Annotated in this window: 168 protein-coding genes, 11 tRNA genes and 6 pseudogenes; 103 read left to right on the forward strand and 82 right to left on the reverse strand. The window is 40.5% G+C overall.

Features of this window, described 5'->3' with window-relative positions:
- A pseudogene (locus tag FTU06_RS03660) lies at positions 1 to 169 on the forward strand (IS5/IS1182 family transposase); the annotation flags it as partial.
- A 107-nt stretch (positions 170 to 276) separates the two neighbouring features.
- On the forward strand, positions 277 to 594 hold the full coding sequence (locus tag FTU06_RS03665) for an MGMT family protein (RefSeq protein ID WP_180011029.1): 318 nt from the start codon (positions 277 to 279) through the stop codon (positions 592 to 594).
- Between the two features lie 109 nt (positions 595 to 703).
- Here the strand turns inward: FTU06_RS03665 and FTU06_RS03670 are convergent, their stop codons facing one another.
- Both FTU06_RS03670 and FTU06_RS03675 read right to left on the reverse strand, forming a co-directional pair.
- The gene (locus FTU06_RS03670) at positions 704 to 1,144 is read right to left on the reverse strand and encodes a universal stress protein (RefSeq protein ID WP_078189919.1); all 441 of its coding nucleotides are present in this window, start codon (positions 1,142 to 1,144) and stop codon (positions 704 to 706) included.
- Between the two features lie 293 nt (positions 1,145 to 1,437).
- Positions 1,438 to 1,854, reverse strand: coding sequence for a hypothetical protein (locus tag FTU06_RS03675; RefSeq protein WP_180063456.1), 417 nt, complete (start codon positions 1,852 to 1,854; stop codon positions 1,438 to 1,440).
- A gap of 167 nt (positions 1,855 to 2,021) precedes the next feature.
- On the opposite strand from FTU06_RS03675, the gene FTU06_RS03680 reads away from it, so the two are divergent.
- Positions 2,022 to 2,098 (forward strand) — tRNA-Met (locus tag FTU06_RS03680).
- A gap of 266 nt (positions 2,099 to 2,364) precedes the next feature.
- Here the strand turns inward: FTU06_RS03680 and FTU06_RS03685 are convergent.
- The gene (locus tag FTU06_RS03685; protein ID WP_180089237.1) at positions 2,365 to 3,990 is read right to left on the reverse strand and encodes an NAD+ synthase; all 1,626 of its coding nucleotides are present in this window, start codon (positions 3,988 to 3,990) and stop codon (positions 2,365 to 2,367) included.
- Positions 3,991 to 4,364: 374 nt separating this feature from the next.
- A complete protein-coding gene (locus FTU06_RS03690) occupies positions 4,365 to 4,877 on the reverse strand; it encodes a hypothetical protein (protein WP_180089236.1) in 513 nt (170 codons plus the stop codon).
- A gap of 30 nt (positions 4,878 to 4,907) precedes the next feature.
- Between FTU06_RS03690 and FTU06_RS03695 the strand changes: the two genes are divergently transcribed.
- The 5 genes from FTU06_RS03695 (at position 4,908) to FTU06_RS03715 (ending at position 11,683) form a co-directional block, all read left to right on the forward strand.
- Positions 4,908 to 6,545, forward strand: a complete 1,638-nt coding sequence (locus FTU06_RS03695; RefSeq protein ID WP_373683923.1) for an AAA family ATPase — start codon at positions 4,908 to 4,910, stop codon at positions 6,543 to 6,545.
- The gene (locus FTU06_RS03700; protein ID WP_180145013.1) at positions 6,533 to 7,969 is read left to right on the forward strand and encodes a VWA domain-containing protein; all 1,437 of its coding nucleotides are present in this window, start codon (positions 6,533 to 6,535) and stop codon (positions 7,967 to 7,969) included. The genes FTU06_RS03695 and FTU06_RS03700 overlap by 13 nt, the downstream gene beginning before the upstream one ends.
- Positions 7,970 to 8,210: 241 nt before the next feature.
- The gene (locus FTU06_RS03705; RefSeq protein ID WP_180145016.1) at positions 8,211 to 9,167 is read left to right on the forward strand and encodes a metal-dependent hydrolase; all 957 of its coding nucleotides are present in this window, start codon (positions 8,211 to 8,213) and stop codon (positions 9,165 to 9,167) included.
- A 12-nt stretch (positions 9,168 to 9,179) separates the two neighbouring features.
- Positions 9,180 to 10,046: an SDR family NAD(P)-dependent oxidoreductase gene (locus tag FTU06_RS03710; RefSeq protein ID WP_180145019.1), complete on the forward strand. Its 867-nt coding sequence runs from the start codon at positions 9,180 to 9,182 to the stop codon at positions 10,044 to 10,046.
- Entirely contained in the window at positions 10,043 to 11,683 is a 1,641-nt protein-coding gene (locus tag FTU06_RS03715) for a flavin-containing monooxygenase (RefSeq protein ID WP_373684686.1), read from the forward strand. Before FTU06_RS03710 ends, FTU06_RS03715 begins: the two co-directional genes overlap by 4 nt.
- 334 nt (positions 11,684 to 12,017) lie before the next feature.
- Here FTU06_RS03715 and gltA read toward each other — a convergent pair whose 3' ends face one another.
- On the reverse strand, positions 12,018 to 13,295 hold the full coding sequence (gltA, locus tag FTU06_RS03720; RefSeq protein ID WP_078189909.1) for a citrate synthase: 1,278 nt from the start codon (positions 13,293 to 13,295) through the stop codon (positions 12,018 to 12,020).
- Between the two features lie 1,026 nt (positions 13,296 to 14,321).
- Here gltA and sdhC point away from each other — a divergent pair.
- From sdhC to sucD, 9 genes are all read left to right on the forward strand, one after another.
- Complete coding sequence (sdhC, locus tag FTU06_RS03725) at positions 14,322 to 14,720, forward strand: succinate dehydrogenase, cytochrome b556 subunit (RefSeq protein WP_078192993.1); 399 nt, start codon at positions 14,322 to 14,324, stop codon at positions 14,718 to 14,720.
- A complete protein-coding gene (gene sdhD / locus FTU06_RS03730; RefSeq protein WP_078189907.1) occupies positions 14,720 to 15,085 on the forward strand; it encodes a succinate dehydrogenase, hydrophobic membrane anchor protein in 366 nt (121 codons plus the stop codon). The genes sdhC and sdhD overlap by 1 nt, the downstream gene beginning before the upstream one ends.
- 12 nt (positions 15,086 to 15,097) lie before the next feature.
- Positions 15,098 to 16,996 carry a succinate dehydrogenase flavoprotein subunit gene (gene sdhA, locus FTU06_RS03735; protein WP_180007470.1) on the forward strand — a complete coding sequence of 633 codons (1,899 nt, stop codon included), beginning with the start codon at positions 15,098 to 15,100 and terminating at the stop codon, positions 16,994 to 16,996.
- Between the two features lie 14 nt (positions 16,997 to 17,010).
- The gene (locus FTU06_RS03740) at positions 17,011 to 17,718 is read left to right on the forward strand and encodes a succinate dehydrogenase iron-sulfur subunit (protein ID WP_078189905.1); all 708 of its coding nucleotides are present in this window, start codon (positions 17,011 to 17,013) and stop codon (positions 17,716 to 17,718) included.
- 795 nt (positions 17,719 to 18,513) lie between these two features.
- On the forward strand, positions 18,514 to 21,336 hold the full coding sequence (locus FTU06_RS03745) for a 2-oxoglutarate dehydrogenase E1 component (protein ID WP_180007471.1): 2,823 nt from the start codon (positions 18,514 to 18,516) through the stop codon (positions 21,334 to 21,336).
- 16 nt (positions 21,337 to 21,352) lie between these two features.
- Positions 21,353 to 22,570 carry a 2-oxoglutarate dehydrogenase complex dihydrolipoyllysine-residue succinyltransferase gene (odhB, locus tag FTU06_RS03750; protein ID WP_078192990.1) on the forward strand — a complete coding sequence of 406 codons (1,218 nt, stop codon included), beginning with the start codon at positions 21,353 to 21,355 and terminating at the stop codon, positions 22,568 to 22,570.
- 60 nt (positions 22,571 to 22,630) lie between these two features.
- Entirely contained in the window at positions 22,631 to 24,061 is a 1,431-nt protein-coding gene (gene lpdA, locus FTU06_RS03755) for a dihydrolipoyl dehydrogenase (protein ID WP_078192989.1), read from the forward strand.
- A 180-nt stretch (positions 24,062 to 24,241) separates the two neighbouring features.
- Positions 24,242 to 25,408, forward strand: coding sequence for an ADP-forming succinate--CoA ligase subunit beta (gene sucC, locus FTU06_RS03760; RefSeq protein WP_078192988.1), 1,167 nt, complete (start codon positions 24,242 to 24,244; stop codon positions 25,406 to 25,408).
- A gap of 13 nt (positions 25,409 to 25,421) precedes the next feature.
- Positions 25,422 to 26,312: a succinate--CoA ligase subunit alpha gene (gene sucD, locus FTU06_RS03765; protein WP_168379215.1), complete on the forward strand. Its 891-nt coding sequence runs from the start codon at positions 25,422 to 25,424 to the stop codon at positions 26,310 to 26,312.
- Positions 26,313 to 27,324: 1,012 nt separating this feature from the next.
- Here sucD and FTU06_RS03770 read toward each other — a convergent pair.
- The 3 genes from FTU06_RS03770 to FTU06_RS03780 all read right to left on the reverse strand — a co-directional run bounded on the left by FTU06_RS03770 (position 27,325) and on the right by FTU06_RS03780 (position 30,859).
- Entirely contained in the window at positions 27,325 to 29,037 is a 1,713-nt protein-coding gene (locus FTU06_RS03770; protein ID WP_180011015.1) for a flotillin family protein, read from the reverse strand.
- Positions 29,038 to 29,213: 176 nt separating this feature from the next.
- Positions 29,214 to 29,852 (reverse strand): YqiJ family protein, encoded by a 639-nt coding sequence (locus tag FTU06_RS03775; RefSeq protein WP_180007473.1) that lies wholly within the window; start codon positions 29,850 to 29,852, stop codon positions 29,214 to 29,216.
- A 464-nt stretch (positions 29,853 to 30,316) separates the two neighbouring features.
- Positions 30,317 to 30,859, reverse strand: coding sequence for a hypothetical protein (locus tag FTU06_RS03780; protein ID WP_168378396.1), 543 nt, complete (start codon positions 30,857 to 30,859; stop codon positions 30,317 to 30,319).
- 321 nt (positions 30,860 to 31,180) lie between these two features.
- On the opposite strand from FTU06_RS03780, the gene cysD reads away from it, so the two are divergent.
- From cysD to FTU06_RS03810, 6 genes are all read left to right on the forward strand, one after another.
- A complete protein-coding gene (cysD, locus tag FTU06_RS03785) occupies positions 31,181 to 32,095 on the forward strand; it encodes a sulfate adenylyltransferase subunit CysD (RefSeq protein WP_078189893.1) in 915 nt (304 codons plus the stop codon).
- A 153-nt stretch (positions 32,096 to 32,248) separates the two neighbouring features.
- On the forward strand, positions 32,249 to 33,862 hold the full coding sequence (cysN, locus tag FTU06_RS03790; protein ID WP_180145022.1) for a sulfate adenylyltransferase subunit CysN: 1,614 nt from the start codon (positions 32,249 to 32,251) through the stop codon (positions 33,860 to 33,862).
- A 147-nt stretch (positions 33,863 to 34,009) separates the two neighbouring features.
- Complete coding sequence (locus tag FTU06_RS03795; RefSeq protein ID WP_180089272.1) at positions 34,010 to 34,276, forward strand: hypothetical protein; 267 nt, start codon at positions 34,010 to 34,012, stop codon at positions 34,274 to 34,276.
- 254 nt (positions 34,277 to 34,530) lie between these two features.
- Positions 34,531 to 35,046 (forward strand): PadR family transcriptional regulator, encoded by a 516-nt coding sequence (locus tag FTU06_RS03800; protein WP_180089229.1) that lies wholly within the window; start codon positions 34,531 to 34,533, stop codon positions 35,044 to 35,046.
- Positions 35,047 to 35,055: 9 nt separating this feature from the next.
- Positions 35,056 to 35,367 (forward strand): DUF3861 domain-containing protein, encoded by a 312-nt coding sequence (locus FTU06_RS03805; RefSeq protein ID WP_180002281.1) that lies wholly within the window; start codon positions 35,056 to 35,058, stop codon positions 35,365 to 35,367.
- Positions 35,368 to 35,385: 18 nt separating this feature from the next.
- Positions 35,386 to 35,646: a DUF2798 domain-containing protein gene (locus tag FTU06_RS03810; RefSeq protein WP_034704953.1), complete on the forward strand. Its 261-nt coding sequence runs from the start codon at positions 35,386 to 35,388 to the stop codon at positions 35,644 to 35,646.
- A gap of 18 nt (positions 35,647 to 35,664) precedes the next feature.
- On the opposite strand, the gene FTU06_RS03815 is transcribed toward FTU06_RS03810, so the two are convergent.
- Both FTU06_RS03815 and FTU06_RS03820 read right to left on the reverse strand, forming a co-directional pair.
- Positions 35,665 to 36,015, reverse strand: a complete 351-nt coding sequence (locus FTU06_RS03815; RefSeq protein WP_180145026.1) for a co-chaperone YbbN — start codon at positions 36,013 to 36,015, stop codon at positions 35,665 to 35,667.
- A 24-nt stretch (positions 36,016 to 36,039) separates the two neighbouring features.
- Entirely contained in the window at positions 36,040 to 36,480 is a 441-nt protein-coding gene (locus FTU06_RS03820) for an N-acetyltransferase (RefSeq protein WP_180145030.1), read from the reverse strand.
- Positions 36,481 to 36,609: 129 nt separating this feature from the next.
- Here FTU06_RS03820 and FTU06_RS03825 point away from each other — a divergent pair, with 129 nt between their 5' ends.
- The 3 genes from FTU06_RS03825 to FTU06_RS03835 all read left to right on the forward strand — a co-directional run bounded on the left by FTU06_RS03825 (position 36,610) and on the right by FTU06_RS03835 (position 39,085).
- Positions 36,610 to 37,602 carry an NAD(P)H-quinone oxidoreductase gene (locus tag FTU06_RS03825; protein ID WP_180145033.1) on the forward strand — a complete coding sequence of 331 codons (993 nt, stop codon included), beginning with the start codon at positions 36,610 to 36,612 and terminating at the stop codon, positions 37,600 to 37,602.
- A gap of 237 nt (positions 37,603 to 37,839) precedes the next feature.
- Positions 37,840 to 38,040: a hypothetical protein gene (locus FTU06_RS03830; protein ID WP_004782944.1), complete on the forward strand. Its 201-nt coding sequence runs from the start codon at positions 37,840 to 37,842 to the stop codon at positions 38,038 to 38,040.
- A gap of 139 nt (positions 38,041 to 38,179) precedes the next feature.
- Entirely contained in the window at positions 38,180 to 39,085 is a 906-nt protein-coding gene (locus tag FTU06_RS03835; protein WP_166136958.1) for a YafY family protein, read from the forward strand.
- Positions 39,086 to 39,216: 131 nt separating this feature from the next.
- On the opposite strand, the gene FTU06_RS03840 is transcribed toward FTU06_RS03835, so the two are convergent.
- Both FTU06_RS03840 and FTU06_RS03845 read right to left on the reverse strand, forming a co-directional pair.
- Positions 39,217 to 39,302, reverse strand: a tRNA-Leu gene (locus FTU06_RS03840).
- 11 nt (positions 39,303 to 39,313) lie between these two features.
- Positions 39,314 to 39,387: transfer RNA gene (locus FTU06_RS03845), tRNA-Cys, on the reverse strand.
- A 152-nt stretch (positions 39,388 to 39,539) separates the two neighbouring features.
- On the opposite strand from FTU06_RS03845, the gene folD reads away from it, so the two are divergent.
- Together folD and FTU06_RS03855 are read left to right on the forward strand one after the other, a co-directional pair.
- The gene (gene folD, locus FTU06_RS03850) at positions 39,540 to 40,388 is read left to right on the forward strand and encodes a bifunctional methylenetetrahydrofolate dehydrogenase/methenyltetrahydrofolate cyclohydrolase FolD (protein WP_180026654.1); all 849 of its coding nucleotides are present in this window, start codon (positions 39,540 to 39,542) and stop codon (positions 40,386 to 40,388) included.
- Positions 40,389 to 40,653: 265 nt separating this feature from the next.
- Positions 40,654 to 41,322 carry a methyltransferase gene (locus FTU06_RS03855; RefSeq protein ID WP_180145036.1) on the forward strand — a complete coding sequence of 223 codons (669 nt, stop codon included), beginning with the start codon at positions 40,654 to 40,656 and terminating at the stop codon, positions 41,320 to 41,322.
- A 68-nt stretch (positions 41,323 to 41,390) separates the two neighbouring features.
- On the opposite strand, the gene FTU06_RS03860 is transcribed toward FTU06_RS03855, so the two are convergent.
- The 3 genes and pseudogenes from FTU06_RS03860 to FTU06_RS03870 form a co-directional block, all read right to left on the reverse strand.
- Positions 41,391 to 41,819 carry a hypothetical protein gene (locus tag FTU06_RS03860; protein ID WP_180145204.1) on the reverse strand — a complete coding sequence of 143 codons (429 nt, stop codon included), beginning with the start codon at positions 41,817 to 41,819 and terminating at the stop codon, positions 41,391 to 41,393.
- Positions 41,820 to 42,017: 198 nt separating this feature from the next.
- The gene (locus FTU06_RS03865) at positions 42,018 to 43,337 is read right to left on the reverse strand and encodes an MFS transporter (RefSeq protein WP_180089222.1); all 1,320 of its coding nucleotides are present in this window, start codon (positions 43,335 to 43,337) and stop codon (positions 42,018 to 42,020) included.
- 289 nt (positions 43,338 to 43,626) lie between these two features.
- A pseudogene (locus FTU06_RS03870) lies at positions 43,627 to 43,803 on the reverse strand (alpha-ketoglutarate permease); the annotation flags it as partial.
- 356 nt (positions 43,804 to 44,159) lie between these two features.
- Between FTU06_RS03870 and glpD the strand changes: the two are divergent.
- Positions 44,160 to 45,677 (forward strand): glycerol-3-phosphate dehydrogenase, encoded by a 1,518-nt coding sequence (gene glpD, locus FTU06_RS03875; protein WP_180145039.1) that lies wholly within the window; start codon positions 44,160 to 44,162, stop codon positions 45,675 to 45,677.
- Between the two features lie 81 nt (positions 45,678 to 45,758).
- On the opposite strand, the gene FTU06_RS03880 is transcribed toward glpD, so the two are convergent.
- Positions 45,759 to 47,591 (reverse strand): phosphoenolpyruvate carboxykinase (GTP), encoded by a 1,833-nt coding sequence (locus tag FTU06_RS03880; protein ID WP_078189879.1) that lies wholly within the window; start codon positions 47,589 to 47,591, stop codon positions 45,759 to 45,761.
- A gap of 413 nt (positions 47,592 to 48,004) precedes the next feature.
- Between FTU06_RS03880 and FTU06_RS03885 the strand changes: the two genes are divergently transcribed.
- The 5 genes from FTU06_RS03885 to FTU06_RS03905 all read left to right on the forward strand — a co-directional run bounded on the left by FTU06_RS03885 (position 48,005) and on the right by FTU06_RS03905 (position 53,304).
- Positions 48,005 to 48,943, forward strand: a complete 939-nt coding sequence (locus tag FTU06_RS03885; protein WP_180145042.1) for a diacylglycerol kinase family protein — start codon at positions 48,005 to 48,007, stop codon at positions 48,941 to 48,943.
- The gene (locus FTU06_RS03890) at positions 48,924 to 49,709 is read left to right on the forward strand and encodes a metallophosphoesterase (RefSeq protein WP_180145044.1); all 786 of its coding nucleotides are present in this window, start codon (positions 48,924 to 48,926) and stop codon (positions 49,707 to 49,709) included. Before FTU06_RS03885 ends, FTU06_RS03890 begins: the two co-directional genes overlap by 20 nt.
- Positions 49,710 to 49,892: 183 nt before the next feature.
- On the forward strand, positions 49,893 to 50,183 hold the full coding sequence (gene groES / locus FTU06_RS03895) for a co-chaperone GroES (protein WP_078192966.1): 291 nt from the start codon (positions 49,893 to 49,895) through the stop codon (positions 50,181 to 50,183).
- Positions 50,184 to 50,256: 73 nt separating this feature from the next.
- Positions 50,257 to 51,891 (forward strand): chaperonin GroEL, encoded by a 1,635-nt coding sequence (groL, locus tag FTU06_RS03900; protein ID WP_078192965.1) that lies wholly within the window; start codon positions 50,257 to 50,259, stop codon positions 51,889 to 51,891.
- Between the two features lie 261 nt (positions 51,892 to 52,152).
- The gene (locus tag FTU06_RS03905) at positions 52,153 to 53,304 is read left to right on the forward strand and encodes a helix-turn-helix transcriptional regulator (RefSeq protein WP_180145047.1); all 1,152 of its coding nucleotides are present in this window, start codon (positions 52,153 to 52,155) and stop codon (positions 53,302 to 53,304) included.
- 38 nt (positions 53,305 to 53,342) lie between these two features.
- Here the strand turns inward: FTU06_RS03905 and FTU06_RS16735 are convergent, their stop codons facing one another.
- On the reverse strand, positions 53,343 to 55,211 hold the full coding sequence (locus FTU06_RS16735) for a hypothetical protein (RefSeq protein WP_257234251.1): 1,869 nt from the start codon (positions 55,209 to 55,211) through the stop codon (positions 53,343 to 53,345).
- A gap of 244 nt (positions 55,212 to 55,455) precedes the next feature.
- Here FTU06_RS16735 and FTU06_RS17070 point away from each other — a divergent pair.
- Positions 55,456 to 55,521 (forward strand): annotated as a pseudogene (locus FTU06_RS17070) (hypothetical protein); the annotation flags it as partial.
- Between the two features lie 183 nt (positions 55,522 to 55,704).
- Here FTU06_RS17070 and FTU06_RS03915 read toward each other — a convergent pair.
- Positions 55,705 to 56,187 carry a copper resistance protein NlpE gene (locus FTU06_RS03915; protein WP_180145050.1) on the reverse strand — a complete coding sequence of 161 codons (483 nt, stop codon included), beginning with the start codon at positions 56,185 to 56,187 and terminating at the stop codon, positions 55,705 to 55,707.
- Positions 56,188 to 56,467: 280 nt separating this feature from the next.
- Here FTU06_RS03915 and FTU06_RS03920 point away from each other — a divergent pair, with 280 nt between their 5' ends.
- A complete protein-coding gene (locus tag FTU06_RS03920; RefSeq protein WP_180003952.1) occupies positions 56,468 to 57,046 on the forward strand; it encodes a 1-acyl-sn-glycerol-3-phosphate acyltransferase in 579 nt (192 codons plus the stop codon).
- A 94-nt stretch (positions 57,047 to 57,140) separates the two neighbouring features.
- On the opposite strand, the gene FTU06_RS03925 is transcribed toward FTU06_RS03920, so the two are convergent.
- Positions 57,141 to 57,470, reverse strand: a complete 330-nt coding sequence (locus FTU06_RS03925) for a hypothetical protein (RefSeq protein WP_180024138.1) — start codon at positions 57,468 to 57,470, stop codon at positions 57,141 to 57,143.
- 190 nt (positions 57,471 to 57,660) lie between these two features.
- Positions 57,661 to 58,398: a sulfite exporter TauE/SafE family protein gene (locus FTU06_RS03930; protein WP_180145053.1), complete on the reverse strand. Its 738-nt coding sequence runs from the start codon at positions 58,396 to 58,398 to the stop codon at positions 57,661 to 57,663.
- Between the two features lie 199 nt (positions 58,399 to 58,597).
- Here FTU06_RS03930 and FTU06_RS03935 point away from each other — a divergent pair, with 199 nt between their 5' ends.
- Positions 58,598 to 59,062: a hypothetical protein gene (locus tag FTU06_RS03935; protein ID WP_180055798.1), complete on the forward strand. Its 465-nt coding sequence runs from the start codon at positions 58,598 to 58,600 to the stop codon at positions 59,060 to 59,062.
- Between the two features lie 56 nt (positions 59,063 to 59,118).
- On the opposite strand, the gene rsmD is transcribed toward FTU06_RS03935, so the two are convergent.
- Both rsmD and mrdA read right to left on the reverse strand, forming a co-directional pair.
- Positions 59,119 to 59,670, reverse strand: coding sequence for a 16S rRNA (guanine(966)-N(2))-methyltransferase RsmD (gene rsmD, locus FTU06_RS03940; protein ID WP_180003957.1), 552 nt, complete (start codon positions 59,668 to 59,670; stop codon positions 59,119 to 59,121).
- Positions 59,671 to 59,673: 3 nt separating this feature from the next.
- Positions 59,674 to 61,695 carry a penicillin-binding protein 2 gene (gene mrdA, locus FTU06_RS03945; protein ID WP_180007489.1) on the reverse strand — a complete coding sequence of 674 codons (2,022 nt, stop codon included), beginning with the start codon at positions 61,693 to 61,695 and terminating at the stop codon, positions 59,674 to 59,676.
- A 234-nt stretch (positions 61,696 to 61,929) separates the two neighbouring features.
- On the opposite strand from mrdA, the gene FTU06_RS03950 reads away from it, so the two are divergent.
- The 4 genes from FTU06_RS03950 to FTU06_RS03965 all read left to right on the forward strand — a co-directional run bounded on the left by FTU06_RS03950 (position 61,930) and on the right by FTU06_RS03965 (position 64,857).
- A complete protein-coding gene (locus FTU06_RS03950) occupies positions 61,930 to 62,448 on the forward strand; it encodes a hypothetical protein (RefSeq protein ID WP_180145056.1) in 519 nt (172 codons plus the stop codon).
- Positions 62,449 to 62,512: 64 nt separating this feature from the next.
- Positions 62,513 to 63,829 (forward strand): hypothetical protein, encoded by a 1,317-nt coding sequence (locus FTU06_RS03955; protein ID WP_078189867.1) that lies wholly within the window; start codon positions 62,513 to 62,515, stop codon positions 63,827 to 63,829.
- 84 nt (positions 63,830 to 63,913) lie between these two features.
- Entirely contained in the window at positions 63,914 to 64,573 is a 660-nt protein-coding gene (adk, locus tag FTU06_RS03960; protein WP_078189866.1) for an adenylate kinase, read from the forward strand.
- Positions 64,574 to 64,659: 86 nt separating this feature from the next.
- Positions 64,660 to 64,857 carry a hypothetical protein gene (locus FTU06_RS03965; RefSeq protein ID WP_078189865.1) on the forward strand — a complete coding sequence of 66 codons (198 nt, stop codon included), beginning with the start codon at positions 64,660 to 64,662 and terminating at the stop codon, positions 64,855 to 64,857.
- Positions 64,858 to 64,913: 56 nt separating this feature from the next.
- Here the strand turns inward: FTU06_RS03965 and nth are convergent, their stop codons facing one another.
- Positions 64,914 to 65,603 carry an endonuclease III gene (nth, locus tag FTU06_RS03970; protein ID WP_180145059.1) on the reverse strand — a complete coding sequence of 230 codons (690 nt, stop codon included), beginning with the start codon at positions 65,601 to 65,603 and terminating at the stop codon, positions 64,914 to 64,916.
- Positions 65,604 to 65,605: 2 nt separating this feature from the next.
- Complete coding sequence (locus FTU06_RS03975; RefSeq protein ID WP_180145062.1) at positions 65,606 to 66,400, reverse strand: RnfABCDGE type electron transport complex subunit B; 795 nt, start codon at positions 66,398 to 66,400, stop codon at positions 65,606 to 65,608.
- Positions 66,401 to 66,730: 330 nt separating this feature from the next.
- Here FTU06_RS03975 and gdhA point away from each other — a divergent pair, with 330 nt between their 5' ends.
- Positions 66,731 to 68,077, forward strand: a complete 1,347-nt coding sequence (gene gdhA, locus FTU06_RS03980) for an NADP-specific glutamate dehydrogenase (RefSeq protein WP_257246863.1) — start codon at positions 66,731 to 66,733, stop codon at positions 68,075 to 68,077.
- Between the two features lie 46 nt (positions 68,078 to 68,123).
- On the opposite strand, the gene FTU06_RS03985 is transcribed toward gdhA, so the two are convergent.
- The 4 genes from FTU06_RS03985 to rlmH all read right to left on the reverse strand — a co-directional run bounded on the left by FTU06_RS03985 (position 68,124) and on the right by rlmH (position 71,345).
- Positions 68,124 to 68,930, reverse strand: a complete 807-nt coding sequence (locus tag FTU06_RS03985; RefSeq protein WP_180145064.1) for an META domain-containing protein — start codon at positions 68,928 to 68,930, stop codon at positions 68,124 to 68,126.
- A 75-nt stretch (positions 68,931 to 69,005) separates the two neighbouring features.
- Entirely contained in the window at positions 69,006 to 69,782 is a 777-nt protein-coding gene (locus tag FTU06_RS03990) for an META and DUF4377 domain-containing protein (protein ID WP_180145067.1), read from the reverse strand.
- 167 nt (positions 69,783 to 69,949) lie between these two features.
- Positions 69,950 to 70,726, reverse strand: a complete 777-nt coding sequence (locus FTU06_RS03995; protein WP_180145070.1) for a dioxygenase — start codon at positions 70,724 to 70,726, stop codon at positions 69,950 to 69,952.
- A gap of 136 nt (positions 70,727 to 70,862) precedes the next feature.
- Positions 70,863 to 71,345, reverse strand: coding sequence for a 23S rRNA (pseudouridine(1915)-N(3))-methyltransferase RlmH (gene rlmH, locus FTU06_RS04000; RefSeq protein ID WP_078189858.1), 483 nt, complete (start codon positions 71,343 to 71,345; stop codon positions 70,863 to 70,865).
- Between the two features lie 152 nt (positions 71,346 to 71,497).
- Here rlmH and FTU06_RS04005 point away from each other — a divergent pair, with 152 nt between their 5' ends.
- Positions 71,498 to 72,460 (forward strand): M20/M25/M40 family metallo-hydrolase, encoded by a 963-nt coding sequence (locus FTU06_RS04005; RefSeq protein WP_180145072.1) that lies wholly within the window; start codon positions 71,498 to 71,500, stop codon positions 72,458 to 72,460.
- A 417-nt stretch (positions 72,461 to 72,877) separates the two neighbouring features.
- On the opposite strand, the gene lon is transcribed toward FTU06_RS04005, so the two are convergent.
- The 3 genes from lon to FTU06_RS04020 all read right to left on the reverse strand — a co-directional run bounded on the left by lon (position 72,878) and on the right by FTU06_RS04020 (position 76,721).
- A complete protein-coding gene (lon, locus tag FTU06_RS04010; RefSeq protein WP_180145074.1) occupies positions 72,878 to 75,304 on the reverse strand; it encodes an endopeptidase La in 2,427 nt (808 codons plus the stop codon).
- Between the two features lie 147 nt (positions 75,305 to 75,451).
- Positions 75,452 to 76,039, reverse strand: a complete 588-nt coding sequence (locus FTU06_RS04015) for a 5-formyltetrahydrofolate cyclo-ligase (protein WP_180026669.1) — start codon at positions 76,037 to 76,039, stop codon at positions 75,452 to 75,454.
- Between the two features lie 307 nt (positions 76,040 to 76,346).
- A complete protein-coding gene (locus FTU06_RS04020) occupies positions 76,347 to 76,721 on the reverse strand; it encodes a diacylglycerol kinase (RefSeq protein WP_168378310.1) in 375 nt (124 codons plus the stop codon).
- A gap of 372 nt (positions 76,722 to 77,093) precedes the next feature.
- Between FTU06_RS04020 and FTU06_RS04025 the strand changes: the two are divergent.
- Both FTU06_RS04025 and FTU06_RS16745 read left to right on the forward strand, forming a co-directional pair.
- A pseudogene (locus tag FTU06_RS04025) lies at positions 77,094 to 77,873 on the forward strand (MBL fold metallo-hydrolase); the annotation flags it as partial.
- Positions 77,874 to 77,957: 84 nt separating this feature from the next.
- Positions 77,958 to 78,146: pseudogene (locus FTU06_RS16745) on the forward strand (hypothetical protein); the annotation flags it as partial.
- 54 nt (positions 78,147 to 78,200) lie between these two features.
- Here the strand turns inward: FTU06_RS16745 and FTU06_RS04035 are convergent.
- Complete coding sequence (locus FTU06_RS04035) at positions 78,201 to 79,388, reverse strand: glycerophosphodiester phosphodiesterase family protein (RefSeq protein ID WP_180145077.1); 1,188 nt, start codon at positions 79,386 to 79,388, stop codon at positions 78,201 to 78,203.
- 276 nt (positions 79,389 to 79,664) lie between these two features.
- Here FTU06_RS04035 and FTU06_RS04040 point away from each other — a divergent pair, with 276 nt between their 5' ends.
- From FTU06_RS04040 to FTU06_RS04050, 3 genes are all read left to right on the forward strand, one after another.
- The gene (locus tag FTU06_RS04040; RefSeq protein ID WP_180145080.1) at positions 79,665 to 82,772 is read left to right on the forward strand and encodes a multidrug efflux RND transporter permease subunit; all 3,108 of its coding nucleotides are present in this window, start codon (positions 79,665 to 79,667) and stop codon (positions 82,770 to 82,772) included.
- 213 nt (positions 82,773 to 82,985) lie between these two features.
- Positions 82,986 to 84,329 carry a magnesium transporter gene (gene mgtE / locus FTU06_RS04045; RefSeq protein ID WP_180145083.1) on the forward strand — a complete coding sequence of 448 codons (1,344 nt, stop codon included), beginning with the start codon at positions 82,986 to 82,988 and terminating at the stop codon, positions 84,327 to 84,329.
- 80 nt (positions 84,330 to 84,409) lie between these two features.
- A complete protein-coding gene (locus FTU06_RS04050) occupies positions 84,410 to 85,000 on the forward strand; it encodes a DUF4112 domain-containing protein (protein ID WP_180145086.1) in 591 nt (196 codons plus the stop codon).
- Positions 85,001 to 85,148: 148 nt separating this feature from the next.
- On the opposite strand, the gene htpX is transcribed toward FTU06_RS04050, so the two are convergent.
- Both htpX and FTU06_RS04060 read right to left on the reverse strand, forming a co-directional pair.
- On the reverse strand, positions 85,149 to 86,054 hold the full coding sequence (gene htpX, locus FTU06_RS04055) for a protease HtpX (RefSeq protein WP_078190437.1): 906 nt from the start codon (positions 86,052 to 86,054) through the stop codon (positions 85,149 to 85,151).
- A 133-nt stretch (positions 86,055 to 86,187) separates the two neighbouring features.
- Positions 86,188 to 87,051, reverse strand: coding sequence for a lytic transglycosylase domain-containing protein (locus FTU06_RS04060; protein WP_180145089.1), 864 nt, complete (start codon positions 87,049 to 87,051; stop codon positions 86,188 to 86,190).
- 500 nt (positions 87,052 to 87,551) lie between these two features.
- Between FTU06_RS04060 and ttcA the strand changes: the two genes are divergently transcribed.
- On the forward strand, positions 87,552 to 88,481 hold the full coding sequence (gene ttcA, locus FTU06_RS04065; protein ID WP_168378304.1) for a tRNA 2-thiocytidine(32) synthetase TtcA: 930 nt from the start codon (positions 87,552 to 87,554) through the stop codon (positions 88,479 to 88,481).
- Positions 88,482 to 88,703: 222 nt separating this feature from the next.
- The gene (locus FTU06_RS04070; RefSeq protein WP_078190434.1) at positions 88,704 to 89,087 is read left to right on the forward strand and encodes an SCP2 sterol-binding domain-containing protein; all 384 of its coding nucleotides are present in this window, start codon (positions 88,704 to 88,706) and stop codon (positions 89,085 to 89,087) included.
- Between the two features lie 76 nt (positions 89,088 to 89,163).
- Here the strand turns inward: FTU06_RS04070 and FTU06_RS04075 are convergent, their stop codons facing one another.
- Positions 89,164 to 90,276, reverse strand: coding sequence for a transglycosylase SLT domain-containing protein (locus FTU06_RS04075; protein ID WP_180113918.1), 1,113 nt, complete (start codon positions 90,274 to 90,276; stop codon positions 89,164 to 89,166).
- A 365-nt stretch (positions 90,277 to 90,641) separates the two neighbouring features.
- On the opposite strand from FTU06_RS04075, the gene greB reads away from it, so the two are divergent.
- The 6 genes from greB to epmA all read left to right on the forward strand — a co-directional run bounded on the left by greB (position 90,642) and on the right by epmA (position 94,704).
- The gene (gene greB, locus FTU06_RS04080; protein WP_180113919.1) at positions 90,642 to 91,136 is read left to right on the forward strand and encodes a transcription elongation factor GreB; all 495 of its coding nucleotides are present in this window, start codon (positions 90,642 to 90,644) and stop codon (positions 91,134 to 91,136) included.
- Between the two features lie 86 nt (positions 91,137 to 91,222).
- Positions 91,223 to 91,312 (forward strand) — tRNA-Ser (locus FTU06_RS04085).
- A gap of 229 nt (positions 91,313 to 91,541) precedes the next feature.
- A tRNA-Ser gene (locus FTU06_RS04090) sits at positions 91,542 to 91,631 on the forward strand.
- A gap of 163 nt (positions 91,632 to 91,794) precedes the next feature.
- Positions 91,795 to 92,547: a class II aldolase/adducin family protein gene (locus FTU06_RS04095; RefSeq protein WP_180145091.1), complete on the forward strand. Its 753-nt coding sequence runs from the start codon at positions 91,795 to 91,797 to the stop codon at positions 92,545 to 92,547.
- A gap of 115 nt (positions 92,548 to 92,662) precedes the next feature.
- Entirely contained in the window at positions 92,663 to 93,730 is a 1,068-nt protein-coding gene (locus FTU06_RS04100) for a 4-phosphoerythronate dehydrogenase (RefSeq protein WP_180145093.1), read from the forward strand.
- A gap of 5 nt (positions 93,731 to 93,735) precedes the next feature.
- Positions 93,736 to 94,704, forward strand: coding sequence for an EF-P lysine aminoacylase EpmA (gene epmA / locus FTU06_RS04105; protein WP_373683667.1), 969 nt, complete (start codon positions 93,736 to 93,738; stop codon positions 94,702 to 94,704).
- Between the two features lie 135 nt (positions 94,705 to 94,839).
- On the opposite strand, the gene FTU06_RS04110 is transcribed toward epmA, so the two are convergent.
- The 7 genes from FTU06_RS04110 to ahcY form a co-directional block, all read right to left on the reverse strand.
- Positions 94,840 to 95,313: a hypothetical protein gene (locus tag FTU06_RS04110; protein WP_180145095.1), complete on the reverse strand. Its 474-nt coding sequence runs from the start codon at positions 95,311 to 95,313 to the stop codon at positions 94,840 to 94,842.
- 161 nt (positions 95,314 to 95,474) lie between these two features.
- Positions 95,475 to 96,716, reverse strand: coding sequence for a multifunctional CCA addition/repair protein (locus tag FTU06_RS04115; RefSeq protein WP_180145098.1), 1,242 nt, complete (start codon positions 96,714 to 96,716; stop codon positions 95,475 to 95,477).
- A gap of 81 nt (positions 96,717 to 96,797) precedes the next feature.
- A complete protein-coding gene (locus FTU06_RS04120; RefSeq protein ID WP_078192090.1) occupies positions 96,798 to 99,077 on the reverse strand; it encodes an NADP-dependent malic enzyme in 2,280 nt (759 codons plus the stop codon).
- Positions 99,078 to 99,217: 140 nt separating this feature from the next.
- A complete protein-coding gene (locus FTU06_RS04125; protein WP_180145101.1) occupies positions 99,218 to 102,094 on the reverse strand; it encodes an EAL domain-containing protein in 2,877 nt (958 codons plus the stop codon).
- A 183-nt stretch (positions 102,095 to 102,277) separates the two neighbouring features.
- Positions 102,278 to 102,991 (reverse strand): 16S rRNA (uracil(1498)-N(3))-methyltransferase, encoded by a 714-nt coding sequence (locus FTU06_RS04130; RefSeq protein WP_180145104.1) that lies wholly within the window; start codon positions 102,989 to 102,991, stop codon positions 102,278 to 102,280.
- 32 nt (positions 102,992 to 103,023) lie between these two features.
- Positions 103,024 to 103,860, reverse strand: a complete 837-nt coding sequence (gene metF, locus FTU06_RS04135; RefSeq protein ID WP_168378282.1) for a methylenetetrahydrofolate reductase [NAD(P)H] — start codon at positions 103,858 to 103,860, stop codon at positions 103,024 to 103,026.
- Positions 103,861 to 104,052: 192 nt separating this feature from the next.
- Positions 104,053 to 105,435, reverse strand: coding sequence for an adenosylhomocysteinase (gene ahcY, locus FTU06_RS04140; protein ID WP_180145107.1), 1,383 nt, complete (start codon positions 105,433 to 105,435; stop codon positions 104,053 to 104,055).
- Between the two features lie 271 nt (positions 105,436 to 105,706).
- On the opposite strand from ahcY, the gene FTU06_RS04145 reads away from it, so the two are divergent.
- Together FTU06_RS04145 and FTU06_RS04150 are read left to right on the forward strand one after the other, a co-directional pair.
- On the forward strand, positions 105,707 to 106,654 hold the full coding sequence (locus tag FTU06_RS04145) for a DUF4424 family protein (RefSeq protein ID WP_180145111.1): 948 nt from the start codon (positions 105,707 to 105,709) through the stop codon (positions 106,652 to 106,654).
- 65 nt (positions 106,655 to 106,719) lie between these two features.
- On the forward strand, positions 106,720 to 107,244 hold the full coding sequence (locus tag FTU06_RS04150; RefSeq protein WP_180065031.1) for a cysteine peptidase family C39 domain-containing protein: 525 nt from the start codon (positions 106,720 to 106,722) through the stop codon (positions 107,242 to 107,244).
- 64 nt (positions 107,245 to 107,308) lie between these two features.
- Here FTU06_RS04150 and FTU06_RS04155 read toward each other — a convergent pair whose 3' ends face one another.
- The 6 genes from FTU06_RS04155 to radA all read right to left on the reverse strand — a co-directional run bounded on the left by FTU06_RS04155 (position 107,309) and on the right by radA (position 113,086).
- Positions 107,309 to 107,821, reverse strand: a complete 513-nt coding sequence (locus FTU06_RS04155) for a tetratricopeptide repeat protein (protein WP_180003360.1) — start codon at positions 107,819 to 107,821, stop codon at positions 107,309 to 107,311.
- A gap of 113 nt (positions 107,822 to 107,934) precedes the next feature.
- Positions 107,935 to 108,273, reverse strand: a complete 339-nt coding sequence (locus tag FTU06_RS04160) for a DUF3325 domain-containing protein (protein ID WP_180065030.1) — start codon at positions 108,271 to 108,273, stop codon at positions 107,935 to 107,937.
- A complete protein-coding gene (locus tag FTU06_RS04165) occupies positions 108,270 to 110,021 on the reverse strand; it encodes a PepSY domain-containing protein (protein ID WP_180145114.1) in 1,752 nt (583 codons plus the stop codon). Before FTU06_RS04165 ends, FTU06_RS04160 begins: the two co-directional genes overlap by 4 nt.
- Position 110,022: 1 nt before the next feature.
- On the reverse strand, positions 110,023 to 110,370 hold the full coding sequence (locus tag FTU06_RS04170) for a hypothetical protein (RefSeq protein WP_078192079.1): 348 nt from the start codon (positions 110,368 to 110,370) through the stop codon (positions 110,023 to 110,025).
- A gap of 202 nt (positions 110,371 to 110,572) precedes the next feature.
- Positions 110,573 to 111,574: a Tim44 domain-containing protein gene (locus FTU06_RS04175; protein WP_180089063.1), complete on the reverse strand. Its 1,002-nt coding sequence runs from the start codon at positions 111,572 to 111,574 to the stop codon at positions 110,573 to 110,575.
- 123 nt (positions 111,575 to 111,697) lie between these two features.
- The gene (gene radA / locus FTU06_RS04180) at positions 111,698 to 113,086 is read right to left on the reverse strand and encodes a DNA repair protein RadA (protein ID WP_180003350.1); all 1,389 of its coding nucleotides are present in this window, start codon (positions 113,084 to 113,086) and stop codon (positions 111,698 to 111,700) included.
- A gap of 185 nt (positions 113,087 to 113,271) precedes the next feature.
- Between radA and FTU06_RS04185 the strand changes: the two are divergent.
- Positions 113,272 to 113,628: pseudogene (locus FTU06_RS04185) on the forward strand (hypothetical protein); the annotation flags it as partial.
- A gap of 240 nt (positions 113,629 to 113,868) precedes the next feature.
- On the opposite strand, the gene FTU06_RS04190 reads toward FTU06_RS04185, so the two are convergent.
- Positions 113,869 to 115,230 (reverse strand): sodium:alanine symporter family protein, encoded by a 1,362-nt coding sequence (locus FTU06_RS04190; protein WP_180049055.1) that lies wholly within the window; start codon positions 115,228 to 115,230, stop codon positions 113,869 to 113,871.
- A gap of 332 nt (positions 115,231 to 115,562) precedes the next feature.
- On the opposite strand from FTU06_RS04190, the gene FTU06_RS04195 reads away from it, so the two are divergent.
- The 7 genes from FTU06_RS04195 (at position 115,563) to FTU06_RS04225 (ending at position 122,212) form a co-directional block, all read left to right on the forward strand.
- Entirely contained in the window at positions 115,563 to 116,966 is a 1,404-nt protein-coding gene (locus tag FTU06_RS04195; protein ID WP_078192075.1) for an amino acid permease, read from the forward strand.
- A gap of 342 nt (positions 116,967 to 117,308) precedes the next feature.
- Positions 117,309 to 117,518 (forward strand): lipoprotein, encoded by a 210-nt coding sequence (locus FTU06_RS04200; protein ID WP_373684687.1) that lies wholly within the window; start codon positions 117,309 to 117,311, stop codon positions 117,516 to 117,518.
- 24 nt (positions 117,519 to 117,542) lie between these two features.
- Complete coding sequence (lysA, locus tag FTU06_RS04205; RefSeq protein ID WP_180089065.1) at positions 117,543 to 118,787, forward strand: diaminopimelate decarboxylase; 1,245 nt, start codon at positions 117,543 to 117,545, stop codon at positions 118,785 to 118,787.
- A gap of 13 nt (positions 118,788 to 118,800) precedes the next feature.
- Positions 118,801 to 119,646, forward strand: coding sequence for a diaminopimelate epimerase (gene dapF, locus FTU06_RS04210; RefSeq protein WP_111883917.1), 846 nt, complete (start codon positions 118,801 to 118,803; stop codon positions 119,644 to 119,646).
- Positions 119,647 to 119,730: 84 nt separating this feature from the next.
- Positions 119,731 to 120,564, forward strand: a complete 834-nt coding sequence (locus FTU06_RS04215) for an enhanced serine sensitivity protein SseB C-terminal domain-containing protein (protein ID WP_180145117.1) — start codon at positions 119,731 to 119,733, stop codon at positions 120,562 to 120,564.
- Positions 120,565 to 120,635: 71 nt separating this feature from the next.
- Positions 120,636 to 121,559: a tyrosine recombinase XerC gene (locus FTU06_RS04220; protein ID WP_180008330.1), complete on the forward strand. Its 924-nt coding sequence runs from the start codon at positions 120,636 to 120,638 to the stop codon at positions 121,557 to 121,559.
- Positions 121,560 to 121,840: 281 nt separating this feature from the next.
- Positions 121,841 to 122,212 (forward strand): hypothetical protein, encoded by a 372-nt coding sequence (locus tag FTU06_RS04225; RefSeq protein WP_168378267.1) that lies wholly within the window; start codon positions 121,841 to 121,843, stop codon positions 122,210 to 122,212.
- A 449-nt stretch (positions 122,213 to 122,661) separates the two neighbouring features.
- Here FTU06_RS04225 and FTU06_RS04230 read toward each other — a convergent pair whose 3' ends face one another.
- Positions 122,662 to 123,156, reverse strand: a complete 495-nt coding sequence (locus FTU06_RS04230; RefSeq protein ID WP_078190405.1) for an Lrp/AsnC family transcriptional regulator — start codon at positions 123,154 to 123,156, stop codon at positions 122,662 to 122,664.
- Between the two features lie 113 nt (positions 123,157 to 123,269).
- Between FTU06_RS04230 and FTU06_RS04235 the strand changes: the two genes are divergently transcribed.
- The 6 genes from FTU06_RS04235 (at position 123,270) to FTU06_RS04260 (ending at position 130,987) form a co-directional block, all read left to right on the forward strand.
- The gene (locus FTU06_RS04235; RefSeq protein WP_180034399.1) at positions 123,270 to 123,875 is read left to right on the forward strand and encodes a LysE family translocator; all 606 of its coding nucleotides are present in this window, start codon (positions 123,270 to 123,272) and stop codon (positions 123,873 to 123,875) included.
- Between the two features lie 527 nt (positions 123,876 to 124,402).
- On the forward strand, positions 124,403 to 125,155 hold the full coding sequence (locus FTU06_RS04240; protein ID WP_180145122.1) for an electron transfer flavoprotein subunit beta/FixA family protein: 753 nt from the start codon (positions 124,403 to 124,405) through the stop codon (positions 125,153 to 125,155).
- A gap of 18 nt (positions 125,156 to 125,173) precedes the next feature.
- On the forward strand, positions 125,174 to 126,106 hold the full coding sequence (locus FTU06_RS04245; protein WP_111883923.1) for an FAD-binding protein: 933 nt from the start codon (positions 125,174 to 125,176) through the stop codon (positions 126,104 to 126,106).
- Between the two features lie 456 nt (positions 126,107 to 126,562).
- On the forward strand, positions 126,563 to 127,195 hold the full coding sequence (locus FTU06_RS04250) for a hypothetical protein (RefSeq protein WP_180106430.1): 633 nt from the start codon (positions 126,563 to 126,565) through the stop codon (positions 127,193 to 127,195).
- 290 nt (positions 127,196 to 127,485) lie between these two features.
- Entirely contained in the window at positions 127,486 to 130,470 is a 2,985-nt protein-coding gene (gene gyrA, locus FTU06_RS04255) for a DNA gyrase subunit A (protein WP_180145124.1), read from the forward strand.
- A gap of 73 nt (positions 130,471 to 130,543) precedes the next feature.
- Complete coding sequence (locus FTU06_RS04260) at positions 130,544 to 130,987, forward strand: DUF3887 domain-containing protein (RefSeq protein ID WP_078192064.1); 444 nt, start codon at positions 130,544 to 130,546, stop codon at positions 130,985 to 130,987.
- Positions 130,988 to 131,053: 66 nt separating this feature from the next.
- On the opposite strand, the gene gltP is transcribed toward FTU06_RS04260, so the two are convergent.
- Complete coding sequence (gltP, locus tag FTU06_RS04265) at positions 131,054 to 132,349, reverse strand: glutamate/aspartate:proton symporter GltP (protein WP_180023311.1); 1,296 nt, start codon at positions 132,347 to 132,349, stop codon at positions 131,054 to 131,056.
- A 459-nt stretch (positions 132,350 to 132,808) separates the two neighbouring features.
- On the opposite strand from gltP, the gene FTU06_RS04270 reads away from it, so the two are divergent.
- Complete coding sequence (locus FTU06_RS04270) at positions 132,809 to 133,357, forward strand: hypothetical protein (RefSeq protein ID WP_180145127.1); 549 nt, start codon at positions 132,809 to 132,811, stop codon at positions 133,355 to 133,357.
- Between the two features lie 119 nt (positions 133,358 to 133,476).
- On the opposite strand, the gene FTU06_RS04275 is transcribed toward FTU06_RS04270, so the two are convergent.
- Genes FTU06_RS04275 through FTU06_RS04290 form a run of 4 tightly spaced genes read right to left on the reverse strand, consistent with a single transcriptional unit; the run spans position 133,477 to position 138,394 of the window.
- Positions 133,477 to 134,574, reverse strand: coding sequence for an ABC transporter permease (locus FTU06_RS04275; RefSeq protein ID WP_373684689.1), 1,098 nt, complete (start codon positions 134,572 to 134,574; stop codon positions 133,477 to 133,479).
- A gap of 17 nt (positions 134,575 to 134,591) precedes the next feature.
- Entirely contained in the window at positions 134,592 to 135,722 is a 1,131-nt protein-coding gene (locus tag FTU06_RS04280) for an ABC transporter permease (protein ID WP_180145130.1), read from the reverse strand.
- Positions 135,722 to 136,885, reverse strand: a complete 1,164-nt coding sequence (locus FTU06_RS04285) for an HlyD family secretion protein (protein ID WP_180145133.1) — start codon at positions 136,883 to 136,885, stop codon at positions 135,722 to 135,724. The genes FTU06_RS04280 and FTU06_RS04285 overlap by 1 nt, the downstream gene beginning before the upstream one ends.
- Positions 136,886 to 136,906: 21 nt before the next feature.
- Entirely contained in the window at positions 136,907 to 138,394 is a 1,488-nt protein-coding gene (locus tag FTU06_RS04290; RefSeq protein ID WP_180108783.1) for a TolC family protein, read from the reverse strand.
- A 347-nt stretch (positions 138,395 to 138,741) separates the two neighbouring features.
- On the opposite strand from FTU06_RS04290, the gene serC reads away from it, so the two are divergent.
- Positions 138,742 to 139,821 carry a 3-phosphoserine/phosphohydroxythreonine transaminase gene (serC, locus tag FTU06_RS04295; protein WP_078192058.1) on the forward strand — a complete coding sequence of 360 codons (1,080 nt, stop codon included), beginning with the start codon at positions 138,742 to 138,744 and terminating at the stop codon, positions 139,819 to 139,821.
- 606 nt (positions 139,822 to 140,427) lie between these two features.
- Here the strand turns inward: serC and nudC are convergent.
- From nudC to dnaQ, 3 genes are all read right to left on the reverse strand, one after another.
- Positions 140,428 to 141,201, reverse strand: coding sequence for an NAD(+) diphosphatase (nudC, locus tag FTU06_RS04300; RefSeq protein ID WP_168379367.1), 774 nt, complete (start codon positions 141,199 to 141,201; stop codon positions 140,428 to 140,430).
- Positions 141,201 to 142,847 carry a chemotaxis protein gene (locus FTU06_RS04305; protein ID WP_180145136.1) on the reverse strand — a complete coding sequence of 549 codons (1,647 nt, stop codon included), beginning with the start codon at positions 142,845 to 142,847 and terminating at the stop codon, positions 141,201 to 141,203. The genes nudC and FTU06_RS04305 overlap by 1 nt, the downstream gene beginning before the upstream one ends.
- Positions 142,848 to 142,975: 128 nt before the next feature.
- Entirely contained in the window at positions 142,976 to 144,376 is a 1,401-nt protein-coding gene (gene dnaQ, locus FTU06_RS04310; protein WP_180145139.1) for a DNA polymerase III subunit epsilon, read from the reverse strand.
- Positions 144,377 to 144,582: 206 nt separating this feature from the next.
- Between dnaQ and FTU06_RS04315 the strand changes: the two genes are divergently transcribed.
- The 7 genes from FTU06_RS04315 (at position 144,583) to FTU06_RS04345 (ending at position 155,509) form a co-directional block, all read left to right on the forward strand.
- Positions 144,583 to 147,909 (forward strand): LysM peptidoglycan-binding domain-containing protein, encoded by a 3,327-nt coding sequence (locus FTU06_RS04315; RefSeq protein ID WP_180145142.1) that lies wholly within the window; start codon positions 144,583 to 144,585, stop codon positions 147,907 to 147,909.
- A gap of 26 nt (positions 147,910 to 147,935) precedes the next feature.
- Positions 147,936 to 149,774 carry an extracellular solute-binding protein gene (locus FTU06_RS04320; RefSeq protein ID WP_180008293.1) on the forward strand — a complete coding sequence of 613 codons (1,839 nt, stop codon included), beginning with the start codon at positions 147,936 to 147,938 and terminating at the stop codon, positions 149,772 to 149,774.
- Between the two features lie 33 nt (positions 149,775 to 149,807).
- The gene (locus tag FTU06_RS04325) at positions 149,808 to 150,875 is read left to right on the forward strand and encodes a microcin C ABC transporter permease YejB (protein WP_180089074.1); all 1,068 of its coding nucleotides are present in this window, start codon (positions 149,808 to 149,810) and stop codon (positions 150,873 to 150,875) included.
- The gene (locus FTU06_RS04330; RefSeq protein ID WP_180089075.1) at positions 150,875 to 151,888 is read left to right on the forward strand and encodes an ABC transporter permease; all 1,014 of its coding nucleotides are present in this window, start codon (positions 150,875 to 150,877) and stop codon (positions 151,886 to 151,888) included. The genes FTU06_RS04325 and FTU06_RS04330 overlap by 1 nt, the downstream gene beginning before the upstream one ends.
- A complete protein-coding gene (locus tag FTU06_RS04335) occupies positions 151,863 to 153,464 on the forward strand; it encodes an ABC transporter ATP-binding protein (RefSeq protein ID WP_180145208.1) in 1,602 nt (533 codons plus the stop codon). The genes FTU06_RS04330 and FTU06_RS04335 overlap by 26 nt, the downstream gene beginning before the upstream one ends.
- Before the next feature lie 112 nt (positions 153,465 to 153,576).
- Entirely contained in the window at positions 153,577 to 154,821 is a 1,245-nt protein-coding gene (locus tag FTU06_RS04340; protein WP_180145145.1) for an NADH:flavin oxidoreductase/NADH oxidase family protein, read from the forward strand.
- Between the two features lie 88 nt (positions 154,822 to 154,909).
- Positions 154,910 to 155,509 (forward strand): YiiX family permuted papain-like enzyme, encoded by a 600-nt coding sequence (locus FTU06_RS04345; RefSeq protein ID WP_180145148.1) that lies wholly within the window; start codon positions 154,910 to 154,912, stop codon positions 155,507 to 155,509.
- A gap of 66 nt (positions 155,510 to 155,575) precedes the next feature.
- Here FTU06_RS04345 and FTU06_RS04350 read toward each other — a convergent pair.
- The 6 genes from FTU06_RS04350 to FTU06_RS04375 all read right to left on the reverse strand — a co-directional run bounded on the left by FTU06_RS04350 (position 155,576) and on the right by FTU06_RS04375 (position 158,649).
- Positions 155,576 to 155,651 (reverse strand) — tRNA-Glu (locus FTU06_RS04350).
- A gap of 58 nt (positions 155,652 to 155,709) precedes the next feature.
- Positions 155,710 to 155,785 (reverse strand) — tRNA-Glu (locus FTU06_RS04355).
- A 24-nt stretch (positions 155,786 to 155,809) separates the two neighbouring features.
- Positions 155,810 to 155,885 (reverse strand) — tRNA-Glu (locus FTU06_RS04360).
- A gap of 132 nt (positions 155,886 to 156,017) precedes the next feature.
- A complete protein-coding gene (locus tag FTU06_RS04365; RefSeq protein WP_180145150.1) occupies positions 156,018 to 156,923 on the reverse strand; it encodes an alpha/beta fold hydrolase in 906 nt (301 codons plus the stop codon).
- A 108-nt stretch (positions 156,924 to 157,031) separates the two neighbouring features.
- Positions 157,032 to 158,450, reverse strand: coding sequence for an amino acid permease (locus FTU06_RS04370; RefSeq protein ID WP_078189154.1), 1,419 nt, complete (start codon positions 158,448 to 158,450; stop codon positions 157,032 to 157,034).
- A gap of 123 nt (positions 158,451 to 158,573) precedes the next feature.
- Positions 158,574 to 158,649 (reverse strand) — tRNA-Glu (locus FTU06_RS04375).
- Between the two features lie 107 nt (positions 158,650 to 158,756).
- Between FTU06_RS04375 and FTU06_RS04380 the strand changes: the two genes are divergently transcribed.
- The gene (locus FTU06_RS04380; protein WP_180117495.1) at positions 158,757 to 159,449 is read left to right on the forward strand and encodes a hypothetical protein; all 693 of its coding nucleotides are present in this window, start codon (positions 158,757 to 158,759) and stop codon (positions 159,447 to 159,449) included.
- 156 nt (positions 159,450 to 159,605) lie between these two features.
- Here the strand turns inward: FTU06_RS04380 and FTU06_RS04385 are convergent, their stop codons facing one another.
- From FTU06_RS04385 to pyrC, 8 genes are all read right to left on the reverse strand, one after another.
- On the reverse strand, positions 159,606 to 161,033 hold the full coding sequence (locus FTU06_RS04385) for an amino acid permease (protein WP_180106287.1): 1,428 nt from the start codon (positions 161,031 to 161,033) through the stop codon (positions 159,606 to 159,608).
- A 128-nt stretch (positions 161,034 to 161,161) separates the two neighbouring features.
- Complete coding sequence (locus tag FTU06_RS04390) at positions 161,162 to 161,314, reverse strand: hypothetical protein (protein WP_168379378.1); 153 nt, start codon at positions 161,312 to 161,314, stop codon at positions 161,162 to 161,164.
- 65 nt (positions 161,315 to 161,379) lie between these two features.
- Positions 161,380 to 162,147, reverse strand: coding sequence for a hypothetical protein (locus FTU06_RS04395; protein ID WP_180145152.1), 768 nt, complete (start codon positions 162,145 to 162,147; stop codon positions 161,380 to 161,382).
- Positions 162,144 to 162,980 carry a hypothetical protein gene (locus tag FTU06_RS04400; protein ID WP_180145154.1) on the reverse strand — a complete coding sequence of 279 codons (837 nt, stop codon included), beginning with the start codon at positions 162,978 to 162,980 and terminating at the stop codon, positions 162,144 to 162,146. Before FTU06_RS04400 ends, FTU06_RS04395 begins: the two co-directional genes overlap by 4 nt.
- A gap of 59 nt (positions 162,981 to 163,039) precedes the next feature.
- On the reverse strand, positions 163,040 to 165,544 hold the full coding sequence (locus tag FTU06_RS04405; RefSeq protein ID WP_257234256.1) for a TonB-dependent siderophore receptor: 2,505 nt from the start codon (positions 165,542 to 165,544) through the stop codon (positions 163,040 to 163,042).
- A 241-nt stretch (positions 165,545 to 165,785) separates the two neighbouring features.
- A tRNA-Glu gene (locus FTU06_RS04410) sits at positions 165,786 to 165,861 on the reverse strand.
- A gap of 20 nt (positions 165,862 to 165,881) precedes the next feature.
- Positions 165,882 to 166,541 carry a ribonuclease T gene (gene rnt, locus FTU06_RS04415; protein ID WP_180041531.1) on the reverse strand — a complete coding sequence of 220 codons (660 nt, stop codon included), beginning with the start codon at positions 166,539 to 166,541 and terminating at the stop codon, positions 165,882 to 165,884.
- Complete coding sequence (pyrC, locus tag FTU06_RS04420; RefSeq protein WP_111885770.1) at positions 166,526 to 167,560, reverse strand: dihydroorotase; 1,035 nt, start codon at positions 167,558 to 167,560, stop codon at positions 166,526 to 166,528. The genes rnt and pyrC overlap by 16 nt, the downstream gene beginning before the upstream one ends.
- Positions 167,561 to 167,711: 151 nt before the next feature.
- On the opposite strand from pyrC, the gene FTU06_RS04425 reads away from it, so the two are divergent.
- Positions 167,712 to 168,968, forward strand: coding sequence for a diguanylate cyclase (locus tag FTU06_RS04425; protein ID WP_180145158.1), 1,257 nt, complete (start codon positions 167,712 to 167,714; stop codon positions 168,966 to 168,968).
- Between the two features lie 83 nt (positions 168,969 to 169,051).
- On the opposite strand, the gene argG is transcribed toward FTU06_RS04425, so the two are convergent.
- Positions 169,052 to 170,401 (reverse strand): argininosuccinate synthase, encoded by a 1,350-nt coding sequence (argG, locus tag FTU06_RS04430; RefSeq protein ID WP_180145160.1) that lies wholly within the window; start codon positions 170,399 to 170,401, stop codon positions 169,052 to 169,054.
- Positions 170,402 to 171,019: 618 nt separating this feature from the next.
- Between argG and lldP the strand changes: the two genes are divergently transcribed.
- From lldP to FTU06_RS04465, 7 genes are all read left to right on the forward strand, one after another.
- A complete protein-coding gene (lldP, locus tag FTU06_RS04435) occupies positions 171,020 to 172,687 on the forward strand; it encodes an L-lactate permease (RefSeq protein ID WP_180145163.1) in 1,668 nt (555 codons plus the stop codon).
- Between the two features lie 32 nt (positions 172,688 to 172,719).
- The gene (gene lldR, locus FTU06_RS04440; protein WP_180145167.1) at positions 172,720 to 173,463 is read left to right on the forward strand and encodes a transcriptional regulator LldR; all 744 of its coding nucleotides are present in this window, start codon (positions 172,720 to 172,722) and stop codon (positions 173,461 to 173,463) included.
- 2 nt (positions 173,464 to 173,465) lie between these two features.
- Positions 173,466 to 174,620, forward strand: coding sequence for an FMN-dependent L-lactate dehydrogenase LldD (lldD, locus tag FTU06_RS04445; RefSeq protein WP_180145169.1), 1,155 nt, complete (start codon positions 173,466 to 173,468; stop codon positions 174,618 to 174,620).
- Positions 174,621 to 174,938: 318 nt separating this feature from the next.
- Complete coding sequence (gene dld, locus FTU06_RS04450; RefSeq protein ID WP_180145211.1) at positions 174,939 to 176,630, forward strand: D-lactate dehydrogenase; 1,692 nt, start codon at positions 174,939 to 174,941, stop codon at positions 176,628 to 176,630.
- Between the two features lie 182 nt (positions 176,631 to 176,812).
- Entirely contained in the window at positions 176,813 to 178,849 is a 2,037-nt protein-coding gene (locus FTU06_RS04455; protein ID WP_180145171.1) for an NADPH-dependent 2,4-dienoyl-CoA reductase, read from the forward strand.
- Between the two features lie 87 nt (positions 178,850 to 178,936).
- Positions 178,937 to 179,026, forward strand: a tRNA-Ser gene (locus FTU06_RS04460).
- Between the two features lie 702 nt (positions 179,027 to 179,728).
- Positions 179,729 to 179,941: a hypothetical protein gene (locus FTU06_RS04465; RefSeq protein ID WP_078189132.1), complete on the forward strand. Its 213-nt coding sequence runs from the start codon at positions 179,729 to 179,731 to the stop codon at positions 179,939 to 179,941.
- A gap of 55 nt (positions 179,942 to 179,996) precedes the next feature.
- On the opposite strand, the gene FTU06_RS04470 is transcribed toward FTU06_RS04465, so the two are convergent.
- The 4 genes from FTU06_RS04470 to FTU06_RS04485 form a co-directional block, all read right to left on the reverse strand.
- Positions 179,997 to 180,290, reverse strand: a complete 294-nt coding sequence (locus FTU06_RS04470) for a hypothetical protein (protein ID WP_180004201.1) — start codon at positions 180,288 to 180,290, stop codon at positions 179,997 to 179,999.
- Between the two features lie 166 nt (positions 180,291 to 180,456).
- Complete coding sequence (locus FTU06_RS04475) at positions 180,457 to 180,813, reverse strand: hypothetical protein (RefSeq protein WP_180004202.1); 357 nt, start codon at positions 180,811 to 180,813, stop codon at positions 180,457 to 180,459.
- A 217-nt stretch (positions 180,814 to 181,030) separates the two neighbouring features.
- Complete coding sequence (locus FTU06_RS04480) at positions 181,031 to 181,750, reverse strand: hypothetical protein (RefSeq protein WP_180145173.1); 720 nt, start codon at positions 181,748 to 181,750, stop codon at positions 181,031 to 181,033.
- 88 nt (positions 181,751 to 181,838) lie between these two features.
- Entirely contained in the window at positions 181,839 to 182,537 is a 699-nt protein-coding gene (locus FTU06_RS04485) for a 3'-5' exonuclease (protein ID WP_168379387.1), read from the reverse strand.
- Positions 182,538 to 183,148: 611 nt separating this feature from the next.
- Here FTU06_RS04485 and FTU06_RS16975 point away from each other — a divergent pair.
- The 6 genes from FTU06_RS16975 (at position 183,149) to FTU06_RS04510 (ending at position 188,379) form a co-directional block, all read left to right on the forward strand.
- The gene (locus FTU06_RS16975) at positions 183,149 to 183,283 is read left to right on the forward strand and encodes a hypothetical protein (protein WP_306670133.1); all 135 of its coding nucleotides are present in this window, start codon (positions 183,149 to 183,151) and stop codon (positions 183,281 to 183,283) included.
- Complete coding sequence (locus FTU06_RS04490) at positions 183,277 to 184,371, forward strand: alpha/beta fold hydrolase (protein WP_373684688.1); 1,095 nt, start codon at positions 183,277 to 183,279, stop codon at positions 184,369 to 184,371. The genes FTU06_RS16975 and FTU06_RS04490 overlap by 7 nt, the downstream gene beginning before the upstream one ends.
- Positions 184,372 to 184,527: 156 nt before the next feature.
- Positions 184,528 to 185,781, forward strand: coding sequence for a serine hydroxymethyltransferase (glyA, locus tag FTU06_RS04495; RefSeq protein ID WP_180035998.1), 1,254 nt, complete (start codon positions 184,528 to 184,530; stop codon positions 185,779 to 185,781).
- Between the two features lie 161 nt (positions 185,782 to 185,942).
- Positions 185,943 to 186,347, forward strand: a complete 405-nt coding sequence (rnk, locus tag FTU06_RS04500) for a nucleoside diphosphate kinase regulator (protein WP_180074340.1) — start codon at positions 185,943 to 185,945, stop codon at positions 186,345 to 186,347.
- A gap of 247 nt (positions 186,348 to 186,594) precedes the next feature.
- A complete protein-coding gene (locus FTU06_RS04505; protein WP_180145176.1) occupies positions 186,595 to 187,557 on the forward strand; it encodes a TauD/TfdA family dioxygenase in 963 nt (320 codons plus the stop codon).
- 117 nt (positions 187,558 to 187,674) lie between these two features.
- Positions 187,675 to 188,379 (forward strand): Crp/Fnr family transcriptional regulator, encoded by a 705-nt coding sequence (locus FTU06_RS04510; RefSeq protein WP_180145179.1) that lies wholly within the window; start codon positions 187,675 to 187,677, stop codon positions 188,377 to 188,379.
- A gap of 60 nt (positions 188,380 to 188,439) precedes the next feature.
- On the opposite strand, the gene FTU06_RS04515 is transcribed toward FTU06_RS04510, so the two are convergent.
- Complete coding sequence (locus FTU06_RS04515; protein ID WP_078189122.1) at positions 188,440 to 188,928, reverse strand: TIGR00645 family protein; 489 nt, start codon at positions 188,926 to 188,928, stop codon at positions 188,440 to 188,442.
- Between the two features lie 327 nt (positions 188,929 to 189,255).
- Between FTU06_RS04515 and FTU06_RS04520 the strand changes: the two genes are divergently transcribed.
- Genes FTU06_RS04520 through FTU06_RS04530 form a run of 3 tightly spaced genes read left to right on the forward strand, consistent with a single transcriptional unit; the run spans position 189,256 to position 192,156 of the window.
- A complete protein-coding gene (locus tag FTU06_RS04520) occupies positions 189,256 to 190,047 on the forward strand; it encodes a tellurium resistance protein (RefSeq protein WP_180041543.1) in 792 nt (263 codons plus the stop codon).
- A gap of 16 nt (positions 190,048 to 190,063) precedes the next feature.
- Positions 190,064 to 191,194, forward strand: coding sequence for a toxic anion resistance protein (locus tag FTU06_RS04525; RefSeq protein WP_180145182.1), 1,131 nt, complete (start codon positions 190,064 to 190,066; stop codon positions 191,192 to 191,194).
- 41 nt (positions 191,195 to 191,235) lie between these two features.
- Positions 191,236 to 192,156 carry a hypothetical protein gene (locus FTU06_RS04530; RefSeq protein WP_180145214.1) on the forward strand — a complete coding sequence of 307 codons (921 nt, stop codon included), beginning with the start codon at positions 191,236 to 191,238 and terminating at the stop codon, positions 192,154 to 192,156.
- A gap of 85 nt (positions 192,157 to 192,241) precedes the next feature.
- Here the strand turns inward: FTU06_RS04530 and FTU06_RS04535 are convergent, their stop codons facing one another.
- Positions 192,242 to 192,850 (reverse strand): DsbA family protein, encoded by a 609-nt coding sequence (locus FTU06_RS04535; protein WP_180035993.1) that lies wholly within the window; start codon positions 192,848 to 192,850, stop codon positions 192,242 to 192,244.
- Between the two features lie 421 nt (positions 192,851 to 193,271).
- Here FTU06_RS04535 and ahpF point away from each other — a divergent pair, with 421 nt between their 5' ends.
- A complete protein-coding gene (gene ahpF, locus FTU06_RS04540) occupies positions 193,272 to 194,837 on the forward strand; it encodes an alkyl hydroperoxide reductase subunit F (RefSeq protein ID WP_180145185.1) in 1,566 nt (521 codons plus the stop codon).
- Positions 194,838 to 195,119: 282 nt separating this feature from the next.
- On the opposite strand, the gene FTU06_RS04545 is transcribed toward ahpF, so the two are convergent.
- The 3 genes from FTU06_RS04545 to FTU06_RS04555 form a co-directional block, all read right to left on the reverse strand.
- Entirely contained in the window at positions 195,120 to 195,374 is a 255-nt protein-coding gene (locus FTU06_RS04545; RefSeq protein ID WP_078194533.1) for a YfhL family 4Fe-4S dicluster ferredoxin, read from the reverse strand.
- A gap of 9 nt (positions 195,375 to 195,383) precedes the next feature.
- Complete coding sequence (gene yegQ, locus FTU06_RS04550) at positions 195,384 to 196,778, reverse strand: tRNA 5-hydroxyuridine modification protein YegQ (RefSeq protein ID WP_180145188.1); 1,395 nt, start codon at positions 196,776 to 196,778, stop codon at positions 195,384 to 195,386.
- 80 nt (positions 196,779 to 196,858) lie between these two features.
- On the reverse strand, positions 196,859 to 197,275 hold the full coding sequence (locus tag FTU06_RS04555; RefSeq protein WP_180089094.1) for a Cd(II)/Pb(II)-responsive transcriptional regulator: 417 nt from the start codon (positions 197,273 to 197,275) through the stop codon (positions 196,859 to 196,861).
- Between the two features lie 76 nt (positions 197,276 to 197,351).
- Here FTU06_RS04555 and FTU06_RS04560 point away from each other — a divergent pair, with 76 nt between their 5' ends.
- The 3 genes from FTU06_RS04560 to FTU06_RS04570 all read left to right on the forward strand — a co-directional run.
- The gene (locus FTU06_RS04560) at positions 197,352 to 197,987 is read left to right on the forward strand and encodes a cation transporter (protein WP_180145191.1); all 636 of its coding nucleotides are present in this window, start codon (positions 197,352 to 197,354) and stop codon (positions 197,985 to 197,987) included.
- Between the two features lie 301 nt (positions 197,988 to 198,288).
- Complete coding sequence (locus FTU06_RS04565; protein WP_180145195.1) at positions 198,289 to 198,852, forward strand: TetR/AcrR family transcriptional regulator; 564 nt, start codon at positions 198,289 to 198,291, stop codon at positions 198,850 to 198,852.
- 690 nt (positions 198,853 to 199,542) lie between these two features.
- A partial coding sequence (locus FTU06_RS04570) for a phage late control D family protein (protein ID WP_180145198.1) occupies positions 199,543 to 200,564 on the forward strand: 1,022 nt, incomplete at its 3' end.

Consider the following 200,564-nt stretch of genomic DNA (forward strand, 5'->3'; position numbering starts at 1 on the left):
TAGCAATGATGATATGGACTGGTATATGTATAAAATCAGACATTTAGTTGAAAATGCATTTTGTAGATTAAAACAATTTAGAGGAATTGCCACAAGATACGATAAGCTAAAACGTAACTATCAAAGCACTGTTGCTTTAGCTTGTATATTTATATGGTTGCCTCTTTAGCTCAATTTATCGGCTGTAAATGTCAACACACCCTAATCTGTCAAAATTAAGTATTAATCAAAGAGAACCTTCGGGTTCTCTTTTTTATGCGGCTCAAAGGAGATCAGATGAAGCAGAGTGATGAATTGGCAACGCAAATTTTGTCGGTCATTCAATTGATACCGCAGGCGAAGATTGCCACTTACGGACAAATTGCCAAATTAGCGGGTTTACCGAAACATGCACGACTGGTTGGCTATGTACTAAAGCATCTAGATACAACATCAACGATCCCATGGCATCGGGTGGTGAATGCTCAGGGAAAAATCAGCACGCAGCGTTGCAATGAAAAAGGTGAAAATATCCAGCAATTGAAATTGGCAGCTGAAAATGTCTTTGTGGTGAATGGACGCATCTCATTGAAACAATATCAATGGTTACCCTAAAAAATCCTTGCCTTAAACATAGAATTATAATTTTATAATTGATGAAGTAGTCAATAAAAAGCCCTCTAGGATCAGAAGGCTTTTTATTTCACGCTATAAATCTAATGGCTTATTTGCGTACAACCAAAACAGGAATGTCTGAAGCACCTAGTACGCTTTGAGCTACGCTGCCCAAGAAGAATTTTTTGATCCCTGTACGGCCATGTGAACCAATAATAATCAAGTCCGCATGTGTTTCTTCTGCAGCTTTAACCAGTTCAGTATGCACCACTTGACCTTCAAGTAAGCGAGTTTCAACAGTGACACCTTCAGTTGAAAATTTCGCTTTTGCTTCTTCAAGTGTATTTAAAATCGATGCACGAGCACGTTCAATTAAATCATTGGTTTGCGCTGCTGAAATATACTCTGCAGCAATATATGGATCGAGCGTCAGTACTTGAACCACAGTAATTTTACTGCCAAAAGTTTTTGCAAACTCGACAGCTTTAGCCACCGCAGCATAAGAAGTTTCTGAACCGTCCACTGGAACTAAAATATTATTTAAAGCCATCTTATTTCTCCTTATCTGATCAATTGAATTTGGATGGAAAAACCTGAAAAAAAGCGCTACTTACATTGATCATAGTTTCATCATACGCTTTTTTATTTAGGAATAAAACCAAGTAAATTCATAAGGATATTGCGAAATTAGTAATAAAAATATTGCAAAAATATGGACTTGTTTTCACCATGCTTAGCGATAGCAAAAATGCTCAATAATGTAAGCAGCTATGTCTAGATTGTAAGACAATTTGGTGCTGAAAAAATTGAGCCTAGATAATTCATCCATCAGTTGACTTGGTTTCAATCACACTGTTTTTCTTGCTCTGTCAGGGTAATATGCAACGTTTGTTGCTCAAGCAAGCTTAATTTATGCAACGCATCTTCAGGGAAGATCTGTTTTTGCAGGCGTTGAATCTGTCGTGCTGATAAATGCTGATTGGCACAATACATTGCAGCTTCATTGGCGCGAGCAACACTGACTAATTTCTCCTGATCATTGAAGTCGAGACGAATGATAGGCTGCTGTGCTCGGCTAAGTTGAGCCATGCTGCGCTTTTGTTGCATGCTCAGTAAAGGCTGTTTATTAATCCAAGTCGCCACATCACGTCGCACACCATTATAGTCAACAAAAATAGGTGAGACGATTTGGCAGCCCGTTAAGGTCATGACGGCAAGGCTGAGGGTCAGACAGGCTTTTTTTATCGAATTGAATTGCATGATAAAACTCTAATTTTTAATCAAAAAATATAGTAAATAGGGCTAAAAATAGCATAATTTGCTTAAATAGTAACATCTTGAACTTTGCTTGTTTAAACTCTGAACAATTGCAAACAAAAATGCTTGACGATAATGTGTGAAATCTAGATAATGCCACCACAGTTTACGGCTATGTAGCTCAGTTGGTTAGAGCACCGCACTCATAATGCGGGGGTCACAAGTTCAAGTCTCGTCATAGCCACCATTTTTATAGACCAAGCTCTCAGCTTGGTCTCTTTTTTTGTGTCTAGAAAAAGTCAAATAGATTGAAATAATTACAGCACTAATAAAATAATCTATTTACGATGTTAATGTAGAAATAAAAGAGAACTCAAATCTTTGATGTTATGAATTGATGTCCCAACTTTTGAAATACACATCTCAATTACTTTTTATATTTACTGCTGTGTTTTTTGCGCCTATAAAAAAGCCCAGTTATAGAACTGGGCTTTTTTGATTTGAATCAAGTAATTAGATACCCGGTTTCCAACCATTCACGATTGGGTAGCGTCGTTCACGGCTAAATGCACGTGAGCTGATACGTGGACCAATCGCACCTTGGCGACGTTTGTATTCGTTTAGATCAACCAAACGGATGACTTTTTTCACCACTTCAGCATCAAAACCTTTGGCAATGATGTCATCTTGGCTCATGTCTTCTTCGATATACGCATATAAGATGGCATCTAATACATCATATTCAGGTAATGAGTCTTGGTCTTTCTGATCTGGACGAAGTTCCGCAGAAGGTGGACGAGTAATTACACGTTCAGGGATCACTGGTGTTTCTGAAATGCTGTTACGGTATTTTGCTAGTTCAAATACAATCGTTTTATAGACGTCTTTAAGAACCGCAAAGCCACCGACCATGTCACCGTACAATGTACAGTAGCCAACAGATAATTCAGACTTGTTCCCTGTAGAAAGGACTAAATTGCCGAACTTGTTCGATAAGGCCATTAGCAACGTACCACGAGAACGCGCTTGTAGGTTTTCTTCAGTCGCATCAGTCGGTGCATCGCCAAAGAAAGGGAATAAGGTTTGCATAAAGCCATTCACAATTGGATTGATTTCGGCAATACCAAAAGTTACGCCCATATTCTTGGCTTGTTCAGCAGCATCTTCAACGCTGATTTGCGCGGTATAGGTATATGGCATCATGACCGCTTGAACTTTATCTGCACCAATCGCATCGGCAGCAATCGCTAAAGTTAATGCTGAGTCAATACCTCCAGATAGACCTAAAATCACGCCAGGGAAGCCTGAACGTTTTACGTAGTCACGGGTTGCGATTACAAGGCTTTGGTAGATTTCAGCCATGGTATTTAATACAGGCGTGATTGCACCTGTTTTAAAGGCTTTTTGTTCAGCATCGTATTCTGCGATATATAGATCTTCAACAAAACTTGGTGCTTGCAACGCAACTTCACCTGAATTGTTCATCACAAAGCTTGTGCCATCAAAGACAAGGTCGTCTTGACCGCCCACTTGGTTGCAGTAAACCAGATTGATGTTCAATTGTTTGGTCAATGCAGCCATGGTTTCAATGCGATGCTGTGGTTTACCAACTTCATAAGGTGAAGCATTCAACACCAAAGCGGTTTCAACATTTAACTGAGCAAGCTGTTGAACAGTTGGTAATGCCCAAACATCTTCGCAAATCAACACACCAAACTTATGACCTAAATATTCAAAGACAAGGTGTTGATGACCCTCACTGAAATAACGTTTTTCATCAAAAACGCTATAGTTTGGAAGATTTTGTTTATTGTAAATCCCGAGAACTTGACCATTTTTCATGACAGCAGCAGAGTTATAGCGCTGACCATCTTCAGTTTGATTCACAAAACCAAAGACTAAAACGATGTCCTTAACGCTCGCCAATTGTTCAAAAGCTTGCTGTGTACGTTTATTTAAACTTGGACGTAATAATAAATCTTCAGCAGGATAACCAACTGTAGAAAGTTCCGGAAAAACAATAATATCTGCATTCTGTTCTTTTGCAGCATTGGCTTGTTGAAGCATTTTTGCTGCGTTTGATTCTAGGTTACCAATATGCGGAGAGAACTGAGCAAGTGCAATTTTAAAACTATTCATTCCAACTAAATCCTATTCCTATAGGTGAATACACTTAACACACTGATTTGTATTATTGTGATTATTCAGCGAGTGTATTTAGATACGAAAAATACTGCCGAAAGGCGAAAACAAAACACCATCATCGTATGATAATTCACTTGTTTTGATGCAAAGCAAAAAAATAAGGTGAACCTATTTTATCTGAATTTAAGCGAGATACTAGAGGTATTCATAGCTTTTAAAAGCCTAGCTGAGCTTATGTGCCATAAAGTAAATATTAATGCTGTTTTTTTGTACTTAAAATAGCGTCAATGGTCGAGCAATAGCGTGAAATAGAATGATCTGGCGATATTCAATTTATCTATAAATATTCGTCAAAGAGCATTGACGCTTTACAGCTCAATTTGATGAACAAGTTCTGGATATAAAATAATATTTTTAATTCGCTTTAAATAGATGTCACGAGCAATGTCACCTTGTTGCTCAATGTTGTAGTCAAAAAATGCCTTGTGTGGTTTGAGGGTATAGCGGTAAGGATTATATTTTTTAAAACTAAAGAAATACGCCATCTGTAAAACAGCACCCCGACCCAAAACATTGATCTGCTGCTGGTATTGATAAACATGGGCCATCTCATGAATAAACAGGGCGCGATATCCTAAGGACGCTTTGGCATAGTCCGCTTTAAACAGTAAATTTCGTGCATGGATATACCCCTGAGGCGCCATGACCACTTGCGCAGATTGCCAAGGCAAAAAAGGGTGATTCATCACTTTCACTTGCTCATATTGAATCAAATCACCAAACACACTGCGACACATGGATATTTCACCTGCCGTGAGGGATCGATATTTAAAACCTTCAAGTTTTAATAGTCGAATGAGTGTGTGAAAAAAGGGCAACATGATGAAAGGTGTCTAAATCTCTAAAGGGATGTGCAGTTTAACTATAACCTGAAAAAAAGATATCGCACTGTTGCGCTGTATTTAAAAAGCGATATTTTTGCATCTGCTACAGCGAAAAATCGGTTAGGGCGTTACAATTTAGTTTTCGGTCAAACAGATAGTCAGATGCAAGCACGGATCAATACTTTAATTTCTGAAATCAGCAAAAATATGTATGAACGTGAGCAGATTATTGCTTTGAGTTTGTTGGCTGGTGTTGCGGGTATGAATACCTTTTTATATGGTTTGCCTGGCACTGCAAAAAGTTTGATTTCACGTCGAATCGCCTCTGCTTTTGAAGTCCATGACTATTTTGAATATTTGATGAATCGTTTCAGTACGCCGGAAGAAATTTTTGGCCCAGTATCGATTAAAGCCTTAAAAGAAGATCAATACATTCGTAAAACAGAACATTATTTACCACGGGCAGATTTTGCATTTTTAGATGAAATTTGGAAAGCCAGCCCTGCGATTTTAAATACTTTACTGACCTTGGTGAATGAGCGGAGTTTTAAAAATGGTGACATTGTCCAAAAAGTTCCATTGAATGTTTTGGTCAGTGCATCGAATGAAATTCCCGAACCAAATCAAGGTCTAGATGCCTTGTATGATCGTTTTATTTTGCGCTTAGAAGTGCCGCCGATTGCTGTTGCAGAAAACTTTCATGCACTATTACAGGCCAAGCCGAGTCAAGTCAGTGTTGAAGTCGATGCGACCTTAAAAATAAAAAAAGCCGAGTTGCAAGATTGGCGGGAACAGATATATCAGGTGGAATTACCCGCTTCGATTTTAAATCTGTTTGATCAACTTAAAACTCGACTCAACCATAACTTTGAAGATCACGTGGTCTATGTCTCTGACCGTCGTTGGCAACGTGTGGCTTATTTAGTCAAAGCCTGTGCATTTTTAAATGATCGTCCATCAGTGATTTTGAGTGATCTATTAATTTTAAAACATTGCTTATGGAATCAGCCTGAAGACATTGCTTTTGTTTCGCAGCAGATAGATGAAGTATTGGCTGAAAATGGCTTAAATTACGGTTTGCAATTCGAACAACATGTGGCAGAGAAGGATGCACTTGAACAGCGGGTGCTCAATCATTTTTATTATACCGATGATGTGTATGAGAGTTATTTAATTCATGGCACTGATTACTTGCGTGCAGTGACCAATCTAGATCGACACTATAAAGATAAACTGTTGTATCTCGAACTGGATAAAATGGATACGAAAAAGGACTTCTTTGCCTTAGATGATACCGGTGAAGAAGTGCGTGGCATCGTATGTAATTTTAATGGTTCAAGAGTGTGTACGTTAAAAGGTGGCTATTACGGCTTAGAAGAAGTGGTGACGCCGTATATAAAACATACCAAAGGTAGTCCACGCAGCTCTCTTTCAGCACAAAGCCAATATGAGCTGTTACACGAAGTTCAACAGCTCAAAGCACAGTTTCAAACAGAATTGGAACTGTTAACGGAACGATTTAACAGTCAAAAACATCAGTTTAAATCGGTCTTTGTCACTGAACAGGATATTGAACATTTGATTCAATCTATTGAGCAGCAATTGGCACGATATCAGTTGCAGTTGCAAGATTGTGAGCGTCTGGAACAGTTATGTCGCAATTAAAACCGACAAGACACCAAACCCAATCGGCACTCGATGAATTAAGTTCGCAGCTTTATGATGAATTAAAACAATCCAGCTTAAAACATTGGTTGGATGATCATAAAGTGGCAAAAAAGCTCGATCAAAAAATTCAGGAATGGGCCTTTCAGGCAAAATCGAGTTTAGATCAGCAGCATCCCTATGCAGTGGCGCAGCAGCAATTGGAACATTGGCTTGCGTTAAAGCATTGGGAGCAGGGTGATTTTGTACAATTCCACACTGAATATGCCGCCTTCATGCAAACCTTGGGGATTCCAGAATTCACTGAAATGTGGCAACAGAGCCAACAGTCGTTGCTGACCGAGCAGCAGCGTCAATTACACATTGAGCTATTCAAAGGCAAATGGCAGCGCAAATTGACCGAAGCCATTGCGCATTGGGAGTTTGAGCAGCTCCGTTTACAACGAGATGCCTTTTTAGATGAAATCAAAGATTTTCTCGCGACATTGTCGAAAATGGTCAAGCACCATGACAGTGTCGGGTTTGAAACAGGGATTTTTCTGGACTATTCCAAAGGGCAATTAACTGCGCAAGACTTACAAAACTTTGAGCAATGGGCGAATTATCTCGAGCAAGATCGGGCGCTTAAACGTTTATGTCAAATGATCGGAAGCGCACAGCCGAATATACCACGTAAGCGGATTTCTGCTCAGTTAGAACAAGAGCCACAGCAGCTTATTCACACCCCGATGGCGCAAGAGGAAATTACTGGAATTAAATTGGCACAAGAAATCAGTATGGCTTTACCTAGCGAGTTGGCGCTATTAGCCGATCCAGACTTGCAGGTTTTATTTGATTTGAAATATTTAGAATCTAACCTGATGAGTTTTAATCGACAAGGGCAGCAACAGGGAAGGGTGATCGAAGACCCACGCCATACACAGCGTCGAGTCGGACAAAAAGGCCCGATGATTGTCTGCTTAGATACCAGTGGCTCAATGAATGGGCAACCCGAACTGATTTCCAAAGCGATTTGTTTGTATTTATCTATTCGAGCGCTAAAAGAAAAGCGAGCGATGTATTTGGTGAATTTCTCGACCAATTTAACCGCGCTGAATTTACACTGTAACAGCGCTTTGGATGATGTCATTCACTTTTTAGGGCAGTCATTTCATGGGGGAACAGATATTATCCCTGCGATGAATCATGCCGTGGACATGCTGAAACAACCGAATTTTGTACATGCCGATGTGGTAGTGATTTCCGACTTTATTATGGGTCAACTGACTGAAGAACTCATGCAAGAGATCACACATTTTAAGCAGCAGGGCAATGGATTCTATGCTGTGGCTATCGGTAATTTTAAACTGGATCATTTAGACGACAGCCTGTTTGATTATCAATGGATCTATCAATCTGCGACTGGCGAAGTGCAAAAAATCTAATAATCGTCCCTCACAAAAAAATACGCCATGACCTTTAATGACAAGCTTTTGAGCCATACAGCATTGATGTTTTAAAGATTGTCTGACAAAGAAAATATTTGAGCATTTTTGCAAATCTAGAGGTCGGTTTTGCTAATGGCCTAGTGATCTATCTCACTTAATTTGATCCTCAATCTATGTGTTTTTACTTTAATCGACATGAAGTCAATGAAGGGGAAACACCCAAATTGAGAGCAAAATCATGAGCGCTTTTCAACCGATAAAAAAAACTTTAGCACGCGTATTTGCAGGCCCTGTCTTTGACCCAACAAAACAGTCTGCCGTTGTTCCTATTCGTCATATGAAATTTGATTTCGAACCAGAAAAAATTGATCCAAAATTTTATATGAATGCAGAATTGGCCAGTGCCTATTTTGCATCTTTATCTATTTTCTTAACCCGGGGCGAAGATTTAGTGATTGATACTGCTCGATATCATCGCGACTTTATTCAAGATCCTGTATTAAGACAACGTGTCACGTCGTTGATTGGACAAGAGGCCATTCATTCACGTATGCATGAAGAAATGAATGAAGCGTATCGCGCAAGAAATCTGCCTGTGCAATTTTTTAGAAAGTTAGAACACTACGTCTTTACCTATGGTTTTGAACGTATGCCACAGCCAATGAAGTTATCCTTAATGGCAGCAATTGAGCATTTCACCGCAGTGCTTGCGGAATACATGATGAATCATGAAGAAATCTTTTTTAATTCAATAGATGAAAAGCAGCGCGCTATTTGGATGTGGCATATGTTGGAAGAGTCTGAACACAAAGACATTGCCTATGATGTTTATCAAGAATTATCAGGTAATTATGCTTTACGTATTGCTGGCTTTTTCCCTGCATTAATTACCATTTTGGGTTTGATTTCAATTGGCGCTTCGATTGTCCCTTTCTACAGAAAGCCATCAAATTTGATTAGCCTAAGCTACTGGAAAGATGTTCCGCGCAGTTTCCAACTGATTTTTGGTCTAAGAGATGGTGTTTATGGCAGCAGCCTCGGGCATATTTTTGATTATTTACGACCAAGTTTTCACCCAAATGATCATAACACTTCTGCATTTCTTGAATATTACAAAAAGCGTTTGTTGAACCCTGTTGATGGCGTGTTGACACCATATTTTGTCAAAGAATTTACCCCAGCATTAAAACGATAAAAGGACAAAACCATGGGTCTATTTGGAAAAAAGAACAAGCCAAGTGAAAATGCCTATGCGGTGGTCACAGGTGCAGGCAGTGGTATTGGGCGAAGTTTCGCTTTGGAGTTGGCTCGTCGTGGCGGAACAGTGGTCTGTGCCGATATTCATTTAGAGGTAGCGCAAGAAATGGTGGATCAAATTCAATCCATGACCTCATCAAATGCTTATGCGGTGCAGTGTGATGTCGGTAAGGCTGAAGAAGTTAAAGCGCTGTCAGAGCAAGCCGAGCAGTTGATGGGACATGCTGTGACTTTGGTGATCAACAATGCAGGCGTCGGGCTGGGTGGTAAATTTGATGAGCTGAGTTTAGATGACTGGCAGTGGTGTATGCATGTCAATTTGTGGGGTGTGGTGCATGGCTGCCATTATTTTGTACCCAAGTTGAAACAAAATAAGCAGGGTGGCGCGATTATTAATGTTGCTTCTGCTGCGGCATATACTGCTGCACCAGAAATGACAGCATATAACGTGACGAAGTCGAGTGTGTTGGCTTTGTCTGAAACTTTATCGGCTGAGCTGCGATCGGCAAATATCCGTGTGAATGTGCTGTGCCCAACCTTGGTGCCAACCAATATTATGAAAAATGGTCGCTTGCCCAATCGATATTCAGGCTTAGCCGATCAATTGCTGATGAATCATGCATTTACGACGAGCCACGATGTCGTCGATTTGACATTGAATAATTTAGATGCAGGAAAGTTGTATACCATTCCGCAACCTGATGCCAAATTATTTTGGTGGTTAAAGCGTCTATCCCCGCAAACCTATACCCGCTTATTGGGGGGGGGTTATCCCTTATTTAACAACTATATTAAAAAGTCGGGAGCAAAAGCATGAACATGCCGACACAATTACATGACGAAGATGTAAAAGCATTAGATCAAGAGAAAACTCAAACTAAAAAGGCAACAACGCAAACTAATGCACGTCGTACTATAACGTCTTCTGCCAAAGCAAAAAAAGCAGTACAAGACCAATCAGAGGCAGAGCCTAGCCTAGAAAAACCAAGCGTAGAAAATCAAGTGCGTGTCTACGATACCATTGTGATTGGTGCGGGGATATCAGGTTTAGCTGCTGCTCATCAAATGAATGAACGGGGTTATACCGATTATGTGGTTTTAGAAAAAGCCAATCGCGTGGGAGGAACATGGCGCGACAACACCTATCTAGGTTGTGGATGTGATGTTCCTTCGGCGTTGTATTCTTTTTCATTTGCGCCGAGTCATAAATGGAGTCATTTATTTGCCAAGCAACCTGAGATTCTGAACTACTTAGAGGATGTGGCAGAGCAGCATGGGCTTTATCGTAACATTCAGTTCAATTGTGAATTGATTGCAGCGGAATGGAATGAGCAATTAAAGCAATGGCAATTGGAGACGAGCAAAGGTAAGTATGCCGCGAGAACGGTAATTTTTTCAACTGGGCCGATTACTGAACCTCAAATTCCAAAAATTAAAGGTATTGAAAGCTTTGAAGGTGAAATGTTCCATTCTGCGCGATGGAACCATGCCTATGACTTAAAAGATAAACGTATTGCGGTGATTGGTACGGGGGCATCTGCGATTCAGTTTATTCCTCAGATTCAACCTATTGCCAAAAATGTGGTGGTGTTTCAACGTACCGCACCATGGGTATTGCCAAAAGCAGATTTGCCACTGAATGACCGTGCGAAAGGCATCATTACCCGCTTTCCAACAGTACAAGAAACTTGGCGCAAAAGTGTGGCCGGTATATTAAATGGTATTAATTTAGGACTACGTAATCCTTCGCTTTTAGAGCCTGTGAATTATTTGGGTCGTCAGTTGTTAAAAACACAAATTCAAGATGCTGAATTACGTGAAAAAGTTACACCAAACTTTTCTATTGGTTGTAAGCGTCTTTTATTTGCCAATAACTATTATCCTGCTTTGCAGCAAGCCAATGTCGAACTTGTACCACATGGTTTAGTTGAAATAGAAGGTAATACTGTTATTGCTGCAAATGGTGAACGTCATGAAGTCGATGTCATTATTTGGGGTACGGGTTTTGAAGTTTCTCATCCGCCGATTGGACAACGTGTAAAAAATGCCAAAGGGGAGTTATTGTCAGAACTTTGGAAAAACAGCTCTCCTGAAGCGTTTTTGGGTACCAGTATCGCGCAAGTACCTAATGCCTTCTTGGTGCTCGGGCCAAATATTTTGGTTTATGACTCATTTATTGGGATTGCAGAAGCACAGGTTGGGTATATCGTCGATGCCTTGGTAAAAATGAAACAAGAGAAGATACAACGGCTTGAAATTAAGCCAAATGTATTGGCCTATCACAATGCAAAAGTACAGACGCATTTACAGACTACAGTCTTTAATAGTGGTGGTTGTAAGAGTTATTACTTAGATGCCAATGGGCGCAATTTTGCAGCTTGGCCGTGGTCACTGAAACAGTTAAAGCAGCGTCTTAAACAGGTGGACTTGACAGACTATGAGTCGGTTGCTTGAAGAAGGTTGCTTAATAAAAGTTACTTAACTTTATAAGCTAAAATAAAGCATCATCAATATTTAAACCTTTTGTTTACAGCCTAATTTCTACGTGAAATTAGGCTTTTTTTATGACGATATCTGATGAAGCAGTGTGCGATTGTCTAGAAAATGGCGATTTAAAATACATTCTGCAATATACACCATACTTTATAGCTTGTGAGGCATCGTTTTATCTAATGATTGAGCAGGAAAATTCAGTCAGATGGGGCTGTTTTAAAGTGCAAAATAAATCTAGCTGCATAAAAAAACCGCCCCAAAAGGACGGTTTTTAGATTCGCACAATTCTTTCGAATTAACGACCTTGGATATCGCGTTGAGTTTCGCCAGTGTAAAGCTGACGAGGACGACCGATTTTGTAAGGTGCGCTGTGCATTTCTAACCAGTGGCTGATCCAACCAACAGTACGTGCAAGAGCGAAGATTACAGTAAACATTTCTGTTGGGATACCAATCGCTTTAAGGATGATACCTGAGTAGAAGTCTACGTTAGGGTATAGGTTACGTTTGATGAAGTATTCGTCAGAAAGCGCAATACGTTCAAGTTCCATAGCCAAAGCAAGTTGTGGATCGTTGATACCAAGTGCAGTTAACACTTCGTCACAAGTCTCTTTCATTACTTTCGCACGTGGATCGAAGTTTTTGTAAACTCGGTGACCGAAGCCCATAAGTTTAACTTCTTTAGTTTTCACTTTTTCCATGAACGGAGCAACGTTTTCTACAGTGCCGATTTCGTCAAGCATCTTAAGAACAGCTTCGTTCGCGCCGCCGTGAGCAGGCCCCCATAGAGCCGCGATACCCGCAGCGATACATGCGTATGGGTTAGCGCCAGTAGAACCAGCAAGACGTACTGTAGAAGTAGACGCGTTTTGTTCGTGGTCAGCATGAAGCGTGAAGATACGGTCCATTGCTTTAGCAAGAATAGGGTCAACTTTGTAATCACGGTCTGCAGGAGTAGCAAACATCATGTACAAGAAGTTTTCTGCGTAGCTTAAGTCGTTACGTGGGTAAACGAATGGTTGGCCTACTGTGTATTTGTAAGTCCAAGCAGCTAAAGTAGGAACTTTAGCGATTAAGCGAATAGCAGTGATTTCGCGGTGGTCAATGTTTTCAACATCGAAACCGTTGTGATAGAACGCAGAAAGCGCACCAACAACACCACACATGATCGCCATAGGGTGAGCGTCACGACGGAAACCATTGAAGAAACGGCCAACTTGATCGTGAACCATAGTGTGGTTACGAACTTTAGCATCGAATTCTTGTTTTTGTTCAGCAGTAGGAAGCTCGCCGTTCAAAAGAAGGTAGCAAGTTTCTAAGTAGTCTGCTTTAGTAGCAAGCTGGTCGATTGGGTAGCCACGGTGTAGAAGAACACCTTTACCGCCGTCAATGAAAGTGATTTTAGATTCACAAGCAGCCGTTGAGACAAAACCAGGATCAAAAGTAAAGTGACCTGCGGCCAACACATCTTTAACGTCAATTACATCTGGGCCTAGAGTGCCACTGTAAATTGGTAAGTCAATTTCTTTGCCATCAAGCTGTAAAACGGCTTTTTTGCCAGTTGCTTCAGACATTCAATAGATCTCCTGTCCTGGTGAATGTTTTATCTGACTCAGTACTAATCTTTTAATGCGAGAATCAGACAGATCAAAAATTTGCTCTAAGATTAGAGGGAACTGAAATTTTGTCAATTATACTTATGGATATAAATTGAGGATCATTCCTTGGAATGAAGCACAATTCATCCGCTTAAAAAATGAGTAAAATCACAGTGCCGACGCAGTATAATAAGTCAAATTGCAGGGGAGGTGCAGATTAAAAAAAGCCTATTGCCTTAATTGTAAGCAATTTTTAATTCTTAAAAACTCTGAAACAAATATGAATTACAAGACCGCTATTTCATTAAATTATTATAATTTTCGTAACTTACATACATCTGTGGTTCTAAATTGCTGTTTTCTTATTCATAATTAAAACGACTTAATCGCCCTTAAAAAAAAGTTCGTTTGGTTAAAAAATAGTTAATTAAACGCCTTTAAAAGCTTAATAAATGATCATTTTTGTCATTTGAAAGGTAAAAAATGGCGTTTTATTAAACAGATTTGCTGCTGCTGAGATTTTATGCACAGACTAAGTTCTTATTTCGTTTCATGATCTTTGAGTTTTATCATTTGAGAAAATGATGCACATTTATTTTTATGATTATGGCTTGGCGAATGTGTTGGAAGATTTTAAAATGTAGTGGGAAAAGAAAGATTTAGATTTGTTCATCTTTAGTCTAAAAGTTTAAATCGCTATATACACACAAAAACAATAAGTTAAATTTATATTTAACTGATTAAAACCAACAAGATAGTCTGATTTTCTTAGATAAATAAGGTATTTGTTTTTAGAAAAGTTATTGTTAATGATTCTTATTTAAGGATATTTTGCAAAATTCCTAATTGTCTTCGTTTGTGTTTTGAAAGTTCACGTTTTATAATTCCCTGTCGTTTATAAGATCAGACAGCTGCAGAGTTTATTATATTGTAATGTCTGACTATGCTAGCTTTCCTACGAATTAATTCCAACAAACTCCGGATGGAGTTTTTACTTACAGGATGCCCGCTGTGAAAAGCAACAGACCTGTCAATTTGTCCATGGGTCAAGTTTTAGACGTAAACTTAAAATCCCCTGTGGCTATTGCATCAATTTTACACCGTCTATCAGGTGTTATCGTATTTTTACTCGTACCGGTCCTTCTTTGGATTTTAGACAAATCTTTATCTTCACCTGAAGGTTTTGCGCAAGTTCAAGCTGTGTTTGATAGCTTTATTGTGCGTTTTGTCGTATGGGTATTTGTAGCCGGCTTAATTTATCACCTTATCGGTGGTATCAAGCATCTATTTGCAGATCTTGGCGTTGCTGAAGAACTTCAAAGTGGTCGTATCGCAGCTACTATTTCATTGATCTTGTCTGCAATCGGTATTGTTGCAGCATTTGTATGGATTGTTCTCTAATGAAAAGTGCTACAGGTTTAACAGGATCAGGTTCACGCGATTGGTTTATCCAACGTGTAAGTGCCGTTGTATTGGCTGTTTATACTATTGTTGTACTGGGCTGGATCCTTTGCAATAGCGGATTCACTTTTGAGCAATGGTATGGCTTTATGATGACAACACCAATGAAGATTTTATCTTTATTGTCTGTCTTATCTCTTGTTGCGCATGCTTGGATTGGTATGTGGCAAGTATTCACTGACTATGTGACTACTCGTCAAATGGGTCCTTCAGCAAACGGTCTGCGTTTAGTGTTGACTTCTGCAGTGATTGTTGCAGTATTTGCATACGCGATCTGGGCGATCCAGATTTTTTGGGCAAATTGATAGGAAGATATCATGGGCGCTATAACCCCTAAAGAAGATTACACAAATATTCCACACCAAACTTTCGATGCAGTCATCGTTGGTGGTGGTGGTTCAGGTATGCGTGCTTCTTACCAACTTGCTCAAGCTGGTTTGAAAGTTGCTGTACTAACTAAAGTATTCCCAACTCGTTCACACACTGTTGCAGCGCAGGGTGGTATTGGTGCATCTCTTGGTAATATGCAAGAAGATAACTGGCACTACCACTTCTACGACACAGTTAAAGGTTCTGACTGGTTAGGTGACCAAGACGCAATTGAGTTCATGACTCGTGAAGCGCCTCAAGTTGTATATGAACTTGAACACCTAGGTATGCCATTTGACCGTAATGCTGACGGTACAATTTACCAACGTCCGTTTGGTGGTCATGCTGCGAACTATGGTGAAAAACCAGTTCCACGTGCATGTGCTGCTGCCGATCGTACAGGTCACGCACTTCTTCACACGCTTTATCAAAGCAACGTGAAAATGGGTACTCAATTCTTCGTTGAATGGATCGCACTTGATTTGATCCGTAATGAAGAGGGTGATGTGCTTGGTGTGACAGCAATTGACCAAGAAACAGGTAAAATTGCAGTATTCCAAGGTAAAGCAACATTGTTCGCTACTGGTGGTGCTGGTCGTGTTTACCGTGCATCTACTAACGCTTATATCAATACTGGTGACGGTCTTGGTATGGCAGCTCGTGCAGGTATTCCATTGCAAGATATGGAATTCTGGCAATTCCACCCAACAGGTGTTGCGGGCGCAGGCGTATTGTTGACAGAAGGTTGTCGTGGTGAAGGTGCGATCCTTCGTAACGATGCTGGTGAGCCGTTCATGGAACGTTATGCTCCGACACTTAAAGACTTGGCACCTCGTGACTTCGTATCACGTTCAATGGACCAAGAAATTAAAGAAGGTCGTGGCTGTGGTCCTAAGAAAGACTACATCTTGCTTGATATGACGCATCTTGGTGCTGAAACAATCATGAAACGTCTTCCATCTGTATTTGAGATTGGTAAGAAATTCGCGAACGTTGACATCACTAAAGAGCCAATTCCTGTAGTACCTACAATCCATTACCAAATGGGTGGTATTCCTACAAATATTCATGGTCAAGTGGTTGTTCCTGTATCTCGTGAAACTGAAGCTTTGGTTGCGAACTACAATAAAGAAACTGGTGTGTACTCACACAATGCGGGTGACCGTGATTTCACTAAACCAGTGAAAGGTTTCTATGCAATTGGTGAATGTTCATGTGTATCTGTACACGGTGCTAACCGTCTAGGTACAAACTCATTGCTTGACTTGGTTGTATTTGGTAAAGCTGCTGGTGAACATATTGTTGACTATGTAACTAAACACCACGGTGATGAATATGCACCGCTTCCTACAACTGTTCTTGAAAAAACTTTGAATCGTGTTCGTCATCTTGATGAATCAACTTCTGGTGAAAATGCTCAAGAAGTTGCAGATGCAATCCGTGACATCGTTCAAGATCACGCTGGTGTATTCCGTACATCTGCACTTCTTGAAGAGGGTGTGAAACAGATTCTTGCGATCGAACCACGTGTACGTAACATTCACTTGAAAGACAAATCTAAAGTATTTAACACAGCGCGTGTTGAAGCTCTAGAAGTTGAAAACCTGTATGAAGTTGCGAAAGCGACACTGATTTCTGCGGCTGCACGTAAAGAATGTCGTGGTGCGCATACAGTGGTAGATTTTGAATTACCACCTGATCATGCTGACTACCCATACGGTCGTCGTGATGATGAGTGGATGAAACACACTTTATGGTTCTCTGTAGATAACCGTCTTGAGTACAAGCCAGTACGTTACAAGCCTTTATCTGTAGATGCTATTCCGCCTAAACCACGTACATTCTAATTGGGAGAAGTAAGATGAGTAGAGGTACTCGTACATTTAATATCTACCGCTACGATCCTGATAAGGATGCAGCTCCGTACATGCAAACTTTTAAACTAGAGTTGACTGACAAGCACCGTATGTTGCTTGATGCGCTTCTAGCATTAAAAGTACAAGACGAATCATTAACATTCCGTCGTTCATGTCGTGAAGGTATTTGTGGTTCTGATGGTGTAAACATCAATGGTAAAAATGGTTTAGCGTGTCTTTGGAACCTAAACGACTTACCAGAAGTGATTACAATTCGTCCACTTCCAGGTCTTCCAGTTATTAAAGACTTGGTTGTAGATATGAATCAGTTCTACGATCAGTACAATAAAATCCATCCGTTCCTAATCAACAATCAGCCTGCGCCTCCTAAAGAGCGTTTGCAGTCTCCTGAAGAGCGTGAACACTTAGATGGTTTGTACGAATGTATTCTTTGTGCATGTTGTTCAACTTCATGCCCATCATTCTGGTGGAACCCAGACAAGTTCTTGGGTCCATCAGCATTGTTGAACGCATATCGCTTCATCATTGACTCTCGTGATACAGCAACTCAAGAGCGTTTGGCTCGTCTTGACGACCCATTCTCATTGTTCCGTTGTAAAGGTATCATGAACTGTGTATCTGTATGTCCTAAGGGTCTTAACCCAACTAAAGCAATCGGTCACATCCGTAATATGCTTTTAGATCTAGGTTAATAGATTTAGCAGTTAAAAGAAGCGCACCATTGGGTGCGCTTTTTTTGTCATATATAAAAGTGATGATAGTGAAAGTTATTCACTGTCATTGCTGACTGCTTTAAATGGATTTAATAGAAACGTAGTGAATTAAAGGTATAAAGCGATAGATAAATGGTTATTTATTGATGAAACGCTCGTTCAAGTCTGTCAAAAGGATTAGAAGATGTTATTATGTAACGTAGTAAAAAGAGAGAGGATAGGAATGTCAGCTCTCTTTTGTTTTTGTATATGAGATGAGGGAAAAATCGAACGTAGACTTTTGTCTTAATTGAAAGATCATTTTATATGTAGCACCATATCATAGATGAAAATACAAACAGTGTATTTCGCTAATTTATGAGAGGTATGTGTCAAAAAAATCAATTGAAAATGCTCGAACGTGTTAGCATTTAAAGCATCACTATATGTAAAAAATGACTTTGAATTAGGTACATTTTTTCTACAATTTAAGCGCTGTAGACGGTATATAAATGTTAATAAAGTCGCTTTAGAAAAGATAATGGTGCAAATTTTATTTTTTCTAAGACGATTTGCAAAAATTGCCCGATTTATGTCGGGTATTTCTCAATGAGTAATGATGCCGCTGAGGGCGTTATTGTTCATTAATCACATTGGGTAATCCTAATGTAGTGATAACGCCTCAAGGCTTAAGCCTAATGGGGACTAATGTCATATTACCAATTTGACATTACTAATCATGGGTTCGCTTAAAAAGCATCCTGAAATGTTTTGCAATAGGAAATGGGTCCACACATGCAAGAAGTTGCTGACGCACTGCGTCTTGACACTGAACTTAGCGCTGACAGTGCAGCGTATATTGAAGAACTTTATGAGCAGTATCTAACGGCTCCAGACTCAGTAGAGGCTGATTGGCGTGAATACTTCGATAAATTCCCGAAAGGTGATCAACCACACAGCAATGTACGTGAGCAATTCCTATTATTAGGCCGTAATTCAAGCCGTGTTCAGCCAGTAGTGCAAAGTGCAGTAAGTTCTGAGCATGAACGCCGTCAAATCGGTGTATTACAGTTGATCGCTGCATACCGTAACCGTGGTCATCAAAACGCAAAATTAGATCCACTAGGTCTTGCAAAACGTGAAATCGTGCCTGATCTAGATCTTGCTGCGCATGGTTTAACTCAGTCTGACTTAGACACTGTATTTAATACAGGTAACCTTGCAATCGGTAAATCTGAAGCAACACTTGGTGAAATGGTTCAAGCAATGGAAGCAACTTATACTGCTTCAATTGGTGTTGAATACATGCACATTGTTGATACCAAAGAAAAACGTTGGATTCAACAACGCCTTGAAGGTACTCGTGGTCAATTTGGCTACACTGCAGACCAAAAGAAACACGTCCTTGAACGTCTAACTGCAGCTGAAGGCCTAGAAAAATACCTCGGTAACAAATTCGTTGGTGCGAAACGTTTCGGTGTTGAAGGTGGTGAATCTTTCATTCCTATGGTGAATGAACTTATTCAACGCGCGGGTTCAGTAGGTTGTAAAGAAGTGGTTATCGGTATGCCTCACCGTGGCCGTTTAAACCTTCTTGTAAACATCATGGGTAAAAACCCAGCTGACCTATTTGGTGAGTTCGAAGGTAAAGCACTTCATAAAAAAGGCTCTGGTGATGTTAAATACCACCAAGGTTTCTCTTCAAACGTTATGACTCCGGGTGGCGAAGTTCACTTGGCACTAGCGTTTAACCCATCACATTTAGAAATCGTTGGACCTGTAGTTGAAGGTTCTGTACGCGCACGTCAAGTACGTCGTAAAGATATTGGTGGTGATGATGTATTACCAATCATCGTTCACGGTGATGCTGCATTTGCAGGTCAAGGTGTAAACCAAGAAACCTTCCAAATGTCACAAACTCGCGGTTATACCGTGGGTGGTACAGTTCATATCGTCGTGAACAACCAAGTTGGTTTCACAACGTCTGACCCACGTGATGCGCGTTCTACAGAATACTGTACTGACATCGCGAAAATGATCCAAGCACCGATCTTCCATGTGAACGGTGATGATCCTGAATCTGTATTATTTGTTTCTCAATTGGCACACGATTTCCGTCATACATTCCGTAAAGACGTTGTAATCGATATGTTCTGCTACCGTCGTCGTGGTCATAACGAAGCCGACGAGCCAGCTGCAACTCAGCCAATGATGTATCAAATCATCAATAAAAAAGCGACTACTCGTACGCTTTATGCTGACAAACTTGTACAAGAAGGCGTTCTTGATCGTGCTTCTGCTGATGCAATGGTTGAACAGTATCGTTCTGACCTTGAAGCAGGAAAACACGTTGCAAATGCGTTGGTACTTGAGCCAAATACAAAAATGTTTGTGGACTGGAAACCTTACCTAGGCCACGAATACACAGACAAATGGGATACGACTTTCCCAATCGAACGTCTAAAAGAGCTTGGTGCGAAAATGCGCGAGCTTCCTGAAGGCTTCGTGATGCAACGTCAGGTTGCTAAAGTGATTGATGACCGTCTGAAAATGCAGACTGGTGAAATGCCATTGAACTGGGGTGCTGCTGAAACATTAGCTTACGCGTCTCTTCTAGATGAAGGTTTCCTTGTTCGTTTAACAGGTGAAGACGTTGGTCGTGGTACATTCTCACACCGTCATGCAAAACTTCATAACCAAGTAGATGGTTCAACTTACATTCCATTATGTAACTTGAAAGAAAACCAACCGCGTACTGCAATTTATGACTCTTTATTGTCAGAAATGGCGGTTCTTGCATTCGAATACGGTTATGCAACAACTCTTCCAAAGAGCCTTGTCATTTGGGAAGCGCAATTTGGTGACTTCGCAAACTGTGCACAGGTTGTAATCGATCAGTTCATCGCGTCTGGCGAAACGAAATGGGAACGTGTATGCGGTCTGACTATGCTTCTTCCACACGGCTTTGAAGGTCAAGGTCCTGAGCATTCATCAGCTCGTTTAGAGCGTTTCTTACAGCTATGTGCTGAAGAAAACATGCAAGTGATCACACCGACTACACCAGCGCAGATTTACCATGCGATGCGTCGTCAAGCACTTCGTCCAATCCGTAAACCAATGATCGTGACTTCACCGAAGTCTCTTCTTCGTCACAAACTTGCAACCTCTACATTAGAAGAACTTGCAAATGGTTCATTCCAAACTGTGATTGATGAAATCGACAACATCAACAAATCAGACGTAACTCGTCTAGTGCTTTGTGGTGGTAAGGTTTACTACGACTTACTTGAAAAACGTCGTGAAAAAGAATTGAACAACACAGCAATCGTTCGTATTGAACAATTGTATCCGTACCCAGAAGCACGTCTTGCTGAAGTTCTTGCACAATATCCAAACGTTAAAGAATTGGTTTGGGCTCAAGAAGAACCGAAGAACCAAGGTGCATGGTTATTCATCGCTCCGCGTCTGTATGACGACGTGATGAAAGCGGGCAAACAAGTTCGTATTAGTTATGCAGGTCGTGAAGCTTCTGCTGCACCGGCTTGTGGTTCACCATATTTGCACGCAAAACAACAAGCTCAGCTCGTAAATGATGCTTTAGCTATCGTAGCTGAATAACAGGAGATTCTTAATAATGGCAACCGAAATTAAAGCACCGGTATTCCCAGAGTCAGTTGCTGACGGTACAGTTGCAACTTGGCACAAACAACCAGGTGAAGCAGTATCACGTGACGAAGTGATTTGTGATATTGAAACAGATAAAGTTGTTTTAGAAGTTGTAGCTCCTGCTGACGGTACGATTTCTGCAATCGTTAAAAACGAAGGCGATACAGTTTTATCGAACGAAGTGATTGCGACTTTTGAAGAAGGTGCTGCTTCTGGCGCTGCTCAAACTCAAGCTGTTCAATCAGAAGAGAAAGTAGAACAAGCTGCTGCGCAAACTCAAGCGGGCGCTGCTCCTGTTGTTGAACGTGCTCAACCTGTTGCTGATCAAGCTCCTGCAGTGCGTAAAGCATTGACTGAGTCTGGCATTGCTGCTGCTGACGTTGCTGGCACTGGCCGTGGCGGTCGCATCACTAAAGAAGATGTTGCAAACCATCAAGCTAAACCAGCTGCTCCTGCTGCTGCGCCATTAAGCGTTGCTGTTGGTGAACGTATCGAAAAACGTGTTCCTATGACTCGTCTTCGTAAGCGTGTTGCTGAACGTTTACTTGCTGCAACTCAAGAAACTGCAATGTTGACTACGTTCAACGAAGTAAACATGAAACCAATCATGGAAATGCGTGCGCAATACAAAGATGCTTTTGAAAAGCGTCATGGTGCACGTCTTGGCTTCATGTCATTCTTCGTTAAAGCGGCAACTGAAGCACTTAAACGCTACCCAGCTGTAAACGCTTCGATTGATGGCAATGACATCGTTTACCACGGTTTCTACGACATCGGTGTTGCTGTATCAAGCGACCGTGGTCTAGTGGTTCCAGTTCTTCGTGATACTGACCGCATGAACTATGCTGAAGTTGAAAACGGTATCCGTGCATACGCTGGTAAAGCGCGTGATGGCAAATTGGGTATCGAAGATATGACTGGTGGTACTTTCACTATTACTAATGGTGGTACTTTTGGTTCATTGCTTTCTACACCTATCCTAAATACGCCGCAAACTGCGATTTTGGGTATGCATAAAATCCAAGAACGTCCTATGGCTGTAAATGGTCAAGTTGAAATCTTGCCAATGATGTACTTAGCGCTTTCTTATGACCACCGTCTAATCGATGGTAAAGAAGCAGTCGGCTTCCTTGTAACAATCAAAGAATTGTTAGAAGAACCAGCTAAGCTAATCCTTGATCTTTAATACTTCAGAATAATGCAATGGGCTTAGAGCGATCCTCTAAGCCCATTTTTGGAGATACACATGTCTCAATTTGATTTAGTTGTTATTGGTGGCGGTCCTGGTGGTTATGAAGCTGCTATCCGCGCTGCTCAATTAGGCTTTAAAGTAGCTTGTATTGAAAAACGTATTCATAAAGGTAAACCATCTTTAGGTGGTACTTGCTTAAACGTGGGTTGTATCCCATCTAAAGCATTACTTGATTCATCTCACCGTTATGAAGATACCGTTCATCACTTAGATGACCACGGTATTACAACAGGTGAAGTGAAATTTGATCTTGCAAAATTACTTGATCGTAAAGACAAAATTGTTAACCAATTAACAATGGGTATTGATGGCCTACTTAAAGGCAACGGTATCGAATGGTTAAAAGGTACAGGTAAATTACTTGCAGGTAAGAAAGTTGAGTTTGTATCTCACGAAGGTGAAACTCAAATTTTAGAACCTAAATATGTAATCCTTGCATCGGGTTCTGTGCCAGTCAATATTCCAGTTGCTCCTGTAGATCAAGACATTATTGTTGACTCTACTGGTGCACTTGAGTTCCCAGAAGTGCCTAAACGTCTTGGCGTAATTGGCGCGGGTGTCATTGGTCTAGAGCTTGGTTCTGTTTGGCGTCGTCTAGGTGCTGAAGTAGTTGTATTTGAAGCAATGGATGCATTCTTGCCAATGGCTGATAAAGCTTTGGCAAAAGACTACCAAAAAGTATTGACTAAACAAGGCCTTGATATCCGTGTTGGCGCTAAAGTTGCTGGTACAGAAGTCAATGGCCGTGAAGTTACTGTTAAGTACACTCAAGGCGGCGAAGACAAAACTCAAACTTTCGATAAATTGATCGTTTGTGTGGGCCGTAAAGCATATGCAGAAGGTTTATTGGCCGAAGATTCAGGCATTAAACTCACTGAACGCGGTTTAGTTGAAGTAAACGATTGGTGTGCAACTTCAGTTGAAGGTGTATACGCAATTGGTGACTTGGTACGTGGTCCAATGCTTGCACATAAAGCAATGGAAGAAGGCGTAATGGCTGTTGAGCGTATCCACGGTCATGCAGCTCAAGTGAACTATGACACTATTATCTCTGTAATTTACACACACCCAGAAGCGGCGTGGGTTGGTTTAACAGAAGAGCAAGCGAAAGAAAAAGGCCACGAAGTTAAAACAGGTCAATTTGGTTTCGCTGCAAATGGTCGTGCAATGGCTGCTGGTGAAAACGCAGGCTTTGTTAAGTTTGTTGCTGATGCGAAGACAGATCGTCTACTCGGTATGCACGTGATTGGACCTGCAGCGTCTGACATCGTACACCAAGGTATGATCGCACTTGAGTTTGTATCAAGTGTTGAAGACCTACAGTTAATGACTTTCGGTCACCCGACATTCTCTGAAGTCGTTCACGAAGCTGCACTTGCAGTCGATGGACGTGCAATTCACGCGATTCAGCGTAAACGTAAATAAGATGTAAAAAGAGCGGCTTAGGCCGCTCTTTTTTGTTTCAGATGGTTGTTTTAATTTGAATAATCATCTAAAAATAAAGATAAGAAATATTTTAAGATTTAAAAAGGTTAAAGCTGCTTTGACGGATGTCTGGGCTTTAATGGGTCATAACAAAGCGAAAAAAGAGTAAAAGGTTGTTCAATGAATCTACACGAATATCAAGCTAAAGCGTTATTAAAAAAATATGGTATGCCAGTCCAAGAAGGCGTATTTGTAACAACCGCAGAAGAAGCAGTCAAAGCTTTTGAGCAATTGGGTGGTAAGTTTGCAGTTTTAAAAGCCCAAGTCCATGCAGGTGGTCGTGGTAAAGCGGGCGGCGTTAAAGTTGTAAAATCTGCACAAGAAGCCACTGATTATGTGAACCAAATGGTCGGCTCACGCTTAGTCACTTATCAAACAGATGCATTAGGTCAACCCGTCAGCGGTATTTTGGTATCTGAAGATGTCTATCCTGTAGAGCGTGAATTGTACCTAGGTGCTGTAGTTGACCGTTCTAGCCGTCGTGTGACCTTTATGGCATCGACTGAAGGCGGTGTTGAAATTGAGAAAGTTGCAGAAGAAACGCCTGAAAAAATTATTAAAGTTGAAGTAGATCCTCTGGTTGGATTGTTACCATTCCAAGCACGTGAAGTGGCGTTTGCTTTAAACCTAAAAGATGGTCAAGTGAATCAATTTGTCAAAATCATGTCTGCGGCTTATCAAGCATTTATTGAAAATGATTTTGCTTTATTTGAAATTAACCCGTTATCCGTACGTGAAAATGGCGAGATTTTATGTGTGGATGCAAAAATTGGTATCGACTCAAATGCTTTATATCGCTTACCAGAAATCGCAGCACTACGCGATAAAACGCAAGAAAATGAGCGTGAGCTGAAAGCATCAGAATTTGATCTGAACTATGTTGCCTTAGAAGGCAATATTGGCTGTATGGTCAATGGTGCTGGCCTAGCGATGGCAACCATGGACATTATTAAACTCTATGGTGGTCAACCTGCAAACTTCCTAGATGTAGGCGGTGGCGCGACCAAAGAACGCGTAATTGAAGCCTTTAAAATCATTTTGGCGGATAGTTCTGTGCAAGGTGTATTAATTAATATTTTTGGTGGGATTGTACGTTGTGACATGATTGCTGAAGCAATTATTGCAGCGGTTCAAGAAGTAAATGTGACTGTACCTGTGGTTGTTCGTTTAGAAGGGAACAATGCAGAGTTAGGTGCAAAATTACTTGATGAATCAGGTTTGAAATTGATTTCTGCAAATGGCTTGGCTGATGCTGCAGAAAAAATTGTTGCTGCGGTAAAAGGCTAAGGGAGTAGAGATCATGAGCGTATTAGTTAATAAAGACACTAAAGTATTGGTACAAGGTTTTACCGGTAAAAACGGCACATTTCATTCAGAACAATCTATTGCTTACGGCACAAAAGTGGTCGGTGGTGTGACGCCGGGTAAAGGCGGTACACAACATTTGAATCTGCCCGTATTCAATACCATGAAAGAAGCAGTACGTGAAACGGGTGCAACGGCAACCTCGATTTATGTACCGGCACCATTTGTCCTAGATTCAATTATTGAATCGATTGATTCAGGTGTTGAGCTGATCGTTGTGATTACGGAAGGTGTGCCTACACTCGATATGCTAAAAGCTAAACGTTACCTAGAAACCTATGGTAATAATGCACGTCTAATTGGTCCGAACTGTCCAGGGATTATTACCCCAGGTGAATGTAAGATCGGTATTATGCCGGGGCATATTCATCAACCAGGTAAAATCGGCATTATCTCGCGTTCAGGGACGTTAACCTATGAAGCTGTAGCGCAAACCACCAAGCTGGGACTAGGTCAGTCTACCTGTATTGGGATCGGTGGTGATCCTATTCCGGGTATGAACCAAATTGATTGCTTAAAGCTGTTCCAAGACGACCCGCAAACTGAAGCGATCATCATGATTGGTGAGATTGGTGGTACAGCAGAAGAAGAAGCAGCTGAATATATCCAGTCGAATGTAACTAAGCCTGTTGTTGGTTATATCGCGGGTGTAACTGCACCTAAAGGTAAACGTATGGGGCATGCAGGGGCAATCATTTCGGGCGGTAAAGGCACAGCTGAAGAGAAATTCGCTGCCTTTGAAAAAGCGGGTATGGCTTATACCCGTAGTCCTGCTGAATTAGGTTCGACCATGTACGAAGTGCTGAAAGGCAAAGGTTTGGTTTAATCGCCATACTTAAACATCAAAAGAGAATCTTCGGATTCTCTTTTTTTTTACGCAAAAAAAGCGTATTTCAGCCGCTATGCAAAAGCCATAAGGGCATGGCTATGTGTTCTGCTTTGGGGTGCAGTGACGCTGCATAAACGGATGGAATATTGGTTGTTCAATAACTATGAAATGTAAAGAACACATAATAATCCGAATATGTGATGATTGCGGGGATGGTCATAGGTTTATGATTTTTAAAAATAATTTCGTATAGCGTGCAGTATATTGATTTTAGGGAAAATAACTAATTTAATTGAGATTTTTAATGGATCTTTATCATCAAAGAGCTTTTTTACTTGGATGAAGCCTAATATTTTCAATAGAAATTATTTTATTTGTAATTTTCTCAAGCCTTATACAAAGGATGGTAGATCAGGAATATGAGAAGGGGAGCTTTAAAATTGGTGAAATTTGCTATCTCAGTGATGAAATTTTTTTAAGAAAATCTACATGAGCATATACATCTATAGTCAGCTATTATTTTTTAGTTGATGGTTTGAAGTGCAAAAACCTTGTTAGGCCCTATTTTCAATTTAATAAGCAATTTCCAAGTTTTATAAAAACAATAGATAGAACAAAATGTTATCGAGCTGAATATATAGAAGTAAATATCTTATTCTGTAAGATGAGAAGGATATATCAATTAATTGATTTTAAATATTTTGTTTCATAATTTTATGCTGTTTGCTCTATAGCTTCTAAATGAGTATTTTTATGAAATACGCCATTTGTTCATTGATTTAACATCAGGCTGTGATGCGAAATATAAATGTCAGAAACCATTAAAAGCGCTCTGATAAGACAGAAAATGTTGTTCATTTCTTTGGGAGATTGTATGCCCATAAGTACAAGTATCTAAGCCATAAAAAAAGCAGTGCGGACACTGCTTTTTTAATTCATTTAGAATGTGTTGCTCAAGCAATCACTTCTGAATAAAGAGATTTGATGGAGCCCTATCTCAATCAAAAACTTAGTTTTTGCTGGTTTTTAAGCTCTGAGTTAAACCGTTAATATCGCCACCTTGGATACCAAGCTCACTCATCAAGCTATCAATCAGTGGGGCCTGGCTGCGGTAGCGTAGGGCACTATTCACCACTTGGTCTGACAAGGCAACATTACCGCTGCCTTCGTGGTGAGCATCACCTTGGCAAGAACCTGCATGACCACCATTTAGACCATTTACTTGCAAAATCTTAATGTCATCAATGTTTTCCATTGGTTTCACACTTTCGCGAATGATTTCAGGTAAGTATTTCAGCATCGCTAAACGAATTTGCATTTCAACCTGTTCAGATGACAATACGTTGTTTGCTTCGTTCACTGCACGTGTACCTTCAGCATCAACTTGGTATTGTTTTTCCATCGCCTGAGCCAAGAGAACTTTTGCGTCAGCTTCACCTTTGGCTTTTAAGCGAACTTTTTCAGCTTCGGCTTCAGCTGCAATACGGATAGCTTCTGCATCATCTGCTGCTGCTTGTTTACCTGCTTCTGCCGCGACAGTAATGGCAATCGCATCTTTCTCCGCTTTTTCTTTCGCAGAGACCAATTCAACAGCTTTTTGACGTTCAGCTTGTTGGATTTGACGAACGGTAATGACTTCTTCTTCGGCTTTTACCGCTTGAGCACGGGCTTGATCGGCATGCGCTTTAGCTTCAGATTCAGCACGAGATTTTTCTGCAATAGCAATGGCACGGTCTTGCTCAGCCAACTCAATGGTTTTCTTTTGTTCCACTTGGGCTTGCTGAATAATTTGTGACTTTTGAATATTTTGATTTTCAACGTCACGTGCAGCAGTAATACGCTTTAAGTCAACTTCACGTTCAGCAGCAATACGCGCTTCTTCGGCTTCACGTTTTTTCGAAGCTTCTTGTGATGCAATTTCTGCAAGCTGTTCTGCACGACGAACTGAAATTTCACGTTCTTGTTGCAGTTTTGCATATTCTTCTTCACGCAAAATTTGTAGACGTGCTTGTTCTGCTTCTAAGTTCTTGGTCTTGATTGCAAGATCTGCATCTTGCTCAATCGCATTACGTTTACGACGACGGTCTTCAATGGTTTCTGTCAGTTTAGTTAAACCTTCAGCATCGAACGCATTTTGTGGGTTGAAGTATTTAAAGCCTGTTTGGTCTAAGCCAGTTAATGAAACGGTTTCAAGTTCCAAACCGTTTTTATGTAAATCTTCAGACACCACTTGCTGAACTTTTTGAACGAAGTCGACACGTTTTTCATGCAATTCTTCCATCGCCATTTCTGCGGCAACTGCACGTAGAGAGTCAACGAATTTACCTTCGACCAAATTTTTAAGCTCATTTGGCGACATGGTCTTTTGACCTAACGTTTGTGCAGCAGTCGCAATCGAATCCGCGGTTGGTTTCACACGGACATAGAACTCCGCCATCACATCGACACGCATACGGTCACGTGTAATCAGCGCTTGGTCATCTGCACGGCGTACTTCAAGACGTAGGGTGTTCATATTGACTGGAATAATTTCATGCAGCACAGGAAGCACAATAGCACCGCCACCTAAAATCACTTTTTCACCGCCGAAGCCTGTACGCACAAATGAAATTTCTTTACTTGAGCGACGATAAAGTCGAGCAATAATAAAACCAATAAAAATAAGTGCGGCAAAAATTATCCCGACTGAAACAAGGATACCGCTTGGAATAATGTCTAACATGGACGTTTATCTCTTTTGTTGTAGTTCAAGTTAACCCTCTAAAGTGCTAACAAGTTTGGTTTAAAAATCAGTATTTTGTTGACTCATCATGACTTCGAGATTTGCTGAACGTATGACGCGTTAAATGTATTTATATGTTGTTTGAAGAACTGATCGAGCATCAATTCATTCAAAATTTAGAGCATGGTGGCTTGAAAGCCTACATTTGTTTTTTGGGTTAAAACCACTGATTGACCTTGGCTGAAAATTTCATCTTGTTCAGGTTCAACCAAAATATAATGGGTCAATCCGTGTTGATCTTTGACTTTGGCTTGAGCAGGAGACTGTGGTCGTGCATCACCCAAAATGATCGTGGCCGTTCTACCGATCAATTCATCACTATAAATGGCGGTTGTTTCATCTTGCGGTAAAATACGGGCAATGAGCATTGCGCTAAAACGTACGAAGGGCATGCACAGAAAAATACAGGCTGGTGCAATAATCCATGCACTGAACATCATACTGGTCATTTGGTTAACGATGGCTTGAATAGCAAAGCCCAACAAACTATAGACACATAAGAAAATGATGAGCCATACAAACAGTGGAATACGACCCAAATACAACCAATCGAGCACACGTGTCACGATACCTGCATCGGCATCTACACCTAGCTCTGCATTATGACCAACATCCTCAGGTAGGAATTGATCTAAGAAGCCTTGAGAACCCCCCCCTAAAATTGTTAACACAATCTCAAAAAGTCCAAACAAGAACATTAAGCAGAGACTGATGCTAAACACGATATTAGACGGGTGAGTAAACAATTCCCACATTATATTTATCTCTATATTTATGCTTATAAAAAATCAAAAAAAATAATTCTGGCCGAATTTTTTTCATTAAATAAAATAACATTATCTGTCGAAATTGTGTAAAAAAATTACAGATCAGATTAACAAAAAGTCGGCTTTTATGTGAGCTATTACTAAGTTTTTCTTTAAAAATAGTTGATCAATTAAGTCAGGGTTATCTAAATCTAAAGTTAATAGTATTTCTGCTTTACCCATTTAAGATTTAAGTCATTGTGATCAATCAAATTTTCAGTCTAATTGCAGATATATAAGTGGTCGTGCTCAAGGGAGAGAAATGGCCTGTTAAACGGCACAGAAAACAATGTTATGAAATGTAAAATTACAGTCGACACGGCAGTGCTGAGCCCTTTGCCGTGACTTTCGATGTCATATGGAGATTTGAACTAGAGTTCAATAGAGCTATTTTTAGGTGGCTTTAACCGTTTTTATAACAATGAAGTTTGAATGCGTACTTTCATATCTAAAGCCGCTTGAACAATAAAGGTTTTCATCCACTTCACTTGTTCGCCCATCGGATTGGTTTTAATCGCAGTGTCTAAAAAGCCCATGCTTTCAAGTTGAAACAATTGCTTTTCGATCTCTTCCTCTAACTGGGTGCTATTGGCTGCGAGCGGGAAGTGGATTAAGTAAAATGCTTTGGGAAAATTATAAAACGCATAGAGCAGATTAAATGCACGTTGATCGGCCTTTAAATTGCCTGCGCCAATTTCGTAGCCGCGATCTTGGTTACTGTGAGTCACCCCAATCAAAAACTCGAGTTTATTGTCCAAAAGTCGTAGGCCGAACTGAAGGCCAATTTGGTCAGCACTCAGCTCATGTTGTATAAAGTTATTCAGCGGGCTGCCGTCATCATTCAAGGCTTCTTGGAGCACGAGCATGTGTGAAGAATGCTGATAAATATAGCCAGCAAGACCTGCTGCTTCAATCAGCGACTTTAAGGTTTCAAGCGTATAGTGACTATATGGCATATCAATAACTATTGGAGAGTGATATAGCTACTTTAGGTACTTTGAGCGAGTTTGAATACCGATTGTTTAGAGGATTTAGCGATTAGTTAATTGATAAAAAATTGCGTAAACTTAGGGATCTCGGACTAGAATAATAATGAAATTGATAAGTCTATTGTATTAAATTAATTAAAATTGATAAGCAGTATCAGACAATCTGTATATGACGAATAAGAATATCAATATCACAAAACAAGCAATCGTTATGAAAGCTTAATCACTATAATGTATATATATCTTTAAAAGTGTAATAAGTACACATATTCTAAGCTGGTGTTGTCCATGTCATTAAATGAGGAAAGACTTACTCATCTTAAACAGCTTGAAGCTGAGAGTATTCATATCATCCGTGAAGTTGCTGCTGAGTTCGAAAACCCAGTCATGCTGTATTCAATCGGTAAAGATTCAGCGGTCATGCTGCATCTTGCTTTAAAAGCATTCTATCCTGCCAAACTTCCATTCCCGCTACTGCATGTAGACACGGGTTGGAAATTTAAAGACATGATTACTTTCCGTGACAACATGGCAAAAGAGCATGGCTTTGATTTGATCGTGCATCAAAACAAAGAAGGTAAAGACGCAGGCGTGAATCCGTTCGATTACGGTAGCTCAAAATATACTGATATCATGAAAACTCAAGGCTTAAAACAAGCACTTGATAAATATCAGTTTGATGCGGCTTTTGGCGGTGCGCGCCGTGACGAAGAGAAATCTCGTGCTAAAGAACGTGTTTACTCGTTCCGGGATACCAAACACCGTTGGGACCCTAAAAACCAACGTCCTGAACTTTGGAATCTTTACAATGGTAAAGTAAACAAAGGCGAAAGTATTCGTGTATTCCCATTGTCTAACTGGACTGAGTTGGATATTTGGCAATACATCTACCTCGAAAATATTAAATTGGTTCCTTTGTACTTGGCTGCTGAACGTCCAGTGGTTGAGCGTAACGGTACACTGATCATGGTTGATGATGAGCGTATGCGTTTGAACGAAGGTGAAGTGCCACAAATGAAATCGGTGCGTTTTCGTACTTTAGGTTGTTACCCACTTACAGGTGCGGTTGAATCAACTGCAACAACTTTACCGGAAATTATCCAAGAGATGCTTTTAGCCACCACATCTGAACGTCAAGGCCGTATGATCGACCATGACGAAGCAGGTTCGATGGAAAAGAAAAAGCAGGAAGGTTACTTCTAAGAATCTCATAATCTCCCCCTAACCCCCTCTTTACGAAAGAGGGGGGAACTCCCGAGAAAGAACGGAGCCAAGTCTCCCTTTTTTAAAGGGAGATTTAGAGGGATTAAAAAGATTCAGAAACCGATTTCAAAAGAATATGTGGAGCTTTGAGCAATGTCTCATCAATCAGATTTAATTAGCCAAGACATCTTGGCGTATTTAAAACAACACGAAAATAAAGACCTTCTACGTTTCCTCACTTGCGGTAACGTGGATGATGGTAAATCGACTTTAATTGGTCGTTTACTTTACGATTCAAAATTGATTTATGAAGATCAATTGCAAGCCGTAACACGTGACTCTAAAAAAGTCGGTACTACGGGTGATGCACCTGACTTGGCTTTACTTGTAGATGGTCTACAAGCCGAACGTGAGCAGGGGATTACCATTGACGTGGCTTACCGTTATTTCTCTACTGAAAAACGTAAGTTCATTATTGCTGACACCCCAGGGCATGAGCAGTACACACGTAACATGGCAACTGGTGCGTCGACTGCCGATTTAGCGATCATCTTGATTGATGCGCGTTATGGCGTTCAAACGCAAACTCGTCGTCACTCATTTATTGCGAGTCTTTTGGGTATTCGTAATATCGTGGTTGCAGTGAACAAAATGGACTTGGTTGAATTCTCTGAAGCGCGCTTCAATGAAATTCAAGCAGAGTACAATGAGTTCGTAAACCAATTGGGCGACCGTAAACCTGCGAACATTATCTTCACGCCTATTTCTGCGTTGAATGGTGATAACGTTGTAAACAAATCGCCAAATACGCCGTGGTACCAAGGTCAGACTTTAATGGAGACTTTGGAAACTGTTGAAATTTCGCATGATACGAGCAAGCACGAATTCCGTTTCCCTGTTCAATATGTAAACCGTCCGAACCTCGACTTCCGTGGTTTCTGCGGTACGATTGCACTTGGTGAAGTAAAAGTTGGCGATACCATTACTGCATTACCATCTGGTAAGTCTTCGACTGTTAAAGAAATCGTGACTTTTGACGGTAACTTAGACCATGCTGTTGCAGGTCAAGCGGTAACTTTAACACTGAACGATGAAATTGATATTTCACGTGGTAACGTGTTGGTAAAAGCGGGCGAGCAACCACTCATTTCACGTTCTGCACGTGCCTCTGTGGTATGGATGACAGATGCGCCTTTAGTGGTTGGCAAACTGTATAACGTGAAGTTTGGTACACAAACTATTCCTGCGAAAGTTGCGAAAATCAACTACCGTACCAATGTAAACACATTGGAAAAAACGGAAGTTGAACAGCTTGAACTGAATGCGATTGCAGATGTAACGATTGAGTTTGATGCGCCAGTGGTATTTGACCGTTACCAAGACAGTCGTTACACAGGTTCATTCATCTTTATTGACCGTTTAAGCAACGTGACCGTTGGTGCGGGTATGGTTGAGTCTGCGGTTGAATGGACTGCACACAACGAGCCTGTAACTGCTGAAGCGCGTGCTGCACGTTTAGGTCAAAAACCTGCTGCGGTCACTGTAACTGCGAAAGCACTGGAAAATGCTCAAGCACTTGAAAGCCTGTTGATTCAGCAAGGTGTAGTTGCAATTGCGAAAGCGGGTCTGACTGATGTACAGGTTGCACTTGTACGTGAAACAGGTGTGGTGGTGATTACTGACCTTGCAGAAGGTACAGATGTGACTTACACAGCCGATGCAGTTGAAGAACTGGCTGAGAAAATTGTGGAATTGGTTCGCCTATAAGACTGGACTGATTTTAAGATAAACCCGCTGTAAGGCGGGTTTTTTATTGCCTGAATTTTGATTGTTTGAAAATCATTCGGTTATTCAAAATGTGATCTTTCAATTTATATGTAGCTTTATACAATGCTCCGCAGGTGGAGGGGATGTATAAAAAAATTATTCTTACTAGTTGGACTATGTGCAGCTTTTGGAGCTGAAGCCAAGCAGAGTAGCCAAAGTGCGGAAGCAATTAAACAGAAGATTATTCAACAGTCGATTGAAAGCTATCCGGGAAATTGTCCTTGTCCATACAATACAGCGCGTAATGGTAGTCGTTGCGGCAAGCGTAGTGCTTATAACCGTGCTGGAGGTTATGCACCACTTTGCTATCCGGAAGATGTCAGTGATCGGATGGTACGAGAATATAAAAGTTAAAATTTAAGTTAAGGGACTAAGATTATAAATCATCTATTTTTATACATTTAGATAAGACAGTAACTATACAAAAGGTTCCCAGTTAATTGTTGTAATCTCAACTGAGAAAATGGCTTTATAAGGAAGGATGTTTTTCACAAGTATTTCGTGCCTATTTTTCTTCTTAAATTTAACTTTTATTGCTTCACTTGAAATAAATTCAATATTATCTATGATAAGATATATCTTAATTAAATTTAAGATATATCTTTTGTATGTCTAGAACTTCTGATACTGCATTAAAAGAAGAGCGAAAAAACTCTCCAAAACCTCGTAAACGCCTTTTTGAAGCAGGTGAAATGAAACTACTTGTGCTGCATTTTATTGCCCAAGCACCCAAATACAGCTATGACATTATCAAAGATGTTGCTGCTTTGGTCGGGGGGAACTATAAGCCGAGTACAGGTACGATCTGCCCAACAATTAACTATCTTGAAGAACAGCAATATACCCAAGTGATCATGAGTGTGGATGAACGTAAGCAATATCACATTACTGATAAAGGTCGTGAGCATCTGAAAGATAATCAGGAAACTCTACAAAGAGTTCTTAGCCGTTTTGAAACCCGTCGCCGCATTCAAGAAGATGAGCGCTATATCGATATCCATAATTCAATGGAAAGCCTGAAAGCTTCACTACGATTCAAACTGCAAAATGAACTTCGTCCAGAGCAGATCAGTGATATTGCTGCCCAGATTGAACAGGCTGCAATTAATATCCGTCAACTGTAGGAGCAGGACATGAAACAACATCTCTATGAAGTGACTGTTCAACATCTGGCTGATGCCCAAGGTAATCCATCAACCTATACTGAGGAGCTACAGTTTCAGGTGGGTAATCACGATGACATCTTTAAAATACTGGAAAAACTTCAAGCCAGTCAGTTGCTAGATGAGGAAAGTACCAAAGCATTTGTTATTGGCTTAAAACTGTTTAGTGAAGTCATGCTGGAAAATAAAGAGTTGCCACTCTTCAAGGAATTCATGCCGCAATTTGCCCAGTTTATGAAATCCTTAAAACAGACAGTGAAAGCCCAAAGTGAAGAACAGTAAGTACTCTAAAGGTCATTTATGAAAAAGAATCTCCCAAAATTTCACCCAAAACATCTGAACTGGTTAATGCCCTTAATCCTTTCCGGCATTATGAGCGGTGCGATTTCCTGCTTTAATATGCTGCTGAATAAAGGTTGGAGCGATGCGTTTATCTCGCTATGGTTACATGCTTGGGGGCTGTCATGGCTGGTGGCATTTCCACTGATTCTGCTTGTATTGCCGCTGGTACGCAAATTCCTGATGCAGTTTGTGCAGATGTCAGATCAATCTGCTAAATAAAAGATTGATTCGCTTGAATCAGCCGGAATCGGATGACTTATTCAGAACTTGAGACAAAATAGATTTCATTTCAGACAAGCTTTTCACACCCGCAATACGATGAATAATCTGGCTATTTTTAAAGATTAGAGTGGAAGGCAAGCCATAGACATTATAGCGTAAGGTCAGAATCGGTGATTGATCGACATTGATTTTACCGAACTTAATTTCTGGGTTATGCCCAGCATATTGTGCTGCCAGTTCCTCAAAAACCGGAAAATTCTGTACACAGGGCTTGCACCAGTCAGCATAGAAACGGATCACAGCAAAGCCTTCAAACCATTCGAAGTCACTGTAATTATCTTCATTGTAGGGGATGACTGCTGACATGAATTTGCTCTCATCATTTCAAAATTAAGATTTAAACCAGCTCATAGTGAGTTCAGCCTGACCGGTATTCTCATCGATTCCTTGATTGATCACCTTAAAACCCTGCTTTTGGTAAAAATGAACTGCTGATGTATTTGCAGCATAGACATTTAAATGCAGCTGATTACATTGCTGTTTTAAGAAATCAACCAAACGGCGGCCATAGCCAGCACCTTGCTGCTCAGGATCAATGAAAAGTGCAGCTAATACATTTTCCGATTTTAATAACGAAACAAAGCCAAGCACCGTATGATTTTCTTTAAGGACATAGTTTTCTGCTAAGGGTAAATATAAATCTCGCATTGGAAGTAGCTGATTTTCCCAATAACTAGCAGGAATAAAATCATGCGCCTTTAAAGAAGCCTGGAACCAGATTTCAAGAATAGCGTCGATATCCTCGGTTTTCGCTTTTGTAATTATTGTCATCAGTGGTCTTATATCAATTTACTAAATAGGCAGCTGATTATACATAAGTCCATGCTGCTTCAATCCATAGCATTTCTATGTTCAAATAAGTTCGAAAAATATGAAACGTGAATATTAGGGAAAGAATCCATGATGCAACAAAGCATGCAACAAGTCATCATTACAGAACCGGGTGGTGTAGAGAAACTCGCTTATGAAACGGTTGCCATCCCTGAACCTAAAGCAGACGAAGTGCTGGTTAAGGTACATGCTTTCGGGATTAACCGTCCGGATATCTTGCAGCGTCAGGGCTTGTATCCAATGCCTAAGGGCGTGACTCCTGTACCGGGTCTGGAAGTTGCCGGTGAAGTGGTTGCAGTCGGGAGTGAAGTAAGCCAGTTTAAAGTAGGTGACAAAGTCTGTGGTCTGACCAATGGCGGTGGTTATGCAGAATATTGCGTCGTGCCTGAAAGCCAGACTTTAAACATTCCTGAAGGTGTGAGTTTTGTACAGGCTGCGGCGATTCCGGAAACCTTTTTCACTGTTTGGGCAAATGTGTTCCAGATGGGTAAGGCTAAGGCAGGAGAGACTGTACTGATTCATGGCGGTACCAGCGGGATTGGGACCACGGCCTTAATGCTATGTAAATCTCTAGGCATCAAAACCTTTGCGACAGCAGGTAGTGATGAAAAAATCCAGGCGATTTCACATCTGACCACAGGAATCAATTACAAGACCCAAGACTTTGAGCAGGTCATCAATGAAGCCACGGATAATGCTGGTGTAGATGTGATCTTGGATATGGTAGGTGCACCGTACCTGGAGAAAAACCTGAATCTGCTGCGTCGTGATGGTCGTCTGGTGTATATCGCATTCCTGGGTGGTGCTAAGGCTAAGGAGGTAAAATTGGGTCAAATCATGATGAAGCGTTTGACCATTACCGGCTCTACTATGCGTGCACGCAATACGGCTGAGAAAGCTGAAATTGCCCAAGGCCTGAAAGAGCATGTGGCGCCACTCTGGGCAAAAGGTGAATGTTTACCGATGATTTATAAAACCTTCAAGTTTGACCAGATTCAGGATGCGCATGCAGCGATGGATACAGGTGAACATATCGGTAAGATTGTGGTGGAAATCATCTAATTATTCTTGTGATAGAAATACTAAAAGCCAACTTTTGTTGGCTTTTATTTTGCATAAAAAACGATAAATAATTTAAATTAATTGCTTGAAATAGGAGTATAAATTTTAAAAAACGGTAAAAAGTGTCGATTATTCGACACAACCTGTCAAAACTGAGGAGTAAATTAGCGCTTAAATATAATCTGACTAAATTGTTTGGTATTTGATGAAATGTCACGTATTAAAAGGAAGTATATTATGAAGATAGTGTCCACCCCTTATACGCATGAACATGGCTTTCGTGCATTGAAGCGTTTGCATAAAGCGATTATCCGTAATCAGTTACTTCGTTCCGATTTACACAAGCTGTATCAAGCCATGTTGCATCTGGAACGCTATATGGAACGGCTGAGCCACTCAGCACCGAAACCTCATTACAAACGTCGTAAAAAATCTTAAAAAACACCTTGCCTATTAGCCTTAAGTTGAAGTGAATAACTCTAATCTCGTTTTTATTTGGCTGTATAATTTTCCCATAATTTAAAAATTCTAAGCAAATGATTCATTGTGCTGCACAAGCGGCACGAAGAGGGTATTTATGAAGGGCAATGCGTCAACGCATGAGCGCCTCGCAGACCGTTTGGCAAATATTTTAACCAAACTTAATATAGGGCATCAGTTAAGTGTACAGGAGCTGGCACGAGAATTTCAGGTCAGCACCCGTACCATTGAGCGTGATTTTGTTCGTCTGAATGCGTATTTACCGCTCATACAGGATCAAAATACCAAACGCTATTATCTTGAGCCTTCATATTTAGGGCGTTTCAAGTTACAGGATATCCAGAATTTTGCACAGTTGTCCGGAATCAGTGAGCTGTATCCGGCACTGGATATGTCTTTTATTCGTGAATTGCTGGATGAGCGGGCAAATCAGGTATTTTCGGCAAAAGGCTATTATTTTGAAGATGCCAAACAGTTTGCCGAGCATTTCAAGCTGCTTGCAGGGGCGATCTATAAACGGCAGCAGGTTGAGCTGCAATATTCCGATCAAGCACGAATCATCCAGCCATACCGGTTGATTCATCATCATGGCATCTGGTATCTGGCTGGTGTCACTGAAGCTGAACTCAAAACTTATCGTTTAAGTCAGTTGCAGGAAGTCAAACTGGTTTTTGAAAATGAAAGCTTTGAGCATGATCCTGAAGTTCTGAAAATGCTGGCAGATGAAGACAGCATCTGGTTTGGTCAGCAAAAACAGCAGGTTTTGATGAAGGTGCAACCTGAAGTCACGGTATTTTTTAAAGAGCGCCGTTTATTTCCGGAACAGCAGATCGAACAGGAATCAGAGTCTGGAGAATTGTTAATTAGTTGTCAGATTCGTCATGAAATGCAGTTATTGCCACTGGTACGTTACTGGCTACCGTATGTAAAGATCATTGAGCCGATTCATTTTCAGGAAAAACTGGAACAGGATCTGGAAGGTTATTTACGCTCTGCTGGATAATATTTTGAAAGCAGAGCAGGTTGGCGAATGCTTATAGAATTCTATTGAGAATTAGATTTAGCAAATTACAGGCATAAAAAAACCAGCTTTCGCTGGGTTCTTTATTTGCACCATCTTCAGTAGTAGAAGAATGGTGCCCGAGGCCAGACTCGAACTGGCACGCTTTGTGGGCGGGGGATTTTAAATCCCCTGTGTCTACCGATTTCACCACTCGGGCTTTAACAAGATTGGAGGCGGAGGTCGGAATCGAACCGGCGTCCACGGAGTTGCAGTCCGCTGCATGACCACTCTGCCACCCCGCCGCGTCTTGTTGATGCGTATATTAGCAAGCTCTGAAAAAAAAACAATAGCAGATTCATCTGTATGCGCATAAAAGCAGCATACAAGGTAAAAAATTTAAAATAATCATGTATTATGTGCAAAATTGATTCATATCATCACTTGGAGAAGTGCCGTGGCATTAGTTTTAGATGGTCGTGCATTGGCGAAGAAAATTGAAGCTGACTTGTTGACTCGCGTAGAAGCGCTAAAAGAGAAAACTGGTCGTACCCCAATTCTTGCGACTATTTTGGTAGGTGACGATGGTGCATCTGCAACTTATGTACGTATGAAAGGGAATGCTTGCCGCCGTGTTGGTATGGATTCATTAAAAGTTGAGCTTCCTAAAGAAACCACAACTGAACAATTACTTGCTGAAATTGAAAAATTAAATGCAAACCCAGATGTTCACGGTATTTTGTTACAACACCCAGTACCTGCTCAAATTGATGAGCGTGCATGTTTCGATGCGATCTCTCTTGAAAAAGACGTAGATGGCGTAACTTGCTTAGGTTTTGGTCGTATGGCAATGGGTGAAGCAGCATATGGTTCTGCGACTCCTGCAGGCATCATGACCATTTTAAAAGAAAACAACATTGAAATCGCAGGTAAACATGCGGTTGTTGTGGGTCGTTCTGCAATTTTGGGTAAACCAATGTCTGCGATGCTACTTGAAGCGAATGCAACAGTGACCACTTGCCACTCACGTACTCAAAACTTAGCTGATTTTGTAAAGCAAGCGGACATTATTGTAGGTGCGGTAGGTAAAGCTGAATTGATTCAAAAAGATTGGATCAAACCGGGTGCAGTGGTTGTTGACGCTGGCTTTCATCCACGTAATGGCGGTGGTGTAGGTGATATCCAATTGGTGGGTATTGAAGAAGTTGCTTCTGCTTATACACCTGTTCCGGGTGGTGTAGGTCCTATGACCATTACAACGTTGATTCGTCAAACTGTTGAAGCTGCTGAAAAAGCGTTGGGTTAATCTTTTAATTAAAAGATCTTAAAGTCACAACGGAGTCTTACCGTTGTGACTTATAAATGTAAGAAGCTCGTATGTTACTTTTGTTTCGGCAAAAGTAACCAAAACCATTTGTCATCTGCTGAACTCGACATAATCAGTCTTTTGATTAATGGTGTCGCAGAAACAGTGTTCATTCGATTAAGGTCTGTCTCGCACAGCAGCAGATGACGATGTCGCGTATCTAATACGTTTATAAATTCAAATAAAATCATCTCCAAGGCTTAATATGAGCTGTACTTTCCAATTCCGCAAAGCCCCTGAGCACCTCCTTAAAGCACTGCATGAAGTCATTCCGCATTGTGAATTACATGCTCAACAGTTGCCTGAAACACCTATTTCTCTATGGTTGATCCCACCGGTATTTCCAACCGATAAATTGGATGATGAAGTCATTCGCCGTATATGGAATGATACGCCGTATTGGATCTTTTGTTGGGCTTCAGGGCTTGCAATGGCGCAGTGGTTGTTGGCAGAGCCGCATCATGTCAAAGATAAAGTGGTGTTGGACTTTGGTGCAGGTTCAGGCGTGGTGGCGATTGCCGCGAAAATGGCAGGGGCGAAACGCGTGATCTGCTGTGATATCGATCAAGTAAGCCTAGATGCTTGCCGTGCGAATGCTGAGCTGAATAATGTTGAACTCGAATATTTAGACGATCTGTATAAAGCCGAACAAGTCGATATTTTATTGGCTGCCGATGTGCTATATGACCAATGCAACCGTTTCTTTTTGGATGAGTTTTTAAAGTTTGCTCCAGAAGTGTGGGTGGCTGATAGTCGGGTGAAAAACTTTAGTCATCCTAAATATGAAAAACTCGATGAACGAAGCGCGACGACATGGCCTGATTTGGATGAATCACCTGAGTTTCGTAATGTGAGTTTTTATAAAACCCTATAAATATTGAACCCATAAAAAATAAGACGCTTAAAGCGTCTTATTTTTTATATTTTGAACAGCAAATTTGATTAAGAACAGGTATAGCGAACCACACGTAAGGTGGCAGGGCGAGCATCGAGTGCATCACGCGCGCCTAAGTTTTCAGAGTTACGAAGGTCTGGAGTATTTGACAGTCCAAAGTTCGCACGTGTATTACCAATTTGACGGCCGTACTGGGTATTTTCCAAAGCAGGATTTGCAATTTCGTTCACGCTTAAGATTTGTAATTTATAGGTCTTTTGCGTATTTAATACTTTTTGGCAAGCACGTTGTAATTTATTGGCATCCAGTTGTTGGTTTTGGCGACCCGCTAAAGTATATGCAAGTGTTGCGCTATTTGCAGATTTGGACTCTATTTGAAAGCCCGTTTGACCATTAAAAGCACGTGGGGTGCTTTGGCAAGCAGCCATCGACATTGCAACAATACCCAAACTTAAAACTTTGTAAATATTTTTCATCATTCATTCGCCGTGTGTATTTGTATGTTCAGTATGCCATAGTCCGTCTGTCGACTCGATGGCGAAAACCAAGAAAGCCAAAGAAGTTTGATTAAATCTTTGATACAGATGAAACGTTAAATAGATGGAAATGCAGATAAAAAAAGCTCATCAAAATAGGCTTTGATGAGCTTAAGTGGAATAGCAGGGCTGAGCGAATTAATCGTCAGTGATCATGCTATGTTTTTTAGTATCTTTCATGAAGACATAGGTAATTAAAGATAAACCAATCATGAATGTAATGTAGTAGAAGAAGTAGTTTTCATGGCCTGCATTTTTGAAGCTCAAAGCCACAAGTTCTGCTGTACCACCAAAGAGTGTATTTGCAATGGCATAAGGCAATGCAACACCTAAGGCACGGATGTGTGCAGGGAACAACTCTGCTTTCACTACAGCATTAATCGCAGTATAACCAGTGACAATCACCATACCGCTCATGCAAAGCATAAATGCTGTGGTTGGGTTAGTCGTAGAACCGATACCATTGAAAATTGGAATGGTAAACAGCACACCAAGCACGCCAAAGGTAATCATAATTGGCTTACGACCAATTTTGTCTGAAAGCGCACCGACAGCAGGTTGTAAAAGCATGAAGATGAAAATTGCAGCAGTGGTAATTTCAGTTGCTGTGGTTTTTTCAAAGCCAGACGTGTTGACCAAATATTTTTGTAAATATGTGGTAAAAGTGTTGAACGCTAAAGTACCACCGGCAGTCAACATGATCACAGTGAAGGCTTGTTTAGGGTATTTGGTAAATAACGCTAAAGCACCTGATTTTGGACCACCATTTTTAGCTTGTTCTTGAGCTTCTTTAGAGGATTGAGTTTCAACTAAACCGCGACGAATCCAGAACACCACAATAGCGAGTAATGCACCGATGAAGAACGGAACACGCCAGCCCCATTCAGTTAAAGCTTGTTCTGAGAAATTGCGTTGTAAGATAATTAAAACGCAAAGTGCCAATAGCTGACCTGAAATCAGTGTGACATATTGGAAACTTGAGAAGAAGCCACGATGGTTTTTACCTGCCATTTCAGTCAAATAGGTCGCACTAGAACCATATTCACCACCAACACTTAAGCCTTGGAGTAAACGCGCTAAAAGTAGAATAGCGGGTGCGAGCATGCCTACAGAATCATAGGTTGGTGCACATGCGATCATCAGTGAGCCGACACACATCAACGATACAGACAGCGTCAAACCTGCTTTACGACCTTTACGGTCCGCATAAATACCCATGACCCATGCGCCGATTGGACGCATTAAGAAACCGAGTGCAAAGACTGCAGCTGCTTGTAAGAGTTTTACAGTATTGTCACCGTCAGGGAAAAATTGCGGTGCAAAGTAAAGGGTAAAGGCAGCGTAGACATACCAGTCGTACCATTCAACGAGGTTGCCGGCAGATCCGCCGAGGATAGATTTGACACGAGTTTTTCTATCCAATTGTTCAGGAACAACTGGCTCAGATGAGTTTGACACATCATTCTCCAAGGAATGAATGCAAAACATATCCATTTAAACTCTTTGGGAAAAGTTTAAATCAATATATTTTGTCGAAATGGGAGATGGAACTATATTTATTTAATTTATACTCCTGTTGTCGCAGAAAATCATGCGACTTTAGTCTATAAGATGCGAATTTTTTGACCAGATAGATTTTTCACGACTAAATGAAAACAGCAAAGCCTCATCAATTGAGGCTTTGCTTTGAAATATATTCTGTTATTAATCAGTATGATTAATAACTCCGAGGCTTAATTGGGTAGAATTAATGCTCTTGAATTTTGGAATGGTGTTTGGTGTCTTTCATAAAGACGTAGACCAATAATGAAATAAAAATCATGATGGTTACATAGATGAAGAACCATGTCTCATAGCCAGCTTCTTTGAAACTTAGGGCAAAAAATTCTGCAGTACCACCAAAGATGGTATCTGTAAGTGCATAAACGGGGTACATCAAAACTGAAGGCTTCTGCAGCTGAACATGCAATATATAAAAGCTTGAAATAAAATTTTAAAAAAGATTAGGTTGAAAAAAAAATACAAATCAACTGCTTGTAATTATGTTTGCTTTGAATATAGGTTCTGACTTTAAAATGATTGATTTCATGCTTGAGCCAGCAAGCTTTTAAACGTACATTTAAAATATAACTTCTCATTTATTGAAGGATATAAAAAACTCAGCGTACAGATATCTTGATCAAAATAGGTACTTGATCAAAAAAGCATGATCAATGAGAAAAATAATAAAGCAAAGAAAACGAAGCATTGTTGAATAAAAAGACATAGCGGGAGGGAGCGATGAATACACAACAACAATTAATATATGACATGGTGGTCATTGGTGGTGGAATCAATGGTGTTGGTATTGCCTGTGATGCAGCGGGGCGGGGTTTAAGTGTTTTGCTCTGTGAAAAAGACGATCTCGCGAGCCATACTTCATCTGCAAGTAGCAAATTAATTCATGGTGGTCTGCGCTATTTGGAACATAAAGAATTTCGTTTGGTACGTGAAGCACTGGCAGAACGCGAAGTTCTGCTTAAAAAAGCCCCTCATATTATTCGACCGATGCGTTTTATCATGCCACATGAACCGCACTTACGTCCGGCTTGGCTGATTCGTACTGGATTATTCTTTTATGATTATTTGGGTAAGCGAGAACAGCTTGCAGGCTCAAATGGTATTGAATTTGACTTGGAAAATAGTCCTTTAGCATCCAAATTTACCCGAGGGTTCGAATATTCCGATTGTGCAGTGGATGACGCACGCTTGGTTGTACTCAATGCGATACAAGCACGCGAATATGGTGCACAGATTCTGACTCGAACAGAATGTTTAAATGCATATAGTAAGGGAGGTATTTGGCAGGTATGTTTAAAAAATGCTAAGGGTTTGCAAAATGTGCAGGCTAAAGTATTGGTGAATGCGGCAGGTCCTTGGGTTGCTGACTTTATAAAACAGGGGTTAAAGCAAGAGTCACCTTATGGTATACGGCTGATACAAGGTAGCCATATCATTGTTCCAAAGCTCTTTGACAGTGATAAAGCTTTTATTATGCAAAATGATGATCATCGCATTGTCTTTGCGATCCCTTATTTAGAACAATTTACACTGATCGGCACGACAGATCGTGAATATCACGCAGACCCAAATCGAGTAAAGATAAGCCAGGAAGAAATCGATTACTTGCTTGATGTGTCAAATGATCACTTTAAAACTCAATTGACGCAAACGGACATCATTTCAACTTATTCAGGTGTGCGTCCGCTGTGTGATGATGAGTCAGATAATCCAGCCGCAGTCACGCGAGATTACACCTTGGCACTGACCGATGTAGAAGGGGCTGCATTACTTTCAATCTTTGGTGGCAAACTCACCACTTACCGAAAACTTGCAGAAGCGGCGCTAGATCAACTTAAAACGGTTTTTCATCATCGATCCAAACCTTGGACTGCTGATGCAACATTGCCCGGTGCGGAAAATTTAGAATCAATCGAGCAGTTGATGGTTGAAATCCAACAAAAAGTGCGAGGTGTTTCGAGTAGCCTGGCCAGTCGTTGGGCACATGCTTATGGAACACGTGTTTGGGCTTTACTGAATCATTTAACTTCGATTGATGAATTGGGTCAAAACTTTGGACATGGTTTGTATGCTCAAGAAGTGGATTATTTAGTTGAGCAGGAGTGGGCGAGAAGTTCTGAAGATATTTTGCAAAGACGGACAAAGTTATATTTGCAATTCAGTGCAGCTGAAGTTGATGTTTTGAATGAATACTTAATGGTAATACGAATAAAGCAAAAAGCTCAAGATGTGGCTTAGTTGATATAAAAAAAGACCGCGCAAGGCGGTCTTTTAAATCTTCCTTAATCCCTCTTTTAAAGGAGGGAAATTAAAGGCCGATTAAGCAGATTTTTTTACAGCTTCTAAAAGTTCGTCTTGACGTGCTTTAAGTGCTTTTGGTAAACGATCACCAAGTTTGTTGAACAATTCAGTGTGGCTCTCAAGTTCTTTGATCCACTGTTCTTTGTCTTGTGAAGTTACAAGATCAAATTGTTCTTTAGTGAAGTCTGAACCAGTCCAGTTCAATTGTTCGTAAGTCGGTACGCGGCCAATTGGAGTTTCAACAGCAGTTGCACGACCTTCACAACGGTCAATGATCCACTCAAGAACACGCATGTTTTGACCGAAACCAGGCCATACGAAGTTGCCTTCAGCATCACGACGGAACCAGTTCACGTTGTAGATACCAGGAAGTTTGTTGCCAGCAGCTTCAGCTTTAGCAGCAACTTGTTCACCAAGCTCTAACCAGTGAGAGAAGTAGTCAGCCATGTTGTAACCCGCAAATGGAAGCATTGCGAATGGGTCACGACGAACGATACCTTGTTGACCAACAGCAGCAGCAGTTGTTTCAGAGCCCATAGTTGCAGCTTTGTAAACACCGTCAACCCAGTCAAATGCTTCTGAAATTAGAGGCACTGTGTCTGCACGACGACCACCGAAGATGAATGCAGAAATTGGAACACCTGCTGGATTTTCCCAGTCAGCATCAATAGAAGGACATTGACCAGCTGAAACTGTGAAACGAGCATTTGGATGCGCAGCTTTTTCACCAGCAACGTGTGGCTGACCTTTCCAGTTAGTTAGGTTAGCAGGTGCTTCTTTAGAAAGACCTTCCCACCATACTTCACCGTTGTCAGTTACAGCAACGTTTGTATAGATCACGTCTTTGTGAAGTGTTGCCATACAGTTCGGGTTAGTTTTGGTATTTGTACCAGGTGCTACACCGAAGAAACCAGCTTCAGGGTTGATTGCATATAAGCGACCGTCTTCACCTGGTTTGATCCAAGCAATATCGTCACCTACAGTTTCAATTTTCCAACCTTCGTAACCCGCTGGTGGAATCAACATCGCGAAGTTTGTTTTACCACAAGCAGAAGGGAATGCAGCTGCGATGTAGTGTTTTTCGCCTTGTGGGTTAGTCACGCCAAGGATTAGCATGTGTTCAGCTAACCAACCTTGTTGACGACCCATAGAAGATGCAATACGTAAAGCTAGGCATTTTTTACCCAACAATGCGTTACCGCCGTAACCAGAACCGTAAGACCAGATTTCACGAGTTTCTGGGTAATGAACGATGTATTTTTCAGGGTTGCAAGGCCAAGCAACGTCTTTTTGACCTTCTTCAAGCGGAGCACCAACAGTGTGTACGCAAGGAATGAAGTCACCGTCAGTACCAAGTACGTCATAAACAGCTTTACCCATACGAGCCATTTTAGACATGCTTACAGCAACGTAAGGAGAATCAGTAAGTTCGATACCGATGTGAGCAATATGAGAACCTAAAGGACCCATAGAGAAAGGAACTACGTACAAAGTACGGCCTTTCATTGAACCGTCAAATAAACCATTCAGACGAGCACGCATTTCAGCTGGAGCTTCCCAGTTGTTTGTTGCGCCTGCATCTTCTTGTTTTTCAGAACAGATGTAAGTACGACCTTCAACACGAGCAACGTCAGAAGGATCAGAATTAGCAAGGTAAGAACCAGGATGTTTTTCTTGGTTAAGTTCTTGCATAGTGCCGTTAGCGATCATCAAGTCGATATAACGTTGATATTCTTCTGCGCTACCGTCACACCATTCGATTTTTGCTGGTTTGGTTAATTTGGCAATTTCTTCCACCCAAGCAATGAGCTTAGGGTGACGAACGAATTCTGGTGCGTTCACTTGGGTCATGGTGAGGCCTATCTCAAAAATGTACTAACCGTACAAAGTATAATCTGCATCATGGGTTACATCATGCAGATAAAAGATGAAAAAAAAGTGGCTGTATTAAAGCATAAAATCATAAAAAAAATAAGACTAAAGAAGTGGTAGATTTTTTTTGGTAGTTAATGCTATTTAAGTTAAATATAAATAAAATACAATAACTTAATAGATTTTATGGCGAATTTTAACTTTATTTATTAATGTGATGGACAATATTTTATATATTTATTTTAAATAAAAACAAAAGGTTGCATGTATTTGATATTTGAGAATTATTATTGATTAAATAAATGGTGGTAATTCGATTTTTACATAAAGGCGCTATTATTTGCTGTTAAATTCGACAAAATACAAAACTAAGCGGCCAAGATGTATAAAAAGTGATTAAACAAGCCAAGCCTTTATCTATTATTTATAATAAAAAATCAGGATTTCATGCTGCAAACAAAGATGAAGTCTATGAGGAACTTGTGCGGATATTATCCGATCATGATTTCGAAATACAGTCTTTTGAGCTTGGGCAGGAAGCCAGTTTCGATACTTTAATGAGCAAGGTGTTTGCACGCCACCAAGACCCAGATAATTTGGGCGTTGTCGTTGCTGCGGGTGGTGATGGAACCTTAAATGCAGTTGCTCATCGGTTGATGCATACCGATATTCCAATGGGGATTTTACCTTTGGGCACATTTAATTATGTGGCGCGCGTACTCAATATTCCTCTCGATTTAATTCAAGCAGCACAGGTGATTGCGACAGGCACTAATCGACAGGTGCATGTGGCGCAAATCAACGAACATATCTATTTAAACAATGCCAGTTTAGGCTTGTATCCATTATTTATACAAAAAAGAGAGTTTTATAATCAAAAGTTTGGTCGTTTTCCATTGCATGCTTATACCTCAGGTTTGGATGTGCTGATTCGAGATCGCAAAGAGTTAAAATTGGAAATCGAAGTGGATCATCATATTTATCCAGTCAAAACGGCCTTGATCTTTTTTGGCAATAATCAATTGCAATTGGCCGATTTAAACTTGCAAATTGCTAAGGATGCAGAGGCAGGTAAAGTTGCAGGTGTGGTGGTCGCAAAAAGTGATAAGAAAACGTTATTTAAAATTTTATGGCAATTGATCCGTGGCAATATCGACAATGCACCAGATGTGTATAGTTTTGCCGCTGATGAAGTCACCATACATACCCAACGAAAAAAAATGACCGTTGCTGTGGATGGTGAGATTGTAGAAATGAAACCGCCGCTTAAAATTCGAGTGCAAAAACAAGCCTTAAAGATACGGGTGCCACATGATACTGCATCTGTCTGATCTGCATTTCGGCACTGAAAAGCCAGAGTGTATGCGCGCTATTCAGCAATTTTGTCGTGAACAGCGTATCGAGGCCGTGGTTGCCAGTGGAGACTTGACCCAGCGTGCGCGTTATCGTCAGTTTTATGCATGTAAGCAATTTTTAGAAAGCTTAAAGCTGCCTTATATCGTTGTGCCGGGGAATCATGATATTCCGCTATATCATTTATGGAACCGTGTTTTTAGCCCTTTTGCACGTTATCAACTTTTTTTTGGTGCCATGGAAAATGTACTGGAAACCGAGCATTTTTATTTAATTGGGATCAATAGTATTCGCCGTCGTTACCATACGCGAGGGCATGTATCGCTCGAGCAAATATATCATGTCGAGGAATTACTTAAACATGCGCCGCCCAATAAAGTGAAATTAATCATAGCGCATCAACCTTTTTATACGCCGCCCAATGACCAGCATGGTGTGAAAGATTGTCCTGTTCAAGGGCGTTTGGCACTCGAACAGTGGAGTCAACACGGTTTAAATGGTTTATTGCATGGACATTTACATGTTCCAGCCAGCTATGACCTCAATCAGATTTATGCTTTAGGTGCTGCGCATCCAGTTTGGGATATTCATGCTGGAACTGCAACGTCATATCGCCTACACGATAACCTTGCCAACAGTTTTAATGTCATTGATGAGCAGATGAATGTGCGACATTATTTTTATCATTCAAAGTTAAAAATATTTGAAGAAAATCTCAGCACTCATGTTTTAGATGAGCTTTAATCCTTTAAATTTAAATTTTGAAGAAAAAAAATACAAAAAAATGAAAAAAATTAAATTTTGCCCTTGAAGGGTTTTTTTCCATCCCCACAAAAGTGTCATCTAAATTATTTTTTGTCGATGGCTTATGGAAATCAAAATGTCATCGTCTTTTATCTAGTAAATAAACTTAGTCTGGAGTTAACTATGAGCAATATTCGTCCTTTGCATGACAACGTTGTGATTCGCCGTGTTGAAAAGGAAACTAAAACTGCTGGTGGTCTTATTTTAAGTACTTCAGCAGCTGAACAACCTGCTCAAGGCGAAGTAATCGCTGTAGGTAATGGCAAAGTAACTGACAATGGCGTACGTGCATTAGACGTTAAAGTTGGTGACAACGTATTGTTTGGCACTTATGCCGGTACAAAAGTAAAAGTAGCAGGCGAAGAGCTTCTTATTATGAAAGAGTCTGACATCTTAGCGGTACTTGAAGCTTAAGTTTCGTACACGCATTTAGACCCTTTTATTCATCATAAATTGTTAACAATTTTAAAAAGATTCGGAGTTAGACATGTCAGCTAAAGACGTAAAATTTGGTGATTCAGCGCGTTCAAAAATGATCGCGGGTGTAAATGTACTTGCAGATGCTGTAAAAGTGACTTTAGGTCCTAAAGGCCGTAACGTTGTCATCGACCGTTCTTTCGGTGCGCCGCACATCACTAAAGATGGTGTTTCTGTTGCTAAAGAAATCACGTTAAAAGACAAATTTGAAAACATGGGCGCTCAGCTGGTTCGTGAAGTGTCTTCAAAAACCAACGACATCGCGGGTGACGGTACAACAACTGCAACTGTACTTGCTCAAGCAATCCTAAATGAAGGGATCAAATCAGTTACTGCTGGTATGAACCCAATGGATCTTAAACGCGGTATCGACATCGCGGTTAAAGCTGTAGTTGCTGAAATTAAAGCGACTGCAAAACCTGCATCTGACTCTAAAGCGATTGAACAAGTAGGTTCTATTTCTGCGAACTCTGACACCACTGTTGGTAAACTTATTGCTCAAGCAATGGAAAAAGTCGGTAAAGAGGGTGTAATTACAGTTGAAGAGGGTTCAGGCTTTGAAGATTCTCTAGATGTTGTAGAGGGTATGCAGTTTGACCGTGGTTACATCAGCCCGTACTTTGCAAACAAACAAGATACACTAACAGCTGAACTTGAAAACCCATACATTCTTCTTGTTGATAAAAAAATCAGCAACATCCGCGAATTAATTGCTGTACTTGAAGCTGTTGCTAAAACAGGTAAACCGCTTCTTATCATTGCTGAAGATGTTGAAGGTGAAGCACTTGCAACTCTTGTTGTAAACAACATGCGTGGCATTATCAAAGTTTGTGCTGTTAAAGCACCTGGTTTTGGTGATCGTCGTAAAGCGATGCTTCAAGACATCGCGATTTTAACTGGCGCGACTGTAGTTTCTGAAGAGGTTGGTATGTCTTTAGACCAAACTACACTTGAGCACTTAGGTACAGCGCATAAAGTTACTGTTTCTAAAGAAAACACAGTAATTGTTGATGGTGCAGGTGTTGCAGAGCAAATTGCTGAACGTGTAACTCAAATTCGTGCTCAAATTGAAGAATCAACTTCAGAATACGACAAAGAAAAACTTCAAGAACGCGTTGCTAAATTGGCAGGCGGTGTTGCTGTAATCAAAATCGGCGCTGCAACTGAAGTTGAAATGAAAGAGAAGAAAGACCGTGTGGATGATGCACTTCATGCAACTCGTGCTGCAGTTGAAGAAGGTGTTGTAGCAGGTGGTGGTGTTGCACTTGTACGTGCTGCAAAAGCACTTGAAGGTGTGTCTGGTGCTAACGATGACCAAAATGTAGGTATTAACATTTTACGTCGTGCAATTGAAGCGCCACTTCGTCAAATCGTTGCAAACTCTGGTGATGAGCCATCAGTTGTAATCAATGCTGTGAAAAACGGTGAAGGTAACTTCGGTTATAACGCTGCGACTTCAGAGTATGGCGATATGTTAGAAATGGGTATTCTCGACCCTGCAAAAGTAACTCGTTCTGCACTTGAGCATGCAGCGTCTGTTGCTGGCCTGATGTTAACAACAGAATGTATGATTACTGAAATTCCAGAAGACAAGCCAGCAATGCCAGATATGGGTGGCATGGGTGGTATGGGCGGTATGATGTAAACCTCAGCGTACCCAAACTTCAAAAACCTCGTATCGTCAGATACGGGGTTTTTTTTTATGGCGCAGTTTTTGTAATGTAGAGATTGCACACATGAAAAGACAAAATCACCTAGCTATTTTTTATTTACACATTAAATGTGTAATATGTATCTAAACTCCTTTTTTTTGTGAATAAAACTCATTATTCTTTTTAGAACAATAAGAAAAACAAATGATTAAATAAATGTAATGCAGATTGAAGTAGGCATAAAGGGGATAAAAATGGATAACCGAGAACACGAAATTATAGGCAGTATTTATGATGCCGCTGTAGATGTGAATTTATGGCCGCAAGTAATTGAAAAAATTGTTCAATATACAGACAGTAAAACCGCCATTTTTACTGCCTTAGATCAATTTAGTCCAAGTTACGATTTTTTATTTAGTCACAATATTCCAGATGAAGCTTTGCATGCCTATCGTGATGAGCGGATTCGTGTGATTGACATGCAGTTACACCGAGTATTGTGGGAAAATTTAGGTGTGGGCCAAGTAGCGAGCTCGGATTTATCGCATTATGGGGAAAACCCTGAAAGTGATGAATATATCTTTTATGAACGGTGTTTGAATCCGACGGGAATTAGTTATATCTCGGCTGTTTTGCTCGATCAGGGTTCACATCGCTGGGCGGTTTTGGGATTACACCGTGCGCCAGATGTAGCGCCGTATCAACAAAAAGAGTTGGATTTTTTAAAGCATTTGGGTGTGCATTTGCGCCGTGCCTTACAAATCCATCGTCAATTTAGTTTGGTTAAACAAGAAAATTTAAGTTTGTATAGCGTGCTCGATCATTTAAAAACAGGTGTAATTTTGCTTGATCATCAGCTGAGTTTGATTTATTCAAACCCTTTAGCTCAAAGCATACTGGAACACGATTCATGTTTAGATTTGGACTTGTATAATCGTTTAAAAACACATGCTTATGATCAAAGTCGTTTAGATCAATTATTACATTCAGCGTTGTTGGGACAGTCGGCATTAAACGCAAATGTAGGCGGTGTATTGTCTTTGTCAGATGCGAAAGGACAACAATTAATGCTGACTATCGTACCTTGTTCTAAATTAAAAAATATGCAGCATCAAAATGCAGGACAACATCAAATTGCGGTATTTCTGACCGATAAGCATCAGCACTATGCCTTGTCACAAGCCTATTTGCAGCAAGCTTATCAATTGTCTAAACGCGAGTTTGAGCTGTGTGAGTTGTTGTTGAATGGTTGTAAGTTAGAAGAAATTGCGGAACATTGTGGGGTTACGCTCAGTTCCGTGCGCACTTATTTTAAAAATATTTATGAAAAAACCCAATGCAACTCGCAAATTGAACTCATGCATTTATTAATGGGCTGTACCATTCATTTTGAGCATATTGGTTAAAGCTGCCTAAGTCTAGCTTAGACAGCTTCTAAGAGTTTTTAGTTACTACGTTGTAGTGTAACAGGGTCTTCGCCTTGCGGATGCAAGGTCAGGCTTGTTCCTGAGATGCTATAAGTTGCATTAACTTTAGTGCTATCCGAAGTGTCATGTAATCCACCGCAACCATTGGTGTCATATAAGACTTCTGTTACGGCAAGTGTATTGGATGTTATTGAATATTTACCATATTCAATTCCTGGGTTATCGCAATCACCTTCGGTGTCTAACAAGAAATAGAATCCTGTGTCAAAGAAAGCAAACAAGTGAGTTTGATTAAATTGCCAAGTGCCGACTAGACCTGATGATTGTTTTACTTTAGTTAAAATATAGGTGCTATTACTTCCTACATCGGTCAGCACTAGATCTGTACCGTTATAACTTAAGCGGTGATGACCATCATTGTCAGGATGTGAAAGCCCGTAGTCACCATTTGTATCGAGTGAGATCTCTGGACTCAGTGCTGAAGTTAAAGCATTCCAATTTAGTCGTCCTATTTCAATACCAGGTTGCCCTGTTACATCAGCTTCATCTGCTTCACCTAGCGCATAACGTCCATCGGGTAAAATATGTAATAAAACAGCAGATGTATTGGTGCGTCCAATTTCCCAAGTTCCAGCAATATCTTTATAGAATTGGCTTGCGCTACTTGTGGTAGTACCTTCTATATTGGGTCTTGTGAGTATAAATGTACCTTCATTTGGTTCGTGGAGTGTAAGTGATGTCGTATTAACCGTGACTGGTAGACCTGAGCTTGAGCTTGCACTATTGTCAGATAAGCCTGCACAGCCATTTGTATCGATCAGGATATTATCTACGAATAACTTTCCATCTTGAACACGATATTTACCATATTCGATACCTGGTCCACCACAAGGCGTTTCTCCAACTTCCACTTGATCGTCCCCAACAGCATCAACCATGATATAGGTATTATTATCCGGATTGAAAACAAATAGTTGCTTGCCTGAACTTGAGTTCCAAGCACCTGCAATGCTCGAATTGTTTTGAGGGACTTTAGTAAATGTTGCACTTTCATTAGGGTTTTGAGCTTCAGAAATTTTTAACTGTGTACCATCAAATGATATTTTCATATCACGTGTTTTTCCAGAATCAGTTAAGCCCCAATCTTCATTTGTATCAATTGAAGATTGCGCCCATAAATCTCCAGCAACAGCATTCACCGATAACTCACCGTACTCCATGCCATTCGCACTATCAGATGGTGAGCTAACAATAGGTTCGCCAATCAGGTATTTCCCGTCTGAGGTTACTTGAAGTACGATTTCTGATTCAGCATTTTTTGCGTACCAAACCCCAACGATATCTTTGAGGAGTGTTTTGTTAAAGTTAGCTTGTGCTTCTGTTGAGCTAACTACGACTTTATCTTTAAAAACTTCTATTGTTTGTAGAACAGGTTGAAAGCTTGTAATAAATTCTGTTGTTGGTTTAGAGAAGTCAATTGAGTTTGCAGGGAGTTGACTCACTGAGTCAGGGATTTGAATACCATCGTCATGATCACCCTCAGAATCTAAAGATTGTAAAAAAATAAGTAAATTTGTTCGTGTTGTTACATCATCGGCTAACTCCACAGGGGTAATACGATCAGCACCAGTTACTGTGCCAATTTCAATATTTCCGATATGGAAAGTGATTTCATCACCTTCTTGATATTCAAACTCCCCTTGAGCATTTGTACGTTTAGAAACGCCATTAATTGTATACGTTGCGCCACTCACAGGTCCATCGGTCAGTATCCCAGTTTTTAGGGAGCTTGAAGGTGGGGGAGCAGAACTACCAGAATCATTGTCTGAACCACCACATGCACTCAGTAAGCCTGCTAAAGTTAAGCATAATAAAGTTTTTTTCATCACGAATTCCTTGTTATTCAAATTGTCATATCTGCAGTATAGAAATTAGATGAGTTTAGGAGCTATCCCAAAATTGGGAGGGTAAACACAAAAATCTGTGAGAAAAAATGAAGAAAAAACAATATTTTTGTGAAAAAGTATAATTTTTTGATTTTCAGTCACGGAAGATCCACTCGCCTATGTTAATTTGAAGAAAAATATTGCGTGTTTAAGCCCAATCGCCACCAGAAAGTGATCTTGTTCTATGCTGTCAAAATTTTTTATTGAACGTCCAATTTTTGCAGGTGTGCTCGCTATTATAGTGATGGCCGTACTTCACTTAGCGCTGCTCTTGGTGTTGCAGGTGGTAGCGAAGTTGGTGGTCGTGTAGGTCTTTCTTATGTATTTGGCGGAAAATAATTAACCCGTTGATACATTTGGATTAAACAAAAAATCCCCGCTACTTGCGGGGATTTTTTATGACTAACTATGACTACAAATGTTAAGTAAAACGCTAATCAAGCTTTTTGGTGAGCTGGAAATTTAATTCAGGCATTTCCAATTTTTCACCTTTATCACCACGAAGCTCAATAAAGTTTTCACCTACAAAATAAATTCGATTGTCGCCTTGGGCATCAAGTTGAATCATCCCAGGTTGATCTGGCAAAAACTTAAAACTGCCTTTCACTTTATTTTCAGTGTTCACAGGTTTACCTAAAAACTCTTGGCCAAGCTCATAGCTTTTATTGAGTTTGAGTTCAAGCTCAGTTTCAATCCCTTTGCAATCATGGCAAGGCAGAATTCCTTTATACTCACCTGCCCAATCAAGTGCATTTTCGGTGTTATCACCTGTGGCAATCGGACTTTCTGAGGCAGCGTCTGTATTAGCAATGACATTATTATCTGGTGGTATAGCGGTTTCAGATTCATTGCTGGTCTTTGAACATGCCGTTAGGGTTGCACTGACCATACAGAGAGCGAGGATTAGTTTTTTCATGAGATTTATACACCGTATGTACCCAATATAATGCTAAGCGTGACTTTTATTGCTCAAGAAAAATAGCCTATTCCTGTTAACAATTGTGTGTTTGGTTAATACATCAAAACAGACATTTGATTTTTAAAATTCGTAAATAGTGAAATATTGGTGATTTACCTAAAAGTGAACGCTAAAGGACATTTATATATTAATTGGTGAATAACTAAACAATATAGGCTTTTATAATTATTTTGCGTTGTTAAACTCTGCGGCATAGAAAAAACTGTCGGTGCAAATTGTGTTTGAAAAAACAGCGGAAAAAAGTCTGAACTTAATGGGGTGGCAAATTGATAACCATTGGGATTTAAATATCGACCAATGTGTCATGATTGCAGCGCCACATACCAGTAATTGGGATGCACTTTATGCACGCCTTGCCCTGAAAGCTTTAGGGGTAAATGTTCGTATCACGATTAAAGACAGTTATATGAAATTTCCGTTTGGACCTTTTGTACGTGCTATGGGCGGAATTGGTATTAATCGTCGTCCAAAACAAGATGGTGAAGCACGTCAAAGTATGGTTGAGCTGATGGCTGACTTATTTAAGCAACATCCGAAATTAGTCATGTTGGTAACGCCTGAAGGGACGCGCGCTAAACAAGAGAAGTGGAAAACCGGTTTTTATCATGTTGCCATGCAAGCAGGTGTGCCGATTGCTTTAGCCTATATGGACTATGCGCAGAAAAAAACGGGTGTGGGTAAAATTGTTTATCCTACAGGCGATTATGAAAAAGATATGGCTGAAATCATGGATTTTTACGCGCAAATTCATGCCAAATTTCCTGAAAAATTCAGTGTCGATACACGCTATCATTAATCCAACAAACCAATAAATAGGACAGCATCGGCTGTCCTTTTTTATGTTTAGATTCTTCTATTTAGATTCTTCTGTTTAGATTTTTATATTGATTTTAATCATTAAAGTCGGGATGGATACCGCCCAGATTTTGACATGCCGCCTTATAAATAATGTATTGCTGATCAACCACATCGATGAGCGGGATACGAAATAACTTTTCGCCTTGCTTATAGCTATCGATATAAGACACGACTTTTTGTTTACTTGATGCTAGTTTTTCTTCATGGAAAGTTGTAATCGAGCTATGAGTCATATGTGAACTTTCAATATTATTGCACTGAAAATGTGAGAGTAGTTTTTCAGCTTTTTTAATTTCGCTGGACGTGCCAAACATACAGCCGCTAAGCAGAGTTACACCTGCAAGCAGGATGAACTTTTTCATGGTTTTATTTTAAGCAAAATTATGAGGTGCAATATTCTATTAATTTTCGTCAGAAAAATTAATTACTTTTTTACCATTTGGCTAATTTTTATTTAAATGTGAACTGTGTCATTGTTACAAGATGTGAATGTCTAACTGAAAAGGCGTTTTATTAGAATAATTTCTACAAATATCTTTAGGTTTTGAGTTATCAGCTTAAGATACTCATTGTCACCAAGAAGCAGCTTGAAGAAAATAATAGCCCTAACACGATATGCTTAAATTGGCGTTCTGAAATACGATAGAAAAGTTTGGCACCAAAAATCACGGGAAAAGCCATAATTACCAACAGCACGGCTAAATAGGGCAGATGTTCACGATGGATGATCCCTTGTAGCAGATAGCTAATGAGTGTGACGAGCTGAATGGCTAAATTGAAATGTCGCAAAATATAGCGTTGTTCTGCTTTGGGTGTATTTTTCAGCATGAGCCATGCAGAGGGTAATGCACCACAAAAGCCTCCAAGACCACCCAAGATTCCAGCAATATATCCAATACTAGAATCCGCCCATTTCCCTGATTTTTGGATGAATGAAAATTTAGGATTAAAAAATAAAATTGGGCACCAAAACATTAAAAAAGCGCCCAAAACCAATTTAAATGTATCTGGATTAATGCTGTCTAATAAATAGGTACCTAGCGGCACACCTAAAATTCCTGCAATTAAATAGGGATAAATGATTTTTTTATTGATCGGAATGCTTTTACGTTCTGATGATAATGAAATGAAGTGGCTATAAACTGAAGCGCAGACCACCAAGGGTGCGGCTATTTGTGGGGGGAGTATCCAAACCCAAAATGACATTGCGATAAGGGCGAATGCAAACCCTGTTAATCCTTGTACGAATCCCGCAAAGATGGCACCAAGAATAAAAATCAGCCAAGTCATTAAATTACAGCTTTGTAATACGTGGCGCTATTGTAGTGAATTTTTCTATATAAATGTGGCTGACTGAGCAAATGTAGCAAAATTGGATGTCAAATGATGAATAAAACATGCATGTTTAAATACAGCATATGTACACAGACTTCCGATTGAATTCATTTCGATAAGTGAAAATGCCCTTCATCAAAGAGGAGTGCTACACATGCTTAAACAAGTTGCTTTGCTATCTGTGGTTGCAGTTACATTTACAGGGTGTGTCGTGGCGCCATTTGATGATGGCCGATACCATTCGAATCAATATGGCTATGCAAATCAATATGGTGGTTCATACGGACAGCGCTATGACTCAAGTCAGCGTTATGACCGCTCATATGGTCGAGTGAATAGCCCGCAACATCGACCAAACTCACCACGACCGAATTCGAATAACCGTCCAGACAATATATATAAACCAAATGCGCATAAACCGAATGTACACAATTCTTCATCTCAGCATCCGTCAAATGTGCAGCGTCCAAGCGCAAAGCCTCAGACTTCGGCTAAACCCAATACAAGCAAGCCCCAGCAGCAAAAACCACAGCAACAACGTCCAAAAGTGACGCCCGTGGATAAAGCTAAAACCACAGGTGGATTTAACAGCCAGCGTCCACTTCGACCACAGGTTTAATGATTTTCAAGTAATAAAAAAGGACGCATTGACGTCCTTTTTTGTGTGCATTTACATTAAGCCTTTTTATATAAGCCTGCACACACCGTCCCAGCTTTGGTTTGTTTGATTTGCTGCCAACTGCTCGGGAGTTTTAACTGAGCAAGATCACGATCAGCTTCGATATAAATTAAACCATTGTCTGCAATGCACGGATCGACCAATTCAGCAAGTTCTTGCCATAAATCAAGACTATATGGTGGATCTAAGAAAATCAGATCAAATTGGTCTTTCAAGTTAGGAATGGCTTGTTGTGCCGTCATGTTTTTGAGTTGCGCACGTTGTTTGCTAACTCTTAAAAGTTCTAAATTGTCCATGAGAAACTTCGCTTGGGTGCGATCAGGTTCAATTAAAACGGCTTCTGCTGCGCCACGTGAGAGTGCTTCAAACGACAAAGCACCTGAACCTGTACACAGGTCGAGAACTTTGGCATTTTGAACATCCCACATGAGCCAGTTAAATAATGTCTCGCGCACACGGTCAGGTGTAGGACGTAAACCATCAATATTGGCAAAAGGCAGTTGACGGCGTTTCCATTCACCCCCAATGATTCTTAATTGATTTTTCATGAATTATTCCTCATCGGTTGCATGTGCGGCACTGGCAGCACGAGGTGTTGTATTTGCACTATTGTTCTGCTGTGCAGTTGGGCTTGCATTTGGGTCGGCTGATAAAATATTCGAGCCGCTTGGTAACTCACTCGGTTTTAGACCCGCAGTCATGAGACCACCGCTAATTTGATGGCTAGCAGGACGAATTGGATTCTTTTTACGTGTTAATAACCAGTAGTCAAACATTGGTTTAGCAATTTGAGCAGCAGAACCACCGTGACGACCATTTTCCCAAACGACGGCAATCGCAATTTCAGGTTTTTCCGCAGGGGCAAAACCAACAAATAAACCATGGTCAAGCTGACGCTCTGTCAATAAAGATTCGTTATAGCGTTTACCTTGGGCAATACTTTTAACCTGTGCGGTGCCTGTTTTACCTGCTATTTGATACATTGGGGTACGAATACCACGACCGGTCCCTGTTTGAACCACATCAATCATGGCATCACGCATTTTAATCCAATCATCTGGCTTACCATTAAATTGAATGCGACCATTCGGGGCGTTATGGACTTTATGAACCTTAGCGCCTTTACTTTCACGCAAAACGTGAGGTGTAACATGTGAGCCTTGATTGGCGGTAATAGCAGTCGCCATCGCCAGTTGTAATGGTGTTGCAGTAAATGCACCCTGACCAATACTGACGGAAATCGTTTCACCTTTGAGCCAATTGGACTTCCGTGTGCGGAGCTTCCATTCAGGATTTGGATATAGCCCCGTACTTTCACTTGGTAAATCTACACCGGTTTTTTCACCGAAGCCAAACTGACGCATCCAAGTATTCATTTTTTCAATGCCCATACGATAGGACAAGACATAGAAATAGGTATCGCAGGAAATGACTTGAGCTTTGTGTAAATTAACTGAGCCATGACCAGTTTTTTTGTGGTCACGGAAACGATGGCTGTCACCCGGAAGCGTGAAATAGCCCGGATCGGAAATGGCTGTACTCCAGTCCACTAGACCATAATGAATACCACCTAGACCAAACATTGGCTTAATCGTTGAACCCGGTGGATAAGCCCCTTGCACAGCACGGTTATATAATGGCTGATCGAGGCTATCACGTAGTTCAGAATAATCTTTGCTGCTAATGCCAGTAACAAATAAATTGGGGTTAAAACTAGGACTGGACACAAGAGCAAGAATTTCCCCAGTACGTGGGTCAATCGCCACAATTGCACCACGTCGATCTGCAAGCTGCTCTGAAGCGACCATTTGCAGTCCATAATCTAGGGATAAATATAAGTCATTACCACGAATCGGATCTTTACGACCTAGATGTCGTAACACATTACCAAAGGCATCGGCTTCAACCGACTCATTTCCCGGCATACCATGTAAAAGTTCTTCGTATGATTTTTCAACGCCAATTTTACCGATCAGGTTTGAGCCAGCGTATAAATCTTTATCAATCGTTTTTAGTTCTTTGTCATTAATACGACCTACGTAGCCAATCACATGGGCAAACAGTTCACCATGTGGATAGTAGCGAGTCATTTGGGTCTCTATATTGACACCCGGGAATTGATATTTCACCTCACTAAAACGGGCGATATCATTTTCATTTAAATTCAGTTTAATCGAAACGCGTTCAGTCTTTTTAGAGGTTTTAATCCGACTTTTGAAACGTTCAATGTCTTCATCAGTCAGTTCTAACAGAGGCGTTAGGCGCTCTACCGTATCATCAATGTCTTCAACATCCGCACGGCTCATGGTTGCTGAGAAAACCGGATAATTATCCGCTAATAACACACCATTACGGTCATAGATATAACCACGAGAAGGTGCAAGCGGTTGCAATCGAATTCGGTTTTGATCGGCAGCAGTCGAAAAGGTCTCATAACTTTTGATTTGCAAATATGCATATCGTGCCACAAGCAACAGCATAAAGAAGGAGACAATCCCTATCGAAATCACCACGCGATTACGATAAATCCGCTTTTCTTGCTGGACATTTTTTAAAGGATAATGCTGCTTCATACGCGATCGACTTAAAGACTGAGAGCTAAAATAACGGAAGAGGCATATTCTAGCGCAACTGACATTTTTTTGATAAATAAAAAAGACTCTGCTGTGATTGCAGTCTATATTTTGACTTTGCAGACATGAAAAATATGGGGCTTTGTGTATAACAGTTCATATTATTCTGCTAAAGTCGAAACGTATAAAAAAGGAATATTCCAAAAAATAATACTAAGGAAGTTTGTGAAAACAATGAATAAATTATATCCATTGCTTGCATTTATGATGCTCGGAAGCATCGCACATGCCAATGACAATTCATTTTTACCTGAGGCAAAGTTAACAGGTAAGGGTTATCAACCATGGAATGTTGGAGCAGGTTTTACTCAAAAAATTATTCACGTGAATGGTGAGTGGGTAAACCCATATGGCATTGCCTATGCAAAAGCTGGTGTTTTCTTGAACGATGATAAAACACCTGGTGGGCAAGTCGGCTTTCGTCACCCAGTTCATCTCACTGGCAAAGATAAAAATGGTTATTATATCGGAGCTTATGCGGGCCACATCGACTCCAAGAAAGTAGATGGTGAAGATGAAGCGCGTTTAGGTGGTGGTATCGATCTTGCTTATGTGATGTTGAGTGCCGAGCGTATTAGTACGTTTAGTGTAGGCTTGGGTGCGGGTGAAAAATTAGAAGACAAATCAGGTAATGTGATTGTGGAAACCGAACCGAGACTACAAATCTCATATACTTTAAGTTTTGGTTTGTAGTGAAAATAATCAACTTTATTTTATAACCGCACTCACTGAATAAAATTAAATATGGAAGTTATGCATGCTTGAGTACGTTAACGAATTGTGGCAAACCTTTTTGCAACGTCCCGATTTTTGGGCTGTGCTGAGTATTATCCCCGTTACCGCATTCGTTACCTGGGCACACGTTTGGATGGCACTGAAAATGGTGTTTTACCCGATTACTTTCTGGGGATTCCATTTAGGTCCATTACCCGTGGGATGGCAGGGGATTGTGCCAAGAAAAGCTGGACGTATTTCTGGCATTATTACGGATAATACATTGTCTAAATTGGGTTCCTTGCGCGAGTTTTTGGATGCAATGGATCCTGAGGACATGGCGCGCATCATTGGTGAACAAGTTGGCTTTGAGCTTGAACATTTGATTGATGAAGTCATGCTAGACCGAAATGCGGTGCTTTGGGAAAACCTACCGTATTCGATTAAACGCCGTATTTATGCCCAAGCACACAAACAGCTACCAAATACCTTAAAAGAACTCGTGACCGAACTGACCATGAACGTAGAGTCACTTGTTGATATGCGTGAAATGGTGGTGAGTCAAATGGAAGCGGATCGTCTCTTGATGGTGCGGATGTTCCTTAAAGTTGGCCAAAAAGAAATCAACTTTATTTGGCATATTAGTGCCTTGATTGGGATGTTCTTTGGTATCTTCCAGATGGTTGTTTGGTTTGTGGTGCCATGGCATTGGACAGTTCCATTTTGGGCAGCAATTTGGGGCTTTTTGACCAACTGGATTGCCATCTGGATGGTATTTAATCCCATTGAGCCGCACCCCGTAAAGTATTTGCAATTATTTGAATTAACTAAAGATCGTAAATTCCCTTGGATTAAACCTGTGATTCCACGTATTGGAACGTACAATGTTCAAGGGGCGTTTATGAAACGCCAAGAAGAAGTTTCGGATGTATTCGCAAGTGTAGTCACAGAAGACCTAATTACGTTAAAATCCATCATGACCGAAATGATGTATGGCGGGAAGAAAGATAAGACCCGTCGCATTGTGAAACGTCATATTAATGAAATTATGGAATCTCCACTGGTTCGTACCTCATTACAGTTGTCTTTAGGTCCAAAAGAGTACGCAAAACTCAAGACAGACTTGATCGATCGCTCAATTGAAATTACGATGGTGCCTGTATGCGACCCTGCGTTTAATGCGAGCCGTGCACAGAAAATCTTTCAAATGTTTAGAGACCGTATTCGTGAGCTAACACCGAAAGAATTTCAAAATCTATTACGTCCTGCATTTCAGGAAGACGAATGGATTTTAATTGTCTTGGGTGGTGTAACCGGTTTTATCGCGGGTACAATACATTTGTTTGTGGCTTTCTTATAATTAGATGCTGGAAGATGATCTGAATCTTGGGTTTAGATCACTACATAGCGTCATATACAATGTTTAAAATGAGGATGTTTTTTTATGCGCATTATATTACTCGGACCACCTGGAGCAGGTAAAGGGACACAAGCTCAGTTGATCTGTAAGCGCTACGATATCCCACAAATTTCAACCGGTGATATGCTCCGTGCTGCGATTCGTGAAGGTACTGAATTAGGTCTACAAGCTAAAAGCGTCATGGATAATGGCGGCCTTGTATCTGATGAGCTTATTATTGGTCTTGTAAAAGAACGCATTGCTCAACCTGACTGTGTCAACGGCTGCATTTTCGACGGTTTCCCGCGTACGATTCCACAAGCTGAAGCGCTTGAAAACGAAGGGATCAGCATCGATCATGTAATTGAAATCGATGTACCTGACGAAGAAATCGTTCAACGTTTATCTGGTCGTCGTCAACACCCAGCATCTGGTCGTGTATATCACACCGTTTACAACCCGCCAAAAGTGGAAGGTAAAGATGACGAAACTGGTGAAGATCTTGTTCAACGTCCTGATGACCAAGAAGCAACAATTCGTAAGCGTTTAGGTTCTTACCACGCTGAAACTGAGCAATTGGTTGGTTTCTACCAAGGTCGTGCAGCTTCTGGCGAAAACGCACCGACTTATGACAAATTAAATGGTCTTCGTCCAATCGATCAAGTTCAAACTGATTTGTTCGCGATTTTAGATCAGTCTAAATAATTCAACTTTTTTGAATTTTTGACAATCAAAGAGTCCTACTGCATAGTGGGGCTCTTTTTTTATGTGGCTTTTAGGGCGAATCTGTTATGAAATTTGCTTTGGTTATAATGGTCATCATCGCTGTGGCGGTGTTATTGGGCTTATTATTTGTCAGCTTTAAAATGTTGCGTAAGGTGCAAGTGGAAGAAGCAGAGCAAGCTAAACTGAACCCTAAGCAATATCGCTTACATCCAAAACTGCAGCAAGAGTTTGATAAAAAACAGAAAGAACAAGATAAAAATTAATCATCAATTTGATCAATTGATTCTTACAAATTTCATCAACTCCCAAATTGAAGAGATTAATCCTCAATTTGGGTGGTTTTAATCGGTCTTAATGCGCCAAAGTCAAAACGGTCAGGCCAATTACATACATCAGACACGATACATTCATCACATTTGGGTTTGCGGGCAATGCAGCAATAGCGTCCATGTAAAATCAGCCAATGATGTGAATCAACAATAAACTCTTTGGGGATGACTTTGACGAGTCGGTGTTCGACTTCCAAAACATTTTTGCCGACAGCCAATCCTGTACGATTACCTAAACGAAAAATATGCGTATCGACTGCCATGGTCGGTTGTCCAAAAGCAGTATTCAGCACCACATTTGCAGTTTTACGACCGACACCGGGTAAGGCTTCCAAATCTGCACGATTATTCGGAACGATGCTGTTGTGCTTCTCAATGAGCATCTTGCAGGCTTTAATGACATTTTCCGCTTTTGAGTTATACAGGCCAATGGTCTTGATATATTCCTTCAGTCCGTCAACACCTAACGCATAAATAGCTTCAGGAGTATTTGCTACTGGAAAAAGTTTATCTGTGGCTTTGTTGACACTGACATCTGTGGCCTGAGCAGATAGGGTAACAGCCACTAAAAGTTCAAATGGACTACTATAATTGAGTTCAGTTTTCGGGTTGGGGCGTTGCTCACGTAAGCGTTCAAAAAAAGTTTGAATTTGCTTCTTAGTCATGTTTTTAACAGTCATGATTAAGCCCCTTGCAGTTGTGTTAGTTGTAGCGTGAGCGTATGGAGTAATTCACGTTTTTTTGCATCTTCTCGAACACTCAGTTGTTTTTCTAACTTTTTGATTTGTGTTCGAATTTTTGCAAGTTCAATGGTGGTTTTTGCATCGAGTTGAACGACTGGCGTAGTAGGTTTTTCCACGACTTCAATGACCGGTACCAAGTCTGTCTGGGTCGAAAATTGGGCAAAAAGTTCCGTATCAATTTCTGCGCGTACAACAGGGCCTTTACGATGAATTCTGCGCTTTTCCTCACGTTGAATATGTGCATAGTAGCGGCGACGTAAATCATTCTGTTCTGCGATTCGAGCGGCTTCAGATGGCACTTGATCAAGCTCTTCGACAAGGTCGATACAATCCACTGGACAAGGTGGAATGCAGAGTTCGCAGCCCGTACATAAATCCGTCAAGACGGTATGCATCAATTTGCCTGAGCCAATAATGGCATCAACAGGGCAGGCACTAATACATTTGGTACAACCAATACATTCATCCTCACGAATCACAGCTTTAACCCGTTGCGGGCGTCCATCACTTTGGATTGGCCAAACGCTGGCTTCTGCTGTTAAGTGTGGACGATTTAATAACGCTGCTAGTGAATCTGCCACAGGTTGACCACCGGGTATACATTTATTGGCTTCTTCTCCTTCACTGATGGCTTTGGCATAGGGTAAGCAGCCGTCTCGGTGTCCACAAAGTCCACATTGAGTTTGTGGCAATAGGGCATCAATTTGTTGGATGAGGGAAATTTCAGAAGTCATGGGTAGTCGCGAGTACAAATGAAGGCAGAGAAAAACCAAAGAGGACGTTGAATTCTAGCATGTTTCAGTATGAATTGCTGTGCGCAAAAATGGGTCTATAGATGCATCATAAATGAGCAAAATAATTCATTAAAATATTCCTAAAAGTAATAGTATTTATAACTAAAATATCTGATTAATCAATTTAAATCGCTGTTCTATAAAGAATTTAAAGATTTTTTAAAAAAACTATTGCTGATTAGTTACAAAAGATATTTAATATTTTGCGCCAAAATATATCTTTGATCAAAATTGTGATCAATTTTGATCCATACATCTGCTGAGGATTAAGTGTTGAAATATAACAGCCTTAACGACTTCCTAGACTACGTTAAAACACGTGATGAACATCAACCTGAATTTCTTCAAGCTGTTGAAGAAGTGATGACGAGCCTTTGGCCATTCATCGAAAAGAACCCACAATATGCTGACTACGGTTTGCTAGAACGTCTTGTTGAGCCTGAGCGTGCAATTCAGTTCCGTGTTTCATGGGTAGATGACAAAGGTCAAACTCAAGTTAACCGTGCTTTCCGTGTTCAATACAACTCAGCAATTGGTCCATTCAAAGGTGGTATGCGTTTCCACCCATCAGTGAACCTTTCAATTCTTAAATTCTTAGGTTTTGAACAAACTTTCAAAAATGCCTTAACTACACTTCCTATGGGTGGTGGTAAAGGTGGTTCAGATTTTGACCCTAAAGGTAAATCTGAAGGCGAAATTATGCGTTTCTGTCAAGCATTAATGATCGAGTTATACCGTCATCTTGGTTCTAACACTGACATCCCTGCGGGTGACATCGGGGTAGGTGGCCGTGAAGTTGGCTACATGGCTGGTATGATGAAAAAATTAAGCAACGACACAGCATGTGTGTTCACTGGTAAAGGTTTAACTTTCGGTGGTTCACTTGCGCGTCCTGAAGCAACTGGTTACGGTACTGTGTATTTCGCTGAGGAAATGCTGAAAACTCGTGGCGACAGCTTTAAAGATAAAGTCGTAACGATTTCGGGTTCTGGTAACGTTGCACAATACGCTGCTGAAAAAGCAATGTACTTAGGTGCGAAAGTGGTTTCACTTTCTGACTCAGCAGGTACTGTATACGTAAAAGACGGTTTCACAACTGAACTTCTTGCTGAAGTAATGGAATTGAAAAACGTTAAGCGTGGCCGTATTTCTGAATTTGCATCTAAGCACGGTTTTGAATATTTAGAAGGTCAACGTCCTTGGTCTATCAAATGTGATATCGCGCTGCCATGTGCAACTCAAAATGAATTAGATGAAGCTGATGCTGAAGCTCTTCTTGCAAATGGCGCAATCTGTGTTGCTGAAGGTGCGAACATGCCTTCAACTTTGGCTGCAGTTGAGAAATTCGTTGAAGCGAAAATTCTTTATGCACCAGGTAAAGCATCGAATGCGGGTGGTGTTGCGACTTCTGGTCTTGAAATGTCTCAAAACGCAATTCGTTTGGGTTGGACTTTCGAAGAAGTTGACGAGCGTCTACACGCGATCATGAAAGAAATTCACCGCAACTGCGTGAAATACGGTACTGAAGAAGATGGTACTGTGAACTACGTAAATGGTGCGAACATTGCAGGCTTCGTAAAAGTTGCTGACGCAATGCTTGCTCAAGGCGTTTACTAAGTTCTACGTAAGTTGAACTGAAAACCGAGGCTTCTGCCTCGGTTTTTTATGGCTGAATGGCTTGGAATATATAGAATTGTTGCTCAGTGTTCATGAGCCTAAGTTGGATTTTGCTATCTATAACGTTGAAGTGAAAATTTAAGGATTGGCTGAGCAAACGTTTTATATGAAGCTCTTGCTGATGTAATTGTGGGCAGAACTTCAGGGTACTCCCTACATCTCCTGTAAAACGCAAAGTATGCTTTTCTACATCATAATTGCGGCCAATGCGATTACAGCCACTAAAAAATGTTATACGGCCATTGTTGAATGTGAGAGTTATTGGGGCGGGTAGAGCCTTATTCTCTACGAGAACCCACGTCTTTTGAGTTAATTGTTCTGCTTCAAAATCACGTAAATCAGCAATTCGCTGTATGCCTTTAAAAATATAGGTCTGTTGATTGCGATTCATCACGATTAATTCAGGCAGGGCATTTTGCTTTTGAAGTAGCTTTAGATTGACATCGCGAAAGAGTTGATTGAACAGCACATCGTTATTTGATTGCTTTGAACAGCCGATCAGTGTTTGCAGTTGTGAAGATTCAGTCTTCAAATGCTGTTGATTTAAATGATAAGGTTTAGAGATTAAATTGCATCCCGCATAAAGGTGTAGCTGTTGTGCGGAAAAGTTAATGAGAAAGGGTTGTCGGCTGTCAGTTGGATTATGTTGCCATGTATAGTGCTGTAAAACTTGATGAAATTGATCTGAAGCTGGGCTGATAAAAGTCTCGTGTTGAAGTTTGGGTCGCCATTCGCTATTACTCTGACAGCCAAACAATCCGAATAAAATACTAAAATACAATAAATTTTTCATCGGTAGTCTAGATCCTAAAGCGTACTGTAGATATAAAAAACCGAGGCGATGACCTCGGTTTTTATAGGCTGTAACTTACAAGGTACCTTTTACGGCTTCACGTTCGACTGACATATCAAAAATATAGGCATATTTTGATTGGTCAGCAGCAGGGTTTTTACGTTCAAAACGTTTTACGCGAATAATTTGGCGTTCTGCAGGAGTGTGCTTAAAGCCTTCAATTTGATCGTAAAATAAAGTCCAGTCTTTATCAACTTGTGTTTTTAGGCCTTTTTCATCGTATTTCACTTCACGTACTTGCAAACAAGTTTGTGGAGCAACGCCTGTACATTGTTTAGTTTTAGGACTGACTTCTAGGAAAATCGTTTCGCCTTGCGAGTTGTACTGAGTTTCAGGTGTTAATTTTCCAGTGAAAACCACTTTCTCACCTGTTGCAGAGATAATGGTTAACGTTGGGTTTTGTGGATCTGTAGTATTTAAAACAAAAGGTGCTTTACGGTCACTAAAGAGTGAAGATGCAAGTCCTTCTTGTTTCATCGCATTATCAGGACACGCCATCATGGTAGATGCAATGTTGCCTGTTACAAGCGTATTGTGTTCCACTTTCCATTGGGTTGACATACTGTTACAACTGGTTGAAATACCCAAAGTGCCATTTTCTAGAAAATTTAAAACCAAAGGTTTTGGTGCATTTTCAGTGGTGGTGCTCCATTGATATGAAGCTAAAGTTTTATCAGCATTTTGTTGTTGTAATACGCTCACGGCTAAATCTCCAGCTTTTTGGATATCGCTTGATTGACATGCTGCAAGGGCTAAAGGGAAGAGGGCGATCGCTAAATATTTTAATTTCATTACGCTAACTGTTCTAAGTGAATTTCAGCCTGTAGCATAACCCATTCATTTTAAAAAAATATGAATACATTCAGCTCAAATAAGTAGCAAAATGTATCCATAAATAATAATTTGTTAACTTATTAATATAAATTATGAATAAGTCAATCTATCTCATTTTTCCACGTTTAATCAAAACGATAAATATCCATACCGAGCGAACCCATACTAAAGCTACTGTGAACAATAGAGAAGCGGGGGCCTGCACCCATCGCAAAGAAGATGGGTGCAAAATGTTCAATGGTCGGATGGTTGCGTTGTACAAACGGGATATTTTGCCAATCGAGAACTGCATCAAAATCTTGATGAGTGAGCTTATTGACCACAAAATTACGGAATGTAGACGCCCATTCAGGCACGGCTGCCGCACGTCCATCCCAAGCCAACTCACGTAAGTTATGAGTAATACAGCCCGATCCAATCAACAGGATTTGCTTGTCACGTAAAGGTGCAAGCGTTTGTCCAATTTTATAGATCTCTTGCGCAGACATGGTCATTGGCAGTGATATTTCAATCACAGGAATGTCAGCATCAGGATACATATGCAATAACGGCATCCAAACGCCATGATCGCGTGGACGGGTGCTGTTGGCATGTGCCAATAACCCTGCATTGGCAAGCAAATGGAGAATTTCTTCTGCGAGCTCTGGGTTACCCGGCGCTGGATAACGAATATCATAAAGTTCCGCAGGGAAGCCACGGAAGTCATGCCAAGTTTCAGGACGGGCACTGGTACTTACTTCTAGTGCGTTACTTTCCCAATGTGCGGACATGATAATAATGGCTTCCGGTTTTGGAAGATTCAGGCTTAAACGTTCCAACGCAGGACCGACTTGCTCAGGATTGATGGCAAGCATAGGTGAGCCATGGGAAATAAATAAACCTGGAAGTGTTTGTAAATTCATCGCGGTCGCCGTTGGTTGTTTAAAGGAATATGATGATCATGCACTAAATTATTCAGCGTAACAATTCGGATAATTTCAACGGTTTGTTTCATTGTTGCAACGCTTGCTTGCTGTTGATGCTGGATGTCCGTTTAGATTAACCCGCACGATGGTAAGGGTGATTATGGTTAATACTCATTGCGCGGTATAGCTGTTCGATGAGCATGACACGAACCATAGGATGCGGCAAAGTCAGTTTAGACAAAGACCAATGCCATGCTGCTGCTTTACGTACTGCTTCAGAATGTCCATCTGGCCCACCAATAGCTAGAACCACATCATTGCCTTCAAGCATCCAACCTTTCATGGTTTCAGCTAGTTTTTCGGTACTGAACTCTCGACCACCGACTTCTAAGGCGATCAGCACTTCATTCGATTTCATGGCATTTAAAATGCTGTCACCTTCAATTTGACGGTATTTTAAAATGTCGGCTTCTGAGTCGTTCTTGCCACGTTTAGCCATAGGCAATTCAATGATCTGCGTTTGAACAAAAGGCTGAATACGTTTGAAATAATCTTCAAAACCCGTCAGAACCCATGCTGGCATTTTTTGACCGATTGTCAGAATACGAATTTTCATACAGCGCCTGAAAGTATACAAAAGAGCATTATAACGGTTCGCTTGCACTTTGTATGTTCAGACACAATTTGCAATTGAAATCGTGTTCTGCTTGCTGTTTAAATACGCAGCATAAGCAGATTAGATCAAAGATGAAAATTGGAATAATAACAATGAAAAAAACATGGCAGGACGGTAAATTATTTTTGCTCAAGCAGGCAGCAATCCTTTCAATTTTTGGATGGTGTTCATTTGCGGCGTATGCCAACAATATTAGAACCGCTGAACCGGATAATTTAAAAGTCTATTTAGAGCAAATTATTGGTAATGAAGCTGAATATCGTAACTATAAGAACATTCAAGAGTTAAACCGCGTGTCTGCTTGGATTCGTGAGCAGATGCGTTTGTTTGGTGTGAATTGTCGTTTTCAAACCTATACCGTAAACAGCCAGCCATACCGTAATGTGGTTTGTCCCTTAAATGCAGGGCATAGCAATCGAGTGATCATTGGCGCGCATTACGATGTATTTGAGGAGCAGCATGGCGCTGATGATAATGCTTCTGGCGTTGCAGGTGTACTCGAAGCTGCTCGGATTCTTTCGGCTGAAAAATCGCGTTTAAAACAAAATATTGAATTTGTATTTTATACCCTCGAAGAACCGCCGTATTTTAGAACAGAGTCGATGGGCAGTTTTATCCATGCAAAATCGGTAGCAAAGGAAAAGGATAAAATTTCAGGTGTGTATATTCTGGAAATGATTGGTTATTTTGATCCCAAAGTCACCCAAGAATATCCAGTTGGACTGAAATGGATTTATCCATCACATACGAATTTTATTGCATCGGTGGGGAATATTCAGTCTCGTGACTTAACTTCATCGTATTGTGCGGCGATGGAGTCTTTGAAGCAGTTGCAATGTGAACGCTTGATTTCACCGTCATTTATTCAGGGTGTGGATTTTTCAGACCATATGAATTATTGGCAATTTGATATGCCAGCGATGATGATCACTGATACTGCATTTTATCGTAATAAGCACTATCACACCGAGCAAGATACTATGGATAAATTAAACTTAGACAAAATGGCTCAAGTGATCGATGGTTTGGTGAAAACCATCTTAAATTTGAAATAGCATGTCTTTAAAAACATGACATAAAAAACGCAGCCCCGAAAGCCTGTGGACTGCGATAAAAGGTCATCTACCTGGAGATGTAGATGACCATCTTGTTCCAATGATCATCACGCTTTTACACGTGATTGGAACCAATAAAGAAACATACAGCGCGTATATCTCTCTACTATATATGTGGGATAGAGGGCGATATTTCAAGTAATAGCATTCAAATTTTGTAAGACTTTCTTATGGGTTATTATTGATCTTGATGTCGAATTTGAAAAAGTAATCCAATCAAAAGTTGTGGCTGTTGTCTTGAGTCTTGTCTTAGCGAAGGATTTGAATGAAATTTTTCAAATATTTAGTGTGAAAGCATGAATGTAAAAAAGCCCTATCGAAACAGGGCTTTTTTCATTTATTGCGAGTTGCTAGCGCTTAGTGACGAGCAGCTTTGCCACCTTCAGTTGCTTTGACAATCGGTGTCTTTGCAAGAGGTTTAGGCATATCAACTAAGGCTAGAGGTAAAATCTCATCAATCGATTTCACTGGTTTAATTTCTAGACCTTCTTTGACATTGTCTGGAATCTCAGCCAAGTCACGAACGTTGTCTTGTGGGATAAAGACAAGCTTAATGCCACCACGGTGAGCAGCGAGAAGTTTCTCTTTTAAACCACCAATGCGCATTGCACGGCCACCCAGACTGGTTTCACCTGTCATCGCAATATCTGGACGAATCGCAATGCCTGTAAACGCTGAAACAAGAGCAGTGGTCAGGGCTAAACCAGCAGATGGACCATCTTTCGGTGTTGCACCTTCTGGTAAATGCACGTGTACATCAGTTTCTTCAAAGCGAATCGCTTCAATACCTAGTTCATCTGCACGGGTACGTACAACAGTCATCGCTGCTGTGATCGATTCTTTCATGACATCGCCAAGAGAACCGGTGGTAATGAACTTGCCTTTACCTTTCACTGCTGCAACTTCAATTGTTAGTAGCTCACCACCAACAGATGTCCAAGCCAAGCCATTTACACGACCCACTTCAGCTTCTTCTTCAGCCATACCGAAGTCGAATTTGTGTGGGCCTAAGTAGTCAGGAAGATTTTTCGAATTCACTTCAATTTGAAGATTTTTCGCTTTCTTGCTCACTGCTTCTTTTACCACTTTACGTGCAATTTTAGACACTTCACGTTCTAAGCTACGGACACCGGCTTCACGTGTATAACGTTGTACGATATCGCGGATGGCTTCTTCGTGAACGGTTAATTCTTTCGCACGTAGACCGTTGTTCTTGATGGCTTTTGGAACAAGGTAACGTTCAGCAATATTCACTTTTTCATCTTCGGTATAACCCGGTAGACGAATCACTTCCATACGGTCAAGCAAAGCTTCTGGAATATTCATGCTGTTTGCAGTGCAGATGAACATCACTTCAGAAAGGTCTAGATCAAGATCTAAATAGTGATCATTGAACTTACTGTTTTGTGATGGATCGAGGACTTCAAGCAATGCTGAAGCAGGGTCACCACGGTAGTCTTGCGCCATCTTGTCGATTTCATCGAGTAAGAACAGTGGGTTCTTTACGCCAACTTTTGTCAAAGACTGCACAATTTTACCGGGCATCGCACCGATATATGTACGACGGTGACCACGAATTTCAGCTTCGTCACGCACGCCGCCAAGCGCCATACGGACAAATTCACGACCAGTCGCTTTGGCAACAGATTCACCGAGTGAAGTTTTACCAACACCTGGAGGACCAACTAAGCACAGGATTGGACCACGAAGTTTTTTCACACGTGATTGAACAGCAAGGTATTCCACGATGCGGTCTTTCACGTCGTCTAAACCATAGTGATCGGCATCAAGAATATCTTGAGCTTTCGCAAGGTTAATGCTGACTTCGCTAGCTTTGTTCCAAGGCGTATCTAAAATAACTTCTAGGTAGTTACGCACGACAGCAGCTTCGCTTGAAGCAGGTTGCATCGCTTTTAGCTTGCGGAACTCATTTTCAGCTTTTTTACGTACATGTTCAGGTAAATCGGCTTCAGCTAGACGTTTTTCAATTTCTGCAACGTCATCTTCAGCACCGCCATTCATGTCAGAAAGTTCGCGTTGAATGACCTTCATTTTTTCATTTAAGAAGTATTCACGCTGATTCTTTTCCATTTGGCGTTTCACAGAATCATGTAAGGTTTGCTCAATTTGCTGCTCTTCTGACTGTTGTAATAAATACGTCATGAGCTCAGCTAAATGTGCTTCAAATTCATCATGCTCTAAGAATTTTTGTTTTACATCAATATTCAAAGGCACGCGTGTTGCTACGAAGAATAATAATTGTAGCAAATCATCAATTTTATTGGCTGCTGCAATCAATTCACGTGCGTTACGCAATTTTGCTTCTGCATATTGAGCAAATAAGGTGCGTAATTCTTCCACACGATTATTCTGAGTTTCTGAGTCAACAGAAACCGTCATTGGGCTTAATGAATGCTCGGCAGTCAGGTAATCATCGGCATCGATAATTTTTTCTAACTTGGCACGATATAAGCCTTCAATCAGTACTTTTATACAGTTTTCATCATTCTCATGATTCACAACTTGCACAATCTTCGCGACAGTACCGTATTGATATAAATTGTCGTGATCAATTTCTTCTGTAAGCGAATCTTTTTGTGCAACTACGAATACAAGATTGTCACTGTCACGTGCGACATTGACTGCATTGATCGACTTTTCACGACCCACAAACAGTGCAATTTGCATGTGAGGATATACAACCACATCTCGTAGCGCTAAGAGCGGTAATACGCTCGGAATTGTAGTTTCCAAGCTTTCTTCATTCATAATAATCTCAGACATGGGCACTCCTAATGAGTGACAACGGTGTTGCCATGTTTTTTATAGTGATGTGTATTTTTTAAATTACAAGGGTCATGCCAATTAAAATGTATAAAAAATGACTAAATATGTGATTTATAAGTGTAACTCAGTGTCAAGAATATCAAATTAACGTTTGAAGCTTAAAGTTTGAGATGGGCTAATAAAGCCATCTAGCGGTTGATCCCATGCCTCTCGGACCAAAGAGTCTTGAATGAGTTGAAAATCATGACCAAGTCCTAAACGGTAGGGGGTAGAGTGGGCTGTTGCTAATGTTTTATCGTAGAAGCCACCCCCCATACCAATACGTGTGCCGTACTTGTCGCAAGCGAGCAAGGGCATAATTAAAAGGTCAAGATGAGAAACATGCTTCCCACGACTTGCCATGGGTTCTTTCATACCGAGTGGGTGATGAGAAAAACGTTTACTAATGTATTGATGACGTGAGATTTCAACCCAAACCAGTTGCTGATTCATGTTGCAAATCATGGGTAAATACACGTGTTTTTGATGCGAAAAACAGTAGTGGATAAGCTTTTGAGTGTGAATTTCACCAAATGCATGTAAATAAACGCCTATATGCTGACTGCGCTTAAAATAACTATGTCTGATTAAGCGCTGTAGGACTTGTTGTTCAGCTTGTCGTTGCTCCCATAGGTTTAGGCTACGACGCTGCTTACGGAGTTGTTTACGAAGGCTGGTGGTGCTCAAAGTCATGGTTCATTTCAAAGTAGCACAAAATTCTCAAAGGCATTTTAACGTGTTCAAGCTTAAAAGTCCGAAAAAATAGGTTTTATCTTTTCTTGTAAAAGCGTCCTTAAGAAGCGGTCTGCTCAATGAATGTGTATCTATTTTCCCCCCCTCTAATCTTGTTTAAGCCAATGATTTCATAGTTTGAATTTTTGGCTTATTTCGATGGATCAGTAGATGTGCATAGGGACGCGTAAATTTTACTTAAAAAACAGAAATAAGGAATTAAAAAAAGCAGGGCATAACCCTGCAAATAGAGTGAGACAGCCTTTATTTAAGGCAAAAGGATAATAAACCAAGTAAAAAAGATAATTGCTAAAGCAACGAATTGAGCGGCACTCCCCATATCTTTTGCAATTTTAGAAAGTGGATGCTTGTCTAAAGATACGCGGTCGACAACGGCTTCAATGGCAGAATTGAATAACTCAACTATCAAGGCAAATAAGCACACCACTACCATAAGGGCATGTTCAGCACGACTCACATCGAGAAAATAACTGGTAGGAATAAGCACAATATTCATCCAGACAATTTGTCGAAATGCAGCTTCATTTTGATAAGCAGCTTTGAATCCGTCGAGGGAATATTGCGTTGCATTTAAAATTCGTTTAAATCCAGATTTGCCTTTAAACGGGGAAATTTCACTCATAGTACTGTACAGGCGTATAGATTTAAAAACTGGCGAAAATATAGCATGCCAAGCTTAAAGTTTTCTTGCATTCAGTTTTTATTTTATTGGGCATTAAAGTTTAGGATGATTTACATAAGCCTATATCAAGTTAGTGCTATGTTTATCCAGTATTGGACTTAAAATTTGCCTGAATTTCAGGCACAATACAGGCGTTTAAAATTTTTAATTTTGAAGCCTTTGCTTCATTGCATGAAATAATAAAAGTGATATAGGTCAACAATGAAAAACTTTAGTTTTGCTGTGCTTGCAGCAACACTTTTAACCAGCCAGTTTGTCAGTGCAGAGCCGGCAGTTATTCAAACGGAAATCAAAACGAATGTGACTCAGCCCATGGGATTTTATCCTTTCCAAGTGGGTGCATATAAAGTCATTGCTTTAAAAGATGGGACACTCGAATTAAGTCCTGATTTGTTTAAACAAAACTTAACTCCAGAAGAAGTCAGTGCCTTATTTCAAAAGCTTGCGGTTGATCAGAGCAAAGGCATACAAACCAGTGTCAATGCCTACCTGATTGATGATGGACAAGGCGGCATCAGTCTTGTCGATAGTGGTGCAGCCAGTTGTTTTGGTCCGAACTTAGGTTCTATTGCACAAAATATTGAAGCAGCTGGCTATAAGCTTAATCGTGTACGCAGTGTATTCTTAACCCATTTACATCCAGATCATGCATGTGGCATTGCGAAACAAGGCAAGGCCGTGTTTCCAAATGCAACGGTTTACGTCAATGAACAAGAAAGTCAGTATTGGTTAAGTGAAAGCACCGTCAACACTTTAGCTGCCGAAAAACGTGACGGTTATTTAGCGACCGTTGCAAAAATTAAAGCTGCGATTGCGCCTTATCAGACCATGCGGAGTTTTAAGACTTTTAGCGTTGGTTCGGTGATTAATGGATTAGAAGTACTACCGAGTGTTGGACATACACCGGGGCATTATTCTTTTATCTTAAAATCGCAAGCTAAAAGTTTTGCTATCCTCGGCGATGTGGTTCATTCCTATCATTTACAGTTTGAACAACCCAAATTATCTGTCGATTTTGATGTCGATCCGGTCAAAGCCAGTGAAACTCGTTTAGCAATTTTTAAACGTTTTGCTCAAGAGCAAACCTTCGTTGCATTTGCACATTTACCATTTCCGGGTATTGGTAAAATTAGTGAAATGAATGATGGTCAGTTCCGTTGGAACCCGCTAAATTTAGCTCCGACAGCTCCGACAGCTCCGACAGCTCCGACAGCTCCGACAGCTCCGACAGCTCCGACAGCTCCGACAGCTCCGACAGCTCCGACAGCTCCGACAGCTCCGACAGCTCCGACAGCTCCGACAGCTCCAGCACCTCAGCCAGTGGCAACGCAGTCAGCCGCAGAATATTTGGCAAAGCCGCTTTAAGATTTCTGTTGAACAATAAAAAAGACGCCTCGGCGTCTTTTTTATTTAAAGAAATTAGGGCTTTTGCAGTTGTGTTAAGGTTTTGCGCGCCAGTCCCGGATCATCTGCAAATACACCATCTACACCAGCTTTATAGAAGTTTTCAAATTCTTTGGCCGCACCCGTATCACAGCGTTCTGTCGCCACAGAGTTACACTTTAAATAGTCAGGTAAAAAACCATTTTCAGGTCTGAGCGTATAAGGATGGACTTTCAAACCAGCAGCATGGGCATCTTTGACAAAACTGGTTTGTTTAAATTCAGTGTTTGAAAAGATATAAGTTTTACTTGGGCCTACACCATCTGCATATTTTGCAACAGATTTTAGGCCTTCTGCAGTGGCTAAGCTTGCATAATTTTGTGGAGACGTTTGTTGCTGTAAATCACCCGGTATGGCAGTTGGACTATCTAATAATTGAATAATTTTGCCATGTTTGAGGGTTTTCTTTTGCGTGAGTTGATCACGTAAGTATTTAAGATTGGTGGTTTCAAAGGACTGTAAATATACAGGCGCGATATCACGTGTATAACTATATTTGGCAAGCGTGGTGAGTAAACGATCTTCCATGGCTAGATTTTGCTGTTGAAAAAAAGTTGGGTGCTTGGTTTCAATATATAAACCAACAATTTTCCCGGTTTTTTTATAGTGCGCATCTGCAAGTTCAATGATCTGTTCGAGCGTCGGGATGCTGTATTGATCATTATATTGAGTGTTATTAGGACGATATTGTGCAATACGCTCACGTGCTTTTACATTTTCAGTCAGTTCATTCAAATTAAAGTCTTCTGTAAACCATCCTGTATAGTCGATGCCATCGATTCTTTTGGTGGTTTTTCGATCCTCAAATTGTGACAGCGTACTAATATTGGTTGTCCCTGAAATTTCACTTTCATGGCGCGCAACCAGATAGCCATCCTTGGTTGGCACTAAATCGGGTTCGATAAAATCCGCACCATCGTCAATCGCTTTTTGATATGCGGCAAGAGTATGCTCAGGTCGCAAAGCACTGGCACCACGATGCCCAACAATGACAAAACCTGTATCAGGCAAAATAGGGGGCTTGGTGACATGGGTTTTATCGTCATCCGAATTACATGCAGATAAACCAAAAACGCTAAAAAGGAGCAGTGAAGACACGCCCCATGAGGATTTCACTTTGCTTGTTATGGCTAGATTTAACTGTTTTGTTAATTGTTTTTGCATGGCTGCCTCGGCATCTTTTTATTTAAATGAATGAAGTTGCAGGCATACATTGCAGGGCAGTGGCTAAGACTTCATGACAGAGGCGGTTTTGTCACATAAATTTACTAAAATAGCTGAAGTGGAGGCTCTCCATATTTTCTACATATTTCGCTTGAAGCAAGGTTTTTATGTAGTCTAGGCTTGTAATCAAGCACATTGTGATTGATTATCAATAAGATTTTTTGAAAAAATCAATCAACACATTTTATTTCATTAATTGAAAAGTGACATGGACTGATGCTGTCTAAGTTTTTTATTTATCGACCGATTTTTGCAGGTGTCTTGGCGATCATCGTCATGGCGCTCGGGCTATTTGCTGTGCTCAATTTACCGGTAGAGCGCTATCCAGATATTGCACCACCACGAATTACGGTCAGTGCAAGTTATAGCGGTGCGTCAGCAGAAACAGTCGAGGAAAGTGTCACACAAGTTCTTGAGCAACAAATTAAAGGAATTGATCATCTTTTATATTTTAGTTCAAGCAGCGACTCTTCAGGTCGAAGCCGGATCAGCATCAGTTTTGAAAATGGCACTGACCCAGATACCGCTCAAGTACAAGTACAAAATGCCATAAATGGAGTAATCAATCGGCTGCCTGAAGATGTGCAGCGCCAAGGGGTAAATGTCTATAAATCTTTGGGTGATACCCATATGGTTATCGGCCTCTATGATGAGACTGGCAAGAGTTCGAATATCGAACTTGGTGACTATATGATGACTCATCTAGAACAGGACATTGCTCGAATTGAGGGTATCGGTGAAGTCGATGTTTTTGGTTCGCAATTTGCCATGCGTATTTGGCTCAACCCACTGAAGTTAAAGCAATATAGCCTTATGCCCAGTGATATCCGTGCGGCTGTTGAATCACAAAATACGCAGGTTGCAGCCGGAGCCGTAGGTGAATTACCGAGTGTTTCGGATCAATATCTCAATGCAAAAGTCACTTCAGGTACACGTTTAAAGTCAGTTGAAGAATTTGAAAATATTATTGTCAAATCTGCACGAAATGGCAGTTTTGTCTATTTAAAAGACGTTGCACGTGTTGAATTGGGTGCGGAAAATTATTCAGGAGTTAATACCATTAACGGGTATCCATCTTCAGGGATGGGGATCTCATTGGCTTCTGGGGCAAATGCACTTGAAACCTCAGCCTTAATTAAGCAAGAAATTGAACAGTTAACGAAGCAATTACCAGCCGGTTATAAAATCGTTTATCCACGGGATAACACGCCATTTGTACAAGAATCGATTAAAGAAGTGGTGAAAACGTTATTCGAAGCCGTTTTATTGGTGGTTTTGGTGATGTTTATCTTCTTACAAAATTGGCGAGCAACGCTGATACCTGCGATTACCGTGCCTGTGGTGATTCTAGGGACTTTAGCGATTTTATATGCTTTGGGCATGACCATTAACACGCTCACCTTGTTTGCATTGGTATTGGCCATCGGTCTGTTGGTCGATGATGCGATTGTTGTGGTGGAAAACGTCGAACGTTTAATGCATGAACAACAGTTAACAGCAAAACAAGCGGCTATAGAGTCGATGCATGAAATTAGTGGGGCATTAATCGGGATTACTTTGGTATTAACCGCTGTATTTATTCCCATGGCGTTCTTTGGTGGCTCAACGGGCGTGATCTATAGACAATTTTCCATCACACTTGTGGCTGCCATGGGCTTGTCACTGATGGTTGCGCTGATTTTAACCCCTGCATTATGTGCCTTAATTTTAAAACCCAATCCGAAACCACAGCGCTGGGCGATTTGGTTTAATGCCAAATTAGAGATTTTAAAAACCAAATATTTGACACTTACACAAGCCACGGTTCGTTATCGCTTATGGACGGTGGTTTTGTTTGCGGGGCTCATTACGGTATTTGCTTTGTTTTATCGTGCTTTGCCGACCAGTTTTATTCCTAGTGAAGACCAGGGTATTTTGAGTGTGCAACTTAAATTACAAGAAGGTGCACCGATGTCGAAAAGTCGTGAGGTCGGTGAACAAATTCGGCAGTACTTTTTAACTGAAGAAAAGCAAAATGTTGATTTGGTGATGATTCGTTATGGACGAAATTTTTCTGGTACGGGTCAAAACTTAGGGCAAGGCTTTATTGCACTGAAGCATTGGGATGAACGTTCAGGACAACACAATTCAGCGCAAGCGATTCGTGAACGTGCTATGAAACATTTTAAAAAATTTAACAATGCACAAATCAATGTCAGCATGCCTTCCTCTGTCAGAGGTCTTGGGCAAACCGATGGTCTGGAATTTTGGCTGCGAGATATGAATGGCGAAGGTCGAGCTTATCTGGATGCGCAATTTAAAAGCTTGCAAGAAAAATCTGCACAATTTAGCAGTTTCGAAAATTTAGACAAACGCTCTAACCCAGACAAAGCTGAACTGAAAGTTGATATTGATCAAAAACAAGCGATGGCCATGGGTTTAACGCAAAATGCGATTAATAGCACCATGAGTAGTGCATGGGGCGGGAGTTATATCAACGATTTCATTGACCGTGGAAGTATTAAACGCGTCATGATGCAGGCAGATGCCGAATTCCGTTCTAAACCAGAAGATTTAGCCTATTGGCATGTGCGAAATGATCAAAATGAAATGATTCCATTTAGTAATTTTTCAACCATTGGTTGGAGTGGCGGCCCAGAAGTTGTTAATCGTTTCATGGGCTATACTGCATTACAAATGGAAGCGGATACAGCCAAAAATGTCTCAAGTGGACAAGCCATGCAGGATGTTAAAGCTTTAGTTGATCAAGTGCCGGGTGTGGACGTGGCATGGAGTGGGTTATCCTTTGAAGAGCAAAAATCAAGTCATCAAGCGATTTGGCTATATTTGGTCTCGATTGGATTTATTTTCCTCTGTCTTGCCGCCCTATATGAAAGTTGGAGCATTCCGACCGCAGTCATGAGTGCGATTCCACTCGGGATAGGCGGTAATATTTTGTTTAGCTACATGACCGGTTTTCCAAATGACATCTATTTCCAAATTGCCTTGCTGACGACCATCGGTCTGTCCTGTAAAAATGCGATCTTGCTTGTAGAGTTTGCAGCGATGGCACAAGAAAAAGGCAAACATGTAATCGAAGCTGCAATGGAAGGCGCAGCACTACGTTTACGTCCTATTTTGATGACCTCTTTGGCTTTTGGTGCAGGGGTGGTTCCTTTAGTTCTTGCTTTTGGCGCAGGTGCAGCCAGTCGTCAAGAGATTGGGGTGAGCGTACTCGGTGGGGTGATATTCGGTACAGTCTTGGTGCTGATCTTTATTCCGTTTATGTATGTGATGGTCCGTTCTATTTTTAAAATCAAACCGGTGTCTGAAACTTTGAAATAATCCTCGCACAGCGTATCGCTCCACTAAACGCCACCGTTAAAGCCTGAGTACTTCGCGGTGGCTTTTTTATGTCGCCAAACTTTCGGCAGGGAATAGTCACAGAGAACTTTCGCAAATGACGTTCACCGAGAACATATCGAAGAGATTTGAAACTCTTCCTTTTATCCTTCAATATGTGCTCTACATAGAAAGATTAAAATAAGAGTGAGTTGAATGGCGGATTTAATACAAAGACAGCGTGAAATTTCCGCTTTGCTGCAACAACAAAATTATGCAGCAGCAGTTTTCGCTTTACAGCCCCTGAACTACGCTGATCAGGCCCGTTTAATTCAGCAATTTCCAATCGAAGATCAAATCGAGTTACTTTCAGGTTTAGACCATCAAGGCTTGGTTTTTGAGTTTTTCCCTTTTGAGTTACAGCGACAGCTGATTTCACGTTATCCACTGCGTCTACAAATTGAACTATTTGATGATATGCATTCTGATGATGCAACGGATTTATATAAAAGTTTAACTGATGCAGAACAAGATCGGATTTATCAACAACTTGATCAAGATACCCAAGAGCATCTAATGGCGTTATCTGCATATGCAGAAGAGTCTGCAGGCGCAATCATGAGCTCAGACTATGTCAGTATGCCTGCTGACTTTACCATGCAACAAGCCATAGAGGCCTTGCGCCATGAACCGCATGACCGTGAAACCCTATATTTAATTTATGTCACCAATGATCAGTCTCAATTAGAAGGGGTGATTTCACTGCGGCAAATTTTGCAGGCCGATCGTGATGCACGGATTCAACAGGTGATGAGCAAAGATGTGGTGACCGGCTGGATAGATGAAGACCAAGAAAGTATTGCTCGAAAATTGGCTGAATATGATTTTATGGCCTTGCCGATTGTGGATCATGCCCAGCGTTTGATGGGGATTGTCACCTATGATGATGCGATGGATGTGGTACAGGCTGAAACCACTGAAGACTTTTTAAAAGCCAGTGCGGTGAGTACCGAACCAGGTATGAGCATAAAGAAAGCACCGATTTTAAAGTTGTATCAAAAGCGGGTGTTCTGGTTGGTTATATTGGTCTTTGGCAGCTTATTGTCCGGTTTAGGTATTTCGTATTATGAAGATATTATTGCCGCACATATCGTCTTGGTTTTTTTCTTGCCTTTACTGGTCGGAAGTGGAGGCAATGCAGGTTCACAGTCTGCAACCTTAATGGTGCGAGCGCTTGCCACTGGGGATGTAAAAATTCGAGATTGGTTTTATTTGTTGGGACGGGAGACGCTCGTCGCACTTTGTCTAGGCGGAACCATGGCCATTGCTGTATCGATTTTAGGCTACTACCGTGGTGATGCAACCGTCGCTTTGGTCTTGGCTTTAAGTATGATGGGCATCGTATTGCTCGGTTGTTTAATTGGCATGAGTTTGCCCTTTGTACTCAACAAGTTAAAGCTCGATCCTGCAAGTGCTTCTGCACCTTTGGTGACTTCGATTTGTGATGCGACCGGCGTGGTGGTGTATTTGATGATTGCTTCACAATTGCTCAATTTATAGAGATTAGCATTTTGCTACAGATAGAAGACTTCTAATATGTTTTAATCTCAGTGATTTACACGGTTTTTATTGGATAAAATATGACTGAACCATTAAAACAAAAAATGTCAAAGCAAGAAGTCATTCGCCTTGAACGCGATCTCGCCAAGTTTGCCAATATGATGGACTCTGTGGTTCGGATTCCATTTACCCGACAAGGGGTAGGTGCAGATGCAGCGTTGAGTACCATTCCCGTCGCTGGTGATATCGCAGGATTCGTCTTGACCTGCTATGCCGTCTATAAGGCCAAACAGATTGGCGTACCACAAGCCAAATTAAATGGTGTGATGAAACTCGCAGTTATAGATGCTGTCGTGGGGTTTATTCCTGTTGCAGGGACGATCTTTGATGTGTTTATTCGACCGAGCCGTAAAGCTTTAGATGTTGTACATACGCACATTCGTGAAGAATATCAAATCAGTACAGATCAACATGTGGTACATCCGTTTTTACATGAAAAATTAGAAGAGAAACAACAGCAATCTGCTTTTTGGCGCAACCCTGTGGTTGCATGGATATGGATCCATATCCCAGATATACTCGGGATGATTTTCTTATTAGTCTTTATATTTGCAATTTATATGGGTGGTTCATTGCTTTGGCAATGGTTAAAGGCCAATGGAGTATTGTAGATAGGACAGATTTGTGGCTTGAGTGCTAGCAATGAAAGGCTGTTCAACTGAAAAGTGATTGATAAAACAGTAAATGCTCTGAGAAAAAATTAGACTCAAAAAAAGCCTCCATAGGGAGGCTTTTTTACGACTTACATTAGATGCTCGATTATGGGCAATCTAATTGTTGTAAAGCCGCAACGCGTTGTTCAATCGTTGGGTGTGTTTGGAACAATGCAGCTAAACTGAAACCTTGTTCTTGACCCGCAGAAATTGCAAAGGCTTTCATTTCTTTTGGCATTTGATCTGGCATTTCAGATTCTGCTTGTAAACGTAACAGGGCAGAAATCATCGCTTGTTTACCTGCTAAACGCGCACCAGCTTCATCGGCACGGTATTCACGGTAGCGAGAGAACCACATCACAATGGCAGACGCTGCGATACCAAAAACAATATCTAATACAATCGTAATGACGAAGTATGCGATACCCGGTGCTTCACCATCTTCACGACCGAAGACATTACGGTCGATAAAGTCACCTGCTACACGTGCAAAGAACATGACAAAGGCGTTAACTACACCTTGCACCAAAGCAAGGGTCACCATGTCACCATTGGCTACGTGACCAATTTCGTGAGCGAGTACGGCACGGAGTTCATCTTTGTTCATACGCTCCAGTAGACCGGTAGAAACCGCCACTAAAGCATCATTTTTGTTCCAGCCTGTTGCAAAGGCATTTGACTGGTACGATGGGAAAATACCCACTTCTGGCATTTTGATACCAGAACGTTGTGCCAGTTGCGCAACTTCGTTGAGTAACCATGCTTCAGCTTGGCTACGTGGTGCATTAGGGTCAATCAGCTCTGTACCCGTGGTTTTTTTCGCCATCCATTTTGACATGAATAGTGAGATCATCGAACCCACCATACCGAACACAAAACAGATTACGAGCAAGTTGCCTAAGTTTAAGCCGCCTGCACCGTGGTAACTACCGACACCGAAGAGTGACAAGATTATGCCAGCTACAACCAGTACCGCGAGGTTGGTCAGCAAGAACAAACCAATCCGCATCATTGGGTAAATCCTCTTATTATAGAAAAATGATCTGATTTACAAATAAAAATCATTAAACTCAATATGAGGTGAAAGTCTTAAAATTTCAAGGAAAAATTAGTAAAACAGATGCAATTTTACAAAATCAGTGATTTTATTCATTGAAATAAATGCGTGCTGAGGCAGACGCATTTGCTGTCGCAAATGAACCTGACGGTGCATCGGTAAAACTACCATTGTCTGTTTGAATAATTTGACGTGCTGGAGACTTGGCTACAGTAGGGGCAGCAGCATGGTAATTGTCCGAACTGGCAATAATCCGACCACTATTTGAAGTGCTATTTGAACTGCTCGAACCCGAGACACTTAAACTACCAGCATATAGGTTGCTGTAGCGGCTAGTGACACGGCGGACATAGTCTTGAGTTTCACGAAAAGGAGGGATGCCACCATATTTTGCGACATTGCCTTCACCTGCGTTATAACCTGCTAAAGCAAGCGAGGTGTTACCATTAAAACGTTTCAGTAGCCAAGATAAATAGCGCGCACCAGCCATAATGTTCTGATGTGGATCATAAGCATTCGAAACATTGAAGCGACGTGCCGTGGCAGGCATGAGTTGCATTAAACCTTGCGCACCGACAGGTGAGCGAGCATTGGTGTTAAAACCTGATTCGGTATGCATCACCGCTTTAATCAAACCTTCGGAAACACCATGTTGGGCCGCTGCTTGTTTAATAATATTGTCAAAGGCATTTTTATTACGGCTATAGCTTGGCAACACAGATGCTTCATTTGAGCCCCAGTTACTATAACTATGAATATTACTGTCCGGATAGTAGGTTTTTTTCTCGACTTTCAGATTGCTATAGCGGCCTTGCTTATTGGTCAGTAGTGTTGTGCCATTACTTTCACGTAATTGATAAATCGTTTGGCCGGCAAAAATGCTCGGTGCAGCTATACTGATAGCCACACTTCCACTTAATAACAGCCCCAAAGTCCAAGTATTGTTTTTCATTTTATTGTGAAGAAAAAAATTCTGTCCCCAAACAGTTAAAATAGAGTTTATCAAAAAAAAATCAGATGAAAAGGCTTCGAGGGCTGATTTCTTCTTTACTTTGTAAAAATCAAGTCATTTTGATGATTCAATAATCAAAAAAAATATTTATTTTTTTTTAATGAGCATAACTTGACACATCTAAAGCATTGATAAATAAGTAATAATAAAATGATCAAAAAATGATCAATTTAAATAGAAGCCTTAAAATAAGGGCAGCTCACCTTGTCAAGTCATTTAAAATCCACAAAGTTATCCACAGCTTTTGTGGACAACTGTGGAAAAGTCCAAAAGATAAGCGTTTCGCCTAAAAAATGAACTCGACCGTATAAAATAATGCGCTGAGGATTACGTGATCATGACAGTATTTTTAGTTTTTTCGGAAATTACATTCTTTTGATGCGAGAAGTCTGCGAATCGGATAAAATTGCGCGGTATTTTTTTTTAGGTTTAACTCGTCTATGTTCTCGCCAGTTGAGTCCGAACAAGGATTTAATTTCAAACCAGAACTACCAACTAGCTCTGCGTATTATCGTTTATTGAAAAAGCTACGCCGTCAGGTCGGTCATGCCATTCGTGATTTTAAAATGATCGAAGAGGGCGACAAGGTGATGGTCTGTATTTCAGGCGGTAAAGACAGTTATACCTTGCTCGACATTTTGTTGCAGTTTAAGCGTATTGCACCGATTAATTTTGATGTGGTTGCGGTCAACCTTGACCAAAAACAACCTGGTTTCCCTGAAGAAGTATTGCCACGTTATTTAGAAGAAAACAAAATTCCGTATTACATCTTAGAAAAAGATACCTACAGCATTACTAAACGTTTAACCCCAGAAGGTAAAACGTATTGTGCAGTGTGCTCACGTTTACGTCGTGGTTCGTTATACGGCTTTGCTCAAGAAATTGGGGCGACGAAAGTGGCTTTAGGTCATCATCGTGATGATATTTTGGCGACGTTCTTCTTGAACTTGTTCCATGGCGGTAGCTTAAAAGCCATGCCACCGAAATTATTGTCTTCTGATAAAAAGAACATTTTGATTCGTCCACTGGCTTATGTGGAAGAAAAAGACATCATCAAGTATGCAGAAATGCGTAAGTTCCCAATTATCCCATGTAACTTGTGTGGTTCACAGGAAAACTTACAACGTGCAATGTTAAATGACATGCTGCGTACTTGGGATAAAGAATTTCCAAAACGTTTACACAGTATTTTTGGCGCATTGCAAAATGTATCGCCTTCACAACTGGCAGACCGTGAGTTATTCGACTTCGAAGCTTTGGATGAACAACGCGAGTTTGACTTTAAAAATAGCGAAAGTTGTTCAACTGAAGAGGGTGAGCCAGAAAGCAAACGCATTAACATGGTGAACTTAGGGTTTATGGCAGATTAAGCCGAAAACTTCATCACGCAAAAGGCATTCTACGGAATGCCTTTTTTATGCTTATGATTTTTCTCATTTTGTTGTTAAAAAGTTAAATATTGAACGGTGCGTACAAAAAACTTTAGCCTTTTCGCAAATGATCATGCTATAACAAGCCTCAAGCAAAATATGCTTGCACTGATGTTGTCCGGAACGGCAACACACACGAACAAAATAAATTGAGGAAAGATCATGCCTGCTTTTTTAACTGATGATTGGTTTTCAACTGTAGAAACTCTGACAGCTCAAGCTGGTGATTTAAACTTACCACCTGCATTGGCTAATCTTGCAATTAACCTTGTGGTTGCTGACGCTGCAGGCAATACTGAATTGTCATTAGACGGTGGTGCAATTAAAAAAGGTTTATCTTCAAACGCGAAAACAACGTTGAACATGGATGCTGAAACGTTACGTAAAGTATTCCTTGAGTTTGATATGGCTGCAGCGATGCAAGCATTTATGACGGGCAAAATTAAAGTACAAGGTGATATGTCACAATTGATGGCATTGCAAACTGCAAAACCAAGTACTGAACAAAAAGATTTATTCAAAAAAGTACTTGAGCAAACTGCTTAAGTTTAAAACGAAAAAAGCTTACCCGAAGGTAAGCTTTTTTTTGTGCGCTCACATGTAAATGTTAGATGGATGCATATTAGATATTCACCAGTTGTGGTGTGGTTTTAATATGTTCCAAATAAGCACGAATACGTGTGACATATTGCACGGCTTGACGATAACGACCATTGCTGGCTTTGTTACGGTCGAGATAAGCATATAAGTTCACCCACTTATTCGGGTTTTTACCCTGAGCTTGGATGCGCTTTTGAATCTGACTTACAGCACCAGGACCCATGTTATACGCCACTAAGGCATACCAATTACGATCTGGGTAGGGAATGTTGCTATAACGGTTTAACATTTGGTCATAGTACTTAGCACCGCCCTGAATGCTTTGCGTCGCATCTGTACGGTTGCTCACACCCATTGCTTTTGCTGTACTGTTGGTCAGCATCATAATGCCACGAACACCCGTCGGGGATACCGAGTCAGGTTTGAGGTAAGACTCTTGATAACCAATCGCTGCCAATAAATGCCAGTCAAGATCATATTGCTTGGCCGTGTTTTTAAAACTAGCCTTATAGATCGGCATACGTTTACTTAAATCACGTTGAATCACATTCCAAGAATCTTGTTTGACCACATTACGGTTGTAGAACGATGCCAACTGTCCAATTGCGCCATTTTGTTTGGCTCGGCAAATAAAACCACTTGCGGTTTGGCTGAGTGGATCATCTGCATTTTTAAATACCCAGTTTAAGTTGCTGTTTAAACCATTTTTTTTCAAAGAAACGGTATCACCACAACTGGCTGAAAATGAAGTCAAGTGTTTGGCTTCAATGGTACTCATTCCGGCAGTGGTCATAGCAAAATTAGCTTGACCTTTGGCAACCATTTTTAAAGCAGTGGCATTGTCGTTCACTGTTTTAAAATCTAATTGGACATTTAAACTTTCTGCATAGTTACGTGCAAGGTCGTAACCAAAACCATGTCGATGTTTACCATCCTGAAAAACAATGTCAGGATTGGCAACGGCAACAACAGTGAGTTTATTACTGTTGACGACAGCATCATATTGATGAGCTGTTTTGCTGGCATTAATACTGTGAAAAGGAATTAAGACAGTACTGAGTGCAAGCGCTTTAAATGGGAGAGAGTTAAAAGAGTTAAGGCAAAGCCTCGACCCAGAAGTTGAACTACTGTGCATGTTGTCTCCGCTACAAGTAATTTATGCCCTAAAAAGCAAAGGCAAACACGCCTCAGACTTTTTCAAGTTTGATAAATTCAATAAGGGTTGGGCAGTCATGACGTCATTCAAAAATGACTAGGGGTTTTCGGGAAATATGTAGAAAATCTACACTGGATAAAAATTAAACAAGCCTAAAAGATGTGCGCATAATAATAAGCAAAAAAATACTTGTCAAATTTTGTACGAAAAAATATTAAAATATGTAACATAAATAATTGATTTTGTTTGCGAATAAATTTTATATACTTTGCCTGTGTAGAAATGGAGGATAAAATAGGCATGTTTTGTAAAAATCAGCGCTTGCTCAAGGCCGAAAAATCATCATGAAATCTAACTTAATTACCCGTGGTGGACACGATTTATTGGTCGCTGAACTTCAACATTTATGGCATGAAGAACGACCTGAAATTACCAAAAAAGTGAACTGGGCGGCCAGTCTTGGCGACCGTTCGGAAAACGCGGATTATCAATATAATAAGCAATTATTACGCAAAATTGACCGACGTGTACGCTACTTGGGAAAACGTTTGGAAGAGCTACGTATTATCGATTATTCACCCGAACAAAAAGGGAAAGTCTATTTTGGGGCGTGGGTCGATATTGAAAATGAAGACGGTGAACAAAAAACGCTAAGGATCGTGGGGGGGGATGAAATTTATGATCATCATCCGCAGCATATCTCGATTGATTCACCTATGGCTCGAGCACTCCTGTCCAAGCAAGTGGATGATGAGGTCGAAGTGCTGACCCCGCTGGGAAAAAAATGTTGGTATATCAATTCAATTCGTTATGAAATGGGCGAAAGTACTGAAAAATAACAGACTGCTCTTATTTTGTTCAATTGAACGTGTTTTTTACAAAATAATTTGCCATTGTTGAAATTTATTTATATGATGGCGGCCATGGAAGCGTGGCAGAGCGGTTTAATGCACCGGTCTTGAAAACCGACGAGGGCGCGAGTCCTCCGTGAGTTCGAATCTCACCGCTTCCGCCAAATTCAAAAACCCTGATGTTTTTAACATCAGGGTTTTTTTATATGCGTAAATTTAGGCAATGCATTTTGCCTTGATCTCAATTTAATACATATTGATTCAGCTTCTATTTTTCAGTTCGAAGCCAAAATTTTACAATCGCCTAAATTTTGTATGAACGATTCGCCATGTGTTCAAAATAAGGCAAAATAATTTGCCAAGCTGAATTTTTATTTATATGATAGCGGCCATGGAAGCGTGGCAGAGCGGTTTAATGCACCGGTCTTGAAAACCGACGAGGGCGCGAGTCCTCCGTGAGTTCGAATCTCACCGCTTCCGCCATATTCAAAAAACCCCAATGTTTTACATTGGGTTTTTTTTGCCTAAAATTTTTGAATTATTTTTTCGACAGGCGAAGCTGATATACAGCATGGATATGACATGCTATTAATTATTCACAATAAACAGAAAACAAGATCAATCGATTTGGAAAAGGAATTCACCCATGCAAAAATCAGAGCTTATTCATGAACTGGAATGGCAAGCGCGTTGTCAATTGGCGGCACTGTATCGCTTGGTGGCTTATTATAAAATGACCGACTTAATTGATACCCATATCAGCCTGCGTTTAAGTCATGAACCTGAGCATTTTCTGATTAATCGCTATGGTGTGACCTTTGACAAAATGACGGCTTCGGATTTGGTCAAAATTGATCATGAAGGTAAAATTGTTGAAGCCTATGATGCGGGGAAGATGGTGAATGTGGCAGGTTTTGTGATTCATTCTGCCTTACATCATGCGCGTGCAAATATTAATTGCGTGATTCATACGCATACTGCGGATGGTGTGGCGGTTTCTGCACAGGAACATGGTTTATTGCCAATCTCACAACAAGCATTAAAGTTCTATCAGAACATTGCTTATCATGAATATGAAGGTATTGCCTTTTCAACTGAAGAGCGTGAAAGACTGGTACAAGATATGGGGCATTATCGCTGCATGATTTTACGCAATCACGGCTTGCTTGCGACTGGAGATAGTGTGGCGCGGGCATTTCATGAAATTTACTTTTTAGAACGAGCTTGTCAAATTCAAGTAAAAGCATTGTCGAGTGCTACATTGCATTATCCAAGTCCGAAGGTTTGTGAACATACGTTGCAGCAGTTTGAAAATCCGATGGCCGAGCCCATTATTCAAGCGGCTTGGCAGGCGGCCTTGTCCTTAATTGACGATCAGCAGTCAGATTATTGCAGATAATATAATTTTCAATCATCTAGCTCATAGAGTATAGGTGCTATGCCTTATGTGCAGAAGAATAGTCATGGCTTGAGCAACGCGTTATCATGTTCATAGTGGAACTATGAGATGAACTATGAAAATCGTTGCAGATGAAAATCTGGCATTTACTGAGTATTTTTTTTCCGAATTTGGTGAAATAAAGCAAGCGGCAGGTCGAACATTGACCCATGCAGATGTCAAAGATGCCGATGCATTGTTGGTACGATCGGTGACTCAGGTAAATGCAGATTTAATTCAACAGACCGCACTCAAATTTGTCGGTAGTGCTACGATTGGAACAGATCATTTAGATATTACTGCTTTAGAAAAGCAGGGCATTGCTTGGTCAAATGCCGCAGGTTGTAATGCACAAGCGGTTGCAGAATATGTGATTACTGCATTGCTTTATGTCAAACCTGAATTGTTGAATGCAAATGAACAATTTACCTTGGGCATCGTTGGTTTAGGTAATGTCGGTTCACGTTTGGCAGTCATGGCAGAATTATTCGGTTGGAATGTCATTGGCTATGATCCATTTGTGCAATCTGATCAGGCGAAACAAGTTGAATTTGCAGAACTGTTAAAAAATGCAGATGCGATAAGTACCCATGTGCCACTGACCAAAGAGGGTGAACATCCAACCTATCATTTAATCAATGCTGCTGCCCTTGCTGCTATGAAGCCAACTGCGATCTTGATTAATTCCGCGCGTGGTCCAGTGGTCGAAGAATCTGCCTTAATTGCTGATATTCAACAGACTCAGCGTAAAGTGGTCTTAGATGTTTTTGAACATGAGCCAGAGATTTCAGCAGCGTTGTTAGATTTAATTTATGTGGTGACACCGCATATTGCCGGCTATAGCTTGGAAGGTAAAGCACGTGGCACACAGATGATCTATGGGGCATTCTGCCAAACTTTTAATCAACCGATAAATAAAGCTTTTGAAAGTCAGTTACCCGTCTGTGAGCAGTATTTTACTGGTGCTGACTTTAAGACGGTATTACAGCGTTATTTAAAAGATATTTATGATATCGCTCGTGATGATGCAAACTTACGTGCTTGCCTAAAAGACGGCAAGGTGGATCAAAAAGCCTTTGATTATTTACGTAAAACCTATCCTTTACGCCGTGAATGGGCTGCGCATGGAGGCCCTGCAGCATGAGTCAAATGAACTTTCAACCGAGTTGTGAACTCACTGCACTTCGTGCACGTGCCACGATGTATGCTCAAATTCGCCAGTTTTTTGCGGCACGTGATGTACTAGAAGTGGAAACACCTGTGCTTTCTCAAGCGGGTGTCACCGATGTGCATTTAGCATCGGTACAGGCTCAGCGCCATGTGAATGGTCAAAAGCAAACGCATTATTTGCAAACTTCACCTGAATTTGCCATGAAACGTCTGTTGGCAAGTGGCAGTGGATCTATTTACCAAATCTGTAAAGTTTTCCGTGATGATGAACATGGACGTAAACACAACAGTGAATTCACCATGTTGGAATGGTACCGTCCGGGTTTTAGCTTAAAAGACTTGATGTTTGAAGTGACGGACTTATTGAATGAAACTTTGAAACAGCGCTTTGGTGAAGTTCGTCCAACTATTTTGAGCTATAAGCATGCCTTTATGGATCGTTTGGATTTGAACCCGTTACAAGCTTCTTTACAAGATCTGAAAGATTGCTGTCGTCGTGTGGGACTAAGCTTAGATCTGGGTGAAGACCGTTTAGGCTATATCGATTTATTGTTCTCGCATTATGTTGAGCCGAGCCTCGGTTTTGATACGCCAGTGTTCCTTACAGATTTTCCACCGGAAATGGCTTCTTTGGCGAAAACCCGTGTGGACGAAGATGGTGAATTGGTTGCAGCACGATTTGAGCTATATATCGAAGGTTTAGAGTTAGCGAATGCTTATGATGAACTGATTGATGCGGATGTTTTACGCAGTCGTTTTGAGGCAGATAATGCAGAGCGCGCTAAACTTGGGTTGCATGTGATGCCGATTGATGAATATTTGCTTGCTGCATTACCGCATATGAGCGAGTGTGCAGGTATAGCCTTAGGTATTGATCGATTGCTAATGGTGGCTATGAATCAGCTAAAGCTTGAAAAAGTCATTAGTTTTCCAGCAGCTGTGTCATAAGTGAACTGAATAGCTGCTGTCTATAAATGCTTATACATTTTAGACAGCAGCATAGCTTTCAAATTTAAAAAGGCCTATCAACGTATAGATTGTGATTTAGCGATAATATGTCTAAATATTTATAAAAGATGCAATTTAATTACAGCAGAGTAGCTCAAATTTTATATAAATTATCAATGTAACAATAATAAAAAGAGTAATAAAGGCTATTTCAAGACCTTTATTTCTTTGAATTTTTTTATGATAGAAAACAATGCTGAGTGGGGAAAGAAAAAAGGAGACAATTATCGCCCACAGCCAGTTTAAATTTGGGCTTCTATCAATACTCCCGTCATTCTGTGTAGTCCAGTCTTGATGTGGATGAATAAAATCCACAGTAGCGCTCGCCAATAGAAAAATATTAATATAAAACATAACTCCCAAAACTATATAAAAAGGAATAGAGCTTATAAATGAACGCTTAATTATTAAGGAGCCTAGGGCTAATATTCCAAAAAATATCATGATGAGCTGTGGCAAACTTTTTAAAAGGGTTTGGGTAAAGCCCATCCCTACTAGGAGTCCGCAAAAGACAATAGCAATCAATATATTGGAAAGTTGTTTCTTCATTATTTTTATTCTTTTTACCAGTCTTAAATTGGGTTGAGTATCAGTATTTAATTTTCAGAGATGACACTAGATTATTTCAATTTTTCATTTATTTCAAAATACTTCGGCAGGCTTAACAGCAATGATGAAAGTCAATCCTCTCATTTCTGAGAGGATTTATTTTAAGCTGTAGGCGTGTTATGGCCGAGTTCATGCTTGAATTGTCCGATAGCTTCAATTCGTTTCTGAATCAACATTTCACCAATATCAGGGCCTTTCACATCTGAAGGTAAGTCAGAAGCCTTAATATTACGAACCACCTGCATAGCATCTAAAACGTATTGAGCTTGCGGATAGGCACGATCCTCTAAACCTAAGCGACCACGTGAATCACATTCACAGGCTTGTACAAAGGCCTCTACGCGTTCAGGACGGCGTAGTACATCCATACGTTGTAACAGACGCCATAATGTCCCCGGTTTTAAACTCAAGGCTTGATGGCATTTTAAATGCTCTTTACATACTGAAATGGCCAATTGCTTGGTATTGGTGGGTACACGCATACGGTCACAGACTTCGGTAACCGGTTTTACCCCACGTTCTTCATGCATGATATGGCGTGGTAACTCATCTACTGGAGTGAGTGCTTTGCCCAAGTCGTGTACAAGTACAGCAAAACGAACATCCAAAGAATAATTGGCACGACAGGCTTGCTGCAACGACATCATGGTATGAATACCACAGTCTATTTCAGGGTGATATTCAGGACGCTGTGGAATACCGTATAACGCATCAATTTCAGGGAACAAGACTTTTAAAGCGCCACAGGCTCTTAAGACCTCAAAATATTCATCTGCGTGGTCTTCCATTAAGGCACGGGACGTTTCCTTCCATACACGTTCAGGTGTAAGGGCTTCAAGCTCACCAGATTGAGCAAGCTCTTGCATCAGTTCCAGTGTTTCATCAGCCACTTTAAAACCTAAAGCTTTATAACGTGCCGCAAAACGTGCAATCCGCAGAACTCGCAAAGGATCTTCGACGAAGGCATCAGAAACATGGCGAAGGATGCGGCGCTCTAAATCTTGTTGACCATGGTAGGGATCATAAATTTGGCCAGCATCATCCATAGCAATCGCATTGATCGTGAGGTCACGTCGAATGAGATCTTGTTCGAGTGTGACATTGACGTCGGTATAAAATTCAAAGCCATGATACCCATGTCCAGACTTACGTTCTGTACGGGCTAAGGCATATTCGTCTTTGGTCTCTGGATGAAGAAAAACAGGGAAATCTTTACCCACAGGTTGATAACCTTGAGCAAGTAATTGTTCCGGCGTTGCACCGACAACGACATAATCTTTTTCGTGATAGGGGTGCCCGAGCAAGTGATCTCGAACTGCACCGCCTACTAAATAAACTTGCATGAAAAAACCTCTATTCTTAGAGCAATCATGCTACAGAACAGAGGTTTTCTCAAGTCACAAAGTGTGTTCAGGTCAACTAAATTAGAGTGCTAGTTTTTCGTTTTCTTGAATCTCTGCAACTGTTAATGCAGTCATATTCACTAAACGGCGAGTTGTCGCTGTTGGTGTTAAAATATGAACAGGTTTTGCAGCACCCAAAAGAATTGGGCCAATCGTCACGTTACTGCCCGATGTTGATTTCAACAAGTTGAACGAAATGTTCGCTGCATCCAGATTCGGCATAATCAGCAAGTTCGCAGAACCTTTGAAACGTGAGTTCGGGTATGCGAAATGACGAATATTTTCATCCAGTGCGGCATCACCATGCATTTCACCTTCAACTTCAAGTTCAGGTGCAATTTCTGACAAAATATCATAAACCTTACGCATTTTTTGTGCGCTAGGATCATTTTGGTCAGAACCGAAACTTGAGTGAGAAAGCAATGCTACACGCGGTGTAATACCAAAACGGCGTACTTCTTCAGCCGCTAAAATAGTCATTTCAGCAAGTTGTTCAGCTGTTGGATTACGGTTAATGTAAGTATCAGCAATAAACAAGTTACGGTCTTCAAGCATCAATGCATTCAGCGTAAAGAAGTTATTGCGGCCTTCTTTTAGTCCAATCACATTGCTGACAAAGTCTAAGTGAATGTCATAGCTAGAATAAGTACCACATAGCATACCGTCAGCTACACCATGACGAACCAACATTGCCGCGATAAGTGTTGAACGACGACGTGCTTCACGCTGAGCGTATTCAGGCGTTACACCTTTACGTTGCATGATGCTGTAGTAATCGTCAGCAAACTTATCGTAATCAGGGTTTTTCTCTTGATCGACGATAGTGATGTTCACGCCATCTTCAAGACGTAGACCTAATTTTTTGATGTTTGCTTCAATGACTGCAGGACGGCCTACAAGAATTGGTTTTGCCAAACCTTCATCAACTGCAATTTGTACTGCGCGAAGTACACGTAAATCTTCACCTTCAGCATAGGCAATGCGTTTTGGATCAGTTTTTGCTTGCGCAAAAATTGGTTTCATCATGAATGCAGAGTTATAAACAAACTCAGACAAACGTTGACGATACGCAGAGAAGTCTTGAATTGGACGAGTTGCAACACCGGAATCCATCGCTGCTTGTGCAATAGCAGGTGCAATCTCAAGAATCAAACGTTGATCTAATGGGCGGGGAATGAGGTAATCACGACCAAATGAAGCAGATTTTTCACCATACGATGCAGCATCAGCTTCGACATGTGCCATGCGAGCAATCGCATGTACACAAGCAATCTTCATCTCTTCATTAATCGTGGTTGCGCCAACATCTAGTGCACCACGGAAGATATAAGGGAAGCAAAGTGCATTATTCACTTGGTTTGGATAGTCTGAACGGCCAGTTGCCATAATCACGTCTGGACGTGCTTCATGTGCATGTTCAGGAAGAATTTCAGGGTCTGGGTTAGCAAGGGCAAAGATAATCGGATCTTTCGCCATGACTTTAACCATTTCTTTGGTCAAAATACCTGCTGCAGAAAGACCAAGGAACATGTCCGCACCTTCCATTACATCAGCAAGCTGAGAGCCTTCGATGTCCTGAACGTATGCCTTTTTCGACTCATCCAAGCCTTCACGTTTAGTCGTCAATAAACCGCGTGAATCTGCCACAACGATGTTTTCTTTTTTCACGCCAAGTGCGCAAAGTAAGTTCAAACATGAAAGGGCAGCAGCACCTGCGCCAGAAGCGACAATTTTGATTTCTTCAATTTTTTTGCCATTGAGTTGAAGTGCATTCAGTAATGCAGAACCCACAATGATCGATGTACCGTGTTGGTCATCATGGAACACAGGAATATTCATGCGTTCACGAAGTTTTTGCTCGATGTAGAAACACTCTGGGGCCTTGATGTCTTCAAGGTTGATACCACCGAAAGTTGGTTCTAATGCTGCAACGATATCTACGATTTTGTCTGGATCGTTTTCAGCAATTTCAATGTCAAAAACATCAACACCAGCGAATTTTTTGAATAGAACGCCTTTACCTTCCATAACAGGTTTTGACGCTAAAGGACCAATGTTACCTAAGCCCAGTACGGCTGTACCGTTACTGACTACAGCAACAAGATTACCGCGCGCTGTGTAAAGTGCAGCAGTAGATGGGTCGCGTTCAATTTCTAAACAAGGTGCAGCGACACCTGGCGAGTATGCGAGGGCTAAATCGTGTTGGTTGACCAATTGTTTGCTTGGTGTAACGCTGATTTTCCCCGGAGTTGGAAATTCGTGATAATACAAAGCCTGCTGTTTTAAAGATTGATCGTCCATCTGTATCTCGATTGTGTTTTGTTTATCCAATATAAAGCTGCAATGCTTGCTTTATCCGCTTGAATATAACATTAGTTGCACAGTTGGGACAGTCGAAGTCGCGTCTTTTTCAGACAATCTTATAGCTCAGGCATAGTGACTTATATTAAGTAAGTATAAGCAGGCGAAGAGATATTATTTTCAAGGAACACGGTTGCCTCTTCTTGTGGCAGTGGCTTAGAGAAAAAATAGCCTTGAGCAATGTCACATTCTAAGTCTTGTAGATACTGTAACTGCTGTTCAGTTTCAATCCCTTCAGCGACTACCGTCATGCCCATCGCTTTACCCATGGCAATCATGGCACTGACGATGGCCAATTGTTTATTTTCACCAATTTTAGAGATAAAACTGCGGTCTATTTTTAAGATATCAATTGGAAAATCAGCTAGATAGGATAGAGAAGAATAGCCCGTACCAAAGTCATCAAGTGAAATATTGATCTTACGTTTTTTTATTTCATTTAACAGTTCACGTACTGAATCTAGATTTTCGACCAAAGAAGATTCTGTAATTTCCAGTTCCAGACTGGCACCATCAATCTGATTGGCATCTATCGCTTCATCGAGATCATTTAATAATTGTCCACGGCGCAGTTGCTGTGCAACAATATTGACGGATACACAAATATTTTGATAACCCAAATTATTCCAAAAGCGAATTTGCTGTGCGGTTTTTTGCAGGACAAAACGCCCGATATCGGAAATTAAACTGGTTTGTTCTGCTAAAGGAATAAATAAGCCCGGTGGTATTAAGCCTTTTTCAGGATGATTCCAGCGCACCAAGGCTTCAAAACCGTAAATATTTTTATCACGGAAATTGATCTTCGGTTGGTAATACACCACCAGCTCATTATTTTGAATGGCTTTACGCAAGTCGCGTTCCAAGAAGATCCCTTGCTCTAATAATGCGGTATTTTCATTGGAATAATAACGTGTAGTATTGCCACCCAAATTTTTGGCTTCGCTCAGCGCTTGTTCTGCACAGTTATTTAGATAATCTAGCTGACGGCCATGCTCAGGGTAGAACGCGACGCCCATCGATAAAGTGATGACATGATCTTGGCCAAAAATATTAAATGGAATGCTAAAGGCTTTATTGATGCGTTCACAATGCTCTTGCACAGAAGGGCGGATGTGTGAAATTTCATACACAATCGCAAAATCATCGCCATTTAAGTGTGCGACAAACAGAGCTTCGGCATTGGTTAGACGTAAACGCTGTGCGACTTGGCGTAACAGCTCGTCACCACCATTATTACTGAGATATTCATTTAATGGACGGAAACGGTCGATGTTTAAACGTATGACGGCCAACTGTTTAATCGAATCTTGTTGCGAAACTAAATACTGATGCAGTTGATAGTTGTAATAAAAACGGTTCGGTAAATCCGTTAAAGTGTCATAATTTTCTAAATAAGATAAACGTTGTTCTTGCAATTTACGTTCGGTCAGGTCTGAGACAATTCCAATGTAATGGGTGACGCGATTTTGATCATCGGTAATGGCATTAATATGCATCCATAGCGTCAGTTCTTTACCTGAAAGAAATTTTTCGTGCAATTCACCATCATACTCACCAATTTTCAGCACTTGTGTAATGATCGAATAGTGCATACTACGTTGAATTGATTTGTAATTTGCAGTGATATCAAAAAGATGTTTACCAATAATTTGGTCGTAGTTAAAGCCGGTTAATTGTTCGTAAAACGGATTGACTTCGATATAGCACAGCTCTTCATTTAAAATGAAAATCCCTTCAGCAGCTTGTTCGAGTACGCTGGCTGCAAGTTTTAAACGTTCCTGAGATGTCCGTTCTTGATGGATATCACGTCGAATACCGACCATGCGCAATGGCTTACGATTATTTGGATCGCGTTGAATGACCCGTCCAATATCATGTACCCAACTCCATTTTCCTTGACTGTTTTGAATCCGATAGGTGGCCTCATAACGGTCTTTAAATCCACGTAGATGTTGAATCATCGCTGATTTAAAATGTGGGATATCATCAGGATGGATCACATGTTGTAACTGTTGCTGATGCTCTTTCGAATGTCTAAGGGTTTTTTCTTGCTTATAGTTGGTGACAACGATTTTACGGTCTTTGATATTCCAATCCCAAGGACGTAAACCGGCGATTTCATGCGCAAGGACTAAATTGGCTTGTTGGTTTTCTAAATCCTTGTTCATTTGCTCAATGTCGAAGGTCCGTTCTTTAACTTTCTGTTCAAGGATTTGGTTACCCAGTTGTAGCTGTAATTCGATGTCTCGTGATTTGTTGACTTCATCTTGGAGCTGCTGACACAGTTCATCAGTCCATTTGACTTGTTGCTTGGCACTATCGACCAGTAGGTTATTTTTAGCATGTAAAGTCGATACACGACGATGAATTCGATATGACGTCATGGCGCACATTAGAATCACAATGAGCCCAAAATTAATACTCAAGCTAAATAAGTGATTTGAGCCATCTAAAAAAAAGAACTGTGCAATCAGATACGGCACAATAGATGGGATAAATGCCAAACAAAAATAATTAAGTTTTTGCGTCAAATAGGTCAAACCAAAGGTTTGCGTCACGATCAAGAGTAGGGCAGAGAGCGTCAGGGCTTGAATTGGTTCAAAGCTTTGATTGGTCGCAGGCAAATAATAAAAAATTAAAAAAATACCGCTCGCAATCAGTGTGCCGACAGAAAAACACTGAAATTGTAGCCAACGATGCGCAATCATCAGTGAATATTGTTCGGGTTTAAAATAAACGGTGCTCATCAGCCAGCATAAACTGACAAAAACTTCTGTAAAAATAAACCAAATATTGAAATACAAAGATGGCGATTTATAAAAAATTTGATATATCGAAAAAATATATAAGCAAATAATCAGGATACTGACTAAAAAATAGCGGCTATGGCGAATCGTGTTCGCAATTTGCGCAGTATGATTGTACTGCTTGATATATTCATCTTGTTTATACGTCATGAATATAAAAACCCTGCCTTAACTAAATCTAGATCGTTGTATTTGTATTGTTCCTGAGAGTATTTGTTTATTCTTGGTAACAAATCATTTGTTTTTATTGACTCTAGGGTAATTGCGTTACAAATAAAAAGCAATATCAAGGATGCCATCATTGATGATTTCAGATGAACTATCGAGTAAAAATTAAATAAATTTATAATTTAAAATTGAAAGTGCAACTACAGGTGCAGTTTCTGTGCGAAGGACACGTTCACCGATACACCAGTTCACGAAACCTTTCTCATTTGCTGCGCTGATCTCTACTTCGCTCAAGCCACCTTCAGGGCCAATCAGTAAGGCAACGTGCGGGTCAGCATCAGCTAATACATCAACTACATCTTTATTGGGTGCGAGTACCAATTTTGTTGTCGGTAGGTCACTTTCCAACCATTTTTCAAGGGAAAGAGGCGGAAGTACTTTAGGAACAATGTTGAGTCCACACTGTTCGCAAGCAGCAATAGCGATGCCTTGCCAATGGTCAAGTTTCTTTTGATCACGATCGTACTTCAAACGCATCTCACAACGTTCTGAAGTGAGTAGTTGAATTTCAGAAACACCGAGTTCCACCGCTTTTTGAATCGCATAATCCATGCGGTCGCCTTTGCTCATCACTTGACCCAATAGTGCCGTAAAATGTGGTGTGCGATTGCTTGGATTGAATTGCAAAACTTGGACGGCAGCCGACTTTTTAGCGATTTCAACCAATTCAACATGGTATTCGCCACCTTGCCCATTGAACAAAGTGGCTGTTTCGCCTACTTGAGCACGTAAAACTTTTACCCAGTGATGAAACACTGTTTCCGTTAATTCAACAGTCGTATCAACAGTTAAATCAGCTTCAATATAAAAACGTGGCATTAAAGTTTTACTCTCAAATAGGTCGAAATGTCTTATGCTAGACCGAGGTCTTTCACAAGTTGGCGTGTAGGGTCAGTGGTGTTCATGGTATAGAAGTGCAAGCTTGGCGCACCGCCAGCAATCAGGCGTTCGCAAAGTTTAACAATCACTTCATGACCAAAAGCTTTGATAGAAGCAGTGTCATCGCCATAAGTCGCAAGCTGTTTACGAATCCAGCGAGGAATTTCTGCACCTGTACCATCAGCAAAGCGGATTAAATTGCTTGCATTGGTAATCGGCATAATGCCTGGCGCTACAGGAATGTTCACGCCTTCTTTTTGAATGCGTTCTACAAAGTAGAAGTAGGCATCTGGATTGAAGAAGAACTGTGTGAGTGCTGCGTTAGCGCCCGCATTGGCTTTATCACAGAAACGTTTGATGTCGAGGTCAAAGCTGTCTGCTTGAGGATGCATTTCTGGGTAAGCTGCAACTTCAATTTTGAAGTGATCGCCAGTGTGCTCACGGATGAAACGCACAAGATCTGTTGCATAAGGCAATTCGCCTAAGCCTACTTGACCAGACGGCAAGTCGCCGCGCAGCGCAACAATACGGTCAATGCCTTGCGATTTATACAAATCTAGCAATTCAGCAATACGTTCTTTGCTGTCACCAATACAAGACAGGTGAGGGGCAACCGGTGTGCCTTTACCGTTGAAATCATTCAATGTAGACAAAGTGCGTTCACGGGTAGAACCGCCTGCACCGTATGTTACAGAGAAAAATTCAGGATTTAATAATTGAAGTTCTTGGTGTACAACTTTAAGTTTTTCCGCGCCCGCATCAGTTTTGGTCGGGAAAAACTCAAAGGAAATAGGAATCTGTTTTGACATGTTCAAATCCTTTTTTATAAATACTATTTGTTTACCCTCTCCCTGACCTCTCCCAAAGGGAGAGGAGTATTCATTACTGAATTATGCAGGGTTAAACACCCAGCTTATTAAATTGATAAGATTTTAATCCTGAATACAATTTAACGAAGCTGTCACCCTCTCCCTCTGGGAGAGGGATGGGGTGAGGGTCAATTAATATTTATAAGCCTCAGCTTTGAACGGGCCTTCAACTTGAACACCGAGGTAATCCGCTTGTTCTTGAGTCAAAGTCGTTAATACGCCACCGAAACCTGCAACCATTGCAGCAGCAACTTCTTCGTCTAATTTCTTAGGAATAAGTTCTACGCGGATTGCAGCTTGTTTTTGATCTTCAGGAAGATCAGCAAATTTTTCAGCGAACAAGTGCATTTGACCCAATACTTGGTTAGCAAAAGAACCATCCATAATACGCGATGGGTGACCAGTTGCGTTACCAAGGTTCACCAAACGACCTTCAGAAAGAAGGATTAAGTAATCGTTTTCATTTTCGGTACGATATACTTGGTGTACTTGAGGTTTCACTTCAACCCATTTGTAACCACGTAAGTAGTTAGTATCGATTTCGGTGTCGAAGTGACCGATGTTACAAACTACTGCACCAGCTTTTAGTGTATCTAGCATTGCTGCGTCACATACGTGGTAGTTACCAGTTGTAGTCACGATCAGGTCGGTATTTTGAAGAAGATCAACGTTCACATCTTCTTTTTTGCCAGTTTGAACGCCGTTTTTGTATGGAGAAACCACTTCATAACCGTCCATGCATGCTTGCATCGCACAGATTGGATCGATTTCAGATACACGTACGATCATACCTTCTTGACGAAGAGACTGAGCAGAACCTTTACCTACGTCACCATAGCCGATCACTAATGCACGACGGCCAGAAAGCAGCATGTCAGTTGCACGTTTGATCGCATCATTTAGAGAGTGACGGCAACCGTATTTGTTGTCGTTTTTAGACTTAGTGACAGAGTCGTTTACGTTAATCGCTGGAACTTTTAAAGTACCGTCACGGTGCATTTCGTAAAGACGTTGAACACCAGTTGTTGTTTCTTCAGTAATACCGTGGATTTTTGCAATCACTTCAGGATATTTTTCGTGAACAAGTGCAGTTAAGTCACCGCCATCGTCCAGAATCATGTTGGCATCCCAAGGTGTGCCGTTTACATTGATTTGCTGTTCAAGACACCACATGTATTCTTCTTCAGTTTCGCCTTTCCAAGCAAAAACAGGAATACCCGCAGCAGCGATTGCAGCAGCAGCGTGGTCTTGAGTAGAGAAGATGTTGCAAGAAGTCCAACGAACTTCTGCGCCCAATTCAACCAGAGTTTCAATTAAAACTGCAGTTTGAATAGTCATGTGGATACAGCCTAGGATTTTCGCGCCAGCAAGCGGTTTAGCCGCTGCATAGCGTTTACGAAGGCCAATAAGGGCTGGCATTTCTGCTTCTGCGAGTTTGATTTCTTTACGGCCGTAGTCAGCTAGTGAAATATCGGCAACTTTGTAATCTGTAAATGAAGCATTAACCGCGTTCATCACGATCTCCTTAATAAAAACAATTGATCATTCAGTTCGCGGATGCCGTTGTTGATTGGAACGAGTGTCCAACCGAATCGTCGAGCCTAGCGATCTTATATTTAGTGCCTATAAGAAAGTCGCAGCATCCCTCGACTAGGGCAGTATTGTACTTGGAAATAGAGTGAGTTCCAATCCGAAAATGCTTAATATCTGACTTATAGGTTTTTTGATCTGTAAAATTACGTCGCGAATATTTAAATTTCATAAATCGGTCAGGAGTATAAGAATAATGATTAAACCCGTAATGGCTTTATTGATGTTTTGGCCTGTTATTGTCGCGGCCAACGACTCAACAGGCTACGTGGCAACAGGCGGTGTACAGTATCTGAAAAGTAAAGACATTCAAATGTTCAGTGAAGACCTGTTTATCAGTAAAAAAATCATTAAGGTCGATTACCAGTTCAAAAATTTAAGCAATAAAGATGTCACTGAAACGGTCTTATTTCCGTTGCCAAAAGTTGAAAACTTCTTTGAATCTGATTTTGCCAATACAGAAAAGCTGCTCAAAAGTTTTAAAGTTCAGGTGAATGGAAAAACGATTCAGCCTGAAATGCACGTGCGCACTTTTATTCAGAAAGATGAGAAAACAGCGCCGATTGATATGACTGAGAGTTTTAAGCAATGCGGATTTACGGAAAAAGACATGCTGAATCCGTGGAGCAGGCAAGATGTTGAATATAAAACTTTTGAGACAAAGCTTAGAAACTGTAAAAATGCAGCGCTGCAAAAAGTATTGCCCAAAGATTTGAGTGAAGAAATTTCATGGTCATCTCAGGTGATTTACAGCTGGAAGCAAACGTTTAAAGCCAATGCGCTCACACGTGTACAGCATCAATATGCACCGCTGGTGGGTGGGTCTGTGGCTTTATATCCTGATGAATATAATCAAAGTTATTGTATGGATCAAAAGTTTAAGGCAGGACTCAGAAAGGCCAAATCACAGCATGCGCCATTTCAAGCGTTGAGCTATATCTTAAAAACAGGCGCCAATTGGGCAAAGCCGATTCAAGATTTTAAACTGACCATTGAGCGTGATGCAGGAGAGCTGGTTTCTTTCTGCTGGGCAGGTAAAGTGAAGAAAATCAGCGCTACGCAGTTTCAAATGGTTGAAAAGAATTTTGTACCTAAACAAGATTTGGACATTATTTTTGTGCATGTGAAATCAGGTCTGGATTAAAACTTGCAGGCAAAACTGCTGCGATTTGTTTATCATCGTCCATAAGCAATTTTGAGTTTTGATATATGTCGATGGAAATACCTGATGAGTTGGCAAATTTAGAAGCCAACGGGGGCATTTATGCGGTGTGGATGCTGCTGCAGCACTTAGGTATAGATGCAGACATTCAGCAACTCATCGAAGTTTGCGCTTATGAAGCTGACCATGGCACAACAACCATTGGTTTAGCCGTTGGGTTAAAGAAGTTTGGCTTCCAAGTAAAGTTTTACACAGAGCATGATCCTGAGCTGCAAGACAGTGAAAAACGCAGCTATGCAGAAGCAGACCAATTGGAACTGCCTATATTGCCTGCAATTGGCTATGCACAAATTCAGCAGGCTTTTGAACAAAATCAGTTTGTGATTGTCTATTACGACACCCTAGAGGGCGTGGGAAATCATTCTTTGGTGTATGACATTGACGAAGCAGAAATCAGTTTCTTTGACAGTTTTGATGCCATGCCAGCAGACGTATTTGAACAGCAGCGTGGGGCAGAGGGCATTTGCAGACAAGTCATTACGGTGGATGTAAATGACTATGTGGCGAGCTGAGCCATTTTGTTAAAAGCAAAAAGCCCATCATGAGATGGGCTTTATTTTTTAGAAAAGAATTGGATTACTGCTCAGCCACATTGGCTTTTTCATTCCAAAAATCTGCTTTTTCTTCATCAGCGTCGATGCCTAAGCCATTGGCATAAATAAAAGCTAAGTCACGCATGGCCTGAACTTCACCTAATTTTGCAGATTGTTCAACCAGTTCAATGGATTTAGCGACATCTTTTTCCACCACATCACCACGGCGGTAAAAATTGGCGAGTTCTAAAATTGCAGCAGGATGGTCATGTTTTGCCGCTTGTTCTAACCAGCGGTGTGCATGCTCAAAATAGGTTTTAGATTCTTCAGGATCTTCTTCGAGCATGTCTTTGGCATAGACTGCATAGCCTTCACCCAGCCAATACATCGCTTCTACATGACCTAACTGAGCTGCTTTGAGTGCCCATTCTTCAGCAAGTTCAACATGCTCATCATTTTCACTTTGCATATAAATTTCAGCCAGTTCAAATTGAGCATCTTTATTTCCTGCCATGGCGCGGTTATATAAAGCAGGAGAGATCGAAAGTTCAGACATGTGTAATCCAAAAGAGCAGAATAGGCATAGCCTAATCGGTTGGCATGAAAAAAGCCAATCCGAAAATTAGCTTTCAATGTTTGGAGAATGTTTAGAGATCGTTGTCCAATGAATTAAAATTTCAATAACACTGCTGACAATACAAATACGACAACCAATGCACCAATAATTTTCCAAAAATATTCAGCGATATAACTAATACATAGCCCGACAAATAAAGCCGCAATGGTCAGCGCGCCAAACCAATAACTGATGTTATTGCTCGGCGTGCCAAGTGAGAGGCAAATTATCAAGGCAATAATCAATAGCGCCCAGCCGACTAACGTGGCTAACCGTGTTTGGCCCACACTTAGTTCTTTGCTGTAGAACTGCTTTTGATGTTTAGACATGCTGCATGCCAAGGCAAAAAAACCTAAGCTACTCAGTGCCCAAATCAGGAGAAAGAACATCATGCTTCAGCCTCCTTTGTGGCACGCGCTTTTTTAACAGGCAGTCCTTTATGCTTTTTCACTTTGTAAAATGAATAGGCAAACAAGATAGCCAAAAGCCACATTGCAAGATCAAAGGAGGCAATCATCCATTGGCCATTTGCCATGGTATTCCAAAGCGGTTGACCACCAGTCATGAAGTTTACAATCGGCAGTAAGGCAAAAATTGCTGTGGCAAAAGCTAAAAGTTCTAGCCACGCTTGACGGTGTGTACGGAACATCGCATAAACAAGCGTCAGTAGCCAAACAATAAAGAAACTTCGAATTTCTAATTCCGAACGGTTTTCAAGCTGTGAGGGAATAAAACGGTTGGCATAGAAAAATGCTGCACAGGCAATGGGTAAACCAATAATCGCTGCAATATTGGTCACTTCAACCGTGCGGTAGCCAAATGATTTAAAGCCTTGTTTTTGCTGTTGCGGCGCACGTTTTACACACCACAAAATGAGACCTGTAGCGACCATCAGGGTGCCTACAATTCCTGAAATAAACAGCAGCCAACGTAGAGCTAAGTCTACACCGCGTGCTTCATGTAGCGTGGTCACTACATTGTAAATACCCATCGGTACAGAAGGGTGCTTTAACTTGGCACTTTCGTCAGTTAAGTCTTTGCCAGTTACGCCATCAAATTGTTTGCTTGCATAGACATTTCGATATGCAACACTTTCACCATGTAAGGCGCGTAGCTCAATTTTAGTTTGGTCTGTATTCGGTGCAATGATGCTAACGGTGCTAATAGGATTAGTTTTCCATTCAGCCTGAACCGCAGTCACGATTGGTGCTAAGTTGGTCAGCGGCGCAGCAACAACAGGTTGCTCTTCACGTTTAGAGCGACGATCTCCTCGACCTTCACCACGGCCCTCAGCGCGATTTTCACCTGGGTTTTGTGCAGAATTGGCACGGGCTTGCTGTGGGCGTTCGCCACGTTCTTCGCGTCCTTGAGCAGATTCACGTCCTTCAGGTTTATTTTCTTGAACCAAAGCACGATTTTGTTCTTGTAAAAATTGTCCCCGGTTTTCATAAATACGTTCAATCCCCCAAGGCATGATCGTAAATAACAGCAGCAACAGGCCACTAAAGGTGATCATGATGTGGAAAGGAAGCGCAAATACTGCGGTTGCATTATGTGCATCGAGCCAAGAACGTTGTCCTTTGCCTGAACGGAACGTAAAGAAATCTTTAAAGATTTTTTTATGAGTAATCACACCACTAATGATGGCAACTAACATCAACAGTGTCGCTATCCCGACAAACCATCGCGTCCACATACGTGGCATACCATAAAGTTCGAAATGGAAACGATAGAGAAAATTACCACCACGCGTATCGCGCGGCTCAAGCACTTCACCTGTAGCACTATCAATGTAGATTTGTTTACCACCACGGCGTGCGCGAGGGTCTTCACCTTGTTCACGAACGGTAATTAAGGTGGCATTTTGACGCGTATTCGGCAGCAAAATATTCCAAGCACCTGCATTCGGATGATTTTGCTGTAAATAATTCAGTGCGACTTGAGTTTGTTGGACTTGTGAACTGGCTGGAACAGATTGATGCAGCTCAGGTGTCATCCAAACATTGATTTCATTTTTAAAGAAGCTCAGGGTTCCGGTCAGGAAAATAGCATACAGCAACCAACCTAAGATTAGGCTAGCCCATGTATGCAGCCAAGACATGGACTGGCGCGGTCCCTCTACTTTTGCATCAACACGCATTTTAGCTTCCCATCATCATGTAAATGGCATACAAACACACCGCAGGGATCACAATGCCTAAAGTTGCTTTGAGGGTTTTATTCACCATAAAGACCCAAATAAATGCACAGCTCCACAGGATAAATGCAATTAAAGTTGCACTCATGGCTGCACTCCCACGGTCTTCGCTAAACACATCTGCGATCACGATGGCAGATAGCATCGCGACAACATATCCGCCCACTAAAGCGAGGGCAAAGCGATAGAAAATCATCAAGCGATAGGTCAATAGAGAAGGAGTATCTTTACGCGTTTTAGGCAGCGCAGATGTGAGGGGTGTCACGAGTGCCTCAGGTGGTGAGCTATTCATAAAATACTTAAGCGCTTGGAAATTGTATTAAAGTTAATCTAAATGATAACAATTATTATTAATAATTAGAATAATGTATTCACAAAATTATTGATTTTTCAGCATGCTGAGTAGAAATTGATTTAAAAAGAGGGGAATTAAAGGCGAAAAAATAGCGACCGGAGCCGCTATTTTAGAATGCATGAATGCTTAATTGTCTACATTATTGCTCTTGTTGAATGCCTGCAACTAACCAGTCTTGATCAGAACCCGCAGGTTTAACAAAATGCCATACTTCAGCAAAAGGCTGTGGCAGGCTATTTAAGTCTTCACTTACCGTACCTGTAAAACGCACACTTACAACGTATTGACCATTTTCGTTAGCAGAATCGACCACCATAGCATTTAAGTTAGAAAACTCAGCAACGTCTTCATCTTTATTTGCCATAATGTCGTTATACATAGACTGGTAAAGATCAGGCGTTAAGTAACGCTGAATTTCAGAAATGTTGCTTGCTGTATTCATCGATTGAATGTGATTAAAACGCTGACGTGCAACACGTAAAAATGTTGCTGGCTCTGTACCATCAGGCAATTGATTACCGCTGTTGGTATAGGCAGCACCAAAAGGCGCGTTCGTTGCTGCAGTTGCACCAAATGGAGCATTTGAAGCTGCTGAATTACCGCCTACAGAATTACCAAAAATATTCGTATTGTCATTACCTGCACGAGGTGCAGCATTTTGCTGGCCAAACGGTGCATTGTTTGCACCGCTGTTTGGCGCATACGGATTGTTAGCGGCTAGTTTTTTTTTTGCGCCCATCTTACGGAAAATGAAGAAGGCAACAGCAGCGGCAAGTAAAATCCAGATCCAGCCTGGAATACCACCTTTCTCTTCCTGTTGTTGAGCTTGAGCTTCAGAAGCTGCTTGACCGTTATTGTCATCTGCCATCGCATTTGCAGCGACAGCACCAATAGCAGCACCAGCCACACCAGCAGCAACCATTCCGCCCACATTCGAGCCAGATTTTGCTGGAGCGCCAGCAGTTGCAGGCTGTTGAACAGGAGCAGATTGACGAGGTTGCTGATAAGACTGAGTTGGAGCAGCTTGACGGCTCATACCATGGCTTTTACCACCACCGGCACGTTTCGCTTCTGCAATCGGCGCTACCAAAAGGGCTGCTGTTAAAAGAGCAGTCATCAAACCACGCTGTCGAACTTCCATCAAATTTTCCTATATCTATATAAAGTTAAAATAGCCATCTAGTTATGCCGCCATTTGTACTGAATTTCAATAGAACATCGGTAAAAAATTGAAAATTCATTCAAAATAAACTATTCAACGTGACTAAGACTCATCGGTCAGCGTAATTGCCTGACTCAATGCCTCATGTAAACGTGCCACAGAAATAATCTCTACACCTGAAATGGGTTTTTGCGGTGCATTCCCACGCGGTAAAATAATGGTTTTGAAGCCATGCTTAATGGCTTCTTTGAGTCGTTCCTGTCCATTGGGTACAGGACGGATTTCGCCTGAAAGTCCAACTTCGCCAAATACCGCCAAATGCTGTGGCAGGGCTTTAGCTCTTAAGCTAGAGGCGCAGGCTAAAAGTACCGCAAGGTCAGAACCTGTTTCTGTGATTTTTAAGCCACCGACGACATTGACATAGACATCTTGTCCAGCGGTTTGTACGCCACCATGACGGTGCATAACCGCTAAAAGCATGTTTAAACGGTTTTGTTCTAAACCTAAGGCCACGCGTCGAGGCTGTCCGTGCGCATCATCCACCAAAGCCTGAACTTCAACCAAAAGTGGGCGTGTACCTTCACGGCTAATCATGACAATGGAACCCGGAATGGCTTCATCATAACGACTAAGGAAAATAGCGGAGGGGTTTGATACCTCGCGCAGACCTTTATCGGTCATGCCAAATACACCAAGCTCGTTGACTGCACCAAAACGGTTTTTCACTGCACGAATCATACGGAAGCGCGAGTCAGACTGACCTTCAAAATACAAAACACAATCGACCATGTGCTCAAGCACACGAGGGCCAGCCAAAGAACCTTCTTTTGTTACATGACCGACAATAAACAATGCTGTACCACTATTTTTGGCAAAACGGGTCAGGAGTGCAGCCGATTCACGAATTTGGGAAACACCCCCCGGCGCAGACTGGAGTGTCTCGGTGTATAAGGTTTGGATCGAATCTAAAATGGCCACGGCAGGGCGTTCATGTGCCAATACTTCACAAATACGCTCGACACAGGTTTCGGCCATGACTTTGAGTTGATCGGTCGGTAAATCTAAGCGCTGGGCACGTAGCGCCACCTGAGACAAAGATTCCTCACCAGTGACATATAAGGCAGAGCTTTTACTCGCCGCCATATAGGTTGCGGTTTGTAGCAAAATAGTGGATTTACCAATGCCGGGGTCACCACCAATCAGCACTACTGAACCTGTGACCAGTCCACCACCGAGCACACGGTCAAATTCACCAATACCTGTTGCCATACGGGTTTCATGCGAAACGGAAACTTGATTTAAGGTGGTCACAGCAGCAGCTTGACCTGCATAGCCACCGCCCATTTTAGGCTGTGCACGGTGTGTAACGGCGGGTGCAATATTGACTTCGACTAATGAATTCCATTCACCACATTCGGTACATTGACCGGCCCATTTGGGATGATCAGCACCACATTGTTCACATCGATAGACACTTTTTGCTTTCGCCATAATATTTACTGTGCACAAACTCAAATTGAGTCACAGCATAGCGGTGAATACATCGAAAAACCAAGTTTTTATCGCATGAAATGACTGTTGAAGGTCAATTGATGTCGTTTTATTTTCAACAGATGCACTTTTACATGGTAAGCACTTTATAATAGCGCATTATATTTTTTGAAATGGGTCACCACATGACTGAACTATTACGACATATCGATGCCATCGCACGTGAAAAAAATCGTGATGTGTTATTTGTGCATTTTGAAGAATATGATCATCAACATCCTGAAAAAAATACGGTGCGTAATGATGTTATGCACTGGTTTGACCTGCAAAATATCGACTATTTCCCTTGTATGGGGCTAGAAGGTGAGTCTTTAATCGATAGCTATACAGGTGATTTATACCTTGACGTGCCTTTTGATGAAAGCAGCCCTGCATATAAAACCCTCAGTGAATACCTTGAAGATGAACAAGGGAACATGAAAATTCAGGGGGTATTGTTCTTTTCTTTATCTTTGGAAATTGCCCTAGAAATCGAAGCTGATCTGATGGAAGCCAGTGCTGTAGATTCTGAATATGCTGAAAATGAGTTTGGTGACCAATTTGGTGAAGGCTTTATTGAAGATACTGAATCAGATCCAAAAGATGAAGCAGCCAATGAAAGCAACACGAAAAACGACAAATTTGATGATGGTCAAATTGGTACGATTCAATAAGTAAATATTGATTTTCAGTCCGAAAAAAAAAGCCACGTGAATTCACGTGGCTTTTTGTTTAGCAGGGGATTAGTACAATTCACCTGATTTACGACGTTCAATAAAATCTTTCGATTCTTTTACAATGATGCCTGAGAGCAATAACAGTGCAATACAGTTTGGTGCAGCCATCAAACCGTTAAAGGTATCGGCAAATAACCAAACGAGATCGAGTGTTACGACACAGCCGACAAAGACTGATGCGATGTAAATTAAGCGATAAATCAGTACTGACTTTTCACCTAAGAGGTATGTACAGCATTTTTCACCATAATAGCTCCAACCCAGAATGGTTGAATAAGCGAAGAAAATAATACCGAAAGTCACGACCCAACCACCGAAGCCAGGAAGTAGTTTGTCAAAAACACTAATCGTCAGTACGGCACCCGTTTGATCACCAAAGCTTTGTCCCGCCATGATGAAGCCCATCACCAGTACGATACCTGTAATTGAGCAAACAATGATGGTGTCTAAGAACGTACCTGTCATAGAGACAAGACCTTGACGTGCTGGGTGGTCAGTTTTTGCAGCCGCAGCGGCAATGGGTGCAGAGCCCATACCTGCTTCATTAGAGAATACACCACGTGCCACACCATAACGAATCGCAGCACCAATCGCACCACCCGCAGCAGCTTCGCCCGTAAATGCATAGCTAAAGATCATTTTTAGTGCAGGGATCACCAATTCAAGGTTGGTGAAAATAATGATTAAGCCACCCAATACATAACCTACCGCCATAATTGGAACAATAAATGAAGAGGCTTTAGAAATGGATTTGATGCCGCCTAAAATAACGAGGGCAGAGAATATGGTGATGACGATTGCAGTGGTGAGTGTGCTGATCCCTAAGCTGTTTTGCACAGCAAGCGCGACAGTATTAGACTGTACTGAGCTACCAATACCAAAGGATGCCAAAGTACCAAATAGGGCAAATACCACTGCCAACCATTTCCACTTAGGCCCAAGTCCACGTTCGATGTAATACATCGGACCACCGTTCATTTCGCCATTTTCATTTTTATGACGAAACTTTACAGCGAGTACACCTTCACCATATTTGGTTGCCATACCAAAGAGCGCGGTCATCCACATCCAAAACACTGCGCCCGGACCACCGAGCACACAAGCGGTGGCTACACCGGCAATATTACCTGTACCAATGGTGGCAGAAAGTGCGGTCATAAGTGAGGCGAAATGAGAAATATCGCCATCATGTTGATCTGCTTTAGGATGCTTGCCAAAGACTTGTTTGAATGCGAAAGGCAACATGCGAAATTGCCAGAAAAGTAGTCGGAAGGTGAGGAATACACCTGTTCCGACAATGAGGACCAACATGTATGGGCCCCAGACCCATCCACTGAGTGTTTCCATGATATTTTGAATTTCTTGCATAGTATCTTCTTCTTATCGGCCCTGAGTGAGTGAATGCTACATTTTTGATATCTGTAGCAATTGATATGCCATTGTTTGAAACTTCCATGATTTTTGGCATATTTTTTTTTCGTTGGTAAAATATTTTTTGCATAAAATTTAAGTTATTACAAGTAAATTGTTGTTTTATTGGTCGCTTTAAAATGTGAACTGGCGCTAAGATTTTTATATATAAGAAAAATAAATTAACTTTGTCACTTAATCCGAAAATATAGATGATGAAAAATAATTTTGTATTTTCTGAAATTTTTACGTTAATTTGTCGCAATTGGAACGCGAAGTTGAATTAAATAATGTCAAATGAAATTCATGGATCGCACGCTGATAGTGGCGATTTGAAACGAAGCTTGTCCAACCGACACCTGCAATTGATTGCGATTGGTGGTGCGATTGGTACAGGTTTATTTATGGGGTCAGGAAAGACCATCAGTTTAGCTGGTCCGTCCATCCTTATTATCTATATGATTATTGGTTTTATGGTTTTCCTCGTCATGCGTGCATTAGGCGAGTTATTACTATCAAATCTTGAATATAAATCTTTTATCGATTTTGCAACTGACTTAATCGGCCCGTGGGCAGGTTATTTTGTGGGTTGGACCTATTGGCTGTGCTGGATCACTATAGGGATTGCAGATTTATCGGCCATTATTTATTACCTGCAATTCTTTAATGGAGGTAACCCGTTCTCGCCCGAAGAAGGGGTGATGATCAGTGTTGCCGCCATTGTATTTATCATGGGTTTAAACCTTGTTACGGTTAAACTTTTTGGTGAGTTAGAGTTTTGGTTTGCACTGATTAAGATTATTGCAATCGTGGTGCTCATTGGTGTCGGTCTTTGGATGATCTTTACTGGATTTACTTCTTCGACAGGTGAAATCGCATCATTCACGCATTTATGGTCACATGGTGGTCTATTCCCAACAGGAGTAACCGGCTTCTTAGCAGGTTTCCAAATCGCCATTTTTGCCTTTGTCGGCGTAGAACTCGTCGGTACTACGGCAGCAGAAACCAAAGATCCAGAGCACAACTTGCCTAAAGCTGTGAACTCGATTCCGATTCGTATCATTATTTTCTATGTGCTGGCACTTGTGATTGTGATGTCCGTTACGCCATGGAATGCCATTGACCCAAGCATTTCACCATTCGTGAACTTGTTTAGCCAAGCCGGTATTGCTGCTGCTGCGATTATTATGAACTTGGTTGTGTTGTCATCAGTTATGTCATCGATGAATAGTGGTGTGTTCTCGACTTCACGTATGTTGTTTGGTTTATCTCGTGAAGAGCAAGGTCCAAAAGCGTTTGGCCGTCTAAACTCACGTGCAGTTCCGGCAAATGCGTTGTATTTCTCGGCAGTTTGTTTACTGTTGGGTGCGGCATTACAGTATTTCGTACCGAACACGGTTGAAGCCTTCACTTTAGCAACTACACTGTCGACGATTTTATTTATCTGCGTATGGCTCATGATTATCTGGAGTTATATCGTTTACTATAAAACTCGTCCTGAGTTGCATGCGAAATCAACCTTTAAACTACCGGGTGGTTTATATACCTGTTGGCTCGTGATTATCTTCTTCATCGGCATGATTTATGTCTTGTCGCTAGAAGCAGATACCATGAAAGCGCTCATGGTGAGCCCGATTTGGTTCATCATATTGATTATTGGCTATTTCGGTTTTTATAAGAAAAAGCACCATTAATTTACATTTTTGATCTGATGTAAAAACATAAATAGCTGCTCCTGAGGGGCAGCTTTTTATTTGGATATGGATTTATTTTAAGTTAAAACAGACTGTTTATTAGCGTTTCGATTTGTATTAAACAGCATTCAAATTGATATGCTATTTCAGTGAAATCAATAGCCTGATCGAGCTAGAAATAAAGACAAATAAGGATTGAAAACAGCACCATCAAATTTTGCTTAAATTTAGTGCAGAATGGCAAAAAGCTCACTTGGAATTACAGGGCTTTTCTTTTATCCGCGGGTTGATCACGTTATACTCGGAAAAATCTTTTCATTAGGTACGTTTATGTATCGTTTTATGAATTATAAAATTATTGTATTAGCAAGTGCTGTGCTGCTGACCGCATGTGGTCAGTCTGGTGCATTGCATTTACCTTCAGATGCCAATGCAGATAAGCGCGCTAAATATCTGATTTATCCAGATACGCCTGCACAGCAAAAGCAGGAAAAACAAGCGGCTCCTGTTGCAACTGAATTGGAATCATCAAATTCTAACCCTACACCTTAATGCTTTTATAGAAAGGATACTTTCATGAGTTTCACCCGTACGAATGGGGTATTGCATGCAGAGCAATGTTCTTTACAACAGCTTGCACAGCAATATGGCACACCGCTTTATGTTTATTCAAAAGCTACTTTTGAAAAGCATTATTCAGATATGGATCGTGCATTTAGCTTTATCGACCATCAAATTTGTTTTGCGGTAAAGTCAAACTCTAATCTTGCGGTGTTAAACGTACTTGCCAAGCAGGGCGCTGGTTTTGATATCGTGACGGGTGGTGAACTCGCACGTGTATTAAAAGCCGGTGGTGAAGCTTCTAAAATTGTATTCTCTGGTTTGGGTAAAACTGAAGCTGATATTCAAAAAGCGTTGGACGTGGGTATTGCATGTTTTAACGTTGAATCACATGCAGAGTTGGATCGAATCCAAAAAGTTGCTGCGGCAATGGGTAAGAAAGCACCGATTTCATTGCGTGTAAATCCAGATGTGGATGCCAAAACCCATCCTTATATCTCTACGGGTTTAAAAGAAAATAAATTCGGTATTCCATCAGACAGCGTTTTTGACACCTATGCATATGCAGCGTCGTTGCCTAATCTTGAGATTATCGGGATTGATTGCCATATCGGTTCACAGTTGACTGAAACTCAGCCTTTTGTTGATGCACTTGATCGTGTCATTGTGATGATCAATCAATTGAAAGAGATGGGTATTCAGCTAAAACACATTGATATTGGTGGTGGTTTAGGTGTGACTTACAAAGACGAAGTTCCGCCAACTGTTGAAGAATATGCTCAGGCAATGCGTCCGGCTTTAGAAAAATTAGGCCTTAAGGTGTATATGGAACCGGGTCGTAGTATTTCTGCAAATGCAGGTGTGTTGTTAACTAAAGTTGATTTACTCAAACCGACCAATCATCGTAATTTTGCCATTATTGATGCTGCAATGAATGACTTAATCCGTCCCGCTTTATATGAAGCATGGATGGATATTCAGGAAGTAACACCTCGTACAGATACAGAAAAGAAAGACTGGGATGTTGTTGGTGCGATTTGCGAAACCGGTGATTTCCTCGGTAAGCAACGTCAGTTGGCGATTCAAGAAAATGACGTGCTTGCAGTATTGGGTGCGGGTGCTTATGGTTTTGTCATGAGCTCAAACTACAACAGCCGCGGACGTGCTGCTGAAGTAATGGTTGACGGTGATCAGTCTCATTTGATTCGTGAGCGTGAAACCATCGAATCCTTATGGGAACGTGAACGTTTATTGCCTTAAGGAGAAATTCGAGATGTTATTAGAATTTACCAAAATGCATGGCCTTGGCAATGACTTTATGGTGGTCGATCTAATTAGCCAACGGGCTTATTTAGATACAGTGACGATTCAGCGTTTGGCTGACCGTCATTTTGGTATTGGTTTTGATCAGCTTTTGATTGTAGAGCCACCTGATTTGCCTAATGTCGATTTTAAATATCGTATTTTTAATGCAGATGGTTCGGAAGTTGAACAATGCGGAAATGGCGTACGTTGTTTTGCGCGCTTTGTGCATGAACGTAAGTTGACCAGCAAAACCAAAATCAAAGTACAAACCAAGTCAGGTATCGTAGAGCCTGAATTAGGTGCGAATGGTTGGGTGCGCGTCAACATGGGTTATCCACGCTTTTTGCCGCATGAAATTCCATTTATTGCGGAAGAGCCTGAAAACTTATACGACATTGCATTGGCGAATAATGAACAGCTCACCATTGATGTAGTGAGTATGGGTAATCCGCATGCAGTAACGATCGTTCCTGATGTTATTACCGCAGACGTTGCTAAAATTGGTCCACAAGTCGAATCGCATGAGCGTTTTCCACAGCGTGTAAATGCAGGTTTTATGCAAATTGTGGACGAGAAACATGCACGCTTACGTGTATTTGAACGTGGTGTCGGTGAAACTATGGCCTGTGGTACAGGTGCTTGTGCAGCGGCAGTATCAGGTATGCGTCGTGGTTTATTAGCCAATTCGGTCGAAATAGAGTTGGCAGGTGGTAAGCTGCAAATTGAGTGGCAAGAAGGTGGTGTGGTTTGGATGACTGGACCAACTGCAACAGTTTACGAAGGACGCTTAGATTTAAGTTACTTCCAAGGTTAAAATCAAAGCCCTGATTCATTCAGGGCTTTTTTCATAAAATAAAAAGTGAATAAAAAATTATAATTCAATGGGATTGGAGTCAACATGGAACAAATAAACGAAGAAATAAAAGAAGAAATCTTAGAACAACTTTTTCATAAAGCCTTACATGAACCCGCGTATCGACCCGAATTTTTAGCTCAGTTATTGGCAGCCAATGTGTATTGTGTGGGAACAACAGGGGGACGTGATTCACGTATTGCCGAAGATTTGATCTTGGATGAAGGCGACCGTATTCAATTGAAATCATGGGAAGATGAAACATATGATTGCGTCATTCCATTTTTTACGTCCTTGGAAAAAATGCGTTTAGCAATATCTGAAGAGGAGTCGTATATCCGGCTACCAACCAAGGCATTATTTGAAATGACTTTAGGAGCAAGGCTTGTATTGAATCCACAATCACCTGATGCGACGAAGGACTTTGTACCAGAAGAAATTCAACATTTGCTGAACGGGCAGTATATTCAGCCCTCAGAAAACTATGAAGTTACGGAAGATACGGAAGTTTTAATTGGTCAGCCGGCGGAATATCCGCAGTTTATGATTGATCAATTAAGCATTTTTTTCGGCACAGAGCGTGTGGTAAAAGCTGCCTATTTAGCGCAAATGCTGAATCAAGCTCGAGATGATTCACCGACTTTGTTGATCGGATTAGATTTAGAAGCAGGATTATCTGAACAACAAATTCAAGAATTGCACAGTAAAATTGGTCGTATCACACAGGATAGTTTAAAAGAGCAATGCCCAGTGGATTTAATCCATGTCAATCCACACAGTGCGGATGGTGTAGAAGGGTATTTGCTTAATGAAACGCAAGCTTTTTACCAACGTGTTGATGGTAAGCCTAAGGGGTTCTTTGCTAGACTCTTTTCATAAAACAGATATGTAAGATCGCTTTAGAGAACGTACCGCAACGCTAAGGCACATGTTGAAATGGGAGAAGACAGATGACGATGGATCAGAGTCAACTACTGACTATGTGGTTGAAGGAACGTGAAATTCAAAATCAGTCTAAACATACCTTGCAAGCATATGAGCGCGATGTCAGTGATTTTCTCCAATTTTGTACAATACGCAACTTGCCACTGCATGATGTCGAAAAGTCAGATCTGCGTGAATTTGTTGCTCATAAAGTGGAACAGTTTCAGCTCAGTCCAAGTAGTTTGCAGCGCATGTTATCTTCGATACGCCAATTTATGAAATGGGCAGAACAAGGGGATTATCTCAGTTTTAATCCCGCAGATGATTTTCAGCTCAAACGCCAATCACGTCCTTTACCTGGATTGGTTGATATTGAAACCATTAAACAAATCATGGAACAGCCTGAGCCAGAAAGTGAAACTCAACGGCAACTTTGGATACGTGATAAAGCGATTTTGGAGCTGCTGTATTCAAGTGGCTTACGTTTGGCTGAAGTGCAGGGCTTAACCATTCGAGATATCGATTTTAATCGACAACTGTTACGTATTACGGGTAAAGGGAATAAAACGCGCATTGTACCTTTCGGTTCTAAAGCCAAAGAGGCTGTGATGCATTGGTTGCAATTATATCCTGCATGGCATGGTGATTTTGTCCCAGAAGCCCAAGTTTTTATCACCCAAAAAGGTAATCCACTCGGGGTAAGGCAAATTGAAAATCGAGTTAAATTTCAAGCTCAACGTGCAGGTGTAAATGTCGATTTACATCCACACTTATTGCGTCATTGCTTCGCTAGCCATATGTTGTCCAATAGTGGTGACTTGCGTGCTGTACAAGAAATGTTGGGGCATAGTAATTTAACCACCACGCAAATTTATACCCATGTGGATTTTGATCGATTGGCACAAGTTTATGATCAAGCCCATCCACGGGCGCAGCATAAAGATTCGTAACAATTGCAAATACGACTTTGGCTCGTGGTGGTCTAAATATTGCTTAAATTTATAGGCTAGATTTCACATTTTGCATCCTAAAGTGGTCTGCTTCATGAAAGTTAAATAAGGATGTGAAAAAATATTGGTAAAATTGACCGACATTTTGAACTATTGTCGCATTATAAAAATTCAAATTATCGGGTATAAAAATTGTCCATTATTGAATTGACGTAAGTGCCGAAGTGAAATTCGCTATTTACTAAATTGCTGTACCGTTAAAAAAATATATAGGCCATACCATGATTTCAGATATTCAAGAAAAATATGACCAGTTAAATGGTCAGCAAAAAGAAATTTTTGCAGGATACGGCTTACGCCAAATCAAGCACTTCGTTGAAATTGGTTTGCCTGAAATAGAAGCTGTATTACCTGAAGGTGCGCAGCTACAAGGGATTAATGCCGATGGAAAAGTTCAGGCGTTTAATGCGGCGACGGGCCAATACTTTATTTGGATTTCGGATAAACAATGGCAGCTTACCAATAAAGCAACTGCTAAATTTGACAGTAAAGAAGATGCCCTCACCATTTGGCGTATTTTTGATTTGGCAAAGTATGAACTTATTGACCTAAGCCACATCCATCGTGACTTTTTGGAAAATCAGCCAGCCTAAACCATTGGTCAAATAAACAACTCAAGGGCTATCTTCATTGGTTTTGGATGTTTAGCCCTTATATCACTCGCTCCATGACATGTTGTGATGCTTGTGAGCAGAGCGTTAGAGTGTTAATCTTCTTTGCATAGCTTAGTTGCTTAAACAAAAATTTCTAAATGCCAATCCGTTTCGCTGCTCAGTAATTCAACTCATTCAGTCTTGATAGTGTGAGCCTAAAAATCAATGGTTTTCCTACTTGAGCAATTGAGCTCAAAGACCTCCTAGATATTTCCTATTCAATTGCCGCAAATCATTATTTTTCTTTGCTTATAATATAATGAAATACCGCATAGCTAAGTATTTGCATTCGAGGTTGGGAAGGTAATCCGTCACTACATTGGCAAGCTTGTAGTATCAGCCTCGTCGTTTCTGATGCTTGAGTTGTTCCTTGGCAGACCAATTTCTGTTTATAAATCTTCTAACGGTAACTGGAAGCTTTGTTTGATGATTTGGCTTGGTAAATCAGTCTTTACACTGGTGATGCCATTTTTCTTGGTTAAGTGAGTAGACTGAAATTTACGGTAACTTTCTAGGTCAGGAACTACAACTTTGAGCATTGCATCGCACTCACCCAAAATAATGTAGCACTCCATGACTTGAGGAAGTTCTTTCATCGCTTCGATAAAAGTATCGATGGTTTCAGCATCTTGCCCAGTCAACCAAATACGAGAGAATAAAATCAATTGAAAGCCAATCTTTTGTGGATCGACCACGGTGGTGTAATTCTGAATCACACCTGCTTCTTCGAGTAATTTGACCCGACGTAAACAAGAAGAAGGCGAGAGTCCAATTTCCTTGGCTAAGTCATTATTTTGCATGCGGCCATTATTTTGAAGTGCGCGAATGATATTTTTATCAATACGATCTAGTTTAACTAGAATTGACTTAGAAGATGTCTTCATAAAATAGAATATAATTCTAAAAATAATATCTATTATAGAATATTTGATATCCTATTTTAAAGCGATTCAAACATACTAATTTCACTTTCAGGACATAGAAAGGGAAAATTGAAATGTCTGTATTTGCTTTGTTTGCCTTAACGGTAATTCCCCTTATTTTCACACCAGGACCCGATATGCTTTTTATCCTGTCACAAGTGATGGGTAAGGATGCAAAAGCAGGCATGATGGCAACAGTGGGGGTATGCTCAGGTTACTTAGTTCACTCGATTTTGGTGGCATTGGGTATTGCTGCGATTATCGTGTCATTTCCACTACTCTTTGAAATAATCCGCTGGTTGGGGATTGCTTATCTTTTATATTTGGCAACGCATTTGCTACGTTCAGTATTTAGCAGTAAAAAATTAAGTATTGAGAAAAAGTCAGCGTCCAACCCGATTAAAAAAGGCTTTTTTACGGCTTTACTGAACCCGAAAGGAATGTTGATATATTTTGCAATTTTGCCGCAATTTATCGATAAATCAGCGAATACCGTGAGTCAAGGTTTGATTTTGTCCTTCATTTTTATTGGGCTGATTTTTGTGGTGTATTGTAGTTTAAGTGTGGTCTTTGCACGTATTACACAAAAAACTGAAATTGATGAACGCAAACAAAAGTGGGTTGATGGTACATCAGGCGGTTTATTGGCTCTTGCTGCGACATGGTTAATTGCCAATTAAAAACAGCAAATGTAAATAGAAATAATTGCCTTAACTAAAACCTTCGTGAAGGCGGAGGTTTTTTTATATGTGGTGAATATCGACACATATTAAGAATAAGAAAGAGAGAAAAACCCACCAATTAGCTTCGGAAAAGTGAAATTAGCGCTAAATTCATTATGCTTCTATCTTAAATGACAAGTTTAGATATGTTGCCGAATGTGTAGAGGGAAAGCTCTATTTCAGAAAGATTGATCGAAAATTGATATTAAATCAGATCTTTTGATGAGCTAAATCAAGTAAAAAAATAATAAAAATCAATGCTTAAAAAATAACTGAATAATGCGTTTTTTTGGATAACTGAACCATTCTCTAAAAAATGTGAACGATAAGTTCAAGGAAATTACGCTTTTTTACAGGTCTTTCGATAATTGTGACTTGACCGAAATGCCGTACACATTGCAAGATAGGGCACCTAAAAAATTTAAAGTGAAGAGTTAATATAACTTTTCTCAACATTTACATTTGCTAAAACAGCCGAGGATTACATGAAGGCTCTTGTTGCTGTAAAACGTGTGGTTGATGCCAACGTTAAAGTTCGCGTTAAGCCGGACAACAGTGGTGTTGACTTAACGAACGTTAAAATGTCAATTAACCCATTCTGTGAAATCGCAGTGGAAGAAGCGGTTCGTTTAAAAGAAAAAGGAACTGTTTCAGAAATCGTTGTTGTTTCTATTGGTCCTAAAGAAGCTCAAGAACAAATCCGTTCTTCTATGGCGCTTGGTGCAGACCGAGGTATCCTTGTTGAAGCTGACGACAGCCAGTTAGGTGCACTTGAAGTTGCAAAAATCCTAAAAGGTGTTGTAGACGCTGAACAACCTCAATTGATCCTTCTTGGTAAACAAGCAATTGATGACGACTCTAACCAAGTTGGTCAGATGCTTGGCGCGCTTTTAGGTACTGGCCAAGGTACTTTCGCTTCAGAAGTTAAAGTTGAAGGCGACAAAGTACAAGTGACTCGTGAAATCGACGGTGGTTTACAAACTGTTGAACTTGCACTTCCTGCAATTATCACCACTGACTTGCGTTTGAATGAGCCACGTTATGCTGCTCTTCCAAACATTATGAAAGCGCGTAAAAAGCCGCTTGATACTAAGTCACCTGCTGATTATGGCGTTTCACCTGCAACTAAGCTTAAAACTGTTAAAGTTGAAGCTCCTGCAGAACGTAAAGCGGGCGTACAAGTGAAGTCTGTAGACGAGCTTGTAGATAAATTGAAAAACGAAGCGAAAGTGATCTAATACAGAAGGATAAAAATCATGAGTATTTTAGTTATCGCTGAGCACGACAACAAAGCACTAAATGGTGCAACTCTTAACGTTGTTGCTGCAGCGCAAAAAATCGGTGGTGATATCACTGTATTAGTAGCTGGTTCAGGCGCTCAAGCAGTTGCTGACCAAGCGGCTAAAGTAGCTGGTGTAAGCAAAGTATTGCTTGCTGACGACGCTGCTTATGCAAACCAATTGGCTGAAAACGTTGCTAAATTAGTTGCTTCTATCGGTGCGGGTTACACTCACATCCTTGCTGCTTCAACAACAACAGGTAAAAACGTACTTCCACGTGCTGCTGCGCTACTTGACGTAAGCATGATCACTGACATCATTGCTGTTGAAGGTCCTAAAACTTTCAAACGTCCAATCTATGCAGGCAACGCGATTGCAACTGTAGAGTCTGGCGAGTCTGTTGTAGTTGCGACTGTTCGTGGTACTGCATTTGATGCTGTTGCAAGCGAAGGCGGCTCTGCTGCAGTTGAAGCTGTTGCATCTACTGGTGATGCTGGTATTTCTAAGTTCGTTTCTGAAGAAATCGTGAAATCTGAACGTCCAGAATTAACTGCTGCGCGTATAGTTGTTTCAGGCGGTCGTGGTGTTGGTTCAGGTGAAAACTATCACACTGTACTTGATCCATTAGCGGACAAGCTTGGTGCTGCGCAAGGCGCATCTCGTGCAGCAGTTGATGCTGGTTTCGTACCAAACGATATGCAAGTGGGTCAAACAGGTAAAATCGTTGCTCCTGACTTGTACATCGCTGTAGGTATCTCTGGTGCGATTCAGCACTTGGCAGGTATGAAAGAATCTAAAGTGATCGTTGCGATCAACAAAGACGAAGAAGCGCCAATTAACTCAGTAGCTGATTACTGGTTAGTAGGTGACTTGAACACTGTAGTTCCAGAATTAGTATCTAAAATCTAATTTCTGAACACAGTTCAAGGCGCTCCTAAGCTTATGGCTTAGGAGCGTTTTTTTATGCGGAATGAATAGTCTGGTAGATCTTCTTGATCATGCTTAATCGATTAATTATACGTAAATGTACATATATAAATTGCAGTTAGATGTTTCATGCTTATGAGGGTAGGGATTCTTAGTTTAGTAGTTTAACATTCATGTGATGTTTCTTATTATTGGTATTAGACACTACTGTAGTGTAAGCTATTTGTATGTTAAAACTTAAATGGTAAGTAAGCAGGCGCAATCGCTTGGTAATGGGATGGAAATTAATAAATTATAAAAAATACAAAGATTTAAAATAAAATAATAAAAATTTATCTTTCAAGTTTGAATCTTAAACTTAAAGCAAGCTTAAAGGATTGTATATTTTGTGTTAACATTGCTTTTTTATTGAACTTGCCCTTTAGGCGGAGTCTCCCTTTGAAATTTGATTTTCAGTTACCAGTCAGTGTATTGGTGCTGATGATCTGCTGTTTACTTTTTCCTGTTTTACAAAGTATCTCTTTTCCTTTATTTGATGGAATGACTGTTACAGCAGTTGAATCGGTCCAAGCATTGTTATTGCTGTTTTTTGCGATTTTTACTTTTTTCTATATTCGACCACTTGAAATGCAAGATGGAAAGAAACAATTTTGGTTGTGGGCTGTCGCATGGTGGTTGTTGCTATTTGGTCGTAGTATTAGTTGGGGGCGTGACTATTTTCCTGATGTGCCTAAACCTTATTTTCGTTTAATTTCGGTATTCATGATTGCACCTGTCGTCTTTATGCTGTTTTCGCCTTATTTACGCCAAGAAATCGCACGTAACTTAAAAACCTTGGCTTTACCAATTTGGCCATTGGGCTTGGTGATATTGGGCTTATTTATTTCTGATGCAGTTGAGCATAGTCGAAGTCTCAGTTTTTTATTTTTGTACGATTTGGCTTATAAAGATTTCATCGAAGAAGTTTATGAATTTCCGCTTATTTTAGGTTTGTTTCTAACAGCACACCCATGGATGCAGCAGGATCATGTACCTCAAGAATTAGAGGTCATGCAATATCATAAAGAGTGATTTTTATCACATTTATGCGTCTAAATTTGAAGCTTCAAAAAGAATTTTTTTGAACAATAAACAACCTCTATTCGTAGAGGTTTTTTTCATAGCAAATAAAATCAAAATGCTTAAAATAAATACAAAAAATCATGGTTCTAGTGCAAGATGATTGGCACAAAAATCAGGGTTTTTATGCTATACTGTCCGACTTGATTTTTGATATTGGTTCAGTGTTTTTTGAACTAATTTTTACAGATTTACGATATATAAATGCGGGCAGAATTCTGCTTGTATAACAAGGAGTATGCATGAGCGTATCGGAAATTAGACCGATTGCCATTGAGGATGAACTGAAGAGCTCATATCTCGATTATGCAATGAGCGTGATTGTGTCACGTGCGTTGCCAGATGTCCGAGATGGTCTCAAACCTGTTCACCGTCGTGTGCTTTTTGCAATGCACGAATTGGGCAATGACTACAACAAAGCTTACAAAAAGTCTGCCCGTGTAGTCGGTGACGTCATCGGTAAATATCACCCACATGGTGACTTAGCTGTATACGAAACCATTGTTCGTATGGCTCAAGATTTCAGTTTACGCTATCAATTGGTTGATGGTCAGGGTAACTTCGGTTCTGTCGATGGTGACAGTGCAGCAGCAATGCGTTATACCGAAGTTCGTATGCGTAAATTAACCCACGAACTTTTAGCGGATCTTGAGAAAGATACCGTAGAGTGGGAAGACAACTACGACGGTTCTGAACGTATTCCACAAGTCATGCCAACACGTGTGCCTAACTTGTTGATTAACGGTGTAGCTGGTATTGCTGTAGGTATGGCAACCAATATGGCTCCGCATAACATGACAGAAGTCATTAATGCATGTCTTGCTTATGCCAACGATCCGCACATCAGCATTGAAGGGTTAATGGAACATATTTCTGGTCCAGACTTCCCTACAGGCGGTATCATTTACGGTAAATCAGGCATTGTCGATGCGTACCGTACTGGTAAAGGCCGTTTGCACATCCGTGGTAAATATCACATTGAAGAAGACCAAAAATCGGGCCGTAGCACGATTGTCTTCACTGAAATTCCTTATCAAGTTAACAAAGCAAAAACCATTGAACGTATTGCTGAGTTGGTCAAAGAGAAAAAACTTGAAGGTATTTCTGAACTTCGTGATGAATCAGATAAAGAAGGGATGCGTATTGCAATTGACTTGAAGCGTGGTGAAAACGCTGAAGTGATTGTAAATAACCTATTCCAAAATACCCAATTAGAAAATTCATTCAGCATTAACATGGTCTGCCTCGATAATGGTCAGCCTAAGTTAATGAACTTGAAGGATATTATTGCAGCGTTTATCCGTCACCGTCAGGAAGTGGTTACACGCCGTACCATGTTCGAACTGCGTAAAGCACGTGAACGTGGACATATCTTAGAAGGTTTGACGGTTGCACTCGCAAATATCGATGCGATCATTGAAACCATCAAAACATCTGCAAACCCAAGCGAAGCGCGCGAACGTTTACAAGCGGGCGAGTGGGCAGGCGGTGGTGTTGTTGCCTTGCTTGAAAAAGCAGGCGCGGTATCTGTCCGTCCAGATGAAATTGAAGGCGAAGATCCAGCACGTCCATTTGGTTTAACAGGTGATATTTATCGTCTGTCTCCAACCCAAGTAGGTGCGATCTTAGAACTTCGTTTACATCGCTTAACCGGTCTAGAACAAGACAAGTTACAAGCTGAATATACAGAAATTCTTGGTCAAATTGCTGAATACACGGCAATTTTGAACGATTTCAACTTATTGATGAACGTAATTAAAGAAGAATTGGCTTTAATCCTTCAACAATATGGCGATGCACGTCGTACCGATATCGTGGAATCACGTATCGACTTCTCTCGTGAAGATTTAATCCCTGAAGAGCAAATGGTACTGACTGTTTCTAAATCAGGTTATGCAAAAACTCAACCATTGTCAGACTACGCTGCACAGCGTCGTGGTGGACGTGGTAAGTCTGCAACTTCAATGAAAGAAGACGATTACATCCAGCATTTGATCGTGACTTCAAACCACGCAACAGTGCTTTGCTTTACCAATGTAGGTAAAGTTTATCGTCTGAAAGTGTATGAAGTGCCTCAAGCATCTCGTGGTGCGAAAGGTCGTCCGATGGTGAACTTATTGCCATTAGATGAAAACGAAACCATCACCGCTATTTTACCAGTGGTCGATGCGCCGAAGAAATTTAAAGAACGTTTGGCTGACTTTAAAGTATTTGTAAAAGCCAATAGTGCACAGTTACAAACCAATGAAGTGATTAATAGTCATTTTACGGGCTTAGAAGCTGCACTTGCTGAGACTGAAGATGGTGCAGATGATTTATCTGACGCACTTCGTATTCAGTTGAAACAATTGGGTCTAGAGTTATCTACGACTGATCTTGATGATGAAATCATCAATGACTTTGCACAGCAAGCAGAAGCCGTTCGTAAAAACTTCTATGTATTTATGGCAACAGAATACGGTACGATTAAACGTGTTGAGTTAGAACAATTCTCGAATGTTCGTTCTAACGGTCTACGTGCAATTGAGCTCAATGGTGATGACACCTTAATCGGTGTTGCCATTACCGACGGCGAACAACAAATCATGTTGTTCTCAAACGAAGGTAAAGCCATTCGTTTTGCAGAAACTGACGTGCGTTCAATGGGTCGTTCTGCCAAAGGTGTTCGTGGTATGCGCGTGACCATTGGTGCAGCAGCTCAAGCTGAAGACGCTGAGGATGCGGATGTAGAGTCTGATGATGAAGATACCTCTGATTCAGCTCTCATTAGCCGTATAGTGTCATTGGTGGTTGTTCCGGAAACTGGTGAAGTACTTTGTGCTTCAGCTAATGGTTATGGTAAACGTACACCAGTAGATGACTTCCCAACCAAGAAACGTGGCGGTAAAGGTGTTATTGCAATTAAAACATCTGAACGTAACGGTGAGCTTGTTGGTGCTGTAGCGATTGATGCGTCTAAAGAGCTAATGTTAATTTCAGATGGTGGTACGTTGGTTCGTACACGTGCGTCTGAAGTGGCACAAACAGGTCGTAATGCTCAAGGTGTTCGTTTGATCCGTTTAGGTGAAAGCGAAATCTTAGTCGGTGTTGTGGCGATCGAAGCAGTTGAAGAAGACGAAACTTTTGAAGAAGTGGAAGCAATCGAAACTGAGCAGCTTGTCGATGACTCAACGATTATTGATCAAAATGACAATGAATCAGGTCTCAATGAGCCTGAAGAAGACTAATTGAAGATTGAGAAAAGAGGGCGCTACGGCGTCCTTTTTTATAGACAGATAATTTTAGATTGATGAGTACAATATGAAATTAAAATATTTTGCAATGGCTTCACTTATTGGGCTGGGCGGCTGTGACCAAATAGGTCAAAAAGCCTTAAATGCAATACCAGACCCAAGTGCTGAACAGACTGAAGTTGCCCAAGCTGCCTATGATCAATTACGTGAAGGCAATTTTGAAAAGCTGTACACCTACTTTGAACCAGAACTCAAAGCGAAGTTTGAACAGAATGAAAAAGAGCTGCGTAAATTTGCACGAGGTATTCCGAAACAAGATTACTCACGCAAAAATATTGTGGCTAAGCACATTGAAAAATCGACTGAAAAGCCGTCTTTATATACGGTCACTTATGAGTACGGTTATACCAATAAAAACCTTGTACAGTATGATGTAAGTTTTGATAAACCCGCAGGAAGTAACAAAATTCGAGATTTTAATATTTCAGTATTTGGTGAAAAAAATAAATAAAGTTTGGTAAAAATAAAACAAAGCTGTAAAAAAGGACGCCGAAGCGTCCTTTTTTATGGCATAAAATTAAGCGGCATCTTTTAGATTAGAGGCATAATTTTTTTGTTTTTCAGTATCAAATTGGCCTTCCCATTTACTGATCACCAGTACCGCAAGCGCGTTACCAATCACATTCAGTACAGTACGTGCCATATCTAAAATACGGTCAATACCTGCAATGAATGCCAGACCTTCGAGAGGAATACCGACACTGCCGAGAGTCGCCAGCAAGACCACGAAAGAAACGCCAGGTACACCTGCAATCCCTTTAGAGGTAATCATCAAGGTCAGTACTAGAATCACTTGTTGGGTGATTGTCAGATCAATCCCGTAAAGCTGAGCAATAAAGATAGCTGCAATACTTTGATATAGGGTCGAACCATCGAGGTTAAATGAATAGCCAATTGGAATAACGAAACTGGTAATCGGTTTCGGAGCACCGTAAGCTTCCATTTTTTCCATAATACGGGGGAGGACAGTTTCAGAACTTGCAGTTGAATACGCGAGAATCAATTCATCTTTTAAGATCTTGATAATGGCCCAAACACTGAAGCCACAGAACTTGGCAACGGCACCTAATACTATAAAAATAAAGAAGAATATTGCACCATAAACTAAAACTGCGAGCTTAAGCAGTGGCACAAGAGAGCTGAAGCCGAAATTCGCAACAGTCGCTGCAATCAAGCCGAATACACCAATAGGTGCAAACATCATGATCATGTGCGTAACTTTAAACATCGTTTCAGAAACAGCGGTCAACACTTTAATTAAAGGTTGTTTTACTTCCTGATCAAGCGCACCTAAACCTACACCAAACATCACAGAGAAAAAGATGATTGGGAGCATTTGACCACTCGTCAAAGCTGCAAAAAAGTTAGATGGAATAAGTGAAAGTATTGTTTGAATCAAACCATGAGAATGTTCACTGACTTCATGTGTTGTTTCTTGATACTTTGAAATATCGACTTGCGTCAATGCAGACATATCAATGCCGGCACCAGGTTGGAATACGTTGGCTGCAACTAAACCGACTAAAATAGCAACGGTGGTAATGATTTCAAAATAAATAATCGTTTTGAAACCTAGTTTACCTAAGTTACTACCGTGACTTGTATTGGCAATACCTAAAATAAGCATCGACACAACAAGCGGAATAACGATCATCTTAATGAGGTTAATAAAAATTGAGCCCAAAGGAGTCAAAAAGTTATTAACTAAAGCATCACGATATTCAGGAGAATAGTGTAGGAAAGCACCAACAAGTATACCTAGAATGAGAGCAATCACGATTTGCCAGGCAAGGCTCACCTTAATCTTTTTCATACATCAGCTCTTATGTCAGATTTGGGAGAAAAAAGCCCACAGTCATCCACGAACAAATGTTGCAGACAGACTGAATCCGCCATGACAAAAAGTTCTGAATAATTTGGGAGATAAATACGATAATATTTTGCAGTTTATATGAGAATACAGCCAACGATTTTGATCAAAACTAAACTGTTTGATCGATAAATTATCATTTTTAGTTGTATAAGCGATTTGATTGTTAAGTTTAATTTATAGAACGAATAAAATTGAGTTATTAATTAACACTTCACAAAATCTCTGATTTGCCTAGAAAGATCGAAAAACTAATTGTGAGCCTGTATTTTTCATTTTTATATAGAAGTTTGCTTTATACTTGTGAGGCAGATAAATCAGTGAAAATTCTATAAATCACACAGATTATCCGAAATAAATTTTAACTTTATATATTTTAATAATAACCAGAGGGCTTGTACGGTGTTGAAAAAATTAGTCGTCATCATCGCTTTAATCTTACCTATAACGGCTTGTGAAAAAATTGGCGATTTCTTGATTGCAAAATTCGAATCAAGCCTACCAAGTGAGACAAGCTCACAGCGTACTAAGTCAGAAAAATTATTCGCAGCACTACACCAACCCCATCAAGACAGCTTTTTGGCATTGGTTGAAGAAAATGTTCGTGATGCGATGCTAGCAGATCCAGAGCTGTTTTCACGTATGAAAAAGCTGATTCCTGCAGGTCAACCTAGCGCTGAAGCGCAAGTGATTCAGCGAATGGCAAATACTCGGCTGGGAGAAGGTAAGACCACAACAATTGTGTATAAATATGATTATCCGCAAAAAGAACTGTATATGAGTGTGGTCTTTGCAGGTCATGATGGGGACGATAAAGTGAAAGGATTCTGGCTTGAAAACGCTGCAGAAAAAGAATCAGATGATTTGGTTACTGAGATCACTTCAGATGCAGATGATTTTGATATTCAAGTGGATGAGGCATCGACTGTGACGCCAACAGCATACAGTTAATTGGCGACAGAAAGCATTAAAATTTCAGACATGCTAAGAAGCAAAGCGTTCGAGTCTATGATGAATAGGTTTGAACACATTTCGCTTGAGACCAGACATGTCTTACAGCACAAACAGTTTTATCTTTTGGCAAACTTTAAACGCCAGACAGCAAGACATAAAAAAATCAGTCCAATACTTGTGAGGTAAAGCAGTTTAGGTATGAGGATTACTGTAGGCACACCCATCTGATTGAGTTGAAGGAACATTTGAATGCCTTGGGTCGAAGGTAATGCTTGAGCGAGTATTTGCATCCATTTAGGCATAGCTGCATGTGGCCATGCCGTTCCCGAAAGTAGAAATAGCGGAATAGAACTAAAAACGATGACATGTCCTGCACGTTCTGGCAGGTCAAGAAAGGTGGCTAGATAGAGCGTCATCGCAATAATACAACTGAGGAAAATGGGTACAGCAATGAACATGCCACAAAAATTTCCACCCCGTGGATAATCGTTCAGCCAAAAGGTAAAACCAAATAAATAGAAGCACCCTAAAGTCCCGATAGTCAAAATACACAAGAAAATGCCAGCTAATTGTGAATAGCTTGGACGCCATGTGGTGTTTTGTCGATAGGTCGCAATCAGCATGCACAGACCCAATAAAATCGTCTGATGAATAATTAAGGGAGCAACCGCTGGGAAAATATAGCTGCCATAGCCTGAAAGTGGATTAAATAATGGAATCTTATGAATCGACAAAGCGGGGCTAAAATCAGATATGTTCTGGAATTTTTCTGCATATTCGACGAGGGCATTTTCCATAGAACTGGCTAAACCTAAGCCAATTTTTTGAGTCTTTAGAAAGTTTGCAGCACTGAGATATAAACCAATTCCACCGGTTTCACCACGGCGAATGCTATTTGAAAGATTACTCGGCAACAGTAAAATCCCGTCAGCTTGCTGACTTCTGAGCATATTTTCAGCCTCAGCAAAATTACCAGTCACAGCTTGAATTTCTACATTGGGACTATTGGCTACAGCACCAATAATCGTATTGGTGAGTATGCTTTGTTCCTCATCCACCACAATGATAGGGAGCGATTCTGCGTGTTCCGCTTGATAGGCAATGGGATAAAAAAAACTGTAAAGAAAAACAGAAAGCACTAAGGTGGTAAAAATCGAACTGTGCTTCACAATATCTTTAAATGTTTGAATATAGTGTCTGAGCAAAGCTGTTATAAATAACGCGATTTTATTCATATGATTTGTTCCTTCAGTACTTTACGTAAAAAGAAGCTGGCGAGAACAAAATAGAACAGACAGTAAATGATCAGGGTGACAAGCGGTGTGATTGAAATGGAGATTGGGCTACCAATGACCCATTGTTCTGTTTGTAATTTGGCATAAGGCGTATAGGGAATAATATTGGCCCAGAATTTTGTAAACATCGGCGCGTTATTCAGCGGCAATGTTACCCCTGCAAAACTCAGTGATGAGCCACCATATACCGCAATAAAACCAAAAGATTTGGTGAGATCACGTGTCGCCAAAACTACAGTAGAACTGATAAAGGCATAGGCTGTATAAAAAAACAATTGCCCGAGCAAAATGAGCAATAATGAACCCTGAACAAACCACCCTCGAAACACGATTAGCCAGAACATCCACGCCCATGTCCAAGCGGTAAAAATGAAAACATAACTGAGATTTTTAGCGATTAAAGCTTGAAAGACAGAAGTCGGTTTCACCCATTGATTTACAGTGCCATATTTGATTTCTTGACCGACCGAAAATGCGACGCAGCAACACAGTAATAAATGCAGAATCGCAGGAATCATGTACGGCTCTAAATAGAACTCATAATTTAAACCTGGATTATATAAGGGCGAAATTTTGACATTGGGTGTCGGTGCATCGAGGTAGGGAATAGTATTTTCTAAATACTGATGACCACTAAAATCGGCCATGGCTTGCAATGTACTTAGCAGCATGGCTGATGAAATACTATTGCCGACACTAAAATAGCTTTGGTTATAGGCAATGCTGATTTCTGCATCTTTTGCTTGAACCAGTCGTTGCTCTGCACCAGCAGGAATATGAATATAGCCCCAAATTTGAGTCTGATTTAAAAGCTTTTCAGCATCATCCATACTGGGTGTAATGGTGGCTACTTTTAAGGTATGGTTGAGCTGCGCAAAATGAGTAATGTTACGGCTTAAACTGCTGTGATCTTGGTCTATGATCGCAATGGGTAAATGATCTGGTTTGCCTTGAGCAAACATATTGGTAAAGAGCAAAATCACAAGGGCAGGGGCAAGTGTGACCATACACAAGTCCCATTTATGCTGCATCAAATAGCGAAACTCACGCAGAATGCCCCTAAACATTATTTACGCTCTTCAATTTTAAACAAAACGCTCATACCCACTTTTAAGTCAGCAATCGGCTGAGCGGGTTTCAGTTGGACTTTAAAACTACGAATGTCATAGCCGCCTGTTTGTCGCGTGGTTTTAATCGTTGCAAATTCACCTTCGGCTTCGATGTGATCAATTTTAAAATCGGCAGATTTGTTCAGTGCCGGTATAAATCCTTGCATGGTCTTGAGTTGATACACTTGAGCATACTGGTCTTCACGGACATTTAAGCTAATCCATAAGCTATCATCTTGAATCAGGCTTACAACGGGCACACCCATCGCAACTAATTCTGAAACTTTGCCATAGGTTTTTGAAATGGTGCCATTAGAGGGTGCAAACAATTTGGTTTCCGCCTCAAGTGCATTGGCTTCAGCTAACGCGGCTTGCGCAATCTTGACTTGGGCATCTGCCGAGCTTTGTTGTTGCGGTGTACTGCCACGTTTTGCACGCGCATATTGTTGATAAGACGCTTCTGTCATTTGCGCAGCAGACACTGCGGCAGCTTGCATTTCATCACGGCGTTGTCGTGAAATGACACCTTCTTTATAGAGGTTTTGACCACGTTGGTAGGTGGTTTGCGCCAATTGTTGCTGTGCTTTTAGACTTTGCCAATTGGCATATAAACTATCAATATTTTCTTGTTGAGAGCCACGTTCAGCTGTGGATTGCAGTGCTTGCGCAGATTGAAGTGCAGCTAAAGCCTGTTGTTTCTTTGCATCGACTTCGGGGCTGGTTAAACGAACCAGTGCTTGACCTGCTTGTACTTTTTCACCGTCATGCACATATATTTCTTCAATACGACTAGGTACTTTGGTACTAATGTGGATGGTTTCAGCCTCAACTCGACCTTGTAATTCAACCTGCTTGGGCTGATAACTTTTCCATAAGCCAAATGCAATCAATGCCAAAAGCAGAACTAAGACAATGCCAATCCCGAACTTGATCAAAGCAGATTTATTGCGACTTTGCACTGAGCTTTTTTTCGTCTCTGCATCAGTATTGGTATTCACTTTCTTTGGAGTATCCTCAGCAGTATTTGCTGTAGACGAAACGTTTGAACTCGAGACATTGGATTGGGATGTTTCAGCATTCGCAGAGGCATCTTCTTGGTGATCAGTTGGTTCCTGATTCATATTGTTTCCCCTCGGCTAAACTTAGCGAATATAGTCGGTGTGTGATTGATTGATATAGCTTTGGAACTGGTCAATGCTCCCGTGACTTTGTAGCAGTGTTGCGAGTGACATCACGTATTTATAGGCATTAAGTGCCATTTCACTTTGTAGCCCGTTCAATGCATTTTGTGCATCAATGACTTGTGTGGCCGTACCCATATCTTCTTTAAATGAAAGCTGTTGAATTCTTAAATTTTCTTGAGCAGCTTTTAGGTTTTGCTGCAACAACAGGTGACTTTGTTGAGCGCTGGTGACTTCATTAAATGAGCTATAAATCAGGCTTTCAATTTCTTGTTTGGTACGCTCAGTCATTAACTCAGATGCATAGCGTTGAAGTTCAGCAGCTTGTACGGATTTGTTTTTATCAATACCTGAAAATAAGTTGTAGCGAGCGGCAACACCAACGATCCAGTTTTGTTTATCGTCGAGACTATATTCACCAAAGGCAAAGACGTTGGGTTTTTTTGCTGCGCTTTGGGCTTTCACATTAGCACCAGCCAATTGACTGTCCAATTGCATTTTACGCACCAAACTAGACTGATCCTGATAACTTTTTAGTAAGGCGGTTATATTTTGATTGTGTTGCTGATTGATAAATAATGGCGTTGTAAGATCAGTAATTTGGCTGCTTTGCATTAAGTTGTTTAACTTAAATAAGCTAGAGCGGAGATTCGCTTCAGTATTTTGAAAAGTTCTGAGAGCATTATTCTTCGCCACTTCAAATTGCATACGCTGGCCTTTGCTAATAAAACCCTGTTGTTCCATTTTGAGCGCATTGGCATAGTGTTGTTGCATCGCATTTAAATTGAAGCGGCTGCTTTCGACTAATTTTTTTTGTAATTGAGCATTGAAGTAGGCTTGGATTAATTCAAAACGTTGCACATCTTGTTGTTGTTCACTGCTTATCGCGCTGCGTTTGGCTTGGATATTGGCAATTTCCTTGGCGCTAGACGTTAACCCACCGGTATACAGCGGCATCATTACGGAAACGGTAGGGCGGATCACTTGATCATCTAAGACCACTTGGGAAGAATCTGGAATTAATCCGACACCATCACGGATTGGCTGTTGCAGACTGTCTTTTAATGGGTCTGCCAAATCACTCGGTAAGCTTTCATCAATTTTATTATTAATGCCATTACTCAGCGTTTGTTCTAAGTTGTTTTTTAAGGCGCCGAGAGGAATATCGAGTTCATTATGAAAGGCATAGGCACGGACGTTTAAATCCACACGAGGTAAACCAAGGCCTTTAATGGCCTGAGCTTGAAGTTCGGCAGATTGTTGTAGCGCTTGGTTGGCCTGAGTACTATACGAACTAGTGAGTAGACTTTGTTCTGCTTGGCTATAACTGATACTTTGCGCAAGTACCGTGGGGCTAAAAAAAACACTCAAACAACCAAGGCCAAGCAGCAATCCTGAACGAAATGTATGTTTAATTTTTATAGAATAATCTGTTCGAGGTAGAGGCATAAAAACACACTCACAGCTAGGATGGGTTCATTATAGTCATTGTGATGAAGTTGGGTAAATTCACTAAGTTGTTGTATTGTTTCATATGCATATGTAAATAAATTTTATCTTTGTAGCGCACGTCATTTTCGCACATCAAGACCTTAAATTAGCATCAATTCAAGGGATAAAAAATATCAGTAAATCTAATAATTTGAATTAATAAGAATTAATTTTGATCTTTATTGAAAATTTGACTTCAAATGTCAGACAGCATTGGAATATTTTCAGCTTTAACTACTGCAAGCACGCGTCAGATATGGTTAAATGCCATCATTTTATTGTGTTTCACTTTGAAAGGAAAACTCATGCGCGCGTACAACTTCTGTGCTGGTCCTGCTGCATTACCCACTGCCGTTTTAGAAAAAGCTCAAGCTGAAATGCTTGACTGGCAAGGCAAAGGCCTTTCGATCATGGAAATGAGCCACCGTAGTAAAGACTATGTCGCTGTGGCAGAGAAAGCAGAAGCTGATCTTCGTAAGCTGATGAATATTCCAGACAACTATAAAGTGTTATTCCTTCAAGGTGGCGCATCACTTCAATTCTCTGCGATCCCATTAAACCTATTGGGTAAAAACAGCAAAGCAGACTATATCCACACTGGTATTTGGTCTGAAAAAGCGTTGAAAGAAGCACAGCGTTATGGCGACATTAATGTTGTTGAAGCGGGTACCACCATTGACGGTAAACTTGCGATTACTGATCAAAGCACCTGGAACTTATCTGATGATGCGGCTTATGTGCATTATGCAGATAATGAAACTATTGGTGGTCTTCAGTTTGCCAACATTCCTGAAACGGACAAACCATTGGTTGCCGATTTTTCATCGAGCATTTTATCTGCACCATTAGACGTATCTAAGTTCGGTTTAATCTATGCAGGTGCTCAGAAAAATATTGGTCCTGCTGGTTTAACTTTGGTGATTATTCGTGATGATTTATTGGATCAAGCGAAAGCAGATATTCCAAGTATCTTGAAATATTCAGCTCAAGCGAAAAATGGTTCAATGGTGAATACACCTTCAACTTATGCATGGTACTTATCTGGCCTTGTTTTTGAATGGTTACTTGAGCAGGGTGGTGTAGACGCAATTTATAAAGCGAATATGGCAAAAGCTGAATTGCTTTATGGCTATATCGATTCAAGCGATTTCTATGCAAATCCAATTGCAAAAGAATTCCGTTCAATCATGAACGTACCATTTACTTTGGCGAATCCAGAATTGGAAAAACAATTCTTGAAAGAAGCTGAAGAAAACCACTTGCTGAATTTAGCTGGTCACCGTTCAGTGGGTGGTATGCGTGCAAGTATTTATAATGCTGTTCCGCTAGAAGGCGTTCAAGCACTGGTTAACTTTATGGATGACTTTGCAAAACGCAACGCATAATCCTAAAGGCATAAAAAAACCGGCAAATGCCGGTTTTTTTTATTGAATAGATTAAAAAATAAAAGTATGTAACACGTATGCACAAATCAGCATACCTAACATAAAAAATAAGCAGGACATTGGCTCGATTTGATATCGAGATTCCATGTGATGGTCAACTTGCGATAAGTTTTCTTCTTGCACGACTTTCATAGATATTCTTTCCGATCTATTTATCGTTAATTACTATTTCTTAAACGCATTTTTAACATAATTATTTGATTAAATAAAGTACTATCTACCATAAACTTACTAAACTATTTATTTTATTTAAAAATAAGCAACTAAATTGCTAAATTTAGTTTCATAAATTTCCTATCTTATTTATTTATATTAGATTTTTATATTTTATCTTTTGCAGATAGATTTATTTTTTGGCATTATTTTGAATTTAATATTGTGGGTAAGTTATTTTAATTTGAATTTAAAAGTAGAATAAATCGACCAGCTTGTGGATAAAAAATATTCAATTATTTAAATATGCAGTGAATACACATGATTAGTGAGAAATAAAAAAACCACACTGAGGCGGCTTTTTTTATTTCTAAGTTCCTCAAAAGCAGTAGCTTATAACCATGCCTGGGTATCATCTGCAACAGCAGAACCATGAATGACATGCATAATCATCGAATGGGCGATACTTCCTTTGAACGGAATTTCAGGTAATGCATCAAATTTAAAGAAAGCCGCATCACTTATTTCTTCTTCTTGTAATTGAAGTTCACCAGCAGCATATTCTGCTTTAAAGGCGATCATTAAATTACTTGGGAAAGGCCAAGGTTGGCTTGCCAGATATTGAATATTTTTGACCTTCAGCCCAACTTCTTCTTCAGTTTCACGACGAACCGCTTCTTCTAGAGTTTCACCCACTTCAACAAAACCTGCGATCAGTCCATACATAGCACGGACATTTTTTGCATTTTTTGCCAATAAAATTTCATCTTCACCACGGGTAATGACGGTAATGACACAAGGATTGACACGAGGGTATTGGTGATAACCGCAAGCAGGGCAAACCATAGCATATTCTGTGGCGTGGACTTGAGTTGCAGTACCGCAGTGGCTACAAAATTTATGATTACGGCGCCATTCTAAAAGTTGAATAGCACGGCTGGCTTGTTCAAATTGCTGAACATTCCAAAGTTGTAAAAGCTGACGAATAGGGATGAGTTGTAAGCCTTCAGGAATTGGCTCATTTTCAAGTAGATCACGGGCAATCACTCGATCACCCGTGCCAATATTTAAATCACTTGCGAGTTGCTCAACTTCGGGAAGTTGAAAGTTTTCATCGACCAGCAATTGCTGTTGTTTGAAGATATACGCAAGTGATAATTTAGACATTAGGCCGCTGCTGATTTCAGTTTTTCGCTACTGTCCAATGCTACCTTAAACATGCCCTGTAAAACAGGTTGTTTGTTCTTTAAATTGTCAATCAACATATCTGCGCTTGCCAATGAATCTAATGCTTGATTCACTTCATTTGCATCAATCGCTGTTGAAGATTCAACTCGTTTCACAATGAATTGAGCTGTTGAATTCAGCGCATTTTGAGCTGCATCTGCATTGAGGAACAACATTGCACCACCAATTTCACGGAATTGAGTTGCAGTCGCTTCAAGTTGTGTCAAATCTTGGTTTTGTAAATACTGAACCAAAGATTGGCTAGCAGCATCAATTAAAACCTTGGTCTCATTTAACAGGGCAGCGTGTGCTTCATCTAAACGATCGAGTGAAATATTCATATTATTCACACGAAGTTGTAAGCGGCTAGAAGTGTGATGACGCTCAAGCACACCAATCGAGTTCATGGCAGACAAGATATTGTTCATCAACTGCTGGGCAAAGCTTTCATCTTGTAAAATCTCAGCATTACCTAATGACGCAGCTTGACGCGACAGGTCGTTATACGCTTCATTTAAGTTCAAGACTTTGAAAATATTTGCCAATTCGTTTAATTTCGCTTGAAGTTCTTGGGTTTTTTCAGGCGTCATATTTTGATAGTTAAATTCAATATCATTACGAATTTGCGTCATTTCAGTCGTAACCAATTCACCAATGGTATGCATGGTGTCGAAGTCAGGACCATATAAATGACGACTGAAAACTTGCAATTGGGTGTCGGTAAGAAGGTCTTCACCGATATTTAACTTGCCACGAATATGATGAGAAATGTCATCTTCTTGGCTAATGCTTAGACTTAAGACATTGGCTAAATCAGAAATGGATGCTTTAAAGCGCTCAGTTCCTGCAAAATATTGAGCCATATTGCGTTCAATGCTTACCAAGGTGCGTAAACGAGCATCGGTAATTAAGATTTGATCAATTTGATTAAACGCAACAAAAACCAAGTTCCAGTATTGTTTGCTTGGATGTTTGTCTGAAAGACCTGCTAAATACGTACCGACCAATTTAATCGCTTGCAAATCCAGCTCAGTTTCTTCTTGTTTAATCAATTTATTCAACGCCAACTTATACAGACGGTGAACGTATTTTGATTTTTCAAGTGCAGGAGCTTGAGGTAAGTCAAAGTCAGGGGTAATACAATCGAGTAGGGACTCAATGTGTTGGCCTTCCGACGTTAGAGGTTTACCCAAAGACAGTTCTAGACGATTAAGACTGTCCAGCAGGAATTGTGGAATTTTAACTTCACGTAGGCAGATAAATTCGATGTAGCGTTTCAGCATGGTCGTGCCTTCGCTCAGTGCGATGACATCTTGAGTGTTAATTTGCGCAGGATTCCCCATGATCTTGCGCATTAACTCTGCTGAATATTGAGCGATTTTTGCCAAACTTGGCATATCAACTAAAGCTAGTACTTGAGCACATTGTTCAAATTGAATCAGTGCATCATCAATCCCGAAAGGTAAAGTTTGATCTTCAACTAAGGTGCTGACTGCTGATTCGACTAACTTGATTGAGTTATCAACCTCATTTTTTATTATCAGCAAAGCCGTTGGATCAAAATGGATAGAGGTTTGGTAAGACATGTATCTGCACCTTTCCTAGATGTTTTATCTTGTTTATTAACCGCCCCTTAAGGCGGTCCATGTTTATGGTTTTACTATAGCGTATGTAAGAATTGTTTATATACAAAAAGTAACACGAAATTTAGATTTTATTTCGCAAAAAGGCAAGGTGTACCATGTTTTTCTTCAAATTGTTTGACCCATGTCTCATGGGCTTCAAGTTCATCTGCTGAAGGTAAAATCACAGGTAATTCTATTTCAACAGCGGCGCGGGTTTGCGAACCATCTTCATTTTGCGAGTGGGTCAGTGCATCGATATCAAAGGAAACCTGACCGCCCGTCATTGCTAGGTATACGTCAGACAGGATTTCCGCATCGAGTAAGGCACCATGGAAAGTACGGTCACGTTGTGGAATTTCGTAACGACGCACTAATGCATCGAGTGAGTTTTTCTGGCCTGGATGCTTGGCTTTGGCCATAGCCAAGGTATCGGTGACTTCGCAAACTTCAGATAAGGCCACAAAACCGGCACGTTTGAACTCCATATCAAGGAAGTTCATATCGAAGGTTGCGTTATGCGCAATGATTTCTGCGCCTTTTAGATAGTCAAATAAGACATCAGCAATTTCAGCATACAGTGGTTTGTCTTTTAGAAAGTCATCACTGATTCCGTGAATATTTTCAGATTCACCGACAGGTTTTTGCGGGTTGATATAAATATGAATTGAGCTACCGGTCAGTTTGCGGTTAATCATTTCCACTGCACCGACTTCAATAATACGGTCGCCATCTTGGAAATAGAAACCTGTGGTTTCCGTATCCAAAATTAATTGTCGTGGGCCAGATACATCGACAGTTGCTGGTGTAATGACAATCATTGGATGGATTTCAGCAGCTTGCTTAGACTGTGTAGAAGCATCTGGACTCAACGTTGAAGCAGTGTCTGTTGCTTGTTGTTCTATCACAATGTCATCAATCTGCTCTGCGTCAATAGCTGACTCAGCTGAGATTTCTTCTGCTTCATCCTCGCTATCAGCAAATTCGAGTCCAAACGGATCATTTAATAGCCAGTCAGGTTCAGCTTTTTTTTTAGGTGCTTCAGCTGTAGATGCTGCTTGTTTGATGCGTTCGAGGTTTTTTTCTGCGCCTAGATTGGCCAATTGATCGGCCATTTCATTTCCCGGATGGCCTGCATGCCCTTTAATCCAGTTCCATTCAATTTCCCGACCCTGACAAGTTGCATCCAGTAATTTCCACAAATCTGGATTTTTAACATCTTTCCAGTTTTTCTTTTTCCAACCATGAATCCACTCGGTTATGCCTTGTTTGACATAGTTGGAGTCTGTCCAAATGATCAGTTTTGCATCGGACGGACAATGTTGAATGCCTTCAATAGCAGCAGTCAATTCCATACGGTTATTGGTGGTTTCAGCTTCGCCGCCGCAGAGTTTTTCTTCTCCAGTTTCACGGATGATATAGGCCCCCCAACCCCCTAAGCCAGGGTTGCCTTTACATGCACCATCAACATAAAGCGTGATTGTTTGAGACATAAATCAAATCCGGAGAAAAACAAGCATTCAGAACCGTATATTGTATAACGCAAATGACAGAGAGAAATCCATTTCTGGCGATTTTTTTAATTTCTTGTAACATTTATACTGAAATAGCGTTAAATTAACGCCTTGTGTCTGTGTTCTGCTTCACTACAATGGCATATCTAAAAAATAAATTTTATATGAGTTGTCTGGATTTTTTTATGTATAAATCAACTGCGACTGTCTGGCAGCCTACGTTACCACAAATTTTTAAATTTACAGTCTTGGGTTCTGCGCTCGCAGCTCTTGGTCTGACGGGCTGTTCTTCATCGCAAACGACTAAGCAGAACTCAGCAAGTAAACAAGTTGGCTCAAACTTTCTCGATGCCAATAGTTTAGATTCACTCGAAGATTTACTTTCTGCAACAGACATGCGTGCCGTAGAAGGCGATCGCCTTTTAGTACTTAAGCATGGTGATGTATGGAAGCGTATGACTGTGGGTTTCAAAATGGATTTGAACCACTGGGATACGCGAATTGAAGCGCAGCGTGGTTGGTTTATTTCACGTCAACCATATATTGATCGTTTAAGTGCGCGCGCGTCCCGTTATTTATATCACACGGTTAAAGAAGCAGAACGTCGTGGTTTGCCGACGGAGTTGGCGTTATTACCAGTGATTGAAAGTTCTTATGACCCAGCAGCAACCTCAAGTGCAGCCGCAGCGGGCTTATGGCAATTTATTCCAAGTACTGGACGTATTTACGGCTTAAAACAAACCTCAATGTATGATGGTCGTCGTGACGTAGTGGAATCAACGCGTGCAGCTTATGAGTTTTTAGGTGCGCTACATAACCAGTTCGGTTCGTGGGAATTGGCTTTGGCTGCATATAATGCAGGGCCGGGCCGCATTCAACAGGCGATTAACCGTAACCGTGCGGCAGGTTTGCCAACGGATTATTGGTCACTAAAACTGCCCCAAGAAACCATGAACTATGTCCCACGTTTCTTGGCTGTTGCTCAAATTATTAAAAATCCAAGTGCTTATGGCGTAAGTTTACCGCCAATTGCCAACCGTCCACACTTTCGTGAAGTGGCTGTAGGGCCTGCAAATTTAAATGAAATTGCATCTATTACCGGTTTAAGCCGTGCAGAACTCTATGCACTAAACCCTGGTCATCGTGGCGATGTGATTGATAGCAGCAGCCCAATGCGGATTTTAATTCCTGCGGATGTGAGTCCATCAGTCGATGCACGTTTGAAAAAATTACAATCAGGTAGTTCATCAGGTTATTGGGCAAGTAATTCAACTTATAACTTACCGAAAAATAATGTTGAAATTACGCCGTCACGTGTCACTCCGCCAGATTTAAACAGTAAAACCATTCAGCCTGCAAAAGTGACACCGCCTACGCTGACCACTCAGCCGACAGTGACAGCTTCTGCCAAACCACCTGTAGTTGCTGCAACGGTAACGCCAAGTATTCCATCAGGAACGAAAGGCAAAACGCCAATGGGATCATCTGCTTTAGCTGCCTTTGCATCGAATAGTGATATTCCAAGTGCGCCGCGTATTCCAGTCGCTGTAACACCTTCGACTCCTGTGAAAACCGTGTCTGTCGAGCCACCACTCAGCGCAAATGAGCGTGAGCAAATCATGGCGGCTATTAAAGCTGAAGGTGAGACCAAAACAATAGATGAGGTATTAAAACCAGTAGCGACCAAAGCAGAACAAGAAGAAGTCGTTCAGGAAATTAAAGCTATTGCGCCGAAGGGCACTGAAATTGTCGATCCTTACGATGGTAAGATTAAGTTAACTGCGATTCAGACCAGTCAGTCGATTGCAGATCAACAAGGTAAAGAACTGACGAAAGGGTTCTCTTACCCGAAAAGCGTGGCTGAAAATACAGGTGCAGATTCCGAAGAAGCCAAACGCAACCAAGGTAAAAATGTCATTCGTACAGATTCTGAAATTGTAGTTGTACCACCTAAAGGTAAACGCAGTACTTATACAGTTTTGGCGGGCGACACATTAGCGTTGATCGCGATGAAAAATGGCGTGAATTGGCGTGATATTGCAGCTTGGAACCAAATTTCGCCAGATTCGACCTTGTATGTCGGTACGACCATCTATTTATATGATGCGAAACCGATTGTGCAAAATAATGAAGAATCGAAAGCTAAGCCTATTGCAGATAGCTATGTGGTGAAAGCAAATGACAGTCTTACAGCTGTTGCGAGTCAATTTGGTTTAAGTACGAAGCAACTCGCCGATTACAATGGTTTAACCACCACGAGTGGTTTATATGTTGGACAGAAATTATCCTTAAAAGAAACGCCAGCATCTAAAGCAAAATTGGAAGCTGACAAGAAAGCAGCTCAAGTTGTCGAAAAATCTGCAAAAGTTCAAACCAAATCCTACACGGTAAAACGTGGTGAATATCTAAAACTCATTGCAGATCGTTATGCGCTGTCAAATCAAGAGTTGGCAGATTTAACAACTGGTTTAACGGCTGGCAGTAGCTTGATGGTGGGACAAAAAATTAATGTGCCATTACAAGCTGTAGCAGAAGTTGAGAAGCTCGAAAGCAAAGTCGTGAATCGCATTGAAAATGTCAAAGTTGATCCTGCGTATAAAGTTGAAAGCTATAAAGTGCAGCGTGGTGATACCCTTTACAGTATTGCGACGCGGTCAAAAATCAGTTTGTCAGAATTGGCGAGTCTAAATGATATGTCGGTAAATAGTGGGCTGATGGCTGGGCAAAGCATTAAAGTTCCTGCAAGTTCAACTGTTCCGGATACATATGTGGTGCAGTCTGGCGATACACTGACAGGCATTGCTAGTCGCTATGATTTAGGCATGGACTATGTCGCAAATTTAAATGGTATAGAGCGTAGTTCTGGTCTACGCGTTGGGCAGAAATTAAAATTAACAGGTGATGTCGCACCGGTTAAAGTAGAAACCAAAGCTGAGGCGACCAAAATTGAAAGCAAAACCAATACACGAACGAATTCCGTTGATGCGACCGATATTCATGTGGTGAAATCAGGTGAAACATTGGGTGTGATTGCGAAGAAATATCATCTTCAATTACGTTATTTAGCTGAATTAAATGGCCTAAATACCAATAGTGCGATTCGTGTAGGGCAGCGTTTAAAAGTAGATGGTGAACTACCTGCTGATGTAGCTAGTAAAGCAACTGAAACCAAAAAAACGGAAGCTAAATCCTCTACGAGCAATGTGAAACCAACAAATACTGAAAGCTATACTGTGAAATCAGGCGAGTCTTTAAATTCGATTGCTAGTCGGACAGGTTTAACTGTGGCAGCATTGGCTGAATTAAATAACTTGAATCCGCGTGCTGGGCTTCGTGTCGGTCAAAATTTACAAGTCCCTAAAACTATCAGTGAATACCGTATTAAACGCGGCGATACATTGATTGGTTTAGCAAGCCGTTATGGACTTGATACATCAAAACTTGCTGAAATGAATGATATACAACCGTCTGCTCAGTTACGTATTGGTGAAGTCATTAAAGTACCAAACTGAGTCCAAACATTAAGGAGTTAAGTTGAATGTATTCTGCTTCAACTTCGCGTTACGTGTTTGGTGTGACTTTGAGCATACTTTCAACAGGGGCGTGGGCTGCGTTGCAGACCACGCCTTTTCTTGCCATACATAGTAGCCCTCAATATCATCAATTACAGGCAATGCCCTATGCCAATCCTCTTGCCAATAAAGGGGGATATATCACGACCTCGAGTATTGGGAGTTTTGATAATTTAAACAGCATGAATGGAAAAGGGCGTTCTGTTGAAGGTATCAATTATCTTTTTGATAGCTTGATGAGTTCATCTTTAGATGAACCGGGTGTGATGTATCCATTGCTTGCCGAAAAGGTGACATTTGACCCGAAAAAAACTAATTTTGTTATTTTTCATTTAAACCCAAAAGCACGGTTTAGTGATGGTTCTGAACTCACTGCTGAAGACGTTAAATTTAGTTTTGATACCTTTCAAACTAAATCAAATCCCGGTCTACAAATGTACTTAGCGGATTTGGACAAAACAGATGTTTTATCTAAATATCAGGTGAGGATGAGTTTTAAATCTGGACACAACACTGATATGCCCATGATTTTGGCGCAAATGCCGATTTATTCCAAAAAAGATTGGGCAAAAAAAGATTTTACTCAAATTACATTGCAGCCCATATTAGGCTCAGGCCCTTACACAATTGAGACGATCGATGCAGGTAGGAGTATTCGCTACAAGCGCAATCCTGAGTATTGGGGGCAGAACTTAGCTGTTAATCGTGGTCGATATAATTTTAACCATCTGAAATATGTATATTACCGCAGTCCTGACATTGCCTTTGAAGGCTTTAAAGCAGGTCAATTTACGTTATATGAGGAAAAGACTGCACGTAATTGGGTGGGAGCGTACAATTTTCCTGCTTTTAAAGACGGTAAAATTGTCAAATATCGCTTTAAACATGAACGACCGATTCCCACAAAAAGTCTCGTATTTAATACTCGTCGTGCGCCATTTAGTGATATTCGCTTTCGACAAGCTTTAACCTATGCTTATGATTTTGAATGGCAAAATAAAGCATTATTTTATGGGCAGTATCAGCGTTTGCAGAGTTATTTTAGTAATAGTGTGCTAGAAGCGAAGGGGAAACCCTCTATCCAAGAGTTGGATATTTTAAAACCGATGTTATCGCAACTTGATCCTATTCAAAGACAGGGGGTCTTATCCAATTGGCAATATCCCATTTCTGATGGCAGTGGATTTAATCGAAAAAATCTGCTGCATGCACGCCAACTGTTATTGAATGCGGGTTATCGTTATCAAGACGGCAGATTGGTGGATGCAAAATCTCGGCCTGTGAAATTTGAACTTTTGATTCAGCAACAAGATTTGCAGCGAACCTTAATGCCATTTATACGAAATTTGAAACGTTTAGGTATTCAGGTGTTATTACGACAAGTCGATGGGCCGCAATACACCGAGCGTATGCGAAATATTGACTTTGATATGATCGTGGATGAAATGCCTCAATCGCTCACTCCAGCAGGTGAGCAAGCTCAACTTTGGGGCAGTCAAGCAGCCGATCAAGTGGGTAATTATAATTATGCAGGGATTAAAAATCCTGTGATCGATAAGCTCATTCAACAGGTGATCAATGCTCCAAATCGGGAGGAATTGATTATTCGTACGCGTGTTTTAGACCGCCTGCTCAGAGCGGGTTATTATCAAATTCCAATGTTTGGGCAAAGTGAAAACTGGTTTGCCTATTGGCATATGTATAAGCAACCTTATGTCAAACCTAAACTTTCTGCAGGGATTGACTATTGGTGGAGTGATGCAGCTCAAGCCAAGCAAATAACACAATATCTACGGCAGCAATAAATACACCTGAATGACAAGGAATATGAAAGCAACATGGGCACATATATTTTAAAAAGATTGCTCCTGATTATTCCAACATTGTTTTTCATTTTACTGATTAACTTTGTCGTGATTCAGATTGCGCCGGGAGGACCTGTTGAGCAAGCTATACAGCAAGCAGAATCCTTTCAAGGCATGGGAAACACGGGTGGTGGTGAAACTGCGACGACAGGCAGTAAATACCAAGGTGCTAAAGGCCTCAGTGAAGAAATGGTGGCAAAAATCGAAGCGCAATATGGTTTCGATAAGCCATTATTCGAACGCTTTTGGCTGATGTTAAAGGGGTATGTGACGCTAGATTTTGGTACCAGTTTTTTTAAAGATAAGCCTGTGACCGAGCTACTTTGGGAAAAGCTGCCTGTATCCTTATCCCTTGGCTTATGGAGTACCTTGCTGATCTATATGGTGTCTATTCCATTAGGCATTAAAAAAGCCCGTCAACATGGTCTGTTATTTGATAAAAGTACGTCTATTTTATTGGCTATCGGCTACGCCATTCCTGCTTTTGCCTTTGCCATTTTACTCATTGTATTTTTTGCAGGTGGTTCATATTTTCAGTGGTTTCCTCTACAAGGTTTAGTTTCAGAGAATTTTGCTGAGTTAAGTGTATTTGGCAAAATTTCAGATTATTTTTGGCATATGGTGTTGCCTTTGTTTGCTATGGTAATTGGTGGTTTCGCTGGCTTAACTTATCTGACCAAATACTCTTTTATGGAAGAATTAAATAAGCAATATGTTCTTGCTGCTCGTTCTAAAGGTTTGACCGAATCACGTGTGCTGTATGGGCATGTATTTCGTAATGCAATGCTCATTGTTATTGCTGGTCTACCAGAAGCATTAATTGGCATCTTCTTTGTGGGAAATCTATTTATTGAAATTATTTTCAATCTAGATGGTCTGGGATTGTTGGGGTTTGAAGCCATCGTACAGCGCGATTATCCAGTGATTTTTGGCACCTTGTTTATTTTTACCTTGATGGGGCTGATCTTAAGATTAATCAGTGATGTCTTATATCAAATGATTGACCCACGAATTAATTTTGATTCGCAGGGGGCAAAATAATGTCTCCGATCATGCAAGCGCGATTTCAACGTTTTAAAGAAAATAAATTAGGCTTTACATGCTTTATCAGCTTTGCCTTGATTTTTATGTTGTCCCTAGCTGTCGAGTTCATCGCCAATGATAAACCGCTCTTGGTCAAATACGATGATTCTTTATATGTACCCGTACTAAAAAGCTATCCAGAAACAGCTTTCGGTGGGGTATTTGAAACTGAGGCAGATTATAAAGATCCTGTGGTGCAGCAACTGATTGAAGAGAAAGGCTGGGCTGTATGGCCACTGATTAAATTTTCCTATCAAACACCGAATTTAGAACTGGCTGTGCCCGTACCATCTGCACCAACTGCACAAAATTGGCTCGGTACCGATGACCAAGGGCGTGATGTGCTGGCGCGAATTTTATATGGATTACGTGTGTCGCTCCTGTTTGGTTTTGTATTAACTTTTGCTTCAGCAATATTGGGCATCATGGTTGGGGCGATACAAGGCTATTATGGTGGGTGGATAGACCTCATTGGTCAACGGATTTTAGAAGTCTGGGGTGGGCTCCCGATGCTATTCATGGTAATGATTTTAGTCAGTATGTTTACACCGAGTGTGTATTGGCTCTTTGTCATTATGCTGTTGTTTGGCTGGCCCACTTTAGTCGGCTTGGTTCGTGCAGAGTTTTTACGTGCTCGTAATTTTGATTATGTCCGTGCAGCACGAAGTCTTGGCGTCACAGATAGTACGATTATGTTTCGGCATATTTTACCAAATGCGATGAGTTCCAGTCTTTCACAGCTACCTTTCATGCTTACGGCAAATATTACTGCACTGACAGCCTTGGATTTCTTAGGTTATGGCTTACCGCCTGATGCAGCGTCATTAGGTGAGTTATTGCTTCAAGGGAAAAACAATCTGAATGCACCATGGCTAGCCTTATCGGGGTTTTTTACCTTAGCGATCGTGCTGTCTTTATTGATTTACATTGGGGAGGCGACACGTGATGCATTCGATCCTAGACGTCAATAATCATCAAGTTAATGTACCTCCCATCGTGTTAGAGGTGGAACATTTACATATTTCACATGCAGCACAGGTCTTGGTTGATGATCTAAATTTTAAATTGCATGCAGGTGAAACGATAGCGATTGTTGGAGAAAGCGGCTCAGGTAAATCGATTAGCAGCCTAGCTATACTCGGTTTGTTGTCGAGTGATCTGCAGGTCACAGGCAGCGTCAGCCTGAGTGGACAGAATATTCTTGGACTGAGTCCTGAACAGCACCGAAACATTCGTGGACAGAAAATTGCAATGATTTTTCAAGAGCCGATGACAGCTTTAAATCCCTTACATCGGGTTGAAAAGATTGTTGGTGAGTCACTGTTGTTACAGGGATGGTCGAAGGCAAAAACTCGGCAGCGGGTTATAGAATTATTAAATGATGTTGGTATTCCTGATGCTGAAGATAAGTTAAGACGATACCCACATGAGTTATCTGGGGGGCAGCGACAACGTGTCATGATTGCCATGGCATTGGCCTTAGATCCTGATATTTTAATCGCTGATGAGCCAACCACGGCTTTAGATGTCACTTTGCAAGCGCAAATCTTAAATTTATTAAAGTCGCTACAACAGCAGCGTAATATGGCCATGATTTTAATTAGCCATGACCTGAATTTGGTCAAGCGCTATGCCGAACATGTGATTGTGATGAATCGTGGACAAGTGGTGGAACAAGGAGATGTTCAGGAAATTTTTGAGCAACCGAAGCAGGCGTATACCAAAAATCTATTAGACCATGATTTTGGTAAAGCAATACAGGTTTCACAAACGCAGACACTTTTAAAATTACACCAATTAGGAGTGAAGTTCCCAGTCAAACAAGGCTTATTGAACCGCATCAAAGATTATGTCGTTGCGGTAGAGGCTTTGGATTTAACAGTGGCTGAAGGTGAGTCGATCGGTATTGTTGGAGAGAGTGGTTCAGGGAAAAGCTCCCTAGCATTGGCTATTGCTCGGCTCATAGAAAGTGATGGCGAAATTATGTTAAATCAACACGCCATCCATCAACTTTCAGAAAAACAGCTCAGACCTTTACGTCGTGAATTTCAAATTGTCTTTCAAGATCCATTCAGTAGTTTAAATCCACGGCTAAATGTAGAGCAAACCATTGGCGAAGGTTTGGCCTTACAGCATTTATCTGCAAATGAAATTGTACAGCGTATAGATGAAGCTTTGCAGAAAGTCGAATTAGCCAGCTCATTTAAGCAGCGTTATCCACATGAATTATCGGGTGGGCAACGGCAGAGAGTCGCCTTAGCACGTGCGTTGGTATTACGTCCTAAATTATTGATACTCGATGAACCCACATCGGCACTAGATCGGACGACACAAAAAGCCATCGTGAAGCTGCTACGGCGTTTGCAGCAAGAATTTAATATGAGTTATTTATTTATCAGTCACGATTTACACGTGGTCAAAGCCCTGTGTCAAAAAGTGTTGGTACTGCGCCATGCCAAAGTCATGGAATTTCAAGACACCGCAGATCTATTTGCACGACCACAAACGGACTATACCCGTAAATTAATTGAAGCCAGCCAATACTAAAATCAAAATTATGGATATTTTGACAAGTGTCATTGTCAAAATATCCTTGACCTTTAGAAAATAGTAATTAGAGTAAATACTCAGGACTTATTATTTCATTTTGGACATTGTCATGAGCCATTTAGCTGAAAGCTTTAAAATTCGTAATACCACGTTTAAAAATCGCATCATCAAAGGTGCAATGAGTGAAGCATTGGCCAATACCGCAGGCCAACCCAATCACTTACATTTTGGGTTATATGAAGCTTGGGCGAAGGGTGGTTTAGGCTGTGCCATTACCGGTAATGTCATGGTGGATTTTTGTGCTAAAAATGAGCCGGGGGTTGTGGTCGCTGAAACAGAGCGAGATTTGGCGCAGTTAACACAGTGGGCTGAGTTAGGTAAGAAGCACGGCATGGTGCAATTGGTTCAACTTTCACATCCGGGCCGTCAATGTCCTAAAGGTTTAAATAAAGAAACGGTTGCACCATCTGCTGTGCCATTTAGTCCGATGTTAGCTACAACTTTTGGAACACCGCGCGAACTTCGTGAAGATGAAATTTTAGATATTATTCAGCGTTTTGCACGTGCCGCACACATTTGTGAAAAGGCAGGCTTCGAAGGCGTGCAATTGCATGGTGCGCATGGTTATTTAATTAGTCAGTTCTTGTCGCCACTGACCAATAAACGTCAAGATCAGTGGGGCGGTTCAAATGAAAATCGCATGCGCTTTTTGCTTGAAATCTATAAGGCAGTTCGTGCTGCGACGACAGATGATTTTATCATTTCGGTCAAACTGAATTCTGCTGATTTCCAACGCGGCGGAATTAGCGAAACAGATGTGATTGAGGTCTTTAAGGCAATCGATGCCGCAGGGATTGATATGATTGAAATCTCGGGCGGTTCCTATGAAGCGCCAGCGATGGCCGGTGCTAAAGCAGAAAAACGTAAAGCCAGTACCATTGCTCGTGAAGCTTATTTCCTCGATTTTGCGGACAATATCCGTAAAGAAGTGAAATGCGCGTTAATGGTTACCGGCGGGTTTAGAACCGTGCAAGGCATGAATGCTGCACTAGACAGTGGAGCTTGTGATTTTATTGGTATTGCACGTCCATTCGCTGTTGAAGTCGATTTGGCTGATCGTTTATTGGCGGGTCAGGATGTTCGTTACGGTGTGGACAAAATTAAAACTGGCATACCGATGATAGATAAAATGGCGATTATGGAAATTATTTGGTATGCCGCTCAGTTTAAATCGATTGGTGAAGGCAAACAGCCAAATCCTAAACTTTCGCCGTTAAAAGTGTTTTTTAAATATCTTAAAGGCAATTTAACCGCGGTCATTAAAGGGCAAGTCAATTCACGTAAGTCGGCTTAATCAATCTTTGAATTTTTAGAATCAGGGCAACCGACATATATTCCTGTTATGGTTGCCTTCATTCATATCAATATTGCTTACAATAAAAATGTCTAAAATTTTAATATTAACGGTCATTCTTTCGGGGCTCAGTTCTGCCCTCTATGCCCAGTCCGTATTTCAGACGGGAGATATTATTTTTCATATCTCAAAGTCACAACAAAGTTTAAGCATTCAAAAGGCCACACATTCGCCCTATAGTCACATGGGCATGATCGTAAATAAAAATAACCAAACCTGGGTGCTTGAAGCCATTCAACCTGTGCAATATACCGCTTTAAATCAATGGATCGCGCGTGGGGAGAATGCTCACTATGTGGTGAAAAGGCTCAAACAACCCTTAAATGTGCCGCAGAAAACGAAGTTTGTACAACATGCAGAAAAGTACTTGGGCAAACCCTATGATATTTATTTTGAATGGGATGACCGTGCAATTTACTGTTCTGAAATTGTTTGGAAAGCTTATCAGCATGCTTTAGGAATCGAACTTTCTCCATTACAACAACTGAAACAATTTGATTTAAAACAAAATGAAGTGCAGCGTCTAATGCGGCAGCGCTATGGTCAAAATATTCCGCTAAATGAGCAGGTGATTGCCCCTAAGGCCATTTATGATTCAAAACTTTTAAAAGAAATATTTAGAAATTAAGGCAATAAAAAAGCCCAAGTCGCAATGCTTGAGCTTTTTAATGAGTGGTTAAAACCAACTCGAATATGGCGTCCCTACGGGGATTCGAACCCCGGTTACCGCCGTGAAAGGGCGATGTCCTAGGCCTCTAGACGATAGGGACAGTACAGAAAGTAAATTTTAAAACCGTTTATTTCAGTCTAATTTTTTAGACTAAGTAATGGCGTCCCTACGGGGATTCGAACCCCGGTTACCGCCGTGAAAGGGCGATGTCCTAGGCCTCTAGACGATAGGGACTTAATAAAATGTACTTCTGAAAATTGGCGTCCCTACGGGGATTCGAACCCCGGTTACCGCCGTGAAAGGGCGATGTCCTAGGCCTCTAGACGATAGGGACGTTTCAGAGGTGGGCGTATATTAGGGTGAAAATCGGGGGGTGTCAAACGCTTTTCTATAAATAAATTCAGTTTTTGTTGTTGAGTGCATAAAATTAAAACAATTTGCTAAAAATGTTTGAAAAATACATTATTTATGTCGATTTTTTCAACACTTGTAAGATTGTAGCAATAACTTCTGGATGCGTTAAATATCCTGCAATATCGTGTGGGTGTTCAATCGATGTCTGAATTTGCTGGTTAATAATGGCGGGTTGAAAATCAAATGGTGCCTGACTCAGTGGAAAAGCGCTGAGAAAATCATCATGTGAATAAAAGTTTAACCAATCGCCTGAAATTGCATCAGGCCGCTGTAAAGGCTGAGGTAAGTGGGCTTGGATGACACGAAAAGCCAAAGGTGAGCCCAAGGTGATAAAGCGCTGTATGTTGAGTTCAGGATGTAACAGTAAAAAATGATACGCAATCACGCTACCTAGCGAATGTGCAATCAACAGGGTGGGTTTCGTTTGATGTAATTGCTCATGCAGACGAGTGTGAACTGCCTGAATAAAGTGTGGATTGGATAAATAGAGATAAGTTTCGACCAAAAAATTATGCAAAAGTGTGACATGTAATTTTGGGAAATAATTCTTTAAAACTGCAAAATCGCGTAGGGCAAGATCTTTGCCAAGTGCAGTGATCGATTTGAATGATTGACTAAATCCAATAGCATCATTGAGGGTGATGTCAGGTAGATTGTTTTGTACGGCATGATGCTCAAGTACTTTTGGTGATATTTCTGGGAGTTCAGTGCGATGGATAAACGGAAAATGTGGCCACGTTTGAGGTGTCAAGGTGCTGGCTTGAAGCATATTCTGCAATTGATAACGCGTGAGTAAGTCTCCATAAAAAGGCATGCGCATATGGTGCTGTATATACGATAAAAAAGTCTCTTGATGGCTTTGCTTTAAGCCTTGAGACAACAGTGCAAGCCAATGCTGTTCGAGCGAACGTGCAGTTTGTTGCTGTTGATTCATGCCATGGATAAAGATGATCTGCATATTGCACCTCATCGACGGACCAGTTTTTATTCTACTTTTATTAAAATGTAGAATAAAAAAAGAGCAACCGAAGTTACTCTTTTATCGTGTTTGGTATGACAACGCAGATCAATCTTTGTTGTGATACAAGGTGTAGTAGCTGATATAACACGCCACGATGAAGATCATACAGCAGATAAAGCCAGTCAACATTTCTGGGTCAAATACCATACTAATACAGGTAATCAGACAGAATACAAAACCGAGTATCGGCACGATTGGGAAAAGTGGTGCAGCAAAAGCTAAATCTTTGGCAGTTTTGCCTTCTTTATACCACTGACGACGGAAGTTAAATTGGCTTAAACAAATACTCATCCATACCACCACCATGGTAAATGCCGCGACACCTAACAAGTTTTTGAAGATGGTTTCTGGTGCAAATTGCTCAGAAAGTAAGCCCGGCATACCACCGATCATGGTCACAATCACGGCAACATAAGGAATACCGCGCGAGTTCACTTTAGAGAACACTGCAGGTAATTGCTTACTATAGGACAATGACCACATCATTCGAGATGCAGCAAATAAACCTGAGTTTGCAGCAGAAAGTAGGGCTGTGATAATCACAAAGCGGATGATGTCTTCTGCATAAGGAATACCAATGTGCTGGAATACTGTTACGAAAGGTGAACTACTTACACCTTCGGCAGATAAGCCAGCTTCTTGATGGGGCAATAATGCAGTAATAACAACAATGGTACCTACAAAGAAAATCAACAAGCGGAAAATCGCCGTGTTAATGGCTTTAGGCACATTTTTCGCTGGATCTTTGGTTTCACCCGCAGCAACACCAATCAGCTCAGTACCTGAGAATGCAAAGTTAACAATCAACATTGTAGCGAAGATTGGGAACAAACCTTCAGGGAACCAGCCTTGTGCAGTGAGGTTGCTAAACAGCGGTGCAGCTTCATAGCCTCGATAGCCTAAAACACCAAAAATGGCCAATAGACCTAAAATAATAAAGGCTACAACGGTAATCACTTTGACTAAAGCTAGCCAAAATTCAGATTCAGCAAACCATTTGGTTGAAATCATATTCAAGCAGAATACAAAAGCACCAAAGATTAAGGTCCACATCCACATAGAGCTGTCTGGGAACCATTCCTGCATTAAAAGTGCAGCAGCGGTAAATTCAGTTCCTAGCGTTACTGACCATGTCAGCCAATACAGCCAAGTGATGGTATAACCCGTACCAGGTCCGATATAGCGTTTAGCATAAGCGCCAAATGAACCAGATTCTGGCATATGTACAGCGAGCTCGCCTAAGCAAAGCATCACCATATAGGCGATAATACCGCCTAAAAAATACGAAATAATGGCACCTACAGGCCCCGTTTGTGCAATGACTTCACCCGAACCAAGAAATAAACCAGTACCGATTGCGCCGCCAAGCGAAATCATCACCAGATGTCGAGTACTCATAGCGCGTTTTAACGGCGCAGAATTGCCCTGATGCGAAGCATCATTCGGAGAATGTGATGACTGCATAGAGAAAAAGGAGAATCAAATAATGAAGCGAGTAATTGTAGAGAAGAATGCAATGATGATGCAATCAATTAATATAAATTATAGATAAATAAACTTTAAGTTTGTCAGAACTGACAGAAGAATTGGCGTCCCTACGGGGATTCGAACCCCGGTTACCGCCGTGAAAGGGCGATGTCCTAGGCCTCTAGACGATAGGGACGTTTTGAGGTGGGTGTATAGTACATAGCCTATCTATATTTGTCAAAATAGAGTTTCATTGTTATATTCTAAATGTATATAAATGAAACAAAAAACAGAATTTTTTTAATGAAAAATAATTTTAATGAGTTTATTTCTGGAATTTTATTTGAAATCAATCAATTTAATGTGGGCAAAGTCCATGAAAGATTCTATATAGTTTTATTGAATTATTTGCATTGGTTTGAAGTTTATACAAATAATTTTTCTTCGTATATTAGTAAATCAGAGTTTGAAAGAATTATTGATGAACTTTTATTTAGGGATTTAGATGGGGAAAGTAGAATTACGTACAATCACCTTAAATCTTTAGATGATTCTCATTATTTTTTAGATATCCAGAGCTTTTTTAAATTATATTTAATCTTAAAGGTTCGAAGATATCAGTTGTCTAGTGATGATGTAGAACTTGAAAAATTAGAAAAAAAATTGGATGTATGTTTTGAGCCAATGTTGTGGAGTAAAGACAAACAAGATTTATTGGTTATTAATCGTGATTTTCCTGAATTTAAAAAACAGATGAATTCAAGTCGGGTGCTTTTGCCACTTTCATTAATAGTTTTTAACTTTACTTTTGTTGAATTAATATCTAATACAAGTTTGAGAGTATCTATCCAAATATTTCTAGCAATAGTAGCTGCGTGTCTTTTAGCTAATGTTTCTAAAGGTGCAAAATCCGAAAAGGACTCATTGGAGTTGAAAGTATGGGATTATATCTTGGTGTTGAGCGAGAATAAAAATTCATTAACGAAAAGCAGTTGAACGATTTCCTTAAATTATAGTCTGTACAGTGGTTTTTGTGGATTAAACTGCTCCCACAAATCATTTTTGAATTTATATGGAAACCCTAATTTTTCTCTCATAGGGAAGAGAAATAGTTTCATAAAAAAAGGTGGCTAATGAGCCACCTTAGCTATTTTATTTATCGTGATATAACCAATAATAACCTGCATAACACGCTGCCATAAAGATCAGACAGCCAATAAAGCCAGAAAGCATTTCAGGATCTGCAGCCATACTTAAACCTGTTGCGGTACAGCAGACAAAGCCAAGAATTGGAACCAGCGGGAACCATGGTGTACGGAATTTAAGCTCTGAAACGGTATGACCTTGTTTCAGCCATTGGCGACGGAAGTTAAATTGACTCCAGCAAATACTCATCCACACGATCACCATGGTGAAGGCAGCAACCCCCATCAAGTTTTTGAAGATCACATCTGCGCCAAATTGTTCTGACAATAGACCTGGTAAACCACCGATCATAGTGACCAATACAGCAATATAAGGCACACCTGTTTTGCTTAATTTGCCGAAAGCACGTGGTAATTGTTTTTGTGCAGACAGTGCCCACATCATACGCGATGCAGCATATAAACCAGAGTTAGCTGTAGACAGTAAAGCTGTAATAATGACGAAACGAATTAAGTCTTCTGCATAGGGAATGCCCATCAGGTTAAATACGGAAACGAATGGGCTACTACTTAAGCCGCCATGTCCACCAACATTTAAACCTGCATCGGTATAGGTCAACAGTGAACTGATGACGATAATAGTGCCGACAAAGAAAATGATTAAGCGCCATACCGCAGCATGAATGGCTTTAGGCACATTCTTTTCAGGGTTTTCAGTTTCACCTGCAGCGATACCAATCATTTCTGTACCATTAAAGGCAAAGTTCACGATCAATAGCGTGGCAAACAGTGGGAACAAACCATTTGGCAGCCAACCATGTTCAGTCAAATTGTGGAACATTGGAGCTGATTCATAGCCTTGGAAAGGCACGAAACCAAAGATGCAGGCAAAACCAAGGATGATGAAAATCAACACTGTTGCAACTTTCACCATTGATAACCAAAATTCTGACTCTGCGAATGCGCGTGTAGAACTTAGATTAGAAATCAGTACACCAGCAGCAAAGATCAGTGTCCATAACCAAATAGAGGTTTGTGGAAACCATTCCTGCATCAAAATAGCCGCCGCAGTAAATTCTGTACCTAAGGTGGCAGACCAGCCCAACCAGTACATCCAAGACACCATATAACCGGTACCAGGGCCAATATAATTTGTCGCAAAAGCACCAAAAGACCCAGAAACAGGTAAATGTACGGCAAGTTCACCCAAACAGAGCATGACCATGTAGGCAATCAAACCGCCAATAATATAGGCAAGAACAGCGCCTAAAGGCCCAGCTTGTGAAATAACTTCACCTGAACCCATAAACAAACCAGTACCAATTGCACCACCAAGTGAGAGCATCACAAGGTGTCGAGTCGTCATCGCACGTTTAAGCGATGGACTTTTACCTTCAGCAGACGAGTGTTGCGAAGGTTCAGAGGGAGATTGCATAGTGAAATGAAAATTGAACGAAAGGTATATTTTATGATTGAATGCAGTGAAATGATTGATAAATCGAATTTTTCTTATAATGTGATAATACTGATCTAAAATTTAAATCTTTAGCACTGACCATTGGATTAATGGTCAGGAGTTTGATACTCAGCTTCAGAAGTTGCAGGTACTTGAGTTTGTTCAGCTACAGGGGCTTTGTTGTCATCGCGGCTCACAATATACAGATAGAGTGCAGATGGAAATAAGATGGCTAAAACCAAGAGCAACTTTTTAAACATAGGGTATTCTTACATCAAAATAGATCAAGCTGAAGTATAAACAAAACCAGTCAGGCTGTAATTAATTAAAGTTTGTGGTTTTTCTGTTCTAGATTGGACAGTATGATTTGGTAAATGTCGGGGTAGTGTTGTTTAAAGTTCCGTTGTTGCATGATTGTGATGGTTGAAGCATTTGGCTCGACACCCAGTTTTAAAATTTTTTGGGTTAAAGCGAGTTGAGGGGAGCGACCATCAAAATGTGTATTTAGTAAGTTACCATCGGTATATTTTACTGTGAGTCCGATATTCAGGAGATAATCAAAAACATCAGGCAAACCAAAACCGGCAGCTTTGTAGAGTAAATTATATGTTTCTGCACGATAGCCACGGCCGTATGTTTGATGTGTTTTTAATAATCCTAATGCATTATAAAATTCTAACTTGGCAATAATTTCTTGTCCATTAATAGAACCATCGCCATTTTTTAAAGTCCTATTGATGGTATTAAAAGTCACATCGTTTGAGCTGGGTTTGCAATTAGCAGCAATCAGTCGCTTGATATCTTGAAGTGGAAGTATAAGATGCGCTGTGTCACACATTTTTTTAACTTCTTTATTTTTCATTTTACTGCTTTGAATATTTTTATTTTCAAATTCCTGCACTATGGCTGACCAACCATATATGTTTATAAATTTATAATAACGAGATGCATCATTTGTCATCCCTTTGATCTTTTTAAAGTCTTGAATGTTTTTCACTGATGGTGCATTGGTAGCGTGATTTTGTGGCACTGGAGCATTTGCAAAGCAATGCATACTCATTAGCAGGCAGCTGGTAATAACGATGTTTTTCATGGTTTACGTGCTTTTAATAAATTGTAAACATCAGGATGTTTGGTGGAAAAGTCATTCTGTTCTATTTGTTTATAGACGCTACTATTGGGCTCGATTCCTGCATTCAGTAGTTTTTGAACCAAACTCACAGAAGGGTTACGGCCTTTGATATTGTCTAAAATTAAATTACCATCCACGCCCGTGTAATCGACACCAATACTCAGCAAATAATCAGAAACGTCTTCTAGTCCCCAACCAATTGCGTTAGATTGCAAAGAGCTTTTTTCTTCATACGGGCCAAATTTATACGTAACGTGAGTTTGTAAAACATTTTCCGATTTGTAGAATTTTAATTTTTCAATGATTTCGTTTTGATCTATTTTGCCTTCTGCATTGGTTAATGCGCCATTAATAATCATAGAGGATGAACGGCCATTGAGTGGTTTGCAATTTGCTTTAAATAAGCGTTTGGTTTGATCGGCAGTACTTAGACCCAGTGCAATTTCGCAAAGTTTTTCTTTTTCCCCTTTAGGCATTTTACTTTTTAGAATGGTTCCATTTTCAAAATCACGAACGATTGACTCCCAACCGTATTTGGTTGCTGTTCGATAATACTGTATTGCTTCTTCACTCAATTTTTTTGTTTTTTTCGCTTGTATTTGAGTGTCACGATCGTTGGTTTTGGGAATAGAAGATTCTTGGTCATCATTCAATGCTGTTTGATTTGTCTGATTGGCATCATGCTCAACAGTATTTGAAGGATTTGTCGGTAGGCTGGCTTCGGGTCTAAAAATGTAGATGAAGATACCGAGACATACTATGCACAGGCCAAAGAGTAAGATTATTTTTTTCATGTTTTAGTCTATTTAAAAATGAATCAAGCGCGTTTTGAGGCGCGCTTGATAGGGGAAGTTTAAAATTTAAATGTGACATCAGCAATGAACTGTCGTCCTATTTCGGAATATAGTTTGCTACCACTTACATAAAGATTATTACGGTTAGTAATATTATTTATTGTTAGTCCTAATATAGCTGAATAATCTTTTGAAATATTCCAGTCATATGTTGTACGCATATCCCATGTAAAACGAGGTTTTACATCTTCTAGTGTGTACGTATCAAGTTTTACACCATTATGAACAACTTTATCCGCAGAACTTGCAGTGAGCATTTGTTCATATGTTCCTTTATAGCTAAAGAAATTAGAAATTTTTACAGGAACACGATCAAAGCCAATATCCCAAGAGACACGTGCCGTAAGTGGTTGATTATAATTTGAAGCTGGTCGGTCGCCAAATTCCATGATTTTTCCATCATACGAAATTAGTTTACGAATTTCTTCCTCTTTATAATCACTGGTATAGTCTGGAGTACTACGATAAGAGTCAGTGTAGTTAACTGCTAAAGCCAACTGATGCTCTGTGTTGTAAAGTTTTAATGGGTTTAGGGTATTTATTTCAAAAGTTATCGTGTCATTTTCACCATAACCATTGTTGCCATATTGAAAGTAACGATTAACACCAGTACCAATTTGATCACGTGAAATTTCGTCTTTATATTGGCGATTTACCCATTTTAGACTTAGATTTGTATTTTTAAATTGACTATTGAGTCCAACGACTATTTCATCCGCATAAGGTGTTTTTAAATCTTTTCGCTTTGTATCTACATATGAAGTTTTTTCTTCTTCCTCCCATGCTGAATTTTGATCATTACGCATTAGATAGGCATCTAAAGAAGTTAAATGCTGACGTAAATCAGTCATATAAGTTGGAGCACTGTAGTAACGGTTCCAGCCCGATGTTAGTGTTAATAAATTGTTGCTAAAAGGTTGATAGTTGATACTGCTGCGTGGGGCAAAGTTGAAATTATTATTTGCTTCGTCGTAATCAGCACGGAGACCTAAGCGAGCATTAAAGTTTTTCCAGTGAATATCATCTTGTATATAAAGCGAGGCTTGTTGGTACTGCCCATCAAATGTACCTGCTTTAAATAAGTTACCTCGCTTAAAATACTGACCGTTATATACAGTATTGACTTTATTGTTGATGAATTCGGTGGTTGTATTTTCATCACAAAGCGGATCATTGATTTGGCACTTACCACCTTCTAGGTCATATAAGTTTTGAGAGTTGCCTGAGGTAACACCATAGAAAGTTAAGAAATCTTTCGTTCGTTCCCATTGAACATCGTCATAATGATAGGCAAATCCTGCACTGATCTGATGTTGCGTGTCTGCAAGTTTAAATTGATTAAAAATACCATCAAGTTCGTAGTTGATTGTTGATTGTTTTAAATCAATATTTGCAGCGGATGAGCCTTCCCATACTTTTTCGGTGTTGTTCCAGTCTTTACTTCCTTCAGCATATAGCCAGTTAATTCCTGTATCAGAATCCGTTTCACGTTGGTTGTCGATACTTTGATAATTTAATTTTTGTTTGAGCATGCCCCAAGCATTTTTATGCTCTATTTCTGCAAAAATTAAAGCAGACTTATTATTGCTAGTAGCGTGTGAATTTCGACGCTTATTCAGATAGGTATTATCTTCTAAGTCACCTAAAGAGAAACCAAATTTCATCTTAGTTTTTTCATTCGGATTTGCGAATAAGGTTGCACCAATATTGGTATTTAATTTCTTTTGGTCGATCTGTTTTGGTGAAGGTAAACCACTTTCTACAGGAATTTTAGAGCCTCGTTGAGAGGCATAAAAATCAATACCATAGACTTCGGAAAGTTTGCTATAGACATTGGCACTAATACCTTGACGGACATATTCTTTTTGGTTTTCTTGTGTTGACTCGCCATCGAATAAGCCTTTATCAGCATCAGTTTTCAAGTGATAACGATTCCAATCACTCTCAGTATAATCATAACTGATACTACCGTGGATTTTACCAATTTCGGTATTAGGAGCGCATGTTTCAGCACTAATTACACCGCCTGCAAAACTACCATATTTTGCACTAACATTACTGTCTAAAACTTCTAGGCTACAAAGTAGGTCGGTATTAATAGCAATACCTTGGGAACCCACATCAGTAATACCGTATTCACCAGCATTTGACCCTGAACCAAGCGGATCAAGAATGTTTGTATTACTTACGCCATTCACAATAAATTTATTTTGGAATGATTGTGCGCCATGAATAGATATTTCATTGGGTTTTAAATTCGCTTGCGTACCTGCAGCCATTTGATCATTTGAAAACTGCACATTTGGATTAACTTTTAAAAAGTCTGTGATATTTTTTGAGCTATTCGGCGTTTTTTCTAAATCTTCTTTGGTGTAGACGGTTTTACCTACTTCTTGTTTGGCTTTGACTTCAACTTCAATCGGCGTCATTTTGAGGTTATTGCTTTGAATAACTTGAGTTGAATCAATTTCATTGGCATAAGCTTGAGATGCTAAAGCAGTCAAAATTGCGATATTAAGAGGAGAATAGGCAAAGCGCATGGCTGTCAATAATTATGCAGATAAAAACGATAGCGATTATCATTAACTTTACAAAAATAATCAATAGAAATGAGAATTATTTGCAATAGGTGTTTTTTTAATACACAGCGATTTCAGTGAATGAAAATTTTAACTAATCAGTAGAGGTGGTGATGTGTATTCAATAGACTTGAATATTCAGCTTGGAGAAAGTCTGAATAAAAATTGGCGTCCCTACGGGGATTCGAACCCCGGTTACCGCCGTGAAAGGGCGATGTCCTAGGCCTCTAGACGATAGGGACGTTTAGAAGATGGCGGTATCTTATTGATCCGCCATCATAGTGTCAAGTAGGCGAGGGCCGAGTTTGTTCAAAATATAACAGAACAGTTCAGCGGTCTTCTGAGTATCATAAAGTGCAGAGTGTGCTTCTTTACCATCAAACTCAATACCAGCTTGAATACATGATTTTGCCAGCACAGTTTGTCCAAACATTACAGCGCTCAAAGTCACTGTATCGAATACGGAAAAACTATGGAAAGGATTTTGATTTTTTGTCCCTGTACGTGCAATAGCTGCCTGTACAAAACCTAAGTCAAAATGGGCATTATGACCAACTAAAACCGCATGTGTGCAGTTTTGTTGACGACGTACTTCATTCACTGACTTAAAAATACGTTTTAATGCTGATTTCTCATCTTCAGCCATGGCCATACGCATCGGATTGAATGGATCTACACCAATAAAATCCAGTGAACGACGGTCAAGGTTGGCACCTTCAAATGGATTGATATGTGCATGGTGGGCTTCACCCGGTACAAAATTACCTTCTGCATCATACACAATAGGAATCGCTGCAATTTCCAGTAAGGCATCGGTCTGTGAATTAAAACCTGCTGTTTCGACATCGACAACAACAGGTAGGAATCCACGGAAACGTTGACCAATGACTGGTCGAGTTTCATCTGTCACACTTTTCTCCATTGGATGGTCTTACCCGCATACAACGGAATAATTTTTTCGCCATCCAAGTAGTCTAAACTTTCAGGGATCACTTGATCTTCTTTTACCAAGGTAATGGTATTGGTATTTCGAGGGAGTCCGTAGAAGTCTGCACCAAAGTGGCTTGCAAAACCTTCTAAACGGTCGATTTTACCGACTTGATCAAATGCTTGAGCGTATAGCTCAATTGCTGTTGGTGCACTATAACATCCTGCACAGCCACATGCATTTTCTTTAGCATTTTTTGAGTGCGGCGCACTGTCTGTACCTAAGAAAAATTTAGGGTTCGCACTGGTCGCGACTTCGAGCAAAGTTTGCTGATGGGTTTGACGTTTTAAAATCGGTAAGCAATAGAAATGCGGTTTAATACCACCCACCAACATATCATTACGGTTAAACAATAAATGTTGCGGTGTGATTGTCGCAGCGACATTACGGTCTTGTTCTAATACAAAATGCGCAGCTTCACTAGTAGTGATGTGTTCTAGCACCAATTTTAATTTAGGGAACTGTTTTAACAGTGGAGAAAGTACTTCATCAAGGAAACGTTTTTCACGGTCAAAAATATCGACATGGTTGTGGGTCACTTCACCATGTAACAGTAATGGTACTTGGTGTTCTTCGAGCTGCTCAATCACACCATAGACTTTACTAATATCGCTGACACCACTGTCCGAGTTCGTGGTTGCACCCGCTGGATAGAGCTTGATGGCATTAACATGCTCAGATTCTTTAATTTTTTTAACTTCACTTGCAGGTGTGTTGTCAGTGAAATAGAGCACCATGCGCGGGTCAAAGTGAACGCCTTCAGGAACATGTGCCATGATACGTTCACGGTATGCATTTGCTTCTTCAACGGTTTTTACCGGTGGTACGGTATTTGGCATACAAATCGCGCGAGAGAATTGTTGTGCTAAATCAGGAACTGTACGCTTTAGGGCTAGACCGTCACGTAAATGTGCATGCCAATCATCTGGCTGAAGAAGAGTAATCGTATTCACAGCGATTCCAAGCTTGGAAATAAAACAAATGATAATGCAAATAATGTGAAAATGGTAACGAGATTTCTGTACAAATGACTGAACAGATATAAATTAAGAATAAAACTGTGGTATTTTTAAATGACTAAAAGAATTAGATAAATGCTTGGAAATGGAATACAAGTATAACCTTGCAAAGTTGCAATACGATAAAGAAAAAATAGAGGAACTGATTACACGGCAAACTCGTCGTGTAGGGGAAATGTTTCCTAAAAAACTGGAAACCCAATTTTGGACTTTAAACCTCGATCGTGCGCAAACCAACATACGTCATTTTTTCTGGATGGGGGTGTTGATCTACTTTGTGCTCACCATGCTGATCATTCCCGGAGATTACTGGATTATTGATCAGCAGCATTTTGTGCATGATTTTATTCATTGTTTGCTTGGACAGCTCAATGGTGCGCTGTGTCTTCTGACTTTATATGCCTTTGCTCGTTACGACCGTCTGAAGCCTTATTTTTCACATGCTAGTATGTTTGTAGTGTTTTGGGCAGTTATTTCAATGTCTTGGCTCACCATGACCGTGTATACCGAAGCACTTAAACATCAGGCCATGATGATCCTTTGTATGATTTACATCTTGAGCTACATTTTGACGGGGGTGAAACCGGTCCAAATGTTGATGTCTGGATTGTTGGCTGCTGTGGTTACCATGTTGATGCTTTTTTCATTAGAAGTGAAATTTGATGTGATGGTGTTGGGGCGTGTACTGATTGGAAGCTGTGTATTGGGTTTTGCAATCAGTAAGATGCTTTGTGCGCGTGAACGGATGATATTTTTGAATATGCTGCGCGCGGATATTAGTGAAAAAATCCATCGTATTCATACCACAGAGCTTTTACATTTAAGTCAGCATGATGAATTAACCAAGATTTCAAATCGACGTACTTTTGATGAAATGCTCGATACCTTTTATGAGCAATCTCGGCGTAATAACACCTCGCTTGCTGTGCTATTTATCGATGTCGATCATTTTAAAAACTATAACGATTTCTACGGTCATCAAAAAGGCGATGATGTAATTTCAACCATTGCCAAAACCATTAAAAATGCCATTCGACATATGGATTTTGTAGCGCGATATGGTGGTGAAGAATTTGTGGTTTTATTGCCTGAAACCGATGCGCATGGTGCTTATGCGGTAGCGTCAAATATTTATAAAGCAATTGATCGCTTAGAGATTCCACATGCAAAATCTTTGGTATCCAGCCATGTCACCATCAGTTTGGGGATAACCGTATATCGTGCGGAGATGCTGACCAAGGAAGAGTTATTGACGATCGCTGATCAGGCTTTATATCGTGCAAAACAACTCGGACGGAATCAAATTTACTATCAATCGATTCGTTCAGCGCATGTGGCTTAATGTTTAATTTGTCAGTGTAATTTTCTGAAATCGGCAATAAAAAAACCGCGCAAGCTGCGCGGTTTTTTATGACTCAACAAATTTTATTTGTTTTTGTCTTTGTCTTTTAATTGAGGCACTGCAGAACCTGTACCTACTGCAAGTAAGCCAGAGTTTGTGTAGATACCTAATTTAGCGCGAGTATCTGTGATATCCAGATTACGCATAGTCAATTGACCGATACGGTCAGCAGGACTAAACATAGAGTCACCTTTCTCCATAGTTAAACGCTCAGCTTCATAAGTGAGGTTAGGAGATTCAGTGTTTAGAATAGTGTAGTCATTACCACGACGAAGTTCTAAAGTCACAGTACCTGTGATTGCTTTAGCAACCCAACGCTGCGCAGTTTCACGAAGCATTAATGATTGAGAATCGAACCAACGACCTTGGTAAAGAAGACGACCTAAACGCAGACCGTTAATACGGTATTGTTCGATGGTGTCTTCGTTATGAATACCAGTCACAAGACGCTCATAAGCGATGTGAAGAAGCGCCATACCCGGAGCTTCGTAAATACCACGAGATTTTGCTTCGATAATACGGTTTTCGATTTGGTCTGACATACCTAGACCATGACGACCACCGATACGGTTGGCTTCAAGAATGAATTCAACAGGGTTTTCGATGCGTTTGCCGTTTAATGCTACAGGGAAGCCTTCTTCGAAAGTTACAGAAACTTCTTCAGCTTTAACTTCTACGTCATCTTTCCAGAAAGCAACGCCCATGATTGGGTCTACGATTTTGATACCCGCATTAAGGTATTCAAGATCTTTTGCTTCGTGAGTCGCACCTAACATGTTTGAGTCAGTTGAGTACGCTTTCTCTTTTGACATTTTGTAGTCAAAACCATTGTCGATCAGGAACTGTGACATTTCTGCACGGCCGCCTAGCTCGTCAATGAAAGTTTGGTCTAACCAAGGTTTGTAAATTTTTAGCGATGGGTTAGTCAATAGACCATAGCGGTAGAAACGTTCAATGTCGTTACCTTTATAAGTCGAACCGTCACCCCAGATGTTTACATCATCTTCTTTCATTGCGGTTACAAGCATCGTACCTGTAACTGCACGACCAAGAGGAGTCGTGTTGAAGTAAGGCATACCACCAGTTGAAATGTGGAAAGCACCACATTGAATAGCCGCAATACCTTCTAATGCAAGTTGTAAACGACAATCAACTAAGCGAGCTTTAACTGCGCCATACGCTTCCGCTTTTTTTGGAATCGCATCGTAGTCGTCTTCATCAGGTTGACCTAAGTTTGCTGTGTAAGCATAAGGTTCTGCACCTTTTTGTTTCATCCACAAAAGCGCAGCTGAAGTATCTAGACCACCAGAGAAGGCAATACCAACTTTTTTGCCAACTGGGACATTCTGCAAGATAGTTGCATTATCAGTCATTGTTAATCCTAACGATATAAATATAGGCACCGAGAATGGGTGGCCTGAAAGAATACATATATGTGCATGATTGTAGCACTTTTCTGCGGGGTTTTTCTAAAAAATCATGAGATACAAGCGATGAGGTGGAAAAAAATGATCGTTGAAATCTATTGGTGAATACTTCATCCAGTTTTTGCGGGCGGAAAATGCGTTTTCTGAAAGAAATAGGTTGCAAATATAAAGAAATCTATTTGATTTAAATTAATGGTCATACCATTATTGGGTTAATTTGGTTTTTATCCTTTTCGCTGAAATGAGACTGAAGTCAAACAAAGCTTGGTTATTAGACTAAAGTATATTTTATAGAATTTATTCATAAATAATAATTATAAAACAGATATTTAAAAAATTTTTGTTAAAAATTCAAACTGGAAAATAACGTTTTCGCATTGAGTATTGGTCATACCAAAAACAAGAAAAGCTTGAATGATTGAGTTGAAATATTTAAAAATTGCGGAGTATTTCAGCAATAGTATGAGTTTTTATGTCTTTAATTTCTATATTGGTCGTACCAATGAGAAAAGACCACATGCTGATATTGCTCAATAATTAAATCTTAGTAAGCATTTCAAGGAGATGACAATGCTTCAATGGCAGCAAATATATGACCCAATGGGGAATATATGGATATCAAGTTTAATTGCGCTCATTCCGATTATCTTTTTTTTCTTGGCGCTTGCTGTATTTCGTTTAAAAGGCAGTGTGGCAGGTACGATCACCGTTGTACTGGCACTTTTGGTGTCTTTATTTGCCTATGACATGCCTGCGCTTATGGCATTGGCTTCGATGGTCTACGGTTTCTTCTACGGTTTATGGCCGATAGCATGGATCATTATTGGTGCGGTGTTCCTGTATAAAATTTCTGTCAAAACAGGGCAGTTTGACATCATCCGTTCTTCGATTCTTTCCATTACTGAAGATCAACGTTTACAGATGCTGTTAGTCGGCTTTGCTTTCGGTACTTTCCTCGAAGGTGCGGCGGGCTTTGGTGCTCCTGTGGCGATTACTGCAGCACTATTGGTAGGTTTAGGCTTTAAACCCTTATATGCGGCAGGTCTTTGTCTGATCGTCAATACTGCGCCAGTGGCTTTTGGTGCGATGGGTATTCCAATTATCGTTGCTGGACAAGTGTCTAGTGTAGATACGATGGAAATCAGTCAGATGGTTGGTCGACAGTTGCCATTTATGGTGCCGATTGTACTGTTTTGGATTATGGCGATTATGGATGGCTGGCGCGGTGTGAAGGAAACTTGGCCTGCGGTTGTGGTTGGGGCGAGTAGCTTTGCGATTGCACAGTACCTAACCTCGAACTTTGTCGGTCCTGAATTACCCGATATTACTGCGGCGATTGCCTCTTTAGTGTCATTAACGATTTTATTTAAATATTGGCAGCCTAAACATATTTTCCGCTTTGCAGATCAAGATGCGACGATGAGTGAAGATGTGGCTGCACAAAAACAGCAAAAATATAGCTTGGGTCAAATTGCAAAAGCGTGGTCGCCATTTGCGATCTTAACGGTGATGGTCACGATCTGGAGTATTAAACCGTTTAAGGATTTATTTACCAAAGACGGTGCTTTACATGATTTGGTTATTTCGATCAAAGTGCCATTCTTACACCAATTGGTTCAAAAGATGCCGCCAGTCGTACCTGAAATGAAGGACTACGATGCCATCTATAAATTTGATTGGTTTTCGGCAACAGGTACGGCAATTGTCATTGCTGCGATCATTACCATTATTTTCTTAAAAATGAAGCCGAAAGACGCGATTGTGACCTTTGGTGAAACCATTAATGAATTAAAAATTCCAATTTATTCGATTGGGATGGTGTTGTCTTTTGCTTTTATCGCCAACTATTCAGGTATGTCTTCGACCTTGGCTTTGGCCCTTGCACATACAGGTCAAGCCTTTACCTTCTTCTCGCCATTTTTAGGATGGCTTGGTGTATTCCTCACGGGTTCAGATACGTCAGCCAATGCGCTATTTGCAGCATTGCAGGCGACTACTGCACAACAAATCGGTGTGCCAGAAGTATTACTCGTTGCTGCTAATACCAGTGGCGGTGTGACAGGGAAAATGATTTCACCACAGTCAATTGCAATTGCATGTGCAGCAGTTGGCTTGGTAGGTAAAGAGTCGGATTTATTCCGTTTTACCGTAAAACACAGTATAACGTTCACAATCATGATGGGGATTTTAATCACCCTACAAGCTTATGTGTTCCCTTGGATGATTCCATAACACGAATTGTGTAACAACGTTAAGGAAAGCAGATGAAAGTCTCTGATAAAACTGTTCAAAGTCTTCGTGTATTGATTGAAGAAAGCAATATGCAAGTTGGAGATCGCCTGCCTGCTGAACGGAAATTGTGTGAACAACTTGGCGTCTCACGCACTTCTTTACGCGAAGCGATTTCTCAATTGACCAGCATGGGCGTGTTGGTCAGTAAAGTCGGTGCGGGGACTTTTTTAAAGCAATTACCAGCGACTTGGTCGAGTTATCAAATTGTGCAGCCCATCAGCAGTTTGATTAGTGAAGACCCTGCCTACCGTTTTGATGTGCAAGAGGCGCGCATTATTTTGGAAGGTGGTACTGCATGGTATGCGGCACAACGTGCTACAGCAGAGGACTTGGTACATATCCGACATTATTATGATCAGATCAATCATTTTCAGGCTTTAGGCAATGACGATGAAGCAGCGCGTGCAGATGCCAAATTTCATTTGGCGATTGCTGAAGCTTCACACAATTTAGTGTTGATTCAGATGATGCGTGGTCTATTTGATTTGTTGCAGTTTAACGTCGCTTTGGGACGCCGAAAAGTCTATAGCGAAGCACACCGTTTTGATCAATTGCATGATCAGCACTTTCAAGTCATGAATGCAATTGAACGTCGTGATCCAGAAGCTGCACGTAAAGCAGTCTGTGGACACATTGAGTTTGTAGTACAACAGGTGCGCATGATTGATGAAGAAGAAGCTCGTCGTCAGCGTGCCAGTCGATTAAACAGGATATAAGCATGATTATTTCTTCTGCCAATGACTATCGTGAAGCGGCACGTCGTCGTTTACCGCCATTTTTATTTCATTATATCGATGGCGGGGCGTATGCCGAATATACCTTAAAGCGTAATGTAGAAGATTTATCAACAATAGCGTTGCGTCAACGTGTGCTAAATGACATGTCACAGCTGAGTCTAGAAACCCAACTGTTTAATGAAACTTTATCGATGCCTGTGGCTTTATCACCTGTGGGTTTAACAGGGATGTATGCACGCCGCGGCGAAGTTCAAGCAGCCGTTGCTGCAGATAAAAAGGGCATTCCATTTACGCTGTCTACCGTTTCAGTATGTCCTATTGAAGAGGTGGCGCCAGCGATTCAGCGTCCCATGTGGTTTCAGTTGTATGTGCTACGTGACCGTGGCTTTATGAAAAATGCCTTAGAACGTGCCAAAGCAGCAGGCTGTTCAACTCTGGTGTTTACCGTGGATATGCCTGTTCCGGGCGCACGTTACCGTGATGCACACTCGGGGATGAGCGGCCCAAATGCTGCCATGCGCCGTTATATGCAGTCGTGTTTCCACCCACACTGGGCGTGGAATGTGGGTTTATTAGGTCGTCCGCATGACTTAGGGAATATTTCTAAATACTTGGGCAAACCAACAGGTTTGGAAGATTATATCGGCTGGTTGGGCAATAACTTTGACCCATCAATTTCATGGAAAGACCTTGAGTGGATTCGTGAATTTTGGGATGGCCCGATGGTCATTAAAGGCATACTTGACCCTGAAGATGCCAAAGATGCAGTGCGTTTTGGTGCAGATGGCATTGTGGTGTCAAACCATGGTGGCCGTCAGCTCGATGGGGTTTTATCATCAGCGCGTGCATTACCGCCAATTGCAGATGCAGTAAAAGGCGATATTAAAATTCTTGCTGACTCAGGTATTCGAAATGGTTTAGATGTGGTGCGTATGCTGGCTTTGGGTGCAGATACCTGTATGCTCGGTCGCGCATTTGTTTATGCACTCGGTGCAGCAGGTGGTGAGGGTGTTTCCAATCTTCTAGAATTGATTGATAAAGAAATGCGTGTTGCGATGACCTTAACAGGTGCAAAAACCATTGCGGATATTACATCTGATTGTTTGGTGAAGTTAGAGAAAGAGTTGGCTGGGTGATTTTTTGAATAGATCTCTTGGGAAAGTTATTCGTCATCAAAAAAATTAACAATGAAAGTTCCCTCTCCTTGTAGGAGAGGGTTAGGGAGAGGTATTTATTGATTAATTCTCCTAACCCTCTTGTGTAGCATTGCTACTCATCCCAAAGGGAGAAGGGATATTCATTATAGATTTTAATAACAATGACTAAAAACTTTTGATATGTGCAAATAAACCTACGTTGTTTAAATTATTTAAATCAATATTTTTTCATTGCATAACAATGCAATTCCTCTTTAGCGAGGAGAGAAAATAATGAAAATGGAAAATTCTACGAGCATGCAAACTCAATCATTACAAACCATTCAAAACCTCATCAACATCGTCGGTAAGCAACACGTTTTAACTGAAGATAAAGACACACGTTTATACCGCCAAGGTCGCCGTTACGGTGCAGGAAAAGTATTGGCTGTGGTTACACCGGGCTCTTTGCTTGAGCAATGGCAAGTGCTGCAAGCGGCTGTGGATGCAAATTGTATTGTGATTATGCAAGCCGCCAATACAGGTCTGACAGGTGGTTCAACGCCGTTTGGTGATGACTATGACCGTCCTGTGGTGCTGATAAGTACACGTCGTTTGGTTGGCATCCAAGTGATTAATGAAGGCAAGCAAGTGATTTGTCTACCGGGTGCGACATTAGACAAACTTGAAAAAGATTTGCTGCCATTTAATCGTGAACCTCATTCGGTGATTGGTTCTTCGTGTATTGGGGCATCGGTTTTGGGCGGCGTATGCAATAACTCAGGGGGTGCTTTGGTACGCCGCGGTCCTGCCTATACAGAGCTTGCACTGTATGCACAAGTGAATGAGTCAGGTGAGTTAGAGTTGGTCAATCATCTAGGTGTCAATCTTGGCAATACGCCTGAAGAAATCCTCACAGCGCTGGAAAATAAAAATTATCAAATCAATGACATTGTGAATAATTCAAGTTGCTGTGCATCAGATCAACGCTATTCACATGACGTAAAGCAAGTCGATGAAAATACACCTGCACGTTTTAATGCAGATCCGAGTCGACTATTTGAAGCATCAGGTTCAGCGGGTAAAGTTTGTGTCTTTGCAGTACGTTTAGATACCTTTGAAAAAATTCCTAGTCAGGTGTTTTATGTGGGAACCAATTCGCAAGATGATTTAACAGAAATTCGTCGTTTTCTATTAAAAGATCTTGCACGCCTCCCGATTGCAGGTGAGTACATTCATCGCAAGGCATACGATATTGGGGCTGAATATGGCAAAGATTCTTTTGTATTTATTGAAAAATTTGGCACTGCAAAAGTTCCTGCTGCTTTTGCCATGAAAGATAAAGTCGATGGCTATTTAGAAAAACTGGGCTTGCGAGGTTTGACGGATAAAGTCTTGCAGCTGGTGACTAAATTTTTGCCGAATCATCTGCCAAAACGTATGAATGAATTTCGTGATTTATATGAGCATCATTTGATGATTCGTATTGAAAATCAGGATGTTGATCAAGTTGATGCGTATTTGAAAACGTATTTTTTAGATAAAACGTCAGGCAATTATTTTAAATGTACGGATGAAGAAGGTCGCAAGGCATTTTTACATCGTTTTGCTGTGGCAGGTGCTGCCATTCGATATCGTGATACGCATCGTTCAGAAGTGGAAGACATTGTTGCACTGGATATTGCATTACGTCGCAATGATCGAGAATGGGTGGAAACTTTACCGAAAGCCATGGATGAGCAAATTATCCATAAACTCTATTATGGACATTTTCTTTGTCATGTTTTTCATCAAGATTATATTGTGAAAAAAGGTGTAGACCCTTTGGCAATGGAACATGCAATGTGGCATTTACTCGATGATCGTGGCGCTGAATATCCTGCAGAACACAATGTTGGACATTTATATGTCGCGAAGCCTGCATTAAAAAATCATTATCAAAAGCTGGATCCGACTAATAGCTTTAATGTGGGGATTGGACAAACCAGCAAGCTGAAACATTGGAAATAATGCTTTAAAAACAACATGCCGTGATGTGAAACTTCACGGCTTTTTTTTATGGTTCGAGGATTTATATATTAGGAGGTATTGACTATAAATACGAAGAATATTTTCTAAATTGTCATCCCAAAATATAAAAAAACCGCTAAAGTGTTATGCAACAAGTTGCAAAGCCAAAATAAGGATTCAGCATGACAACGACTAGCTATGCAAATATTTTAAAGCCTTTACATTTGGGTTTTACCACGATTAAAAACCGTGTCGTGATGGGGTCCATGCATAGTGGGCTGGAAGATCGTTTTTATAATTATCCTAAGCTTGCGGCTTATTTTGGTGAGCGTGCGAAAGGTGGTGTCGGCCTGATTATTACAGGCGGTATTTCGCCAAACCGTCAAGGTTGGCTGTTACCTGCTGGCGGTACCATGAATACGTTAGGTGATATTGCTCCACATCGCTTGGTGACCCATGCAGTACATAAACATGGTGCCAAAATTTTAATGCAAATCTTGCATGCTGGGCGTTATGGCTATCAGCCTTTTGCAGTGTCAGCAAGTCCGATTAAATCTCCGATTTCACCTTTTAAACCACGTCAATTAACGGACAAACAAATTCTTTCAACCATTGATGATTATGTCAAAACGGCAAGCCTTGCACATAAGGCCGGCTATGATGGTGTTGAAATCATGGGTTCAGAAGGCTACTTGCTGAATCAGTTTTTAAGCCGTCATGTCAACCAACGGACAGACCGTTGGGGCGGTGAAATTGAAAATCGTATGCGCCTTGCGGTTGATATTGTGAAATCAATACGTGCTGAAGTGGGTGAGAAATTTATTATCTGCTTCCGTTTGTCATTGCTTGATTTGGTTCATGATGGGAACACCATGGCAGAAGTCATTACTGTTGCTAAAGCATTGGAAGCAGCAGGTGTGACGTTATTGAACACGGGGATTGGTTGGCATGAAGCACGTATTCCGACAATTGTGACCTCAGTGCCTCGCGCAGCGTTTGTGGACTATACCGCTGAAGTCAAAAAACATGTTGCGATCCCTGTCATTGCGTCCAACCGTATCAATATGCCAGATACAGCTGAAGAAATTTTAGCTTCAGGCAAGGCAGATATGGTGCAAATGGCGCGTCCATTCTTGGCAGATCCATTTTGGGTAAATAAAACGGCGACCAATCGTGTCGATGAAATTAATACCTGTATTGCCTGTAACCAAGCCTGTTTAGATCATACTTTTAAAAATCAGCGTGCGACGTGTTTGGTCAACCCACGAGCGGCATATGAAACTGAATTGGTTTATTTAAAGACCAAAAAACCGAAGCGCATTGCAGTCGTCGGTGGTGGCGTGGCAGGGATGTCTGCTGCAACGGTTGCAGCAAATCGAGGCCATGAGGTGACTTTGTTTGAAGCTGGTGCAGAGGTAGGTGGTCAATTTAATTTGGCGAAAGTCGTTCCCGGCAAAGAAGAATTTCACGAAACGATTCGCTACTTTAAAGTTCAAATCGAAAAAACGGGTGTCGATCTGCGTTTAAATACGCGTGTAAACCGTGAACAGCTTGAACGTGAAGGGTTTGAGGAAGTTGTTATTGCAACAGGTGTGGTTCCTCGCAGCTTAAAAATTGAAGGTAGTGATGCACCGAATGTCTTGTCTTATGCAGAAGTGCTGAAAGGCGCAGCTGTGGGCAATAAAGTTGCTGTGATTGGTGCAGGCGGCATTGGCTTTGATGTATCTGAATTTTTACTCAAACCACCACATCAGCCACAACCAATGCCTTTAGCGGATTGGCAGCGGGAGTGGGGTGTTGATCCAAATCCAAACTACATAACAGAAGGTGGTATGCAGGCTGCTGAGCTCGAACCTCCTGTTCGTGAAATCTACTTATTACAACGTAAAACAACTGCAATTGGTGCTGGGTTAGGTAAAACATCAGGCTGGGTACATCGTGCACAATTAAAGAAAAATGCGGTTCGTATGCTGCGTGGTGTTCAATACAAAGCCATTACTGATGAAGGTCTTTGGGTTGAATATGAAGGGCATGATCAATTATTACGTGTAGATACGATTGTCGTTTGTGCAGGTCAGGAATCGGTAAAGCATTTGATGCCAGAACAGGGTGAGAAAACCCTTGCCAATTACCATATTATTGGTGGTGCAAAACTAGCAGCAGAGTTAGATGCGAAACGCGCAATACGTGAAGGTGCGGAGCTCGCGGCTAAACTTTAAGGATTTGGCGAAACAATATTCATTTGAAAGGTTTAGTTGTAATTTTTACTTGTCAGATGAATAAAACCTCCGTATTATGGCGCACATGGAAGCGTGGCAGAGCGGTTTAATGCACCGGTCTTGAAAACCGACGAGGGCGCGAGTCCTCCGTGAGTTCGAATCTCACCGCTTCCGCCAAATTCAAAAAAGCCCCTGTAGTGATACAGGGGCTTTTTTTATCTTAGATTTAAATTGGAGATGGTAGTCATTACATACCAGTGTTTTTAATAATGTCAGAAATGAATTTCAGGCATAGCATTAAGTCAAGTATTGATGTCAGCGTATTTACAGGCTGAATTGAAAGTAAGAAAAAAGAATAATGGTTTATTGATATTATTGAATTTTATTTAATGGCTGAGTTATTCACAACACTCCCAATCAGTGGGCAGAGCTATGATCGCTTATTTTGAAAAAATATCAATTGTATTTTATTTGATCAAATGTTTAGAAGTGTCACGACCCCTTGGCAAGGGATAAAAAAGTGCTATATTTAAATCACAGTAGGTCATAAGCAAGACGCTACTAATAGGTTGGACGGATCAATGACAGCTCGTTGAGTTTAGTAATATTTAAGATGTTTTTGAATATTACAGACAAGAAATCAGCACTAGCCTTCCAACATAGAGCCCGCAGCAATGCGGGCTTTTTAATGTCTTTCAAAATGTGAAAATATAGTGTTTTTGTCAAACAATAATTAAATAGTCAATCTATGTTATTGATATATATTTACTAAAGTAAAATAAGTTTACATTGCCATGAAATCTAACATTTACAAAGCAGGTTGTTGCGTAAAGGTGTGATATAAACAATTCAATTATTAAAACAAGTAGAGACGTCACTATGACACAGATGATCGATATTAAAGTGAAGGACCAATTTAGTCAGGTTTATGAAGCACAAGCTTTGGTGCGTAATCCTTCAGAAGAAGATTCAAGAGCGCTGTTTCATCGCATTGAACATATCATTATTGCAGGTGAAATCATCCTACCCAGTATCGAATTACTTTTTGAAAGTCAAAAATCGGACAGTATTTACAAGCTTTTAGAAGCTTAAATTGAATGAATAAAAAACTCACCTTAATGGTGAGTTTTTTTTTAGAGATAGAACTTTAAGCTATTTGATCTGCTTTAAATTGATTCAAAATATAAGACAGTAACTGATAGCGTGTCATCGGGTTGCTAGAAGACAGTTCAACGTCTTGTTTACGCACTTGGATTTCTTGAGTTAAAACACCAGCTTGAAAACGTTGTACGATCATATGATCTTTTGATACATCATGGTCGGTCAGCACCAGTTTTGGTCCAAGGTGCAAATGTCCAATCGCATCTAGACATTGTTCTAGGCTGCTATATAGGTTGAAAAGGATGAGTGCCTGATCATTAGAATAATTGGCTAAGTTCATTTTTATTATCCGTGGTCAAAAATTATTGAGCAGGAATAGTGTATACGAATTGAGCAATATTAATCTGTATGGATTATTTTTCATTTAATGTCTGTCTAGGTAACTTTGGTTAAATCATTGAGACAGCTTGAGTCTTTATGCAAAATAAGTTGAAAGTCGCTTTAAATTAAAGAGGCTTGAATACAAGCGGGACATCATAGCGAGCAAATTCTTCAATGATAGTGTTTAAAACCATTTGAGCTTGAGGTTCCGCTGCTGTAAAGGTGAGTTCTTGGTTCGTTTGGCTGTTGAAGCATTCAACTTGTTCTATACGCCAAATTGTTTCAATGGCTGTATTTTGAATGACCACACGTCTAGGCTGTAATTCATCACTAATTTTTCGTGGCATGACATAGGTAATGGCCAATTGAACATTAGGCAATTCGTCTTGTGAGGTTAAGAAGGTAAATACCCAATTGCCAATTTTGCTGAGTTGCATAGGATTATCGAAAGAATCAAATTCTAAACAAAACTGTTGTGACATTGACATGCTCAAACGCTAGGAGGTCGGTTTTATTCTTGCGATTTTTTACTGTTGATTGACATTAGGGGAAGGTCGTATAAAACAGCAGTTAAAACCATAAAAGAAATAAGTAAATCAATAAAGTTAATATAATTCAATTTCTTATATTGATATGTTTGAAAAATAACTCACCTCATTAAGTTGTTTTTTGAATGAGAAGTGAGGAAAAGTCTCTAAGTCAAACCAGTTGTTGCAGATTTTTTATACTGTAATTAATTTGCTGTAATGCATGTTGTAAGAGTTTAGGTTGAATATTGGATTCATTTAGACAGGTGATCCATTGCATCTGACAGGCTTTTAAGTCTGCAATGTCCGTGGCCTGTTGAATATTAAGCATTAATTTTTTTGCCATCAGCCCACAATAACGCTGTAAGTAACTGCACATAAAACTCTGCAACTCATCAAAATCATGCTCGATGAAATCAACGGTTTTTTCTGGTAATACAGGATTGTTTGTTGTCGTAGTTTCAGGTGTGGATTGTGGGAATTGATGGGGTGTAGAGCCCATCGCATCCATTGGTAGGGAGGTCGTCAGTGCGTACTGTGAATGAATCTGAGGAACTTCCATCGTTGGCATTGAAATTTTATCAAGTGTGACATTTTCTTGCGCTATGCGATCGGATGTCTTTGTTGACGCTATTTTAGGTGTATTAAAAGCAGAAAAATCGGATTTTTGAAGGCGTTGATGATCATGTGCTGTAATTGGCTGAATCAGCCCAAGTTCCATCAGTTGCTCGAGCAAGGACACTTCAGCAATCCGCTGCTGATAATGCACTGGCATTTGGTTAAAGTCATCACTACCAATTAAGAGTAGCAGACGACGTTGTCTTGCATTTAATGCGAGCTGTCGGTCTTTTAAAGTTTGAAAACCCAGCTCAGTTTTTTGATAGTTGAACATGCCTTAATTCCATAGCTCAAAAGAATTAAGGCAATCCTATGCAGTGATAATGACAGTAATATTAAGAAAATATTAAACAATCAATGATTTATAGAGTAATGACAGCAGAGTTTTCTAAAGCTTTACGCAAATAAGGGTCTAAGTCATCTTGACGTAATAGCCATTGCACATAGTCCGCAGGTAATTCTGCAATTGCGGTACCACGGTGTTTACCAAAATTAATACTGCGTGGAATGCGAGCATCTTCCGAAGCTTCGTATAATTCTTCGATGCTGTTGATTTTTAAGTGATGCACAATATGCATCAAAATATTGGCAGTTAAAATAATATCCATATCTGCGCGGTGAGCTTTACGGATCATTTCACGGGCTTTTTCACTGCCTTTGGTGATCATATATATCAAGGCAGAAATATTATGCGCTTCTGCATCAGGCCATACTCGACGAGCTAGCGCAAGGGTACAAATGGCTTTAATTTTTGAACCATCTACACCGCATTTTTCGAGCGCTCGAATATCGTAGTCGATATTATGCCCAATGATATATGTCGTCTCTGATGGGAGTTCAAAACTGCTGTAGTGGGGCTGACCTTCAAGATCTGATTCTAAAATATGATGTACAGCCATTGCTGCAAAAGAAATAGCTTCATCACAACGATATAGTTGATCAAAAATTTTAGATTTATCTAAGGTGATTTTGGCATCTGCCACCTGAATTGGAGCATAGGCAATCTCGATGGGTTGTCCATTTAGTGTATGGGTTTCTGTGTCGAGAATGATGGCTTGCATGTCCAGTTCCAGCATGTTGAATAATGTTTATGAATGTACATGATCACATCCACACTGACAAACCCATGCTGTGATTATTTGTAGGAATATTATGAAGATGGCTGCGCAGTGTTTAAATAATCTGCTTTTATCGCATCTGCAGAAATAAAACCTTTATAGCGGTAAAGCTAATTATCTTCTAAATCGACTCATTTTAAAGGCTTTTGTCTATCACGATATTCAAAAATAGTACAAGGCACATGATCACGACCTCTAGCATGGCGGCTTTTCGGTTTGAGTTCTGTGTATATGTTTGTGTAGTAGGCAAGGGCTGATACAGCAGAATTGTTGGTTGTGCATTTTGCTTTAACCTCCGAAAAAAATAGCCCAATCTGTTTCCAATAATCAGAAATATAAGTTCAGCCATTTTTTGAGATCGGGGTGGCTGATGAATTTGGATGATGTTGATTAATATCAAGTTAAAACAAAGTGTTAATTCAAGATTATTTCAATAAATTAAAATAAGAGTAATTGCTTAAAAATTAGGCTTAAACAAAAGTTTGTTCCATGTATTTAATGATTCATATTCAATGAAAAATTGACTTTAAAACAACAAACAAAAGGATCATGGAATGAAAATGCTGCGTTTAATAGTTTTAGTCAGCAGTGCGCTATTTTTAGCAGCCTGCGGTAATGATAGTAATGACCAACAATTTAGTAATCCTGAAAAAACGCTGATCTCAATCAGATCAAAAATCCAGTGGTAACTACAACTGCCTATAGTCAAGACAATATGCCTGCTGTGAGTGCAGACAGCCGGTTGATGACCTATAAGATGCTGGGTGTGGATGGCAAAGTTGTTCAAGCCACAGCCTTAGTCTTTACCCCAAAAACAGTTGCTCCCGCAGGTGGTTGGAAAATTGTGGCTTGGGCGCATGGAACGACTGGTGTGGCTGATAAATGCGCTCCTAGCCGACAAGGTTTGCAAGGCACTGAATATTTATTGCAAATGTTATTGGCAAAGGGTTATGTCGTTGTGGCACCCGATTATGAAGGATTAGGTGAACCTAGTGGACGTGAAAACCATCCTTATCTGAATTTAAAAAGTGAAGCCTTTTCGATTACCGATGCCGTTGTCGCTGCTCGAAGTTACTTAACCAGTCAAGGTAAAACGGTGTCGAAGGATTGGCTTTCGATCGGACATTCTCAAGGTGGTCAAGCCGTGTTAGGCGCAGCTGAATTCGCATCGCGTGCTGACTTAAACTATAAGGGAACGATTGCCATAGCACCTGCAAATAATCTTGCGCTCATTCTTGACGCAGGTGAGAAGTTAGCTGTAGGTAAACCTGCAACAGTGCAAAGTATGATTTATGCACCATTAGACAGTTTTACTGCGCAGATCATTGCGGGTATGCAAGGGCATAAAAACAGTGTGGATTATTCAAAAGTATTTAGTGGACATCTGGCTGCGATTGCACCTCAGGCTGAAACAGTGTGTTCAGGCGAGTTAACCAAGTTAATTCAAGATGACATGCTCAGTTATGCGAGTCAGAACACGACTTTGGATAACTATGGCCGCACGCAGTCTGATTTCTTAACTTTAAAGCCAATCCAAAACTTTATGAGTGAAGGTTCACAGCCTTTAACGACAGCGGTGAAAACGCCGATCATCATTTATCAAGGTAAAGCCGATCAAACCATTCCAGCAGATGCGACTAAATTTATGATTAGCCTTGCTAAGCCGGGAACATCGATTGACTATCGTGAGCAAGCGACAGCAGATCATATTAGTATTTATACCGATAATCTGGCAAATTTTGTGCAAGATGTAGAGACTCTCATGCCAAATCAATAAGTTGATTTGACTTAAATAGTGCTCGTGCAGATTCAACACGGGCATTATTTATTTAAAAACAGCACAAACTTCCCTCTCTCATTTCTAAAACTTCATGCTACAATACGCGCCAATCTTAGCACGGCTTAAAAGCCCTAATTTAATAGGACCTCGCTAATGTTTGCCAACACCTCTATTGCTCAATTTGACCCTGAATTAGCTCAAGCGATCTCGAATGAAGATGCTCGCCAAGAAGCGCACATTGAGTTAATCGCTTCAGAAAACTACTGTTCACCTGCAGTAATGGAAGCTCAAGGTTCAAAACTTACTAACAAATATGCAGAAGGCTACCCTGGTAAACGCTACTACGGCGGTTGCGAGTATGTAGACGTGATCGAACAATTGGCCATTGACCGTGCTAAAGAATTGTTTGGTGCTGATTATGCAAACGTTCAACCACACGCTGGTTCACAAGCAAACTCTGCAGTTTACCTTGCGCTACTTAACCCAGGCGATACAGTTTTAGGTATGAGCCTGGCTCACGGTGGTCACTTGACTCACGGTGCTAAAGTTAGTTTCTCTGGTAAAACTTACAACGCAATTCAATACGGTTTGAACCCAGAAACTGGCGAAATCGACTATGAAGAAGTTGAACGTTTAGCTGAAGAACACAAGCCAAAAATGATCGTGGCTGGTTTCTCTGCGTATAGCCAAGTTGTTGATTGGCAGCGTTTCCGTGATATCGCGGACAAAGTTGGCGCTTACTTATTCGTAGATATGGCTCACGTAGCTGGTCTTGTTGCTGCTGGTGTTTACCCAAGCCCAGTACAAATTGCTGACGTAACTACAACGACTACACATAAAACACTTCGTGGTCCACGTTCTGGTTTGATCCTTGCGAAAGCAAACGAAGAAATCGAGAAAAAATTACAATCAGCTGTATTCCCAGGTAACCAAGGTGGTCCTTTAGTTCACGCTGTAGCGGCTAAAGCGATCTGCTTCAAAGAAGCAATGGCGCCTGAATATAAAGCTTACCAACAACAAGTTGTTAAGAATGCGCAAGCAATGGCTGAAGTTTTAATCGAACGTGGTTATGATGTTGTTTCTGGCGGTACTAAGAACCATTTGTTCTTATTATCTTTAATTAAACAAGACATTACTGGTAAAGATGCCGATGCTTGGTTAGGTGCTGCTCACATTACTGTGAACAAAAACTCAGTACCAAACGACCCACGTTCTCCATTCGTGACTTCGGGTATCCGTATCGGTACTCCTGCTGTAACAACACGTGGTTTTGGCGAAGCTGAAGTACGTGACCTTGCAGGCTGGATCGCTGACGTTCTAGACAGCAAAGGTGACGAAGCTGTGATTGCTACAGTGAAAGAAAAAGTTGCTGCTGTTTGCGCTAAATTCCCAGTTTACGCAAAATAAGTCTGACTTGAGAAAGCCCCCTCAAGGGGGCTTTTTTTTATGTCATCAGAAAAATTCAAAAGTTATCTAAACATTTATATTTCTGATATAACGGAATAAGAGATAACAAAAAATTTGCCCATCGCTATAGATCTGTTGGCAAGGTCGCAAAGGAACTTTATATGAATAAACCCAATATTATTCTTTCAGAACAAGATTTACATCGCTTAGAAACCATGTTGGAGCATCAGTCAAAGCTGACACCGACGATGGAGCATTTGGAAGATGAGATGGCGCGCGCTGAAGTGGTTGCTCCACAAGATGTCCCTGCCAATGTGGTGAGTATGAACGCCAAGGTTCTCATTAATATTGCACCTGCCACAGAAGCAACCGAAATTACACTGGTCTATCCACATGATTTTCGTGGCGATAAAGGTCAAGTCAATGTTTTGGCTCCAGTGGGCGCTGCCATTTTAGGTTTGGCTGAAGGGCAGGAAATAGAATGGCCGCAGCCTGATGGTCACACCATGAAAGTCAAAATCATTAAAGTGCTCTATCAACCTGAGCGTGAAGGGAATTATCTATAATTCCGCTGTGATAAACAGATATAATCCGTACACAAAGCCATCGATACCGATGGCTTTTTTATTTTTTCTTTATTGCATTTTTAGATATGAAATGGGCAAAAGTTGTTAAGCAGATTTCATCACAACCATAGCAGTTTAACTTGGGAAAACTGTCAAAGAATTGACAGAGTCATGGGCACGAAGTCGGCACACTGTATTTCAACAACACCATCGTTGCTTAATAATTTGAAGAATAAGGTAGAGCCCTATGACACAATTAGAATCGAATCATTACAATCCAGACTATCAATATCAGCATATTGAAGTAAAACCTGTAACCGGTCGTATTGGTGCCGAAATTTCTGGCATTCAGTTGTCTGGAAATTTAGACAAAAGCGTGGTCGATGAATTTAATCATGCACTATTAAAATATAAAGTTGTATTTGTGCGTGGACAGCAAGATCTCACAGATCTAGAACAAGAGGCCTTTGCACGACTTTTAGGTAATCCGTTGAATCACCCAAGTGTGCCACTCAAAGATGGTACAGCACATACGTTGTCAATTGACTCACGTGGTGGGCGCGCAGATTCGTGGCATACCGATATTACGTTTTTGCCCAATTATCCTAAAGCCACAATTTTAAGAAATGTAGTTGCACCTGAACATGGTGGCGATACGGTTTGGGCCAATACCGTGACCGCTTATGAAGATTTAAGTCCTGAGCTGCAAAAGTTGGCGGAACAATTACGCGCGGTGCATAGCAACAGTTATGACTATGCGACTCCCAAAGGTCAGTACAATGAAGAAGGTCGCCATTTATTCCGTACCGCGGTAGAAGTGGAAACCGAGCATCCATTGGTGCGTGTACATCCTGAAACAGGTGAAAAAAGTTTGGTTTTAGGTCACTTCTTTAAACGCTTCAGTGGATATAGTCCGGCACAGTCACGTCGTTTATTTAAACTGTTTCAAGAGCAAATCGTGCAATGGGAAAATATTGTGCGTTGGCACTGGGCGGTTGGTGATGTTGCCATTTGGGACAATCGTGCAACGCAGCATCGTGCCATCAATGACTATGGTGATGAGTTACGTATCGCCTCACGTGTCACCATTGAGGGTGATGTACCTGTCGATGTAAATGGTCAGCCGAGTACCGTGCTGAAAAATATTCAAAACACCGACATTTCAAACTTGCGTTCTGAAGCAGGCCGTATTTATGAGAAAGCATCTTAAGTATTAGAGCGTCATTTAAAACAGCATAAAAACAGATAAATAATGCGAAAAACAATGGTTTTACATTTTTCAGCACTTGCCTAAGATCAATAAGATCTTAGGCATTTTTTTATAGACGTGAGCGATCAAAAGAACACCACCCAACAGCATTTGTTGCAAATTTTGCGTAATGAAGACATCTTTCAGGGCTTTAGCGATCAGACTTTAGAACAGCTTGTGCAACAGGTGAAATATTCACGGTTTCATTCGCAGCAGCACATCTTAAAACAACAACAAATCGTGCAAGATATTTATATTTTGCTTTCAGGTACGCTACAAATTGGTTGGTTGCAAAATAATGGTGAATTGATTGTAAATGACTATATCCGTCGCCAGTCGGTATTTAATTTTGTCGCACTCTTACAACAAAAGCCTTTGAACTATGATTATTTTGCTGCGACACACGTCGAGGTTGCGATCATTTCTGGAACAACGTTTTTAGCAGTTTTACAGCGTGATCCGAAGGCGCTTTGGAATGTCGTGCAATCTCTCAGTCGACGCATGTATTTGATGTTTGAGCATAATCGTTATTTGCGAACAGCAACGCTAGAGCAGCGTATCGCAAGACATTTGATTCGACTCTATGAACAATATGGCTGTCGGCAGGAAATTCCTTTGAGACTCAGTCAGCAGGAATTTGCAGAGTCTTTTAATATTTCACGCCAAACCTTGAATAAACATCTACAGCAATTTGTTCAAACACAGGTGATCGCGTGGAATTATGGACAAATCGTGATCTTGGATCTTGGGCGTTTAAGGCGAATGAGTGAACTTGATGAATAACTAGATTTAAAATTTGACGAGAAGCCATAATCGCAAATGGCTTCATTAACCTTATCTAGATTAGTGCTTACTGATTTTATCCAAATAACCCATCATAAAAGCAGAAAAAACAAAGGTTAAATGCATGATGATGTACCACATGATTTTGTCATTGGGGATGTTTTTCGCATCCATAAAAATACGCAATAAATGAATCGAAGAAATTGCCACGATTGATGCTGCAACTTTGAGTTTTAATGAATTGGCATCCATGGTGCCGAGCCAGTTCAAGCGATTGGTCGATTCATTAATTTTTAATTGCGAAACAAAGTTTTCATAGCCTGAAAACATCACCATTACAATCAGTCCGCCCACCATAGTCATATCGACCAAAGAGAGAATGACTAAAATCAGGTCAGCTTCTGAATATTCTAAAATATGCGGAAGGACATGAATGACTTCTTGGAAAAATTTAATCGCGAGCAGTAGCAGTGCAAAGGATAAACCAAAGTACACGGGAGCCAGAATCCAACGTGCTGCATACATTGTGTTATGGAAAAAACGTTCCATTTAAGCCTCTAAATTTATTGATCTAATATTTGGTTCTAAAGTATATGGATTAAATTTTACGATAATTTTGATAATAATTCATGTAGAGTCAGTTGTTTAATTTAAATCTAGATTGAATCTTTGGGTATCTTAAGCTTGAATTCATCTGTGTAGGTCATCATATCCATTCAAATGATGCTGTATGGCTGCTTTGGCGGATCTATAGGCAACGGTTGAATTTGATGGCGAAATTTGACTGATGAAATAGATGTATTTTTTGCAAAATACTACAAGACTTTTATGGCAAAACTTGTAGTATAAAAATGATTTTATTGAGTTTAATTGGCTATGTCACAAATTGATGTATTGGTGCCGTTAAAGGATATTACGGTAGATCGGGCGGAAGTGCTTTCGATTAAGCGGAATGACCTTGTGCCATTACTGACCGATCAATATCGTCTAAATCATTATGCAGATCAATTAATTCAAGCACAGTCGGTGCTGCTAGATGGTGTTGACCCTCAGTTGACGAAACAACTTAGTCAAACCATTGAGCAGTTGATTCAAGCTCTAGCCAATTCAAAAAAATATTTAAAAACACGCAAATTTAATGCCCTGCAAAAATGGTTAGGCATCGATTTGGAATATGGTTCAGGACAAGTTGAATATTACAAAAATCTAGATCAATTACTTGATCGGGCAAATCATCTGAGCCAAAAACTACAGTTAGAAATTCAAAAGTCCCAAGCACGTTTTAATCAACTACAAGGCTTACGTGAGCAAATGGCGCGATATATCGTCGCGGCTGAAGAGTTTTTGTTGGAATACCCACAGTTTGTGAAAAATCAGCATCCGCTTGACAACTTTGCAGAACGTTTATCGAAAAAGGTGAATACGTTGCAAACCTTACAAGCCAGTAATGATATTGCGATTACGCAAATGCAGCTTTCTCAGCAGCTTTCTTTTGAATTATTAGATCGATATAAGGAAGCTCAGCAGGTGTTGATTCCAGCATGGCAATATCATGTGAAACAAAGTCGTCAAAGTAACTCGACAAGTTCATTGGAAAAGCTTGATAATAGCCGTGAAAATTTGATTAAAACTTTAAAAAAATCATTAGAGAATTCCTCTAAGTCTTAGAAATATAAGGTGAGTTATGACCGATTTAGATGCCAAAAAATTACCCGTTGAAGTAAGCAAAGAATTGACTGAAGAAAAATTTCAGCAACTCAATTTGCAGGAAATTGGCTTACAAACTTCCGATTTTCACGAAGTCGAAGCTGCACGTAAGGAATTGGCAGATTTAAGTCATAATAGTGTTGCTGAATATGGTAAAAACATTGCCACCAAGACGTCGACCTATACCGATGAATTATTAAATTTGGTGCAAAATAAAGATCTAGATGCGACAGGTCAAAAGCTCAATCAGGTGGTACAAGTCGCACAGCAACTAAACACCACGAGCATTTTAAATAAATCTAAAAGCTCAGGATTTTTTGGTGGTTTACTGAGTAAATTTAAAGGTGCCAAGCAAAGTTTTGATCAGCACTTTAATACCACCAAAGAGCAAATTGATGCTTTGGTTAAAGAAATTGAAACTTCGCAAAATGGCTTAAAAGCGCGTGTAAATACCTTAGATAAAATGTTTGAAGGCGTACAAGACGAATATAAACAATTAGGGGTGTATATCGCCGCAGGTAAGTTGAAAGAGCAGGAAATCCAACAGGAAATTGCAAGATTAACCACACAAGTTCAAGATCAAACAACTACGCAAAAAGTCTATGACCTCAACCATTTGGCCAATAATCTTGAAAAACGTGTGAGTGATCTACAGATCTTGCAACAATCTGCTATGCAGACCTTGCCGATGATTCGCATAATTCAATCCAACAATTTGATGTTGGTCGATAAGTTTTATGCAATTAAAAACATCACATTACCTGCGTGGAAAAACCAAATTAGTTTGGCGATTTCATTGCAAGAACAAAAGAACAGCGTGCAATTGGCAAATAGCATTGATGATGCGACCAATGACCTGTTAAAACGCAATGCCGATTTGTTGCATCAAAACTCTGTCGATACAGCAAAAGCCAATCAGCGTTCAGTGATTGATATTGACACACTTGAACATGTGCAAAATACCCTCATTAAAACCGTTAATGATGTGATTCAAATTCAGAAAGAAGGTGTACAAAAGCGTGAAGAAGCGACGACACGTATTCGTGCCTTACAAAACAATTTGAATCATTTAGTAATTGAATCGAGTGGTTCAAACCCTTCTTCATAAACGGTGAGGGAGGTGAAAATATAATCTGAAGGAGTATGTCTTTGCCTCCCATTGATGAATATGCGCTAAATCCGCAGCAACTGGAAACAGGGCTTCAAACCATTAAGAAGCGTCAACGCAATTTGACGTTATTGACCTTAACCAGTGTTTCTGTGCTGATCGTTTCAGCTGTGATGTTGTTTATTCAGCATGATATGGTTTATAGCTTTTTTGGCCTAAGTTCTAGCGTACAGCAACTGCATATTCCCGTCAGTGCAGGTGATTTGACATATCAACTTGGTGAGTCCTCCGACTATTTTTTAAACTTTTTATCCTTTATTGGTTGGTTATTTCTCAAACTCATCGTTTCATTTATTGGCGCATTTTTCTTGGTTGGATTTCTAAGGAAATTTCAATTTTTTAGAATTCGCTTCCAATCATTTGTATTGAAATTTGTCGGCTGGATTTTATCGTTTATCGTGCTTTGGTCAGGCTTAACTTATGTGCAATATGACCTTAATCATGATGACCGTGCAGCAGATCAAAAATTGGTACATTATGAAAAAAATATTCAAGAAAGCCAGCTGGCTTTCGAGATGGAAGATGCACAATTGGCAAAACCCGTGCAAGCCTATTTACTTGCACAAGCTGCTTTGATGCATAAGCCTGTAGATCGTGCGACAGCAATTCCTTTGGTGCAATCCTTAATCAATGCCGAGCAACAAAATCCAGCAAAATTCCGTGAATACGGTTTTCAGCCTGAACAGCTCTGGGCAATGCAAAATCAGCTATTTGATAAAACCATGACACCGATGGCGCAAAGCGTGGAAAAACAAGTTCAGCAAGCCAATGTAGTAGAAGTTATTGTACGTTGGGTGTTGATCGTCGTGATAGTACTCACGCTGATTTTGAGCTTAATTTTGTATCTGCTTTCTCAGCAGTTCAAATCACGGATTATTCGAATTGAGCAGGGACTTCATTAACAGGCCTATTCACTTTTTAGATCATGGCATTGCTCAGAATAAAAATCCCCATCACATAGTATGGGGATTTTTGATATTGGGTAGATTAACTTGCGCGATGAAAAAGTTGTCGAAGTTCCTGTGTAGAAAAAGTCTGATCATTTACTTCGCCATCCACAAGGTAAAAAGGAATGGGGTGTTGTCCCTTTGATTTTACATACTGTGTAATTTCATGCTGACGGTCTGCAATATCTTTATGTTGAATTGAGCGCAGTACTTTTGAGCCATCTAAACCAATGCCTTCAATAATGCTTTTTAAAACGTGAATATCAGCAATATTTTGACCGTGTGCAAATAATGCATGGAATAAGGCTTGAGTCAGGGCATATTGATCCAAAATATTGTCCAAGGCCAAAATAGCTTGATGAGCTAGTTGACTGTTTGGCATACGTTTCATGTGCTCAATATTGACAATCACATCTTCGCTATAAGCGGCGAACTTCGTCATTTCGAGTTTTCGATTTGCTGCACTTGCGCCATACTTATTGGTTAAATACTGCAGCACATCTAAGCCTTGTTCAGGAATTTCAGGAACGCGTTGAATCGGCAATAGCTCTACACGGGTTGCTGTATGTTCATTCCAGTTTTGTTTTAACTTTTGAAATGCGACATAACTCATGGGATAAACAATATCAAAGACAAATTCAATTTTCATTATTCTGCTCACTGTTGATTTTATACTTGTAGATCGATGGCTGATTGATGCAAGGGATTGATTGCGGCTTTATTGATGGAACTCAAAAGCAGTCAAATCATCTGATATTTCATTTGATTTAAAGCAGACTTACTGAAATGAAACTTAAAGCTTTATAAAGGTTTTGTAATTGATCAGGTTGTGCATAGTGTTGGTGTAATTTCAATAAAAAAGAAAAAATGAGGAATTTGTCACGATATATGTGTGCGAAATAAATCATTTTAATGTTAATATACGTCCATATATTTATGATTTAGAAAGAAATTTAACTATTTGATTTGTAAAACCGATTAATTTTATAAAAACAAACCGTTTCACCTATTTAATGGTTTGTTCTATCATTCTCTTATCAAATAAATTTACTCCTCTGGAGACGTTAGCAATGTTAGATCAAAATACTTCTGCTCAATTAAAAACCTTACTTGAACGCCTTGAAGGCCCGATTGAAATCGTCGCGACTTTAAACGGCACGGACAAATCAGACAAAATTAAAGAATTGGTAACTGAAGTTGCTGCCTTATCTGATTTAGTGACTGCACGTTTTGACGGTAACAACAGCCGTGCGCCAAGCTTTGGTATTGCAAAAGCAGGTGAAACACCACGTGTATTCTTCGCAGGTCTACCGATGGGCCACGAATTCACATCTTTGATTCTAGCTTTGCTACAAACTTCAGGTTATGCACCGAAAGTTTCTGACGAAGTACTGAACACTATCAAAGGTCTAGGTCTTAAAACTAACTTTGATGTGTTTGTATCTTTAAGCTGCCATAACTGTCCTGACGTGGTTCAAGCACTTAACTTGATCGCAATTTACAACCCGGGTACAACTGCAACCATGATTGATGGTGCATTCTTCCAAGACGAAGTTGAAGAACGCAAAATCATGGCTGTACCGATGGTATTCCAAGACGGCAATCACATCGGTCAAGGTCGTATGACCTTGGAAGAAATCATTGCGAAATTGGATACGAACTCTGCCGCAAAAGATGCTGAAAAGCTAAATGCCAAAGAAGCATTTGATGTCCTTGTGATTGGTGGTGGCCCTGCGGGTAATACCTCTGCAATCTATGCTGCACGTAAAGGCATTAAAACCGGTATCGTGGCTGAACGCATGGGCGGTCAGGTCATGGATACCATGGACATTGAAAACTTCACGTCGATTCAAAAGACTCAAGGTCCTAAGTTTGCTGCTGAAATGGAAGCACATGTACGTGAGTACGGTGTGGACATCATGAACTTGCAACGTGTGTCTGACATTAAAGGTGCAGATCAAACAGCCAATGGTCTAGTTGAAGTAACTTTAGAGAATGGTGCAAAACTTGAATCTAAAACAGTGATTCTTTCAACAGGTGCACGTTGGAGAGAAATGAACGTTCCGGGTGAACAAGAATACCGTACACGTGGTGTTGCATACTGCCCACACTGTGACGGTCCATTGTTTAAAGGTAAACGTGTTGCGGTGATCGGTGGTGGTAACTCAGGTGTCGAAGCGGCGATTGACCTTGCTGGTATTGTGGAACATGTAACACTTGTTGAATTTGATACCAAACTTCGCGCTGACCAAGTGCTTCAAGACAAGTTAAACAGCTTACCGAATACGACTGTGATCATGAATGCATTGTCTACAGAAGTAGTCGGTGATGGTTCACAAGTGACTGCATTGAACTACAAAGACCGTGCAACTGATGAAATCAAAACGATTGAATTGGCTGGTATCTTTGTACAAATCGGTTTGTTACCAAACACTGATTTCTTAAAAGAAACAGCAGTTGAACTTTCAAACCGTGGTGAGATCGTAATTAACGAGCGCAATGAAACCAATGTAAAAGGTGTATTTGCTGCAGGTGACTGTACAACAGTACCGTACAAACAAATCATTATTGCGACAGGTGAAGGCGCGAAAGCATCATTATCTGCTTTTGATTACATCATCCGTTCGGGTCAATAAAAGAAAGGCCAGTGGGTTTCGAGAAACACACTGGCCGCGCTGAATGTTGTCATTTGAATATTATTTTTCTTAATATTCTCGTTTTACAGGAACTTTGGATGCTAACACCGGAGTTCCTTTTTTTTGTCTGCAAAATTAGGATTCAAAAATGTCCCCACACATTTTGAACCCTATTCGTTGCCCAGCTATTTTTGTTTTACAACCTTATTTTTATACTTTCCCCAAGGTTGTTTCTCTATATAAAGTGGATTAAGCAAGTCTTACGCCAATCTCACCATGCATTTAAGATTTAAATAAATTCAAACCTTTAAACTTCTCCAATAAATCAGTTTGGCTTTCTATATGCTCCGGATGTGGAATAATGCACTCAATCGGACAAACTGAAACACAAGTTTGGTGCTCATAGAAACCGACACATTCAGTACAACGTGCGACATCGATTTCATAAATCTTTGAGCCTTCATAAATGGCATCATTGGGACATTCAGGTAGACACATGTCACAATTGATGCATTTATCTGTAATCAACAAAGCCATAAAGCGAACTCAAGCCTGATAAGCTAAAGACGAAGCCGAAATATCTACGGTCGAATTGGGTAAATTACGAATCAGTAAGGCGTATCGCATATCGACATCGGCAGGCACAGGAATATCCACGATATGACCTGAACCTTTGGCATCTTCAATCAGATTACCTTTTTTATCTTTCATTTCAGTTAAAACGAAGGTGATATTGCCTGAAGTGGTCATCAGTTCTAAAGAATCACCCACAACAAAACGGTTTTTCACTTCAATTTTAAGAGAGTCCCCATAGCGTTCTAAAACTTCACCTACAAACTGTTGATGATCAAAACGTGATGATCCGGTTTCATAGTTTTGATATTCACTATGAACATGGCGGCGTAGAAAACCTTCGGTATAACCACGATTCGCAAGGCCTTCAAGCTGAGACATGAGGGCAGGGTCAAACGGTTTGCCAGAAAGAGCATCATCGATGGCTTTACGATAAATTTGAGCGGTACGCGCACAGTAAAAGTAAGACTTGGTACGGCCTTCAATTTTTAAAGAATGAATGCCCATTTTGGTTAAACGGTCAACATGCTGTACAGCACGCAAATCTTTCGAGTTCATGAAATAAGTGCCATGTTCATCTTCTTCGGCAGCAAACATGTCTTCTTCATTGCGTTGTAATAAAACCGGCTCGCCGAATTGGTGTTGTTCTAGGGCGTGTTGCTCATCGGCATTTTTATTATTGCAGCATGATGATTCTTCAATTTGTGTGACTGGAATAACATCACCAGTTTCATCTTCAACTGCATCGTGAATTTTATAATCCCAACGGCATGCATTGGTACATGCACCTTGGTTTGCATCACGTTTATTCATATAGCCAGAAAGTAAGCAACGACCGGAGTAAGCCATACATAATGCACCGTGTACGAAAACTTCAATTTCCATATCAGGTACATTGTGTTTAATTTCTTCAATTTCTTCGATTGATAATTCACGTGACAGAATGACACGTGTCAGTCCCATATTTTTCCAAAATTTAACCGTTGCCCAGTTCACCGCATTGGCTTGTACAGACAAATGAATGGACACTTCTGGAAAATGTTCACGCACCATCATGATCAGACCAGGGTCAGACATGATTAGCGCATCAGGATTCATGGCAACCACAGGTTCAAGGTCACGGATGAAATTTTTCAGTTTTGAGTTATGCGGTTGGATGTTTACCACCACATAAAACTTTTTACCTAAAGCATGGGCTTCTTCAATGCCAATTTTTAAATTGTCATGGTCGAAAGCATTATTGCGCACACGTAAGCTATATCGCGGCTGACCTGCATACACGGCATCTGCGCCATAAGCAAAAGCGTAGCGCATGTTTTTCAATGAGCCAGCAGGTGAGAGGAGTTCGGTTACGTGTTGAATCGTCATGTCAATAAAGGCATAAAAAATTTATGGCTTTATTGTAGTGATCTAAAAAAAGGATTCAACCAAGTATTTTAGTTGGGTTTTCAAGATATTCCGTTTTCCAAATGTTTTAAAATTTGGCAATCATTAATTTGACTGGTTTCATTACAACTGGCACGGAGCTTACTTAACTGTATTTTAAAATTTTCTAATTCTTTAATTTTTTCAGAAACTTGACGAATGTGATTATCAATTAATTCATTCACAGCATGACAGCTTTGCGTAGGGGATTGCTCAAGTTCAAGCAGGGTTTGAATCTCGGTGAGAGAAATATCGAGGTTTCGACAGCGCTTAATAAAAACCAAACGTTTGTACATTTCTTCATCATAATAGCGATAATTGTTGTCTGCGCGGAAGCTAGGTTTCAGCAGTTTTTTCTTTTCATAAAAGCGAATACTGTCAACGCTTACCCCAGATTTGGTGGACAATTCTTTAATCAAATAATGTTTTTGTACGTTCATGCTTGACCTTGGAGTGAGTCCATAGTTTTGAATAAGAATAATACAAATCCATTGATTTTTAAATTGGAGCATATTTATGGCATGTACATGTAGTCATGAGCCAGCACCAAGCAAACCAAACAGTAAATTTCGTATCGCGCTTTGGATCGCCTTAATCATTAACGCCATGATGTTTTTGGTGGAACTGATTGGCGGGGCTTATGCACATTCTTCTGCGCTTTGGGCGGACTCGTTAGATTTCTTTGGTGATGCTGTTAATTATGGAGTTTCATTAGCCGTGCTAGGCGCCAGTTTATATTGGCGTGCAACAGTTGCCTTGGTTAAAGGTTTTGTCATGGCAGCGTTTGGGATCGTGGTCATTGCCAAAGTGCTCTATGGCTATGCAAATGGGATCGCACCTGAACCGATCACCATGGGTATAATTGGTATTTTGGCTCTAGTCGCTAATGTCATTTGTGCATATGTTTTATATGCTTTCCGTGAAGGTGACTCCAATATGCAATCGGTTTGGCTATGTAGCCGTAATGATGCGATTGGTAATGTCGCGGTGATCTTGGCGGCCGTCGGGGTATTTGGTACAGGAAGTCTATGGCCAGATTTGATTGTGGCCGCAATCATGGCGATCTTAGGTTTAACGGGTGGTTATCAGGTGATTCGAAAAGCATTACAAGAGCGTAAGCAAAAAAATATTCTGAGTACCCCTTGCTCTTAAATACTTACTCTTAAATCCACCGTTAATGGCATTCATTTTATCCATGTTTTTAACGCAGATGAATAGTCGTTAAATCGCTAGTTGAAATTAAAATAGCAGTCAGTTTTATACGAAATTTTCCTGACTGCTATATCGATAAATCTTCTGAAATCAGACTGTATTTAATGGGATGCTGAAGTTTTATCTACAGACTCCAATTAAGTTATGCTTTACAATAGCGCGCGAAAATTATGTTTAAAAATTAGGTTTTCTACCTTAAAAGCTTTATGTTTAGGCCCCATTGGTGCATCAGGTAAACTAAATGTCGAAAAAGCAAGACATCATTAACGTTGCGCTCCAACTCTTCAATTCTTATAGCTATAACTCGATTGGTATAGATCGAATTATTGGGGAATCGGGCGTTGCTAAAATGACGTTTTATAAATATTTCCCCTCTAAAGCCAAATTAATTGAAGAATGTCTCGTGATTCGAAATCTTAATTTACAGGAATCACTTGAAGCTGCTATTGCAGAATGTGATCCAGAAGACCATCTTTCGCATATTAAAACCATTTTTGCTTGGTACGATGCTTGGTTTCATACTGCAGATTTCAATGGTTGTATGTTTCAAAAAGCAGTAGAAGAAATATCTAAAGTTTATCCGTCTTCATTGCAACCTGCGATTGACTATAAAGAGTGGCTTAAATCAAAATTAAGTACTGCCTTACAAAATCTGGGCATTCAGCAAACTGAACAACTAGCTGCATTTCTGAGTAGTATTTTGGATGGCATGACTATCCAAGCCCAAATTGATCCCAACCAAGTGCATTTAGCAGATTATTGGAAGCGAGTTGAAACCTTAATTCGTTTGGAATTGACCGCTTAAAATTTGCTTGTAGGCATCTGGGTTTTAAATCTAGCGACGACTTATTTGTATTGATTAACCATCAATTTTTTTCACATAACTTAAGATTCTAAAAAAATAAAAAGCGCGATTATTTGGGGTAATCGCGCTTTGCTGACAACTATGCGTTCAAATCATTTACTTTGTTAGCTTAAGTCAATGATTTGATTTTCGAACGTTTTATACGTTTTCTCTCATTTATATTTTTACCCTCTGAATGCTAAATTCATTCGGTTTTTGCAGCAAAATAGACAGACTTGTCTGTTTTTTTGAATTATAGGGGATCTTAGGTGAATTACAAGACAGGAAAGAAAGGGTTGTATGTTTTTTAATCTAGCTTAAGTTTAAATTAATTTACTATTTTTAAAGATAATATTAAAAATTTGATCATTAAGCTCGATGTTAATTAGACGATAATATTATTTTTACACTTGTGTGAATGACGTTGCTTGTTGGATGCAAGTGCATGGTCTAAGACCATTTTGTGAATATTTTATAAGCAAGAAGTATTTTAGTGCATGGGTTCTCAGCTTTTTAGTTTTAAGTGAATTTTTGAATCGTGGATTTTACATAACGAAACATCTTCTATGGTTTTAAGCATTAAGTTTATTGATGAATTTGACTAAACTAGCAGCAAAATTATTTCCATGATTACAATTTAGAATTTTTATTATGTTAGGCAAAATATTTGCTGTATTAGAACAATTGGGTCTATCCGCCCAAAAACGTGCCATTCATGTGCAATTTTCCAACCCTGCGTTGAATGAAGAGCTTTTTATTCAACGTATTGATGGGGAGCATGTCTTAAACCAAGGCGTGCAAGCGACTTTGATTTGCCTATCTACTAATGCCCTTATTCCGCTAAAACAATTTATTGGCGCACAAGTCGCCGTTGATCAAGTAACCGATCAGGGCGAACTCTTCCGCACCACGGGTATTATTACCGAAGCCACCCAAGGGCAGAGTGACGGTTCACTCACGCTGTATAAACTCACTTTAGAAGATGCAACATCGCTGTGGCATAAACGCAGGAACAGCCGTGTGTTTATGAACAAATCTGTTCGCGATGTCAGTGAAACTCTCTTTAAAGAATGGCAAAGCAAAAGTCCGCTCTTTGCTGCCAGTCTAACGCTCGACCTAAGTGGTTTAAGCCAAAACTATGACGTTCGACCTTTCATCATGCAGTCGAATGAAAGCGATTATGACTTTTTAACGCGTCTTTGGCGCAGTGAGGGCATCAACTGGCTCATCGATGAAGCACAGCTGAAAGTGCCGCATTCCTCAGCCCAAATTGAAAAACAAAAACTCCGCCTGATTGATGACAATAGCCAATATCAAGCGCTCAGCCGTCGTAGTATCCGCTTTCATCGTTCTAGCGCCACAGAAAAACAAGACAGCATCACCAGTTTGATCGGTGAACGTAGCATTCAACCGACTGCGGTCCATGTGCAGCGCTGGCAAGCCGATGGTCTCAGCCAAGAAGAAGGCGCAGGTTCAGTTCAAAGTAAACATCAGCATAGCCAAAGCCAAGACAATGCCAGCTTAAGTCTAGAGCAAGCATGGCATGTCAGCCCTGCATGGATGCAAGACTTAAAAGGCGAAGACCAAGCTACCGCTTCATCCAATAGCCAAATTGAAAAACTGAATCAAAACCTAACGCGCTATCACGAGCTACAATCGAAAAAATTCAATGC

Origin of the sequence: Acinetobacter sp. YH12052, from assembly GCF_013419835.1 — a bacterium.
GTDB classification, from domain to species: Bacteria; Pseudomonadota; Gammaproteobacteria; order Pseudomonadales; family Moraxellaceae; genus Acinetobacter; species Acinetobacter amyesii.

Coding starts and splice junctions, on each gene's coding strand:
- FTU06_RS03665 (WP_180011029.1), top strand. CDS start 277: ATGAAGCAGAGTGATGAATTGGCAACGCAAATTTTGTCGGTCATTCAA.
- FTU06_RS03670 (WP_078189919.1), bottom strand. CDS start 1,144: ATGGCTTTAAATAATATTTTAGTTCCAGTGGACGGTTCAGAAACTTCT.
- FTU06_RS03675 (WP_180063456.1), bottom strand. CDS start 1,854: ATGCAATTCAATTCGATAAAAAAAGCCTGTCTGACCCTCAGCCTTGCC.
- FTU06_RS03685 (WP_180089237.1), bottom strand. CDS start 3,990: ATGAATAGTTTTAAAATTGCACTTGCTCAGTTCTCTCCGCATATTGGT.
- FTU06_RS03690 (WP_180089236.1), bottom strand. CDS start 4,877: ATGTTGCCCTTTTTTCACACACTCATTCGACTATTAAAACTTGAAGGT.
- FTU06_RS03700 (WP_180145013.1), top strand. CDS start 6,533: ATGTCGCAATTAAAACCGACAAGACACCAAACCCAATCGGCACTCGAT.
- FTU06_RS03705 (WP_180145016.1), top strand. CDS start 8,211: ATGAGCGCTTTTCAACCGATAAAAAAAACTTTAGCACGCGTATTTGCA.
- FTU06_RS03710 (WP_180145019.1), top strand. CDS start 9,180: ATGGGTCTATTTGGAAAAAAGAACAAGCCAAGTGAAAATGCCTATGCG.
- FTU06_RS03715 (WP_373684686.1), top strand. CDS start 10,043: ATGAACATGCCGACACAATTACATGACGAAGATGTAAAAGCATTAGAT.
- gltA (WP_078189909.1), bottom strand. CDS start 13,295: ATGTCTGAAGCAACTGGCAAAAAAGCCGTTTTACAGCTTGATGGCAAA.
- sdhC (WP_078192993.1), top strand. CDS start 14,322: ATGCCCGCTGTGAAAAGCAACAGACCTGTCAATTTGTCCATGGGTCAA.
- sdhD (WP_078189907.1), top strand. CDS start 14,720: ATGAAAAGTGCTACAGGTTTAACAGGATCAGGTTCACGCGATTGGTTT.
- sdhA (WP_180007470.1), top strand. CDS start 15,098: ATGGGCGCTATAACCCCTAAAGAAGATTACACAAATATTCCACACCAA.
- FTU06_RS03740 (WP_078189905.1), top strand. CDS start 17,011: ATGAGTAGAGGTACTCGTACATTTAATATCTACCGCTACGATCCTGAT.
- FTU06_RS03745 (WP_180007471.1), top strand. CDS start 18,514: ATGCAAGAAGTTGCTGACGCACTGCGTCTTGACACTGAACTTAGCGCT.
- odhB (WP_078192990.1), top strand. CDS start 21,353: ATGGCAACCGAAATTAAAGCACCGGTATTCCCAGAGTCAGTTGCTGAC.
- lpdA (WP_078192989.1), top strand. CDS start 22,631: ATGTCTCAATTTGATTTAGTTGTTATTGGTGGCGGTCCTGGTGGTTAT.
- sucC (WP_078192988.1), top strand. CDS start 24,242: ATGAATCTACACGAATATCAAGCTAAAGCGTTATTAAAAAAATATGGT.
- sucD (WP_168379215.1), top strand. CDS start 25,422: ATGAGCGTATTAGTTAATAAAGACACTAAAGTATTGGTACAAGGTTTT.
- FTU06_RS03770 (WP_180011015.1), bottom strand. CDS start 29,037: ATGTTAGACATTATTCCAAGCGGTATCCTTGTTTCAGTCGGGATAATT.
- FTU06_RS03775 (WP_180007473.1), bottom strand. CDS start 29,852: ATGTGGGAATTGTTTACTCACCCGTCTAATATCGTGTTTAGCATCAGT.
- FTU06_RS03780 (WP_168378396.1), bottom strand. CDS start 30,859: ATGCCATATAGTCACTATACGCTTGAAACCTTAAAGTCGCTGATTGAA.
- cysD (WP_078189893.1), top strand. CDS start 31,181: ATGTCATTAAATGAGGAAAGACTTACTCATCTTAAACAGCTTGAAGCT.
- cysN (WP_180145022.1), top strand. CDS start 32,249: ATGTCTCATCAATCAGATTTAATTAGCCAAGACATCTTGGCGTATTTA.
- FTU06_RS03800 (WP_180089229.1), top strand. CDS start 34,531: ATGTCTAGAACTTCTGATACTGCATTAAAAGAAGAGCGAAAAAACTCT.
- FTU06_RS03805 (WP_180002281.1), top strand. CDS start 35,056: ATGAAACAACATCTCTATGAAGTGACTGTTCAACATCTGGCTGATGCC.
- FTU06_RS03810 (WP_034704953.1), top strand. CDS start 35,386: ATGAAAAAGAATCTCCCAAAATTTCACCCAAAACATCTGAACTGGTTA.
- FTU06_RS03815 (WP_180145026.1), bottom strand. CDS start 36,015: ATGTCAGCAGTCATCCCCTACAATGAAGATAATTACAGTGACTTCGAA.
- FTU06_RS03820 (WP_180145030.1), bottom strand. CDS start 36,480: ATGACAATAATTACAAAAGCGAAAACCGAGGATATCGACGCTATTCTT.
- FTU06_RS03825 (WP_180145033.1), top strand. CDS start 36,610: ATGATGCAACAAAGCATGCAACAAGTCATCATTACAGAACCGGGTGGT.
- FTU06_RS03830 (WP_004782944.1), top strand. CDS start 37,840: ATGAAGATAGTGTCCACCCCTTATACGCATGAACATGGCTTTCGTGCA.
- FTU06_RS03835 (WP_166136958.1), top strand. CDS start 38,180: ATGAAGGGCAATGCGTCAACGCATGAGCGCCTCGCAGACCGTTTGGCA.
- FTU06_RS03855 (WP_180145036.1), top strand. CDS start 40,654: ATGAGCTGTACTTTCCAATTCCGCAAAGCCCCTGAGCACCTCCTTAAA.
- FTU06_RS03860 (WP_180145204.1), bottom strand. CDS start 41,819: ATGAAAAATATTTACAAAGTTTTAAGTTTGGGTATTGTTGCAATGTCG.
- glpD (WP_180145039.1), top strand. CDS start 44,160: ATGAATACACAACAACAATTAATATATGACATGGTGGTCATTGGTGGT.
- FTU06_RS03880 (WP_078189879.1), bottom strand. CDS start 47,591: ATGACCCAAGTGAACGCACCAGAATTCGTTCGTCACCCTAAGCTCATT.
- FTU06_RS03890 (WP_180145044.1), top strand. CDS start 48,924: ATGATACTGCATCTGTCTGATCTGCATTTCGGCACTGAAAAGCCAGAG.
- groES (WP_078192966.1), top strand. CDS start 49,893: ATGAGCAATATTCGTCCTTTGCATGACAACGTTGTGATTCGCCGTGTT.
- groL (WP_078192965.1), top strand. CDS start 50,257: ATGTCAGCTAAAGACGTAAAATTTGGTGATTCAGCGCGTTCAAAAATG.
- FTU06_RS03905 (WP_180145047.1), top strand. CDS start 52,153: ATGGATAACCGAGAACACGAAATTATAGGCAGTATTTATGATGCCGCT.
- FTU06_RS16735 (WP_257234251.1), bottom strand. CDS start 55,211: ATGAAAAAAACTTTATTATGCTTAACTTTAGCAGGCTTACTGAGTGCA.
- FTU06_RS03915 (WP_180145050.1), bottom strand. CDS start 56,187: ATGAAAAAACTAATCCTCGCTCTCTGTATGGTCAGTGCAACCCTAACG.
- FTU06_RS03925 (WP_180024138.1), bottom strand. CDS start 57,470: ATGAAAAAGTTCATCCTGCTTGCAGGTGTAACTCTGCTTAGCGGCTGT.
- FTU06_RS03930 (WP_180145053.1), bottom strand. CDS start 58,398: ATGACTTGGCTGATTTTTATTCTTGGTGCCATCTTTGCGGGATTCGTA.
- FTU06_RS03935 (WP_180055798.1), top strand. CDS start 58,598: ATGCTTAAACAAGTTGCTTTGCTATCTGTGGTTGCAGTTACATTTACA.
- rsmD (WP_180003957.1), bottom strand. CDS start 59,670: ATGAAAAATCAATTAAGAATCATTGGGGGTGAATGGAAACGCCGTCAA.
- mrdA (WP_180007489.1), bottom strand. CDS start 61,695: ATGAAGCAGCATTATCCTTTAAAAAATGTCCAGCAAGAAAAGCGGATT.
- FTU06_RS03950 (WP_180145056.1), top strand. CDS start 61,930: ATGAATAAATTATATCCATTGCTTGCATTTATGATGCTCGGAAGCATC.
- FTU06_RS03955 (WP_078189867.1), top strand. CDS start 62,513: ATGCTTGAGTACGTTAACGAATTGTGGCAAACCTTTTTGCAACGTCCC.
- adk (WP_078189866.1), top strand. CDS start 63,914: ATGCGCATTATATTACTCGGACCACCTGGAGCAGGTAAAGGGACACAA.
- FTU06_RS03965 (WP_078189865.1), top strand. CDS start 64,660: ATGAAATTTGCTTTGGTTATAATGGTCATCATCGCTGTGGCGGTGTTA.
- nth (WP_180145059.1), bottom strand. CDS start 65,603: ATGACTGTTAAAAACATGACTAAGAAGCAAATTCAAACTTTTTTTGAA.
- FTU06_RS03975 (WP_180145062.1), bottom strand. CDS start 66,400: ATGACTTCTGAAATTTCCCTCATCCAACAAATTGATGCCCTATTGCCA.
- FTU06_RS03985 (WP_180145064.1), bottom strand. CDS start 68,930: ATGAAAAATTTATTGTATTTTAGTATTTTATTCGGATTGTTTGGCTGT.
- FTU06_RS03990 (WP_180145067.1), bottom strand. CDS start 69,782: ATGAAATTAAAATATTTAGCGATCGCCCTCTTCCCTTTAGCCCTTGCA.
- FTU06_RS03995 (WP_180145070.1), bottom strand. CDS start 70,726: ATGAATTTACAAACACTTCCAGGTTTATTTATTTCCCATGGCTCACCT.
- rlmH (WP_078189858.1), bottom strand. CDS start 71,345: ATGAAAATTCGTATTCTGACAATCGGTCAAAAAATGCCAGCATGGGTT.
- FTU06_RS04005 (WP_180145072.1), top strand. CDS start 71,498: ATGAAAAAAACATGGCAGGACGGTAAATTATTTTTGCTCAAGCAGGCA.
- lon (WP_180145074.1), bottom strand. CDS start 75,304: ATGTCTGAGATTATTATGAATGAAGAAAGCTTGGAAACTACAATTCCG.
- FTU06_RS04015 (WP_180026669.1), bottom strand. CDS start 76,039: ATGACTTTGAGCACCACCAGCCTTCGTAAACAACTCCGTAAGCAGCGT.
- FTU06_RS04020 (WP_168378310.1), bottom strand. CDS start 76,721: ATGAGTGAAATTTCCCCGTTTAAAGGCAAATCTGGATTTAAACGAATT.
- FTU06_RS04035 (WP_180145077.1), bottom strand. CDS start 79,388: ATGCAAAAACAATTAACAAAACAGTTAAATCTAGCCATAACAAGCAAA.
- FTU06_RS04040 (WP_180145080.1), top strand. CDS start 79,665: ATGCTGTCTAAGTTTTTTATTTATCGACCGATTTTTGCAGGTGTCTTG.
- mgtE (WP_180145083.1), top strand. CDS start 82,986: ATGGCGGATTTAATACAAAGACAGCGTGAAATTTCCGCTTTGCTGCAA.
- FTU06_RS04050 (WP_180145086.1), top strand. CDS start 84,410: ATGACTGAACCATTAAAACAAAAAATGTCAAAGCAAGAAGTCATTCGC.
- htpX (WP_078190437.1), bottom strand. CDS start 86,054: ATGATGCGGATTGGTTTGTTCTTGCTGACCAACCTCGCGGTACTGGTT.
- FTU06_RS04060 (WP_180145089.1), bottom strand. CDS start 87,051: ATGAAAAACAATACTTGGACTTTGGGGCTGTTATTAAGTGGAAGTGTG.
- ttcA (WP_168378304.1), top strand. CDS start 87,552: ATGTTCTCGCCAGTTGAGTCCGAACAAGGATTTAATTTCAAACCAGAA.
- FTU06_RS04070 (WP_078190434.1), top strand. CDS start 88,704: ATGCCTGCTTTTTTAACTGATGATTGGTTTTCAACTGTAGAAACTCTG.
- FTU06_RS04075 (WP_180113918.1), bottom strand. CDS start 90,276: ATGCACAGTAGTTCAACTTCTGGGTCGAGGCTTTGCCTTAACTCTTTT.
- greB (WP_180113919.1), top strand. CDS start 90,642: ATGAAATCTAACTTAATTACCCGTGGTGGACACGATTTATTGGTCGCT.
- FTU06_RS04095 (WP_180145091.1), top strand. CDS start 91,795: ATGCAAAAATCAGAGCTTATTCATGAACTGGAATGGCAAGCGCGTTGT.
- FTU06_RS04100 (WP_180145093.1), top strand. CDS start 92,663: ATGAAAATCGTTGCAGATGAAAATCTGGCATTTACTGAGTATTTTTTT.
- epmA (WP_373683667.1), top strand. CDS start 93,736: ATGAACTTTCAACCGAGTTGTGAACTCACTGCACTTCGTGCACGTGCC.
- FTU06_RS04110 (WP_180145095.1), bottom strand. CDS start 95,313: ATGAAGAAACAACTTTCCAATATATTGATTGCTATTGTCTTTTGCGGA.
- FTU06_RS04115 (WP_180145098.1), bottom strand. CDS start 96,716: ATGCAAGTTTATTTAGTAGGCGGTGCAGTTCGAGATCACTTGCTCGGG.
- FTU06_RS04120 (WP_078192090.1), bottom strand. CDS start 99,077: ATGGACGATCAATCTTTAAAACAGCAGGCTTTGTATTATCACGAATTT.
- FTU06_RS04125 (WP_180145101.1), bottom strand. CDS start 102,094: ATGACGTATAAACAAGATGAATATATCAAGCAGTACAATCATACTGCG.
- FTU06_RS04130 (WP_180145104.1), bottom strand. CDS start 102,991: ATGCCACGTTTTTATATTGAAGCTGATTTAACTGTTGATACGACTGTT.
- metF (WP_168378282.1), bottom strand. CDS start 103,860: ATGTCAAAACAGATTCCTATTTCCTTTGAGTTTTTCCCGACCAAAACT.
- ahcY (WP_180145107.1), bottom strand. CDS start 105,435: ATGAACGCGGTTAATGCTTCATTTACAGATTACAAAGTTGCCGATATT.
- FTU06_RS04145 (WP_180145111.1), top strand. CDS start 105,707: ATGATTAAACCCGTAATGGCTTTATTGATGTTTTGGCCTGTTATTGTC.
- FTU06_RS04150 (WP_180065031.1), top strand. CDS start 106,720: ATGTCGATGGAAATACCTGATGAGTTGGCAAATTTAGAAGCCAACGGG.
- FTU06_RS04155 (WP_180003360.1), bottom strand. CDS start 107,821: ATGTCTGAACTTTCGATCTCTCCTGCTTTATATAACCGCGCCATGGCA.
- FTU06_RS04160 (WP_180065030.1), bottom strand. CDS start 108,273: ATGATGTTCTTTCTCCTGATTTGGGCACTGAGTAGCTTAGGTTTTTTT.
- FTU06_RS04165 (WP_180145114.1), bottom strand. CDS start 110,021: ATGCGTGTTGATGCAAAAGTAGAGGGACCGCGCCAGTCCATGTCTTGG.
- FTU06_RS04170 (WP_078192079.1), bottom strand. CDS start 110,370: ATGAATAGCTCACCACCTGAGGCACTCGTGACACCCCTCACATCTGCG.
- FTU06_RS04175 (WP_180089063.1), bottom strand. CDS start 111,574: ATGGAAGTTCGACAGCGTGGTTTGATGACTGCTCTTTTAACAGCAGCC.
- radA (WP_180003350.1), bottom strand. CDS start 113,086: ATGGCGAAAGCAAAAAGTGTCTATCGATGTGAACAATGTGGTGCTGAT.
- FTU06_RS04190 (WP_180049055.1), bottom strand. CDS start 115,230: ATGCAAGAAATTCAAAATATCATGGAAACACTCAGTGGATGGGTCTGG.
- FTU06_RS04195 (WP_078192075.1), top strand. CDS start 115,563: ATGTCAAATGAAATTCATGGATCGCACGCTGATAGTGGCGATTTGAAA.
- FTU06_RS04200 (WP_373684687.1), top strand. CDS start 117,309: ATGAATTATAAAATTATTGTATTAGCAAGTGCTGTGCTGCTGACCGCA.
- lysA (WP_180089065.1), top strand. CDS start 117,543: ATGAGTTTCACCCGTACGAATGGGGTATTGCATGCAGAGCAATGTTCT.
- dapF (WP_111883917.1), top strand. CDS start 118,801: ATGTTATTAGAATTTACCAAAATGCATGGCCTTGGCAATGACTTTATG.
- FTU06_RS04215 (WP_180145117.1), top strand. CDS start 119,731: ATGGAACAAATAAACGAAGAAATAAAAGAAGAAATCTTAGAACAACTT.
- FTU06_RS04220 (WP_180008330.1), top strand. CDS start 120,636: ATGACGATGGATCAGAGTCAACTACTGACTATGTGGTTGAAGGAACGT.
- FTU06_RS04225 (WP_168378267.1), top strand. CDS start 121,841: ATGATTTCAGATATTCAAGAAAAATATGACCAGTTAAATGGTCAGCAA.
- FTU06_RS04230 (WP_078190405.1), bottom strand. CDS start 123,156: ATGAAGACATCTTCTAAGTCAATTCTAGTTAAACTAGATCGTATTGAT.
- FTU06_RS04235 (WP_180034399.1), top strand. CDS start 123,270: ATGTCTGTATTTGCTTTGTTTGCCTTAACGGTAATTCCCCTTATTTTC.
- FTU06_RS04240 (WP_180145122.1), top strand. CDS start 124,403: ATGAAGGCTCTTGTTGCTGTAAAACGTGTGGTTGATGCCAACGTTAAA.
- FTU06_RS04245 (WP_111883923.1), top strand. CDS start 125,174: ATGAGTATTTTAGTTATCGCTGAGCACGACAACAAAGCACTAAATGGT.
- gyrA (WP_180145124.1), top strand. CDS start 127,486: ATGAGCGTATCGGAAATTAGACCGATTGCCATTGAGGATGAACTGAAG.
- FTU06_RS04260 (WP_078192064.1), top strand. CDS start 130,544: ATGAAATTAAAATATTTTGCAATGGCTTCACTTATTGGGCTGGGCGGC.
- gltP (WP_180023311.1), bottom strand. CDS start 132,349: ATGAAAAAGATTAAGGTGAGCCTTGCCTGGCAAATCGTGATTGCTCTC.
- FTU06_RS04280 (WP_180145130.1), bottom strand. CDS start 135,722: ATGTTTAGGGGCATTCTGCGTGAGTTTCGCTATTTGATGCAGCATAAA.
- FTU06_RS04285 (WP_180145133.1), bottom strand. CDS start 136,885: ATGAATCAGGAACCAACTGATCACCAAGAAGATGCCTCTGCGAATGCT.
- FTU06_RS04290 (WP_180108783.1), bottom strand. CDS start 138,394: ATGCCTCTACCTCGAACAGATTATTCTATAAAAATTAAACATACATTT.
- serC (WP_078192058.1), top strand. CDS start 138,742: ATGCGCGCGTACAACTTCTGTGCTGGTCCTGCTGCATTACCCACTGCC.
- nudC (WP_168379367.1), bottom strand. CDS start 141,201: ATGTCTAAATTATCACTTGCGTATATCTTCAAACAACAGCAATTGCTG.
- FTU06_RS04305 (WP_180145136.1), bottom strand. CDS start 142,847: ATGTCTTACCAAACCTCTATCCATTTTGATCCAACGGCTTTGCTGATA.
- dnaQ (WP_180145139.1), bottom strand. CDS start 144,376: ATGTCTCAAACAATCACGCTTTATGTTGATGGTGCATGTAAAGGCAAC.
- FTU06_RS04315 (WP_180145142.1), top strand. CDS start 144,583: ATGTATAAATCAACTGCGACTGTCTGGCAGCCTACGTTACCACAAATT.
- FTU06_RS04320 (WP_180008293.1), top strand. CDS start 147,936: ATGTATTCTGCTTCAACTTCGCGTTACGTGTTTGGTGTGACTTTGAGC.
- FTU06_RS04325 (WP_180089074.1), top strand. CDS start 149,808: ATGGGCACATATATTTTAAAAAGATTGCTCCTGATTATTCCAACATTG.
- FTU06_RS04330 (WP_180089075.1), top strand. CDS start 150,875: ATGTCTCCGATCATGCAAGCGCGATTTCAACGTTTTAAAGAAAATAAA.
- FTU06_RS04335 (WP_180145208.1), top strand. CDS start 151,863: ATGCATTCGATCCTAGACGTCAATAATCATCAAGTTAATGTACCTCCC.
- FTU06_RS04340 (WP_180145145.1), top strand. CDS start 153,577: ATGAGCCATTTAGCTGAAAGCTTTAAAATTCGTAATACCACGTTTAAA.
- FTU06_RS04345 (WP_180145148.1), top strand. CDS start 154,910: ATGTCTAAAATTTTAATATTAACGGTCATTCTTTCGGGGCTCAGTTCT.
- FTU06_RS04365 (WP_180145150.1), bottom strand. CDS start 156,923: ATGCAGATCATCTTTATCCATGGCATGAATCAACAGCAACAAACTGCA.
- FTU06_RS04370 (WP_078189154.1), bottom strand. CDS start 158,450: ATGCAGTCATCACATTCTCCGAATGATGCTTCGCATCAGGGCAATTCT.
- FTU06_RS04380 (WP_180117495.1), top strand. CDS start 158,757: ATGAAAAATAATTTTAATGAGTTTATTTCTGGAATTTTATTTGAAATC.
- FTU06_RS04385 (WP_180106287.1), bottom strand. CDS start 161,033: ATGCAATCTCCCTCTGAACCTTCGCAACACTCGTCTGCTGAAGGTAAA.
- FTU06_RS04390 (WP_168379378.1), bottom strand. CDS start 161,314: ATGTTTAAAAAGTTGCTCTTGGTTTTAGCCATCTTATTTCCATCTGCA.
- FTU06_RS04395 (WP_180145152.1), bottom strand. CDS start 162,147: ATGAAAAACATCGTTATTACCAGCTGCCTGCTAATGAGTATGCATTGC.
- FTU06_RS04400 (WP_180145154.1), bottom strand. CDS start 162,980: ATGAAAAAAATAATCTTACTCTTTGGCCTGTGCATAGTATGTCTCGGT.
- rnt (WP_180041531.1), bottom strand. CDS start 166,541: ATGGAGAAAAGTGTGACAGATGAAACTCGACCAGTCATTGGTCAACGT.
- FTU06_RS04425 (WP_180145158.1), top strand. CDS start 167,712: ATGGAATACAAGTATAACCTTGCAAAGTTGCAATACGATAAAGAAAAA.
- argG (WP_180145160.1), bottom strand. CDS start 170,401: ATGACTGATAATGCAACTATCTTGCAGAATGTCCCAGTTGGCAAAAAA.
- lldP (WP_180145163.1), top strand. CDS start 171,020: ATGACAATGCTTCAATGGCAGCAAATATATGACCCAATGGGGAATATA.
- lldR (WP_180145167.1), top strand. CDS start 172,720: ATGAAAGTCTCTGATAAAACTGTTCAAAGTCTTCGTGTATTGATTGAA.
- lldD (WP_180145169.1), top strand. CDS start 173,466: ATGATTATTTCTTCTGCCAATGACTATCGTGAAGCGGCACGTCGTCGT.
- dld (WP_180145211.1), top strand. CDS start 174,939: ATGCAAACTCAATCATTACAAACCATTCAAAACCTCATCAACATCGTC.
- FTU06_RS04455 (WP_180145171.1), top strand. CDS start 176,813: ATGACAACGACTAGCTATGCAAATATTTTAAAGCCTTTACATTTGGGT.
- FTU06_RS04465 (WP_078189132.1), top strand. CDS start 179,729: ATGACACAGATGATCGATATTAAAGTGAAGGACCAATTTAGTCAGGTT.
- FTU06_RS04470 (WP_180004201.1), bottom strand. CDS start 180,290: ATGAACTTAGCCAATTATTCTAATGATCAGGCACTCATCCTTTTCAAC.
- FTU06_RS04475 (WP_180004202.1), bottom strand. CDS start 180,813: ATGTCACAACAGTTTTGTTTAGAATTTGATTCTTTCGATAATCCTATG.
- FTU06_RS04480 (WP_180145173.1), bottom strand. CDS start 181,750: ATGTTCAACTATCAAAAAACTGAGCTGGGTTTTCAAACTTTAAAAGAC.
- FTU06_RS04485 (WP_168379387.1), bottom strand. CDS start 182,537: ATGCAAGCCATCATTCTCGACACAGAAACCCATACACTAAATGGACAA.
- FTU06_RS16975 (WP_306670133.1), top strand. CDS start 183,149: ATGAAAATGCTGCGTTTAATAGTTTTAGTCAGCAGTGCGCTATTTTTA.
- glyA (WP_180035998.1), top strand. CDS start 184,528: ATGTTTGCCAACACCTCTATTGCTCAATTTGACCCTGAATTAGCTCAA.
- rnk (WP_180074340.1), top strand. CDS start 185,943: ATGAATAAACCCAATATTATTCTTTCAGAACAAGATTTACATCGCTTA.
- FTU06_RS04505 (WP_180145176.1), top strand. CDS start 186,595: ATGACACAATTAGAATCGAATCATTACAATCCAGACTATCAATATCAG.
- FTU06_RS04515 (WP_078189122.1), bottom strand. CDS start 188,928: ATGGAACGTTTTTTCCATAACACAATGTATGCAGCACGTTGGATTCTG.
- FTU06_RS04520 (WP_180041543.1), top strand. CDS start 189,256: ATGTCACAAATTGATGTATTGGTGCCGTTAAAGGATATTACGGTAGAT.
- FTU06_RS04525 (WP_180145182.1), top strand. CDS start 190,064: ATGACCGATTTAGATGCCAAAAAATTACCCGTTGAAGTAAGCAAAGAA.
- FTU06_RS04535 (WP_180035993.1), bottom strand. CDS start 192,850: ATGAAAATTGAATTTGTCTTTGATATTGTTTATCCCATGAGTTATGTC.
- ahpF (WP_180145185.1), top strand. CDS start 193,272: ATGTTAGATCAAAATACTTCTGCTCAATTAAAAACCTTACTTGAACGC.
- FTU06_RS04545 (WP_078194533.1), bottom strand. CDS start 195,374: ATGGCTTTGTTGATTACAGATAAATGCATCAATTGTGACATGTGTCTA.
- yegQ (WP_180145188.1), bottom strand. CDS start 196,778: ATGACGATTCAACACGTAACCGAACTCCTCTCACCTGCTGGCTCATTG.
- FTU06_RS04555 (WP_180089094.1), bottom strand. CDS start 197,275: ATGAACGTACAAAAACATTATTTGATTAAAGAATTGTCCACCAAATCT.
- FTU06_RS04560 (WP_180145191.1), top strand. CDS start 197,352: ATGGCATGTACATGTAGTCATGAGCCAGCACCAAGCAAACCAAACAGT.
- FTU06_RS04565 (WP_180145195.1), top strand. CDS start 198,289: ATGTCGAAAAAGCAAGACATCATTAACGTTGCGCTCCAACTCTTCAAT.